The 230,686-nt window shown below is 54.9% G+C and carries 201 protein-coding genes, 3 tRNA genes, 3 rRNA genes, 3 pseudogenes and 1 riboswitch (1 of these 211 cut by a window edge); of the genes and pseudogenes, 111 read left to right on the forward strand and 99 right to left on the reverse strand.

The genetic code is table 11. The features are described from left to right. The 6 genes from rrf to tyrS form a co-directional block, all read right to left on the reverse strand. Nucleotides 1-114, reverse strand: a 5S ribosomal RNA gene (rrf, locus tag ACWWD9_RS00005). 170 nt (nucleotides 115-284) lie between these two features. Beyond that, nucleotides 285-3,165, reverse strand: a 23S ribosomal RNA gene (locus ACWWD9_RS00010). A gap of 298 nt (nucleotides 3,166-3,463) precedes the next feature. Further along, a tRNA-Ala gene (locus tag ACWWD9_RS00015) sits at nucleotides 3,464-3,539 on the reverse strand. Between the two features lie 14 nt (nucleotides 3,540-3,553). Next, nucleotides 3,554-3,630 (reverse strand) — tRNA-Ile (locus ACWWD9_RS00020). A gap of 74 nt (nucleotides 3,631-3,704) precedes the next feature. Next, a 16S ribosomal RNA gene (locus tag ACWWD9_RS00025) occupies nucleotides 3,705-5,249 on the reverse strand. The 16S, 23S and 5S rRNA genes sit together here with 2 tRNA genes alongside, the layout of an rRNA operon. A 575-nt stretch (nucleotides 5,250-5,824) precedes the next feature. After that, nucleotides 5,825-7,027, reverse strand: a complete 1,203-nt coding sequence (gene tyrS / locus ACWWD9_RS00030; RefSeq protein WP_455867341.1) for a tyrosine--tRNA ligase — start codon at nucleotides 7,025-7,027, stop codon at nucleotides 5,825-5,827. A gap of 97 nt (nucleotides 7,028-7,124) precedes the next feature. Between tyrS and ACWWD9_RS00035 the strand changes: the two genes are divergently transcribed. The 3 genes from ACWWD9_RS00035 (at nucleotide 7,125) to gltA (ending at nucleotide 10,973) form a co-directional block, all read left to right on the forward strand. Next, entirely contained in the window at nucleotides 7,125-8,471 is a 1,347-nt protein-coding gene (locus tag ACWWD9_RS00035) for an OapA family protein (RefSeq protein ID WP_015829104.1), read from the forward strand. A 69-nt stretch (nucleotides 8,472-8,540) separates the two neighbouring features. Continuing rightward, entirely contained in the window at nucleotides 8,541-9,635 is a 1,095-nt protein-coding gene (locus ACWWD9_RS00040; protein ID WP_455867342.1) for an anhydro-N-acetylmuramic acid kinase, read from the forward strand. Nucleotides 9,636-9,677: 42 nt separating this feature from the next. Further along, nucleotides 9,678-10,973: a citrate synthase gene (gltA, locus tag ACWWD9_RS00045; protein WP_190274882.1), complete on the forward strand. Its 1,296-nt coding sequence runs from the start codon at nucleotides 9,678-9,680 to the stop codon at nucleotides 10,971-10,973. A gap of 96 nt (nucleotides 10,974-11,069) precedes the next feature. Here the strand turns inward: gltA and erpA are convergent, their stop codons facing one another. The 14 genes from erpA to ACWWD9_RS00115 form a co-directional block, all read right to left on the reverse strand. Further along, complete coding sequence (gene erpA / locus ACWWD9_RS00050) at nucleotides 11,070-11,420, reverse strand: iron-sulfur cluster insertion protein ErpA (protein ID WP_013440888.1); 351 nt, start codon at nucleotides 11,418-11,420, stop codon at nucleotides 11,070-11,072. Nucleotides 11,421-11,476: 56 nt separating this feature from the next. Further along, nucleotides 11,477-11,881 (reverse strand): bactofilin family protein, encoded by a 405-nt coding sequence (locus ACWWD9_RS00055; RefSeq protein WP_455868116.1) that lies wholly within the window; start codon nucleotides 11,879-11,881, stop codon nucleotides 11,477-11,479. 27 nt (nucleotides 11,882-11,908) lie between these two features. Beyond that, nucleotides 11,909-12,622: a DUF6776 family protein gene (locus ACWWD9_RS00060; protein WP_455867343.1), complete on the reverse strand. Its 714-nt coding sequence runs from the start codon at nucleotides 12,620-12,622 to the stop codon at nucleotides 11,909-11,911. 2 nt (nucleotides 12,623-12,624) lie between these two features. Then, nucleotides 12,625-13,665: an N-acetyl-gamma-glutamyl-phosphate reductase gene (argC, locus tag ACWWD9_RS00065; protein WP_455867344.1), complete on the reverse strand. Its 1,041-nt coding sequence runs from the start codon at nucleotides 13,663-13,665 to the stop codon at nucleotides 12,625-12,627. Nucleotides 13,666-13,815: 150 nt separating this feature from the next. Continuing rightward, a complete protein-coding gene (gene rpsI / locus ACWWD9_RS00070) occupies nucleotides 13,816-14,208 on the reverse strand; it encodes a 30S ribosomal protein S9 (protein WP_013440884.1) in 393 nt (130 codons plus the stop codon). Nucleotides 14,209-14,217: 9 nt separating this feature from the next. Next, nucleotides 14,218-14,658, reverse strand: coding sequence for a 50S ribosomal protein L13 (gene rplM, locus ACWWD9_RS00075; protein WP_013440883.1), 441 nt, complete (start codon nucleotides 14,656-14,658; stop codon nucleotides 14,218-14,220). 93 nt (nucleotides 14,659-14,751) lie between these two features. Beyond that, the gene (gene ubiA, locus ACWWD9_RS00080; protein ID WP_455868117.1) at nucleotides 14,752-15,627 is read right to left on the reverse strand and encodes a 4-hydroxybenzoate octaprenyltransferase; all 876 of its coding nucleotides are present in this window, start codon (nucleotides 15,625-15,627) and stop codon (nucleotides 14,752-14,754) included. Next, complete coding sequence (locus ACWWD9_RS00085; RefSeq protein ID WP_455867345.1) at nucleotides 15,624-16,172, reverse strand: chorismate--pyruvate lyase family protein; 549 nt, start codon at nucleotides 16,170-16,172, stop codon at nucleotides 15,624-15,626. The genes ubiA and ACWWD9_RS00085 overlap by 4 nt, the downstream gene beginning before the upstream one ends. A gap of 22 nt (nucleotides 16,173-16,194) precedes the next feature. Beyond that, a complete protein-coding gene (gene recG, locus ACWWD9_RS00090; protein ID WP_455868118.1) occupies nucleotides 16,195-18,246 on the reverse strand; it encodes an ATP-dependent DNA helicase RecG in 2,052 nt (683 codons plus the stop codon). 32 nt (nucleotides 18,247-18,278) lie between these two features. Next, entirely contained in the window at nucleotides 18,279-18,659 is a 381-nt protein-coding gene (locus tag ACWWD9_RS00095) for a RidA family protein (RefSeq protein ID WP_013440879.1), read from the reverse strand. Nucleotides 18,660-18,714: 55 nt separating this feature from the next. Then, complete coding sequence (locus ACWWD9_RS00100; protein ID WP_013440878.1) at nucleotides 18,715-20,937, reverse strand: RelA/SpoT family protein; 2,223 nt, start codon at nucleotides 20,935-20,937, stop codon at nucleotides 18,715-18,717. A gap of 137 nt (nucleotides 20,938-21,074) precedes the next feature. Beyond that, on the reverse strand, nucleotides 21,075-21,287 hold the full coding sequence (gene rpoZ / locus ACWWD9_RS00105) for a DNA-directed RNA polymerase subunit omega (protein ID WP_013440877.1): 213 nt from the start codon (nucleotides 21,285-21,287) through the stop codon (nucleotides 21,075-21,077). 20 nt (nucleotides 21,288-21,307) lie between these two features. Beyond that, nucleotides 21,308-21,916, reverse strand: a complete 609-nt coding sequence (gmk, locus tag ACWWD9_RS00110; protein WP_015829095.1) for a guanylate kinase — start codon at nucleotides 21,914-21,916, stop codon at nucleotides 21,308-21,310. A gap of 87 nt (nucleotides 21,917-22,003) precedes the next feature. After that, on the reverse strand, nucleotides 22,004-22,870 hold the full coding sequence (locus ACWWD9_RS00115) for a YicC/YloC family endoribonuclease (protein WP_455867346.1): 867 nt from the start codon (nucleotides 22,868-22,870) through the stop codon (nucleotides 22,004-22,006). A gap of 169 nt (nucleotides 22,871-23,039) precedes the next feature. Between ACWWD9_RS00115 and ACWWD9_RS00120 the strand changes: the two genes are divergently transcribed. From ACWWD9_RS00120 to hemW, 6 genes are all read left to right on the forward strand, one after another. Continuing rightward, complete coding sequence (locus ACWWD9_RS00120) at nucleotides 23,040-23,981, forward strand: serine/threonine protein kinase (RefSeq protein WP_455867347.1); 942 nt, start codon at nucleotides 23,040-23,042, stop codon at nucleotides 23,979-23,981. Then, complete coding sequence (locus ACWWD9_RS00125; RefSeq protein WP_455867348.1) at nucleotides 23,978-24,880, forward strand: PP2C family protein-serine/threonine phosphatase; 903 nt, start codon at nucleotides 23,978-23,980, stop codon at nucleotides 24,878-24,880. The genes ACWWD9_RS00120 and ACWWD9_RS00125 overlap by 4 nt, the downstream gene beginning before the upstream one ends. A 95-nt stretch (nucleotides 24,881-24,975) precedes the next feature. Then, entirely contained in the window at nucleotides 24,976-25,692 is a 717-nt protein-coding gene (gene rph / locus ACWWD9_RS00130; protein ID WP_455867349.1) for a ribonuclease PH, read from the forward strand. Nucleotide 25,693: 1 nt separating this feature from the next. Beyond that, complete coding sequence (gene rdgB / locus ACWWD9_RS00135) at nucleotides 25,694-26,299, forward strand: RdgB/HAM1 family non-canonical purine NTP pyrophosphatase (RefSeq protein WP_230346354.1); 606 nt, start codon at nucleotides 25,694-25,696, stop codon at nucleotides 26,297-26,299. Beyond that, nucleotides 26,296-26,514, forward strand: coding sequence for a hypothetical protein (locus ACWWD9_RS00140; protein ID WP_013440870.1), 219 nt, complete (start codon nucleotides 26,296-26,298; stop codon nucleotides 26,512-26,514). Before rdgB ends, ACWWD9_RS00140 begins: the two co-directional genes overlap by 4 nt. A 16-nt stretch (nucleotides 26,515-26,530) precedes the next feature. After that, complete coding sequence (gene hemW / locus ACWWD9_RS00145) at nucleotides 26,531-27,748, forward strand: radical SAM family heme chaperone HemW (RefSeq protein WP_455867350.1); 1,218 nt, start codon at nucleotides 26,531-26,533, stop codon at nucleotides 27,746-27,748. Between the two features lie 66 nt (nucleotides 27,749-27,814). On the opposite strand, the gene ACWWD9_RS00150 is transcribed toward hemW, so the two are convergent. Together ACWWD9_RS00150 and ACWWD9_RS00155 are read right to left on the reverse strand one after the other, a co-directional pair. After that, the gene (locus tag ACWWD9_RS00150; RefSeq protein ID WP_455867351.1) at nucleotides 27,815-30,445 is read right to left on the reverse strand and encodes a cellulose synthase subunit BcsC-related outer membrane protein; all 2,631 of its coding nucleotides are present in this window, start codon (nucleotides 30,443-30,445) and stop codon (nucleotides 27,815-27,817) included. Further along, nucleotides 30,442-31,419, reverse strand: a complete 978-nt coding sequence (locus ACWWD9_RS00155) for a glycosyl hydrolase family 8 (protein ID WP_455867352.1) — start codon at nucleotides 31,417-31,419, stop codon at nucleotides 30,442-30,444. Before ACWWD9_RS00155 ends, ACWWD9_RS00150 begins: the two co-directional genes overlap by 4 nt. A 134-nt stretch (nucleotides 31,420-31,553) precedes the next feature. Between ACWWD9_RS00155 and ACWWD9_RS00160 the strand changes: the two genes are divergently transcribed. Continuing rightward, on the forward strand, nucleotides 31,554-32,147 hold the full coding sequence (locus ACWWD9_RS00160; protein WP_455867353.1) for a hypothetical protein: 594 nt from the start codon (nucleotides 31,554-31,556) through the stop codon (nucleotides 32,145-32,147). A gap of 7 nt (nucleotides 32,148-32,154) precedes the next feature. On the opposite strand, the gene ACWWD9_RS00165 is transcribed toward ACWWD9_RS00160, so the two are convergent. From ACWWD9_RS00165 to argH, 4 genes are all read right to left on the reverse strand, one after another. After that, the gene (locus tag ACWWD9_RS00165; protein ID WP_455867354.1) at nucleotides 32,155-34,293 is read right to left on the reverse strand and encodes a cellulose biosynthesis cyclic di-GMP-binding regulatory protein BcsB; all 2,139 of its coding nucleotides are present in this window, start codon (nucleotides 34,291-34,293) and stop codon (nucleotides 32,155-32,157) included. A 32-nt stretch (nucleotides 34,294-34,325) separates the two neighbouring features. Further along, the gene (bcsA, locus tag ACWWD9_RS00170; protein ID WP_015829085.1) at nucleotides 34,326-36,560 is read right to left on the reverse strand and encodes a UDP-forming cellulose synthase catalytic subunit; all 2,235 of its coding nucleotides are present in this window, start codon (nucleotides 36,558-36,560) and stop codon (nucleotides 34,326-34,328) included. A 327-nt stretch (nucleotides 36,561-36,887) separates the two neighbouring features. After that, nucleotides 36,888-37,745: an alpha/beta hydrolase family protein gene (locus ACWWD9_RS00175; RefSeq protein WP_455867355.1), complete on the reverse strand. Its 858-nt coding sequence runs from the start codon at nucleotides 37,743-37,745 to the stop codon at nucleotides 36,888-36,890. Nucleotides 37,746-37,763: 18 nt separating this feature from the next. After that, nucleotides 37,764-39,176: an argininosuccinate lyase gene (gene argH / locus ACWWD9_RS00180; RefSeq protein ID WP_455867356.1), complete on the reverse strand. Its 1,413-nt coding sequence runs from the start codon at nucleotides 39,174-39,176 to the stop codon at nucleotides 37,764-37,766. Nucleotides 39,177-39,205: 29 nt separating this feature from the next. Between argH and ACWWD9_RS00185 the strand changes: the two genes are divergently transcribed. The 6 genes from ACWWD9_RS00185 to ACWWD9_RS00210 all read left to right on the forward strand — a co-directional run bounded on the left by ACWWD9_RS00185 (nucleotide 39,206) and on the right by ACWWD9_RS00210 (nucleotide 45,218). After that, nucleotides 39,206-40,255 carry a sensor histidine kinase gene (locus ACWWD9_RS00185; protein ID WP_455867357.1) on the forward strand — a complete coding sequence of 350 codons (1,050 nt, stop codon included), beginning with the start codon at nucleotides 39,206-39,208 and terminating at the stop codon, nucleotides 40,253-40,255. Between the two features lie 72 nt (nucleotides 40,256-40,327). Next, entirely contained in the window at nucleotides 40,328-41,068 is a 741-nt protein-coding gene (locus ACWWD9_RS00190) for a LytR/AlgR family response regulator transcription factor (RefSeq protein WP_455867358.1), read from the forward strand. 83 nt (nucleotides 41,069-41,151) lie between these two features. Next, nucleotides 41,152-42,114 (forward strand): hydroxymethylbilane synthase, encoded by a 963-nt coding sequence (gene hemC / locus ACWWD9_RS00195; RefSeq protein WP_455867359.1) that lies wholly within the window; start codon nucleotides 41,152-41,154, stop codon nucleotides 42,112-42,114. Further along, nucleotides 42,107-42,910: a uroporphyrinogen-III synthase gene (locus tag ACWWD9_RS00200; RefSeq protein ID WP_455867360.1), complete on the forward strand. Its 804-nt coding sequence runs from the start codon at nucleotides 42,107-42,109 to the stop codon at nucleotides 42,908-42,910. Before hemC ends, ACWWD9_RS00200 begins: the two co-directional genes overlap by 8 nt. A 2-nt stretch (nucleotides 42,911-42,912) precedes the next feature. Beyond that, nucleotides 42,913-44,037, forward strand: coding sequence for a uroporphyrinogen-III C-methyltransferase (locus tag ACWWD9_RS00205; RefSeq protein ID WP_013440857.1), 1,125 nt, complete (start codon nucleotides 42,913-42,915; stop codon nucleotides 44,035-44,037). Continuing rightward, nucleotides 44,037-45,218, forward strand: a complete 1,182-nt coding sequence (locus ACWWD9_RS00210; protein ID WP_013440856.1) for a heme biosynthesis protein HemY — start codon at nucleotides 44,037-44,039, stop codon at nucleotides 45,216-45,218. The genes ACWWD9_RS00205 and ACWWD9_RS00210 overlap by 1 nt, the downstream gene beginning before the upstream one ends. A 52-nt stretch (nucleotides 45,219-45,270) precedes the next feature. Here the strand turns inward: ACWWD9_RS00210 and ACWWD9_RS00215 are convergent, their stop codons facing one another. After that, the gene (locus ACWWD9_RS00215; protein ID WP_013440855.1) at nucleotides 45,271-46,305 is read right to left on the reverse strand and encodes a CDP-6-deoxy-delta-3,4-glucoseen reductase; all 1,035 of its coding nucleotides are present in this window, start codon (nucleotides 46,303-46,305) and stop codon (nucleotides 45,271-45,273) included. 188 nt (nucleotides 46,306-46,493) lie between these two features. Next, nucleotides 46,494-46,916 carry an FxsA family protein gene (locus tag ACWWD9_RS00220; protein ID WP_455867361.1) on the reverse strand — a complete coding sequence of 141 codons (423 nt, stop codon included), beginning with the start codon at nucleotides 46,914-46,916 and terminating at the stop codon, nucleotides 46,494-46,496. A 111-nt stretch (nucleotides 46,917-47,027) separates the two neighbouring features. Between ACWWD9_RS00220 and cutA the strand changes: the two genes are divergently transcribed. From cutA to pqqA (ACWWD9_RS00270), 10 genes and pseudogenes are all read left to right on the forward strand, one after another. Further along, on the forward strand, nucleotides 47,028-47,381 hold the full coding sequence (gene cutA, locus ACWWD9_RS00225; RefSeq protein WP_455867362.1) for a divalent-cation tolerance protein CutA: 354 nt from the start codon (nucleotides 47,028-47,030) through the stop codon (nucleotides 47,379-47,381). Nucleotides 47,382-47,385: 4 nt separating this feature from the next. Next, nucleotides 47,386-49,227 carry a protein-disulfide reductase DsbD gene (dsbD, locus tag ACWWD9_RS00230; RefSeq protein WP_455867363.1) on the forward strand — a complete coding sequence of 614 codons (1,842 nt, stop codon included), beginning with the start codon at nucleotides 47,386-47,388 and terminating at the stop codon, nucleotides 49,225-49,227. Between the two features lies 1 nt (nucleotide 49,228). Beyond that, nucleotides 49,229-49,783 carry a TlpA family protein disulfide reductase gene (locus tag ACWWD9_RS00235; protein ID WP_455867364.1) on the forward strand — a complete coding sequence of 185 codons (555 nt, stop codon included), beginning with the start codon at nucleotides 49,229-49,231 and terminating at the stop codon, nucleotides 49,781-49,783. 118 nt (nucleotides 49,784-49,901) lie between these two features. Beyond that, nucleotides 49,902-50,357, forward strand: a complete 456-nt coding sequence (gene aroQ / locus ACWWD9_RS00240; RefSeq protein WP_455867365.1) for a type II 3-dehydroquinate dehydratase — start codon at nucleotides 49,902-49,904, stop codon at nucleotides 50,355-50,357. A gap of 51 nt (nucleotides 50,358-50,408) precedes the next feature. Further along, entirely contained in the window at nucleotides 50,409-50,861 is a 453-nt protein-coding gene (gene accB, locus ACWWD9_RS00245; RefSeq protein ID WP_013440849.1) for an acetyl-CoA carboxylase biotin carboxyl carrier protein, read from the forward strand. 10 nt (nucleotides 50,862-50,871) lie between these two features. Beyond that, nucleotides 50,872-52,222 (forward strand): annotated as a pseudogene (gene accC, locus ACWWD9_RS00250) (acetyl-CoA carboxylase biotin carboxylase subunit). Between the two features lies 1 nt (nucleotide 52,223). After that, a complete protein-coding gene (gene prmA / locus ACWWD9_RS00255; protein ID WP_455867366.1) occupies nucleotides 52,224-53,111 on the forward strand; it encodes a 50S ribosomal protein L11 methyltransferase in 888 nt (295 codons plus the stop codon). Then, nucleotides 53,108-53,212 (forward strand): annotated as a pseudogene (locus ACWWD9_RS00260) (MJ0042-type zinc finger domain-containing protein); the annotation flags it as partial. The gene prmA and the pseudogene ACWWD9_RS00260, both read left to right, overlap by 4 nt. Further along, on the forward strand, nucleotides 53,213-54,070 hold the full coding sequence (locus ACWWD9_RS00265) for a DUF3426 domain-containing protein (protein ID WP_455868119.1): 858 nt from the start codon (nucleotides 53,213-53,215) through the stop codon (nucleotides 54,068-54,070). A gap of 110 nt (nucleotides 54,071-54,180) precedes the next feature. Further along, the gene (pqqA, locus tag ACWWD9_RS00270; protein WP_013440845.1) at nucleotides 54,181-54,252 is read left to right on the forward strand and encodes a pyrroloquinoline quinone precursor peptide PqqA; all 72 of its coding nucleotides are present in this window, start codon (nucleotides 54,181-54,183) and stop codon (nucleotides 54,250-54,252) included. Nucleotides 54,253-54,321: 69 nt separating this feature from the next. Here pqqA (ACWWD9_RS00270) and ACWWD9_RS00275 read toward each other — a convergent pair whose 3' ends face one another. From ACWWD9_RS00275 to ACWWD9_RS00285, 3 genes are all read right to left on the reverse strand, one after another. Further along, nucleotides 54,322-55,230 carry a hydrogen peroxide-inducible genes activator gene (locus ACWWD9_RS00275; protein WP_015829069.1) on the reverse strand — a complete coding sequence of 303 codons (909 nt, stop codon included), beginning with the start codon at nucleotides 55,228-55,230 and terminating at the stop codon, nucleotides 54,322-54,324. A 108-nt stretch (nucleotides 55,231-55,338) separates the two neighbouring features. Next, nucleotides 55,339-55,851 carry a hypothetical protein gene (locus ACWWD9_RS00280; protein ID WP_013440843.1) on the reverse strand — a complete coding sequence of 171 codons (513 nt, stop codon included), beginning with the start codon at nucleotides 55,849-55,851 and terminating at the stop codon, nucleotides 55,339-55,341. Nucleotides 55,852-55,980: 129 nt separating this feature from the next. After that, the gene (locus ACWWD9_RS00285; RefSeq protein WP_455867367.1) at nucleotides 55,981-57,897 is read right to left on the reverse strand and encodes a sigma-54-dependent Fis family transcriptional regulator; all 1,917 of its coding nucleotides are present in this window, start codon (nucleotides 57,895-57,897) and stop codon (nucleotides 55,981-55,983) included. 305 nt (nucleotides 57,898-58,202) lie between these two features. Between ACWWD9_RS00285 and ACWWD9_RS00290 the strand changes: the two genes are divergently transcribed. Both ACWWD9_RS00290 and ACWWD9_RS00295 read left to right on the forward strand, forming a co-directional pair. Then, nucleotides 58,203-60,071, forward strand: coding sequence for a methanol/ethanol family PQQ-dependent dehydrogenase (locus ACWWD9_RS00290; RefSeq protein ID WP_013440841.1), 1,869 nt, complete (start codon nucleotides 58,203-58,205; stop codon nucleotides 60,069-60,071). 57 nt (nucleotides 60,072-60,128) lie between these two features. After that, nucleotides 60,129-60,596, forward strand: a complete 468-nt coding sequence (locus tag ACWWD9_RS00295) for a c-type cytochrome (protein ID WP_013440840.1) — start codon at nucleotides 60,129-60,131, stop codon at nucleotides 60,594-60,596. An 83-nt stretch (nucleotides 60,597-60,679) separates the two neighbouring features. Here ACWWD9_RS00295 and ACWWD9_RS00300 read toward each other — a convergent pair whose 3' ends face one another. Beyond that, a complete protein-coding gene (locus tag ACWWD9_RS00300) occupies nucleotides 60,680-64,393 on the reverse strand; it encodes an EAL domain-containing protein (protein ID WP_455867368.1) in 3,714 nt (1,237 codons plus the stop codon). Nucleotides 64,394-64,714: 321 nt separating this feature from the next. Between ACWWD9_RS00300 and ACWWD9_RS00305 the strand changes: the two genes are divergently transcribed. Continuing rightward, nucleotides 64,715-65,971 carry a multidrug effflux MFS transporter gene (locus tag ACWWD9_RS00305; RefSeq protein WP_015829066.1) on the forward strand — a complete coding sequence of 419 codons (1,257 nt, stop codon included), beginning with the start codon at nucleotides 64,715-64,717 and terminating at the stop codon, nucleotides 65,969-65,971. 393 nt (nucleotides 65,972-66,364) lie between these two features. Continuing rightward, nucleotides 66,365-68,599, forward strand: coding sequence for a glycoside hydrolase family 2 protein (locus ACWWD9_RS00310; protein ID WP_455867369.1), 2,235 nt, complete (start codon nucleotides 66,365-66,367; stop codon nucleotides 68,597-68,599). Nucleotides 68,600-68,615: 16 nt separating this feature from the next. Here ACWWD9_RS00310 and mqo read toward each other — a convergent pair whose 3' ends face one another. The 3 genes from mqo to ACWWD9_RS00325 are packed head-to-tail and all read right to left on the reverse strand — an operon-like array spanning nucleotide 68,616 to nucleotide 71,210. Continuing rightward, nucleotides 68,616-70,127: a malate dehydrogenase (quinone) gene (mqo, locus tag ACWWD9_RS00315; RefSeq protein WP_455867370.1), complete on the reverse strand. Its 1,512-nt coding sequence runs from the start codon at nucleotides 70,125-70,127 to the stop codon at nucleotides 68,616-68,618. Between the two features lie 30 nt (nucleotides 70,128-70,157). Then, nucleotides 70,158-70,772 carry a glycine zipper family protein gene (locus tag ACWWD9_RS00320; protein WP_455867371.1) on the reverse strand — a complete coding sequence of 205 codons (615 nt, stop codon included), beginning with the start codon at nucleotides 70,770-70,772 and terminating at the stop codon, nucleotides 70,158-70,160. Between the two features lie 12 nt (nucleotides 70,773-70,784). After that, a complete protein-coding gene (locus tag ACWWD9_RS00325) occupies nucleotides 70,785-71,210 on the reverse strand; it encodes a hypothetical protein (protein ID WP_015829062.1) in 426 nt (141 codons plus the stop codon). 210 nt (nucleotides 71,211-71,420) lie between these two features. Then, a riboswitch (Fluoride riboswitch) is annotated at nucleotides 71,421-71,485 on the forward strand. Nucleotides 71,486-71,559: 74 nt separating this feature from the next. On the opposite strand from ACWWD9_RS00325, the gene crcB reads away from it, so the two are divergent. The 4 genes from crcB to hflX all read left to right on the forward strand — a co-directional run bounded on the left by crcB (nucleotide 71,560) and on the right by hflX (nucleotide 74,602). Continuing rightward, nucleotides 71,560-71,943, forward strand: a complete 384-nt coding sequence (crcB, locus tag ACWWD9_RS00330; protein ID WP_013440832.1) for a fluoride efflux transporter CrcB — start codon at nucleotides 71,560-71,562, stop codon at nucleotides 71,941-71,943. Nucleotides 71,944-71,959: 16 nt separating this feature from the next. Further along, nucleotides 71,960-72,271 carry a DUF190 domain-containing protein gene (locus ACWWD9_RS00335; protein ID WP_455867372.1) on the forward strand — a complete coding sequence of 104 codons (312 nt, stop codon included), beginning with the start codon at nucleotides 71,960-71,962 and terminating at the stop codon, nucleotides 72,269-72,271. A 52-nt stretch (nucleotides 72,272-72,323) separates the two neighbouring features. Beyond that, nucleotides 72,324-73,199, forward strand: a complete 876-nt coding sequence (locus ACWWD9_RS00340) for a PA4780 family RIO1-like protein kinase (RefSeq protein ID WP_013440830.1) — start codon at nucleotides 72,324-72,326, stop codon at nucleotides 73,197-73,199. A 68-nt stretch (nucleotides 73,200-73,267) separates the two neighbouring features. Then, nucleotides 73,268-74,602 (forward strand): GTPase HflX, encoded by a 1,335-nt coding sequence (gene hflX, locus ACWWD9_RS00345; protein ID WP_013440829.1) that lies wholly within the window; start codon nucleotides 73,268-73,270, stop codon nucleotides 74,600-74,602. Nucleotides 74,603-74,675: 73 nt separating this feature from the next. On the opposite strand, the gene gyrB is transcribed toward hflX, so the two are convergent. The 3 genes from gyrB to dnaA form a co-directional block, all read right to left on the reverse strand. Next, entirely contained in the window at nucleotides 74,676-77,075 is a 2,400-nt protein-coding gene (gene gyrB, locus ACWWD9_RS00350; protein WP_015829058.1) for a DNA topoisomerase (ATP-hydrolyzing) subunit B, read from the reverse strand. A gap of 75 nt (nucleotides 77,076-77,150) precedes the next feature. Next, nucleotides 77,151-78,254, reverse strand: a complete 1,104-nt coding sequence (gene dnaN / locus ACWWD9_RS00355; RefSeq protein WP_015829057.1) for a DNA polymerase III subunit beta — start codon at nucleotides 78,252-78,254, stop codon at nucleotides 77,151-77,153. Between the two features lie 246 nt (nucleotides 78,255-78,500). Beyond that, nucleotides 78,501-79,910 (reverse strand): chromosomal replication initiator protein DnaA, encoded by a 1,410-nt coding sequence (dnaA, locus tag ACWWD9_RS00360; RefSeq protein ID WP_455867373.1) that lies wholly within the window; start codon nucleotides 79,908-79,910, stop codon nucleotides 78,501-78,503. 270 nt (nucleotides 79,911-80,180) lie between these two features. Between dnaA and rpmH the strand changes: the two genes are divergently transcribed. The 21 genes from rpmH (at nucleotide 80,181) to ACWWD9_RS00465 (ending at nucleotide 101,905) form a co-directional block, all read left to right on the forward strand. Then, entirely contained in the window at nucleotides 80,181-80,315 is a 135-nt protein-coding gene (gene rpmH / locus ACWWD9_RS00365; protein ID WP_045751845.1) for a 50S ribosomal protein L34, read from the forward strand. A 4-nt stretch (nucleotides 80,316-80,319) separates the two neighbouring features. Next, nucleotides 80,320-80,721: a ribonuclease P protein component gene (gene rnpA, locus ACWWD9_RS00370; RefSeq protein WP_238525322.1), complete on the forward strand. Its 402-nt coding sequence runs from the start codon at nucleotides 80,320-80,322 to the stop codon at nucleotides 80,719-80,721. Then, nucleotides 80,718-80,936: a membrane protein insertion efficiency factor YidD gene (yidD, locus tag ACWWD9_RS00375; protein WP_455867374.1), complete on the forward strand. Its 219-nt coding sequence runs from the start codon at nucleotides 80,718-80,720 to the stop codon at nucleotides 80,934-80,936. The genes rnpA and yidD overlap by 4 nt, the downstream gene beginning before the upstream one ends. A 57-nt stretch (nucleotides 80,937-80,993) precedes the next feature. Further along, nucleotides 80,994-82,643: a membrane protein insertase YidC gene (gene yidC, locus ACWWD9_RS00380; RefSeq protein ID WP_013443530.1), complete on the forward strand. Its 1,650-nt coding sequence runs from the start codon at nucleotides 80,994-80,996 to the stop codon at nucleotides 82,641-82,643. Then, nucleotides 82,630-83,970 (forward strand): tRNA uridine-5-carboxymethylaminomethyl(34) synthesis GTPase MnmE, encoded by a 1,341-nt coding sequence (gene mnmE / locus ACWWD9_RS00385; protein ID WP_455867375.1) that lies wholly within the window; start codon nucleotides 82,630-82,632, stop codon nucleotides 83,968-83,970. Before yidC ends, mnmE begins: the two co-directional genes overlap by 14 nt. Before the next feature lie 149 nt (nucleotides 83,971-84,119). Beyond that, a complete protein-coding gene (gene mnmG, locus ACWWD9_RS00390; RefSeq protein ID WP_455867376.1) occupies nucleotides 84,120-86,015 on the forward strand; it encodes a tRNA uridine-5-carboxymethylaminomethyl(34) synthesis enzyme MnmG in 1,896 nt (631 codons plus the stop codon). After that, the gene (rsmG, locus tag ACWWD9_RS00395) at nucleotides 86,012-86,671 is read left to right on the forward strand and encodes a 16S rRNA (guanine(527)-N(7))-methyltransferase RsmG (RefSeq protein ID WP_455867377.1); all 660 of its coding nucleotides are present in this window, start codon (nucleotides 86,012-86,014) and stop codon (nucleotides 86,669-86,671) included. Before mnmG ends, rsmG begins: the two co-directional genes overlap by 4 nt. 3 nt (nucleotides 86,672-86,674) lie before the next feature. After that, entirely contained in the window at nucleotides 86,675-87,457 is a 783-nt protein-coding gene (locus ACWWD9_RS00400; protein WP_013443526.1) for a ParA family protein, read from the forward strand. Between the two features lie 9 nt (nucleotides 87,458-87,466). After that, entirely contained in the window at nucleotides 87,467-88,318 is an 852-nt protein-coding gene (locus tag ACWWD9_RS00405; protein ID WP_013443525.1) for a ParB/RepB/Spo0J family partition protein, read from the forward strand. A 106-nt stretch (nucleotides 88,319-88,424) separates the two neighbouring features. After that, nucleotides 88,425-88,796 carry an ATP synthase subunit I gene (locus ACWWD9_RS00410; RefSeq protein WP_013443524.1) on the forward strand — a complete coding sequence of 124 codons (372 nt, stop codon included), beginning with the start codon at nucleotides 88,425-88,427 and terminating at the stop codon, nucleotides 88,794-88,796. A gap of 9 nt (nucleotides 88,797-88,805) precedes the next feature. After that, on the forward strand, nucleotides 88,806-89,609 hold the full coding sequence (gene atpB / locus ACWWD9_RS00415; protein WP_015831244.1) for a F0F1 ATP synthase subunit A: 804 nt from the start codon (nucleotides 88,806-88,808) through the stop codon (nucleotides 89,607-89,609). A 52-nt stretch (nucleotides 89,610-89,661) separates the two neighbouring features. After that, a complete protein-coding gene (gene atpE, locus ACWWD9_RS00420; protein ID WP_015831243.1) occupies nucleotides 89,662-89,937 on the forward strand; it encodes a F0F1 ATP synthase subunit C in 276 nt (91 codons plus the stop codon). Nucleotides 89,938-89,984: 47 nt separating this feature from the next. After that, nucleotides 89,985-90,455: a F0F1 ATP synthase subunit B gene (locus ACWWD9_RS00425; RefSeq protein ID WP_013443521.1), complete on the forward strand. Its 471-nt coding sequence runs from the start codon at nucleotides 89,985-89,987 to the stop codon at nucleotides 90,453-90,455. Nucleotides 90,456-90,462: 7 nt separating this feature from the next. Beyond that, the gene (locus ACWWD9_RS00430) at nucleotides 90,463-90,999 is read left to right on the forward strand and encodes a F0F1 ATP synthase subunit delta (RefSeq protein WP_013443520.1); all 537 of its coding nucleotides are present in this window, start codon (nucleotides 90,463-90,465) and stop codon (nucleotides 90,997-90,999) included. Nucleotides 91,000-91,008: 9 nt separating this feature from the next. Then, nucleotides 91,009-92,550 carry a F0F1 ATP synthase subunit alpha gene (gene atpA / locus ACWWD9_RS00435; RefSeq protein ID WP_013443519.1) on the forward strand — a complete coding sequence of 514 codons (1,542 nt, stop codon included), beginning with the start codon at nucleotides 91,009-91,011 and terminating at the stop codon, nucleotides 92,548-92,550. A gap of 43 nt (nucleotides 92,551-92,593) precedes the next feature. Next, nucleotides 92,594-93,457, forward strand: a complete 864-nt coding sequence (atpG, locus tag ACWWD9_RS00440; protein ID WP_013443518.1) for a F0F1 ATP synthase subunit gamma — start codon at nucleotides 92,594-92,596, stop codon at nucleotides 93,455-93,457. A 46-nt stretch (nucleotides 93,458-93,503) separates the two neighbouring features. Then, the gene (atpD, locus tag ACWWD9_RS00445; protein ID WP_013443517.1) at nucleotides 93,504-94,901 is read left to right on the forward strand and encodes a F0F1 ATP synthase subunit beta; all 1,398 of its coding nucleotides are present in this window, start codon (nucleotides 93,504-93,506) and stop codon (nucleotides 94,899-94,901) included. A gap of 23 nt (nucleotides 94,902-94,924) precedes the next feature. Continuing rightward, entirely contained in the window at nucleotides 94,925-95,350 is a 426-nt protein-coding gene (locus tag ACWWD9_RS00450) for a F0F1 ATP synthase subunit epsilon (protein ID WP_013443516.1), read from the forward strand. A gap of 84 nt (nucleotides 95,351-95,434) precedes the next feature. Further along, a complete protein-coding gene (glmU, locus tag ACWWD9_RS00455; protein WP_455867378.1) occupies nucleotides 95,435-96,793 on the forward strand; it encodes a bifunctional UDP-N-acetylglucosamine diphosphorylase/glucosamine-1-phosphate N-acetyltransferase GlmU in 1,359 nt (452 codons plus the stop codon). Nucleotides 96,794-96,815: 22 nt separating this feature from the next. Next, nucleotides 96,816-98,645: a glutamine--fructose-6-phosphate transaminase (isomerizing) gene (glmS, locus tag ACWWD9_RS00460; RefSeq protein WP_455867379.1), complete on the forward strand. Its 1,830-nt coding sequence runs from the start codon at nucleotides 96,816-96,818 to the stop codon at nucleotides 98,643-98,645. A gap of 410 nt (nucleotides 98,646-99,055) precedes the next feature. Continuing rightward, nucleotides 99,056-101,905, forward strand: coding sequence for an EAL domain-containing protein (locus tag ACWWD9_RS00465; RefSeq protein ID WP_455867380.1), 2,850 nt, complete (start codon nucleotides 99,056-99,058; stop codon nucleotides 101,903-101,905). A 46-nt stretch (nucleotides 101,906-101,951) separates the two neighbouring features. On the opposite strand, the gene ACWWD9_RS00470 is transcribed toward ACWWD9_RS00465, so the two are convergent. From ACWWD9_RS00470 to argS, 4 genes are all read right to left on the reverse strand, one after another. Beyond that, nucleotides 101,952-102,770: an SDR family oxidoreductase gene (locus ACWWD9_RS00470; RefSeq protein ID WP_455867381.1), complete on the reverse strand. Its 819-nt coding sequence runs from the start codon at nucleotides 102,768-102,770 to the stop codon at nucleotides 101,952-101,954. Between the two features lie 8 nt (nucleotides 102,771-102,778). Beyond that, entirely contained in the window at nucleotides 102,779-103,411 is a 633-nt protein-coding gene (locus ACWWD9_RS00475) for a thiol:disulfide interchange protein DsbA/DsbL (protein WP_013443511.1), read from the reverse strand. 67 nt (nucleotides 103,412-103,478) lie between these two features. Then, nucleotides 103,479-104,084, reverse strand: a complete 606-nt coding sequence (locus ACWWD9_RS00480) for an SPOR domain-containing protein (protein WP_013443510.1) — start codon at nucleotides 104,082-104,084, stop codon at nucleotides 103,479-103,481. Between the two features lie 29 nt (nucleotides 104,085-104,113). Further along, nucleotides 104,114-105,772 (reverse strand): arginine--tRNA ligase, encoded by a 1,659-nt coding sequence (gene argS, locus ACWWD9_RS00485; protein ID WP_015831237.1) that lies wholly within the window; start codon nucleotides 105,770-105,772, stop codon nucleotides 104,114-104,116. Nucleotides 105,773-105,859: 87 nt separating this feature from the next. On the opposite strand from argS, the gene ACWWD9_RS00490 reads away from it, so the two are divergent. Continuing rightward, nucleotides 105,860-108,070: a primosomal protein N' gene (locus ACWWD9_RS00490; RefSeq protein ID WP_455867382.1), complete on the forward strand. Its 2,211-nt coding sequence runs from the start codon at nucleotides 105,860-105,862 to the stop codon at nucleotides 108,068-108,070. A gap of 55 nt (nucleotides 108,071-108,125) precedes the next feature. On the opposite strand, the gene hemE is transcribed toward ACWWD9_RS00490, so the two are convergent. The 6 genes from hemE to thiD all read right to left on the reverse strand — a co-directional run bounded on the left by hemE (nucleotide 108,126) and on the right by thiD (nucleotide 118,344). Next, nucleotides 108,126-109,190, reverse strand: coding sequence for a uroporphyrinogen decarboxylase (gene hemE / locus ACWWD9_RS00495; protein WP_455867383.1), 1,065 nt, complete (start codon nucleotides 109,188-109,190; stop codon nucleotides 108,126-108,128). Between the two features lie 66 nt (nucleotides 109,191-109,256). Further along, entirely contained in the window at nucleotides 109,257-110,684 is a 1,428-nt protein-coding gene (locus tag ACWWD9_RS00500; RefSeq protein ID WP_455867384.1) for a glutamate synthase subunit beta, read from the reverse strand. Further along, nucleotides 110,685-115,361, reverse strand: coding sequence for a glutamate synthase-related protein (locus ACWWD9_RS00505; RefSeq protein WP_455867385.1), 4,677 nt, complete (start codon nucleotides 115,359-115,361; stop codon nucleotides 110,685-110,687). Nucleotides 115,362-115,617: 256 nt separating this feature from the next. Continuing rightward, nucleotides 115,618-116,904: a glutamate-1-semialdehyde 2,1-aminomutase gene (gene hemL / locus ACWWD9_RS00510; protein WP_455867386.1), complete on the reverse strand. Its 1,287-nt coding sequence runs from the start codon at nucleotides 116,902-116,904 to the stop codon at nucleotides 115,618-115,620. Then, complete coding sequence (gene thiE, locus ACWWD9_RS00515) at nucleotides 116,901-117,527, reverse strand: thiamine phosphate synthase (protein ID WP_455867387.1); 627 nt, start codon at nucleotides 117,525-117,527, stop codon at nucleotides 116,901-116,903. The genes hemL and thiE overlap by 4 nt, the downstream gene beginning before the upstream one ends. Further along, nucleotides 117,514-118,344, reverse strand: coding sequence for a bifunctional hydroxymethylpyrimidine kinase/phosphomethylpyrimidine kinase (gene thiD, locus ACWWD9_RS00520; protein WP_013443502.1), 831 nt, complete (start codon nucleotides 118,342-118,344; stop codon nucleotides 117,514-117,516). Before thiD ends, thiE begins: the two co-directional genes overlap by 14 nt. Before the next feature lie 136 nt (nucleotides 118,345-118,480). Between thiD and ACWWD9_RS00525 the strand changes: the two genes are divergently transcribed. From ACWWD9_RS00525 to ACWWD9_RS00540, 4 genes are all read left to right on the forward strand, one after another. Beyond that, nucleotides 118,481-118,645 (forward strand): rubredoxin, encoded by a 165-nt coding sequence (locus ACWWD9_RS00525; RefSeq protein WP_013443501.1) that lies wholly within the window; start codon nucleotides 118,481-118,483, stop codon nucleotides 118,643-118,645. A gap of 94 nt (nucleotides 118,646-118,739) precedes the next feature. Then, entirely contained in the window at nucleotides 118,740-119,036 is a 297-nt protein-coding gene (locus ACWWD9_RS00530; protein WP_013443500.1) for a hypothetical protein, read from the forward strand. A gap of 16 nt (nucleotides 119,037-119,052) precedes the next feature. Next, nucleotides 119,053-120,474 (forward strand): exonuclease domain-containing protein, encoded by a 1,422-nt coding sequence (locus ACWWD9_RS00535; protein WP_455867388.1) that lies wholly within the window; start codon nucleotides 119,053-119,055, stop codon nucleotides 120,472-120,474. Between the two features lie 264 nt (nucleotides 120,475-120,738). Continuing rightward, a complete protein-coding gene (locus tag ACWWD9_RS00540; protein ID WP_455867389.1) occupies nucleotides 120,739-121,968 on the forward strand; it encodes an IS256 family transposase in 1,230 nt (409 codons plus the stop codon). A gap of 372 nt (nucleotides 121,969-122,340) precedes the next feature. Here ACWWD9_RS00540 and ACWWD9_RS00545 read toward each other — a convergent pair whose 3' ends face one another. Both ACWWD9_RS00545 and ACWWD9_RS00550 read right to left on the reverse strand, forming a co-directional pair. After that, nucleotides 122,341-122,577, reverse strand: a complete 237-nt coding sequence (locus ACWWD9_RS00545) for a hypothetical protein (protein ID WP_455867390.1) — start codon at nucleotides 122,575-122,577, stop codon at nucleotides 122,341-122,343. A gap of 162 nt (nucleotides 122,578-122,739) precedes the next feature. Further along, nucleotides 122,740-123,813, reverse strand: coding sequence for a Fic family protein (locus tag ACWWD9_RS00550; RefSeq protein WP_455867391.1), 1,074 nt, complete (start codon nucleotides 123,811-123,813; stop codon nucleotides 122,740-122,742). Nucleotides 123,814-124,466: 653 nt separating this feature from the next. Here ACWWD9_RS00550 and ACWWD9_RS00555 point away from each other — a divergent pair. Next, on the forward strand, nucleotides 124,467-125,129 hold the full coding sequence (locus ACWWD9_RS00555) for a recombinase family protein (RefSeq protein ID WP_455867392.1): 663 nt from the start codon (nucleotides 124,467-124,469) through the stop codon (nucleotides 125,127-125,129). A 23-nt stretch (nucleotides 125,130-125,152) separates the two neighbouring features. Continuing rightward, the gene (locus tag ACWWD9_RS00560; protein WP_455868120.1) at nucleotides 125,153-125,509 is read left to right on the forward strand and encodes a HigA family addiction module antitoxin; all 357 of its coding nucleotides are present in this window, start codon (nucleotides 125,153-125,155) and stop codon (nucleotides 125,507-125,509) included. A 266-nt stretch (nucleotides 125,510-125,775) separates the two neighbouring features. Here ACWWD9_RS00560 and ACWWD9_RS00565 read toward each other — a convergent pair whose 3' ends face one another. From ACWWD9_RS00565 to ACWWD9_RS00635, 15 genes are all read right to left on the reverse strand, one after another. Then, complete coding sequence (locus ACWWD9_RS00565) at nucleotides 125,776-127,128, reverse strand: tyrosine-type recombinase/integrase (protein WP_455867393.1); 1,353 nt, start codon at nucleotides 127,126-127,128, stop codon at nucleotides 125,776-125,778. Between the two features lie 77 nt (nucleotides 127,129-127,205). Next, nucleotides 127,206-127,279, reverse strand: a tRNA-Gly gene (locus ACWWD9_RS00570). Between the two features lie 100 nt (nucleotides 127,280-127,379). After that, on the reverse strand, nucleotides 127,380-127,907 hold the full coding sequence (locus ACWWD9_RS00575; protein ID WP_455867394.1) for a hypothetical protein: 528 nt from the start codon (nucleotides 127,905-127,907) through the stop codon (nucleotides 127,380-127,382). 16 nt (nucleotides 127,908-127,923) lie between these two features. Then, on the reverse strand, nucleotides 127,924-128,130 hold the full coding sequence (locus tag ACWWD9_RS00580; RefSeq protein WP_013443497.1) for a CsbD family protein: 207 nt from the start codon (nucleotides 128,128-128,130) through the stop codon (nucleotides 127,924-127,926). Nucleotides 128,131-128,289: 159 nt separating this feature from the next. Further along, on the reverse strand, nucleotides 128,290-129,393 hold the full coding sequence (locus tag ACWWD9_RS00585; protein ID WP_455867395.1) for an aromatic ring-hydroxylating oxygenase subunit alpha: 1,104 nt from the start codon (nucleotides 129,391-129,393) through the stop codon (nucleotides 128,290-128,292). A gap of 31 nt (nucleotides 129,394-129,424) precedes the next feature. Next, nucleotides 129,425-130,063 carry a DapH/DapD/GlmU-related protein gene (locus ACWWD9_RS00590; RefSeq protein WP_455867396.1) on the reverse strand — a complete coding sequence of 213 codons (639 nt, stop codon included), beginning with the start codon at nucleotides 130,061-130,063 and terminating at the stop codon, nucleotides 129,425-129,427. After that, complete coding sequence (locus ACWWD9_RS00595; protein ID WP_455867397.1) at nucleotides 130,060-131,190, reverse strand: aromatic ring-hydroxylating oxygenase subunit alpha; 1,131 nt, start codon at nucleotides 131,188-131,190, stop codon at nucleotides 130,060-130,062. Before ACWWD9_RS00595 ends, ACWWD9_RS00590 begins: the two co-directional genes overlap by 4 nt. A 28-nt stretch (nucleotides 131,191-131,218) precedes the next feature. After that, nucleotides 131,219-132,442 (reverse strand): FkbM family methyltransferase, encoded by a 1,224-nt coding sequence (locus tag ACWWD9_RS00600; protein ID WP_455867398.1) that lies wholly within the window; start codon nucleotides 132,440-132,442, stop codon nucleotides 131,219-131,221. Continuing rightward, nucleotides 132,439-133,170, reverse strand: coding sequence for an acetyltransferase (locus ACWWD9_RS00605; protein WP_455867399.1), 732 nt, complete (start codon nucleotides 133,168-133,170; stop codon nucleotides 132,439-132,441). The genes ACWWD9_RS00600 and ACWWD9_RS00605 overlap by 4 nt, the downstream gene beginning before the upstream one ends. 19 nt (nucleotides 133,171-133,189) lie before the next feature. Next, the gene (locus ACWWD9_RS00610) at nucleotides 133,190-133,945 is read right to left on the reverse strand and encodes an SDR family NAD(P)-dependent oxidoreductase (RefSeq protein WP_455867400.1); all 756 of its coding nucleotides are present in this window, start codon (nucleotides 133,943-133,945) and stop codon (nucleotides 133,190-133,192) included. A 2-nt stretch (nucleotides 133,946-133,947) separates the two neighbouring features. After that, entirely contained in the window at nucleotides 133,948-134,718 is a 771-nt protein-coding gene (locus tag ACWWD9_RS00615; RefSeq protein WP_455867401.1) for an SDR family NAD(P)-dependent oxidoreductase, read from the reverse strand. Then, entirely contained in the window at nucleotides 134,715-135,770 is a 1,056-nt protein-coding gene (locus tag ACWWD9_RS00620) for a ketoacyl-ACP synthase III (protein ID WP_041362464.1), read from the reverse strand. The genes ACWWD9_RS00615 and ACWWD9_RS00620 overlap by 4 nt, the downstream gene beginning before the upstream one ends. A gap of 3 nt (nucleotides 135,771-135,773) precedes the next feature. Beyond that, nucleotides 135,774-135,998 carry an acyl carrier protein gene (locus tag ACWWD9_RS00625; RefSeq protein WP_455867402.1) on the reverse strand — a complete coding sequence of 75 codons (225 nt, stop codon included), beginning with the start codon at nucleotides 135,996-135,998 and terminating at the stop codon, nucleotides 135,774-135,776. A gap of 204 nt (nucleotides 135,999-136,202) precedes the next feature. Beyond that, complete coding sequence (locus ACWWD9_RS00630; RefSeq protein ID WP_455867403.1) at nucleotides 136,203-137,345, reverse strand: DegT/DnrJ/EryC1/StrS family aminotransferase; 1,143 nt, start codon at nucleotides 137,343-137,345, stop codon at nucleotides 136,203-136,205. Nucleotides 137,346-137,348: 3 nt separating this feature from the next. Continuing rightward, nucleotides 137,349-139,037, reverse strand: coding sequence for an O-linked N-acetylglucosamine transferase, SPINDLY family protein (locus tag ACWWD9_RS00635; RefSeq protein ID WP_455867404.1), 1,689 nt, complete (start codon nucleotides 139,035-139,037; stop codon nucleotides 137,349-137,351). 300 nt (nucleotides 139,038-139,337) lie between these two features. Here ACWWD9_RS00635 and thiS point away from each other — a divergent pair, with 300 nt between their 5' ends. Genes thiS through mltA form a run of 4 tightly spaced genes read left to right on the forward strand, consistent with a single transcriptional unit; the run spans nucleotide 139,338 to nucleotide 141,967 of the window. After that, nucleotides 139,338-139,544 (forward strand): sulfur carrier protein ThiS, encoded by a 207-nt coding sequence (thiS, locus tag ACWWD9_RS00640; protein WP_013443485.1) that lies wholly within the window; start codon nucleotides 139,338-139,340, stop codon nucleotides 139,542-139,544. Between the two features lie 6 nt (nucleotides 139,545-139,550). Next, nucleotides 139,551-140,330 carry a thiazole synthase gene (locus ACWWD9_RS00645; protein WP_013443484.1) on the forward strand — a complete coding sequence of 260 codons (780 nt, stop codon included), beginning with the start codon at nucleotides 139,551-139,553 and terminating at the stop codon, nucleotides 140,328-140,330. A 2-nt stretch (nucleotides 140,331-140,332) separates the two neighbouring features. Continuing rightward, on the forward strand, nucleotides 140,333-140,716 hold the full coding sequence (gene apaG, locus ACWWD9_RS00650; RefSeq protein WP_013443483.1) for a Co2+/Mg2+ efflux protein ApaG: 384 nt from the start codon (nucleotides 140,333-140,335) through the stop codon (nucleotides 140,714-140,716). Between the two features lie 9 nt (nucleotides 140,717-140,725). Then, nucleotides 140,726-141,967, forward strand: coding sequence for a murein transglycosylase A (gene mltA / locus ACWWD9_RS00655; protein ID WP_015831214.1), 1,242 nt, complete (start codon nucleotides 140,726-140,728; stop codon nucleotides 141,965-141,967). 63 nt (nucleotides 141,968-142,030) lie between these two features. On the opposite strand, the gene ACWWD9_RS00660 is transcribed toward mltA, so the two are convergent. The 7 genes from ACWWD9_RS00660 to ACWWD9_RS00690 all read right to left on the reverse strand — a co-directional run bounded on the left by ACWWD9_RS00660 (nucleotide 142,031) and on the right by ACWWD9_RS00690 (nucleotide 147,671). After that, nucleotides 142,031-142,801, reverse strand: a complete 771-nt coding sequence (locus ACWWD9_RS00660) for a DODA-type extradiol aromatic ring-opening family dioxygenase (protein WP_455867405.1) — start codon at nucleotides 142,799-142,801, stop codon at nucleotides 142,031-142,033. A gap of 41 nt (nucleotides 142,802-142,842) precedes the next feature. Then, nucleotides 142,843-143,229 carry a DoxX family protein gene (locus ACWWD9_RS00665; RefSeq protein WP_013443480.1) on the reverse strand — a complete coding sequence of 129 codons (387 nt, stop codon included), beginning with the start codon at nucleotides 143,227-143,229 and terminating at the stop codon, nucleotides 142,843-142,845. Between the two features lie 202 nt (nucleotides 143,230-143,431). Beyond that, complete coding sequence (gene pqqA, locus ACWWD9_RS00670) at nucleotides 143,432-143,503, reverse strand: pyrroloquinoline quinone precursor peptide PqqA (RefSeq protein WP_013440845.1); 72 nt, start codon at nucleotides 143,501-143,503, stop codon at nucleotides 143,432-143,434. A gap of 154 nt (nucleotides 143,504-143,657) precedes the next feature. Next, on the reverse strand, nucleotides 143,658-143,798 hold the full coding sequence (locus ACWWD9_RS00675; RefSeq protein ID WP_455867406.1) for an entericidin A/B family lipoprotein: 141 nt from the start codon (nucleotides 143,796-143,798) through the stop codon (nucleotides 143,658-143,660). 108 nt (nucleotides 143,799-143,906) lie between these two features. After that, a complete protein-coding gene (gene lplT / locus ACWWD9_RS00680) occupies nucleotides 143,907-145,103 on the reverse strand; it encodes a lysophospholipid transporter LplT (protein WP_455867407.1) in 1,197 nt (398 codons plus the stop codon). A 115-nt stretch (nucleotides 145,104-145,218) separates the two neighbouring features. Then, a complete protein-coding gene (gene aas, locus ACWWD9_RS00685) occupies nucleotides 145,219-147,354 on the reverse strand; it encodes a bifunctional acyl-ACP--phospholipid O-acyltransferase/long-chain-fatty-acid--ACP ligase (protein WP_455867408.1) in 2,136 nt (711 codons plus the stop codon). A gap of 11 nt (nucleotides 147,355-147,365) precedes the next feature. After that, entirely contained in the window at nucleotides 147,366-147,671 is a 306-nt protein-coding gene (locus ACWWD9_RS00690) for an ArsR/SmtB family transcription factor (protein ID WP_013443476.1), read from the reverse strand. A gap of 139 nt (nucleotides 147,672-147,810) precedes the next feature. Here ACWWD9_RS00690 and ACWWD9_RS00695 point away from each other — a divergent pair, with 139 nt between their 5' ends. From ACWWD9_RS00695 to ACWWD9_RS00705, 3 genes are all read left to right on the forward strand, one after another. Then, the gene (locus ACWWD9_RS00695; RefSeq protein WP_455867409.1) at nucleotides 147,811-148,542 is read left to right on the forward strand and encodes a 2OG-Fe dioxygenase family protein; all 732 of its coding nucleotides are present in this window, start codon (nucleotides 147,811-147,813) and stop codon (nucleotides 148,540-148,542) included. 144 nt (nucleotides 148,543-148,686) lie between these two features. Then, nucleotides 148,687-150,555 carry a GGDEF domain-containing protein gene (locus ACWWD9_RS00700; protein ID WP_455867410.1) on the forward strand — a complete coding sequence of 623 codons (1,869 nt, stop codon included), beginning with the start codon at nucleotides 148,687-148,689 and terminating at the stop codon, nucleotides 150,553-150,555. After that, nucleotides 150,545-150,922: a hypothetical protein gene (locus tag ACWWD9_RS00705; RefSeq protein WP_455867411.1), complete on the forward strand. Its 378-nt coding sequence runs from the start codon at nucleotides 150,545-150,547 to the stop codon at nucleotides 150,920-150,922. The genes ACWWD9_RS00700 and ACWWD9_RS00705 overlap by 11 nt, the downstream gene beginning before the upstream one ends. Nucleotides 150,923-150,962: 40 nt before the next feature. Here ACWWD9_RS00705 and ACWWD9_RS00710 read toward each other — a convergent pair whose 3' ends face one another. Further along, nucleotides 150,963-153,227 (reverse strand): putative bifunctional diguanylate cyclase/phosphodiesterase, encoded by a 2,265-nt coding sequence (locus tag ACWWD9_RS00710; RefSeq protein ID WP_455867412.1) that lies wholly within the window; start codon nucleotides 153,225-153,227, stop codon nucleotides 150,963-150,965. Nucleotides 153,228-153,488: 261 nt separating this feature from the next. On the opposite strand from ACWWD9_RS00710, the gene ACWWD9_RS00715 reads away from it, so the two are divergent. Both ACWWD9_RS00715 and ACWWD9_RS00720 read left to right on the forward strand, forming a co-directional pair. Continuing rightward, nucleotides 153,489-154,727, forward strand: a complete 1,239-nt coding sequence (locus tag ACWWD9_RS00715) for an MFS transporter (protein WP_015831206.1) — start codon at nucleotides 153,489-153,491, stop codon at nucleotides 154,725-154,727. Nucleotides 154,728-154,940: 213 nt separating this feature from the next. Then, nucleotides 154,941-155,120: a hypothetical protein gene (locus ACWWD9_RS00720; protein ID WP_013443470.1), complete on the forward strand. Its 180-nt coding sequence runs from the start codon at nucleotides 154,941-154,943 to the stop codon at nucleotides 155,118-155,120. Between the two features lie 85 nt (nucleotides 155,121-155,205). Here ACWWD9_RS00720 and ACWWD9_RS00725 read toward each other — a convergent pair whose 3' ends face one another. From ACWWD9_RS00725 to ACWWD9_RS00740, 4 genes are all read right to left on the reverse strand, one after another. Beyond that, nucleotides 155,206-156,102 carry a mechanosensitive ion channel family protein gene (locus tag ACWWD9_RS00725; protein ID WP_015831205.1) on the reverse strand — a complete coding sequence of 299 codons (897 nt, stop codon included), beginning with the start codon at nucleotides 156,100-156,102 and terminating at the stop codon, nucleotides 155,206-155,208. Between the two features lie 75 nt (nucleotides 156,103-156,177). Next, nucleotides 156,178-158,130, reverse strand: coding sequence for an alpha-amylase family protein (locus ACWWD9_RS00730; RefSeq protein WP_455867413.1), 1,953 nt, complete (start codon nucleotides 158,128-158,130; stop codon nucleotides 156,178-156,180). Then, nucleotides 158,123-160,330 carry an HAD-IIB family hydrolase gene (locus ACWWD9_RS00735; RefSeq protein ID WP_455867414.1) on the reverse strand — a complete coding sequence of 736 codons (2,208 nt, stop codon included), beginning with the start codon at nucleotides 160,328-160,330 and terminating at the stop codon, nucleotides 158,123-158,125. Before ACWWD9_RS00735 ends, ACWWD9_RS00730 begins: the two co-directional genes overlap by 8 nt. Continuing rightward, entirely contained in the window at nucleotides 160,327-161,229 is a 903-nt protein-coding gene (locus tag ACWWD9_RS00740; RefSeq protein WP_455868121.1) for a carbohydrate kinase family protein, read from the reverse strand. Before ACWWD9_RS00740 ends, ACWWD9_RS00735 begins: the two co-directional genes overlap by 4 nt. Nucleotides 161,230-161,579: 350 nt before the next feature. Between ACWWD9_RS00740 and ACWWD9_RS00745 the strand changes: the two genes are divergently transcribed. Both ACWWD9_RS00745 and ybaL read left to right on the forward strand, forming a co-directional pair. Beyond that, nucleotides 161,580-162,506 (forward strand): hypothetical protein, encoded by a 927-nt coding sequence (locus ACWWD9_RS00745; RefSeq protein WP_455867415.1) that lies wholly within the window; start codon nucleotides 161,580-161,582, stop codon nucleotides 162,504-162,506. Nucleotides 162,507-162,821: 315 nt separating this feature from the next. Continuing rightward, nucleotides 162,822-164,513 (forward strand): YbaL family putative K(+) efflux transporter, encoded by a 1,692-nt coding sequence (gene ybaL / locus ACWWD9_RS00750; protein ID WP_015831200.1) that lies wholly within the window; start codon nucleotides 162,822-162,824, stop codon nucleotides 164,511-164,513. A 96-nt stretch (nucleotides 164,514-164,609) separates the two neighbouring features. Here ybaL and pqqA (ACWWD9_RS00755) read toward each other — a convergent pair whose 3' ends face one another. Continuing rightward, nucleotides 164,610-164,681, reverse strand: coding sequence for a pyrroloquinoline quinone precursor peptide PqqA (pqqA, locus tag ACWWD9_RS00755; RefSeq protein WP_013440845.1), 72 nt, complete (start codon nucleotides 164,679-164,681; stop codon nucleotides 164,610-164,612). A 237-nt stretch (nucleotides 164,682-164,918) separates the two neighbouring features. Here pqqA (ACWWD9_RS00755) and ACWWD9_RS00760 point away from each other — a divergent pair, with 237 nt between their 5' ends. After that, on the forward strand, nucleotides 164,919-165,203 hold the full coding sequence (locus ACWWD9_RS00760) for a DUF5666 domain-containing protein (RefSeq protein ID WP_013443463.1): 285 nt from the start codon (nucleotides 164,919-164,921) through the stop codon (nucleotides 165,201-165,203). Nucleotides 165,204-165,284: 81 nt separating this feature from the next. Here the strand turns inward: ACWWD9_RS00760 and ACWWD9_RS00765 are convergent. The 6 genes and pseudogenes from ACWWD9_RS00765 to ACWWD9_RS00790 form a co-directional block, all read right to left on the reverse strand. Beyond that, nucleotides 165,285-165,575, reverse strand: a pseudogene (locus tag ACWWD9_RS00765) (HU family DNA-binding protein); the annotation flags it as partial. 397 nt (nucleotides 165,576-165,972) lie between these two features. Continuing rightward, nucleotides 165,973-166,716 carry a dienelactone hydrolase family protein gene (locus ACWWD9_RS00770; RefSeq protein WP_455867416.1) on the reverse strand — a complete coding sequence of 248 codons (744 nt, stop codon included), beginning with the start codon at nucleotides 166,714-166,716 and terminating at the stop codon, nucleotides 165,973-165,975. 187 nt (nucleotides 166,717-166,903) lie between these two features. Next, nucleotides 166,904-166,975 (reverse strand): pyrroloquinoline quinone precursor peptide PqqA, encoded by a 72-nt coding sequence (pqqA, locus tag ACWWD9_RS00775; RefSeq protein WP_013443459.1) that lies wholly within the window; start codon nucleotides 166,973-166,975, stop codon nucleotides 166,904-166,906. 400 nt (nucleotides 166,976-167,375) lie between these two features. Then, nucleotides 167,376-169,754: a TonB-dependent siderophore receptor gene (locus tag ACWWD9_RS00780; protein WP_455867417.1), complete on the reverse strand. Its 2,379-nt coding sequence runs from the start codon at nucleotides 169,752-169,754 to the stop codon at nucleotides 167,376-167,378. Nucleotides 169,755-169,849: 95 nt separating this feature from the next. Further along, complete coding sequence (locus tag ACWWD9_RS00785; protein ID WP_455867418.1) at nucleotides 169,850-170,833, reverse strand: FecR family protein; 984 nt, start codon at nucleotides 170,831-170,833, stop codon at nucleotides 169,850-169,852. Next, nucleotides 170,830-171,327, reverse strand: a complete 498-nt coding sequence (locus ACWWD9_RS00790) for a sigma-70 family RNA polymerase sigma factor (RefSeq protein WP_013443456.1) — start codon at nucleotides 171,325-171,327, stop codon at nucleotides 170,830-170,832. Before ACWWD9_RS00790 ends, ACWWD9_RS00785 begins: the two co-directional genes overlap by 4 nt. 167 nt (nucleotides 171,328-171,494) lie before the next feature. Between ACWWD9_RS00790 and ACWWD9_RS00795 the strand changes: the two genes are divergently transcribed. The 4 genes from ACWWD9_RS00795 (at nucleotide 171,495) to ACWWD9_RS00810 (ending at nucleotide 180,881) form a co-directional block, all read left to right on the forward strand. After that, complete coding sequence (locus tag ACWWD9_RS00795) at nucleotides 171,495-175,094, forward strand: DUF748 domain-containing protein (RefSeq protein ID WP_455867419.1); 3,600 nt, start codon at nucleotides 171,495-171,497, stop codon at nucleotides 175,092-175,094. Between the two features lie 194 nt (nucleotides 175,095-175,288). Then, nucleotides 175,289-176,308 (forward strand): trypsin-like peptidase domain-containing protein, encoded by a 1,020-nt coding sequence (locus tag ACWWD9_RS00800; RefSeq protein WP_455867420.1) that lies wholly within the window; start codon nucleotides 175,289-175,291, stop codon nucleotides 176,306-176,308. 210 nt (nucleotides 176,309-176,518) lie between these two features. Next, nucleotides 176,519-179,722 (forward strand): efflux RND transporter permease subunit, encoded by a 3,204-nt coding sequence (locus tag ACWWD9_RS00805; RefSeq protein ID WP_455867421.1) that lies wholly within the window; start codon nucleotides 176,519-176,521, stop codon nucleotides 179,720-179,722. Then, on the forward strand, nucleotides 179,712-180,881 hold the full coding sequence (locus ACWWD9_RS00810; protein ID WP_455867422.1) for an efflux RND transporter periplasmic adaptor subunit: 1,170 nt from the start codon (nucleotides 179,712-179,714) through the stop codon (nucleotides 180,879-180,881). Before ACWWD9_RS00805 ends, ACWWD9_RS00810 begins: the two co-directional genes overlap by 11 nt. Here the strand turns inward: ACWWD9_RS00810 and ACWWD9_RS00815 are convergent. The 3 genes from ACWWD9_RS00815 to ACWWD9_RS00825 all read right to left on the reverse strand — a co-directional run bounded on the left by ACWWD9_RS00815 (nucleotide 180,878) and on the right by ACWWD9_RS00825 (nucleotide 182,969). Continuing rightward, a complete protein-coding gene (locus tag ACWWD9_RS00815; protein WP_148211196.1) occupies nucleotides 180,878-181,612 on the reverse strand; it encodes a helix-turn-helix domain-containing protein in 735 nt (244 codons plus the stop codon). The genes ACWWD9_RS00810 and ACWWD9_RS00815 overlap by 4 nt on opposite strands. 536 nt (nucleotides 181,613-182,148) lie before the next feature. Continuing rightward, complete coding sequence (locus ACWWD9_RS00820; protein WP_013443450.1) at nucleotides 182,149-182,409, reverse strand: hypothetical protein; 261 nt, start codon at nucleotides 182,407-182,409, stop codon at nucleotides 182,149-182,151. Between the two features lie 164 nt (nucleotides 182,410-182,573). After that, complete coding sequence (locus ACWWD9_RS00825) at nucleotides 182,574-182,969, reverse strand: hypothetical protein (protein ID WP_455867423.1); 396 nt, start codon at nucleotides 182,967-182,969, stop codon at nucleotides 182,574-182,576. Nucleotides 182,970-183,301: 332 nt separating this feature from the next. Between ACWWD9_RS00825 and infA the strand changes: the two genes are divergently transcribed. Both infA and ACWWD9_RS00835 read left to right on the forward strand, forming a co-directional pair. Then, nucleotides 183,302-183,559 carry a translation initiation factor IF-1 gene (gene infA / locus ACWWD9_RS00830; protein ID WP_013443448.1) on the forward strand — a complete coding sequence of 86 codons (258 nt, stop codon included), beginning with the start codon at nucleotides 183,302-183,304 and terminating at the stop codon, nucleotides 183,557-183,559. A 169-nt stretch (nucleotides 183,560-183,728) separates the two neighbouring features. After that, nucleotides 183,729-183,932 carry a cold-shock protein gene (locus ACWWD9_RS00835; protein WP_013443447.1) on the forward strand — a complete coding sequence of 68 codons (204 nt, stop codon included), beginning with the start codon at nucleotides 183,729-183,731 and terminating at the stop codon, nucleotides 183,930-183,932. A gap of 107 nt (nucleotides 183,933-184,039) precedes the next feature. Here the strand turns inward: ACWWD9_RS00835 and ACWWD9_RS00840 are convergent, their stop codons facing one another. Next, nucleotides 184,040-185,356: a hemolysin family protein gene (locus ACWWD9_RS00840; protein ID WP_013443446.1), complete on the reverse strand. Its 1,317-nt coding sequence runs from the start codon at nucleotides 185,354-185,356 to the stop codon at nucleotides 184,040-184,042. A 260-nt stretch (nucleotides 185,357-185,616) separates the two neighbouring features. Here ACWWD9_RS00840 and ACWWD9_RS00845 point away from each other — a divergent pair, with 260 nt between their 5' ends. Further along, nucleotides 185,617-186,372 carry a tetratricopeptide repeat protein gene (locus tag ACWWD9_RS00845; protein WP_455867424.1) on the forward strand — a complete coding sequence of 252 codons (756 nt, stop codon included), beginning with the start codon at nucleotides 185,617-185,619 and terminating at the stop codon, nucleotides 186,370-186,372. A 119-nt stretch (nucleotides 186,373-186,491) separates the two neighbouring features. Here the strand turns inward: ACWWD9_RS00845 and ACWWD9_RS00850 are convergent, their stop codons facing one another. Beyond that, complete coding sequence (locus tag ACWWD9_RS00850) at nucleotides 186,492-188,057, reverse strand: protein adenylyltransferase SelO (protein ID WP_455868122.1); 1,566 nt, start codon at nucleotides 188,055-188,057, stop codon at nucleotides 186,492-186,494. Nucleotides 188,058-188,303: 246 nt separating this feature from the next. Here ACWWD9_RS00850 and ACWWD9_RS00855 point away from each other — a divergent pair, with 246 nt between their 5' ends. Beyond that, complete coding sequence (locus ACWWD9_RS00855; RefSeq protein ID WP_013443443.1) at nucleotides 188,304-188,495, forward strand: YjfB family protein; 192 nt, start codon at nucleotides 188,304-188,306, stop codon at nucleotides 188,493-188,495. 124 nt (nucleotides 188,496-188,619) lie between these two features. Continuing rightward, nucleotides 188,620-189,483 (forward strand): transglutaminase-like domain-containing protein, encoded by an 864-nt coding sequence (locus ACWWD9_RS00860; RefSeq protein ID WP_013443442.1) that lies wholly within the window; start codon nucleotides 188,620-188,622, stop codon nucleotides 189,481-189,483. A 4-nt stretch (nucleotides 189,484-189,487) separates the two neighbouring features. Here the strand turns inward: ACWWD9_RS00860 and ACWWD9_RS00865 are convergent, their stop codons facing one another. Further along, nucleotides 189,488-190,408, reverse strand: coding sequence for a recombination-associated protein RdgC (locus ACWWD9_RS00865; protein ID WP_455867425.1), 921 nt, complete (start codon nucleotides 190,406-190,408; stop codon nucleotides 189,488-189,490). Nucleotides 190,409-190,627: 219 nt separating this feature from the next. On the opposite strand from ACWWD9_RS00865, the gene yegD reads away from it, so the two are divergent. Continuing rightward, nucleotides 190,628-191,884 (forward strand): molecular chaperone, encoded by a 1,257-nt coding sequence (gene yegD / locus ACWWD9_RS00870; protein ID WP_041370596.1) that lies wholly within the window; start codon nucleotides 190,628-190,630, stop codon nucleotides 191,882-191,884. Between the two features lie 11 nt (nucleotides 191,885-191,895). On the opposite strand, the gene ACWWD9_RS00875 is transcribed toward yegD, so the two are convergent. After that, on the reverse strand, nucleotides 191,896-192,612 hold the full coding sequence (locus tag ACWWD9_RS00875) for an MgtC/SapB family protein (RefSeq protein WP_015831184.1): 717 nt from the start codon (nucleotides 192,610-192,612) through the stop codon (nucleotides 191,896-191,898). Nucleotides 192,613-192,841: 229 nt separating this feature from the next. Here ACWWD9_RS00875 and ACWWD9_RS00880 point away from each other — a divergent pair, with 229 nt between their 5' ends. Next, nucleotides 192,842-193,033, forward strand: a complete 192-nt coding sequence (locus tag ACWWD9_RS00880) for a YqaE/Pmp3 family membrane protein (protein ID WP_013443437.1) — start codon at nucleotides 192,842-192,844, stop codon at nucleotides 193,031-193,033. 3 nt (nucleotides 193,034-193,036) lie between these two features. Further along, nucleotides 193,037-193,960 carry a DedA family protein/thiosulfate sulfurtransferase GlpE gene (locus ACWWD9_RS00885; RefSeq protein ID WP_013443436.1) on the forward strand — a complete coding sequence of 308 codons (924 nt, stop codon included), beginning with the start codon at nucleotides 193,037-193,039 and terminating at the stop codon, nucleotides 193,958-193,960. 17 nt (nucleotides 193,961-193,977) lie between these two features. Here the strand turns inward: ACWWD9_RS00885 and ACWWD9_RS00890 are convergent, their stop codons facing one another. Continuing rightward, complete coding sequence (locus ACWWD9_RS00890; protein WP_455867426.1) at nucleotides 193,978-194,736, reverse strand: SDR family NAD(P)-dependent oxidoreductase; 759 nt, start codon at nucleotides 194,734-194,736, stop codon at nucleotides 193,978-193,980. Nucleotides 194,737-194,858: 122 nt separating this feature from the next. Here ACWWD9_RS00890 and ACWWD9_RS00895 point away from each other — a divergent pair, with 122 nt between their 5' ends. Then, nucleotides 194,859-195,761, forward strand: a complete 903-nt coding sequence (locus tag ACWWD9_RS00895; RefSeq protein WP_455867427.1) for a LysR family transcriptional regulator — start codon at nucleotides 194,859-194,861, stop codon at nucleotides 195,759-195,761. A 34-nt stretch (nucleotides 195,762-195,795) separates the two neighbouring features. Here ACWWD9_RS00895 and ACWWD9_RS00900 read toward each other — a convergent pair whose 3' ends face one another. Beyond that, nucleotides 195,796-196,020 carry a hypothetical protein gene (locus ACWWD9_RS00900; protein ID WP_013443433.1) on the reverse strand — a complete coding sequence of 75 codons (225 nt, stop codon included), beginning with the start codon at nucleotides 196,018-196,020 and terminating at the stop codon, nucleotides 195,796-195,798. Between the two features lie 72 nt (nucleotides 196,021-196,092). Further along, nucleotides 196,093-199,485: an EAL domain-containing protein gene (locus ACWWD9_RS00905; protein ID WP_455867428.1), complete on the reverse strand. Its 3,393-nt coding sequence runs from the start codon at nucleotides 199,483-199,485 to the stop codon at nucleotides 196,093-196,095. Between the two features lie 198 nt (nucleotides 199,486-199,683). Here ACWWD9_RS00905 and ACWWD9_RS00910 point away from each other — a divergent pair, with 198 nt between their 5' ends. Beyond that, on the forward strand, nucleotides 199,684-200,220 hold the full coding sequence (locus ACWWD9_RS00910) for a YgjP-like metallopeptidase domain-containing protein (RefSeq protein WP_455867429.1): 537 nt from the start codon (nucleotides 199,684-199,686) through the stop codon (nucleotides 200,218-200,220). Nucleotides 200,221-200,223: 3 nt separating this feature from the next. Here the strand turns inward: ACWWD9_RS00910 and ACWWD9_RS00915 are convergent, their stop codons facing one another. Further along, nucleotides 200,224-201,195 carry a GGDEF domain-containing protein gene (locus ACWWD9_RS00915; protein WP_013443430.1) on the reverse strand — a complete coding sequence of 324 codons (972 nt, stop codon included), beginning with the start codon at nucleotides 201,193-201,195 and terminating at the stop codon, nucleotides 200,224-200,226. A 97-nt stretch (nucleotides 201,196-201,292) separates the two neighbouring features. After that, nucleotides 201,293-202,234 carry a GlxA family transcriptional regulator gene (locus tag ACWWD9_RS00920; protein ID WP_455867430.1) on the reverse strand — a complete coding sequence of 314 codons (942 nt, stop codon included), beginning with the start codon at nucleotides 202,232-202,234 and terminating at the stop codon, nucleotides 201,293-201,295. A 115-nt stretch (nucleotides 202,235-202,349) separates the two neighbouring features. On the opposite strand from ACWWD9_RS00920, the gene ACWWD9_RS00925 reads away from it, so the two are divergent. Further along, on the forward strand, nucleotides 202,350-203,156 hold the full coding sequence (locus ACWWD9_RS00925) for an SDR family NAD(P)-dependent oxidoreductase (protein WP_013443428.1): 807 nt from the start codon (nucleotides 202,350-202,352) through the stop codon (nucleotides 203,154-203,156). An 82-nt stretch (nucleotides 203,157-203,238) separates the two neighbouring features. Further along, nucleotides 203,239-203,475 (forward strand): DUF2798 domain-containing protein, encoded by a 237-nt coding sequence (locus ACWWD9_RS00930; RefSeq protein ID WP_013443427.1) that lies wholly within the window; start codon nucleotides 203,239-203,241, stop codon nucleotides 203,473-203,475. A 26-nt stretch (nucleotides 203,476-203,501) separates the two neighbouring features. Here the strand turns inward: ACWWD9_RS00930 and ACWWD9_RS00935 are convergent, their stop codons facing one another. Beyond that, complete coding sequence (locus ACWWD9_RS00935) at nucleotides 203,502-203,714, reverse strand: hypothetical protein (protein WP_013443426.1); 213 nt, start codon at nucleotides 203,712-203,714, stop codon at nucleotides 203,502-203,504. Nucleotides 203,715-203,777: 63 nt separating this feature from the next. Beyond that, a complete protein-coding gene (locus ACWWD9_RS00940; protein WP_455867431.1) occupies nucleotides 203,778-203,918 on the reverse strand; it encodes a hypothetical protein in 141 nt (46 codons plus the stop codon). Between the two features lie 179 nt (nucleotides 203,919-204,097). Here ACWWD9_RS00940 and ACWWD9_RS00945 point away from each other — a divergent pair, with 179 nt between their 5' ends. Together ACWWD9_RS00945 and ACWWD9_RS00950 are read left to right on the forward strand one after the other, a co-directional pair. Then, nucleotides 204,098-204,958 carry a ChaN family lipoprotein gene (locus ACWWD9_RS00945; RefSeq protein WP_455868123.1) on the forward strand — a complete coding sequence of 287 codons (861 nt, stop codon included), beginning with the start codon at nucleotides 204,098-204,100 and terminating at the stop codon, nucleotides 204,956-204,958. Nucleotides 204,959-205,222: 264 nt separating this feature from the next. Continuing rightward, entirely contained in the window at nucleotides 205,223-207,268 is a 2,046-nt protein-coding gene (locus ACWWD9_RS00950) for a sensor domain-containing protein (protein ID WP_455867432.1), read from the forward strand. A gap of 33 nt (nucleotides 207,269-207,301) precedes the next feature. On the opposite strand, the gene ACWWD9_RS00955 is transcribed toward ACWWD9_RS00950, so the two are convergent. Further along, on the reverse strand, nucleotides 207,302-207,910 hold the full coding sequence (locus ACWWD9_RS00955) for a TetR family transcriptional regulator (RefSeq protein WP_015831171.1): 609 nt from the start codon (nucleotides 207,908-207,910) through the stop codon (nucleotides 207,302-207,304). 119 nt (nucleotides 207,911-208,029) lie between these two features. Between ACWWD9_RS00955 and ACWWD9_RS00960 the strand changes: the two genes are divergently transcribed. The 19 genes from ACWWD9_RS00960 to ACWWD9_RS01050 form a co-directional block, all read left to right on the forward strand. Then, nucleotides 208,030-209,181, forward strand: coding sequence for a MexX/AxyX family multidrug efflux RND transporter periplasmic adaptor subunit (locus ACWWD9_RS00960; protein ID WP_455867433.1), 1,152 nt, complete (start codon nucleotides 208,030-208,032; stop codon nucleotides 209,179-209,181). Between the two features lie 32 nt (nucleotides 209,182-209,213). Beyond that, nucleotides 209,214-212,336 (forward strand): multidrug efflux RND transporter permease subunit, encoded by a 3,123-nt coding sequence (locus tag ACWWD9_RS00965; protein WP_455867434.1) that lies wholly within the window; start codon nucleotides 209,214-209,216, stop codon nucleotides 212,334-212,336. Then, nucleotides 212,333-213,712: an efflux transporter outer membrane subunit gene (locus tag ACWWD9_RS00970; RefSeq protein ID WP_455867435.1), complete on the forward strand. Its 1,380-nt coding sequence runs from the start codon at nucleotides 212,333-212,335 to the stop codon at nucleotides 213,710-213,712. The genes ACWWD9_RS00965 and ACWWD9_RS00970 overlap by 4 nt, the downstream gene beginning before the upstream one ends. A 365-nt stretch (nucleotides 213,713-214,077) precedes the next feature. Then, entirely contained in the window at nucleotides 214,078-215,067 is a 990-nt protein-coding gene (locus tag ACWWD9_RS00975) for a methyl-accepting chemotaxis protein (RefSeq protein ID WP_013443419.1), read from the forward strand. Between the two features lie 35 nt (nucleotides 215,068-215,102). Further along, nucleotides 215,103-215,471 (forward strand): response regulator, encoded by a 369-nt coding sequence (locus ACWWD9_RS00980; RefSeq protein WP_013443418.1) that lies wholly within the window; start codon nucleotides 215,103-215,105, stop codon nucleotides 215,469-215,471. Between the two features lie 37 nt (nucleotides 215,472-215,508). After that, nucleotides 215,509-215,829 carry an STAS domain-containing protein gene (locus ACWWD9_RS00985; RefSeq protein ID WP_015831167.1) on the forward strand — a complete coding sequence of 107 codons (321 nt, stop codon included), beginning with the start codon at nucleotides 215,509-215,511 and terminating at the stop codon, nucleotides 215,827-215,829. 24 nt (nucleotides 215,830-215,853) lie between these two features. After that, nucleotides 215,854-218,025 carry a chemotaxis protein CheA gene (locus ACWWD9_RS00990; RefSeq protein WP_455867436.1) on the forward strand — a complete coding sequence of 724 codons (2,172 nt, stop codon included), beginning with the start codon at nucleotides 215,854-215,856 and terminating at the stop codon, nucleotides 218,023-218,025. After that, on the forward strand, nucleotides 218,022-219,329 hold the full coding sequence (locus tag ACWWD9_RS00995; RefSeq protein ID WP_455867437.1) for an alginate export family protein: 1,308 nt from the start codon (nucleotides 218,022-218,024) through the stop codon (nucleotides 219,327-219,329). Before ACWWD9_RS00990 ends, ACWWD9_RS00995 begins: the two co-directional genes overlap by 4 nt. Before the next feature lie 84 nt (nucleotides 219,330-219,413). Beyond that, nucleotides 219,414-221,039, forward strand: a complete 1,626-nt coding sequence (locus ACWWD9_RS01000) for a methyl-accepting chemotaxis protein (RefSeq protein WP_455867438.1) — start codon at nucleotides 219,414-219,416, stop codon at nucleotides 221,037-221,039. 10 nt (nucleotides 221,040-221,049) lie between these two features. Then, nucleotides 221,050-221,577: a chemotaxis protein CheW gene (locus ACWWD9_RS01005; RefSeq protein ID WP_455867439.1), complete on the forward strand. Its 528-nt coding sequence runs from the start codon at nucleotides 221,050-221,052 to the stop codon at nucleotides 221,575-221,577. A 1-nt stretch (nucleotide 221,578) separates the two neighbouring features. Continuing rightward, nucleotides 221,579-222,265, forward strand: a complete 687-nt coding sequence (locus ACWWD9_RS01010) for a DUF2490 domain-containing protein (RefSeq protein WP_455867440.1) — start codon at nucleotides 221,579-221,581, stop codon at nucleotides 222,263-222,265. Between the two features lie 62 nt (nucleotides 222,266-222,327). Beyond that, complete coding sequence (locus tag ACWWD9_RS01015) at nucleotides 222,328-224,499, forward strand: HAMP domain-containing methyl-accepting chemotaxis protein (RefSeq protein ID WP_455867441.1); 2,172 nt, start codon at nucleotides 222,328-222,330, stop codon at nucleotides 224,497-224,499. Nucleotides 224,500-224,508: 9 nt separating this feature from the next. After that, nucleotides 224,509-225,042, forward strand: a complete 534-nt coding sequence (locus ACWWD9_RS01020; RefSeq protein ID WP_455867442.1) for a chemotaxis protein CheW — start codon at nucleotides 224,509-224,511, stop codon at nucleotides 225,040-225,042. Between the two features lie 251 nt (nucleotides 225,043-225,293). After that, nucleotides 225,294-227,552 carry a methyl-accepting chemotaxis protein gene (locus ACWWD9_RS01025; RefSeq protein ID WP_455868124.1) on the forward strand — a complete coding sequence of 753 codons (2,259 nt, stop codon included), beginning with the start codon at nucleotides 225,294-225,296 and terminating at the stop codon, nucleotides 227,550-227,552. Nucleotides 227,553-227,561: 9 nt separating this feature from the next. After that, a complete protein-coding gene (locus ACWWD9_RS01030; protein WP_013443408.1) occupies nucleotides 227,562-228,113 on the forward strand; it encodes a chemotaxis protein CheW in 552 nt (183 codons plus the stop codon). A gap of 66 nt (nucleotides 228,114-228,179) precedes the next feature. Continuing rightward, nucleotides 228,180-228,989 carry a CheR family methyltransferase gene (locus ACWWD9_RS01035; RefSeq protein WP_013443407.1) on the forward strand — a complete coding sequence of 270 codons (810 nt, stop codon included), beginning with the start codon at nucleotides 228,180-228,182 and terminating at the stop codon, nucleotides 228,987-228,989. Between the two features lie 2 nt (nucleotides 228,990-228,991). Next, complete coding sequence (locus ACWWD9_RS01040; protein ID WP_013443406.1) at nucleotides 228,992-229,489, forward strand: chemotaxis protein CheD; 498 nt, start codon at nucleotides 228,992-228,994, stop codon at nucleotides 229,487-229,489. A gap of 27 nt (nucleotides 229,490-229,516) precedes the next feature. Beyond that, nucleotides 229,517-230,599, forward strand: coding sequence for a protein-glutamate methylesterase/protein-glutamine glutaminase (locus tag ACWWD9_RS01045; protein WP_013443405.1), 1,083 nt, complete (start codon nucleotides 229,517-229,519; stop codon nucleotides 230,597-230,599). A 28-nt stretch (nucleotides 230,600-230,627) separates the two neighbouring features. After that, nucleotides 230,628-230,686: the 5' end (the start) of a putative bifunctional diguanylate cyclase/phosphodiesterase gene (locus tag ACWWD9_RS01050; RefSeq protein WP_455867443.1), read on the forward strand. 2,110 nt of this gene lie beyond the right edge of the window; the window shows 59 of its 2,169 coding nt (coding positions 1-59); it begins with the start codon at nucleotides 230,628-230,630; its stop codon lies off the right edge, out of view.

The raw sequence follows: 230,686 nt of genomic DNA on the forward strand, positions 1-230,686 counted from the left end.
GCTTGGCGGTGACCTACTTTCGCATACGAGAAGTATACTATCATTGGCGCAGAATCGTTTCACGGCCCTGTTCGAGATGGGAAGGGGTGGTTCCAATTCGCTATGGCCGCCAAGCATAACCGGTAGTGCTTGAGATGGTGCATTCAAGCCCTGTTAAGCTTTGCATGTTCGTTCGAACACGCTGACCTTGTCCTTGCAGACAAGCGTCTTTAAAAAACAGAAGAAGTAAAGTATGCGTATTGATTGCGCTTTAGAGCAACCTTGAACTCAAGTTTCAAGGTTATAGGATCAAGCCTCACGAGCAATTAGTAACGGTCAGCTTAATGCATTACTGCACTTCCACATCCGTCCTATCAACGTCCTGGTCTCGAACGACTCTTTAGTGTGCTTAAAGCACAGGGAAGTCTCATCTTGAGGCAAGTTTCACGCTTAGATGCTTTCAGCGTTTATCTCTTCCGGATTTAGCTACCCGGCTATGCCATTGGCATGACAACCGGTCCACCAGAGATCCGTCCACTCCGGTCCTCTCGTACTAGGAGCAGCCCCCCTCAAACTTCCAACGCCCACGGCAGATAGGGACCAAACTGTCTCACGACGTTTTAAACCCAGCTCACGTACCACTTTAAATGGCGAACAGCCATACCCTTGGGACCGGCTACAGCCCCAGGATGTGATGAGCCGACATCGAGGTGCCAAACTCCCCCGTCGATATGAACTCTTGGGAGGAATCAGCCTGTTATCCCCAGAGTACCTTTTATCCGTTGAGCGATGGCCCTTCCATACAGAACCACCGGATCACTATGACCTGCTTTCGCACCTGCTCGACCTGTCCGTCTCGCAGTCAAGCAACCTTATGCCATTGCACTATCAGTACGATTTCCGACCGTACCTAGGTTACCTTCGCACTCCTCCGTTACTCTTTGGGAGGAGACCGCCCCAGTCAAACTGCCCACCATACACGGTCCCCGATCCAGATAATGGACCTAGGTTAGAACCTCAACAACATCAGGGTGGTATTTCAAGGTTGACTCCACAAGAACTGGCGTCCCTGCTTCAAAGTCTCCCACCTATCCTACACAAATCTTGTCAAAGTCCAATGTAAAGCTACAGTAAAGGTTCATGGGGTCTTTCCGTCTAGCCGCGGGTAGATTGCATCTTCACAAACATTTCAACTTCGCTGAGTCCCGAGAGGAGACAGTGTGGCCATCGTTACGCCATTCGTGCGGGTCGGAACTTACCCGACAAGGAATTTCGCTACCTTAGGACCGTTATAGTTACGGCCGCCGTTTACCGGGGCTTCAATCAAGAGCTTGCACCCCATCATTTAACCTTCCGGCACCGGGCAGGCGTCACACCGTATACGTCCACTTTCGTGTTTGCACAGTGCTGTGTTTTTATTAAACAGTCGCAGCCACCTTTTCACTGCAACCCCATCGGCCTTCGAGAGTAAATCTCTACAACCTACCGGGGCGCACCTTCTCCCGAAGTTACGGTGCTAATTTGCCGAGTTCCTTCTCCCGGGTTCTCTCAAGCGCCTTAGAATTCTCATCCTGCCCACCTGTGTCGGTTTGCGGTACGGTCTCAATATAACTGAAGCTTAGTGGCTTTTCTTGGAAGCTTGGTATCAATCACTTCGTGCACAAGTGCACTCGTCGTCACGCCTCAGAATTGACCCTCCGGATTTGCCTAAAGGATCTCCCTACACGCTTAAACCACCTATTCCAACAGATGGCTGACCTAACCTTCTCCGTCCCCACATCGCATTACATTGAGGTACAGGAATATTAACCTGTTTCCCATCAGCTACGCATCTCTGCCTCACCTTAGGGGCCGACTCACCCTGCGCCGATGAACGTTGCGCAGGAAACCTTGGGCTTTCGGCGAGGGAGCTTTTCACTCCCTTTATCGCTACTCATGTCAGCATTCGCACTTCTGATACCTCCAGCATTCCTCACAGAACACCTTCGCAGGCCTACAGAACGCTCTCCTACCATGCATATAAATATGCATCCGCAGCTTCGGTTACGTGCTTAGCCCCGTTACATCTTCCGCGCGGGACGACTCGACCAGTGAGCTATTACGCTTTCTTTAAAGGATGGCTGCTTCTAAGCCAACCTCCTGGCTGTCTGTGCCTTCCCACTTCGTTTTCCACTTAGCACGTCATTAGGGACCTTAGCTGGCGGTCTGGGTTGTTTCCCTCTTGACCACGGACGTTAGCACCCATGGTCTGTCTCCCGTGATTGCACTTCTCGGTATTCGGAGTTTGCAATGGTTTGGTAAGCTCTTATGAGCCCCCTAGCCATAACAGTGCTCTACCCCCAAGAGTGAGACACGAGGCACTACCTAAATAGTTTTCGGAGAGAACCAGCTATTTCCAAGTTTGTTTAGCCTTTCACCCCTATCCACAGCTCATCCCCTAATTTTTCAACATTAGTGGGTTCGGACCTCCAGTACCTGTTACGGCACCTTCATCCTGGCCATGGATAGATCACTTGGTTTCGGGTCTACACCCAGCAACTATCGCCCTATTCGGACTCGCTTTCGCTACGCCTCCCCTATCGGTTAAGCTTGCTACTGAATGTAAGTCGCTGACCCATTATACAAAAGGTACGCAGTCACCCCTTACGAGGCTCCCACTGTTTGTATGCATGCGGTTTCAGGTTCTATTTCACTCCCCTCCCGGGGTTCTTTTCGCCTTTCCCTCACGGTACTGGTTCACTATCGGTCGATTACGAGTATTTAGCCTTGGAGGATGGTCCCCCCATGTTCAGACAGGATTTCACGTGTCCCGCCCTACTTGTCGTTACCCTAGTTCCACAAACGGGATTTCGTATACGGGGCTATCACCCGCTATGGCCGGACTTTCCATTCCGTTCTACTATCGCGTCTGCTAAAAATAACAGGCTTTTCCGGGTTCGCTCGCCACTACTTCCGGAATCTCGGTTGATTTCTTTTCCTCGAGCTACTTAGATGTTTCAGTTCACTCGGTTCGCTTCGCTTCTCCTATATATTCAGAGAGCGATACCCTTGCGGGTGGGTTTCCCCATTCGGACATTCCCGGATCAAAGCTTATTTGCCAGCTCCCCGAGACTTTTCGCAGGCTACCACGTCCTTCATCGCCTGTAATCGCCAAGGCATCCACCACATGCACTTATTCGCTTGACCCTATAACGTTAAAACCTGAGCCCTTTTAAACTCAAATCTCGCGACCAACGAGTAGTAGTCGGTCCGCTATAGGCTTGCTTCTAAAGCAACTTATTTGAATCCGCTTATTTCTTTCGAACTAAACGAGCTCAAATGTTTTGATTTCTGCAATCAATTACCCATTTGAACACTCAGAACCTCATCACAAAGTTCCTGTGTTCTCTTTACTTCTTCCATTTTGTTAAAGATCAATCCGGCTTTAAAAGCCAGAAATAAATACAGCAACCTGCACTTATTTCTAACTTCTTCATCAAGGTAGTGGTGGAGGATGACGGGATCGAACCGACGACCCCCTGCTTGCAAAGCAGGTGCTCTCCCAGCTGAGCTAATCCCCCTACTCGGGTGAATCTGGTGGGTCTGGTTGGGCTCGAACCAACGACCCCCGCCTTATCAAGACGGTGCTCTAACCAGCTGAGCTACAGACCCTTCTAAGGCCATTCCTTGATGTGCTCTTGAACAACCGATAAGTGTGAATGCTTGCAGCTTCGGATTTTCTCTAGAAAGGAGGTGATCCAGCCGCACCTTCCGATACGGCTACCTTGTTACGACTTCACCCCAGTCATGAATCCTACCGTGGTAATCGTCCCCCTTGCGGTTAGACTAACTACTTCTGGTAGAACCCACTCCCATGGTGTGACGGGCGGTGTGTACAAGGCCCGGGAACGTATTCACCGCGACATGCTGATCCGCGATTACTAGCGATTCCGACTTCATGCAGTCGAGTTGCAGACTGCAATCCGGACTACGATCGGCTTTCTGGGATTGGCTCCCCCTCGCGGGTTGGCAACCCTCTGTACCGACCATTGTATTACGTGTGAAGCCCTGGCCATAAGGGCCATGAGGACTTGACGTCATCCCCACCTTCCTCCGGTTTGTCACCGGCAGTCCCAATAAAGTGCCCAACTAAATGATGGCAATTATTGGCAAGGGTTGCGCTCGTTGCGGGACTTAACCCAACATCTCACGACACGAGCTGACGACAGCCATGCAGCACCTGTGTCTACTTTCCCTTTCGGGCACCTAATGCATCTCTGCTTCGTTAGTAGCATGTCAAGGCCAGGTAAGGTTTTTCGCGTTGCATCGAATTAATCCACATAATCCACCGCTTGTGCGGGCCCCCGTCAATTCCTTTGAGTTTTAATCTTGCGACCGTACTCCCCAGGCGGTCTACTTCACGCGTTAGCTGCGTTACTAATGGATTTTACTCCACCAACAACTAGTAGACATCGTTTAGGGCGTGGACTACCAGGGTATCTAATCCTGTTTGCTCCCCACGCTTTCGAGCATGAGCGTCAGTATTAGGCCAGGGGGCTGCCTTCGCCATTGGTATTCCTCCACATCTCTACGCATTTCACTGCTACACGTGGAATTCTACCCCCCTCTCCCATACTCTAGCCTTGCAGTTTCAAACGCAGTTCCCAGGTTGAGCCCGGGGCTTTCACATCTGACTTACAAAACCGCCTGCGCTCGCTTTACGCCCAGTAATTCCGATTAACGCTCGCACCCTACGTATTACCGCGGCTGCTGGCACGTAGTTAGCCGGTGCTTCTTATCAAGGTACCGTCATCCTCACCCGGTATTAGCGAGTAAGTTTTCTTTCCTTGCGAAAGAGCTTTACAACCCGAAGGCCTTCTTCACTCACGCGGCATGGCTGGATCAGGCTTGCGCCCATTGTCCAAAATTCCCCACTGCTGCCTCCCGTAGGAGTCTGGACCGTGTCTCAGTTCCAGTGTGGCTGGTCGTCCTCTCAGACCAGCTACTGATCGTCGCCTTGGTGGGCCTTTACCCCACCAACTAGCTAATCAGATATCGGCCGCTCGTTCTGCGTAAGGTCCGAAGATCCCCTACTTTCCCCCTCAGGGCGTATGCGGTATTAGCTAATCTTTCGACTAGTTATCCCCCACAATACGGTACGTTCCGATATATTACTCACCCGTTCGCCACTCGTCAGCAGAGAAGCAAGCTTCTCTCTGTTACCGTTCGACTTGCATGTGTAAAGCATGCCGCCAGCGTTCAATCTGAGCCAGGATCAAACTCTTCAGTTTAATTCCCAACTATTACTTGTGACCCCAATAAAGGGGTCGGTATGTCGCTTGGCTTAATTCTCAAATGAATCTAGGTATTTCTACAAAGTTTCATTCAAGGTGTTAAGCACTTATGTATCTTGAGTGTCACCCGGCATTACCGGGCCGACTTCACAAAACCACAAGCACTCACACCTATCGATTGTTCAGTTTGTTAAAGAGCAGGTACTTCTTACTTCGCTTTCACTCATCAACGTTTCCGTTGAGAGGTGCGCATTATACAGACCGTTTTAATTCAGTCAAGAGAAATTTTGCTACTAACTTCTCTGCACACCGCGTTGTTACTAGCGAGCCGCGCATTATACAGACCGTTTTTACTTGGTCAAGCGAAACATAAAATCTTTTGTTTCGCCCTGTTTTGCACTGCCGCCTTCTCAAGCGAGCCGCGCATTTTACAGACCAAATTTATTTGGTCAAGGGAAATTTTCTACTGCTTGATTTCCTGCCCGACGTCGCCGTTGAAGCGAGCCGCGCATTCTACGGATTGGCCGAATGACGTCAATACCCAATCCGCGATTATTACAAATTATTTACAATTAACCGCGATTGATCGTAATGCGGGCAAATTTTCGCTTACCGACCTGCGCTACTACTGTTACACCAGCCCCCAGTTGCAGAGCCTTATCTTCAACCTTCTCACTATCCAGCTTAACGCCGCCTTGCTCTATCATGCGCAATGCCTCGGAGGTGCTTGCGACCAACCCGGCCTGCTTCAGCAAGGCAGCAATACCTATCTGATCCTGAGCCAGGGCGATACTCACCTCAGGCACATCATCCGGTATTCCACCTTTGGAGCGCAGGGAGAAATCTGCCAGCGCCTGCTCAGCCGCTTCGGCCGAATGGAATCGGGTGACCAGCTCCTGGGCAAACCTTACTTTTATATTGCGAGGATTTTCACCCGCCTGTACCGATTGCTTCCAGGATGCAATGGTTTCCATGGACTCAAACGACAGCAACTCTATATAACGCCACATCAAAGTATCGGATATGGACATCAATTTACTGAAGATGTCGTTTGCTGGTTCCGCTATACCTATATAGTTACCGAGCGACTTGGACATCTTATTGACACCATCAAGCCCTTCCAGCAAAGGCATGGTCAACACGCATTGCGGCGATTGGCCATAATGCTTTTGCAATTCACGCCCCATTAACAGGTTGAATTTCTGATCCGTACCGCCGAGCTCCAGATCCGCCTTCAGCTCCACGGAGTCATATCCCTGCAATAAAGGATAGAGGAATTCATGAATAGCGATGGGCTGATTATTCTTATATCGCTTGCTGAAATCATCGCGCTCCAGCATGCGGGCGACAGTATGTGTCGCCGCCAGCTTTAACATGCCGGCAGCCCCTAGCTGACTGATCCAGGCAGAGTTAAAAACTACTTCCGTTTGCTCAGGCTTTAATATCTTGAAAACCTGGGCTTCATACGATTTGGCATTTTCCTGAACCTGCTCAGCCGTCAGCGGTGGCCGAGTAGCACTCTTGCCGGTTGGGTCGCCGATCATTCCGGTGAAATCGCCTATCAAAAAGAGCACGTGATGCCCAAGCTCTTGCAACTGACGCAATTTGTTGAGCAATACAGTATGCCCCAGATGCAAATCAGGCGCGGTGGGATCAAAACCGGCCTTGACGCGCAAAGGTCGGCCCAGCTTGAGCTTTTCTACCAGCTCTTGCTCAATCAGCAGTTCATCACATCCGCGCTTGATCAGCGCCAAATCTTCATTTAAAGCACGCATTCTTTGTTATCTTTCATGCCTCTGGCATTTTGCCTTCACCAGGAATAGGTTTTCTGTTAGCATCCCCTATCCCTATCATGTATTTGAGGTAGCTCCAGTGCAGCGAAGCGAACCTAGTTCCAAACCCGGCATTTTATCGCAAAACCGCAGATTTAAAGAACGAAAGCTACGCCTCCGCTGGTTATTGGCCTTTTCAAGCCTTCCTCTATTCGGCATTTTCACGGCATTCGGTATTGCGCCACAGACTTCGGTTCAAGACATCAACATCCATACCGTGGTCGAAAATATTGAGCTTCCCGAGACAATTGCGCCGATGGTGCAAGTGGATGCGCAAAATAGTTCGTTCTGGCAAGCAGACCAGATCCGGCGCGACGATACCCTCGCCAGCTTGCTTTCTCGGCTCAATATCACGAATGATGATGCCATTGAATTCCTCAAGCGCAACCCTGATGCCAGAGCCTTGGCAACACAACTGCGCCCAGGCAGATCCATTCAGGCACAAACCAATCAGGATGGTCAGCTATTAAAGCTGCAATACCAGACTGACAACAACTCTACCCTGCATGTAGAACTAACCGCGAACGGCTATGAAGCTCATGTCGCTGAAACAGTGATGGAGACTCATCCTGTCCTGAAATCTGCAGAAATCAAAAGCTCGCTTTTCGGCGCTACCGATGAAGCGGGCATTCCTGATGCGATCGCCATACAACTGGCCGAGATATTTTCTTCGGATATCGATTTTCATAGCGATCTCCGCCGTGGGGACCGCTTCGTGGTCGTCTATGAAGCGAGCTACTGGAATGGGGAACTGGCCCGCACTGGCCAAGTACTGGCAGCCGAATTCATTAATGACGGTAAAACCTATCGTGCCGTCAGGTATCGCAACCCCGAAGGTCAAGTCAGTTACTACACCCCTGAAGGCAAAAGCCTGCACAAATCCTTCCTGCGCTCTCCATTAGAGTTCAGCCGTATCAGTTCTGGTTTCAGCCTCGGTCGTTTCCATCCGATTCTGCAAAAAATGCGTGCGCATAAAGGCGTGGATTACGCCGCACCCATTGGGACTCGCGTCAAAGCCTCCGCCGATGCCGTCGTGGATTTTGTCGGTGTCAAAAGCGGGTACGGCAATGTTGTTGTGCTTCGCCATCAAAACGGCATCAGCACGGTATACGGGCACTTATCCCGATTTGCTGCGGGTTTGCATCGCGGTAGCAAAGTCAGTCAAGGCGACATCATTGCTTATGTGGGCATGACAGGATTGGCCACTGGTCCGCATCTTCATTATGAGTTTCTGCTGAACGGCCAGCACCGGGATCCGCTCACCGTGGCCTTGCCTAACGCTGTGCCGATTGCGCCAAAATACAAAGCTGACTTTCTGGCCAACAGCAGCAAACTGGTTGCCCAGTTACAGCTGCTGATCAGCAGCAACCTTGCCTCTCTCGAGTAATCCTTTCCATGGACTGCCATCTCACAGGCTCAGGTGAATATCGTATTCACTTGAGCATCGTCTAGTTCTATGTCAACCGAGCTTTATATCGGCATGATGTCCGGCACCAGCATGGACGGCGTCGATGCGGTTATTGCGGAATTGGACGGGCATAGCTGCCATGTACGCCACACCTATTCCATTCCTTATTCTGCCGAGTTGCGTGCTGCATTGCTGGATTTGCACACGCCCGCCCATAATGAGCTTGAGCTGGCCGCAAGCGCAGCCAATCAGCTAGCCCATCTTTACGCCGAGACAGTACGTGCTCTGCTGGCAAGTGCGTATGTTGATAAATCGCGTATCCGCGCGATTGGCTGTCACGGTCAAACCATTCGCCATCGTCCTGAGTTGGGTTTTACGCTGCAACTGGGCAATGCGGCATTGCTGGCTGAGTTACTCGACATGACAGTGATCGCGGACTTTCGGAGCCGTGATGTTGCCGCAGGCGGCCAGGGAGCACCGCTGGTGCCCGCATTTCATCAGGCTGTATTTGCTCACCCACAAGCGAATCGCGCCGTCATCAATATCGGTGGGATTGCCAATATTACGGACTTGCCAAGTGCAGGCGAGGTCAGGGGCTTTGACTCCGGGCCCGGCAATATGCTGATGGATGCCTGGACAGAGAAACATCTGGGCGAGCGATATGACGCAGGGGGCCGATGGGCCGCAACGGGCGTCGTGATCGAAAAATTGCTCCAGCAATGGCTGCAATATCCCTATTTTAGTGCATCCCCGCCCAAAAGCACGGGCAGGGACAGCTTCAATATGGCCTGGCTGGAGCAACATCTGGAAGATGCATATGCACCTGAAGATGTGCAGCGCACCTTGCTTGAGCTGACTGCCAGGAGCATTGCCAATGCCATCAACGACTTTTGCGACAATGTGGACGAGGCTTATATATGTGGCGGCGGGGCGCACAACAGCCTGCTACTGGAACGCTTGCAGGAGCTGCTGCCAGCGATCAAGATCCGCTTAAGCGATAGCTTGGGGATAGGCGTAAATTGGGTGGAGGCGGCAGCCTTTGCATGGCTGGCTCAACAATGCATGGAAGGCAAACCTGCCAACCTGCCAGCAGTTACCGGCGCCAAAGGGCCGCGTATTCTGGGCGCGATTTATGCTAGGTAATTTGGCATTCACCGCCGCATTCACTAAAATACAAAAATGACTATGACAAAGCCCACCAAAGTAACACTCACTTTTGACAATGGCGCCCCTCCCATTGAATTGCCTGTTGTTTCAGGCAACCTGGGTAGCGACGTCATTGATATTCGTAATCTCGGCAAGCACGGCGTATTTACTTACGACCCTGGCTTTTTATCGACAGCCTCGTGCAGCTCAAATATCACCTTTATTGATGGCGACGAGGGCCTGCTCTACTATCGCGGTTACCCTATTGAGCAATTGGCGAAGAATTGCGACTTCCTTGAAGTCTCGTATTTGCTCATGCACGGGGAATTGCCCGATGCCACGCAGAAAAAATCGTTTACTGACAGCATTGCGCAGCACACCATGCTGCATGACCAGTTGACCAATGTTTTCCGTGGTTTCCGCCGCGATGCGCATCCCATGGCTGTTATGGTAGGCGTCGTGGGCTCCATGTCCGCGTTTTATCATGACGCCATGGATGTCAAGGATCCACAGAGCCGCAAAATATCCGCCTATCGCCTGCTCTCCAAAGTGCCGACCATCGCTGCCTGGAGCTACAAATACAATATAGGCGAACCGTTCATGTATCCGCAGAACCGGTTCAATTTTGCGGAAAACTTCATGCACATGATGTTTGCGACGCCGTGTGAAACGTATGAACCGAATCCGATTCTGGCAAAAGCCTTTGATCGCATCCTGATTCTGCATGCGGATCATGAACAGAACGCCTCAACCTCCACAGTGCGCCTGGCAGGCTCCAGCGGTGCCAATCCATTCGCTTGTATTGCCGCAGGGATTGCGTCGCTCTGGGGCCCTGCGCATGGCGGTGCAAACGAAGCCACCCTGAACATGCTGGAAGAAATTGGCGATGTGAGCCGCATAGGCGAATTCATCAAGCGCGCCAAGGATAAATCGGATTCTTTCCGACTCATGGGTTTTGGGCATCGCGTCTATCGCAATATGGACCCGCGTGCGGCCATCATGCGTGAAACCTGTCACCAGGTGCTGGATGAACTCGGCTTGCATGATGATCCAATGTTCAAGCTGGCACTCAAGCTGGAGCAAATTGCGCTGGAAGATGAGTATTTTGTCAGCCGTCGACTTTACCCGAATGTCGACTTCTATTCCGGTATCGTCATGCGCGCCATGGGCATTCCAAATTCCATGTTCACCGCAATTTTTGCCCTTGCCCGCACCGCTGGCTGGGTATCACAGTGGAACGAGATGATGTCTGATCCGGAAGCCAAGATCGGTCGACCACGTCAACTTTACACAGGCTCAACCCGTCGCGATTTTGTGCCGATTGATCAGCGATAACTGGATGTAGCACCAAATAAAAAAGGAGCCATAGGCTCCTTTTTTATTGATTGAAATCAACCGGCCCGTTTCGGGGCCCGGTTAATCGACGTTCATTTATACCGAGAAAGACGAACCGCAACCGCAGGTCGTCGTCGCATTCGGATTGCGAATTACAAACTGTGAACCCTGCAGGCTATCCTGATAATCAATCTCGGCACCTGTCAGATATTGCAGGCTCATAGGGTCGATCAGCAGTGTCACGGTATCTTTCTGCACCTGAGTGTCGTCTTCGTTCACCGTATCCTCAAAAGTAAAGCCATACTGGAAACCGGAGCAGCCGCCACCGCTAACAAAAACGCGCAGTTTGAGGTCAGGCGAGCCTTCTTCTTCAATCAATTCCTTTACTTTCTTGGCAGCGTTGTCCGTAAAGACCAAAGGGCTTGGCATTTCAGTAATCGCGTTCATTTTTCACACTCCTTAAATTCTTAATAAAATCATTATCCTGCGGACTTGATAGCAGGTCAATCTTCCAGCGTTTTATTATCCTGCGCAGGGGACTCTTTATCGTCACCCAGGTAAACAAGCTTTCCTTCAATAACAGCGCCCGTGTGCATTTCCAGCGTTTGATAATGCACATCTCCGACAATGCGTGACTTGCTCTGCAACTCAAGATAATGACTGGCACGAACCGGGCCGTTCACATGGCCATTCAGTACCGCATGCGCAACCTTGATGGCCCCATCGATACTGCCATGCTCGCTTAATACCAAGGTACAGGCACTGGCCTCTGCTTCCGTCACATCACCTTTGATTTTTCCATCAACCCGCAGCCCTCCATTGAATCTGACATTACCCTCGATGCTGGACTCTACGCCGATCAAGGTATCAATGCGGCTTTGCGGCTTATTCTTGTTTCTGGAAAACATCATGACCCTTTCATGGTTGAGTATTCGCTACTGAGCAGGAATCTCTACCTTTTCACTTATATTGGCACGGGTTGCCCCTTTTTCAACAAATTCCAGCAATAAATATCCAGATTTGACATTGGCGGGCAAAGAAAATTTACCGTCCACCTGTTGATAATATTTAAAACTCAGATTTTGTTTCAGATTGGGGTTACCCTGTAGCGAGATAGCCTGAGGTTCCACTCCACCTGCCGACGCTCCATATAACGTCAACGTCAGGCTACCATCGACAACTTTATCATGGTTGCCTGCCTGCATCAGCAGAATGTGGTAATCATAATCCCCATTGCCCAGCGCTTTATTCACCTTGAAGGTATGAAGACGTATCTCCCGTAAAGCCTTGCGTTCATTGAAGATATTTTGATAAAAGCCAATATCTTCCTTGAGCCGCATACTCTCTGCCTGCACGCTATCCAGCTCTCGTGACAAGTTGGCTTGTGCTGCCCGCTCCACCTGCAATTGGCGTTCAGCCTGCACGAGTTTGAACTGCATAACCTGGTTTCGTGCATCCACATCCGCCAATTTTTGATGTATGCCACGGATTTGGCTCCCGGCAAATTGCACATAGGCCGCTCCATAGCCCACAACAAGGGCAACAAGCGCAGTCAAAGGCAACCAATACCAGGCCAGATGCGCACGCACAGCAACACGATGCGCAGTTGCACCGAAGTGTCGCCGTAGCTTGCGTTTGACAGATCGCATTGTTAAGGCAGCAAGGGCACGATTTCCAGCCCTGTATTCTCAGCAAAGCCGAACATGATGTTCATATTTTGCACAGCCTGCCCGGCAGCCCCCTTGACCAGGTTATCGATAACCGACAATACGACAACCGTGTCGCCGCCTTGTGGCCTATGCACAGCAATACGGCATTGATTGGAGCCTCTCACCGAGCGTGTTTCAGGATGCGCTCCCTTGGGCAACACGTCTACAAAGCGCTCATTAGCGTAGCGTTGTTCAAATAAAGCCTGCAAATCAGCCTCTTTGTTCAGCCGGCCATACAGAGTGGCGTGAATACCCCGAATCAACGGCGTCAAATGCGGCACAAAGGTTAAGCCCACTGGCTTGCCTGCCATATGGGTCAGACCTTGACTGATTTCCGGCAAGTGGCGATGCCCTGCTACACCATACGCCTTGAAATTGTCTCCGGCTTCAGCAAACAGAATATGCGTTTCCGCCTTGCGGCCAGCGCCACTCACCCCGGACTTGGCATCTGCAATCAAGTATTGAGGATCTACCAGCCCCGCTTCAAGAAGCGGCATAAACCCAAGCTGCACCGCCGTGGGATAACATCCTGGATTTGCCACCAGCTGCGCACCCTTGATTTGTTCACGATTCATTTCCGGCAAGCCATATACCGCCTGTGACAAAAGCTCCGGACAGGCATGGGTCATGCCATACCATTTTTCCCAGGTGGCCACATCCTGAATACGGAAGTCAGCCGCCAGGTCGATAATCCGCACCCCCGCTGCCAGCAACTCCCTGGTCTGCTGCATGGCAATACCATTAGGCGTGGCAAAAAAGACCAGGTCACAGCTGGCCAAGTCTGATTTGGCCGGATCACTAAAACTCAAGTCGATATAGCCGCGCAAGCTGGGAAACATGTCTGCCACGGGCAAACCGGCTTCGCCACGCGACGTAATCACACTCAACTCCACCGATGGGTGGATCGCCAGTATTCTTAGCAACTCAACACCGGTATAGCCGGTGCCACCTACAATACCTACCTTGATTTTAGATGTTTGCATGACCTGATTTCTATGAATAAAACGCCAGCTTAAGCTGGCTTTGTTGCGCTTATGGTATCAAAGCTTACGGGGCTCACCAAACCGATTAAGTGTGCGAAAAGCAAAAAGCCGCACAAGTGCGGCTTTTTGTACATGGTAAAGCAGTCCTGCTTAACGCTTGGAGAACTGTTTACGACGACGTGCTTTACGGAAGCCGACTTTCTTACGCTCAACTTCACGTGCATCGCGGGTAACGAAGCCTGCCTTGGACAGGGCGCTCTTCAACGCTGCATCGTAATCTACCAGTGCACGGGTAATACCGTGGCGAACTGCACCAGCCTGACCGGACTCACCGCCGCCATCCACATTGACCATGATGTCAAAGCTGGCAACGTTGTCGGTCAATTCCAGTGGTTGACGCACGATCATGCGTGAAGTCACGCGGGAAAAATACTGGTCAACAGGCTTGTCGTTAACAACGATATTGCCGCTGCCGGACTTAATGAAGACACGAGCTACCGAGCTTTTGCGGCGGCCAGTACCGTAGTTATATTTACCAATCATCGTTTATCCTTACGCTTGGCTTTGAATAGTCAAAGGTTGTGGCTGTTGTGCCGCGTGGTCATGCTTAGGACCAGCATATACCTTCAGCTTGCGGAACATGGCATAGCCCAGAGGACCCTTGGGCAACATGCCCTTGACAGCCTTTTCCAGCGCGCGACCAGGAAAGCGGTCTTGCATCTTGGCAAAGGTCGTGGTGGAAATACCGCCTGGGTAACCAGAGTGGCGATGGTACAGCTTGTCGCCTGCCTTGTTGCCGGTTACTTTGATCTTGTCGGCGTTAACCACGACAATGTAATCGCCCGTATCCACGTGCGGAGTGTAAATCGTTTTATGCTTGCCACGCAGACGGTGGGCAATCTCGCTGGCCAGTCGGCCCAGCACCAGATCCGTGGCATCTACCACGAACCAGTCGCGCTTTACTTCATGCGCTTTTGCAGAAAAGGTCTTCATCGGACAACCATTAATCGCTGAAAAAATTAAGAGGCGGATTTTATGTCACGCAAGTAACGCTTGTCAAACGATATATTGCGTTTGCTAGCGGTTTTATGACGAAAAATGAAGAGCATAACTTGCAGCCAGCCCGAAAAACACCACCGCACCCAACCAGTTATTATGCAAAAACGCCTTGAAGCAGCGTGCTGGTTGACGCTCACGAATGAGCAGGTAGTGGTAAACCGCGAGCATGGCGGCAACGATCAAACCGAGATAATAAGGCCAGTCCAAGCCATAATGAAGGCCTGTAAGGAGCAATACTCCCAGCAAGACTCCGTACGATAGCATAATGGCCGCCACATCCCTAGGACCAAAAAAGATAGCCGAAGAACGGATGCCGATCTTCAGGTCATCCGCCCGATCCACCATGGCGTATTCCGTATCATAAGCGATGGCCCAGAACACGTTTCCCAGCAGCAGAAACCAGGCGATACCAGGGATGCTACCCGTCTGTGCAGCATATGCCATGGGAATGCCAAAACCAAAGGCCACGCCAAGATAAGCCTGGGGAATCGCAATCACGCGCTTGGTCAATGGATAGCTGGCCGCCAGGAACAGGGCCGGGAAAGACAGCAGCACCGTCAGCTTGTTTAATTGCATGACCAATGCGAAAGCGATCAGGCTTAATATCATCGCCAGCAACAATGCCTCTTTAACACTGACCTCCCCCGTCGCCAGGGGGCGATGGCGCGTGCGGGCGACATGCCCGTCAAAATTGCGATCCGCCATATCGTTCATGACACAACCAGCGGCCCGCATCAGCACCGTACCCAAGACAAACACCGCTAATACTTTCAGGTCTGGTTTGCCGGCACTGGCGAGCCACAGCGCCCAGAGCGTGGGCCACAGCAGCAGCAGGATGCCGATGGGTTTATCCATGCGCGTCAATCGCCAGTAGGCGCTACTCTTCTTCACTAGCCAGTTCATAAGGTTAAGACCGAGGGTAAAAAAACTTCCGTGACCAGAATGGCGGAACACTCAAGGTGAAAGACCGAGCGCCTTGCCCACACGTAAGCCGGTTTATTGTGCAAATGCGCCACAGCCTGCCTGTAAAGCGCATGCTGCGCTGTCAGTTTGCGATAGCTTAATGGCGCACGACTCACCCGGGGATTGGAAAACAGCATGGAGCCCAGTGAACGGTTCCCCAATCGCCCGAGGCCACGCCATGCGCCGCGTAAACTCGATTGTGGCAACACACTGGATGCATACACGGCCGGCTCGCCATTGCAAAGCAAATGCACGTTTCGCATCAGGGAAGCACGCCGTGCAGGGATACCCAGTAACACGGCATCTTCCGGAGCAGGCATTGCCTGCTTCAGGCCAAGCGTATGAACGGCGAATGTTGTCGAACGGGATTGCAGGCGTTGCGTCAGGGATGCCGTCTCCACCAGCCAGGAGCGATAGGCGCCGCTGCCCATCGGTTGGCGCAACCAGTGCTGACGTTGTTGGGGGAAGGCGCGGACAATTCTCACGGCGCTATTATCGCAGGCTCAATCACACTTTGACCAATTCTTGCGCCTGATGCAGCCAACGCTGCAAATGCGCTTCGGCTGCCTGGGGATGCTTTTGCAATAACCAGTCAGCCATGGCCTGAGCTTCTTCCAGTAACCCAGCATCTCTTTCCAGATCAGCAATCTTCAGCATGGGGGTACCACTCTGCCGGATGCCCATGAACTCCCCCGGCCCCCGCAAGTGCAAGTCGGCCTGGGCAATTTCGAACCCATCACTCGATTCATAAATAATCTTGAGGCGCGCACGCGCCGTTTCCGACAACGGCGTCTGGTAAAGCAGAATGCAGGCGCTACTGGCGGCCCCCCGCCCTACCCGCCCACGCAACTGATGCAATTGCGAAAGCCCCATGCGCTCGGCGTGCTCTATCACCATCAGACTGGCATTCGGCACATCCACCCCGACTTCAATCACCGTCGTCGCCACCAGCAAATGGATTTGATTGGCAGCAAACGCTTGCATGACGGCCTGCTTGTCGGCCGGCTTCATGCGGCCATGCACCAACCCCACCTGCAACTCGGGAAACGCCTCTTGCAATGCTAGATGGGTATCCACGGCCGTCTGTAGCTGCAAGGCTTCACTTTCTTCGATCAGAGGGCAAACCCAATAGGCCTGCCTGCCCTGACTGCAAGCTGCACGCACCCGCTCGAAGACTTCTTCACGGCGCGCATCCGATACCAGCTTGGTCACCACCGGAGTTCTCCCGGGCGGCAACTCATCAATCACTGACACATCCAGATCGGCAAAATAGCTCATGGAAAGCGTACGCGGTATCGGCGTGGCACTCATCATCAGCTGATGCGGCTGTGCGCCCTTCTGCCGCAGCGCCAGGCGTTGCTGCACACCAAAACGATGCTGCTCATCCACCACCACGAGGCCAAGCCTGGCAAACTTTACCTGGTCCTGAAACACGGCATGGGTGCCGATCACCAGCTGCGCCTCGCCACTGGCAATCGCGGCCAGTGCCTCTGCTCTCGCCTTTTTGCCCTGGCTGCCAGCCACCCACACCACGCGCACCGGAGCCGCGCCTGCCGCCAGATTTTGCAGCCAGGTATTCAGCTTATTGAAATGCTGCTCGGCGAGAATCTCGGTAGGCGCCATGATGGCCGCTTGCCAGCCATGCTCAATCGCCTGCAAGGCGGCCATGGCGGCCACAATGGTCTTGCCGCTACCGACATCGCCTTGCAACAGGCGCTGCATGGGATAACTGCGGCCAAGATCGTGCTGAATATCGGTGAATACGCGCTGCTGGGCTGCTGTCAGGCCAAACGGCAGGGATTTCAATAATGCGGAGACCAGCTTTTTGGAAGGCGGCATGGCAGGCGCGCCCAGACCACGACGACGGGCGTAATGCTTGCGCATGGAAATCTGCTGAGCCAGCAGCTCGTCAAATGCGAGGCGTTGCCAGGCGGGGGTAGTTTTTTCCTGCAGGGCATGCTGATCAGCATCGGGTGGCGGATAGTGCAACTGCAGCAGGCTTTGCTGAAAATCAGGCCAGGCTTTGCCCTGATACACCTTGGCCGGCAGGAGTTCATCATGGCTGGCCGTCTCAAGGGCGCGCCCTATCCATTTCCGCAGCGAAGGCTGCGACAAGCCTGCCGTGGTCGGATAGACCGGCGTCAAGGTCTGCTTGACCGCAGCCCCTTCTCGCACCGGCTTGCACTGCGGGTGCACCATTTCATAACCGAAAAAGCCATTCCTCACTTCACCCAGTGCGCGCAAGCGGTTGCCTTCTTTCAGCGCCGCAATCTGACTGGGATAAAAATTGAGAAAGCGCAAGATCAGGATGCCACTGGCATCCTGCAATCTTGCAATCAGGGCTTTACGGGGTTTGTACTGGACTTCGGCATGAATAATCTCGCCTTCGACCTGCGCCTGCTCGCCGAGCCGCAGGTCGCGAATCGGCGTTACGCGCGTTTCATCCACATAGCGCAGGGGCAGGTGGAGGAGCAAGTCTTCAATACTATGAATGCCAAGCTTGCGCAGCCCGCTTAGCACCGGCTGCGTGATGCCCTTGAGGTCTTGCAGCGGTTTCAGAGACTATCCTTGCCAGCGGAGAGGTTAAAGACTCAGGCGAGCACCATGACGGCATCGGCTTCCACCAGCGCACCACGTGGCAGTGTGGCGACGCCAACGGCAGCACGCGCAGGATAAGGCTCGCTGAAATATTCAGACATGATGGAATTGACCAAGGCAAAGTGACCGAGATCGGTCAGAAAAATATTCAGTTTCACGACATCCGCCAGAGAACCACCAGCCGCTTCAGCCACGGCCTTGAGGTTGGTGAATACACGATGCACCTGTGCCTCAATCCCCTCTACCAGCTCCATGCTGGCGGGGTCCAGCCCAATCTGCCCTGACAGGTAAACGGTGCCATTGACGGCAACCGCCTGGGAGTAAGTGCCAATCGCTTTAGGAGCGTGGTCGGTATGGATGATCTTTTTTGCCATGGTTTTCCTCAGGTCTTGGTTTTCAGGATATTGGGTTTGCGTGATGTAGCCGAGCCTACTGTATGCGCTGCTCGGTTCCGGCACCCTTGACGCGATTGATGCGCACCACGTCAGGAATCTTGCGGATACGCCGCATCAACTCGGCCAGGTGCACGCGATTTTCCACCTGCACGGTGAAATGCATATTGGTATAGGCACTGCTGTCTGACTCTTCCATGCTGACATGGTCAATATTGGAGCCCGCCTCGGCAATGGTAGACGCGATCTGCGCCAGCATGCCACGCTGATTGGCGACCACCAGCTTCAGATTCACATTAAACAGGCGCTTGCCATCCGGATCCCATTCGACATCCAGCCACTTTTCGGGGTCGACACGGAATTTGCGTATGGCCGGGCAATCATGCGTATGAATGACCAATCCCTTGTCCTTGTTGATAAAGCCAAGGATGGGGTCGCCAGGTATCGGGCGGCAGCATTGGGCGAACTGCACCGCCATGCCCTCGGAACCGCGTATGGTAATCGTGCCCAGCGGTTTGTTGGTATGCTTGGCATGGCGCTCGCCCTGCTCTTCGCTCATCGCCAGCAGTTGATGCGCGACCATGACATTCAGCCGCTTGCCCAGGCCGATATCGGTGAGGATCTCTTCCTTGTTCTTGGCGCCATAATCGCGCAGCAGTTTCTGCCAATGCGTGTCGTCGATCTTCGCGACATCCGCATGCAGCGCGCGCAAGGCCTGATTGAGCAAGCGCTCACCAAGATGGGCGGATTCGGTCGTCTGCAAGGACTTGAGAAAATGGCGGATATGCGCCCGCGCCTTGCCGGTAGCGACATAATTGAGCCAGGCCGGGTTGGGGTGCGCATGGGCGGCCGTGATGATTTCCACATGGTCACCGTTATGCAGCTCGGTACGCAGCGGCGCCAGTTCTTGGTTGATCTTGACGGCCACGCAGCGATTGCCAATATCCGTATGCACGGCGTAGGCAAAGTCCACCGCCGTCGCGCCTTTAGGCAGCGCCATGATCTTGCCCTTGGGCGTAAATACATACACCTCATCCGGGAACAGATCGACCTTGAAGTGCTCGAGAAACTCCAGCGAGTCCGTGCTTTCGCTCTGGATATCCAGCAAGCGCTGCAACCATTGGTGGGTCTGCTGCTGCAATTCGGTCAGATGCGCGTCAGTGGTCTTGTACAGCCAGTGGGCCGCTACGCCCGCATCAGCAATGTTATGCATCTCGCGGCTGCGTATCTGCACCTCAATCGGCGTGCCAAACGGGCCAAACAGCGTGGTATGCAGCGACTGGTAGCCATTGGCCTTGGGGATGGCGATGTAATCCTTGAACTTGCCTGGGATAGGCTTGTAGAGACCATGCAACACCCCCAGCGCCAGATAGCAGCTGGACAAATCCTTGACGATGATGCGGAAACCGTAAATGTCATATATCTGCGAAAAGGTCACGGTTTTACCGGTCATCTTGCGGTAAATACTATAAAGATGCTTTTCGCGCCCCGTCACCTCTGCTTCTATGTGCATCTCGCCCAGGCGCTCGCGTATGGCATCCAGGATCTTGCCCACCACCTCCTTGCGATTGCCGCGCGCAGCCAGGATCGCCTTGGAGATGACCGAATAGCGCATGGGATACAAATGCTTGAAGCTGAGATCTTCGAGCTCCTGGTAGATGGCATTCAGCCCCAGGCGATTGGCGATGGGCGCATAAATTTCCAGGGTTTCGCGCGCAGTGCGACGGCGTTTTTCCGGGGTCATCACCCCCAGCGTACTCATGTTGTGCAGGCGGTCGGCAAGCTTGACCAGAATGACTCGCACGTCTTGCGACATCGCCAGCAGCATCTTGCGGAAGTTTTCCGCCTGGGCTTCGGTTTCGGTACTGAACTTGATCTTGTCCAGCTTGGAGAGACCATCCACCAGCTCGGCTACCTGTTTGCCAAAGCGCTCACTCACCTCCTGGGTGGTGACACCGGTATCTTCCACCACGTCGTGCAACAAGGCGGCCACCAGCGTGGGCACATCCATATGCAGCTCGGCCAGGATGCAGGCTACCGACACCGGGTGCGTGATATACGGCTCGCCGCTCTTGCGCAGCTGGCCGGTATGCGCCATATCGCTGAAACGATACGCCGCCCAGACCTGTTCAATATCTTCGGGCTTGAGGTAAACCCGCAAGCGCTGCGTCAGTAGCGAATCTTCGCTATCGGCGGGCAATAGGGGGGCTGCCACATGTTTCAGCGACTCTGCTGGACGTTTGGCTACCAATTTAGGCATGCTGACTCAACCACCTGTGACTATCCATAAGCTTCTAAAGGGTTTTACCAAAAAAACAAGGCACCGATTGAACACACATAATGCCTTCAAACAGCGCCTTGCTTGATCTTCGGTGCATTTAGCACCGGATGTTGAACTTAGGCTTGGCCGCGGTTCAGCACTTCCAGACCGACCTTGCCGGATGCGATTTCGCGCAATGCCAGCACTGTGGGCTTGTCCTTCTGGCCATGGGTATTGACCAAAGGTTCCGAGCCGTTGGCCAATTGGCGCGAACGGTACGCTGCTACCAGCGTCAGTTGAAAGCGATTAGGGATTTTTTCGAGACAATCATCTACTGTCATGCGAGCCATGTGTTATTCCTCCGTATGATCTATATGAGTTTTTCCAGCAGATCCTGGTGCCGCAGCAACTGCTTTTCGCGCTGCAAACGCTGGGTGCGGATGATGGCGCGCAGATCATTTAGCGCCACCTCAAAATCGTCGTTAATTGTAACATAGTCGAACTCGACCACATGGCGCATCTCATCGCGAGCAGCCGCCAGCCGACGGGCGATCACCTCGGCGCTATCCTGTCCACGGCCGTGCAGGCGCTGCTCCAGCGCCTCCAGCGAAGGTGGCAGAATAAAAATGCTGATGGCCTGCGGGTAAAGACTGCGCACCTGGGCAGCGCCCTGCCAGTCAATCTCCAGAATCAGGTCATTGCCTTGCTTCAACACGCTTTCCACCCGGCTTTGCGATGTTCCATAGCGCGCACCATGCACATGCGCACTTTCCAGAAAGTCGCTGGCTTCCAGCATGCGCATGAATTCAGCTTCTTCCACAAAGTGATAGTGCACCCCATCCACCTCGCCTGGTCGCGGCTTGCGGGTGGTATACGACACCGATAGCTGGATCTGGCTGTCTGACGCCAGCAATTCGCGCACCAGACTGGTTTTACCCGCGCCAGATGCCGCGGTGATGATAAATAAATTGCCTGTCATGCTCGTGATTTCTTTTAAATGGTCTGCGCCGGCTGGCGGCGATTGCAAGATGGGCGGCCCGTTTCCGCGCTGCCCTTTCAAATGTGATTACTCGATATTTTGAATCTGTTCACGCATCTGTTCAATCAATACTTTAAGCGCCATCGCGGTTTGCGATACTTCGGTTGAGACCGACTTGGAACCCAGCGTATTCGCTTCGCGATTCAGCTCCTGCATCAGGAAATCCAGACGCTTGCCGGCAGCGCCCTTGGCACCGAGAATACGCTTCACCTCTTCAATATGCGCGGTGAGGCGTGTGAGCTCTTCGTCCACATCCACGCGTTGTGCGAACAGCACCAGCTCCTGCCGCAAGCGCTCTTCGTCCACTGATTTCAACGCCTCCTGCAGCTTGGCGACAAGGCGCTCCTGATATGCCTTGATCTGCAATGGCAGCAGCGGCTTGACCTGGGCAACTTCGCGCTCCATCTCGGCCAGGCGCTCGCGGATCACCGCGGCCAGCTTGGCCCCTTCACGTGCCCGCGCGGCGCTCATGTCCTGCAACACCTGCTGCAGAATCGCCCTGACCTGATCACCCAGCGCAGCCGTATCGATGCCATCGCTCATCACCACACCGGGCCAGCGCAGAATGTCAGCTACCGTCAACGGTGCACTGGCAGGCATGTGCTGCTGTACATCGGCTGACAGCTTGGCCAGCTGCTGCACGATGCTGACATCAAGCTCGGCTTTTTTCGTAGCATCCTGGCTGCGCATCAGGCTCATGCGGCACTCCACCTTGCCACGCCCGAGATGGGCTGCAATCAGTTCGCGTGCCATGGGCTCAAAACTGCGCAGACTGTCATCCAGCTTCATGTGCAATTCAAGATAGCGATGATTGACGGAGCGCAACTCGATAATGAGGGTACCGCCGCTGACCTCGCGCTCCAGCGAGGCAAATCCGGTCATACTGAATGTCATGGAAAATTCCTGGGGGAGATGAAGATTTTAAAGTTGGGGCATGGTATCAAATCCCGCCGGATTCATGCCAAAATAAGCTAGTGCCTCGCCGCGGCGGCACATGGTTTTCTGATGATGATGCGCCTTTTTTATTCATGCCACGGCCGACACTTGGGATGTATCGTTCAGTATGCAGGCTACGCAAAACCAGTCTCTCCCCATTGGACACCCGCTACAGGACTATGTCATCAAGAAGGTTCTGAGCGCGGGTGGCTTCAGCGTGGTCTACTTGGCCGAGGATGCCGGCAAGAATACCGTCGCCATCAAGGAGTATCTTCCGACCGGTCTCGCCTTGCGCAGCGAAGGCAGCAAAGTGCAGATCAACTCCGCCGCTGCCTCTACCAATTTCAAGCACGGCCTCAAATGCTTTTTTGAGGAAGGGCGAGCACTCGCTACCATCGAACACCGCAATATAGTGCGGGTGCTGAATTTTTTCCGCGCCAACGATACCGTTTACATGGTCATGCAATACGAGCGTGGCAAATCCCTGCAGGCTTCCATCCTCAACCAGTCGCAACCCTTGGGGGAAAATTTCATCCGTCGCGTTTTCTGCGAGCTGCTGAATGGCCTGCGTGAAGTGCATGCCCGCAAGCTGTTGCATCTGGACATCAAGCCCGCCAACATCTATATCCGGCTCGATGGCTCGCCTGTGCTGCTGGATTTCGGCTCGGCCCGGCAAACATTGTCCGCCACCCAGCCCAGCCTGCCGCCCAGTTATACGCCGGGCTTTGCCTCCCCCGAGCAATACTTCGACAAGACTCTGCTGGGGCCATGGAGCGATATCTACAGCGTGGGCGCCAGCATGTATGCCTGTATCAGTCGCGGCACGCCACCCGCCGCCGATGCCCGCCGCAAGGAGGATAAACTCATCCCCGCCGTCCGCCTCGGCAAAGCCCATTACTCGCCGGCACTGCTGGAAATTATTGATCGCTGCCTGGCACTGGACCACATGCAACGCCCGCAAAGCGTGCTGACCCTGCAAAAAATGCTGGCGGACAATATCCCCAATGCGCCAGTTGCCAAAGCCGGCCTGATGGACAAGCTGCGTCAGTACTTGCGGCCAGACACATGAAATTCAGCATTTACCAAAGCAGCCGCAAAGGGCCGCGCGCACATAATCAGGACCGGCTGGCCTATGCTTACAGCCGCGATGCCGTGCTGATGGTGCTGGCCGATGGCATGGGTGGCCATCGCCACGGTGAAGTGGCCGCTCGCATGGCCGTCAAGACGCTGACCGAGGATTTCAAAAAAAGAGCGGTAGACCTGCTACCGCATCCCGGACGTTACCTGATGGAGCAAATCCAGATCATTCATCAGGCCCTGCATCAGCTCAAGCACACCCAGCATATGCTCGAGGCACCATGCACTACCATCGTGGCCGCCATTATTCAGCAGCATCGTCTGTACACCGCCCATGTGGGCGACTCCCGCCTTTATCATTTCCGCAGCGGGCGCAGCATTTACCACACAGAGGATCACTCCGTGGTGCAAAAGATGTTTCGCCAGGGCTTGCTGCATCGCGATGAGATGGCGCGTCATCCGGAGCGTCACAAAATCTATAACTGCCTGGGCAGTAGCCATACGCCCAAAATCGAGCTGACGCCCCCGCGCAAGCTGATGGATGGCGACATTCTGCTGCTGTGCTCGGATGGCCTGTGGTCAGGCTTGAGCGAAGAACAGATGGCCGAGATGATTTACCAGCATCCGGTCGACATTGCCATTCCCAGGATGCTGGAAACTGCCGAAGAGCAAAATGGCAGCGAAGGTGACAATGCCAGTGCCATCGGGCTGCGTCTGGGCCAAGCCGAGCTGATGCTGTCTTCTCATGATATGGCGATGGGTGCCATCACCACCATTCTGAACCCGGTGACGGAAAGCGCAGGCCAGGCAGAAGATGTCGAGCTCAGCGAAGCGCAAATAGACCTGGCCATTGCCGAGATACAGGCAGCCATTACCAAATCACGCGGCTAGTCGCCTGCCAGGCGGTGCCGTTTCACGTGGAACCCGGCATTATTGAATTCCCCATGACTGGCTTATAATCAGGGTTTTGACAGAGCGAAACCATCATGCGCCCCAGCCAGCGAGAAACCCACCAGCTACGCCCCATTGAAATCATCCGGCACTACACCAAGCATGCCGAGGGCTCGGTACTCGTCAAATTTGGCGATACCCATGTGCTGTGTACCGCCAGCGTGGACGAAAAAGTACCCGGTTTTTTGCGCGGCAAAAATCAGGGCTGGGTAACCGCAGAGTACGGCATGCTGCCCCGCTCTACCGGCAGCCGCATGGACCGCGAAGCGGCACGCGGCAAGCAGAGTGGGCGCACACAAGAAATTCAGCGCCTGATTGGCCGCTCCCTGCGCGCTATCATCGATCTGGAAAAACTGGGCGAGCGCAGCATACAGATAGACTGTGATGTGATTCAGGCTGACGGCGGCACCCGCACCGCCAGCATCACCGGCGCCTATGTCGCCCTGCATGATGCCATCAGCCGTTTGCTGGCGCAGGGCCTGATCAGCGAATCGCCCTTGCGTGATTCGGTCGCTGCGGTGTCGGTCGGTGTTTACCAGGGCACGCCGGTGCTGGACCTCGATTACATTGAAGATTCCGACTGTGATACCGACATGAATGTCGTGATGACCGGTAGCGGCGGCTACGTGGAAATTCAGGGCACGGCTGAAGGTGTGCCGTTTCAGCGAGCCGATATGGATCGCATGCTGGACCTCGCCGCCGCAGGCATACGCGAGCTGACCAGCCTGCAAACCAAGGCGCTGGGCTTGTAACATGGCGCTGCCCTTCAACCAACTGGTCATCGCCAGCGGTAACGCAGGCAAGCTGCGGGAGATCCGCCATCTGCTGGCGCCGCTCGACCTGGAAATCATCCCGCAATCCGCCCTCAATGTGCCGGAAGCGGAAGAGCCCTACTGCACGTTTATTGAAAATGCGTTGACCAAGGCGCGCCATGCCAGCCGCCATACCGGATTGCCCGCGCTGGCCGATGATTCCGGCCTGTGCGTGGATGCCCTGCAGGGTGCGCCTGGCGTGCTGTCAGCGCGTTATGCCGGTGAACCAAAATCGGATGCCCGTAATAATGCGAAACTGCTGGAGGTCATGCAAGGTCTCACCCAGCGGCAGGCGCATTTTTATTGCGTGATCGTGCTGGTGCGGCATGCTGACGACCCGGAACCACTGATTGCCGAAGGCGTATGGCAAGGCGAAATACTGGACACATTGCGCGGCGAAGATGGCTTCGGCTATGACCCTTTGTTTCTGGATGCCAAAACCGGCAAGACCGTCGCCGAATTACCCCTGGATATTAAGAGCCGCATCAGCCATCGAGGTCAGGCCATGGCCCGCTTGCTGCATAGGCTGGAGAGATTGGCAACATGAGTAGCAACGACTGGCCCAAATGGGTACGCGATGACAACAGCGTGGTCTCCTGCACCGAAAAAGTGAAGGTGATGACCGAGAATTTTGACGAGCTGAAACAGATTGCGCAGGATGCGCTGGAGGACGGCCTGTTGATGGAAGTCTCCGAGCAGCAGATGCGTGACGCCTTGCACCAGCTGGTCGACAGCCTGATCAATCCGTACAACAAAGCTTAGCGCTTATCCGCGCCGCATGATACCCATCATTCCGATTGCGCCTGCCCCGGTGACTGAAAATCCGCTGGTAGGCCAGCTCACCAGCAGCGGCCTGGGCAATCCGCCACCACTCAGCCTGTATATCCATATCCCCTGGTGCGTACGCAAATGCCCTTATTGCGATTTCAATTCACATGAGTCGCGCAACCCTATCCCGGAAAGTGCCTATGTTGACGCGCTGATTGCCGACCTTGAGCAAGCCACGCCGCTGGTATGGGGCCGCAAGGTGCGCAGCATCTTTTTTGGTGGTGGCACGCCCAGCCTGTTCAGTGCGGAATCCATAGACCGCATTCTCAGTCATGTGCGCATGCTCACACCGCTGGAATACGAAGCGGAAATCACGCTGGAAGCCAACCCCGGTACTTTTGAAGCGGAACGCTTTGCAGGCTACCGTGATGCCGGGGTCAACCGCATTTCCATTGGTATACAAAGTTTTAATCCGCGTCATTTGCAGGCCTTGGGGCGCATACATAACAGCGAAGAAGCGCAATACGCCGCCGAGCACGCCATCAAGATTTTCGGCAACGTCAATCTGGATTTAATGTACGCCCTGCCGGAACAAACGCTGGAAGAAGCGCTGCAGGATATGCGCACCGCCATTGCGTTAGGCCCCACGCACATCTCCGCTTATCACCTGACACTGGAACCCAACACCCCGTTTTACTACAAGCCACCGGCTCTGCCCGACGATGACACCAGCGCCACCATGCAGGAGGCCATCGAGCATCTGCTGGCAGAACATGGCTATGGCCATTACGAAACCTCGGCCTTTGGCAAAGCGGGCAAGCGTTGTCGGCATAACCTGAATTACTGGGTGTTTGGGGATTATCTGGGCATAGGTGCGGGCGCTCACAGCAAGCTGAGCTTTCACGACCGCATTCTGCGGCAATCCCGCATCAAGCAACCCAACGCTTACATGAAAGCCGTGGCAGAAACCGGCCACATTGAGGAAGAACGCCTGCTGGATCGCGCAGACCTCGGCTTTGAATTCATGATGAATGCCCTGCGCCTGACTGAAGGCTTTGACCCCAAGCTGTTTACCACCATGACCGGACAGGCGCTCAGCACGGTGGAGCCCGCCCTGCAGCAGGCCGAGCAGCGCGGGCTGATCACCCGCACGCCCGAGCTGATTGCCCCCACCGCGCTGGGGCAGCGCTTTTTGAATGAGCTGTTGCAACTCTTTCTGGAAGAATAAACAGCGCAGTAACCTCGCCAGAAGTCCCAGTCTCGCGGCAGATCACAGTCGATCCACCAGCCCGGCTTAATAAAGCCCGTTGAATGTTCTGGTCGGTAAGTCCGTACTTAATACGGATTGCCGCGATTCAAACAATACCCGTAAAAACAGCATGCCCGTTTCGTCCTTGTACTGCGGCGCATTGCGCTCGGAGAGCGCACCGCCGATCTGCAGCCTGTCGTTGATGCGCCATACGCCAGTCGCTTCGGCGGTATAGCTCATGCCGTTATTTTTGCTGGAGGCATAGCTATTGCCGTCGTCATTGCCGGGAAACCACGGCGAGGCCGCTTCGGCGATGGACACGGTGGCAAACGCCAGACGCCCCTTCACGATAAACTGCTGGTTTTCACGGGTTAAAAAGTCCAGCGCCGGGCCTATGCTGACAAAGCGTTCCGGGCTGAAATATCCCCCATGCCCCAGCGTGAAATGACTGAGATTTTTTTGATAATGGTCATAATTGAACCCCAACCCCAGCACCGCATATGAAAATGCTGGCAAGTCGAGGTTTTTGCCCACACTGGCAAACACGCCCGCATGGCGATTCGTCTCCACACTCTCGCCGTCCAGATATTCCATGTTAATGGCAGCGCTCACGGACCAGTTATTCCCCAGTTGCTGCAGGCCGTTCAAACGAACACCTTTGCGCAGCACGCGCCCCCATTGCTTGCCGGTATAGGGGTCACGCATACCGGTATACGACAGGATGGATTCACGCACCGGCTCTACATACAAACTGCTGGTGAGCGTCGCCAGTTTGTTCATGCTCTGATGCGCCACATAGCCCGTTGGGCGGCTGCTGACCTCGCCGTTATCCGGCGTCATGCCCAGGGCGATATCCCACACATCGTCGCGCCAGCTGACTCGCGGCTCCAGGCCGGTGGTAGAGGTGGTTGGGGAATAGCGCCAGGCACCGGAACTGCCAGAGCCCACCAGCGCATCGCGTGACAATGTGCCGCTATCCAGACGGACCTCGCGCAATGACACATTCAGCTCGCCATGGTTACCCGTCGGCATGCTGGCTTCCAGCACCGGTACCTGCCGTATGCTCAACTGCGATAAGCCCTGCGTGCCACTCTTGTCGCGCAACGCGATCCCGGCACCGGCCTGTGGCGCGGCTATGCCACCGGCATCGCCATAGGTGTCAGCATCCAGTGCGCGCGCTTCAAAAAAGCGCTTCTGCCCAAACAACCCCGCCGCCACATGATGCTTGTATTGGCTGGCCAGCGGCTCGGTGGTCGCCAGCGGAGCTATGTCATCTGCCCGGTCCAGCTTGAGATAACTCGCCATGACGCCCGCGGCACTTTCTTCATCCGGCTGCGCCCGGTAAAGGCTGGCAAACACATCGGCAGCCTGTGTGGTATTCCCCAATCCAAACTGGGACCAGGCCTCCATCAGCGAGGCATAGCGAGGCAAGGCCCCGGCCTGCTTTGCCTCCTGCAAGTAGTTCAGCGTCTGCTGACTATCCTGTTGCCCGTAGGCCTGTTTTGCCAGTGCCAGGTAAGCATTCAGCAGCAGATCATTGCGCCCGGCATCGTTCGCCGGCAAGCCCTGGGCCACCGTAATCGCTTCTTCGTGATTTTGCTCGCGCGCGAAGACCAAGGCGAGGCCATAGCGGGCATTGTCATTCTGCGGTTCCATCGCCAGTGAGGTCGCAAACAAATCCTGCGCTGCGGCCAGTCGCTCCAGCTTGAAGTCATGCCAGGCCACCAGCAATAGCTGGCTGATATCTTTTCGGGCCACGATCTCTGGCTGCAACTGCTCAAACAGGCTGTCCACCCTGGCATTGTCATGCTGCTTGATGGCAAGCGCCAGATCCTCTACCCCGTTCTGGTATACCAGTTGCTGAAAAAGCGCCTCGCCGCGCGCCGTGCGCGGGGTGGCCGCACCAAGCGCAATCAAGGCCTCCCATTCCTCACGGCTGAGCCAGTGTTGGGCTTTGTACAGAGTGGCGAGCCGGTCTTCTTCCTTCTCGCACTGGGTGACCAGATGCTGCAGCTGCGCTTGCAAGGATTCGCGCTGCCCCAGCGTCGCGTGGGCGGCGGCTAGTGCCCAGGCCTTGTCTATCGCCGCGCAGGAGAAGGCTTCCGGGTATTGCTCACCCAGTTTCACCAGCGCCTCGGTATCCTGCTCGCGGATCACCTGCTCCAGGCGTTGCTCGCGTCGCTTTTGCGCCAGCAGCGCCACCAGCTCAGACGGCGCTTTCCAGTCCGGATACTGACTCTGCAGCCTGGCAATGCCTTGCTCCACACGGTCATACTCATGCTGGTTGAATAGCTTCCACAGGGGGCGGGTATCAGGCGCGCTGGGTGCGGCGTCTTGCTTGGCAGCTACCGCAGCCGGCGCTTTTTTCGCAGGCGTCAGAAAACTGGAAAGCGGCACATTGTTGATCAGCGGCTGGCTTTGCACGCGGCCATTTTTCTCGGGCGTTTGTGATTCGATGGCATCGGACACCGCCTTGGGTTCGCTGATGACATTGGACGGCACAGCCTTGATGGTTGCCTGTGATGCATTTGATTCCTGCTCTGCGACGACTGCCCATGCAGATGGGGCGGTCGTCACCGCCCGCATATTGCCCGCGGCCTCGTCTGCACAAGCGATAACCGGGCATTCGGCCAACCCGGCCACGGACAGCATCACCACCAGAGCCTTGTATTTCAACGTGCCTGCTCCCCGACCATCATATCGGCCAGCAGCAACAGCGTGGCCGAGTAATAATCCTGCGTGTTGATCGGATAGTCAGGCCGGGGCGCTACCGCTGGATAGCGGCATGTGAGGTCGGCAATATTGAGTATGCCGGGCGCCGCACCATAAGGGGCCACTGCATCGTTTTCGATACTGACGGTAGGCGGCAAATACGGAGTTTTCTGGTAATAGCCCCAGAACGCCTGGAAAGGCGCCAGCAGGTTGGCGTTGGCTTTTTTGCCCCACATGACGAAAAACGGCACGCGCACCGCGTCATACCCAAATTGCGCAGGGAACCCTGGCGCTGGCGTCACCTTGCTGCCGAGCTGCACCCAGTCAGTGGGCAACTGCCATTTGCCGAAATGACTTTCACGGATGATGGCGACGCCGCTCTCGCCCAGTTGATCCCACACCGGGTCCGGCGCATACCGACTGAAATCATTCAAGGCCGGGAAAATCCAGTAAGACAGATTAACGATCTGGCCAGCCGGTTTTTCAAAACCCGCCGAGCCGGGCAGAATCACGGGACCCCACTTGCTCGGCTTTACCAGCAGCCGCTTCACATCGTTGAGAATTGCCTCTGCTGCCTTTTTATACGCGGGCACATGCCATTTATCCGCGGCGCGCAGCAACGCCCACGCCACATACAAATCGCCATCCGTGGCATTGTTGAAGTCGTTCACCCCTTGTTTGGTGGTCCAGCGCCAGGCAAGCAGGCGATCCTTGCGCACCTGCAGTGCGCTTTGCGTCCACTGCCACAGTCGATCAAAGGTTTTTTGGTCGTTGTAATGCACAGCCAGCAGCATGGTGACGCCCTGGCCTTCGGAATGGCTGATGCCGCCATTGCCCACATCCACCACTCGCCCCTCGGCCAGCACAAAGCGCTGCTTGAATTCCGTCCAATCGGCCTGGCCTGCCATGGCAGAAGCGCTGCCAAATTGAACTAGCAAACCCAGCAGCAGTGCCTTAAAGTAAGATAAAGACTTATCCCTCATAAACATAACGTCTCTCAAAAATGACTGACAGGGTAACGATGACAGGCTCCGCACAATTACAACAAGGGCATCCGGCACATGAAGCCCGGATGACCATTCAGGTTTTCAGCCACAGCGATGAGGCTTTGCAGCACGTTCGTCAGCTGGCGCAAGAGGCGGTGACAGAACACACCGGCAGCATCAGCACGGAAGACGCGTACTGGGTCGCCCGCTTTGCCAGTACCGATGCCAGCCTCGAGGCCGCCATCACCATGCAGCGCGCGACTGACCTCTTCAATTTCGATAACGGCAGCCACCCGCCCATACTGTTGGGTATTCATATCGCATGCGATGAAAATATCACGGCAGCCCTGCCACCCCCACCAGCGGCTTTTCTGCGTCCGGGGGAAATTCACCTGTCAGAAAGCGCATACCGCGCTATCCACCACGATCAGCCTATCAAATTCAGGACGGTGGATCATGCCAGCACCACCGCCTACAAAGCCATCTGGAAAATGCAGGAGTTCGAGCTGGCTGGCCCCGTGCATCATCAAGGCGCGCCTTCCGTTGGCTTTTTCATCAAGGTCATCCTCATTTGCCTGATCCCGTTTCTGCTGGTGCTTCTGTATACCTGGCGCGAACCACTGCAGCACGGCTTAAGCTCGCTGGATGGCACGCGCACCATCGATCACCAGCTGGAATAACGCCGCTTTATACCGGCCGCCCTGCCACACGCTTCTTGCGATACCGGCGCAGCACCACAAACAGGGTGATGGCAAACCCGATGGTCAGCAATATCACCAGCCCGTAATAGATATAGGGATGGGTGTACAGGTAGGACTGCCAGAATGATTTCTTGCCGGATTTACCCGTGGTGTAGGTGGTTTCAGGCTTGAAGCTTTTCACAATCGCCTTGTCCTCCTGCGAGGCAAGGTCCAGCATGGTCAGCTCGCCCTCGGTCTGCGCCTGCACTTCGGACTTCAGCAAGGCCTCGCTCAGGCTGAGCAGGTTTTTCGAATCCCGTGCGGCGAATACCATGCCGGTGCGTCCCGACTCATACGGCGATTCAAACTGCAGGAGATAGCCCTGGCCCTCCCCCAGCTGGCTGGACTGCACGCTGCTGATCAGCACCGGATCTGACGCCCAGTCCCGTACCAGGGCATAAGGCACGGCAGATTTGCCCTTGGTAAAAGGCAGACTCTTGCCGCCCAGCGCGGCAGAAATGCTGTCTGGCGACCCCAGCATGATGAAGTCACCCTTCCATGGATTGGCCAGTGCCTTATCCAGCTGGATGGCATACAAGGGGAAGCCGCTTTTCTGCGTCATCAACCCGATCAGATTCATGGCCGCAGACAGGGTGTTGTCATCGGTCTGGGTCAGCACCACCTTGCTTTCGTAGCCATCCGCCCAGCGCGTGAACGGGAAGCCGCTCAGCATGAACAGTTCAAGATTGGGCAGCTCGACAAAGTGCGGCATGTCGGGGAAGCTGAAGGTGGTGTCATCAAACACGGTCAGGAACATATTGCCGGTCAGCATGAGGTCGCATTCCTTCAAGGGCGGATGCAACTCGGTGGCAAACGAAATGCGGTTGCTGCCCGGCTGGAACAGACGCGTGGGGATTTCAATCACGTAATTCTGAAACGAGGCGCCATCCGTATTGCCGAGGTGGATGCCCTTCACGATCTTGCCATTCACCACGATATTCATCGCGGAGGTTTCACGCATGCCGGCGCCATAGGCAAAGTGCAAGGCCAGCTTGGCAGACAGGTTGGGCCGTATCATGAAATCCGGCGGCAAACGGAAATTGATATCCTTGCCGCTGGCGTTGCCACCCTGGAAAGTCGCCGTCGGGAAATTCAGCGCCTTGAGGGTATATTCCTTGCCCGGCTCAATCAGCTCGCGTCCGCTGTATTCCCTGAGCTTGGGCAACTTGAATTCATACGCGCTCAGGCTGGGCGTGCCGGGAAAGGTCGACATGCTGGCAAAGGTTTCAGCCGCGAGCTTGACGTCATCGACCTGCTTGCCCGTCACCACCACCAGCGCATGTCCGGCATCCTGCCCGCCTCCCGCCTGCGGCAGAGGCAGCATGCTGACATAGCCACCCTGCTCGTGGTCAGCCAAGGCAAGCTTGGACTCGCCCAGCAAGCCCTGGACAAACGCGTGCTTGCCCACCAGGATGTTATCCACCCCTGGTTTCAACTGGCGTGAAACCGTGAAACTGACCTGGCGGTAATCAAAATGATGCGCCACGCCGGAGGCCACTATCGACAGCGGGTTCAGCAATTCGCCATCCTGGGTATCCGTGACGAGATGCACTTCCGCCTGCGGGAAGACTTTCGGATCAAACAGCAGGGTGCCCACACTGGACAATGCCACGGGTACCGCTTTGTTTTCGTAATCGATCGCCAGCACCGAGCGCTTGAGGTCTATGGTCGTCCACATATCGGGCGAGCAGCCCTTTTCGCAGCCCTTGCTTTCACTATGCTGGGCCACGGCAAAGGAGAGTTTGTTATAGCCTGCGCTCAGATACTGCACAGGCAGATTGAGCTGCACCAGCACATCCGGGCTCAAGGCATCGAGCTTGGTCTGCGCGATGGGCATGCCGTTCAGCTTGACCACCAGCTGGGATTGGCTGGTAATCAGATTGATGGAGGAAACATAATGCAGGTTAAGCGTCACCTTTTTCACATTCCAGCGATGTGCCAGCGGAATATCCAGCCCCTGCTCATCCCCGGTACATTTCAAGGTGAGCGTGGGCGCTGCAATCAGCTTGTCGAGCTCAACCTGCTGGGTATTGGCATACCCCAGCAGCGGAAACATCCATAAAACGACATACATCCATACTTTCATACGACCCCCGAACTTCCCCATGATTGATTGGTTTATTTTTTTGCGTATTTTCTTTGCAAGGCCATCAGGTACTGCACACCTGATGACGTCATGATCCCGAAGCTTTCCGCCATGCCTTTGATACCCGACACAAACAGGTGGCCCAGCATTCTGAATGTCTTCTCATTGCGGGTTTTCTTGGCCCAGAAGCGCGTCCAGCGCCCGCTATCGCCATACAAATAAGCCACGGCCTGGGCGTAACTCTGCTTGTCCAGCACAAATTCCGTCCCGCAATAAAACACGCCGTTACGCTCAATCACCCGCTTGAACACCGCGTTAAAGACAAATTTCCTGCCATCGCTGCTGGTGGTTTCCAGTATCACCGGGTCCGAGACCTTGGGTGCCTGGGGCAGCTTGACCTTGAACCCCAGGCCCGTGATGGAAAGGTCCATGGTCTCCCCTGTGTATTCGGCATCCCCGCCCGGCAAGCGCATCCTGACGGACTCTTCCACATTGATGCGGTGGAACTGGCGCATCTGCTTGCGTTCCCAGAAGGCACCCAGCGAAATGACCGCCAATACCACATTGTAAGTGCACCATACCGCCGTCACGGACAAGGTATCGCGCAGGATAGGATCGGTAAACCAGCTGATGACCCCGGCACCAATCGCCAGGATATTCACCAGGATAATGACAAAAAAGATGGCCGCCAGAGGATTGAGAAAATCCTGCTCCTGCGTGTTGCCCTTGGGCGTGACCTTGAACGAGGGCTTGTGCGGGTTAAAAAGTACGGCGATGACCGCCGGTGCCAGGAATATCGACTGCACACTCTCGTAAATTTCCGAGAAAAACGGCTGGCGCGCCCGGCCATAAAAGAAATCCATCAGCATGAAGGTAGAAAAAATATACGGCACGGCATAGCTGATGACCTGCGTGAACGACGCAAAGTAAATCTTGAGACTGAGCAGCAGGAACAAGGCGGGCGCGATAAAAAACATCACACGCGCCAGCCCAAAGAACCAGTAAAAGCAGAAGTTGAAATAGCACAAGCGCTGGTGGAAGCTTAGCCCTTTGGCCATCAGCGGATTGCTCAGCAGGAATAGCTGCACCATGCCCTGCGCCCAGCGGGTGCGCTGCAGGATGTAATCCTTGTAGCTCTCCGGCGATAGCCCGCACACCATGGGGCGATCCAGATAAATGCTGTTGTAGCCCAGGCTGTGCAGGTGAAAGGAGGTTTCGGCATCTTCAGTAATGGTTTTACCGGCAATGCCGCCTACCTCCATCACATAGCGGCGGCGTAACAATGCAGCCGAGCCGCAGAAGTAACTGGAGTTCCAGAAATCCAGCGAACGGTGGATTTCCTTGTAAAACATATCGTTTTCACGATTGGGATTACCAACGCCGATAAGGTTTTTCTCGACGGGCGTGGGATTAATAAAGAAGTGCGGCGTCTGCACCAGAAACAGCTTGGGATCGGCCGCAAAGAAACCCACGGTGCGGCGCAGGATGTCATGGGTAGGCACATGGTCACAATCCAGCACCAGGAAAAGCTCGCCATGGGTCTGATGCAGGGCATGGTTGAGATTACCCGCCTTGGCAGCAACATTGGTTTCGCGGGTGATGTAGTTGGCGCCCAGATCCTGCGCCAGCCTGCGCAAGCGGTAATAGCGTGCCCAGGCGACCTCGGCGGTGGCCGGATTATTGCGTTTGTTTATTGTGCTGCCATCGTCGCAGATATGAATACGCAGCTTGTCCTTGGGATAATCAATCTGGCTGGCAGCGATGGTAGTAATGCGGATGATGTCGTCCGACTCATCGTAAGTAGGGATGAAGACATCGACAGTTGGATAGTCTGCCAGATTGGGCGGTAGCTTGAGCGGACGGTTACGCAGAGGCCAGAGATTAAGCAGGATACCCAGCATGTAAATGGTGAGCGAATACACCTCGGCCAGATACAGCAGCGTCATGGCAATGAAATCGAGCGGGCCGGTATAGATCAGGGTTTCGGTGCTGCGCCAGATCAGGTAGCGCAGCGCCAGAAAGCCGGAAAGCAGAATAAACAAAAAGCGCCATGGTGGGCGCTTGGTGACTTGCCATTTGTACATGCACGCCAGAATCACAAACACGCCCCAGGAGAGCATGAGCTGGCGCTGAAGATCAAAGACGTCAATGGATACCTTGAGCAGGTACATCAACAAACTGGCAAACCCCAGTAGCAGCCACCCGATGGAGAGTGATTGACTTTTGGGGTCCTCATTAAAAAATGGGAACAGCGCCTTTGATTTCATTATCTTTTTCTATTAATTCTTAAATATCACAGATGAACCCCTGGATCTCATCTGACGCGGCTGATCTTCCCTACCCCCAGCCTACCCCCAGCCGCACGCCACTTTATCATCAAGCCCGCGATTGCCGATAGCCTGCCCTGGCATCCACGCTTGCTCAAACAGGAGAACTAGCAACTCTTGTACCGCCCGCTGCAACTTGGGCGACAATGTTTAAAATCCGCTAACAATCATCAAGTTAACACAAAAAGCATGGCGCGGTCACACAGGCAGGCACCCGCCCGTTTGCTACAGATGTGCGAAATTCAGCAAGCAGTGCACCGCTTTGCCTCAGCTCCGGCCTGTATGGTGATCCAGAAAGTCTGCAATTTGCAGTGGCATGACCTGATGAAAGGCGACTCGGTCAAAGCCCGGGGGATCAAGCGCCGGAGCCAGGCCAGGCCGCTGCATCGCCTGCGGAAACGGGCTCAGGAAGGAAAAATGCCCGGCATTCTTTACCTCGTGCCAGCTCACACTCGCTGGCTGCTGCACGCCCTTGATCACCAGGTCGGCATGCCATTGCGGCGTAATCTCATCGTGCTCACCGGTGAGGATGAGGATGGGAAGATTAACCGCGCTCAAGGCGCCCTCGGGCAGATAGTAGGCCGTGGCTGGCGCCAGCAGCACCAGGGTAGAGATGCGATCATCAGCCTCCACCGGCACGGCCTCCCGCTCCTGAGTCCAAGGCTGTCCGCCCGCCAGCGCAAGCGCGGTATACGCTCCGAGCGAATGGCCGATGACGGCAATGCGGGTGAAGTCAAGATAGCGGGAATACTGCGGATGCGAGGCCATATGGTCTATGGTCAGCGAGACATGGCGCGGACGATTCTGCAGATTTTGCCAGGTGCCCTTGAGGCTGTTATCGAGCCGATTATTGCCTGGATGCTCCAGCAACACCACCACATAGCCGCGCGCCGCCAAGGCCAGGGCGATGGTGCGATACAAGATCGGCGCCCCACCGCTGCCGTGTGAAATCACGACTAGCGGATAAACGCCGGGGGCCACCGGGGCATCCAGCGCCACTTCTATGCTGTAAGGGCCTATCGTGTGTGGCTGCGGAGACTGGGTGGCAGGGTAAAAAGCAATAACGGGAAAGGTCAGATGCTGGGCAGCATCTGACACGCTGAATGTATGAAATCCGACCGGCATGCCTAGGGCGGCGAGCGATCAGGCCAGGGCTTGACGGGCGCGGCCTATGGCGAGCCTGACTTGCTCCGGCGCGGTACCGCCAATGTGATTGCGGCTGGCAAGCGAGCCCTCCAGCGTCAGCACGGCATAAACATCATCGCTGATCTGGGTGCTGAATTTCTGCAGCTCGGCCAAAGGCAAGTCTGACAAGTCACAGCCTTTTTCCACCGCATAACGCACTGCCAGCGCCACCACTTCATGGGCATCGCGGAAAGGCGTGCCCTTTTTCACCAGATAGTCGGCAAGGTCGGTGGCGGTAGCAAAGCCTTCGCTGGCCGCGGCACGCATGGCGGCCTTGTCCACCTTTATGCCACGCAGCATGTCGGCATAAATCTGCAAGGTCACCAGGATGGTATCGGCGGTGTCAAACAAGGGTTCCTTGTCTTCCTGATTATCCTTGTTGTAAGCCAGTGGCTGGCTTTTCATCAAGGTGAGCAGTGCCACCAGATGACCATTCACGCGCCCCGTCTTGCCACGTACCAGCTCGGGTACGTCAGGATTTTTTTTCTGCGGCATGATGCTGGAGCCGGTACAGAAGCGATCGGCAATATCGATAAAGCCAAAGCGCGGGCTGGACCACAAAATCAGCTCTTCGGAAAAGCGCGACAGATGGGTCATCAGCAGCGCGGCAGTAGCGGTAAATTCAATGGCAAAATCACGGTCGGATACGGCATCGAGTGAGTTCTGGCAGACCGCATCAAAGCCCAGTTGCTGCGCGACGTATTCACGATCTATCGGGTAGCTGGTGCCCGCCAGCGCGGCGGCGCCCAGCGGCAGGCGATTGATACGCTTGCGCGCATCGGCAAAACGCTCAGCATCGCGCTGCAACATCTCAAAATATGCCAGCAGGTGATGACCAAAGGTCACTGGCTGGGCCACTTGCAAATGGGTAAAGCCTGGCATCACGGTATCACTATGCGCTTCGGCCAGATCCAGCAGCGAAGCCTGCAAGCCACGAATGCCAGCGATCACATCATCGGTGGTGGCGCGCAGCCAGAGGCGCACATCGGTGGCCACCTGGTCATTGCGTGAGCGGCCTGTGTGCAGGCGCTTGCCTGCATCGCCTATCTTGTCGGTCAGGCGCTTCTCGATATTCAGATGCACATCTTCCAGATCCAGCAACCACTCAAATTCACCGGCGCGAATCTCCTGCAGGATAGAGGCCAGCCCCTGCTCAATGGCGCTGACATCCTCATGGCTGATAATGCCCTGCTTGCCCAGCATGCGGGCGTGGGCGAGCGACCCCTGAATATCAAACTCGGCCAGGCGTTTGTCGAAATCCACCGATGCCGTGTAGCGCTTGACCAGCTCGGCGACCGGCTCGTTAAAGCGACCGGACCAGGCTTTGTCTTTGGCATCGAGTGAATTGGGGGTGCGGGATTGTTCTTGCATGAGACGTTTTCGTTAAGAATAATGAGCTTATGACAAGTATAAAGCAAAAGCCCGGCCTTACGCTCACTGCGACCGCGGCGGGGGCGCTGCAGAAACTGCCGGATTTCCGTAATCCCGGCATCGCTTTGCGCATCCTGTTACTGGTCAATCTGCTCATGCTGCTCTCTGCTGCTGTGCAAAACACCAGCTTGTCGGCAACGCTCAGCCACTTCACCGAGCAATCGGCGTTTGGTCAGCCAGCCTTGTTGCTGAGCTTGCTCGTGCTTTATCTGGCATACCCATGGCTGTTACGGCTGCGGTACAGCCTGGCGATGCTGCTGGCAGGGGGAAGCGCCATGCTGGTGGTGACCTTGCTGTACCTCGCGGGCACGCAGATACTGGGCATGGATGCCCTGCCGCCTCTAACCAGAATCTGGCTACTGAGCCTGAGTGCCTGCCTGATCACCGCTTACTACCTGCATCTGCGTTACCGGGCTATGTCGCCCGCGATGGCCGAGGCACGTTTGCAGGCATTGCAGGCGCGCATACGCCCACACTTTCTGTTCAACAGCCTGAATGCTGTGCTATCGCTGGTGCGCAGCCAGCCACAGCGGGCAGAAGCCGCCCTGGAAGACATGGCGGAACTGTTCCGTGTATTGATGGCGGACAATCGCGAACTGGTGCCCCTGGCACAGGAAATCAGCCTGTGCCGCCAATACCTGGCACTGGAAAAACTGCGGCTGGATGAGCGCCTGCTCGTCACATGGCAAATGGATACCATGCCGCCCGATGCCATGGTGCCGCCGCTGGTGTTGCAGCCATTACTGGAGAATGCGGTTTACCATGGCATAGAGCCGCTGAGTGAAGGCGGCGAGATCATCATCAAGATTTACACCGTGCACAATGATGTACACCTGCTGCTCTCAAACCCGCTGGCTCCCGAGCAGACCCGCACCTCGGGCAACAAAATGGCGCTGGCCAATATCAGGGAGCGCCTGGCCTTGCACTTCGATGTCGCCGCCACACTCTCCAGTTCTGCACGTGATGGCCGTTATGAAGTGCATATCGTGCTGCCTTATCAACGCCATCGCCATGGCTGACACACGCTATTGAAATGAGAAATGGCACGATGCCCAAACAACTGGATTTCAAGATGCAGTTACCACTGAACCATGGTTGATCAAGCCGTCACGCTCATCATCGCCGACGACGAGGCGCCTGCACGCAACCGCCTGCGCGAGCTGCTGGCCGACATGCCCGGCGTCAGCATTGCTGGAGAAGCACGCCATGGGGCCGAGGCCATTGCCCTGGCGCAGCAAAGCGGAGCCAATCTGGTGTTGCTGGATATCCGCATGCCGCAGATGGATGGCATAGAAGCGGCAGCCCATCTGCAGAAAATGCCCTCGCCCCCCGCGATCATCTTCACCACCGCTTACGATGCTTACGCGCTGCAGGCATTTGACATGAGTGCCATCGATTACCTGCTAAAGCCCATCCGCCGCGAACGGCTGCTCACCGCCATCAACAAGGCTCGCGCCCTGCTGCCTGCGCAACTGGCGGCGATACGCCCCATGCAGCCCCAGCGTAGCCATTTCAGCATCAGCGAGCGCGGACGTGTCTTGCTGGTTCCGGTCAACGAGGTGATCTATCTGCGTGCAGAGCTGAAATACACCACCTTGCGCACGGCACAGCATGAATACCTGATCGAAGACAGCCTCAACAGCATAGAGCAGGAATTTGGCGAACGTTTTTTGCGGCTGCATCGTAACTGCCTGGTCAATCCGCACTATCTGCTGGGGTATCAGAAAATGGCGGAGGGGGAACACCAATGGGTTGCGCTGCTGAAAGGCATTCCGGAAACCGTGGGCGTCAGTCGGCGGCAACTGCACCTGCTTAAAAATCTGGCAGGCTGACCAGACGCACAAAGCGGTCATCATCCGTATGTTAAAATAGCGTTTTATTCGATTTTTCGGGCGTTGCGCCCCGCCAGCCCACTATGACTTCGACCTCCCCCATCAGCACCCCAGAAAAACTTGTTATTGCTTCGCGCGAGAGTGCGCTGGCCATGTGGCAGGCACGCCACATCCAGGCTCGCTTGCAGGCGCTGTACCCCAGCACGCAGGTAGAAATTCTGGGCATGACGACCACCGGCGACCAGATTCTGGATTCCCCGCTGGCACGCATTGGTGGCAAGGGGCTGTTTGTGAAAGAGCTGGAGCAGGCATTGGCCGATGGCCGCGCCGATCTGGCAGTGCACTCAATGAAAGATGTGCCCATGCATTTGCCCGAAGGCTTTGCCATGGCAGCGATAGGCGAACGCGAGGATCCACGGGATGCTTTTGTATCGAATGATTTCCCATCGCTGGAAGCCTTGCCTGCGGGCAGCATCGTCGGTACCTCCAGCCTGCGCCGCCAGAGCCAGTTGCAAGCGCGCTTTCCGCATCTGGTGATTGAGTCCCTCCGCGGCAATCTGCAAACCCGCCTGCGCAAACTGGATGAAGGCCAATATGCGGCCATCATTCTGGCAGCCGCAGGCCTGATCCGCCTGGGCCTGGGTAATCGTATTGCGCAAACCATTGCGCCAGAAGACAGTATTCCCGCCGTGGGCCAGGGCGCGCTGGGGATTGAAATCAACGCAGCGCGTACCGATCTGTTAACGGTATTGGCGCCCCTGAACCACGCGGATACAGCCGCCTGCGTGGAAGCCGAGCGCGGCATGAGCCGGGCGCTGGCCGGCAGCTGCACGGTTCCGCTGGGGGCTTATGCCACCAAGCAGGGCGAGAACATCACCATCCATGGCTTCGTCGCCAGTGTGGATGGCAAGCAGATGCTGCGTGCCGAAGCCACAGGAAATGCGGCACAGCCTGAACTATTGGGCCAGCAGCTAGCCCAATCCCTGATTGCAAGGGGCGCAGACAAGATTCTGCAGGCGCTGGCTGAACAAAGCGCGCATGGCTGATTTACCACTGAGCAGTGTGGCATTGACAGGCTTGTCGGTGGCGATCACCCGGCCGTTGGATCAGGCCACGCGCTTGTCGCGCTTGATCGTGGAAGCAGGCGGAACGCCCTATGGCTTTCCGCTGATTGAAATTGCCCCGCTGGCAGATTACAGCGCATTTGATGCCCAGCTGCATGAGCTCGGCAAGTACGATTGGACTATTTTTATCAGCAGTAATGCGGTTCAGAATGCCATACCAAGGATGCTGAATCTGGTCGGCCAGCCGCCAGCCACATTGCGGCATGCTGCCATTGGCCCGGTCACCGCTGCCGAACTGACCAGCCTGGGCATCGGGCCAGTGCTAACGCCACAAGGCAGGTATGATAGTGAATCGCTACTGGCACTCCCCGAGATGCAACAGGTAAAGGGGCAACGGTTTTTGATTTTTCGTGGAGTGGGTGGCCGGGAACTGCTGGCAGAGAGCCTGCGAGCCCGCGGTGCTACTGTGGATTTTGCCGAGTGCTACCGCCGCATCAACCCGCAAACCAGCGCAGAGCCACTGGAACAGCGTTGGCAACAACAGCAGCTTGATGCCGTTGTAGTCACCAGCAGTGAAGCCATGCGCTATTTGCTGAACATGACGAATAACGGACAGCAACCCTGGATACGCGATGTGACACTGTGTGTGAATCATGCACGCATTGCCGAACCGCCCATTGAGCTTGGATTGCACGTCATCGTGGCAGAAGCGCCGGGAGACGATGCCATGTTGCAATGCCTGAATACTGTAGCCCTCTTGAAACAACAACGACACTGAATATGAGCGAACAACCCACGCCTTCCCAGCCAGCTGAAACGCCCGCCATCGCGACCTCCAACGTGCCTGCACAAGAGGTCTTGCAGGAAGAGGCTGCGCCCTCTGCGACCAGCAACAACTGGCTGACCCAGCTTGCGCTGGTCATCGCGCTGGCAGCGGCGATTGCCATGGCCTGGCAGTGGTATCACGCGCGCCAGCGTTTCGCCGTGCTGGAGCAGGAGCTTTCGCAAAAACTTGAGCAATTCAATGGCGTGAACCAGCAAGCCCTGGCTCTGGCCCGCAATGCCGATGAGCGCAGCACCGAAGTCAGTGCCCGCGCCTCCCTGTTTGAGCAAAAACTGGCGGAATCACGCGATCAGGCCGAAGCCTTGCAGACGCTTTACCTGGAGCTTGCCAACAATCGCGAGGAACGCACGATTGCCGAAGTTGAGCAATTGATCATCATCGCCAACCAGCAGCTGCAGCTGGCCGGCAATATCAAGCCCGCCCTGCTGGCCCTGCAAACCGCCGATACCCGCTTGCAACATCTGGATAGCGGCCAGGTCGTGCAGTTGCGCAAATCCATAGGCCAGGATATTCAGCGTCTGCAAAACATGCCGCAAGTCGACACGGTAGGCATCAGCCTGAAACTGGAAAACCTGGCGGAATCCGTCGGCACGTTGCCTTTGGTAAGCGAGCGCCATCCACAATCCGCGCCAGCGCTCGCTCCTGAATGGGACAGCAATCCATGGCGACGCCTGGCCCAAGAGGTATGGCAGGACTTGCGCACCATGATCCGTCTGGAGCGTATCGACCGGCCGGAACCACCATTGCTGGCCCCGGAGCAGAATTTCTTCCTGCGCGAAAACATCAAGCTGCATTTGCTGACAGCCCGCATTGCCCTGCTACAACATGATGAAGCGACCTATCGGGCAGATCTGCAAGCCGCCGAAAAATGGCTGAAAAGCCATTTTGACCCGCGAGATAGTGGCACACAGCTGGCGTTAAACATCCTGAAAGAGCTTTCTTCCAAGGAAATCGTGATTGACCTGCCTGATGTGAACGAAAGCCTGTCGCTTGTCAGCAAGTACAAACTTTCGCTGGAACGCCTTAGCACACCAGCAAAAAGCAACACGGAGCGTAAATAGTGCGTTGGCTGTTCTGGATTTTACTGATTCTGGGGCTGGCGGTAGGCATCTCGCTGCTGGCAGTCAATAATCAAGGGTATGTGCTGATCGTACGGCCGCCTTACCGCATGGAGCTGTCGCTCAACCTGCTGCTGGTGATGATACTGGGCGGCTTTATCAGCCTGCACCTCTTGTTGCGGCTGATTCAATACACGCGCCATCTGCCAGCCAGTGTTCGCAGCTATAAGGAAGAACGCCGCATTCGCCTGGGCCGTGCCGCCTTGAGTGAAGGCCTGCAATCGCTGGCGGAAGGCCGCTATCTGCTCGCTGAAAAGGCAGCGAATAAAGCCCTGGCTCTGGAAGAAAATCCAGGCTTGTCCACGCTGGTAGCTGCGCGGGCTGCGCACAAGCTCAAGAACAAATCGCAGCGCGATTTTTATCTGGCCGAGGCCGAACGCATTGCGCCAGATGCTGCCGTTGCCCGCCTGCTCTACCAGGCCGAATTCATGCTGGATGATCGCCGTTACAACGAAGCATTGAATGTACTGCACAAGCTGGACAAACTGGAATCCAAGTACCCTCCCGCCTTGCGCCTGGAGTTGAAAGCCCAGGTGCACCTGAAAAACTGGGAACAGGTGCTGGTAACCCTGCGCCGCCTGGAAAAGCACGATGCGATTGAAAGCTGGCATTTGCGTGAACTGCGTCAACAGGCGCATACCCATCTCTTGCAACGCCTGGCAGACGATCTGGACAAGCTGAATGCCTACTGGAAAAAGATGCCGGAAGAAGATCGGCTGAACAACCGCATCGCCTGTATTGCCGCTCAGACCTTTATTCAGGCAGGTGCTGGTGACCAGGCTGCGGAAATTGTAGAAATGAGCCTGACCAAAGGCTGGGACAGCAAGCTGGCGGGAATGCTGGGCGACTGCCTGTCGTCACAACCGCAAAAGCAGCTGCAACAGGCCGAACACTGGTTGCTGAGCCATGAAAATGACGCAGACCTGCTACGCTCATTGGGCAATTTGTGTGTACGACTGAGTTTATGGGGCAAGGCGCAGAGTTACTTTGAGGCCAGCCTGAGCGTAAAACCAAGTGCCGCCACGCATCTGGCACTGGCGCGCTTGTTGGACGAGCGCGGCGAGACAGAAGCGGCCAATCACCAATTCCGTCTTAGCACGCAATTCTGTCCGGGGTTCGAATAAGGGCAGTGCCGCTCGGCCAACTGCCCGTTGAGTTAAGGCTGGCGCCTCAGGATCATGCTGCCGCAGGCTTGGGCGGTGGGTTGGAAAAGGTAAACGCGTCCGAAAAGAACTCGTCTTCTGGCAAGCCCTTCAGCTGGAAAGCCTGATGGGCAACATCCACCATCTGCGGCGCGCCACAGCAATACACCTGATACGCGCTCAGATCGGCAAAGTCTTCCAATACGGCTTCATGCACCAAACCACGTCGGCCTTGCCAGCCGTCTTCGTCCTTGGGCTCGGATAATACCGGCACGTAACTGAAAAGATTGGATTCCTCCAGCCAGCGCATGGGCAGTTCCGGCATGTAAAGGTCTTCCAGAGAGCGAGCCCCCCAGTACAGCACCATCTTGCGAGGTGTTTTCTGATGCAGGATATGCTCGATAATGCCTTTGATAGGCGCAAAACCGGTACCACCTGCGACGAAAATGATGGGCTTCTCATGATCCTCACGCAGGTAAAAACTGCCAAATGGCCCTTCCAGACGCAAAATGGCTTTTTCCTGCATTTCGTTGAAAACGTACTCGGTGAAGGTCCCGCCCGGAATCAGGCGCAGATGCAGCTCCAGTAATTCATCATGATGTGGCGCATTCGCCAGCGAAAAAGCGCGGCGCTTGCCGTCTTTAAGCAGAAATTCTATGTATTGACCGGCCAGAAACTGCATGCGCTCGTTGCTGGGCAGCTTCAAGTACAAGGCCATCACATCGTGTGACAGCTTTTCCATTTTCTGCACGCGGGCCGGCATGATACGAGGCCGTATGCCATTGCTGCCTGTGGCTTCGCGGCATTCAATAACCAGATCGGTTTGCGGAACCGCACAGCACAGCAGTGCCAGGCCATTGGCCTTGTCGGCATCCGTCAGGGCGGAGGCCTGATGATCGTTATGGCTCACTTCTCCTTGCAGCACTTTGCCTTTGCAGGCGCCACAGGCACCGTTACGGCAACCATAGGGCAAGCCCAGGCCCGCATCAATGGCGGCGCTCAATACGGTGGCGTCGCCTTCAACAACAAAGCTATGGCCGCTAGGCTTGACTGTTACTTGGTGAGACATGCGTTCAGTTCCTGATTCTACAATGATGAAAGTGGCATCAAGTCTGGTCGGCCATGAGACCGCAAAGAATTAATGCACACAAAAACAAACCATTAGGTGAGGCGCGAGTTTAACACAAGCCTTGGATCAAGCTGCATGCCGACCTGCAAACGGAGCTTGCATAGCCCCAGAGCGTTGCAGGATTGTCATTAATCTTCGCGGGTATATTCACCCTCGATAACATCATCATTCGCTGCTTGTGGCCTGCGGCTCTGGCGGGGCTCCGCCTGTACGGTTTCATCAAAAACATCCGGCTTGGCGGAGGGCAGTAGCAGCAGAATCACGGCAATGGCATCGGTCACCACGCCTGGAATAATCAGCAAGATGCCGGCGAGCATGTTTTTGGCACCACTGAACAAGGCGCGGGCGGGGGCGCCACCCTGGCTCAGGGTTTGGGTCATGCGCCCCAGCATCATCAGCTTTTCGTCCTGTATCAAACGCCAGCCCAGAATGGCGACCACCACCAGGTAAACCAGTACCCAAATGCCATAGCGCCCGGCCAGTTCTATCAATAACCATATCTCGACAACGGGGAATGCGAGTAAAATCAGCAGCAGCAAGGGTAAAGGCATATAAACGGTACTTTAAAAATAGCGAAGCAAGGGTCTGACGTCGCGTCATCGCGCTTGTTCCCTTGTAAATGATGCTTCACGTGGATATTTCAAGTCGGGGATGCTGACATCATGTCACATGACACCTTATCAAATGCAGTCACGGCCAGCGAGGCGATTCTGGTTATGACCAATATGCCGGATCAAACGTCGGCGAACAGCTTGGCCGCGTCCCTGGTCAACGCGCGGCTGGCTGCCTGCGTCAATATCCTGGCGCCCTGCACCTCGGTCTATCGCTGGCAGGGCAAAGTCGAAACCGCCAATGAAATCCCCTTGTTGATCAAGACATGCCGCACGCAATATGCCGCCTTGCAGCAAGCCATTGTGCAGCAGCATCCTTACGAACTTCCCGAAATCCTCTGTGTCCCAATCAGCACTGGATTGCCTGCCTACCTGGCGTGGCTTAACGAGGAAACGACGGCCTGACCCCATGAAACACCTTTTGAACGCGCTGCTGATGTTATGCAGCCTCCTCCCCGCCCTGTCCAGCGCACCCGCTACCGCCGCGCCGCTCAGCAGCAAGCTGGCGCTCTTCACCAGCGACGATGATGGCATACTGCCACCTGATGAAGCCTTCAAGCTGGAAGTGGGCTCGATACGGCAGGATACCCTGCAAGCCGTGTTCCAGATTGCTCCCGGCCATTACATTTACCGGGATCGCATCAAGTTTTCCAGTGCAACCCCGGGCGTGACGGTCACCGATACCAGCTTGCCCCCCGGGGAATCCAAAAAAGATCCCACCTTTGGTACTACCTATGTTTTTCACCGTGAAGCCGAGGCCAAACTGCAACTCGCGTTCAGCGGCGATGTTCCTGCCATTCTGAAGCTTAATGCGACCTACCAGGGCTGTAGTGAAAAAGGCCTGTGCTATCCGCCTATCCATAAAACGCTGGATGTGAGTCTGGGTGGGGACGCCACCGACCAAACCTCTATAGCAACCCCACCCGAGCAGGATCGTATTGCAGGCCTGCTGGGTAGCGGCAAACTATGGCTGATACTGAGCGGCTTTTTTGGCATAGGCCTGCTGCTTGCCTTCACGCCCTGCATGTTGCCCATGATTCCTATCCTCTCCGGCATTATCGTCGGCAGCAAGTCGCATAACCATGGGGGCAAAGGTCACGCCATCCTGTTATCCGCCGCCTATGTGTTCGGCATGTCCCTCAGCTACACCTTGGCAGGCATCGCCGCCGGCCTGTCCGGGCAACTGCTGAGCAATGCCCTGCAGACCCCATGGGTGCTGGGAACCACGGCACTGCTGTTCGTCCTGCTCGCGCTTTCCATGTTCGGCTTTTATGAAATCCGCATGCCGCAGTCACTGGCAGATCGCCTGACCGGTACCAACAGCCGTATCCGCGGTGGGCATTTTGTCGGGGTGTTTCTGATGGGCGTAGTATCCGCGCTGATTGTGAGCCCGTGTGTGGCCGCCCCATTGGCGGGCGCCCTGTTGTATATCAGCCAAACGCGCGATGTCTGGCTGGGTGGTAGCGCCTTGTTTGCGCTATCGCTGGGCATGGGCTTGCCACTGCTATTGATCGGCGCCTCTGCAGGCAGCCTGTTACCGAAAGCGGGCCCGTGGATGGAACGCATACGGCAGCTGTTTGGCGTGGTCATGCTCTATGTCGCCTTGCTGCTGATCAGCCCGGTGATTCCATTACCCGTGCAGATGGCATTGTGGGCGGCCCTGCTGATAGTACCTGCCATCTTTCTGCATGCGCTTGATCGCTTGCCGGAAACAGCGACGGGTTGGCAACGCGTGTGGAAGGGGCTGGGGATTATTCTGCTGCTGCTGGGCGTGATGATGCTGATAGGCGCATTCAGCGGCGCAAGATCTCCCCTGCAACCGTTCTCGGGATTTAATGCCGTCAGTCTGCAAAAAACCTCCGCAGCCCCTGCACTGCCCTTCAAGCGCATTCATAGTCTGGGAGAGCTGCAGCAATCGCTGGCTGATGCCAAAGGCAAGGTCGTAATGCTGGATTTTTATGCGGATTGGTGCGTTGCCTGCAAAGAGCTCGAACAGTTCACCTTTAGCGATCCACGGGTACAGCAATCCCTCGAGAATGTTGTGCTACTTCAAGCGGATGTTACCCAGAATACGCCCGCAGATGCCGCTTTGCTGCAACGTTTCCAGCTGTTCGGCCCGCCAGCCATCCTGTTTTTCCATGGGCAGGATCAACGTGATCCTAAACTCAAGCTGATTGGCTATCAGAATAGCGAGCAATTCTTGCGCGCACGCCATACGCTGGGCTGTGAAACCGGCATCGCCTATTGCTGATATGAAAATTTCCCGGCGTGCCTTGTTTATCCTTGCCTTGCTGCTGATTGCCGCAGGCGCCTATTCGCTGGTCAGCCGCTGGCAAGAGGGCGGCTTCAGCCAGGATCATCCCGCTGCCAGCAGCGCCCGCTTTTTTGCCGTCATATTGCCCGATGTCAAAGGTACCATGCAGCCGATGTCCGAATTGCGAGGACGGATACTGGTGGTAAATTTCTGGGCAAGCTGGTGTCCGCCCTGCCGGGAGGAAATGCCCGAGCTAAGCGAACTTCAGGCGATGTACCGCGATCAAGGCCTGCTCGTGCTGGGCATTGCCGCCGAAGATCAGGAAAGTGTAAATCAGTTTGCCAGTGAGTCGCCGGTAGGCTATCCTCTTTTCGCAGCGGATACAGAAGCTGGCCCCTTGAGTTATAGTCTGGGCAATCATCGCAGCGTCTTGCCTTACACTGTCGTTATTGATCGCGATGGTCATATCGTCAAAACATACTTTGGCCGTATCACGCGCCATTTGCTCGAACAAACCGTCAAGCCCTTACTGCAAGCCAGCACCACCCCTTAGAAGTTTTCAAAAACATCTAAATTCCGTAAATTTCGTCAATTCACTGGACAATATCCCCCAATTTACGGCAAACTTGCTGCCATGAAAGCGCGTCTCCGGTCCTCCGAATCCCACTGCCATGGTTGCTGATACGATTCGTTCCATCCTCGTATTGCATGGTCCCAACCTCAATATGCTGGGGTTGCGCGAACCTGACCATTACGGCAACGATACTCTTCAGGCGATCAACCAGCGCCTGCAGGAGCAGGCCGATACGCATGGCGTCACCCTGACAACGTTTCAGAGCAATGCCGAGGCGGAGCTGATTGCACGGATTCATGATCTCGCGCGACACCCTGTCGATTTTGTGATCATCAACCCGGCTGCCTTCACCCACACCTCGGTCGCCCTGCGCGATGCCCTGTCCGCTGTCAAAGTACCCTTTATTGAAGTTCACCTTTCCAACGTACACGCCCGTGAATCCTTCCGCCATCATTCGTATTTTTCGGATATCGCAGTCGGTGTCATCAGCGGGCTTGGCGCACATGGTTATTCTCTGGCGCTGGATTACGCCATCCGCCGTTTACAACATTAACTACCAACATAACCGCATGTTACATGCGCTTTAATCATTTAGAGGTTCAACATGGATTTACGCAAACTGAAGAAACTGATCGACCTGGTCGAAGAATCCGGCATCTCCGAGCTGGAACTGACCGAAGGTGAAGAAAAAGTACGCATCAGTCGCAATCTGCCAAATGCTCATGCCGGCATGCAGTTCGCTCCACAGTATATCCAGGCTGCCCCTGCTCCGCAGGCCGCCGCTCCCGCCGTCGCAGAAGCTGCTGCCGCTCCCGTCATTGAAGGGCATGTGGTGAAATCACCGATGGTCGGTACGTTCTACCGCTCGCCCTCCCCTGATGCCAAGCCATTTGTTGAAGTGGGTAGCAGCATCACCGCAGGGAGCACGCTCTGCATTATTGAAGCCATGAAATTGCTCAACGAAATCGAGGCGGATCACACCGGTGTGATCAAGGCGATACTTGTTGAAAACGGTCAGCCGGTAGAATACGGCGAACCACTCTTTATTATTGGCTAACGAGGTTTCCATGTTTGAAAAAGTCCTCATTGCCAACCGCGGCGAAATTGCGCTGCGCATACAGCGCGCGTGTCGCGAGCTTGGCATCAAGACGGTTGCGGTGCATTCCGAAGCCGACCGTGAAGCCAAGTACGTCAAACTCGCAGATGAATCCGTCTGCATTGGCCCCGCGCCCTCCAGTCAAAGTTATCTGAATATCCCAGCCGTCATCAGCGCGGCAGAAGTCACCGATGCGGAAGCCATTCATCCCGGTTACGGCTTTTTGTCCGAAAACGCCGATTTCGCAGAACGTGTAGAGCAAAGTGGTTTTGTATTTATCGGCCCGCGTGCTGAAACCATACGCCTGATGGGTGACAAGGTCAGCGCCAAGGATGCGATGAAAGCCGCTGGCGTACCCTGCGTGCCAGGCTCCGAAGGCGCATTGCCCGATGATCCTGATGCAATTCTGCGTGCTGCCAAGGAAATTGGTTACCCTGTGATCATCAAGGCCGCAGGCGGCGGCGGTGGTCGCGGCATGCGTGTAGTGCATACGGAAGCCGCCTTGCTGAATTCGGTCAGCATGACCAAGGCAGAAGCAGGCGCAGCCTTTGGCAACCCGACTGTCTACATGGAAAAATTCCTTGAGCAGCCTCGCCATATTGAAATCCAGGTGCTGTCTGATGAACATGGCAATGCCGTATATCTGGGCGAACGCGATTGCTCCATGCAGCGCCGTCACCAAAAGGTACTGGAAGAAGCACCTGCGCCTGGTATCACCCAGAAAATGCGCGAAAAAATCGGCGAGCGTTGTGCCGATGCCTGCCGCCGCATCAACTATCGTGGTGCAGGTACCTTTGAGTTCCTGTATGAAAACGGCGAGTTCTACTTCATTGAAATGAATACCCGGGTCCAGGTGGAACATCCGGTCACGGAAATGATCACCGGCATTGATATCGTTCAGCAGCAGATCCTGATTGCCAGCGGGCGAAAAGCTCTCCTTCAAGCAAAGCGACATCGTATTGCGTGGTCACGCCATCGAGTGCCGTATCAATGCAGAAGACCCATACAACTTCGTTCCTTCCCCCGGCCGTATCAACACCTTCCACATGCCTGGCGGTCCTGGCATTCGCGTTGATACCCATGCCTACCAGAACTACCTGGTTCCGCCCCATTACGACTCCATGATAGGCAAGCTGATTGCTTACGGTGATACCCGTCAGCAGGCGATTGCCCGCATGCGCATCGCGCTGTCGGAAATGGTAGTCGAAGGCATTAAAACCAATGTGCCGCTACACAGTGATTTGATGAACGATGCCGCGTTCCACCTCGGTGAAACCAGCATTCACTATCTCGAACACAAGCTGGGCATCAGCAGCAAGTAGCATGGCCTGGGTATCGCTGAAAATAGAAGCCAGGGACAACACCGCCGACCTCATCAGTGACACCCTGATGGAACTTGGGGCGTTGTCCGCCAGTATTGAAGACGCCAACGCCGAAACCCCGGATGAACAGCCGATTTTTGGTGAACCAGGGGATCCCCCTCCCGGCATCTGGCAACACAACATTGTCAGTGCCCTGCTGGCAGAATCGACCGATATTCCTGAACTGATGGGCGAGCTGGCCATGGCCACCGGGCTTGCCGACTTGCCCTACTCGACGGAGCATGTGGCAGAACAGGACTGGGTGCGTGCCACCCAATCCCAATTTGATCCTATACGTATTCGGGATGATTTATGGATAGTGCCCTCCTGGCATGACGCCCCCAACCCGGATGCATTGAATATAGTGCTGGATCCCGGTCTGGCATTTGGTACGGGCAGCCACCCCACCACGCACCTGTGCCTGGCATGGCTGGCTGATCATGTCCGCAAGGATCTCACCGTACTGGACTACGGCTGCGGTTCGGGCATTCTGGCAATTGCGGCCAGCAAATTGGGAGCGGGCAAGGTTGTTGGCGTCGATATTGACCCTCAGGCCATACAATCCAGTGAATTCAATGCCGAAAATAATGGCGTAGTAGCTGAGTTCTATCTTCCCAAGCAGCTCCCTGATAGCTTTGCCGATCTGGTTGTTGCCAATATTCTCTCCAGCGCCCTGATGGTGCTGGCCCCCGCACTCGCCGCCGCCTGCAAGCCTCAGGGCCGTATAGCGCTTTCCGGCATTTTGCGCGAGCAACAGGAGCAAGTCTCGGCGATCTATGCCGAATGGTTTGATATGGATACCCCGCAATTCATGGATAGCTGGGTGTTACTCACTGGTCGCAAAAGATGAGTCTGATAACCTCCTGCCCAGCGTGTTCCACCGTGTTTCACGTGAAGCCGGAGCAATTATCCTTGCGGCGGGGGATCGTACGGTGCGGCGAATGCCAGCATGTGTTTAATGCATTAGATCATTTGCATGAGGCTGAGTCTGTCGCACCGGAGTCTGTCGCACCGGAGTCTGTCGCACCGGAGTCTGTCGCACCGGAGTCTGTCGCACCGGAGTCTGTCGCACCGGAGGCTGTCGCACCTGAGGCTGTCGTACCTGAGGCTGTTGTGCCTGAGTCTGCCGTGCCTGAGTCTGCCGTGCCTGAGTCTGCCGTGCCTGAGTCTGCCGTGCCTGAGTCTGCCGTACCTGAGTCTGTCGTGCCTGAGTCTCAGCCCCATGCCGCAGAAGCGCATATAACGCATCAGACTGCAGCGCACATCCCTGCTCAGCCATCCTGGCATGACGCAGCGCCCAAATCCAAGTTACAAACAGTCCTTATTCAACCCAAGACCTTCCCCTGGCTGAGTGGCTTGTTTGCGTTGCTGCTGGTGATCACGATTGCTCTGCAACTGGCCTATTTCCAGCGCAATGCGCTGGCACTGGCTTGGCCGGAAAGCAAACCTTATCTGCAAAAGGCATGCGCCATGCTGAATTGCAAAATCGAACTGCCCAGGGATGCGAGCAAACTGGTGATCGACGATGCCAATCTGCTGGAAGACAGCGACTACGAAGGCCTGTTGATCCTGACCAGCACGCTGATTAATCAGGCAAGACATGTGCAAGCCTATCCGCAGCTGGAATTAACCTTAACCGATGCGAATGATCAAGCCGTGTTGCGTCGCACATTCACCCCGGCAGAGTATCTGCCTGCCGGCACTGTGGTAGAAAAAGGCATCCCGGCAGGAAAAGAGCTGCCTATCAAACTGCTGCTCACAGCAGATCATCAAACCGTCTCAGGCTACCGCTTGTTTGTGAATTACTAAGCACTCATGATTTTCATGAGTGTTCTTTCATGAAGCTGCGCATGCGGCTGAGCCCTCGCACGCCTATGATGTGTTTCATGCAGTATCCATTGACTACCAAGGAGATCACCATGTGGACCAAACCAGAAGCTACTGAAATGCGTTTCGGCTTTGAAGTAACGATGTACGTTTGCAATCGTTAATTCAATAGCATCAGGAGGTGTGGATTAGATCCACGCTCCCATTAAAAAAGGAGGCCATGGCCTCCTTTTTTAATGGGGTTTATTCACTTGTATGCATTCGGACTGTATGCCCCGTATGGCATGGGCAATTTCATCCACTGCTTTTTCGCGACCATAACTCTTGCGCCAGGCCAGGGCGATCTGGCGCTTGGGCACTGGGGCTTCAAATGGCACGACTTTGATCAGCGGATTCTGATAGCGCTCAACCGCCGCACTGGCAGGCAATACGGTAATACCCAGATTGGAAGCCACCATATTGCGTATGGTTTCAAGAGAATTGCCCTGCAGCATTTCGCCCTTGCGGGAGAGATCCGGGCAAGCCAGCAACACTTGATTACTGAAGCAATGCCCTGTGTTCAGCAAGAGCACTTTTTCTTCGGCGAGATCATCCGGATTAATGCTCTTGCGGCCAGCCCAGGCGTGATCCGCAGGCACCACCACTACAAACTCTTCCTCATAAAGCAACTGAAGCTTGATGCCGGGAATATCGAATGGCAGGGCAATAATGGCGGCGTCTATATTGCCATTGCGTAATTGGGTTTCCAGATTGGCCGTCAGGTTTTCTTCCACCTCCAATGGCATATCGGGCGCGCTTTTACGCAATGGCGGAATGATTTCGGGCAAGAGATAGGGGCCAACAGAATAAATGACGCCCAGTTTAAATGTGCCGATCAGCTGGTTGTTGCCCTGCTTGGCAAGCTCTTTGATGCGCCCCGCCTCTTCCAGCGTACGTATGGCCTGCTCGACGATACGTTCGCCAACCGGCGTCATGCTGACATCGCTACGGCTGCGCTCGAACAGCATCACGCCAAGCTCATCCTCGAGTTTTTTGACGGCGAGGCTGAGCGCTGGCTGACTGACAAAACTTTTTTCGGCAGCGCGTCTAAAATTACGCTCTCGGGCCACTGCCACGATGAAACGAAGTTCACTAAGGGTCATGACCATCCCAACTTTACTGATAAAGCAAATATATCAAAACATGCGTCAATTGGAATGATACATATCGACTATAGCAATTTTAGCTGGTTGTGGTATAGACACCTGCCTCTACAATTTCACCACTTGCATCTCATGCTGCTCCTTGCCGGAGGCGGCAATAATCTCGCGCGCCAGCTCGGTTTCATCACCAGAGCGCGTGTATGCCAGCAAGACGACATAGCCATTATTGATCGCATCAATCACAAAATTACTGAAATCGCCTGATTTCTGCGCAATGCCAGCGCCCGCACCGGCAATGGCGCCCACTGCCGCTCCCCAGCCCACCATGGCCAAAGGTGCCAGCAGGGGACTGGCCACAAACAGGCTGACATTGGCAGCGACTATCGCCGCTTGGCCCAAGGCCCCTACTCCGCCGCCGACCACCGTTCCAATGGCTGTATCTTTGATAACGTCTTTCAATACATCACGACTACCTTCCTGCTCGTGTGTAGCCTGACGATCTGAGGTCAGCAGATGAAGTTGCTCCGGCTGCAAACCACCCTCACGCAGCTTTTGCAGCGTGTTTTCTGCCTCTTGCGGATAAACGTATACGCCTGCTACTCGATGTTGATAATGGTCCATGATGACCTCCTGTTGTCTATAGCCTATGATCAGCCCTTTACCATACGGGAGAGCCTGCCCGGCCTGTATAGGTGTGGTCCGATTTAGCTGTAGGACGAACGGAAATCGCGATGAAGACGCGGGGAAAGACTAAATGAGCTGCAAGGCCTTGAGCTTGCGATACAGGGTATTCCTGCTGATACCGAGCTGGCGTGCCACGGCAGATACGTTGCCCGCGTGTTGCTGCCAGGCATTGCGTACGGCCTCGGTTGTCACGGCATCGAGCGAGGCCTGGGGAGACTCCTGAACGCGCTCCGGTGCTCCCACGCCCTGCTCAAGCTCATCCAGAAAATCCTGCATCAGGTGCATGGATTGGATCTTGCCACCACCCGATAAGGCGAGAGCCGTTTTGACCACGTTATGCAGCTGGCGAATATTGCCAGGCCAGGGATGACACTCGAACAACTGCATGACTTCCGCATCGATGGGGGTAGTTTCAGCGTTTTCCGTCTGCAGGATGAGCTGCACCAGCGCGGCCAGGTCCGTGCGCTGCCGCAGAGGCGGCAGACTGACACTGAGGCCATTCAGCCGATAATACAGATCCCGCCGGAACTCGCCCTTCTCCACCCGTTCACGCAGCTTCTGATTGGTCGCACTGACCAGCATGAAGTCCAGGGGTTTGGACTTGCTGCTACCTAATGGGGTAACACTGCGCTCTTGCAATACGCGTAGCAACCGCGCCTGCAGGCCCAAGGGCATATCGCCGATTTCGTCCAGGAACAAGGTTCCCCCGTTAGCCTGCTCCAGCTTGCCGGTGCTGCCCTTGCGGCGCGCACCGGTAAAGGCGCCGTCTTCATAGCCAAACAGCTCGGCCTCAATCAGGCCCTCAGGCAGGGCGGCGCAGTTAACCGCAACCCACGGGCCTTGAAAGCGCGTACTGGCCTCATGAATTGCCCGGGCAAACAACTCCTTGCCCGCCCCGGTTTCGCCTTCTATCAGAATCGGAATCTGCTGATTCAATACCAGGGTCACCTGGCTGATCGCCCGCGCCACCTGAGGATCCCCCGTATTCAGCATGCCCAGATTGGCCGCCGCATCACGTTTCTGGGGCTCTATCGCCGTCGCGGCGCGTGCAGGGCTGTTGGTGCGAGCCTCGGCACGGGCAAACAGGCGCGCACCATTGGTCAGACGCAAAGGGAAGACCAAGGTACTCGCGCTCGCGGCTTCGAGCTTGCCCAAATCACTTTCAAAAATCTGATGAAAATAGACGCCACCTTGCGGCAACTCGGTGGGAGCCAAGCCCAGCTGAAACTGTCCACTTCGATTGAGGGCGACCAGGCGGCCATCCGCTCCGAACATGGCGATGCCTTCCCACAAGGTGCCAATGAATTCTGGACGGGCATGAAAATGCAGCACCATCTCGGCCTGGTGGCTGGCACGGAAAAGGCGGTTCTCAATCATTTGCGCCGCCATTTTTACCAGCGCGAGGGTGTGTTGTTGCGGCATCATCAAATCATTGGAAACATCCAGTGTCCCCAACAGATTATTATGAGCCCCGAATATCGGCACAGCGGAGCAGCTGAGAATCTGGTTGCGCTCCATGAAGTGCTCGGCACCGCGCACGGTAAGCGCAGATTGCTCAATGAGGGCCGTGCCAATGGCATTGGTGCCCCGGTCCGCCTCATGCCATGAGCTACCCGGGTTAAGCGCAAGCTGTTGCGCCTCTGACAGAAACGCATTGTCTCCCAGGCTATGCAAAATCACGCCCTGATCATCGGTCAGGATCACCATGCTGCGCGTATGCGCAATCTGCTCATTGAGCGTGGTCATTTCGGGACGGGCATGCGACAGCAGCAGATGATACTGCTCCTGGCGCTGGCGCAATTCATACTGCGTCAGTATCTGATTGTCCACAGCCCCGGCGCTGTCCATGCCATTGGCAAGGCAGCGCTGCCAGGAGCGGGCGATTTCTTCCGCCACGGCACCTTGCTGCACCTGACCACTGACCAGAAATTGCGAGCGCGCATTTCTGATCTGGTGTGCCTCATCGGGAATGGAATATTGCATGGCTAGCTGTCAGTCTTTGGCTGGGGAAACGCAGGAAAATCACCTGTCACTGAATGTAACACCTGTTCATTTTCGTGACAACCACACGCCTGCCGCTAGCGGCATTCCCCCTACGGCCATGATTTTCACATCTCGCCCGCGAGCCTTATTCCGCGCGGTATCCAGGCAATCATCCCATCTCGGCTTCATGGCTGGCACAGCGATTGCAATTAAGGCATTACTGCCACCGGCTTCTGGATCCCCCGCCGGAACTGGTGGCCAGTCACTCACATGCTGTTAAAACAAATTAACTATGGAGATTTAGCGTGAAGACAACAACCTTGAAACTCGCCTTAGCTGGCGTACTGGGTCTCAGCAGTTTGAGCAGCCTTGCCGCAACTGAACTTGAAAACCTGATGAAGGACGACAACCAGTGGGCGCATCCTCGTAAAGATTATGCAAATACCGGCTACAGCCGCCTGAGCCAGATCAACAAAGGCAATGTGCGCAACCTGAAAATGGCATGGTCCTTTGCTACGGGTGTGAACCGCGGCCACGAAGGTGCCCCGCTGGTAATCAATGATGTCATGTATGTACATACGGCATTCCCCAACAACGTATACGCGCTGGATCTGAACGACAACCAGAAGATCATCTGGTCTTACTTCCCCAAGCAGGATCCATCGGTTCAGGCATTGCTGTGCTGCGATAACGTTAACCGCGGCCTGGGCTATGGCGATGGCAAGATTTTCCTGCAACAGAACGACGGCACTCTGGTTGCCCTGGATGCGAAGAACGGTAACAAGTTGTGGGACGTTAAGGTAGTGGACACCAAAACCGGCGCATCCAATACCAATGCGCCACACGTCATCAAGGACAAGGTCATTACCGGCTGTTCCGGTGGTGAATATGGCGTACGTTGCTATATCTCCGCCTACAACATCAAGGATGGCTCCCTGGCATGGCGTGCATACAGCACCGGCCCGGACAGCGAAACGCTGATTGGCGACGGTTTCAACAAGGATAACCCGCACTACAGCGCGCTGTCGGTTTACGAAGACGTGAATGGTGGCAACAAGGAAGGCGGCTCATTCAAGGCCCTGACCAAGGATCAGATGAAGTTCCCGGAAAAAGAACTGGGCACCCGTACCTGGCTCAAGCCTCAGGCCATCAAGAACGGCTATGAGCATGGCGGCGGCCCTACCTGGGGCTGGTACTCGTTTGATCCTGCGCTGAACCTGATGTACTACGGTACCGGTAACCCAGGCACCTGGAACCCTGATGTACGCCCTGGTGACAACAAGTGGTCCATGACGATTTTCGCACGCGATGTGGATACCGGCATGGCACGCTGGGGTTATCAGATGACACCGCATGACGAGTGGGATTACGACGGCATGAACGAGATCGTGTTGTGGGAAGCCAAGGGCAAGAAACTGGCCACACACTTTGACCGTAACGGCTTTGGCTACACCTTTGACCGCACCAACGGCACGTTGCTGGTGGCTGAAAAGATGAATCCTTTCGTTAACTGGGCCACCAAGGTAGACCTGAAATCAGGCGTGCCGGTAAAGGATCCCAAGTTCTCGACTCACCAGGATTACAACGCCAAGGGTATTTGCCCATCGGCGCTGGGTGTTAAGGATGAGCAACCTTCTGCCTTCTCGCCCAAGACCGGCATGTTCTACGTTCCACTCAACCATGTGTGCATGACGTATGAACCCGTGGAGTCCAAGTACATCGCTGGCCAGCCATGGGTAGGCGCAACCCTGACCATGTTCGCAGGTCCTGACGGTGTCATGGGTGGCTTCATGGCTTGGGACGGCCTCAAGGGCAAATCAGCCTGGTACAACAAAGAGAAATTCTCTGCCTGGGGTGGCGCATTGGTAACGTCCAGCGACATCGTGTTCTACGGCACCCTGGACCGCTGGTTCAAGGCGGTGGATGCACAAACCGGCAAGGAACTCTGGAAATTCCAGGTAGGTTCCGGTGTGGTTGGCAATGCCATTACCTATAGCCACAAGGGCAAGCAATACGTGGGCGTTCTGTCGGGTATCGGTGGCTGGGCAGGTGTAGCGATGAATCTGGGTCTCACCAATGAAACCGATGGCCTGGGTGCAGCTGGCGGCTACAAGGAGCTGACCAAGTGGAATGCAGCGCCTGGTGGCGGTGCCATGAATGTATTCAGTCTTTAAACCATAAAAAACGGTGGGAGGCCCTGTCTAGACGGGTCTCCCCGTGAGGAGAGCAACATGATGAAATTACGCTATATCGCCTTGTTGGCTATCGCCCTGCCTTACGCAGGTAACGCTGGCATCAGCCTGGTATCCACCATCGACAACAAACCGCTGGCGATCCCCGGCGCGATGTTTGATACCCCTGCCGCCAAGGAATTCATGAGTTCCGGCAAAAATGCCTATCTGGGCAATGCCGATGCCATCAAAACCGGCAAGAAAATTTTTCAGATGTATAGCTGCACTGCCTGCCATGGTGCAAAAGGCGAAGGTGCTGTCGGCCCCAACCTGATTGATGACAAATGGAACTACGCCAAGAATGCCAACGATCAGGGTATTTTTGAAACGATCTGGGCCGGCACAGCCGGCGGCATGGGGGCCAAAGGCGCGGGCGCCATGGTACCGGATGATCCTACCCAGGGCCTTACCCCGGATGAAGTACTCAAAGTGGTCGCGTTTCTGCGCAGCAACGCGGTCAAGCATTAACGACTTGCTGCAGTAAGTTTATGCCTTATCTCCATTTGGCATATCCATAGCGTGGCCGGGTAAACCTGTTTACCCGGCCTTTTTTATATGTCGGCAGGCTTGCGGGTCAGGGCCTGCTCACGCAACATGGCTTCCAGCGCGCCCAGCGGCATGGGCCTGCCATAAAAATAGCCCTGCACCGCCCGGCAACCCGAGGCCTTGAGATAGTCCGATTGCACCTGGGTTTCCACGCCCTCCGCCACGACATCCAGATTCAGGACATGTGCAATGGAGATCATGGCTTTCACCAGCTCGGATTTATGGGTGTCATGGGGCACATCCTTGACGAAGCTACGATCAATCTTGATCTGCTTGACCGGGAAACGATTGAGATAGCTCAGCGCAGAATAGCCGGTACCAAAATCATCGATCGAGATTACCAGCCCCATGGCATCAAAAGCGTTCAGGGTATTGAGAATATCGAGGTTGCTTTCCAGCAACAGGCTTTCGGTGATTTCCAGCTTGATCCATTCCGGACGGCAGCCTGTGTCGTGCAGAATACGGGCAACAGAGGCAAGCAAAGGATTTTGAATAAACTGGCGGGTGGAGAGATTTACCGCTATCTTCAGTGGCTCGTCTTTACCCTTGTTCCATTGCACGGCCTGCCTGCACGCCGTTGTGAGCACCCACTCGCCAAGCTCGATGATCAGGCCGGTTTCCTCGGCCACCGGGATAAAGACATTGGGCATCATGAGCCCATGTTCGGTCTGGTTCCAGCGCAACAGTGCCTCTACCCCCACAATCCGGTTTTCGAGCAGATCCCATTGCGGCTGGTAATAAAGCTCCAGCTCCTGCTGCTGAATGGCGCGGCGCATCATGGTTTCAAGCTCAATCCGGGCAGATGAAACCTCGGTCAGCGCACTGACATAAAACTGGAAGTTGTTACGCCCCTGCGCCTTGGCGTGATACATCGCAGTATCGGCAAACTTGAGCAGGGTATCGGCATCCTGGCTATCAGTCGGGTAACGGGCAATACCCACACTGGTCGAGACAAACAGCTCCCTGCCCGCCACCAGGAAAGGCTGGCGAAACGCCTGGATCAAGGTCTGTGCCATGGCGATCAGTTCAGGCTCGGCATCGCCGGGGCGCAACAGCAGCACAAATTCATCGCCGCCCATGCGGGCGAGCATGTCACCTTCCCGAAGATGATCCTGCAAACGGGCAGCCGCCTCGCACAACAGCAAATCGCCGGTGCTATGCCCCAGGGTTTCGTTGATCTGCTTGAAGCGGTCCAGATCCAGCACCATCAGGCTGAAAACCTGCTGTGCCCCTGCCGCAGCCAATATGCCGCTACGCATCTGCTCCAGCAACATGGCACGGTTGGGCAAGCGGGTCAGCGCATCATAGAACGCCATGTCATGAATACGCTGGCGGTACTCCACGATCTCCGTAATATCGCGCCCGACAGCCAGCACACTGGCCACCGTGCCGTCGGGGTTGAACTCAGGCATCATGCGGATATGCCGCACCAGGAGCTTTCCATTCGATGCTTTCAGCGGCAGCTCCAGCTCATCGGGCAGGCCAGTCAGAAACGCCTGACGGATACGGGCCTCGTAATCTACCGTCACGCTGCCACCGGGAAAATCCCGCGGCGTGGTGTGGAGGACAACGTCCGGGGTGGTATCAAAGTACTCCAGCATGCGCTGATTGACATACAGACGTCTGCAATTGGCGTCGTAGCGGGTGATCGTATCGGGCGAGTTATCCAGCAATGAACGAAGCTCACGTTCACGTTCCTGCAACTGGGTATCCGAGCGATGACGCTCAATGGCGATGGCGACCAGATGGCTGGCCTGGTGAATAAAGTTGAGGTCTTCTGCACTGGGTGATCCTGCCTCGCGGCGATAAATGGCAAAAGTACCCAGCATGCGATGGGCTGAGTCAAAAATAGGTTCAGACCAGCACGCCAGCAAATTGGCGGCCAAAGCGATCTCTTTATACGGCGCCCAATAGGGATGGGTGCGGATATCATCCACCAGCACTCGCTCTTGCAAGACAGCCGCCGTTCCGCACGATCCCACCCCCATGCCGATGGTAACCCCATCCACCGCAGCCACAAATTCAGCCGGCAGACTGGGCGCATGAGTACACAATAAGCGCGTGCCCGTGCTATCGAGCAGCATGATGCTGCATAAAAAGCCCGGTTTGGCTTGCTCCATGTAGCGTGTGACCAGATCCAGTACGCTGGAAAAAGCGTCACCATGCGCGAGTGATTCCAGAATCAGCAAACGCATCTGCTCAAGCCGCTCATGCATGCGTAGCTGCGTCATGTCGCGCCCCACCGCCAGCACGCTGATCACGCGTCCCTGCTGATCACTTTCCGGGATCAGGCGCCACTCCAGATAACTCGGCTTGCCATTCAGCGCCACATCCAGGGTAACGGTAATAGCCTCTTCGCGTTGGGCAACTTCCTGGATCGACTTCAAAATAGGGGGACTCTGCCCTGCCTCGCCCGGCCAGGTAATGCCCTGCTGCCCAATCAGGTCAGCGGCCTTCATGCCAAACGTTTCACAAAACGTCGGATTCACATACAGGTAACGCCCCTGCAGATCAAAGCGTGCGATGAGATCCGGGATATTTTCCAGAAGGCTGCTGAATTTGCGCTGGGCTTCCTTCAACATGCTCACATCACGCCCCACCGCCAGCACGCCGGCAATCCGGCCCTCAGGGTCACGTTCCGGCACCATGCGCACCGCGATCACCTTGTTGTGCACCTGAAGATCGCTAGGTTGCCTGTCCATAAAGAAATCAAAGTCGCTCGCCTCGCCGGTGGCGACCACGTGCTTCACCCGCTCCACATATTCTTGCAATGCCTGGGAGGCGGGATTCAGTTCCAGACTGGTTTTCCCCAGCAACTCGGCTGTTGGCCGCTGTAACAGGGCCTCGGCAACCGGATTCAGAAAAACCCGTTTGCCTTCGCTGTCATAACGTATGACCGGATCCGGCAAATGGTCCACCAGCGTGTGGTAGAGCTGCTCCTGGCTACGTAATTGCTGTTCTGCCGCTTTGCGATCGCCGATATCCCGCACCATGACCAGACGATAGGGTACGCCTTCATACTCAAACAGGCTGGCATGAATTTCCACGGGAAACTGGCTGCCATCCTGACGGGTGTGCATGGCTTCCGCCACCAGATGGGGCGCCGCCGAATTGTTGAGAGTGGTACGGGTTATTTCCGGCCAACCATCCCGATGAATATCTCCCATCTCCATCTGCAGCAGCTCTTCCCGGCTATAGCCGAGGGCATGGCAGGCCGCATCATTCACATAGGTCAGGCGGTCATTTTCATCCAGCAGGTAGGCGGCTTCGCTCACCTGGTTGAGCGCAAAATTCATCAGTACACGATGCTGCTCCCCCAGTTTGCGATCGGTGATATTTTCAATGCGCAGAAGATAAAACAGCAGGGTGTTATCTTGGGAGCGTATGGGAGAAAAAGAGCTGCTGAGCCAGACATGACGCCCAGAGCGATGTTTGAACCTGTGCTCCAGCGGTTGGGCGCAACAGGCAGCGAGGACCTCGCGCCAGGTGAGCTTTTCAGCTCTCCTGTCCTCGGGGTGGACCAGGTCGCAATAACTGGTATTGAGCAGTTCAGCTTCCTCGTAGCCCAATTGCTGGCAACAGGGGGTATTGGCGGCAAGCCAATGCCCATCGGTATCGACTATCGCCATGCTGATGCGCGCAAGATCACCGGCCATGGCGAGCAATTGTTTGCTGTCAGCCAGCGCCTTCTGGGCGTCAACGAGATATGTGGTCATCATTGCGATGTGCTCTTCCCATTATTCTCATGGCCATTAAACCGCCGTCGATATATCCCTGTAACGGAGCTCATGACGCAAGAACTTATTATGCAAACAACCCCTTATAAAACTATCCCAATTGCTGCTGAGTGTCCAATTTAAATATGCGCGGCTCAGGGTAAAATGCCCAGGGCTGACACCCGGCTGACGCGATGCCTACCACATGCCCACTTTAAAACTTTTTCACCTGCAAATTGACCAACCCAGCATGTGTCCGGCCATATCATCTCGTCCTTATCAACCAAGAAAACCTAACCGGGCAATCGCCCCTCCCATGGATATATGCCACTGATTCCGCGCAATAAATTATTTTCCAGCTCGACCACACTAGCCATCCTGCTTGCGGCACTTGCCATGCTGGGCCCTTTTTCAGTGGACACTTATCTGCCCGCTTTCCCAGCCATCCAGGCCTCCATCCATGCGACGCCGATTGAGGTGCAGCAAACCCTGACGGCTTACATGTTCGCGTTTGCGGTCATGATTCTCTGGCATGGGGCGCTGTCTGATGCGTTTGGCCGTCGCAATATCGTGCTGGTAGCGCTGGCTGTGTTTGCCATCGGTTCGCTGGGCTGTGCCGCCGCCCACAGTGTGGAATACCTGTGGGCGTTTCGCATTCTGCAGGGGGTCTCGGCCGGGGCGGGCGTAGTGGTGGGGCGTGCCATCATTCGCGACCGCTACGACGATGTGCCTGCTGCGCGCCTGTTGTCCCTGGTGACGATGATCTTTTCCATTGCCCCGGCCATCGCCCCTATCCTGGGTGGATGGATTGTGAAATGGTTTGATTGGCGCACCATATTCCTAGTGTTGTTTGTCTATACCATTCTGCTGTTCTGGGCCTGCTACAAGTTATTGCCCGAAACCTTGCCATTGGCCAAACGGCAGCCGTTTAATCCGCATTTTTTATGGGCCAGCTACAAGCAGGTATTCCGCTCGCCTTTGTTCCAGTTGAAGTCGGGTACCCTGGCCTTCAATTTTGCCGGTCTGTTTTTATATGTGGCAGCAGCGCCCGTGTTTCTCACCGAACATTTGCACCTGGGGCCTGACCAGTTCGGCTGGCAGTTTATTCCTGCGGTGTCGGGTATTTTTCTGGGGGCCTTGGCCGCCAATCGCATGGCGGGCAAATTGCCCGTGCAACGCCAGGTTCACATCGGCTTTATCTTCATGGTGGGCGCCGGCCTGGCCAACGTGATTTACCATGCCATTTTCCCGCCTGCCCTGCCCTGGTCGGTCATGCCGCTGTTTTTCTATACCATAGGCATGTCCATGGCCGCGCCTGGTATCACCTTGTTTGTGCTGGATCTGTTCCCTGCCATCCGCGGGACCGTGGCTTCCTGCCAGTCCTTCACGCAAACCATGCTGTCGGCCGTTGTAGCAGGTGCGCTGGCGCCTGTGCTGTCTCATTCGGTATTGTGGCTGGCAGCAGGCCAGCTGGGGTTCAGCCTGATTGGTCTCGTCTTATGGCTGGCTGGGCAACGTTATTATCGTCACAGCCAGCAACTGGAAGCTGAAAAGCTGAATGCCTGGGAAACCATCAAATAAAGCGCTAGTCCGACAGCCATGTCAGACCAGGCCTGATAGCCAGCCCATGCCATGCACTTTAGACTGAGCATTCATTGTTGGTGCATGGATCAGATAGCGGCAACTTACTCGCAATAATGTACTCAGACGTTATGTTGGTTTTCACCGACTTCGTCACTCATCACAAGGAGAGCATCATGAGATTGTTGATCAAGACTTTGGTGGTTGGTTATATCGTTAAGCGTGTTGCAAAGTCTTACCTGCATCGCGAACCTGCGAAAATCGCAGAATAAGCTGACTGCAGCACAATCGGGCGCCCGCCAGCATGGGGCGCCTGTAATATCAGGGGCTTGCCCCCTGCCCGTTTTACCCTGCATTATCACTTCACATTAACAGGCTCGACTGGGATACACGTTGATAAAGAACTTTCACAACGGGCGCCCGCTCGGGCCTGCCGTCTTTTTTCTGATGCTGATGGCGGCGTGCTGGCTGGTCATCAATCCCGGGCTTGCGCAGGCAGCGCCATCCAGTGGCCCTCAAGTACTCGATTTATCGGGCAGTTGGCAGTTCATGCCCACCAATCGCATCCCCGTAACTCCGTCCCTGACACCACCTGCAGAAGGCTGGAAAACCATCAATGTGCCTGACAACTGGTTCCGGCAAGGTCAGGATATCTCTGGCCAAGCCTGGTATAGCACGCGCTTCAAACTGGATGAGAGCATGCGCGGCAAGCATGCCGAGTTGAAGTTTGAAGGGGTGGATTATCTGGCAGATGTCTGGGTCAATGGCCAGTATCTGGGTCACCATGAAGGTTATTTCCAGCCATTTTCGTTTGATATCACACCGCATCTGCGCGATGGCGATAATGTCATTACCGTGCTGGTGGACAGCCCGCTGGAAAAACCCGAAGACTGGTCTTTGCATAAACGACTGGTGAAAGGGATATTCAGTCACCACGACACTCGCCCTGGCGGCGCGTGGTCAGTGCGTGGGCAAGAACAGAATACCGGCGGCATCTGGGCACCGGTCAGCGTCGCCTTCAGTGATCAGCTTGCGGTACAGGGTCTCAAGCTCACACCACGCCGCCATGGCAATGCCTGGCGCCTGGATGGCGAAGTCGCTTTGGCAGGAGATGTTTCACATGAAACCTTGGTTCAGGTTGAAGCCGAACTGGTGCCAGAAAATTTTGCAGGCCGCAGCTATCGTTTTGCACAACCCCTCAAGTTAAAGCCTGGTAGCCAGACCTTTAACATGCAGTATGCGCTCACCCAGCCCGAGCTATGGTGGCCGGCAGACTATGGCAAACCCAATCTGTATCGCTTCAAGCTGCGTATCACCAACAATGGTCGTGTATTGGACTCCCGAGAACAGGTGCTCGGTCTGCGAGAGATCCGTGTCGATGAAACCACGCAGCAGTGGTACATCAATAATCACCGCATGTTCATCCGCGGCACCAACTATATTGGCAGCCAGTGGCTGGCGGAAATGACGTCCGACCGTTATGAGCGGGATATCCGCATGATGCGCGACGCCCATGTGAATGCCATCCGCGTGCATGCCCATATCGCATCGGCAGCGTTTTACGACGTCTGCGATCGCAATGGCATGCTGGTGATGCAGGATTTCCCCCTGCTCTGGGGATATAGCGATGACGAGGCTTTTCATCGTACCGCACGCGCGCAGGCGGCAGACATGGTCCGCACCCTGTACCACCATCCCTCAGTGGTTTCCTGGACCATGCACAACGAACCGCCCTGGGATTCCCCATGGATGGTGAGCAAGTATCCGGACTATCGCGCTGATCAGAATCTCGCGCTGGATAATGCGCTTTATCAGGACGTGCGGGCGCTGGACGACACCCGCATCACACGCCGCGAATCCGGCACCAAGGAGCATGAATGGCTGGGCTGGTACTCGGACAACTGGCATGCCTTCGCCCGCCCTGCTCCTAACCCATGGATTACCGAGTTTGGTGCGCAGGCATTGCCCGTGATGAGCAGCCTTCAGCGCCTGTTTACAGATGCAGAGATGTGGCCACAAACGGAGCCACAATGGGAAAAATGGCAATTCCATAACTTTCAGCCACATGAAACTTTCAATATTGCCCATGTGCCGCGCGGCAACAATGTGCAGGAGCTGATGCAAAATACCCAGGCGTATCAATCGCGTCTGATTCAGTTTGCTGCCGAAAACTACCGGCGACAGCGCTATGCGCCGGTATCCGCCATTTTCCAATTCATGTTCGTAGAAAACTGGCCTTCCATCAATTGGGGTGTAGTGGATTACTGGCGCCAGCCCAAACCCGGCTATGAGGCTTTGCGTACAGCCTTTCAACCTGTGCTGCCCAGCCTGCAATGGGTGAAAGACCAATACGCGAGTGGTGAAACCATCATCATTGGTTTATGGGCCATCAACGATCTTTGGCAGCCATACCCGCAGGCGAAGTACACCATCAGCCTGTTGCGAGATGGTCAGGCCGTGGATCAACGCGAATGGATGCTGGATATGGCCGCCGATAGCGGCAAAAAGCTGGAAGACTACCGCCTGGAACAAGCCAAACCAGGCCAGTACGAGCTGCAGGCAGAGTTACAGGATAGCCAGGGCAAGCGGCTCGGCAGCAACCGCTACCGGTTTACTGTCGCCCCTTAGGAAGCCGCCTGACTGATCAAGCTTTCAGCTTGAGAGTGTGCAAGGTGCGAGTACGCACTTGCGCAAGCAAGTCCGCATCCTCAATCAAAGACTCGCCCCAGGAAGGCACCATGGCTTTCAATTGCTGTTGCCATGCCGTTTCTTGCAGGCGCGCCTTGAAACAGCGCTGCAGCACATCCAGCATAGCCTGTACCGAGGTGGATGCCCCAGGGGAAGCCCCGAGCAATGCTGCCAGCGTACCGTCGGCCGAGGCGACTATCTCCGTGCCGAATTCAAGCTTGCCGCCTTTATCTTCGCAACGCTTGATGATCTGCACGCGCTGACCTGCCTTGGCGAGCGTCCAGTCTTCATCACGCGCTTGCGGGTAAAACTGGCGCAACGCGTCGACGCGTTTGCTATGTGACTGAAACACCTCGCCTATCAGATACCGCGTCAGGTCAAGATTGTGCCGACCGGCCCCCAGCATGGATTTGAGATTGCGTGGCTTTACCGAGGCCGGCAGGTTCAACCAGGAGCCTTGCTTGAGAAACTTGGTGGTGAACCCGGCATATGGACCAAACAGCAAGGCGGGCTTGCCATCAATATAGCGGGTATCCAGATGGGGTACCGACATGGGCGGCGCGCCCAGCGGGGCCTTGCCATAGACCTTGGCCTGATGCTGACGAATGATCTCCGGCTTGTTGCACACCAGCCATAAACCACTGACCGGAAAACCGCCATAGCCACGTGCTTCGGGAATGCCTGACTTCTGTAACAAAGGCAGCGCACCGCCGCCCGCGCCCAGAAATACAAAGCCAGCCTCAACCACCTGGTTATTGGCGGCTTGCTTGCCTTTCAGTTGCACGCGCCAGCGGCCACTCGACAGCTGACGCAGACTTTTCACGCTGGTATTGGTCTTGAGCTCAAACCCTGTACGCGTTTGCAGCGACTGCACCAGCTGGCGGGTCAGTGCACCAAAATCAATATCGCTGCCATAAGCCACGCGTGTAGCGCCTACTGGCTGCGAGGCCGGGCGATCACGCATGATCAATGGCATCCACTCCGCAATCACGCGTGGATCATCACTGAACTCCATATCCTTGAACAAAGGATGCTGGCTGAGCGCCGCATGGCGCTGACGCAGAAATTCGACGTTCTCCGCGCCCCAGACAAAGCTTTCATGCGGGGTGGGACGAATAAACTGCTGGGGCTCAGGCAATAGCTTGTTTTCGACCAGCCAGGACCAGAATTGCAAGGAAACTTCAAATGCCGCATTAATGCCAAGGGCGCGCTTGATCTCCACCTTGCCATCCGGCAATTGTGGAGTGTAATTTAGCTCACAATAGCCGGCATGGCCGGTACCGGCATTATTCCAGCCATCCGAGCTCTCGGCGGCGACCTGTGGCAGACGTTCCACCATCAAGATGGTCAAGGTGGGATCCAGCTGTTGCAGCATGGTGCCCAGGGTGGCGCTCATCACACCCCCGCCTACCAACAAAATATCAACCTGCCTGTCTGCCACGTCTCTCCCCAAGCGCTTGATGCGCATCCGTCGATTGCATGATGAATAGCGGCGCTATTATAACTGCTTGGGGCTTGGCCTGCTCGGTGCAGACCGGCGTATAAAGGGCTGCATACCTTGCAGCATGCAGCCCTGATCATGTAACGCTAGATAAATGCGCTCAGTAGTACCCTGGCGGAGGGGGGGAGGTGGATAGTAAGCAGGTTGCGGGGGACTGTAAGTCTGCACCACACGGCGTTGATTTGCTTCGCTAGCCGCCACTGGCACCTGATGTCCCTTGGCGTACATGCATTGCAAATACGCATTATCGTAGCGTTGCTGCACGGTATAAGAGGAGGCCTGTGCCGCATCTGCGCCAGCTGCTGTACCTACCAGCAAGCCGGTGCCGGCACCGAAGGCTGTGGCGCCATGCCCACCTATGGCAGCACCCAGCACCGCACCTACCGCCGTACCTACGGCGGCACTTTTCACCATGCTATCGTTGCCAGCCTGCTTTGCCGAGGCTCCGCTTTGTTCCAGACCATATTGACGGCAACTGGCGTCATCGGCGCGGAATTGGTCAAATGTTTTGGTACTGCCAGGCAAAGCCATACGGCTAGGACCATCCGGTACGGTCACGCAACCACTCACCACCAAGCTACCGCCGAGCAATAAACATAATGGAATCTTCATGATGTTCTCTCCCTACTTGGCGGGTGCAGGTGGTTGTGGAGCCACCTTTTGCCAGCCTTGTGGGCATTCCTTCACATAAGGGTAATAGCCTTCGGGTTGCGCGCAGTGATACCAGTAATTATCCGTAGCAGGGGCTGCGGGCGCCTGAGCCGGAGCGGGAGCAACCTGGGCTTGTGGTTGCTCCACATACACTTCAGGCTGAGGAGCTGGACGCACAATCACAGCAGGGGGCAAGGGATAAGGGTAATAGAAAGGATCGTAGTAATATGGCCGGGGATAATAAGGACCCCAGCCAGGTCCCCAACCGGGACCAAAACCCGGACCGACATAAACACCTACACTCCCGTGAAAATGTCCACGATCAGCCAATGCGACTCCGCTGCCCAGCAAACCAGCAGCCACACTTAATGCCAAGATGATATTTTTAAAGCCATGCATATTGTTAATCCTGTCTACCCGTCGAAATGCGGGTTACTGATAAGACTGAATTGCGGAATATGCAGTTCTTGTTTCCCGTGTAAAGTTGTGTAAACAATCTACCTATAAATCATAAACTTATGAAGTGATTAATCGCTTTTTCCAATATTTCTGCGTTCGCGGCTTTATCCGGTTCGACAGTTAGATTTTTTCCCAGCTGACGGCTATACTACAGGCGGTGGAGATGGCATTCCTCCCTTAACCGCTGCCTTGCAGCTGATGATGCCTACGATAACACCCTGGCCAGGGTGCGTAGGTACACGCCCCCTGTCCCGGCTTTGCAATCTGCCAATCCTGAAGGACAGTTTTCATGATTAACTCTATTTTCGTTATCGGCCTCGGTGCTGCATTAGGGGCTATATCGCGCTGGTGGCTGGGCTCGACACTCAATGCCCTTTTTCCGGCCATACCGCCAGGTACACTGGCTGCCAACCTGATTGGTGGCTATCTGATCGGCCTGCTTCTGGCGCTGTTTGCCAGCCTGCCGCAGTTGTCTCCCGAGTGGCGCTTGTTTGCCATCACTGGTTTTTTAGGAGGACTCACGACTTTCTCCACTTTTTCTGCCGAGGTAACTGCCTTGCTGCAGCAGGGTCGCCTTAGCTGGGCAGGCGCTGCCATTCTGCTGCATGTGGCGGGCTCGATCAGCATGACACTGCTCGGCTTTGCCACCATCAACGCGATCAAATCGCTTTAGAAAAGAGGAGCCCGCCATGCAAGGATTTCAACTCACGTTTTACACCGCACAAAACCGCCATCATGAACAGCGGCCCATGCATGACTGGCTGCTGGATGAAGCACGCAAGCTGGGGATCAAAGGTGCCACTATTATTCCTGCCAGCCAGGGTTATGGGCATGATGGCGTTTTGCATGCCGCGCATTTTTTTGAACTGGCAGATCAGCCCGTGCTGGTGGTCATGATTGTTCAAGCTAGCGAAGCTGACCAGTTTTTTGCTGTTTTGGCGCAACATGCGCTTTCCCTGTTTTACGTCAAAACCCCGGTTGAATTCGGTACCACGGGTTAACACGCTACCCGCAAGTTTGCCGGGGCGCTTGCAGCCCCGTATGATGGGGCCAATGAAACCTCCCAAACGCCTGGAGCCCCTGATTGAAGATGGGCTGATTGATGAAGTGCTGCGCCAGCTCATGAGTGGCAAGGAAGCCACCGTTTATGTGGTGCGATGCGGCGATGATGTCCGCTGTGCCAAAGTCTACAAGGAAGCCGATAAACGCAGCTTTCGCCAGAGTGTGGATTACACCGAGGGCCGCAAGGTTAAAAGCAGCCGCCAGGCCCGTGCCATGGGCAAAGGTTCGCGCTATGGGCGCAAGCTGCAGGAAGAAGCCTGGCAGAGTGCCGAGGTCGACGCGCTCTATCGCCTCGCGGCGGCTGGCGTACGCGTACCTCAGCCATACAATTTTTACGAAGGCGTGCTCCTGATGGAGCTGGTAACGGATGCCGTGGGCCACGCCGCTCCTCGCCTTAACGATGTCGAATTTACCGAGCAAGAAGCGCTGCAGCATCACCAAAGCCTGCTGGTGGATGTTATCCGCATGCTGAATGCGGGCATCGTGCATGGCGACCTTTCCGAATTCAACATCCTGTTGGGTGTTGATGGTCCCGTCATCATCGATTTGCCGCAGGCTGTTAACGCAGCGGGTAACAACCACGCCAGCAGCATGCTGGAGCGCGATGTGGATAACCTGGCTGCCTATTTCGGCCGCTTTGCCCCTTCGCTGCTCGGCACGCAATATGGCAAGGAAATTTGGTCCCTTTATGCGCATGGTGACCTGAGCACGGAATCATCACTTAGCGGGCAGGTAGCTCCAGATGCTATACCGGTGGATTTGAAGAGCGTGCTGCGCGTGATTGATGATGTGCGCAAGGAAGAAGAAAAAAAGCAGGCCCGCGCCACCGAAACACCCGCACATAAAATTCGACCACAACATAGTTAATAACATTTTCCCCAATACGCATTTCTGATCGCTCAGGCGATTTTTTTCAAGGCACCCTACCCCTGACTATGCAAACAGAAGTAAAAGACGCTCCAAAGTACGCCATTGTCGCCTCCGTGCAATTACCCAGTGTCAGCGACATTGAGTTTGAGGCATCCCTCACCGAACTGCGGGAACTTGCCAAAACGCTGGGCTACCATGTGGTCCATACCTTTGTGCAAAAGCGCGGCAGTTTTGATACCACGGCTTATCTCGGCATTGGCAAACGTCAGGAAATCCAGGCCTGGGTCAACCATGAAAACGAAATCGCCGAGCAGGAAGACGCTCCCGCAGATAGCCATCTCATCGAGGCTATTCTGGTTGACCATGAAATCTCGCCCTCCCAGGCGCGCAACCTGGAAAAAGAAACGGGCTGTGAAGTCATGGACCGCACGATGGTGATCCTGGAAATCTTCCACCGGAATGCCCGTTCACGGGCGGCCAAAGCCCAGGTAGAGATTGCACGCCTGGGATACATGGCACCCAGACTGCGTGAAGCCGCCAAGCTTGCTGGGCCACAGGGCCGCCAGCGTAGCGGTGTCGGTGGCCGCGGTGCGGGGGAATCCTCTACTGAGCTGGACCGCCGCAAGATACGCGACCGCATCGCCGAGCTACAGCTGGAAATATTGGCGATGGAGGCTGAACGCAAAACACAGCGCGCGAGGAGGCAACAGCGGCAAGGCCTCACCAGCGTTGCACTCGTAGGCTATACCAATGCCGGCAAATCCACGCTGATGCGTGCCCTTACTGGCAGTGAAGTGCTGGTGGCCAACAAACTTTTTGCCACATTGGACACCACCGTGCGCACGCTCTATCCGGAAAGCGTACCGCGCGTGCTGGTCAGCGATACCGTAGGCTTCATCAAAAACCTGCCCCACGGTCTGGTCGCGTCCTTCAAATCCACACTGGATGAAGCACTGGATGCCGCACTGCTGCTACATGTGATCGACGCCAGCGACCCCGGTTTTGAACGTCAGCTGGAAGTAACAGACAAGGTGCTTGAGGAAATCAACGCCGATGATGTCCCGCGCATCCGCGTCTTCAATAAAATCGATCACGTGGGCGATGCAGCAGCGCAGGCCGAGCGCGAAGCCGCCCTCAAAGCCCAATACCCTGACTGTGTGGTCATGAGCGCCCGTCGGCCTGACGATGTCGCCAGGCTGCATAAGATGATCGTGGCGTTTTTCCAGCGTGACCTGATTGAGACGGAAATTTTTGTACCCTGGGCCCAGCAACAACTTTTAGGCGAAATCTATGCGACCTGCCAGGTAAGGGGCGAGCGCTCGGATGAGCAAGGAACATTCTTCCAGATATGTGGTGAAGCTTCGGTATTGGAAAGATTGCAGCAAAAACTGTCTGACTAGTTCTATCAATAGTACTGAACGTAAAAAAGCGGCCTTTAGGCCGCTTTTTTAATAGCTAAATCAAGCTAAGTAATTAAATATCCAGGTTATTTACACCAAGTGCATTACTTTCAATGAAGGCACGGCGTGGTTCTACCTGGTCGCCCATCAAGGTGGTGAAAATCTCGTCCGCGGCAATCGCATCGTCGATCTGCACTTTTAACAAGCGGCGCACGGTCGGGTCCATGGTGGTTTCCCAAAGCTGTTCCGGGTTCATTTCGCCCAAGCCTTTGTAGCGCTGAATATTGAGGTTGTGCTTGGCTTCTTCCAGCAACCAGTCAAGCGCTGCCTTGAAGTTGCTGACAGGCTGCGATTTTTCACCGCGTTTGATGCTGGCGCCCTCACCCAGCAGGCCTTGCAGCATGACCGACATCTTGCTGATCTGGCGGTAATCGCCGCTGGCGAGGAAGTCGGTATCGACTACGCAGGATTGCAAATTACCGTGCACATATTTGTTCACTTCCAGGCGATAGGTCCCGGTTTCCAAGTCTTGTGCCACAATAACTTCAGATCCGGTGTGACCCAGCAATGGACGCAATTTTTCAGCGACGGCATTGGCATTGGCTTCTGTATCCAGCTCGACGGTGCCTTCTACATTTTGCAGGGCTCGCAGCACGCTTTCATCGTAAAGAGAGGCCAGACGGCGGATAACCGCCTCGGTGAGCACCATTTGCTTGGCAATTTCAGCCAGTTGTTCGCCTGCCAGCGTTTCTCCACCTTCTCGTGTCAACAGCTCGGCACCCTTGAGCGAAGATTGCAGCAGGTATTGATCCAGTTCCTGCTGATCCTTGAGATAACGTTCATCCTTGCCCTGCTTGACCTTGTAGAGCGGTGGCTGGGCAATATAGATATGGCCGCGTTCCACCAGTTCCGTCATTTGACGGTAGAAGAATGTTAGCAACAAGGTACGGATGTGGGCACCATCAACGTCAGCATCGGTCATGATGATGATGCGGTGGTAACGCAGCTTGTCGGCACTAAAGTCGTCTTTGCCTATGCCTGTGCCCATGGCAGTAATCAGGGTGGCAATTTCCTGCGAGGACAATAGCTTGTCGAAGCGGGCTTTTTCCACATTCAGGATCTTACCCTTCAGCGGCAAAATGGCCTGGAATTTGCGATCACGGCCTTGCTTGGCAGAACCACCTGCGGAGTCCCCCTCCACCAGGTAAAGCTCGCATTTGGTTGGGTCACGTTCCTGGCAGTCGGCCAGTTTACCCGGCAAACCCATGGTATCCATAGCGCCCTTGCGGCGTGTCATTTCACGCGCCTTGCGGGCAGCATCGCGTGCCCGGGCAGCATCAATGATCTTGTTACAGATCACTTTGGCATCGACTGGGTTTTCCAGCAGAAACTCGGCAAGCTTGGCGGCCACTACTTCCTGCACTACTGGCTGAACTTCGCCAGACACCAGTTTATCTTTGGTTTGTGAAGAGAATTTTGGCTCGGGGACTTTGACGGACAGAACGCAAGTCAAGCCTTCACGCATGTCATCGCCCGTGGTTTCAATTTTCGCTTTTTTGGCGAGTTCGTTTTGCTCAATGTAGTTATTGAGTGTCCGTGTCATCGCCGTGCGCAAGCCGGTCAGGTGAGTACCACCATCGCGTTGCGGAATGTTGTTGGTAAAGCATTGCACGGTTTCCGCATAGGAGTCATTCCACTGCATGGAAACTTCAATAGTCATGCCATCTTTTTCGCCCACTGCATAGAACGGCTTGGGATGCAGCACGGTTTTGCTGCGGTTCATGTATTCCACAAAGCCGCGTACACCACCTGAATGGGCAAAGTTTTCAGACTTGCCATTGCGTTGGTCAATGAGCTCGATCTTGACACCGTTATTCAGGAAAGACAGTTCACGAATGCGCTTGGCCAGTATTTCGAAGTGAAATTCCACAAGACCAAAGGTTTCGATAGAGGCCAGGAAGTGAACTTCAGTGCCTTTACGCTCCGTGGTGCCGGTAATCGCCAGTGGAGCAACAGCTTCACCACGGCGGAATTCCATCTGATGCACTTGGCCATTGCGGTAAATTTTTAGCTTAAGCCAGTCAGACAAGGCATTTACGACGGAAACACCCACGCCATGCAGACCACCAGACACTTTGTAAGAGTTTTGATCAAACTTGCCGCCTGCATGCAGCTCGGTCATTACAATTTCAGCAGCCGAGCGTTTTACCGCCTTGATGTCATCATGTTTGATATCGGTAGGAATACCGCGACCATTATCAGAAACGCTGACGGAATTATCCGGATGGATAATCACCTTGATGTCATCGCAATGTCCGGCCAACGCTTCATCGATCGCATTATCTAGCACCTCGAATACCATATGGTGTAATCCACTCCCATCGGACGTGTCACCAATGTACATGCCTGGACGCTTGCGTACTGCGTCCAGACCTTCAAGAATCTTAATACTGGATGAATCGTAGTCTGTCATGCTTTTGTCTTTTCAAAGTTTCACGTGAAACACTTAAATCTAATGAAATCTACTGCAGGTCTTTAAACCGATGATTTAAATTCGCATCGGCATAACAACGTATTTGTAGGTTTCGTCATCTGCTACCGTTACCAGGCAGCTGCTGTTTGCATCCGCAAACGAGAAAGTCACGCTATCGCAATTCACATTATTCAGCACATCAATCATGTAGGTCACATTGAAGCCGATGTCCAGTGAATCTCCTGCGTAGGCAATCTCCAGTTCCTCTTCTGCTTCTTCCTGCTCGCTGTTCGTGCTGATCAAACGCAGACTGTCGCTTCCAAGCACCATGCGAATACCACGGTACTTTTCATTTGACAGAATGGAAGCACGTTGCATGGCCAGCAGAATGGTCATGCGGTCAACGTTAAAGCTGTTTTTGTGCCCTACCGGAATTACGCGTGTGTAATCAGGGAATTTGCCATCAATTACTTTGGAGATGAGTTTGATATCGCCAAACGAGAAATTCACCTGCCCACTGGCAATCTCAATAGTGACATCTTCTTCGCTGTCATCCAGCAGTTTGATTAACTCAATCACTGTCTTGCGTGGGAGGATAAGCTCTTGTTTTTCGTAGCTTTGTGCGAGCTCTGTTGAGGTAAAACTCAATCGGTGGCCATCTGTACCCACGACATTCAGGCGATTACCGTTGACCTCGAACAGTAATCCATTCAGATAGTAACGTATATCTTGCTGCGCCATGGCAAATTCTACTTGCTTGAATAAGCGCTTGAGCGATTTCTGATCGATGGTTACGACGGTGTATGTCGTACCGGTCGCTTTCGTCATGACCGGATAATCAGCAGCGGGCAAGGTTTGCAGGTTAAACCGGCTTTTCCCTGTTTTTACCTGGATACGGCTTTCTGCCGTTGCCATGGTGATCTCGGCATTCTCTGGCAAGGATCTGCAGATATCCAGCAATTTTTTTGCGGATATAGTGGTGGACAACTCGCCACCTACTGGCGTTTGTAAGGCTAGCGATATTTGCATTTCCAAGTCAGTTGCGGTCAGAACGATTTTCTCGTCCTTTGCTTCCAGCAAAAGGTTGGAAAGTATAGGCAACGTATGCCTTCTTTCTACGATGCTCGTCACAGAAGAGAGGGGTTTTAACAAGGTATCGCGATTTATTTTGATGTTCATGTTTTATAACAATCTAAATAATAAATTCTGTAGTAATAACAATAATGGTGTGAACTTCTGTTGATAACTCGTTTTTTTATAATTAAATCAATTTATTATTTAACTTTTATGTCTGCGTAAAACTAGCAATACTGCTGTGGATAAAATGTTACTTATTCTACCCTTTTATTAAAATCGCGCCTAACCTGCATTTACGTACACAACTTATCCACGGCTTAACTTAGCTCAGATCACCCTACTCTCGCCTTAATCACGAATCACCTGGGTAAGAAAAGCGATATCTCGTGCAACATTGGGGTCATTCTGGCGTAACTGCTCAACTTCTTCACATGCGTGCATGACAGTCGTGTGATGCCGACTACCAAAGGCTTCTCCTATTTCTGGAAAGCTGTGGTTGGTCAGTTCCCGAGCGAGTGCCATGGCGATCTGCCGGGGACGTGCAAAGTTGCGTGAGCGTTTTTTACTATACATTTCAGCAACTTTGATCTTGTAGTAGTCGGCCACGGTTTTTTGGATATTCTCCATCGTGATCTGACGCCCACGTACCGCAATCAGGTCTTTCAGCGCATCTTTTGCCAGGTGAACATCAATCGGGTTACCAGTAAAGTTAGCCATGGCCACAATCCGGTTTAACGCCCCTTCCAGTTCGCGCACACTGGATCTTACTTGCTTCGCAATAAAGAAGGCGACGTCCTCATGTAGTACAAACTTGGCTTCCTCGGCCTTTTTAAGCAGGATGGCAACACGCATTTCCAGTTCCGGAGGCTCTACCGCGACGGTCAACCCCCAGCTGAAGCGGGTGCGCAAGCGTTCATCCACATCCACGATTTCCTTGGGATAGGTATCGCAGGTAATGATGATCTGCTTTTTCGCTTCAATTAACGAGTTGAATGCATAGAAGAACTCTTCCTGGGTCCGGCTTTTCTTGGCGAAGAATTGAATATCATCGATCAACAATAGATCCAGTGAATGATATTGGCGTTTGAATTCATCAAACGCTTTCAGTTCATAGGCTTTAACCACATCAGACACATACCGCTCCGCATGCAGATAACGGATCTTGGCATCCGGGCGATTCATTTTCAGATGGTTGCCTATCGCTTGCAGCAAATGCGTTTTACCCAAGCCCACGCCACCGTAGATGAATAAAGGGTTATAGGCAGTCCCGGGATTTTCCGCCACTTGCAGGGCGGCTGCGCGCGCTAACTGGTTGGCACGGCCCGTCACGAAGTTATCGAAATTGAAGGCGCTGTTGAGACCGCTAGGATTGCCGTGCGGTTTGCTTTTTTTGGACTCAACATTTTTTGCCGCGGGTTTTTTTGCGAGGGGTTCCTGAAGGAACGGCGCTGCGGCCTCTTCTACCTTAAGGTCAGCAGAGGCAGTCTTAACGACTGGGGCTGCCATTTGCTTCTTCATTGAGGGGTCTTGCAGCCCCAGTTCGATTTCAACCGGATGCTGTATCAATTCTTCGGCGAGATTCTGGATACGAGGTAGAAAGCGGTCTTTCACCCATTGCTGGACGAAGCGATTCGGCGCAAATAACCGCAAGGTATGGTTATGCGTCTCAAAATGTAACGGCTTGATCCAGGTATTGAATTGCTGAGCTGACAGTTCCTGCTCAAAGCGGCCCAGACAGATAGACCAAAAATTTTCCATCGGTTGCCCGATTCCTCAACTGATAGCAAATATGGAATTTGCCCGAATGCTTGTATTCTTGTTTTCGAGCACCAGAGCCGCCACTGGCACCGATTGGAGACGGCGTGACGGCAAGGGATTCATTCTAGCGGGTTTAATTAAACTTATCCACAAGCAATCCATAAGCAAATGTGGATAAGGATTAACTTGAAATAAACATTGACAGGGTGCTGTTATATCAGGTTAAATTACGCCCTTTGTTTAGAAACGCACAGAAGTCGGAGATTCACAATGAAACGTACATACCAGCCTTCGAAAGTTCGTCGCGCTCGCACTCATGGTTTCTTGGTGCGCATGAAAACCCGTGGTGGCCGTGCAGTAATTGCAGCGCGTCGTGCCAAGGGTCGTGCTCGTCTAGCTGTATAAGTGTGTGACGATATCGGTTAATCCAGTTTTGGCTACGCCAAAGTTTGGTTTTCCTAGCCGAGTTAGAATTATTAAAACGGATGATTTTTCATCCGTTTTTAATTTCCGCAAGCGTATTTCCGGTCATTATCTCGCCATACATTACCAATATAATTCCCTGGACACGCCAAGGCTTGGCCTGATTGTAGGCAAGAAAATAGCCAAACGCGCTGTAGACAGAAATTACATGAAGCGCGTTCTTCGAGAGCAGTTTCGGTTACATCAGCACGATATTGCTTCTCTGGATCTGGTCGTGCGAGTTCAGCGGGCCTATGAACCAGGCGATTACCCTAGCCTTGTTGGTGAGTTTTGCGAATTGCTGCAAAAACTGGGGAAACAGATCGAAAAGCGGAAATCAATGTCATGAGCTTACTGGCGAAAGCCTTGGTCGCTATCATTCGGCTTTACCAGGTAGCTTTAAGCCCTTATTTTGGGCAACAGTGCCGGTTCAGCCCGACATGTTCTCAATATACGATAGAGGCGATTAATAAGTACGGTGCTGTATCCGGCTTAGCCTACGGTGTCCGTCGTATCGGAAAATGCCATCCCTGGCATCCAGGTGGGCATGATCCTGTGCCCTGATATTTGCAGGAAATCAAGCAAGTCATTCATGCATTTCAACATTAAGATAAGTGAGTTATGGATACCAAGCGTCTGATTTTATTTGTTATTTTCTCTTTCTCTATCCTGATGTTGTGGGATGCCTGGCAACGCGAGCATACGCCGCCACCCGAGACGGTGACGGCTGAAGCGGCCACCGATAATAGTGTTCCCCATGCTGAAAAATTACCAGGCGCCAAAGCGGCGGCTGATATGCCTAAAGAGTCCGGTTTCCGTCTGCAAACAGCAGATCGTATTCAAGTGGAAACGGATGTTTATAAAGCGGTCATCGACACTACTGGCGGAGATTTGCGTCGTCTGGAGTTGCTGAAGCACCGTGCTGATAATTCCACGACAGAAAACTTTGTGCTGCTGGATGACCGTGCGGCTCCTATGGTCTATGTTGCGCAGAGTGGCTTGATTGGTCAGGGCTTGCCTAATCACAAAACGGTATTTACTGCAGAAGCTAGCAATTACCAACTGGCAGCGGGTAGCGATACGCTTGAAGTACGTTTGACGGCGGCGAGTGCCGATGGCGTCAAGGTCGACAAAATCTATACCTTCCACCGTGACAGCTATGTCATCAATCTGCGTTATGAAATTCATAACGAAAGCGCCAGCCCGATTGATCCTACGGTTTACTATCAGGTGGTGCATGACACGGAGTCCAATCAGGGCTCACACATGATGCCTACCTTTACCGGTGGAGCTTATTTCACCCAAGCTGACAAATTCAAAAAGCTATCCTTCAAGGATATGGGCAAGAACGACTTGTCCAAGACCACCAGTGATGGCTGGGTTGGGCTGTTGCAGCACTATTTCGTGAGTGCCTGGATTCCCAAGGAAGGCGTGACACGTCAGTTTTACAGCAAGAAGCTGGCTGACAATATCTATTCTATTGGTACCAAAAGTGATATCGGTGTGATTGCTCCAGGAGCTAGCGCCGAGGTTGAAGCCCGCTATTACGCCGGCCCACAAAATCAGGAAGTCATGAAGCAAGTTGCCCCTGGTCTTGAATACACGGTGGATTACGGTTGGCTTACGATCATTGCATCCCCTCTATTCTGGATTCTGTCCAAGATTGAGAGCGTGGTGCACAACTGGGGTGTCGCGATTATCCTGCTTACTGTCATGATCAAGCTCGCATTCTATCCTCTCTCTGCGGCCAGCTATCGCTCCATGGCGCACATGCGTGAACTTGCACCCCGCTTGCAACGCCTGAAAGAGCAATACGGCGATGACCGCCAAAAAATGCAAGTTGCCATGATGGAGTTGTACAAGACAGAGAAGATCAACCCGATGGGCGGCTGCTTGCCCATCCTGGTGCAAATTCCTGTGTTTATCTCCCTTTACTGGGTACTGTTAGGTAGTGTGGAAATGCGGCATGCTCCTTTCATGCTGTGGATACATGACCTCTCCGCCATCGATCCTTACTATGTGCTGCCTATCCTCATGGGCGCCACCATGATTATCCAGACGCGCTTGAACCCGACGCCTACGGATCCGGTCCAGGCCAAGGTCATGATGATCATGCCTATCGTATTCAGCGTCTTCTTCTTCTTCTTCCCGGCAGGTCTGGTGCTGTACTGGCTGGTAAATAACGTGTTGTCGATTGCTCAGCAATGGCATATCAATCGTAGTACGGAGCGTGCTACTGCGCTGAAGAAAAAAGGAAATGGCCGTCGTTGATACGATAGCCGCCATTGCCACTGCCCCTGGTTCCGGGGGCATAGGCGTGGTTCGCATCTCCGGCCCGGCCTCCGCACAGATTGCTGCTGCGGTGCTGGGCCACTGCCCTCCCCCCCGGCATGCTGCCTATCTGCCATTTAAAGAAGCAGATGGCCAACTAATCGATAGCGGCATCGCTATCTTTTATGCAGGGCCTCACTCCTACACGGGAGAAGATGTGCTTGAGTTGCAGGCCCATGGCGGCCCCGCGCTCATGCAGCTTCTACTGCTTCGTTGCTTGCAATTGGGCGCACGTCAGGCTGAACCAGGCGAGTTTACCCGGCGCGCATTCCTGAATGACAAGCTTGATCTGGCACAAGCTGAAGCGGTTGCTGACGTGATCAATGCCGCTACTGCAGAAGCAGCCCGAAGTGCTGTTCGTTCTCTTTCTGGCGAATTTTCCCGCTATATTCAAGATCTTCTCGAGTCGCTCATTAATCTGCGCATGTACGTAGAAGCCTGCCTGGACTTTCCCGAGGAGGATATCGATTTTATAAGCCAGGGCCGTGTGGCCGAAAAACTGCAAAACATTGCCGATGCACTTGAACTGGTTTTCAAAGGGGCACGCCAAGGGAATCTGCTGCGCGAAGGAATACAGGTAGTACTGGTAGGTCAGCCGAATGTCGGTAAATCCAGTTTGATGAATCAATTGGCTGGGGAAGAAGTCGCGATTGTTACCCCTATTGCCGGTACGACCCGTGACACCATAAAGAATGTGGTGCAAATTGAAGGTGTTCCCCTGCACCTGATTGATACCGCCGGCCTGCGCGAAACCGAAGACGAAGTCGAAAAGCAGGGAATTGCGCGAACATGGCGAGCTCTAGAAAACGCGAATGCCGCATTATTATTGGTCGATGCAGCTCATGGTATTACCGAGACAGAAAAATCGATTCTAGAGCGATTGCCAGCGAATTTACCCAAAATATGGGTCCACAACAAAATTGATCTGCATTCGGAGCAGCCTCGCCAGCGAGAGCACGAGGGTGAGCTGCATCTGTATATCTCGGCCAAGCTGGGCTTGGGGCTTGATGCCCTTAAGGCACATTTGCTGAAGATTGCAGGTTGGCAACCCGCGGGTGAAAGTATTTTTATGGCACGCACTCGTCACTTGCAAGCCTTGCAAATGGTGCAAGGCCATTTGCAAAACGCAGGTGTATATCTGGAGCAGCCAGAATTATTAGCGGAAGAGTTGCGCCTTGCTCAGCACGCCTTGAGTTCAATTACGGGGGAATTTACACCGGATGATCTATTGGGCGAAATTTTCAGCCGTTTCTGCATAGGCAAGTAGATTTTTTCTAAATAAATCAAAAATATCTTTAGTATCATGGTGATATATCGCATTCATAAATGATTCATTTGTGTTTCACGTGAAACATCCTGACATTGCATGTGCGAATGCGGTATCATTGCCAGCATATTTGCAACTCTCGGATTCTCATGCAATTCCCTGAAAAATTTGATGTTATTGTGGTTGGTGGCGGTCATGCTGGCACCGAAGCCGCACTAGCTAGCGCACGTATGGGGCAAAAAACCTTGCTCCTTACCCACAATATCGAAACCCTGGGTCAAATGTCATGCAACCCGTCCATCGGCGGCATAGGCAAAGGCCATCTGGTGAAGGAAGTGGATGCGCTGGGCGGTGCCATGGCGGCCGCAACAGACGAAGGCGGCATTCAGTTTCGCATTCTTAATTCCAGCAAAGGCCCTGCGGTCAGGGCTACTCGTGCACAGGCTGACCGTGTGCTGTACAAGGCCGCCATTCGCCGTCGTCTGGAAAATCAAGCTAATCTGTGGCTATTTCAACAAGCTGTTGACGATATTATTCTGGATGGAACCCGCGCTGCGGGTGTAGTCACCCAGCTAGGCTTGCGATTTGAATCCAAAGCAGTAGTGCTGACGGCGGGCACATTTCTGGCTGGTCTTGTGCATGTGGGATTGGCCAACTATCAGGCTGGCCGTGCCGGGGATCCGCCAGCAGTCTCCTTGGCAGCCAGGTTGCGAGAAATTGGTTTGCCGGCTGGACGCTTGAAAACAGGCACCCCGCCACGCATCGATGGGCGCACCATCGACTACAGTGTGATGCTTGAGCAGCCTGGAGATGATCCAGTTCCTGTGTTTTCCTTTCTGGGCAACGCCAGTCAACACCCTGCCCAACTGCCCTGCTGGATTACCAGCACGAATGAACGCACGCATGACATCATACGCAGCGGTCTGGATCGTTCACCTATGTACACTGGCGTTATTGAAGGCGTGGGTCCTCGATACTGCCCTTCCGTCGAAGATAAAATCCACCGCTTTGCCGACAAGGAATCTCACCAGATTTTCCTCGAGCCTGAAGGCTTGATGACCAACGAAATCTATCCAAATGGCATCTCGACAAGCTTGCCCTTTGATATTCAATATCAATTGGTTAGATCTATAAAAGGCCTGGAAAATGCGCATATTTTGCGGCCTGGCTATGCTATTGAATACGATTATTACGACCCGCGAGGTTTAAAAAATTCGCTGGAAACCAAGGCTGTTCAAGGCTTGTTCTTTGCCGGTCAGATTAACGGTACTACCGGGTATGAAGAAGCCGCTGCTCAGGGGCTGTTGGCGGGCGCAAATGCGGCACTTTATGCGCAAGAAAAAGACAGTTGGTGCCCAGCGCGTGATCAAGCCTATCTTGGGGTTTTGGTAGATGATCTGATTACCCGCGGTGTGAGTGAGCCCTACCGTATGTTTACCAGCCGCGCAGAATACCGGTTGATGCTGCGTGAAGACAATGCCGATATGCGCTTGACCGAAGCCGGTCGCAGGATAGGCTTGGTAGATGATGCGCGTTGGGAGGCCTTCTCCCGCAAGCAGGAAGCCATACTGCGCGAACAGGAGCGACTGCGTAAAACATATGTGCATCCGGGCCAGGTGAGTGCGGATGTCATGGAAAAAGTGTTGGGGAAGCAAATCGCTCGAGAGTATTCGATGTTCGAGCTTTTGCGTCGCCCGGAAGTGAGTTATGAGGCTTTGCTCACGCTGGCAGACGGGAATGGTGAGCAGGATGAGCAAGTACGTCAGCAGGTTGAAATTGCTGCCAAATATCAAGGCTATATAGACCGTCAGGCGGATGAAATTGAACGTCAGCGCGGTCAGGAAGATACCCGTCTCCCTGCCGATATGGATTACCGCGAAGTGCATGGGCTTTCCATTGAGGCTCAGCAGAAGCTCAATGCACAAAAGCCAGAAACCGTTGGGCAGGCCAGTCGCATTTCGGGGATAACCCCAGCAGCCATTTCCTTGCTGTTAGTGCATCTCAAGCGTCGCAATCGTAGCAAAAAGTCGGACGTCGCCGCATGAGTCAGGCGGAAATACTAGCCTCAGGCATAGCAAATGCCGGATGGGACGTCTCACAGGCCACACAGCAGAAGTTGCTTGATTACCTGGCGCTTTTGCAAAAGTGGAACAAGGTCCATAACCTCACTGCTGTGCGGGATCCAGATGAGATGGTTACCTTGCATTTGCTTGATAGTCTATCGGTATTGCCTCATGTTCAGGCGCTATCACCATCGCGTCTCCTGGACGTGGGCAGCGGCGCTGGTCTGCCTGGCATCATACTCGCGCTTTGCATGCCGGATCTGAAAGTCACCACCATTGATGCCGTGCAAAAAAAAGCCAGTTTCATGCGGCAGGCCAAGGCTGAATTGGGCATTGCCAATCTGGAGGTGATAGCCGGTCGGGTCGAGCAGCATCGGCCTTCGCAAGCTTACGACATTGTGATTTCACGCGCCTTTTCAGAAATTGCCCTGTTTATTAAATTGACGCGCCATTTGATAGCAGAACGTGGTCAATGGCTTGCAATGAAAGGCGTAAATCCGGTTGAAGAGTTAGAAGGAATAGGCATGCCAGAAGCCAAGGTGACGCCTTTGCTTGTACCGGGTCTGGATGCGCAGCGACATCTGGTGACCTTGCCTGCCCAGGAAATGAAATTCACACCTCTTAGCAGAACGGCTTAAATAATGCGGATTTTAGCGATAACGAATCAAAAGGGTGGCGTGGGGAAAACCACGACTTCCGTTAATCTGGCAGCCAGTTTGGCGGCGACCAAGCGCCGTGTGCTGTTGATCGATTTGGACCCTCAGGGAAATGCGACGACGGGTAGTGGTATCGATAAGTCCGCTGTTAAAAATACGGTATACCACGTGCTGATCGGGCAGAAATCCCTGAAAGAGGTTATCCAGCGCTCGGAAAAGGGCGGGTTTGATGTGGCCCCGGCCAATCGCGATCTGGCAGGTGCCGAAGTCGAGCTGGTAAGCGAAATCGCCCGCGAGGTTCGTCTCAAAAATGCGCTGGCATTGCTGGATGGCGAATACGACTATGTATTGATTGACTGCCCTCCTTCCCTGAGTTTGACCACCGTGAATGCACTGACAGCAGCGCATGCCGTCATGATCCCCATGCAGTGTGAGTACTACGCGCTCGAAGGTTTGTCGGATCTGGTTAACACCATCAAAAAAGTACGGGCATATCTAAATCCAACATTGGAAATCGAAGGTTTGTTGCGTACCTTGTTCGATAACCGCAATATGCTGGCCCAGCAGGTATCTGCCGAGCTCGCCAAGCATTTTGGCGACAAAGTCTATAGAACCGTGATCCCGCGTAATGTCAGGCTGGCTGAAGCCCCTAGCTACGGCGTTCCTGTGCTGTTCTATGACAAAGCCTCCAAAGGGGCAAAAGCCTACCTCGCTCTTGCAGGTGAAATCATCAATCGTAAGCCGACTGCCAGTCCGGCTGTAAGTTAAGGAATTCCCATGGTAAAACACAAAGGTCTGGGGCGCGGCCTGGATGCATTATTGTCAGGCGATATGGAAACGGTACGCGATGCCGATACCTTGCGTTCCCTCAAGGTCGGGCAACTGCAGCCCGGCAAATATCAGCCGCGGACACATATGGATCAGGAGTCACTCTCCAGTTTGGCTGACTCGATCAAAGCCCAAGGCATCATGCAGCCTATCGTCGTGCGTTTGTTGAGCGATGAGCATTACGAAATTATTGCTGGTGAGCGTCGTTGGCGCGCTGCGCAGTTGGCTGGTCTGGAAGAAGTGCCTGTGCTGGTGCGGGAAATTGCGGATGAAGCCGCGCTGGCAATGGCGCTGATCGAGAATATTCAGCGCGAAGACCTGAATCCTCTTGAAGAATCCAATGGCATCAAGCGCCTGATTGAAGAGTTCAGCATGACACATGAGGCTGCCGCTCAGGCGGTTGGCCGGTCGCGTAGCGCTGTTACCAATCTGTTGCGGCTGCAAAACCTGCATGGCAATGTGCAGGAGATGCTGATGATAGGCAAGCTGGATATGGGGCATGCGCGTGCCCTCCTCACCTTGCCCGAGGTGAAACAAATTACAGTGGCTGAGCATATTGCCCAGAAAAGCCTGTCGGTGCGTGAGGCTGAGCGCCTGGTAAAGCAGATGCTCAGTGAGCCAAAAGCCAAGCCTGAAAAAACGGTTGATCGTGATGTGCTTGCCTTGCAGGAGGAGGTTTCGCAATCCCTTGGTGCACAGGTTGAAATCAAAGCGAGCAAAAAAGGTGCCGGATTTGTGAAAATCCATTACGCCAATCTGGATCAGCTGGATGATTTTCTAAAACGTCTGAAAGCAGGCTAGTCGTAATTTAGCTTGACTTGCAGCTGATTAAACAAGAAAATCTTGGGTTTTTATGGTCAGGCGCAGCGTGTCTGGCACATAAGATGCTAATGCAGGGTTACGTCGTATGGATGCAGTGCTCAGTCAGATGATAAAAAGGCAGGTAGTGGCGACTGCCTTGGTTGCACTGGTGGCTTACTTGCTCATCGGTTTGCATGGTGCCCTTTCGGCGTTGGCAGGTGGTGGCGCCGCCATATTGGGTAGTTTGGCTGCCGCAAAAAAACTGCAATCAAGCGCTGCTAAAAATACGGCAGGTTCCGCATTGGCTAATTTACTGGTGGCAGAAGTCATCAAAATCGCGGTGATTGCCATCGCACTGTTGCTTGTATTCACGCTCTACCGAAATTTGATACCGTTGGCCTTGATTTTTGGTCTGGGCTCAGCGGCCATCATGTCGGGAGCAGCAATTTTTACTTTAAACGAAAAGAATAACCTTTAGGTTGACGCAATGGCTGCAGAAAAACTTACCCCATCAGAATATATCGGTCACCATCTGTCATTCAATGCCAAGTCCGTAGGCGACGGCAGCTTCTGGGTATTGCATTACGATACCCTGATCATGTCAGCCATCCTGGGTGTGGTCGTGTTTGGCTTCCTTTGGTGGGTAGTGCGTGGCGCTACTTCTGGCGTACCTAGCAAGCGTCAGGCATTCGTTGAGCTTGCAGTCGAGTTCGTTGATGATCAGGTCAAAAGTATTTTCCACGGCAACCGTCATGTATTTCTGGCGCCGCTGGCACTGACGGTGTTTGTATGGGTCCTGTTCATGAATGCCATGGACTTCCTGCCTGTCGACATCATGGCCAAGTTTTATCATGTAATCGGCCTTGAGCACTGGCGTAGCGTCCCAACTTCCGACATCAATGCAACATTTGCGCTCGCGTTGTCGGTCTGGGTGCTGATGATTTTCTTCAGTATCAAAGTCAAAGGCCTGGGTGGCTGGATACACGAACTCTTCTGTTCCCCCTTTGGTACCAATCCCCTGATCTGGCCAGCCAATCTGGCGTTCAACCTCATCGAATACATTTCCAAACCTCTTTCTCACTCACTGCGTCTGTTCGGTAACATGTACGCGGGTGAAATCATTTTCTTGCTGCTGGGTATGTGGGCGGCAACGGGCTTGGCAGGTACCTTCTTTGGTGCATTGCTGGGTGCTGGCTGGGCGATCTTTCACATTCTGATCGTTGTGCTGCAGGCATTTATCTTCATGATGCTGACCGTTGTCTACATTTCGATGGCGCATGAAAGTCACTAAGTCTTTAAACGTTTTAATCAACTACAACTCTCGAAAGCCGAAAGGAAATTAAATGGAGAACTTGCAACTTTTAGCCATGATTCAAGCATACACCGGTGTTGGTATCGGTCTGATCATTGGTCTTGGCGCAGCTGGCGCTTGCGTAGGTATCGGTATCATGTGTGCTAGCTTCCTGGAAGGTGCAGCTCGCCAGCCAGAAATGATTCCAGCTCTGCAAGGTAAAGTGTTCCTGCTGCTGGGTCTGATCGACGCTTCTTTCATTATCGGTGTTGGTCTGGCTATGATGTTTGCTTTCGCAAACCCACTCCTTGCCGTTGTTGCTCAATAACGTTTGATAGTTAATAAGCGGATTGAACTAACAGCTCGGGAGCAAATATGAACATCAACCTGACACTATTTGCGCAGGCCGTCTCCTTTGCCATTCTGATCTGGTTCACAGTGAAGTTTGTCTGGCCTCCTCTTTTGAAGGCTATTGAGACGCGTCAAAAGACCATCGCGGATGGTCTGGCTGCAGGTGAACGTGGTAAACAAGAGCTTGAAGCCGCAACACAGCGTTCGACTGCTGCTGTTGAAGAGGCAAAGCTGAAGGCATCTTCGATCATCGCGCAGGCTGAAAAGCGTGCAACTGACATCATCGAAGAAGCGAAAAACAACGCTAAAGCTGAGGGTGATCGCATCCTTGCTGGTGCCAAGGCAGAAATCGATCAGGAAGTTAACCGTGCGAAGGAAGGTTTGCGCGCTCAGGTTTCAGCATTAGCTGTTGCCGGTGCGGAAAAAATCCTGCGCAAGGAAATCGATGCCAAGGTTCACGCAGACATGCTGAACACCATCGCTAACGAGCTGTAGGAAGATCATGGCTGAAGCGATAACCATTGCAAGACCTTATGCCGTAGCGGCTTTCCGCTTGGCAAAGGAAAAGAACGCACTCGCGAACTGGTCTGACATGCTGAATTTCGTTGCGCAAGTCGTAGCGAATGAGCAGATGAAGGCTTATATCGATGATCCCAAGGTCAATGCAGCTGATATTGAAAAGGCTGTACTGACCGTGGCCAGCGGCAAAATTGATGACCAGGTAACTAACCTGATCAAGCTGCTGGTGGAATATCGTCGCCTGGCTGTCATGCCAGACATCGCCGCTGCGTTTGATGAACTGAAAGCGCAAGATGAAGGCGTGCTTGAAGCTGAAATTACCGCCGCATCCCAACCTAGCGACGCCGATATTGCCGGCGTGGTGAAGCGTCTGGAAGCCAAGTTTGGTAAGAAGGTCGAAGCAAGCGTTAAAGTGGATCCGGAATTATTAGGCGGCATCAAGATTGTAGTCGGCGATACGGTAATAGACGCATCCGTACGTGGCCAATTACAACAGTTGGCCTACACGCTGAAAGGTTAGGAGAGAATTATGCAGTTATCTACATCAGAAATCAGTGAGCTGATTAAGAGCAGGTTAGAGAATTTCTCCACCAGTGCCGAAGCGCGTACTCAAGGTACGGTTATCTCGGTGACTGATGGTATCGTTCGTATTCATGGCCTTTCCAATGTGATGGCCGGTGAAATGATCGAATTCCCTGGCAACACATACGGTCTGGCTTTGAACCTGGAGCGTGATTCTGTGGGTGCCGTGGTTCTGGGTGACTACGAAAAGATTACCGAAGGCGACATCTGCAAATGTACAGGTCGCATTCTGGAAGTGCCAGTAGGTCCTGAACTGGTTGGTCGCGTGGTAAATGCACTGGGCCAGCCTATCGATGGCAAGGGTCCTATCAATGCCAAGCTGACAGACAAGATTGAAAAGGTTGCTCCTGGCGTTATTGCCCGTAAGTCGGTTTCGCAACCCGTACAAACCGGTCTGAAGTCTATCGACTCCATGGTGCCAGTTGGCCGTGGTCAGCGCGAACTGATCATTGGCGATCGTCAGACAGGCAAGACTGCTGTTGCCGTTGATGCCATCATCAATCAAAAGGGTCAGAACATGACCTGTATCTACGTTGCGATCGGCCAAAAGGCTTCCACTATCGCCAACGTGGTACGCAAGCTGGAAGAGCACGGCGCAATGGAATACACCATTGTCGTAGCCGCTTCTGCTTCCGACTCTGCCGCCCTGCAATTCCTGGCACCATACGCTGGTTGCACCATGGGTGAATACTTCCGTGACCGCGGTCAGGATGCACTGATTGTGTATGATGACTTGACCAAGCAAGCTTGGGCCTATCGTCAGATTTCCCTGCTGCTGCGTCGTCCACCAGGCCGTGAAGCTTATCCAGGTGATGTGTTCTACATCCACTCCCGTCTGCTTGAGCGTGCAGCTCGCGTGAACGAAGATTACGTAGAGAAGTTCACCAACGGTGAAGTCAAGGGCAAAACAGGTTCCCTGACCGCTCTGCCTATCATTGAAACCGCAGCTGGTGACGTTTCCGCGTTCGTTCCTACCAACGTAATTTCGATTACCGATGGTCAGATCTTCCTGGAAACCGATCTGTTCAACGCTGGTATCCGTCCTGCGATCAACGCTGGTATTTCGGTATCTCGCGTAGGTGGTGCAGCGCAGACCAAGGTTATCAAGAAGCTGGGCGGTGGTATTCGTCTGGCACTGGCTCAATACCGTGAACTGGCAGCGTTTGCGCAGTTTGCTTCCGATCTGGATGAAACCACTCGCAAGCAACTCGAGCGTGGTCGCCTGGTGACCGAGTTGATGAAGCAGGCTCAATACGCCCCGCTCAACATCTCTGACATGGCCGTGACCTTGCTGGCAGCCAACAAGGGTTACTTCGATGACGTGCCGGTTGCCCGTGCACTGGCATTCGAATCCGCCTTGCATGCTTTCCTGAAGTCCAAGTACAAGAACCTGCTGGATAAGATTGAAACTACCCAGGATCTTGGCGGCGACGACGAGAAGGCTGTGGAAGCCGCAATTAAAGACTTCAAAGCAACGAATGCTTACTAAGCCTTTGGCGATTTAAGTATTCACGAGACAGGCAGACGAGACAATGGCCGGTAGCAAAGAAATTCGTACCAAGATCAAGAGTGTTGAAAATACACGCAAGATCACCAAGGCGATGGAAATGGTCGCCGCATCTAAAATGCGCAAAGCGCAGGAGCGGATGCGGGCTGGTCGTCCTTACGCTGAAAAGATCCGCAATGTGGCGGCTCACCTTTCTCATGCAAACTCTGAGTACAAGCACCCTTTCCTGATTCAGCGCGCTGAAGTCAAGAATGTGGGGCTGATTGTGGTCAGCTCGGACAAGGGCTTGTGCGGTGGTTTGAATACCAACGTACTGCGCTTGTCGCTGAATCAGATGAAAGCATGGGAATCGGCTGGCAAGGGTATTGCGGTAAGCGCGATTGGCAACAAAGGGTTCGGTTTCATGAACCGTGTTGGGGCCAACGTTAAATCGCATATCACTGGCTTGGGTGATGTTCCTCACCTGGAAAAGCTGATCGGTACGATCAAGGTCATGCTGGACGCCTATGTGGCTGGTGAAATCGACCAGTTGCACATCTGCTTTACGCGTTTCATCAATACGATGAAACAGGAGCCGGTCATGGAGCAGTTGCTGCCATTGAACGGTGAGCAGATGGGCACCGCACAAGGCCACTGGGACTATATCTACGAGCCTGAAGCACGTGAAGTCATTGATGAGTTGCTGACGCGTTACATCGAGTCGCTGGTATATCACGCTGTTACCGAAAACATGGCATCCGAGCAAAGCGCCCGGATGGTAGCGATGAAGGCCGCATCCGACAACGCCAAGAACGTCATCGGCGAGCTGAAACTGGTTTACAACAAGGCCCGCCAAGCTGCGATTACCAAAGAAATTTCAGAAATTGTCGGTGGTGCGGCTGCCGTTTAAGGCAGCAGCGGTGTAACGAATTAAGATAAAGATTGAGGATACCAAGATGAGTCAAGGTAAAGTTGTTCAGTGTATTGGTGCGGTGGTTGACGTTGAATTCCCACGCGACCAGATGCCTAAGGTATATGAGGCACTTGTTTTAGATGAAGAGAACTCCACAGCAGAAGCTGGTCTGACGCTGGAAGTTCAGCAACAACTGGGTGATGGCGTGGTTCGTACCATTGCCATGGGTTCCAGCGATGGTCTGTCCCGCGGCATGAAGGTGAAGAGCACCGGCAACCAGATTCAGGTTCCCGTTGGTCACGGCACTTTGGGCCGTATCATGGACGTTCTGGGCCGCCCTATTGATGAAGCCGGTCCTATTGAGTGTGATGAGCGCCGCTCCATCCACCAGAAGGCTCCTTCGTTTGAAGAGCTCTCCCCTTCCGTTGACTTGCTGGAAACCGGTATCAAGGTGATTGACCTGGTATGTCCGTTTGCCAAGGGCGGTAAAGTGGGTCTGTTCGGTGGCGCCGGTGTAGGCAAGACCGTGAACATGATGGAACTGATCAACAACATCGCCAAGCAACACGCCGGTCTGTCGGTGTTTGCCGGTGTAGGTGAGCGTACCCGTGAAGGTAACGACTTCTACCACGAAATGAAGGATTCCAACGTTCTGGACAAGGTAGGCATGGTGTTCGGTCAGATGAACGAACCACCAGGCAACCGTCTGCGTGTAGCGCTGACTGGTCTGACCATGGCGGAGCGTTTCCGTGACGAAGGCCGCGACATTCTGTTCTTCGTTGACAACATTTACCGTTATACCCTGGCTGGTACCGAAGTATCCGCGCTGCTGGGCCGTATGCCTTCTGCTGTGGGTTACCAACCTACCCTGGCTGAAGAAATGGGCCGCTTGCAAGAGCGTATTACCTCCACCAAGGTGGGTTCCATTACCTCGATCCAGGCCGTTTACGTACCTGCGGATGACTTGACTGACCCATCCCCAGCCACCACCTTCTTGCACTTGGACTCCACCGTTGTGTTATCCCGTGATATTGCAGCGCTGGGTATCTACCCTGCTGTTGATCCACTGGATTCCACCTCACGTCAGCTCGATCCATTGATCGTGGGCGAAGAGCACTACAACGTGGCACGTGCTGTGCAATCAACCCTGCAGCGCTACAAGGAACTGCGTGACATTATCGCGATTCTGGGTATGGATGAACTGTCTCCTGAAGACAAGCTGGCAGTGGCTCGTGCACGTAAGATTCAGCGCTTCCTGTCTCAGCCTTTCCACGTAGCTGAAGTGTTTACTGGTTCTCCAGGCAAATACGTAACGCTGAAAGACACCATCAAGGGCTTCAAGGCGATTGTGGATGGTGAGTACGATCACCTGCCAGAACAAGCGTTCTACATGGTAGGCGCGATTGAAGAAGCTGTAGAAAAGGCAAAAACCTTAAACTAAGCTAGTCTTAAGGAAACTTAAATATGGCATCCACAATACATCTAGACGTCGTCAGCGCAGAAGCTTCCATTTTTTCGGGTGAAGCCGAATTCGTGGTGGCTCCTGCCAAGCTGGGTGAGGTTGGTATTTACCCCAACCACACTCCGCTGATTACGACGATCAAGCCTGGCGTGTTGCGCGTCAAGGTGGCAAACGAGGCTGAAGAGCAGGCGATTTATATTTCTGGCGGCATGCTGGAAGTGCAGCCTGGCATTATTACTGTCCTTGCTGACACTGCGATTCGTGGTCATGATCTGGACGAAGCCAAGGCCGCTGAAGCCAAGGCCGCAGCAGAAGAAGCAATGAAAAACAATGCTTCTGAAATCGATTATGCCCGCGCCCAGGCTGAACTGTCAGAAGCCATGGCACAGCTCCACGCCATTGAGCGTCTGCGCAAGAAGTCGCATTAAAGAGCAACGCGAGTAGCTCACGGAAAGGCAGCCTCTGGCTGCCTTTTTTGTTTATACTTGAAACATTAGAAATCACACTCCACCATGCTGAATATACTCATACTGGCCGCGGGTAAAGGCACCCGCATGCATAGTGACTTGCCTAAAGTCCTGCATCCCGTCGCTGGCAAATCGATGCTGGCGCATGTAATTGAAACCGCCAAGCAACTCTCTCCCAGCAAGATTCTGGTGGTCTATGGATTTGGCGGCGATGCCGTGCCTGATCAGTTTCGCCATGAAAACATTCACTGGGTACAGCAGGCTGAGCAATTGGGCACGGGCCATGCGGTAATGCAGGCTCTGCCTTTCCTTGACCCTGAAGCCAAAACCTTGATCATGCTGGGTGATGTCCCATTGATCAGCGTGCAGACTTGCCAGGAGCTGTTGAAGAATCAAGCCAAGCTGACTTTACTGACTTTTGCCAAGGCAAATCCTTCAGGTTACGGTCGTATCGTGCGGAATGCGCAGGACGAGGTGGTGGCGATTGTTGAACACAAGGATGCCAGCGAAGAACAGCGCCAAATCAATGAAATCAATACTGGCATCATGGCAGTGGACAATCATGCCTTGTCGGAATGGCTGAAAAACCTTGGTAATGACAATGCCCAAGGCGAATACTACCTGACCGACATAGTCGGAATGGCAAGCCAGCAAGGCATCGCTGTTTGTGGTGTATTGGCACCCAATGAGCCAGAAATTACAGGAATAAACAGTAAGTCAGATCTGGCGGCGATTGAGCGCTGTTATCAACAGCAGCAGGCTGTGCAGTTGCTGCAGCAAGGGGTTACCCTGAGCGACCCTGCCCGAATTGATATACGCGGAAAGCTGAGCGTTGGGCGTGATGTCAGCATTGATGTGGGGTGTGTGTTTGAGGGTGAGGTACACCTGGCCGATGGCGTGCGGATTGGACCATATTGCGTTATCCGCAATGCGAGCATTGGCGTTGGTACCGTTATTGCGGCTTTTACTCATATTGATGATGCTGAGATCGGCAAGCAAGCCAAGATTGGCCCATACGCGCGCCTGCGCCCTGGCACGGTTCTGCAGGACGAAACGCATGTCGGCAATTTTGTTGAACTCAAAAACGCTCAGGTCGATGTGGGTAGCAAAATCAATCATCTTAGCTATGTAGGCGATACCACCGTAGGTAAACAGGTGAACATCGGTGCTGGTACCATTACCTGCAATTACGATGGTGTTAACAAATTCCGCACGGTGATTGGCGACAATGCCTTTATCGGCTCGGATTCGCAGCTGATTGCGCCCGTCACCATAGGCGCAGGCGCCACTATAGGGGCAGGCTCAACCATCAGCAAAGACGCCCCAGCGGGCGAGCTTACAGTCGCGCGCGGTCGCCAAGTCACAGTCAGCGGCTGGAAACGCCCGGAAAAAATCAAGAAGTAACCCACCACAAGGAAAGCAAGTCATGTGCGGTATCGTAGGTGCAGTAGCCAAACGCAATGTAGTGCCAATATTGATTGAAGGCCTGAGTCGGCTTGAATACCGCGGATACGACTCGGCGGGCATCGCCGTGCTGAATCAGGGCATACAACGCGTGCGCGCAGTTGGGCGCGTGAGTGAAATGCAGAACAAAGCCAACGCGCAACAGCTTAGCGGCTTTGTGGGTATCGGGCACACACGCTGGGCAACCCATGGTGGTGTGACTGAATCCAATGCGCACCCGCATGTATCCAAAGGTGAAATCGCCGTCGTGCACAATGGCATTATTGAAAACCACGATGAACAGCGCCAGCGGCTGAGCGCATTGGGCTATCTGTTTGAGTCGCAAACCGACACTGAAGTCATTGCCCATCTGGTGCATTACCATCACGCACAAGGTAAGTCTTTACTATCGTCGGTACAGGCTGCTGTAAAGGAGTTGACGGGCGCTTTTGCGATCAGCGTTATCTCCATCAATGCCCCGGAACTAATGATTTGCGCCCGTCAGGGCTGCCCGCTGTTGATTGGTCTTGGTCAGGGTGAAAACTTCATCGCTTCAGATGTCTCCGCCGTATTGTCGGTAACCCGTAGCGTGATCTATCTTGAAGACGGCGATGTTGGGGAAATCCGTGAGGATGGCGTTAGTATCTACGATGGCACTGGGCTAGTCGTGGAGCGCACAGTACACATGAGCGATGTCTCTCTGGCCTCCATGGAGCTTGGCCCCTTCTCGCATTTCATGCAAAAAGAGATACATGAACAGCCCCGGGCGCTGACAGATACGATAGAAGCGCTGATAGACGATGCCAGCTTTTCGCCTGCCCTGTTTGGTGAGGGAGCGGAAGAAGTATTCGCTGAGGTGGAGAGTGTACTGATACTGGCGGCAGGGACCAGTTATTATGCGGGACTTACAGCCAAGTACTGGCTGGAAAGCATTGCACAGGTTCCCACCTCGGTAGAGATCGCCAGTGAATACCGCTATCGCCGATCCGTCCCCAACCCCAAGCAGTTGATCGTGACCATTTCACAGTCAGGGGAAACGTTGGATACCATGGAAGCGCTGAAGCATGCCAAAACTCTGGGTCATACGCTGACATTGGCAATATGCAATGTGCAGGAAAGTGCTATTCCACGCGCATCGCGCCTTATCCTGTATACCCGCGCAGGGGCTGAAATTGGCGTCGCCTCCACCAAGGCATTCACCACCCAGTTGGTGGCCTTGTTTACCTTGGCTGTGACGCTGGCCAAACAGCATGGTCGCCTGGCAGACGGCCAGGAACAGGATTATCTGGATGCTTTGCGTCATTTGCCAGGCAGCGTCCAGTACGCGCTTAATCTTGAGCCGCAGATCCGCGAATGGGCCACGTTCTTTGCCAACAAGCAGCACGCCCTGTTTCTCGGTCGTGGCATTCATTACCCGATCGCCCTGGAAGGCGCTCTCAAGCTCAAGGAGATCTCTTATATCCATGCCGAGGCCTACCCTGCCGGCGAATTGAAACACGGCCCACTGGCCCTGGTAGATCGCGATATGCCGGTGGTTGTTATTGCACCGAATGACGTGCTGCTGGAAAAAGTAAAATCCAATATGCAGGAAGTGAAAGCGCGCGGCGGCGAGTTGTTTGTATTTGCCGATGCCGATAGCCACTTCACGGAAAGTGAAGGCGTGCATGTTATTCGCACGCCACGTCATGTGGGCGTGCTCTCCCCTATTCTTCACACTATCCCCGTGCAGCTACTGGCTTATCACGCTGCCTTGCTTAAAGGCACCGATGTGGATAAACCCAGAAACCTGGCCAAATCCGTCACGGTGGAATAGTCTCGCCACGGAGCTTGCTTCCGTCTCACCTCGCATGCTGGATCAACATCGGGCAATCAGCTCAGGAATAGTGCCCGTACGTTGATCCAGTATGAAGGACGTTTTAGTTCATCTTCCCCAGATCAGCTCACACTGTTCGGCATGCAGATTGCTTGCTGAATAAGATATGCCCGGCTTTAAACGATGCACTTTGGTTTATAGCGCGATCATTATTGGCAGATGTATTGCCAAGGCTCATCCAGCAGAATAGGCTTTGTATCGCCATCTTCGGGATCAGGCATGCATATACCCCGGTAATCGCGGTTTGCCTGGATGGAGGGCAGGAATATCTTGTCATTGGGATACGCCCAATAAAGAGTGCTAGCGCGAGCGCCAGCAGAACGACAATCAGGGCAAGTGGCGCACTAAACATGAGCAGGCTTGAAATACACACTGATGCAGGGGACGCGGTGGATATTCCCGCCATATTGAGCTTCGCTCTCAATAAGGTGACGGAGTCTATATTCCTGATCGATGCTTCCTCCCGAATCCGCTACGTAAATCAGGAATGTTGTCGGACCCTAGGCTATAGTCAGCAGGATTTGCTTGCCATGCGGGTCGCTGACATTGATCCCACTGTGGACCAAATGGTCTGGCGTGATCATTGGCAAGCGCTCACAGCAGAAATTTCGCTCACATTCGAAAGCCGGCACCTTACCAGGCAAGGCAAACTCCTGCCGGTAGAAATCAATGCCAATTACTTTGAATACGCGGGAACCGCTTACAACCTCGCGCTGGTCAGGGATATTTCAACACGCAAGAACCTGCAGGACCAACTGGAAGCGAGTGAAGCTAAATTTCGCGATCTGGTCGAGCACGCCCCCGATATTTTTATCCGCTATGACCGGGACTGTCGTCGGATTTTTATCAGCCAGGCGTATGAAGAGGTGTATGGCATACCCTTAACCCAAGCGCTGGGCAAAAAGCCCACTGAGGTGTGGGGCAAGGCATGGACGACGCCCGCAGAATACGAACGTCAGCTGCAAGAGATCATGCGCTCACGCAAGCCCGGCAATATCGAATTGCAGTGGGTAGCAGATGATGGGCAGTATTTCTGCAAGTCATTGCAGATAGCCCCGGAGTTCGATGCAAATGGCGATGTGGTCAGTGTGCTCAGCATTACGCGGGATATTTCGCAACGGCGGGCCGCCGAGAATGCCTTGCGTTTGCGCGATGAATATCAGCGTGCACTTATCGATAATTTCCCCTTCATGGTCTGGCTGAAAGATCGGCAGAGTCACCTGCTGGCAGCCAATACGGCCTATGCCGAGTGGGCGCAGGCCGCGTCTACCCGCGATGTGGATGGCAAAACCGACTTTGATCTTTTTCCCGAGGAAATTGCCAAAGCCCATATTGCCAGTGATCAGGTGGTGCTCGAAAGCGGCAAGCCCTGGCATGCGGTGGACCAGGTGAAAGACCAGCATGGTCGCCAACGCTGGATGGAAATCTACAAATCGCCAGTGCGTGTGAATGACGAACTGAAGGGTATTGTGGGCTATGCCCGTGATGTGACCGAGGCCAAGTTGAACGAACTGGAGATCGTGCATCGCGAAATTGAGCTGCGCACGCTCATTGATAATACCCCTGATGCGATTACCCGATTTGACCGCGACGCCAGACGCATCTTCGTCAATAATCGTAAACTGGAAAAACTGGGCATGGAGCGGGATGCCATTCTCGGTAAAAAACCTTCCGAATACCCTGGCGGCACTGTTTTTTCTCAATACGAACAGAAAATACTGGATGTGGTCGCTACCGGTCAGCCGGGATTCATGGAAATGACCGGCACTACCCCTGAAGGGGAAACCTGGCATTCCCATATCCGCATTGTGCCGGAGCTGGATGAACAGGGGCAGGTGCAACATATTCTGGCGGTGGAGCGCGATATTACCGAACTGGTTGCCTATCGCGAGCGAGTCTACTATCTTGCCTACTATGATTCACTGACCAATCTGCCCAATCGCACCCTGTTCAATGACCGCATCAGCCAGGTGCTGATGGAAGCGCAGTGGAGCAAACAGAAGTTTGGCGTGATGGTGCTCGATCTCGACCATTTCAAGAGCATCAACGACAGTCTCGGGCACCTGGTTGGCGATGAGTTGTTGTGCGCCACGGCGGATCGCCTGCAGATGGCCATCCGCACCTATGACACCGTCGCGCGCATGGGTGGCGACGAGTTTGCTATTCTGTTACCTGATATACGCAAGCCGGACGATCTGGCCACCATTGCCAATAAAATTGTGCAGGTGATTGCGCAGCCCTTCCACATTCAGGGCAAAGAGCTGTTTATCTCAACCAGCGTTGGCATTGCCACTTATCCGCTTGATGGGGAGGATCAGGAGGCATTGTACAAATGTGCCGACGCGGCGATGTATCACGCCAAGAGCATGGGGCGGAGCAACTACCAGTTCTACAGTCATGATCTGGGCTCAAAAGCGTCGGAATACATTGCGATTGGTACGTCGTTGCGACAGGCATTGCGCAACAACGAGTTTGTCCTGCATTTTCAGCCACAGATGGATCTCCTCACTGGCAAGCTATTGGGCGCAGAAGCTTTGCTCCGCTGGAACCACCCCCTGCGTGGCCTGTTGCCGCCTGATGATTTTATAGGGGTGGCGGAAGAAAGCGGGTTGATTGTCGAAATTGGCGAATGGGTGCTGGAAAATGCCTTTAACGCCATCGTCGAATTGAATCGGCTACGCGACGATAAACTCACCGTCGCCATCAATCTTTCCGCGCGCCAGTTTCTCTATAACGACTTGCTGGCAGCGGTGAGCCGCCTCTTGGAGAAAACCGGTTGTTTACCCGCATGGGTGAAGCTGGAAATCCGCGAAAGTCTGCTGCTGGAAGAAAATCCCGACGTCATGGCGGTGCTTAATGCCTTCAAGGCCATGGGTATTACCATCGCGATCGATGATTTTTGCACGGGCTATTCAGCGCTCAGTTATCTGGGGCAGTTCCCGGTACGTCAGGTCAAGATTGACCGCTTGTTCATGCAGGATGTGGTGCAGCAGCAAGACAGGGCCGAGCTGGTCAATGCGATTATCCGCATTGCCCAGGCGCTGCATCTGGAGCTGGTGGCAGAAGGGGTAGAGAGTGCCAGTCAGCTCGCCTTTTTGCGTGAAAAAGGCTGCACCATGGCACAAGGATTTTTCCTGGGGAAACCCATGCTGCTGGAAGAATTAAAGCAACTCAGGCCTGAGTTGCTGGGCATCGCTTGATGCTCACTACGCACTAGGCATGTGTTAAGGCGATCACTGCGCCTATTTATTCCACGTCTATCCGTGCCTTGTGCGGGGCGCGGCGCATCAGGCCATCCCACAGCCAGCACGGCAATATTCTCAGCAAACGCGCGACCCAGCCCATCTGCCAGGGAATCACCACAAAGCGCTTTCTGGCGGCAATCGCCCGCGCGAATTTGCTGGCGGCCACGTCCACATCCATCAAAAACGGCATGGGATAGGTGTTTATATCGGTCATGGGGGTGCGGATATAGCCTGGTGCAATCGTAGTCACAGCAATCCCATGCGGCAGCATTTCGATGCGCAGGCTTTCCAGATAAGCAATTGCGGCCGCTTTGGAGGCGCTGTAAGCGCCTGCCCCTGGCAGGCCCCGGATTCCGGCTACACTGGCAATGCCCACCAGCTGGCCTTGTCCACGCTGCTGCATGGCGCTAATAAACGGTTGAAAGGTATGTACCAGGCCTTGCACATTAATCGCCATGACGGCGGCAAATGCCGTGCTGTCTTCCTTGATCGCCGTGAGCGTGCCCCGGCTGACGCCGGCATTGCCAATGACGATATCGGGTACACCATGCTTGCTGATGAAGTCAGTGGCGGCCTGTGCCAAGGCGTCAGCATCACGCACATCCACCGCATAGGTTTCACAAGCGCCCGCGTACTGATCGCGGAATGCCAGCAAGGGCTCCGCGCGTCGCGCCACCAGGCCCAGTGTCGCCCCTAGCCCGGCATAGTGCTGTGCCAGCGCCATGCCGATACCGCTGGAGGCGCCGGTGATGAAGACGTTTAAAGTATCAGCCCGCCGGGCGGTAGCCGTGGCGGGCTGTGAAATAGGCGTGGAACTCACGGGCTAGATTACTTGCCGCCGCGTTCCTGCTTGGCCTTGGCGATCAGGAAATCAGCCACGCGCAACGCCTGGTCATTGCCACCGGCCATGCTGCTCGAAGTGATGTATTTGCCATCCACAATCAGCGTGGGAACGCCAGTTGCGCCAGAAGCACGGAATACCTGGATGGCGCGCATGATTTTGGTATTGGTGGAGAAGGAGTTATAGGCTTCTTCTACTTTCTTGCGATCCAGGCCGCTTTGCTTGACCAGCCAGTCTACAAAGGCTTTTTCGTCGTCAGGACGGAAAGCATGTTGCTTGTGAATGGCTTCGAACAAAGGGCTATGCAGTTTTTCCAGTACGCCGAGGGATTCCATGGCGTAATAGGCTTTGGCCATGGGCGCCCAGTCAGGACGTGGCACACCAGGGATACGCTTGAACACCACATCGGCGGGCAGCTTCTTTACCCAGGCGTTGATGGCGGGCTCCATCTGATAGCAGTGCGGGCAGCCATACCAGAACAACTCAATGACTTCGAGCTTGCCGTTGCTATCGCTGGGGATGCTTTGCACCGTCAGGTTGTAATCGGTGCCGGCTTGCGGGTCTGCTGCCATGACATGGGTGGAAACCAGGAGCAGCAAAGCCGCCAGGAATTTTTTCATGATTCGAATCCTTGTTGATGTAAGTTGTAATCGACTAACGCATTAAGCTGGTTGCGGCTGACAGGCTTTATCCAGGCGTACTGCTATTCACTTTGATCAGGTCAACCTTAAATCCGTTCTGTACCAGCTCTTCACGGGATTTATTTATTTGGTCGACATTGGCAAACGGGCCAACCCGCACGCGGTGCCATACCCCCTTGTTAGGGATGGTGGCGGTTTGCACGATGGCTTCCAGTCCCAGCAGGGCCAGCTTGGCCTTCATGTTGTCGGCTTCCTGCTCGGTCTGAAACGCGCCCACTTGCAGGAAGTAGCTTTCCTGCACTTTGGTGGCTTCTGGTGCCGCCTGTTTCTGCTTGATTTCCTGTTCCGTTACCTGGGTTTCGCTGCCAGGCAGGATGGTATAGAAATCAAAGCGTGGCTTTTCCGGGGTATCGGCATTCTTTTCGGCCTTGGGCAAGGCGCTGGTATCTGCCTTGGCGGTTTCTTCTGGCGCTTTTTCCGGAGCACGGCTGACAAAGGGACTGTCACTTCCTTTAACCATGATCGCTACCGCGACCGACAGGCCAACGCCCAGAACCAGCCCAACCAGCAGACCGGAAAAGAACGGGCTGCCCTTTGACTTGCTGCCGCTCTTGCTGGATGGGGCGCTGCGGGGTTTGTAATCTCTGCTCACATTATCTCCTTGCTTGCTTTCTATATGGCCTACATTTTTTCCGGAGCGCTCACGCCCAGAAGATCAAGGCCATTTTTTAATACCTGGCGTGTAGCGCTGATCAAGGCCATACGGGCGAGCTTGAGTGCGCTATCTTCTACCAGGAATTGCTGTGCGTTGTAATAGCTGTGCAGATCGCTTGCCAGCTCTTTCAGGTAATTGGCGACCATGTGCGGAGCCAGTTCATCGGCCGCATTTTTCACAACATCGCTGAACTCATCAAGACGCTGCAGCAACGCTGCCTCGTGCGGTGCATCCAGGCGGCTAAGGTCTGCGCCCACCAAGCTGCTTTCGTCGCCGCCCCATTGCCCCAGCACGCTGCAGATACGGGCATGCGCATACTGGATGTAATACACCGGGTTGTCGTTGGTTTGTGCCCGTGCCAGATCGATATCGAATACCAGTTGTGAATCGGCCCGACGCGCAGCCAGGAAATAGCGCGTGGCATCGCAGCCTACCTCTTCGATCAGGTCGCGCAGAGTGACATAGCTGCCCGCACGCTTGGAAAGTTTGACCTCCTCGCCACCTCGCATCACCGTCACCATCTGGTGTAACACATAATCTGGCCAGCCTTGCGGAATGCCGATATCGAGCGCTTGCAGGCCGGCGCGTACGCGGGTAATGGTGCTGTGGTGATCGGCGCCCTGCTCGTTGATCACGCGTTCAAAACCACGCTTCCACTTTTCCACGTGGTAGGCCACGTCAGGCACAAAATAGGTATACCCGCCTTCGCGCTTGCGCATGACGCGGTCTTTGTCGTCACCAAAGTCGGTGGTCTTGAGCCAGAGGGCGTCATCCTGCTCATAGGTATGGCCACTGTTGATCAGGGCTTGTACTGTGCTTTCCACCTTGCCTTCGGTATAGAGGCTGGATTCCAGGGAGAACACATCAAACTTGATCTGGAATGCCTGCAGATCAAGATCCTGCTCATGCCGCAGGTAAGCCACGGCAAAGCGGCGTATGGATTCCAGATCATTGACGTCACCGCTGGCAGTCACCTGCTGGTCATCCGCCACCACGGTTTCACCTGCCAGATAAGCCTTGGCAATGTCGATGATGTATTCGCCGCGATAACCTTCTTCAGGGAAGGTTGGGTGCTCGGGGGTGAGTCCCTGCGCACGGGCATGGACGGACTTGGTCAGATTGTCGATCTGCGCCCCAGCATCGTTGTAATAGAATTCGCGCGTGACATCCCAGCCGTTGGCTGCCAGCAGCCGCGCCAGACAGTCACCGACTGCCGCACCACGGCCGTGGCCGACATGCAATGGCCCCGTTGGGTTGGCGGAGACAAACTCCACTTGTACCTTGCGCTGCTGCCCTGCGTTATTGTGACCGAAACGGTCACCCTGCTCGCGTATCTGCGCAATCACGCCATGGCGTGCCTGGCCATTCAGGAAGAAATTGATAAAGCCAGCGCCTGCGATTTCTACCTTGGCAACATACTCAGAGGCAGGCAGTGCCTGGATCAGGCTCTCGGCAATGGCGCGTGGGTTCTGGCGCAGGGGTTTGGCCAGCATCATGGCCAGATTGGTGGCAAAATCGCCGTGGTCGGCAGACTTCGGGCGTTCCAGCTGAATCGAAAGACTTGCGCTATCGACCCCCAGGCTTTTTGCGGCCTGGGTCAGTAATTCGGTAAGATGTGCTTTCAAGAGAGTGAAGTCTATACAATATGACGAAAGTCGCTATTCTAACCCATTGACCAACAACGCTCACCACCCGATTCAATATCTGTTTCAATGATCACTACCCCACCTCCCATGGGCATCCTGCAAGTCGCACTGGATGTGCCTATCGACAGCCTGTTTGATTACCTGGACGGTGGCCTTGATGTCGCCGTGGGGCAGCGCGTGGTGGTGCCCTTCGGCCGTCGGCGGCAAATTGGCATTGTGGTGGGCAAGAGTGCGGTGAGCGAGGTGCCTTCTGCCAAACTGAAGGCGATCGAAACGGCGTTTGTTGATGAACCACCGCTGGATCCGGATACCTTTGCCCTGCTGCGCTTTTGTGCGGATTATTACCAATACCCATTGGGACAAGCTTTGCTGGCCAGTTTGCCTGGGCGTTTACGCCAAACCGAGCCTGCGGTGTCGCGCAAGCAATATGCTTTTCGCCTGTCTGCCGTGGGCCTGGCCGCCGATATTGAGCAATTACCCCGGCGCAAGCTTATCCAGCGCAAGCTATATGCCGCCTTGCTTGAGCATGGCGTACTGCATGAAAGCGCGTTGCCGGAGATTTCTGCCAGTTGGCGCGGCGCCATGCAGGGCTTGCAGGAGTCTGGCTGGGTAGAAGCGGATGAGGTGCTGGCAGGGTTGTCGGCTTCGGTGTTAGCCGCCGTACCGCCGCCGCCATTGAACGAAGACCAGACTGCTGCCCTGCAGCGCATGCAGGCTAGCGAGGGATTTAAGGCATGGCTGCTGCATGGCATCACCGGCAGTGGCAAAACCGAGGTTTACATGCAGTGGCTGCAACAGATGCTGGCGGACAATGATGGTCAGGCGCTGGTGCTGGTGCCTGAAATCAATCTGACCCCGCAGCTGGAAGCGCGCTTTCGAAGCCGTTTGCCGCATCTGCCCATGGTGGCATTGCATAGCAACCTCGGTGAGGCCGAGCGCTTGCAGAACTGGCGTCTGGCCCAGTCTGGCATCGCCCGTATTGTGGTGGGCACCCGCCTCTCGGTATTTACCCCTCTGCCCAGGCTGCGGCTGGTGATTGTGGATGAAGAGCACGATGGCTCTTACAAGCAGCAGGACAGCATGCGCTACCATGCCCGCGATGTGGCCATGGTGCGGGCGCAACGGGCGAAAGTGCCCATCGTGCTGGGCTCGGCAACGCCATCCCTGGAAACCTGGCACAACGCGCAAACCGGCAAATATGGCTTGCTGACGCTGCAAAACCGGGCTGTCGCTAAATCGCAGTTGCCCCGTATCGGTTGCATCGATACCAATCGCGTTGAATTGCAGGATGGGTTATCGCCCGCTCTGATCGAAGCGCTGCGCCAACGCCTGGAGCGCAAGGAGCAAAGCCTGCTGTTCATCAATCGGCGTGGCTACTCGCCAGTGCTGTTGTGCAATGCCTGCCACTGGATAGCCTCATGCACCCGCTGTAGCAGCCGGCTGGTGGTGCATCTGCGGCAGAGCCGCTTGCGATGCCATCACTGCGGACATGAGCAGAAGATCGTGCGACAGTGCCCAAGCTGTGGCAATGCCGATTTGCACCCTACCGGCCATGGTACGCAGAGGCTCGAAGAAACCCTGGCGCGCCTGTTCCCCACGGCACGCATTCAACGCGTGGATCGCGACAGCACGCGGCGCAAGGAAGCCCTGGCAGATATCCTGCAGGCGGTGCATGCCGATGAGATTAATATTCTGGTGGGCACGCAGATGCTGGCCAAAGGCCATGACTTTCCCAATCTGACGCTGGTGGGGGTGGTGGACACCGACAGTGCGCTATTCAGCCCGGACTTTCGGGCGGCTGAGCGCCTTTTTGCCCAATTGATGCAGGTGTCTGGCCGGGCGGGTCGGGCTGATAAACCCGGTGAAGTGCTGATTCAGACCACCTTCCCCGAGCACAATCTGTTCAATGCCTTGCGTAAGCACGATTATGTGGCATACGCAGATTCACAGCTGCAGGAACGGCAGCTCGCGCAATTTCCGCCCTATGCTTTTCTAGCCCTGCTGCGTGCTGAGGCCAATCAGTATTCACTAGTGCAGGATTTTCTGAATGATGCATTGGTATTGGCAAGGCAGCTGAGTGAGCATGTGCTTACGTATGATCCCGTGCGGCCGCAGATGGAAAAGTTGAAGGGTATGGAACGGGCTTACTTGCTGATGCAGGGCGAAAGCCGTTTGCAGATTCAGCAATTATTGCGACACCTGGTACCCCAATTGCGCGCCCATCCATTAGCCAGCAAGCTGCGCTGGACGGTCGATGTAGACCCCCTGGAGTTCTAGCGCCTGTTTGTTACGGCAACGCCGCGTTAGCAGGAACCCAGGGCGTCTTCTTGATTTAAACGTGGTACTGCGGGCTCAGGGCTTTCACGGCCTTGATCATGGCTTCCGCATTTTCTGGGGGCGTATGCTGCGTGATGCCATGGCCGAGGTTGAATACATGGCCGTGACCATGACCGTAACTCGCCAGTATGCTGGCGACTTCCTTTTCAATCGCTTCCGGGGTCGAGAGCAGGATGGCCGGGTCCATATTGCCTTGCAGCGCCACTTGGTCGCCTACCCGCTTTCTTGCCTCGCCAATATCCACCGTCCAGTCTAATCCCAATGCATCCGCACCTATCGCCGCTTGCGCTTCCAGCCACAGGGCGCCGCCTTTGGTGAATACAATGCTGGGCACAGGGCTGCCGTCGCGTTGCTTGATCAGGCCCGCGACAATTTTTTCCATGTAAGCCAGGGAGAATTCGCGGTATGCGTTATGCGAGAGCGCGCCACCCCAGGAGTCAAAAATCATCACGGCCTGGGCGCCCGCTTCAATCTGGGCATTGAGATAAAGCGTGACGGTTTGCGCGGTGATATCCAGCAAATGGTGCAACAGCGCAGGCTCGGCATAGGCCATCTTCTTGATGGTGAGGAAGTCGGTGCCACCCTGGCCTTCGACCATATAGGTGGCGAGTGTCCATGGGCTGCCGGAGAAGCCGATGAGGGGCACGCGGCCATCCAGCGTTTTGCGTATCTGGCTGACAGCATCCGTGACATAGCCGAGATCAGCGGCGATGTCCGGCACATGCAGCTTGTGAATCGCGGCGGCGTCGCGCACTGGGCGTTCAAACTTCGGGCCTTCGCCTTCGACAAAATACAGCCCCAGCCCCATCGCATCGGGGACTGTCAGGATATCGGAAAACAGGATGGCAGCATCCAGCGGATAGCGATCCAATGGCTGCATGGTGACTTCGGTGGCAAAGTCGGTGTTTTTGCACAGGCTCAGGAAGCTGCCGGCATTCTTGCGCGTGGCACGGTATTCCGGCAGATAGCGTCCAGCCTGGCGCATCATCCAGACGGGGGTGTAATCGGTAGGCTGCCGCAGAAGTGCGCGTAAGAAGGTGTCGTTCTTGAGAGCTGTCATGGTGGGGGCTTTTCAAAAAAATGAGGGGATACCAGCGGTATCCCCTTGTGTCATGCCTGGTTAGCCTTATCTTGGCAGGGTGGATGATCCCATCAGGAACTCATCCACAGCGCGCGCGCATTGGCGACCTTCGCGGATGGCCCATACCACCAGGGATTGACCGCGGCGCATATCGCCAGCAGCAAATACCTTGGCAGACGAGGTTGCATAGCAGCCTTCGCCGTCAGTGGTTGCCTTGGCATTGCCGCGCGCATCTTTCTCAACGCCAAATGCGTCCAGTACCTTTTGTACCGGGCTGACAAAGCCCATAGCCAGCAGCACCAGATCCGCCTTGATGGTGAATTCGGAACCTGGAATCTCGACCATCTTGCCGTCTTTCCACTCTACGCGTGCGCCCTTGAGTGCGACGACTTTGCCGTTTTCACCAATCAATTCCTTGGTGGTGATGGACCAGTCACGATCGCAGCCTTCTTCATGGGAACTGGAAGTACGCATCTTCAGTGGCCAGTTCGGCCATACCAGTTCCTTGTTTTCCTTTTCAGGCGGTTGTGGCATCAGTTCAAATTGCGTGATGGAAGCCGCACCATGACGGTTGGAAGTCCCTACGCAATCGGAACCGGTATCACCGCCACCAATCACGACGACATGCTTGCCGGTTGCCATGATCTGGTTGGGGATGGTATCGCCTGCGACCACTTTGTTCTGTGGCGTCAGGAAATCCATGGCGAAATGCACACCGTCCAGCGCACGGCCAGGCACTGGCAAGTCGCGAGGATATTCGGCGCCGCCCGCCAGAATGACCGCATCAAATTCCTTGGTCAGCTGTTCAGCGCTGACGTTTTCACCCACATTCTGACCTGTGCGGAATTCAACGCCTTCCGCGCGCATTTGCTCCATACGGCGATCAATATGGCTTTTTTCCATCTTGAAGTCAGGGATGCCATAGCGCAGCAGGCCACCAATGCGGCTTTCCTTTTCCAGCACCACAACATCGTGGCCTACGCGGGCCAGTTGTTGTGCCGCTGCCAGGCCTGCCGGGCCGGAGCCGACGATGGCCACTTTCTTGCCGGTTTTGCTGGCAGGAACCTGAGGCTGCACCCAGTCGTTTTCCCAAGCCTTGTCGATGATGGCGTGCTCAATCGACTTGATGCCAACGGCATCGGCGTTGATGTTCAGCGTACAGGCCGCTTCACAGGGTGCCGGACAGATACGGCCGGTAAACTCAGGGAAGTTATTGGTGGAGTGCAGCACGTCAATCGCATTGCGCCAATCCTGGCGATACACCAAGTCGTTCCAGTCAGGAATGATGTTGTTGATCGGGCAGCCGCTCATACAGAACGGAATGCCGCAATCCATGCAACGAGCACCCTGAGTCTTGGCCTGGTCATCGCTCAGGTGAAGAACGAATTCCTTGTAATTCTTGACCCGGTCATTGACTGGCAGGTTGGCCTCGGACAGACGGCCATATTCCATAAATCCTGTTACTTTGCCCATTTATGCGGCTTCCTTCTTTTCTGCAGCAGCCAGTTCATTCAGAACGCGCTTGTATTCATTAGGCAGCACCTTGATGAACTTGGCGCGTGCCTGATCCCAATCTGCCAGTATTGCCTTCGCGCGGCTGCTACCGGTGTATTCGGCGTGCTTTTCAATCAGTGACTTCAGCGTGGCTTCGTCGTGCTGACCCATGTGGTGACCGGCACCGGCAGGCGCGTGACCCGCAGCTTCCACGGTTTCCAGGCTGACCATGCTCATGTTGCAACGCTTGGCGAACATGCCATCGATGTCGTATACATAAGCTACGCCACCCGACATCCCCGCTGCAAAGTTGAGGCCAGTCTGACCGAGCACAACGACTGTGCCGCCCGTCATGTATTCACAGCCATGGTTGCCCACGCCTTCAACTACCGCGGTGGCACCCGAGTTGCGCACACAGAAACGCTCGCCTGCCACGCCATTGAAATAGCTCTGGCCAGAGGTAGCGCCATACATCACGGTATTACCCGCGATGATGTTGTCTTCCGGTACACCACGGAACGCCTTGGGCGGCTTGATCACAATGCGGCCGCCACAGAGACCCTTGCCCACGTAATCGTTGCCTTCGCCGGTCAGCTCGAAGGTGATGCCTTGCGTCAGGAAGGCAGCAAAACTCTGCCCTGCGGTGCCGCTCAGCTTCACGGTGATGGTGTCGTCAGGCAAGCCGGTACGGCCATAACGGCGCGCAATTTCGTGCGAAAGCATGGTGCCCACGGTACGGTTGGTATTGACGATAGCTGTCTCGATGACGGTCTTCTCGCCTTTTTCCAGCGCGTTGCCTGCCTGGGCAATCAGCTTGTTGTCCAGCGCCTTTACCAGGCCGTGATCTTGCGTCTCGTTGTTGCGACGGGACACGGTTTCATCAACCTTGGGCTGGTGGAATACCTTGGTGAAATCCAGGCCACTGGCCTTCCAGTGGTCAATGCCTGCTTGCATATCCAGCAGATCAGCACGGCCGATCAGGTCTTCAAACTTGCGGATACCCATGCTGGCCATCAGTTCACGTACTTCTTCAGCAACGAAGAAGAAGTAATTCACGACGTGCTCAGGCTGGCCGGTAAATTTCTGGCGCAGGACCGGATCCTGGGTAGCCACACCGACCGGGCAAGTGTTCAGGTGACACTTGCGCATCATGATACAGCCCTCAACCACCAGCGGTGCCGTGGCAAAGCCGAACTCATCGGCACCTAGCAGGGCGCCTATCATGACGTCACGACCGGTTTTCATCTGGCCATCCACTTGAACAACCACACGACCGCGCAACTGGTTCAGCACCAGGGTCTGCTGTGTTTCGGCCAGGCCCAGTTCCCATGGCGTGCCGGCATGCTTGATGGAGGAAATCGGCGATGCGCCGGTACCACCGTCATGACCTGCAACCACGATATGGTCAGATTTTGCTTTTGCTACACCGGCGGCAACCGTGCCGATGCCGGTTTCCGATACCAGCTTGACCGATACCGAAGCCTTGGGATTGGCATTCTTGAGGTCATGGATCAGCTGAGCCAGATCTTCAATCGAGTAAATGTCATGGTGTGGTGGTGGCGAAATCAGGCCAACACCCGGCACCGAGAAGCGCAACTGGGCGATATAGGAACTAACCTTGTGGCCTGGCAACTGACCGCCTTCGCCCGGCTTGGCACCTTGCGCCATCTTGATCTGAATCTGGTCGGCATTCGCCAGATACTCTGCGGTAACACCGAAACGACCAGACGCCACCTGCTTGATGCTGGAACGCAGGGAGTCACCTGCCAGCATGGGCACGTCTTTCTCAATGCGGTCCTTGCCCAGCACTTCTGCCAGCGAACTGGCCTTGGCTACCGGGATGAAACGCTTGGGATCTTCACCACCTTCGCCAGTGTTGGAGCGACCGCCAATGCGGTTCATGGCGATAGCCAGCGTGGCATGGGCCTCGGTGGAGATGGAGCCCAGCGACATGGCGCCAGTGGCAAAGCGCTTGACGATTTCCTTGGCGGGTTCCACTTCTTCCAGCGGCACAGGGGCGCCAGCTGACTTGATATCGAACAGGCCGCGCAGCGTCATGTGACGGCGGGTCTGGTCGTTGATCAGCTTGGCGTATTCCTTGTAAGTGCTGGCACTGTTGGTACGAGTGGCATGCTGCAGCTTGGCAATGGAATCAGGCGTCCACATATGTTCTTCGCCGCGCACACGGAAGGCGTACTCGCCGCCCGCTTCCAAGGCATTGCTCAGAACCGGGTCGTTACCAAACGCGGATTGATGCTGGCGCAGGCTTTCTTCGGCCACTTCATTCAGGCCTATGCCTTCGATAGTGGTGGCCGTGCCGGTGAAGTACTTGGCGATAAACGGGCTATTGAGGCCGATTGCTTCAAAGATCTGCGCGCCACAGTAGGATTGGTAAGTGGAAATGCCCATCTTGGACATGACCTTGTGCAGGCCCTTGCCAATCGCCTTGACGAATTTCTTGTGACCTTCCTTGATGTCGCCGCCCTTGCCTTCTGCGCTCATCATGTTGCTGATGGTTTCAAACGCAAGCCATGGGCAGATTGCTTCGGCGCCATAACCGCCCAGCAGCGCGAAATGATGCACTTCGCGGGCAGAGCCGGTGTCGATGACCAGGCCGGTATTGGTACGCAAGCCAGCGCGTACCAGAGACTGGTGCGTCGCAGAACAGGCCAGCAATGCCGGGATGGCGATACGGTCAGGACTTACCTGACGGTCAGACAGGATCAGCAGGTTGAAGCCGTTGTGCACGGCATCCGCTGCAGCTTTGCACAGGGATTCAATCGCGGCAGCCATGCCTTGCTTGCCTTGTGCGGCAGCATAGGTGATGTCCAGCGTCAGCGTGCGGTAACGGCCCTGGGTCAGGCTGTCGATCGCTTTCAGCTGTTCGAGCTCGTCCAGCGTCAATACAGGCTGGCTCGCTTCGAGGCGGATAGGTGGGTTGGTTTCATCAATGCCCAAGAGGTTAGGCTTGGGGCCAATGAAGGTGACCAGCGACATGACCAGCTCTTCGCGGATCGGGTCGATAGGCGGATTGGTGACCTGCGCAAACAGCTGCTTGAAGTAGGTGTACAGTGGCTTGGGCTTGTTGGACAGCACCGGCAGAGCGCTGTCGTTACCCATGGAGCCCGCACCCTCTTCACCATTGGTGATCATGGGTTGCAATACAAACTTCAGGTCTTCCTGCGTGTAGCCAAAAGCTTGTTGCAGGTCGAGTAGGTTGGCATTCAGCTCCAGCTTGGTTTCTACCTTGGGCAGATCGCCCAGGAAGTAACGGGATTTTTCAATCCACTCACGGTATGGCTTGGCTTGTGCCAGGCTTTGCTTGACTTCAGCGTCGTCGATAATGCGACCTTGTTCCATGTCGATCAGGAACATCTTGCCGGGTTGCAAACGCCATTTCTTGACGATTTTTTCTTCCGGGAAGGTCAGCACACCCATTTCGGATGCCAGCATGACGTGGTCATCATCGGTAATCAGGTAACGGGCAGGACGCAGGCCGTTACGGTCCAGCGTGGCGCCTATCATGCGGCCATCGGTAAAGGCCACGGCGGCAGGGCCATCCCATGGCTCCATCAGCGCAGCGTGATATTCGTAGAAAGCGCGACGGTCTTCGTCCATCAGGGTGTTGCTGGACCAGGCTTCAGGAATCAGCATCATCATGGCGTGCGGCAATGAGTAGCCACCAGCGACCAGCAGTTCTAGCGCATTGTCGAATGCAGCGGAGTCGGACTGGCCTTCCACGATCAGTGGCCACAGTTTTTCCAGGTCTTCACCCATCAGGGCGGAGCGCATGGATTCGTGGCGGGCCGCCATCCAGTTGACGTTACCTTGCATGGTGTTGATTTCACCATTGTGGGCAATCATGCGGAATGGGTGCGCCAGATCCCAGGCTGGGAAGGTATTGGTAGAGAAGCGCTGGTGTACCAGTGCCAGGGCGGACACCATGGTCTCGTCCTGCAGGTCCTGGTAATACACGCCAACTTCATTTGCCAGCAGCATGCCCTTGTAAACCAGGGTGCGTGAGGACAAGGAAGGAATGTAGAACTGGTTGCCGTCTTCTAGCTTCAGGGCGCGAACGGCATGTTCAACGCGTTTGCGAATAACGAACAGTTTGCGCTCGAAGGCGTTCTGGTCGGCTGTGGCCGGCCCGCGCGCAATGAATACTTGACGCATGACAGGTTCAACCGCACGCGCTTGATCGGCGATATTGCTGTTGTCGCGTGGCACATCGCGCCAGCCCAACAGGGTCTGGGCTTCTTCGTGCACGATGCGGGCAATGATCGACTCACAGGCTTCGCGACCGTTTTGCGATTGCGGCAGAAACACGATGCCACAGGCGTACTCGCCTTCGGCAGGCAGCGTGATATTGAGCTTGGTGGCTTCCTTGCGCAGGAAGGCATCAGGCAACTGAATCAGGATGCCAGCACCGTCGCCCAGCTTGGGGTCGTAGCCGGTGGCGCCACGGTGGGTCAGGTTAGCCAGAATCTGCAGGCCCTGCTCCACGATCTTGTGGCTCTTTTTGCCCTTGATGTGCGCGATCATGCCGACGCCACAGGCGTCGTGCTCATTGCCCGGATTGTAAAGGCCCTGCATTTCAGGGTTCGTCACTGTTGCTGTTTCATTCATTGGCGTATTCACTCGCGTTACCAAACTCATGTCTCCATCTCATCTTTCGACACTGCTGCATCTTTGTAAGGCACTAATTAGAACCGGGCGCCTTGTTCTTCCCTCATCCCGTCGCGCTAATCGAGGGGGTTCGTGGAGTTTTTTATTGGTGCTTGCTGTCCTGCGTGGCCGAAATTATCGCTGGGCCATAAAATATTTAGCGGAACCTTCAATGTTACCGTTAAAGGGTTATAAGTTCAATCACATAGGGCTAAAAAAGCATGAAACCCTATGCAGTTAAAGCGGCTTACTTTTTCCAGCTGGCAAAAATCTTTTCTGCAGCGGCAATGCTGAGGTCGATTTCCTTGTCGCCATGCGCTGCTGATACAAACCCAGCCTCAAACGCTGAAGGTGCCAGATAAACGCCCTCATCCAGCATGGCATGGAAGAAGCGGTTGAAGGCTTCTTTGTCAGACTGCATGACGTCAGCGTAGCTTTGCGGCACCTCGGCGCTGAAATACAGGCCGAACATCCCGCCCACACTTTGTGCACTAAATTCAATATCGTGCGCTTTTGCTGCATTTGCAAGGCCCTGCACAAAACGCTGGGTGCTGGCTTCCAGCGCTGAGTGGAAGCCAGGTGCCTGTATCAGTTTCAGCGTGGCCATGCCTGCAGCAACGGCCACCGGATTGCCAGATAAAGTGCCTGCCTGGTAAACCGGGCCAACAGGTGCCAGGCATTGCATGATGTCGCGTCGACCGCCGAAAGCCCCTACTGGCAGGCCGCCACCGATGACTTTGCCCAGTGTTGTCAGGTCCGGGGTAATGCCATAGCGCGCCTGTGCGCCACCCAGCGCCACGCGGAAACCGGTCATCACTTCATCAAAAATCAGCACTGCACCGTGCTGGGTACATTGCGCCCGCAATGCTTCCAGAAAACCGGCTGCCGGGGCGATCAGATTCATGTTGCCCGCGACCGGCTCTACAATCACACAAGCAATTTCGTTGCCAATCTCCGCAAACAGCTGTTCCACGGCGGCGATGTTGTTGTATTCCAGCGTCAGCGTATGCGCGGCGACTTCAGGTGGCACGCCTGCCGAGCTTGGCGTACCAAAGGTCAACAGACCGGAGCCCGCCTTCACCAGCAGGGCATCGGCATGGCCGTGATAGCAGCCTTCAAACTTGACGATCTTGCTGCGGCCCGTGAAGCCACGCGCCAGGCGAATGGCGCTCATGGTGGCTTCGGTGCCGGAGCTGACCAGCCGTAACTGCTCCATGCTGGGGACCAGCTTGCTTACCAGCTCGGCCATATCCAGCTCGCGCGCAGTTGGCGCACCAAACGACAGGCTGTCGCCAGCCGCCGTGCGCACGGCCTCGATCACTTGCGGATGGGCATGGCCCAGTACCATAGGGCCCCAGGAGCCCACATAATCCACATAGGCTTTGTCATCTTCATCCCACAGCCAGGCGCCAGCGCCGCGCTTGAAAAATACCGGCGTGCCGCCGACAGAGCGAAAAGCACGAACGGGCGAATTGACGCCGCCGGGAATGAGTTTTTGGGATTGTTCGAAGAGTTGCTGGTTACGAGAGGTCATGATGAGCTCGGTCCATTGTAAAGTCGGGAAAATTGTTGCGCGGTATGGCGGATATCGGAGGATCCCCAGAGACTGCCAATCACTGCCAGCATGTCGGCACCGGCGGCAACGGCCTGAGACGCGTTGTCCAGCGTGATGCCGCCGATGGCAACCTTGGGCACGGTCAATGCCGGATTCATATTGAACAGGCTGAGGGCCGCTTCTGGCGCCTGCGGTTTGGTTTGCGAGCTGAAACAGGCACCAAATGCGACATAGTCTGCGCCGGCCGCTTGTGCTTGCAAGGCAAGGTCAATGCGGTTGTAACAGGAGGCGCCCAGCAGCTTGTTGCCGATGCGCTGGCGCGTGGCTGCGATATCGCCATCGGTACCGCCGATATGCACCCCATCGGCATCCAGCGCCAGGCATAACTTGACGTGATCATTGATGATCAGGGGTACGCCATGCTGCCTGCAGATGGCGAGCAAGGCTTGCGCCTGCGCAATGCGCAGCACGTGTCCAGCCTGTTTGTTGCGGTATTGCACCAGCGTCGCACCGCCGAGAATAGCCTCGGTGACTATCTCGCAGAGGCGCTCCGTATCGTCCAGGTCCGGGGTGACAGCGTACAGCCCTTTAATTGGCGTCATCCTCTTCATCCCTTGCCCAGAACATGCGATCAGGAATGTATTGGCCCATGCCTGGACGGAATCCGTATTTCAGGGTTTTCCAGGTGTATTCCTGTGCTTCCAGAATGGCTTCTTCAATGGACAAGCCATGGGCGATGCACGCCGCAATCGCGGAAGTCAGGGTGCAGCCGGAGCCATGGTAGCTGCCTGGCAGGCGTTCCCAGTTATAGGCCTTGATCAGGCCGCTTTCGCCGTACAGCGTATTGATGACTTCCTGTGAACGCTCGTGGGTGCCGGTGATCAGCACGTATTCGCATCCCATGCCGAGCAGGCGGTCGGCGCTTTCATCCAGCGAGGCATGTTCGATGGCATCGGAATCATCATCATGAAATGCCAGGCGACGTGCTTCCAGGCTATTCGGCGTAATCATGGTGGCCTGGGGGAACAGCAGGTCTATCATCGCTGCCTGCATTTCTTCGTTTGCCAGTTCATCGCCACGGCCAGAGGATAAAACCGGGTCGATCAACAATGGAACATCCGGGTAATCAGCGACGATTTCGGCAATGACGGCGACATTTTCCACGCTACCCAGCATGCCGATTTTAAAGGCGGAAACCTGCATGTCTTCCAGGATGGTGCGCGCCTGATCATTGACCCAGTCGGCATCAAACATCATGACATTTTCGACGCCCACGGTATCCTGTACAGTAATTGCTGTTACAACAGAAAGCGGGTGGCAGCCTATGCTGGCCAATGTCAGCAGATCAGCCTGCAAGCCTGCGCCACTGCTGGGATCGGTAGCGGCAAAGGTCATCACGGTAGGGGGCATCAGATTCATGGTGTTGGTTCCGGGTGTTGACCGTATCAAGGTGGGCGGTGAGATGCTTAGAGGCGCTGACAGAGCGCTGGTTCTGCTATCAAGAATGCTATTTTAACTTAAATTACCCGCTAACAATAAACGAGGAGAAAAGCCCATGAAAACATGGATGTGCAATATTTGCGGCTGGCTGTACGAAGAAGAAAAAGGCTGTCCGGAAGATGGCATTCCGCCCGGCACACGCTGGGAAGACGTGCCCCCCAACTGGACGTGCCCGGAATGCGGCGCCCGCAAGGAAGACTTCGACATGATCGAAATCTGAGCATGCTGAACTGGCCTGTGCTGGTGAAATCTCATTGCCACCACTGTTCACCAGCCGCTACGCTAGCCGTGGTGGGGCATATGCGCAATCTTTCATGACCGATATACAAAACAGCTTTCAGCTGGAGTTTGTTGCTTATTTTTCCATGCATCTGGAAAACATCCACTTGCAGATAACCGGCAGCAAAGACACCAGGCAACGCGACCGCTACATGCAGCTGATCGAGATGATCAACCAGGCGCCGTTTGATGTGGCTTTGCAAAAATACCAGCAAATTGCCCTGGCGGATGCCGACATCACCATGTTTTCAGACTCGATGATCAAAACCGCCAAACGCCTCGCCTGCCAGGAGCTGGGCTTGCCCGAGACTTCTGCCGACCGTATTGAATAAGGATTAGCTTGCCCGGATGTTACCTGCTTACGTATTGCTCGACCTGGAAACCACTGGCGCCACGCCGCTGGTGGACCGTATCACCGAAATCGCCCTCATCCGTTTTGAAAACGGCCAGGAAGTCAGCCGCTGGCAAACGCTGGTGAATCCCGAGACCGCCATTCCGCCGTTTATTCAACGCTTGACCGGCATAGACGATGGCATGGTGGCAACCGCTCCGCACTTCAGGGAAGTGGCAGGTGAGCTGCTCGACCATCTCGAAGGTGCCGTGCTTTGTGCGCACAATGTCCGCTTTGATCACGGCTTCCTTAAAAATGAATTCAAGCGCATTGGCATAGACCTGCGGCAAAAAGTGCTGTGCACGGTCAAGCTGTCGCGCAAACTTTATCCGCAACACCGCAGCCACAGTCTGGATAGCATCATCGAACGCCACTCCCTGCAATGCGGCGCCCGCCATCGCGCCATGGGCGATGTTGTGGCGCTGGTGGATTTTCTTCGTGCAGCGGAAGCGGAACTGGGGCCCGTTGTCATCGCGCAAGCCGCGCGCGAGTTGCTCAAAGGCCATACCCTGCCCAGCGGGATTGACGCCAGCATCCTGGACGATATTCCCGAAGGCCCCGGCGTTTATCTGTTTTATGGCGATAACCAGCTGCCTTTGTACATCGGCAAAAGCATCAATATACGCAGTCGGGTGCTCTCGCATTTCAGTGGTGATCATGCCTCCACCAAGGAGATGCGCATCTCGCAAGAGGTCAAGCATATTGAGTGGATAGAAACCGCAGGTGAGTTTGGTGCCCTGATGTTGGAGTCGCGTCTGGTAAAAGAACGCCAGCCCATCTACAACCGTCGGTTACGTCGGGAGCGTCAGCTATGCTCCTGGCGACTGGCAGCCAGTCATGACGCCAGGCCCCTGCTTACGCTGGTACGTGAAGAAGAAATTGATCCGCCAGAGCTCGGGCAACTGTTTGGCACCTTTCGCAGCAAGCGCCAAGCGGTAGAGGTGTTGCGGCAGATTGCCGAGAACCATGCCCTCTGCCCCAAAGTGCTGGGTCTGGAAAGCGGCAAAGGCCCCTGCTTTGCCCACCAGCTCCGCAAATGCAAAGGGGTATGCGCAGGCAAGGAAGCGGCAGAACTGCATTACCTACGTCTGCAGCAGGCGCTTGCCGCGCACCGCATGAAAATCTGGCCCTACCCGGGCAAGATCGGCATTCATGAGCGAAATCCCCTCACAGGGCAAAGCCAGCTGCATGTGTTTGAGCATTGGTGTGCGCTGGGTAGCGTTGACGATGAAGCCAGCCTGCACAGTCTCGCCAGCTCAAATGCAGATCTGATGTTTGATCTGGATACTTACAAGCTTCTGCTGAGAGAGCTGGCCAAAGCCACTGCCAATATCAAATGCCTGGTGACAGGCACAACCATGGTGTCTTCAAGCGTGTAGTCGAGGGAATATTGGGTGGGGCAGCAGCCCGCTGTTCTGGCATGCGAGGGGCAAAAAATCTGGAGCGGGCGACGGGAATCGAACCCGCGTATCGAGCTTCATCTAACTCATTGACCCTATTGATCTTGTGAGAGGCAATTTAATAAATGTGTGCCATACAAGTGGCACACATTGAATTTATCATGCTGGATAACAGGGGTGTAAAAATTTTTGTGTAAACGGTCATTTGGCAGTTATCTGCCGCTACCTTAGCTAGGAGTGAAAATGACCGACTCATCTAAAGCAATACCCATGGAAATCGTCGATGGGGTGTTCTCAAAATATCAGAGGCCCGAAGATCTCACTGGTGAAAACGGCCTGATCAAGCAACTGACCAAAGCGCTTGTGGAACGTGTGCTGGAAACAGAAATGGCGGAACACTTAGGGCATGCCAAAAACGAAACTGTCAGCAATCCCACGGGTAATACGCGGAATGGAAAATCCAAAAAAACGCTCAAAGGTGACTTTGGTGAAATGGACATTTACGTTCCTCGTGACCGGGAAGGTAGCTTCGAGCCTCAACTCATCCCCAAATATAAAACCAGGTTCACCAATTTCGACGAGCAGATCATTGCGCTCTACGCCCGAGGGATGACTACCCGTCAAATCCAGAGCTACCTGGAAGAAATGTATGGTGCCGACGTCTCGCCAACGCTTATTTCAAACGTAACAGATGCCGTTAACGATGAGGTCAAGGCCTGGCAGCAGCGACCCTTGGATGAGGTTTACCCTATCGTCTACATGGATTGCATTCACGTAAAAATCCGTGATACCGGCAGTGTTCGAGCTAAGGCCGTCTACTTGGCAATAGGTATCAACATGGAGGGCGAAAAGGAAATGCTGGGTATCTGGATCGCACAGACCGAGGGCGCCAAGTTCTGGCTGCAGGTGGTGACGGAGCTCAAGAACCGCGGAGTTCAGGATATTTTCATTGCTTGTGTGGATGGACTGAAAGGTTTCCCGGAGGCCATTGAAGCTGTATTTCCCCAGACAGCCGTCCAGCTATGCATCGTCCATATGGTTCGCTATAGCATGAATTACGTTCATTGGAAGCTACGGAAAGAGGTGGCCGCGGATCTAAAGCGCATTTATCAGTCGGCCACCCTAGCGGAGGCAGAGGAGTGCTTAACCGCATTCGAAAAGAAATGGGATGCCACCTACCCTCCGATAGCGCAATCATGGCGGCGTAACTGGTATCGCATTACCCCATTCTTTGATTACCCTCCAGAGATTCGCCGCGTCATTTATACGACCAATGCCATCGAATCCGTTAACATGAGCCTACGAAGAATCATCAAGCACCGTGGGTCGTTTCCGAATGATGAGTCTTTGATAAAACTGTTCTATTTGGCATTGAACAATATCAGTCAAAACTGGGATATGCCAATACGGGACTGGAAGAGTGCATTGAACCGATTTAGTATTCAGTTCGAGAGCCGAATGCCGAATCTGTAAATTCTGGCCGTTTACACAAAACTCAATATCCTCCCAATATACGGTATTCCGTGGCAGCATGAGCGCTTAATTTATCAAGCCTGAAGACAAGGGTAAATGTCGGAGTTGTCTTAAATTTATTGAGCCGGATTCCGGCATTGAGGCGCTAATGACAGATGAACTTATAAATGCATGGGACCGTTGCCGCGGCAGCGATTAACGCTTTAATTCGCGAGGGTGCTCAAAGCGAAGCATTAGTAATCTTTGCGTGAATGTGGCCATATTGGCTGACTCAATGATGATTGAGCGTGCAAAACGTCAAAATCTCGATTCTTTAATATACCGAAATTGAACGTGCAATCGACGCATAAACTAGGCTTGGACTGACTTAAATTACCAAGAAATATAGAAAGATTCGAAACTCCCATCAGTCCAGCTATACCCAAGGGGTATAAGCATTTCTCTAAGTTCCTCTCGGGTGTATTCTTCTGGAAGAGCCATGTCCATGCAGTCGAGAGAGTGGCCTCCCATCAATGCTGATGCTTCAATCTGGAGAAACAAAGGCCTCCACTTCAAGATTCCTTCGGATTTTGTTTTTGCAAGTAGATTTGCCTCTTCTGCTGATAACATTATTTACTCCTTCTTTCGGGAGGAAAGTTACCAAAGTAAGTTCAGGGAATAGCGATTTCAGCGGTGTAATCCTCAAAAGCTGATCTTGCCCTAACGGCGGTCGATACAGGTGGTCATCTTTGGAGACATAAGAATTATGGGTTCTTACTAGGGCATTATTCCTTAGCGAGGGGTTCTTTTAAGAATTTCGCTCAAAGCTACATTAACATAATAATTATATCTCCCGATCTTGTGCTTTTGCACAAAACCCGCCTCGACTAAAGCCTCAATGTATTTTGTTGCAGTCAGACGAGAAACCTTTAAGTCACGTTGTATAAATTCGATTTTGGTGTATGGGTGTGTAAACAAATTATTGATCAGATCCTGACTGTAGAACTTGAATCCAGCGCGAATGCGATGCTTATAATCGAAGAGGGCGTCTTTTATTGCCTGCACAGTAATGATGGTCTCTGCGGCGGTCTGGTCTACTGCGTCAAGCATATAAAGCACCCAGTCTTCCCAGGCATCATGATCCCGAACTGCTTGTAACAGCCGATAATATTCACTCTTTGTGCGCACTATATGACTGCTTAGATATAGCACTGGCACTTCTAGCAGATTTTCCTTGACGAGATACAGCACATTCAAAATTCGACCAGTGCGCCCATTGCCATCATAGAAAGGATGGATGCTTTCAAATTGATGATGCAATAGGGCCATTTTGATCAGTGGATCAGCTGGAAATAGCTCATCGTCATTTATAAATCGTTCCAAATCCCGCATAAGCTCAATGATTATGTTGGGGTCTTGCGGCGGTGAATACACTACTTCGCCCGCTCCATTTCTTAATGAGGTGCCGGGCAATCTGCGAAAACCGGCATTTGTTTGCTCTAGTTCTGCCTGGATTTCGATAATGTGATTCGCGGATATCAGACCAGTTTGCCGCACCTGGTCATAGCCTAACCGGAGTGCTTGCCGATAACGTTGGACTTCCTTTGCGGCGAGATTTGTAACAGCTTCCGGTAGCACCTCATTTTTGAAAATCTCATCCTGAGTAGTAACAATATTCTCGATTTCTGAGCTGTCTTTAGCTTCCTGCATGCCCAATGCATTAATGAGGATGCCCTGATTGGGAATTGCGGCTGCGATGCCTTTCAACTCCGCCAGCTTGCGGCTGCTACTTGCCAGCTTCTTGAGAATCGCAGGGGTATCGAAGCGCCCGGCATCTAGTTGTTCGAGGGGTCTGATGGGATGCATCCTTCAAAAATTTCTTCTGTATAGAAATAACGATTTTTTATACATTCTAAACCTGGTATGTATAAAAGTGAGCAATTTCTATAGGTGAGAAAATATACACGTATAGAAAATGTTATATATCGTAAGTTGACCTGGACTGAGAAATAGAGCATCCCGCAGGGTGCGGGGATGTGTAGGCTTTAGGAAACGTGAGTGTAGCCAGAAATGGCAAAGCTTTTCTAGGTGTTATTGCTTCAGGTGGGAGAAGCCAAAACAACTCCTAACCGGGGCGTATAAGCGCCTCGGTTAGTTGTTAGGCTTCCCGCACCTGCTTCAGTATGGGATTTCATCTCTTCTTCAGTATGCTGCATTTTGTGTTGGTATTGAATGATCTGAAGATCCGCCACTCATTCTCATACCTCACTAGCCCGGCTGCTGCAAACTCCTTTTAGAGTCAACTCCGCCTGTGGACACTGCGCTAGATTGCTTCCTGTGCCCCGCCCTTTCGAGCTTTACGACCACGCCGGAACGTATGTTTCACCGATAGCATGCATGGAAGGTTACCAACTCATTATAGTCAGGTTGTGGCTTCATTTATTCCTTGTTTTTTCATGGAGGCATTATATCATGACTACATATTAAACGTTGGTTTAGATATGTAGTCATGGATGAGTATGCAAATTATTAGTTACATCAGAGTAAGCACCGCGCGGCAAGGAGCCTCAGGACTTGGACTGGAGGCCCAGCAGGATGCGGTTAAGAGTTTCATGAGGTCACGGAATGCGACACTTTTGGATGAATTTTTAGAGATTGAAACAGGTAAGGGTTCTGATGCCCTATCAAAACGTCCTCAACTTAAAGCTGCACTCGCGGCATGTCGAAAAAATAATGCCACGTTGATTATTGCCAAGCTGGACCGGCTTGCCAGAAATGTGCACTTTGTTTCGGGCTTAATGGAGTCTAAAGTCCGGTTTGTGGCATGTGATATGCCAGAGGCTAACGAGCTTACGATTCATGTCATGGCTGCCTTTGCAGAATACGAAGCAAAAAGAATCAGCCAACGAACAAAGGAAGCTTTAGCTATCGCCAAAAAAAGAGGTGTTAAATTGGGAACAGCCGGGCCACAGAATCTGCGCTCAAATGTGGAGGAGAGAAGAAGAGCTGCTGAAGCCTTTGCTCAGAAAGTAAAACCTCTTTTTGATAATATGTTGGCTCGGCAACTCAGCCAGAGAAAAATGGCAGAAGAACTGAACAATATTGGTGTCCCGGCCCCTAGAGGGGGAATCTGGCGCTTAGGGCAGGTGCAACGAGTGATGGCTAAGCACTCTAGCGAATGACCTACTTGAATTATGGGAGTGCTATGAGGAAATACCTTAAACCTATACATCCCGGTTTCATATTGCGGCATGAGTTCATGAGGCCGTGTGGGCTGTCCCCTAGGGCTCTTGCCGATGAGATAGGGGTTTCACCTCATGAAGTTGATGAGATATTGATTGGCCGCATTTTAATCAACCCCGATATTTCTAAACGATTGGATGAACTCTTCAGTATGTCTGAAGGATTCTTTGCCCGCCTTCAGGATAATTTTATGCAAGGCATGAATTTATATGCTCAAAGAATGGAAAGCCAAATCTCGGCTATAACAGTTAGGAAATACCCCCAACGGCATAGATTGAGGCGCCATTGGGTTATCTCTCTTTTACCGGTAACTAGGTAAAAGCCTAAATTTCCCTAACAGTTGAGTTAGCTAATTGCATATCGAAGTATAAGAAATTTTTATAAATTTCTCGGAAAAATTTCTCACGTATGGTTTGGGGTGGAATGCTTAATTTCTAGGACTTCATTACAGCATCAAAAGGTATGCATTTACCTTGCATTTACCTTGCATTTACCTTGCATTTACCTTGCATTTACCTTGCATTTACCTTGCATTTACCTTGCATTTAGTATTTTAACTATATGAAATATAAAGATTTTACCAATTTACTTCGTTAAGTATTGGACCAATTCAATATTTTCCTTAAGTATAGTCATTTCGTAATCCTTACCGTATCGAGTATATGTAATGTTCCCCGAGTTGTGACCCAAAAGTGCGGCAGTGAAAACTTCAGGAACATTTTTTCGTTTTAAAACGGTAGCAAAGGTATGACGGAAACAATGCAATGATTTACCTGCTCCTTTGGGGCCTAGAGTGTTTTTAATTTTTCTATTTGCGCGCTTTCCTAAGTTTTTCCCCAAGCGGCCGTCGCGAATAGTTTCATTTGGGAACATTACATTAACCTTCTTGGCTTTCAATTCATCTATATAATCTATTAATCCTGCGGAAATTAAGAAGCTGTGGACAGGGATTTTTCTAATAGATGTAAGATTTTTCAATGACTTGCCATCATTTTGGTTTATATCAAAAATCCAAATCCCATTCTCCTCTCTAATATCATTTAGAGGATCAAGTTGGGCTATTTCTTCAAGCCGCATCCCAGAATAGGCGGCTATGAGTATGACCCAATAGACTGAGAGATCTTTTGCTTTAGCCGTCAAATCCATACTTTGAAGTAGAGTTACTACCTCATCCGTATGGAACTCTTCCCTTTCCTCAGAAGCTTTTTTCTTTCGCCGATGCCTTAAACCCTCAGTCTCGACTTTGGCATGGCCGTATTCACTTAAATAAGTAGTTAGCCAAGTGCTAAATTTGCTTAATGATGATAAATATCCATTAATAGTATTTTCAGATCTCGGTTTTATCGTTTTATATGTTTTCAACGCATTTGCAAACTTTACCGCTGCTGATTGATTCAAGTCTGAAATGGGCAAAGACTCCCCAATAATTTCCATCAGGAGATTTAAGGAGTCTCGATTTTTTCTAACCGTAGCTATTTTGTCTTTGCGTCTTGTGATCTCATCAGGATGTAAAAATAACTCAATAGATTCCTTGAGAGTGATTTTCTTTGTCTTTGGAGATATAGGACCTCTCTCTGAGAGAGCTGAAATCCTACCTTGAAGCATTGCTCTTTTGAGTTCATTAAGTTTTGCTTCGCTTTCAAGCTCCGCGATACGATCATCTTTGAGAGAGAGTAGTTTTGCTCGGACCAAGCTCATTAAGCGATCATTATCAGAAGCGGGCGAAAGCGTTGTCATAGGCATCTCCAAGTAATTAAATAAATTATCTAGCTCCAAGCTAAGCCATCTCGATTTCATTATAGCCATCGGACGACTAACTTCTCTTGTGCTGATACGGATTTCATTGGAGGGGAACCATTGGAGAAGGTTCTGTGGGACGCGACGACGGAAAATATAAATCCGATGCTTGGACAAGCGGAGATAGGAAGGTAATTTCATGTGTGTGCCACTCCGGTGTGCCACTACACAAGAAAAACTAGAGAATAGGTCTTAGAAACAATCTCTTAAAAAGAGACTGGAGCGGGCGACGGGAATCGAACCCGCGTATCGAGCTTGGGAAGCTAGCGTTCTACCATTGAACTACGCCCGCATGGGGTCGTATTCTAAATGGCGGGCTGGTGTCGTTGCAAACGAATCCTGCATATTTATTGGCTGGGCTCACGCTTGGCGTGTATTCGATGATAATGGACTCAGCTTTTGCCGTAGCGTTTTTTTGCCTGTTCGCGACAGGCATTCTGTTCATTGCCACTCAAGGCTGAACATTTCTTGAGGGCATCATCCAGCTGGGCTTCGGTGCGGTTGTCAGGCATGCGTTCGGCGGCGATGGCGGTAAATGCACTGTCGCGCTCACCCCTCGCCTTGCGGATGCATACGCGCTTGGTGTCCTCTTCTATCATGCCTTGGCAGGTTTGCTTGGCGACGTTGTAATTGGACTCTGCTTTTTCCTGCTCGGCTTCTATCCAGGCCGCCTGGCTGCCTTTGAACTGTGCTTCCAGCTCGGCGAGCTGAATATTGCGGTTGGCCCGCGCCTGCTCAAGGCAGACTTCGCTGTCATTGCCACTCACATGGTCACACAGGGCTTTCTCCTGCTGATAAGTCTCCTGCACGCGCACTTTGCCCGCTTCATAGTTGGGTTTGCTGATGGGGGCCGCATGGGCGACCGCGCCAATCAGCAACAGGAGCAGGCTGGCATGGCGAATCAGATGATGAGTCTGCATGCACGCTCCTTACGGCTTAATGCCAGGTAGAGTCCCGGCTAAAGCTTTCAATCTGTTTTTCGGCTTCTTCCTTGGAAATACCGTAAAGCTCCTGCAACTTGCCTGACAGCATTTCGCGGTTGCCCTTGATCTGTTCAAACTGGTCGTCGGTGAGCTTGCCCCACTGCTGACGCACCTTACCCTTCAGTTGTTTCCAGTTACCTTCTACTTGGTCCCAGTTCATGCTGATCTCCTTTGCTTTTAATGAGAGAGGAATACTGCTTGGTGAGTGTTCAGATTAGAGGGCGGGAGCGCAGGGAGGTAGTCGGAGCGGACTGAATTAATTGTCGGAGAATCCTTACATAGCCTGCCTGGGGCCTGGCAGGCCGCTACAGCACCAGTGTTATTCGAGTGGTTGCAAGCGCGCGTATGTCTTACGAAAATCGGAAACCCGCTGTTCTATGATCTCGCCAGGGATGGATGGGCGTGTAGCCTGTGCCGACCCTTGCTGGGTGCGCTCACATGCCAGCTTGTCTTCCTGAAAGATAAGATGGGTGAAGTGTATGTTTTCCTTCATGATGGACTGCATGATGATTTTGCCGCGTGGCGTTTGATTATCGAATTTGGCAGAAAATATCTTGGAATAGACGGTGGTGGAGTCAACGCCATTCGGGCGGAAATGCTGGACGTGAAAACTGTATCCCAGAAAAGAGGTAACGGTCAGATTGGGAAATACCAGTCTATGTACGTAGTGCTCGAACATAAAAGGCCATTGGCCTATGTCTTTCTGGTAGCGCGACCAGCGTTCCAGCCACTTCTTATTCGCCTTGTTATTGACGGAGCTGTGACCGGTGGGCGGCATAAATTCCAGCGAGTCTTCAGTCTCCTGGCTGAACTGTATTTCGGTGGCTTTTGCTAGACTGGAGCGATGCACCAGGGGCACGTGATATCCCTCCAGGGAGTTTTCGATCACGATTTTCCAGTTCGCCTGAATATGGGATTCGTGGGTATCAATACATTGATCGAGCCCCGCCGATACCTTGGTCAGGAAATCATAGGCATCCCCCAGAAACGTGGGCAGGTCGGACTCTCCGGGGTTCATGCGCACGAACACAAAATCCCCCGCCTTTGCTACTTCCAGTTTTTGCAGATTGAAGGCCTGAGGATTGGCGGTAACGGCAGGAAACGCTTTTTTGCATGGAATGCCGACCGGGGTGCCCTCTGCGTTGTAGTGCCAGCCATGGTATGGGCAGGTCAATGGCCGATTGCCACAGGGGGTGTCATGGATGATGGAATGCCGGTGGCTGCAGACATTGATAAAGGCATGCAGATCGCCATGAAGATTCTGAATGATCACATCACGCCCGGCCAGATTTACCCGCACGAAATCGTTGTGCACTGCCAGCTCATGCGTCAATCCCGCATATAGCCATTGCTGGGCGAAAAGCTCGGCTTGCTCGCGGGCAAAAATGGCAGGATCGCAATAGATGTGAGGGGCATTTGTCATGGGAGCGATTAGCGTGTCGAAAAAGGCGTCATTATTTTTGGAAAAAATAGACCGGGGACCGAAAGCGCGCATCCAGGAACACGGCGTTGGGGGGCGATGCCGTCAGCGTGGTTGGATAATGGATGGTGGACCATGCGGGTAACACCACGCCGGGGCCAATGACGACGCCCTGAGCCAAGGTGCAGTTTTTCCCTATGGAGGCGCCTTCTGAAATGACGCTCTGCGCGCCTATCCAGCATGAGCTGCCAATCTTGGCATCCGCATCAATCTGGGCTCCCTGCATAATCCAGGCATTGGCGCCTATATTGGCGGGGGCGAGAACGCGTGCGCCATGGTCAATGAAGACATTTTCGCGCAGCTTCACGCCATCTGCGATTGACGCCGTGGAGCTGCAGATGGCCGCAATCGCGTAGCCCATCCGTTTGACATCCATATAAGCCGCCAGCCGTTGCTGGTTGAGATGCTGCTCATCCCCGGCAATAAAGGCACTGACGTCTTGCTTGTCGAAGGCCGGCAGTGTGGCCAGGGTATACAGCGGGATGCCATGTCGCGTTGCCGTGGTGGCATTCGCGACCACGATACCCACGATGTCGTATAAAGCCGCGTGCTTTATTTCATGGACAAGGCGGGCGAGTGAGGCACTTTCACCAAAAATCAGCAGTTTTTTCATCGGGCAGGGGTGGGCTCGGAGGCGCCTGTCTGGGCCAGATAGGCAGCATGAAAATCAAGAATGCCCGTTTCATAAGCCCCGTGGATGAAATCACTATCGCTGGACGCCAGATTGCGCTGCAAAGCTTCCAAGCACTCGATGTCTTCCTGCAAAACGGTCATGTCACTCAGCAAATGCTCCCACAGCACCACCGGCTTGTGCGGGAAGTCTGCCAGTGGGCGGGTGAGTGCCACCATCATGTGCATTTCTGTTTTGTCAGCAGCGAGTGGGTTATAGGTTTGAATCGCAAACGAGGTGCCATCCACGATCATGAGGTTGACATTGGGGAACAGATGGAAGGTCTGGTAGCGCCCCTTGCTATCCAGATGCGTGACCAGAGTCTGCCAGTCCAGTTCGGGGGCGGACTGCATGGCAATGCCGCCTATGGTGGTGGCTTGCGGCAAACTGGCGTTCTGCGACTGGTAAATGGCGTCCTTGCCCTGAATGGACGGGTCACTGGGAATATCGACCCGAAAATGCTTGGGAAAGGTGGATTTATGCAGGCAGGGCACATGCAAGGCATCCTTGATATTTTCCATGCCGGTTTTCCAGTTGAAGTCCCCTTCATACCGCGTGTAAATGAACGCAGAATCCATTTGCCCGGTATAGGTTTCCAGCAGAGATACGGTATGCGCATCAAACTGCTCTTCCATCGGCAAGGGGTCTTCACTGAGATTGACGAAAATCAGGCTGCCAATCACTTTTACCGGGTATTGCGCGAGCCGTATGTCTTGCGTTTCCTCCGCGGCAAAATTGAATACCTTGTGATCTTTGTGCGTATGCGTAAGCTGGCCATCCTGGTTATAACACCAGTGATGGTAAGGGCACACCAGGCCGCGGTTGCCAAACTCTTCTGACTGTATGCGTGCCATGCGATGACGGCAGATATTGGAAAACGCCCGTATCACCCCGCCATGGTTTTGCAGCACGACAGGCTTGCCAGCGAGGGTGAGCGTTCGATAATCAAGATGCTTTTGCAGCATGGGGGTAACGCCAGCCAGTAGCCACAGACGATTGAAAATCGTCTTTAGCTCCGTGTCGAACCATGCTTTCGACGTGTAATGCTGTGGGCTTAATAAGGGGCGCATGCTGGCACGATATCCTCTTGAGGCAAGATCACACGCCGTAGATGCATAACACGCCCGGCTCCAGCGACTGGTGACGGAGCGATAACTGGTAATCCAGCCCGGTTTCTTCTATGTACTTGAGCAGATCAGGGAAATCGGTCGCCTTGTGATAGGCAGATACGGTCAGGGTCGGCCGGTTTTTCAAAATCAGCTGGTTAGCGCCGTGCAGGGCTTCCAGTTCAGCCCCCTCAATTTCGAGGCGCAAGTGGGTCAGCTCGTCCAGCATATCGTCCAGGCGGCACACATGCAGGCCAAAGCCGGAGGAAGACGCCTGATCGGTGATGGTGACACCAGAGTCATAACCTTCTGCATACAGATAGGCATTGCGATCAAACACGCCGAGCTCATGGCAGTAAATTGGCTTGGCGCCATGACGTGCCGTGTAGTTGGCGATATTGTTGGAGAGATTGATAAAGTTGGTGTGGTCGGGCTCAAAGGCGTGTACTGCCTTGAATTGGTGTTTAACCCGCTCGGCAAAAATCAGGACTTCCTGACCATCATGTGAGCCGCAGTCGGCATAGACGGTCTGTGCATTCAACTTGAGATCAATGTCAGGCGAAAAGTAACGCTGGCGATAATCACCACAGTGGAAAGCAAAATACTGGTGATTCATGCTGATGAAGGCGGCGAGCGTGTAGTAGTAGGTCTGCAGCGAAAGATCATCGACCCAGTGGCGTTCCAGCGCCAGGAACTCATCAAAGCGCTCCAGCATGACATCCGCATGCAGGCGATAAGAGCCACCCGCGGCTTCCAGCCCCGGTGCATTGAGGAATTGCTCAACGCGCAATACGGTAAAGCCCGCTTGCTTGAGCCGGACTTTGTAGCGGATGCCCGGATACCAGGTGCAGGTGCGGTCAACAATCAGGCAGCCTTTGTATGCTCCCGGATTGGCAAAAAAAGTATCGGCGGTCAGCTGGGTATATCCGGCGATATGCGGATTTTGCAGGTTGTCCTTGTCATCCACATCATGCACCAAGGCTTCAATGCGCCCCCCTTTCAGGCGCACCGCCGCTTCAATCTGGTCCAGCTGCTGGCAAAAGCCCAGGCCGCGGGTACTGAAGACAATCACGCGCAATTCGGCGGTATTGTTAATCAGTTCCCCTGCCGTTTCCGGGAAGTAGGCATGCCGGTCTTCCTGGCAACGGGCATGGATCTTCAGCAGGTTATCGCGGGCCAGCTGGGTGGCGTTATCGGGTTTTGGTAATGCGCTCATAGGGCTTTGCTTTCGCTATTGGTTTCCGGTTTCCAGTCGAATCGATGGGCTGGATTTCCGATAACCGTGGTATTGGCAGAAACATGTTTGAAGACAACACTGCCCGCCGCGACGACGGCATTTTCCCCTATACGGGATTTGGCAGTAACGACCGAGCCTGGGTGAATGCGGGCGCCGCTGGCAATGCTTACATTCCCTGCAATCAGGCAGTGGGCGCCGATTTCCACCCAGTCGGCCACCTCGGTATCGTGGGCAATCGCGGTGTAGCTGCTGACGGTCACATGCTGGCCGATGCGGCTATCCGGCGACAAACTGGCATAAGGGCCGATGATGCTGCCTTTGCCAATCGCGGCAAAGGTGGAGACTGCTGCCAGCGGATGGACCAGCCGTATAAATTGTGCGCCTTTTTCAATCAGGGGTTCCGTATATTTTCGACGATCCGCCGGGTTGCCTATGGCGCACAAAAAGACATCGTCTGCTTCTGGCACATAACTCAAGGGATCCCCCAGCACCGGGTAATCACGCCGGTAACGCAGCCGTTTTTCTTCCGTATAGTCCATGGCGTCAGGCAATTCTGCCGCGTGGGTTGCAAAGCCATCCAGAATGCCGGGGCGGTTATCCAGAAAGCCTTTGATCACCCAGTCCAGCTGGTGGGATGGATTATCAATGGCCATCATCAATACTTCTCTACCAAACCCACTGGCGCCAATAATGATTAAATTTTTCATGCGCTAGGTCAGCTCATCATCAGTGGGTGATCCCGCCATCCATGATCAGCGTGGTACCGGTGATCCAGCGACTGGCAGGCGAGAGGAAGAAAATGGCGGCATTGGCGACATCTTCCGGCGTCCCCAGACCCAGAGGATGAATGGCCCGCTGCTGATCCAGCCATTCGCCAGTAGGCATATTGGCGCCGGAACCATGCAGCATGGGGGTTTCTACCAGGTCGGGTGCCAGGCAGTTCACCCGGATGCCGCGTTTGGCGGTTTCCAGTGCCAGGCAACGGGCGGCGGCAATCAGGGCGGCCTTGGTGCCGGCATAAATACTGGTGCCGTGTACGCCTCGCACGGCTGCTGTGGAAGACATGAAGATAACGGCGCCATCCTTGTTGATCTTGTTCTTCGCCAGCAGCTGGTTGGTGAGCAATTGCGGCGTGAACACATTGATGTTGTAGAGGCGCTCTATGAATTCGCGTTTGGCCATGCGGGCTGGCATGGGGATGGAAATACCGGTGCAATGCACCACGCCGTCGATGTTGCCAGCCTGCTCGACGGTGGCGGTGATGGCGTCATCAGTGGTCAAGTCGCCGAGTATGGTGACGTGACCGCTGCCTGCCAGTTGGCTCAGGGTTTCCTGCAGGCGTTCCGGATTTCTGCCACAGATAATCAGGGTAGCGCCAGCCGCTGCACAGGAAATGGCAATCTGTCGGCCCAGGCCTGATGAGGCGCCGGTGACCAGAATGCGTTTGTTCGCCATGGAAAAAGGATTGTTGATCTGGGTCATGATTATTGGGCACTAATCTGGCAAGTCAGGCCGCCATCTACATACAGGGTGGCGCGCGTAATCCAGCGCGAAGCCGGGGCGAGCAGGAACACGGCGCTGTTGGCGACATCTTCCGGCACGCCTTTTCCCAAGGGTGGTTCGGTCACGGTGGCCATGCTGCCGCCCATGCCTTGTTCAGCCAGGCGTTTCAGCATGGGCGTTTCAATGTAGCTCACCGCCATGTAGTTCACGCGTATCTGTTGTTTTGGCCCCACTTCCAGAGCAAGGGCACGCCCTGCTGGACGCAATGCAGCCTTGCTGGCGGAGTAGACACTGGACCCTTTGGTGCCGATATGGGCAGCAATAGAGCCTATGAAAACGATGGAGCCTTCTTGGGCAATTTGTTTCTTGGCCAGTAATTGCTGGGTAAGAAGCAAGGGCGCATCCAGATTGATGCTGAAGTCGCGGTGGATGAAGTCTTCATCAATCTGGCGAAAGAGTCGCACCGCAGCCGTGCCTGCACTATGTACCAGGCCATCAATCACGCCCGCCTGGCTTACCAAGGCTGCACGCTGCTCGGCGCTGGTAAGGTCAGCTGCCACGCAGATATGCCCTTCACCCGTCATGGCGGCGCGGGTTTCTTCCAGGCGTGCGCTATCGCGTCCGGTGAGCACTACCTGGGCGCCAGCGGCGGCGACGCCAATCGCCACGGCTTGTCCTAGTCCGGACGAAGCGCCTGTGACCAATACCCGCTTACCATGCAGGCTGAATGCTTCAAGGTTGAGTTCGCTCATATTTCAATCAAGGGTGGAAGATAAGCGTTCTCAATGTTCAGAATGCAGGATGCCCAGGATAATCCTACGCCAAACCCAGACAGCAAGAGGCGCTGAGGGCCTTGGGCCAGTGCTTCTTGCAGGCGCGTGTTGATGGTGACCGGAATCGATGCCGAACTGGTGTTGCCAAAATCCTTGAGCGACATGGGGACTTTTTCGGCTGGCAGGCCCAGTTTTTTGCGTATGGTTTCGTTGATCATGCGGTTGGCCTGATGGAAAACAAAATAATCAATGTCTTCCAGGCTGAATGGCGAGAATTCAACCAGCTGTGCAACCGAGACAGGTACTTCGCGTATCGAGAAATTGAGAATGGAGGGGCCATCCAGAATCACGTCAGTGCCCTTGCGCGAGATACCATCGGCACCGGGCAGGCGCTCCAGATGGTGCGGCTGTATGGGCACGCGTTGACCACCCGCTTCGATAATGATGGCTTTATGGCCGCTGCCATCGCTCCCCATATTGAAATACATGGGTTGCGCGGTTTCATCAAACTCAAGGGCGGTGGCGGTGGCAGCATCGCCAAACAGCGAGAGCAGGCCGTTGTCCAGCGACAGCGGGTTGGAGGATTTATCGCCCACCAGCATGATGCCGCGTTTCAAGCCATGGGCAGACAGCATGGAGCCCAGGGTAAACAGTCCATAAGCGTATCCTGAGCATCCCAGGTTGATATCAAATGCGATGGTGCTATGTGGCAGGCCAAGCTTGTCCTGCAGAATGATCGCCGTGGCCGGAATCGGATAATCCGGCGATTGTGTCACCACAATCAGGGCGTCAATCGATGACTTTTCCCACCCCAGGCCGGCAATCAGTTTTTCAGCAGCGACCAGGGCCAAATCGGAAAATACCACGCCCTCCAGGCAAACCCGACGGGTTTCTATCCCAATATTGCGAACCAGGCGTTCACGTTCAGAGCGTTGCTCCGGCGGACAATCCTGCACATTGGAGAAAGCACGTTCCGGGACACACGTGGTAAGTCCACGGTAGCGGACATTGTGGAGGACGGATTGAGCCATGGCTTAGGCAACCAATTTATAAATATCGGTGATGGTCTGGCAGCTGGAAAGATCATTGCCGGTGATGGTTTTTTTGTATTCCATATCGCACATCACGATTACCCCCAGCGCTGCGAGCGAATCCCATTCGGGCAAGGTTTCCAGTCTGGTATCTGCCGATACCTCGACAGGCTCCTGAAAATCCACTGCTTCATTGAATTTTTCGATGAATGTTTCAATTGTGCTCATAGCGACCTTTATACGATTTATAGAGTGAGAAGGAAGAGTCTGAATTTATTGTCGTCTTTAAATTTGTTATCGACAATATACCGGATTTATTTAGGGGTATTTGAGCGGGTGCCTTGTGGAACGTGCCTTTGAAGGCCATGCCCGTCGACGCAAAGCGTTCGGTTTCATGAAAACCCTGGCCGTGGATGCGCTTGATTGGCAGGCTCATGCGGTCACCGCCATGGCCACATGCTGGCTCACTTCTGCCATTTGCCCCTTGGTCAGCATGGGGAAAAATGGCAGGCCAATCAGGTCTGCACTTACCGCTTCTGCCGTGGGGGTGGGCAGGTGCACAATCGGGCCCACCTTGGCCGCATGCTGATGCAACAAGGGTTGATACCAGCGTCGGGTGCTGATCCTGCTGGCGGCGCATAGCTGCTCAAGCTTGCTGCGACGCCCACTGCTCCCCAGCCGCACGCTGAACGTCGTGGGAGCGGCGGGAGCTGGCCCCTGTTGCCAGATCAATGCATCACCGCACGTTTGTTGCAGGGTTTGCCGGTATTGCAGAAACACGGCATGCCGCAGGTCCGCCTGCGCTTGCCAGCTATTCAGGCTGGCAAGCCCGACTGCTGCGTGATATTCGGATAGTTTGGCATTGGTGCCGGCGTAACTGAGGTGGCCCACCGGATGATCCGTATCCGGACTGAGATTAATGCCGAAATTGCTCAATTCCTTGATCATGCGGCGCTGACCGGTTTGGCCCGTCACCACAAAGCCGCCTTCCCCTGCCGCCAGCGATTTAGTGGCATGCATGCTGAAAACGACCGGAATATCCACCGCCTCTACCCATTGTGAGCCATAGGCCGCTGCCGCATCGATAATCACCCGTACGCCATGGCGCTGCTGCCATGCACTCCAGGCTCGCGTGTCCTGCGCCTGGCCGAAGGTCGCCACCGCAATGACCGCCTGACAATTGCTTTCCCGCATGCAGTCGTCCGCAATGTCTGGGGTCAATAACCAGTTGTCAGGATCAATATCGCAAATCACCGGCAGATGGCCCGCGCGCAAAATGGCGGTCAAGGTGGCGACAAAGGTGAGCGCCGGCACCAGCACACGTGACCCCGGCGGTAACTCCAGGCTGCTCAGTGCCAGCTCAAGTCCCGCGGTTGCGTTGCTGACGGTCACCACCTCAAGGGGCAGCGATGCGTGGGTGGAATAGTCTGTCGCCAGGCGTTGTTCCAGCTCTTGTACCAAGGGACCAAAATTGGAGTAGTGGCGGCTAAGATCTATCCTGTCCAGAAAGGGTTGCAGTGCCAGCCGGTCGGGCAGTTGGGGAACCAGTAATGGGATGCCTTGGGGATGGGACATGCATTATCCTTTGGCAGGGCTGCCACTGGCCCGCAAGGCCGCCATTTTTTCTTCCTGCGCGGGGGTCGCCACCTGAAAGTCCTGAAACAGGTGTTCACCCAGCAGGTAGTTATGCCAAAGCCTGCTATAGGCTGTTTCCAGCTCGGTGCAGCGTGTCTGGTAATCCATCAATACACTGCCCAGCATGCGCGCGCGAATAACGCTTCGCATGGATGCAAGCTGCTCGGGGTCATCCAGTAATCTCAGTATGATCTCGATATAGTCGTCATCGCTTTGGGCGATCCAGTCGCTGAACCCCAGGCCGGTCAGTGTGCATGCCGTGGCGGAAGAGACTGCTTCGTCTGCATCCAGCGTTACCACCGGCAAGCCCATCCAGAGTGTATGCAGGGTGGTGGTGCCACCTGACACCGGCGAAGTATCCAGCGCCACATCTACCAGGCTCCCACGTTCCATGAACTCATCCAGCGGTACCATGGGTGAGACGATAATCCGATCCAGCGGCATATCCAGCTCGACCAGACGTGGCTCTATGGTGTGGATAGCATCGTCGATGCTGTTTTCCTGCACATGCAGCAGAAGCTGGATGTCAGGGCGTCGTTCCATGATGCGTTTCCATAATCGCAGCATGTGATCGGTGACTTTACGCGAGCTGTTGAGACAGCCGATGGTGGGCGGATTGCCCTGCAGCATGGGTGGAATTTCCACCAAAGGGGCATGGGCTGGCGGAATATAGCTGGCCATGCATGCCAGGCGATACAGCTTTTCCAGATAATAGGATTCATGCCCAATCGGATCCGCACTGTAATCCGTCAGGCGGTAATCCATGGCCTGCATGCCCAGCGTGCCGCCCATATAACCCAGCCAGGTTACCTGCACAGGTGCGGCGCGGCGGGCGAATACGTAGAGGCGGTGACCGTAAGTATGGCCGGAGAGGTCAACCAGCACATCGATCTGCAGGGCCCGTATCCGTTTGAACAAGGCATCGTCGTCCAGCTTGGACACATCATGCCAGTGTGGCACCAGAGACTTCAGGTGGGCGGTGGTGTCGTCCTCCTGCACCGCGGTGGAGAACACATGCACTTCCACTTGTGACGGGTCATGATGCCGGAAGACGGGCTCCATGAAAAAAGCGATGGCATGGTCGCGCATGTCGCCGGATACATAGCCTACTTTCAGCACGCGATCCGGGTTGCGGTTATTCAGCAGTGGCGGGCTCTGACGGGCCAGTGGGTCGGCAAAGCGCTGGCCCCAGGCCTGGTAAAGCTGGCGCTTGCGTTCGGGGTCGGGCTGGCTGATGGAGTAGATATTGGCGCGGTCTATGGCGTAGGTCGCGTTATCCGGCTGCATCTCTACCGCCTGATCAATAAAGGCGCGGGCTTCTTCCAGCTTGCCCAGGTAAAAATACGAAATCGCCAGGCCGTAAATGGCATCCACATTGTGCGGATCCATGCCCAGCACAAATTCCATGGTCTCGCGCGCTTGCTGGTATTTCATGGTACGCAGGAATATCTTGCCGATACGCACCCAGGTGGGGACTTGATTGCCGTCGAGGGAGAGCGAGGCGGTGTATTTGCTCAAGGCCTCAAAATAGTCCTGTCTCGCTTCAGCGTTGAGCGCTTCCTGAAATAATGCGGCAGACTTCGAAGAGGGCGATTGAGACACGTTGATGTTTGGGCCTTGGTCTGTTGTCATGAAGGAGCGTGCGATGCGCCCCAACTCTGGCGAAGACTATATCCTTGGGGATATAGCGTCAAGCCAATTACTCGTGTAATGCATGGACTATTCTGTTCAAGCTTAATCGAAAAAACCGATGAACAAACAATGCAGCACGCGTCTAAAAGTGCTCTTGTTCAAGCGATCGCCCAAGGGGCGGATGCGAGTGTGGATGATTTGCTAATTGCCCATGAACCTACGTAAAATAGCGTTTCTTCGCGGTTTTTTAAACAGCGGTCCCCCTATCCCGGTTTTACTAAAGAGTAGGCTGTAATTCAATTGATTCATCTGACGATCAACGGTAATCCCCGGCAGTTCGATGTGGCAACCCTCACGGTGGCTGAGCTGGTACAAACCCTGGGCCTCACGGGCAAGCGTCTGGCGATAGAGCGTAATGGCGACATCGTGCCACGCGGCCTGTTTGCCGAAACAGCCCTGAAGGACGGGGATAAACTTGAAATCGTAGGCGCTGTAGGAGGCGGTTAACGCGTTATGGATACACTTAATATTGCTGGCAAGGCTTATCAGTCACGACTGCTGGTGGGCACAGGCAAGTACAAGGACTTTACCGAAACCCGCGCGGCGATTGATGCCAGCGGTGCCGAAATCATCACCGTGGCGATCCGCCGTACCAATATCGGCCAGCATGCTGGTGAGCCTTCCCTGCTGGAATACTTGCCGCCGGAAGAATTCACTTACCTGCCGAATACCGCGGGCTGTTACTCGGCGGACGATGCCGTGCGTACCTTGCGTCTGGCGCGCGAGCTGCTGGATGGTCACAAGCTGGTCAAGCTGGAAGTGCTGGGCGACCCGACCACGCTGTATCCCAATGTCGTTGAAACCCTTAAGGCTGCCGAGACCCTGGTGAAAGAAGGCTTTGACGTCATGGTCTATACCTCGGATGACCCTATCATCGCCAAGCAGCTCGAAGAAATCGGTTGCTGTGCAGTCATGCCGCTGGCCTCGCTGATTGGCTCTGGCATGGGGATTCTCAATCCATGGAATCTGCAGATCATCATCGAAAACGCCAAAGTGCCCGTGCTGGTGGATGCGGGTGTGGGTACGGCATCGGACGCAGCCATTGCCATGGAGCTGGGCTGCCAGGGGATCCTGATGAACACCGCGATTGCCGGTGCGCACAATCCAGTATTGATGGCGAGTGCCATGAAAAAAGCCGTGGAAGCCGGGCGTGAAGCTTATCTGGCCGGGCGCATGCCGAAAAAACTTTACTCGGCGACGCCCAGCTCCCCAACCACCGGCATGATTGGATAAGCGTGGAGTCATCCCGCCGTTACCAGTTTACCGTCAGCGTAGTGAGTGCCTACTTGCCGGATCAATCCGATGAAGCCGAACCACGCTATGCCTTTGCCTACACGGTGACCATTATCAATACCGGCACCGAAACCGCCCAGCTCATCAGCCGGCACTGGGTCATTACCGATGCCGATGAGTCGGTGCAGGAAGTGCGTGGCCCGGGCGTGGTGGGCGAACAGCCGACGCTGAAACCTGGTCAGCAATTCCAGTACACCAGTGGCACCGTGCTGCGTACCTCGGTCGGATTCATGCGTGGCAGCTATCAGCTGGTGGCGGAAGACGGTACCGAATTCGAGGCTGAGATTCCCGCCTTTACCCTTTCCACCCCCCGCGTTCTGCATTAAGGTTTACGCATGCATGCTCGTTTGATCGTTTTACTGGCTTTATTGCTGACCGCCTGCGGCAGCCAGCCGCAAAAGCCTGCTCAGCCCAGCCCCAAGCCTGCGTGCGATTGCCCCGCATTGCCGATTCCTTTGCCGGAAGAGCCCAAGCCCGCCCCGGAAAAACCAACAGCGCCCAAGATTCCAGATTACGGCCTGCTGAAGCCTTCCAGCTGGGATGCATTAAGTGCGCTTGAGCAGGACAACCTCGTGCAAGCCTGGCCTGCCTGGCTGCAGAGTTGCTCCACCCTGAAAACACGCCAGCCCTGGCAAGCTGCCTGCGCCGCTGCCCAGAACATGGTGAATCCAGATCAGGCCAGCATCCGCAGTTACCTGCAAACCTACTTTGATGTCTACCAGACCACCAATGTGGATGGCACCGAGGAAGGCCTGATTACCGGCTACTATCAGCCCTTGTTGCGTGGCAGCCGCCTGCCGACAGCCGCCTATCGCTATCCGCTTTACAGTCGGCCGGATGATCTGATTACGGTAGAGTTGACGAGCCTGTTCCCCGAGCTTGCCAACAAGCGGGTACGTGGCCGCGTAGTGGGCACCAAGCTGATTCCCTATTATGACCGGGGCGAGATTGAATCCCCGCAGGGCCCCTTGCGTGGGCGCGAGCTGTTCTGGGTGGATGATATTGTCGAGCTGTTTTTCCTGCAGATTCAGGGCTCAGGCGTGATACGCCTGGACAATGGCGAGCAGGTGCATGTGGGCTATGCCGACCAGAATGGTTTCCCCTACCAGTCCATAGGCAAGCTCTTGATACAGCGTGGGGAATTGACCGCGGACAAGGCGTCCATGCAGGGCATCAAAAACTGGGCAAGCAACAATCCTGACAAGTTGCGCGAGCTGCTCAACAGCAACCCCAGTTATGTCTTTTTCCGTGAATTGCCACCGGGCCTGCCTGGCCCGCTGGGCGCACTGGGGGTGCCTATCCTGGCCGAGCGTGCGGTGGCGATAGACCCACGCTTTGTGCCACTGGGCGCGCCGGTATTCCTGTCTACCACTTACCCCAACAGCAGCAAGCCACTTAATCGCCTGATGATGGCGCAAGACACGGGCGGTGCCATCAAAGGTGGCGTGCGTGCTGACTTTTTCTGGGGTGCGGGCAATGATGCGGGGCGGCAAGCGGGTGCCATGAAACAGCGCGGCAAGATCTGGGTATTGCTGCCGCACGGCTTTCCTTTGCCAACGGCGGCTCCGGCACCTTGATTTTTTGGATTAATCAAAAAGCCGCTTTTAAGCGGCTTTGTTTTTTTGCGGTGTTTTGTCTGGCTAGGCCGCCCAGGCGTAAGCATCCATCGCCAGAAACCCATAAGTGTGCTCGGGTTGATAACGTACCGCGGGGCCTCGTGCCGCTCCCAGCGCCACAAACAGCGGCAGGATGTGATCTTCTTCCGGATGCGCCAGTACGCCATTGATCGACTGCGCACGATAATTCAGCAGAGCCTCATCGTTCTTGTCGATAATCTTATCCCCCACCCAGTTGGCAAACTCCGTGACATAGGCCAGGGAGCTGGTGGTGCGCTGCACTTCAAACAGGTGACGCAGATTGTGGGTGATGGCACCCGAGCATAGCAGCATGACGCCGCTATCCTGCAGCGATGCCAGCGCCTGCCCCATGCGGTAGTGGCTGGCAGGATCGCGATGGCCCTGGATGGAAAGCTGGGTTACCGGAATATCGGCATCGGGATACATCAGCATCAAGGGCACCCAGGCGCCATGGTCGAGTCCGCGTTTGGGGTCGCGCTGGATGTTGAATTGGGCCGCCGTCAGCAACTCCACCACTTTTTCTGCCAATGGCGGGCAGCCAGGTGCCGGATAATGCATGTCATACATGGCTTTGGGGAAACCACTGAAGTCATGCAGGGTCTCCGGTTGCTGGACAAAGCTGACGCGCGGTTCTGGCGTATCCCAATGTGCCGATACCACCAGAATGGCCCGCGGACGCGGCAATGACAGGCCTAGCTGATGCAACATCTCACCGGTCTTCCCCGGATCCATTGCCAGGGTAGGCGCACCATGTGAAATAAATAGCGTTGTCATGACCGTGTCCTGCGGCGTTACTTATAAAAAATGAATGAGGCTTACTTGCGATTATCCAGGCTGAAGCCACCCGCGCCATAAGCCACGATCAGCAGCAAACCGCCAATGATGGTGAAGTTTTTCATGAACATCACCAGCTGTATCTGATTGCTGAAATCCGTATGAAACAGCAAGGCTGCCGCCAGCGTAAAAATGGCGATACCTGCCGCGGCAAACTTTGCCTTGAAGCCCAACAGCAATGCCAGGCCCAGGCCCAGCTCTACCACCAGGGCGATCGCATAAGCCACCTCGGGAAACGGCGCCCCTACGCTGCTGATATAGCCTATGGTGGCATCGGGCGCGGCGACTTTTCCCAGGCCGCTAATGATGAAAATCAGTGACAGCAATACTCGTCCAGCAAAGGTGAGCCAACGGTTGCAAGGGTTCATGCTTAATCTCCTGAGATTATGGGATGCTGCCTTGGCATTTTAGCGGCAAAGCGAAGATGGGGGGAGATTCAGAGGGCAACAGGGAGGTTTTCCCATCGCTGCAAAGGATATTGGTCGGCAGGCTCTGACGACAGGCAGATGTACGTCATGCAAATAAAAACGGGAGCACTTGGCTCCCGTTCATGTGATCGCAACGTTAATATTAACGATTGCAAACGTACATGGTTACTTCAAAACCGAAACGCATTTCGGTAGCTTCTGGCTTGGTCCACATAGTCGTTTCTCCTTTCGTTTAGTTTTCGTCCGATGCACTCACATGCTTCTAACGTGAGACAAACTGTACGCTCCTGTAGAGCGGCTTGCATTGTGTTAGTCATGAAATGGAGCTCATGATTTTCATGAGAATCCCCTCATGATGCACGTGGGGGTTAGTAGCCTTTATTCTTGTCTGCGGAGTTTTCCAGGGCTTCGCCGCCCTTCTGAATGTCTTTGCCGGCGCCGCTCATGGTATTGCAGGCGGTCAACAGCATGAAGGAACAGAGGCAGAGGACACTGACGATTTTATTCATGATTTATTCTCCAGTCGCGAATTGAGGGGGTATTTACACCCGCTCAATGTAACGGGACCTCTTCCGTTCAACATTCAGCGCGTGGCTGAAATCGCTGTCAGACAGCGCCTACTTTTTTTGCCACAGTCGTTGCGCTGCCAGCAGGCCAATCGCGGCAAAGACCACCAGACCAACGGCTACGGTGGAATGGATGGCAGGCATGCCTTCTTTTTCCAGGATGGTATACAGGCCTACCATCAGCAGCATGCAGATATTTTCAAACAGGTTTTGCACGGCAATGGCGTGCCCTGCCCCTACCGTAGCGTGGCCACGTTCCTGCAGCAAGGCATTCAGCGGCACCACATAAAAACCACCGCAAGCGCCGATCAGTATCAGCGCGGCTATCGCCAGGTAAAGATTGGACACGTAGGCAAAGCCCACAATCAGTAAACCGATCAGCACGCCAGCGGGCAAGGCACGATTCACCGAATGCAGCTGTACATAGCGGGCGGCGGCAAATGCGCCGAGCGCGATGCCGATGGCGACACCGCCACTCAGGTTGGCGGGAGTGCTGAGATCGGCAATGCCCAGCGCCACTGGCACCCAGGCCACCAGCAGAAAGCGCAAGGTGCTACCTGCCCCCCAGAATATGCTGGTGCCTATCAGCGAGAAGCGCGCGTCCGGATTTTTCAGCAGCGTGCTGGTGGCGATGACAAAATCCCTGACCAATGCTGGCAGCGATACCCGGCTCAGGGCATGGGCGGCAGGCAGGCGTGGAATGAAGAGATTGGCGACGGCCGCGACCAGATAACAGGCAGCAATGGCGGCGAGCGCTCCGGTGACGGAGTGATCTGCCAGCCAGCCGCCCAATACGGCGCCCAGCAGAATGGCGACGATGGTGGAGCCTTCCATCATGCTATTGGCTTTGACCAGGTGTTGGGGCCCGACCAACTCACTGAGAATGCCGTATTTGGCTGGGGAATAGGCGGCAGCACCCAGTCCGACCATGCCGTATGCCAGCAGGGGGTGCAGGCCGCACAGCATGGCAGCCGCACCAATGAACTTCATGCCATTGGCAATCAGCATCACGCGGCCTTTGGGCAACGCATCGGCCAGTGGACCGACGAAAGGGGCGAGCACGATAAAGGCTACGACAAAAAACTCCTGCAGCAAGGGCAGCTGCCAACCTGGGGCGGATTGCGATTTAAGCAGCGCAATCGCGGCGAACAGCAAGGCGTTATCCGCCAGGGCCGAAATAAACTGGGCGATGAGGACGGCGGTCATGCCGCGCGCGGGAATCGCCGATGGGGTGGAGGTGGAATGCATGCAAACTCCCTGATTTTTATGGTTGGCTTGAATGGATGGCTTAAATGGTTAAGGGTGACTTAAGCCTGCATCGACAAAGGATGGAGCTTTATTGCGGGTCACAGCCTTATTCGGCTCATGCTTCGGCTGCCATGGTACGCAATGTCACGTAATCGGTTTTGCCTGTCCCCAGCAAAGGCAGGGCTTCCAGGGTAATGATTTTTTTCGGCACCGCCAGATCCGGACTCCCCAGCTTGCGGGCTGCGGCCTGCAGGCTATCGCGGGTCAAGCTGCTATCGGTGCTGAACAGCACGATGTTTTCACCACGCTGCGCATCCGGCTGGGTGCTAGCGGCATGCTGATGTTCGGGCGAGGCTGCATGTGCCAGGGCCTCCACGGTTTCCAGCGACACCATCTCGCCGGCAATTTTGGCAAAGCGCTTTACCCGGCCCAGAATGCGGATAAAGCCCTGGGCATCAATATCCACCACATCGCCGGTGTCATACCAGCCATCCGCGGGTGTTTGCAGCACGCCTGGCTGGTCATACAGGTAATAGCCCAGCATGACGTTGGGGCCGCGCACCAGTAAACGCCCGCCTTGCTCTATGCCGGGGATGCTTTCCAGCCGGGTTTCCATGCCGGGCAGCATGCGGCCCACGCTACCGGTCTGGTTTGCCATGGGTGTATTGACCGCCAGCACGGGCGCGCACTCGGTGGCGCCATACCCTTCCAGAATGCGAATGCCGAATTTATCGGCCCAGACTTTGCGGACTTCTTCATTCAGTTTTTCTGCGCCAGCGACTACATAGCGCAAGCGGTAGAAGTCATAGGGATGCGCGAATTTGGCATAGTTGCCAAGAAAGGTACTGGTGCCGAACAGCACCGTGCAGCCACGGTCGTAAATCACTTCCGGAATAACGCGGTAATGCAGCGGCGATGGGTAGACAAACAGCTTGCTGCCGGTGACCAGCGGCATGATGGCACCGCAGGTAAAGCCAAAGGCATGGAACAGCGGCAGTGCCATCATGAATTTATCGGCAGGCGAGAAATCGATGATGGCGGCAATCTGGGCAATATTTGAGAGGATGCTGTGATGCGAATGCACCACGCCCTTGGGCTTCCCTTCGGAACCTGAAGTGAACAGCACCACGGCCGGATCGTGGGGGGTGGCATGCGGCACGGCCAGTCGCGGCAACCATAGTGCAAAGCCTATCAGCCACAGCTTGTCCCAACCGCTCAGGCTGGGCAGCAAATCCTCCAGATAGACCAGATGCACATTTTCCAAACCTGCTACCGTCTCCTCCAGCTTGGCGGCGGAGATGAATTTGCGTGAGGAGATGACGGTGCGGATATTACCGGCGATGATGGCATTCTGCAGCCCCGAGCTGCCCGCCGTGTAATTCAGCATGGCGGGCACGCGCCTGAAGGCGCTCATACCAAAGATAAGGCAGATGGTATTGGTCACATTCGGCATCAGCACGCCTACGGTTTCACCAGGGCTGGTGATCTTGGCGCTAAGGCGCCCAAGCGCCAGGCTCTTTTTCAAAAGATCGCCATACGACTCTTCAATCTGCTGCATGTCTTCCACCAGCCGCGTGCGGCGGCCATGAATGGAAATGGCGTCCAGCAGCGAGCCAAACAAGGTTTTGACCGGGCGCGACTTGAACAGCATATCCTGCATGATGTCGCGCATGCCCTCACCAGCCAGCTTTCGGCGTGCTCTGGCGTTGGCGGCTTCTGGCATAGGGAGGTGAGTGGTCGGCAAAATGGTGAGCGATACCTTGGGGAAAAGCTGGCGTGGATAATTGCCACCGGAGAGGCGGCTGAAGTAACTGCGGGCGGCGCCATCCACCCGTACTGGCAGGATGGTGGCGCCAGTTTTGGCGGCGACGAAGCCCGGGCCGTCATACACTTTCATCAGGCTGCCGGTCAGGGTGATGCGGCCTTCGGGGAAAATCACTACGTTCTCCCCTGCCTCCAGCAGGCGGATGATTTTCTTCATGGCGAGTGGATTGCTGGGGTCGACCGCCAGATGCGGCACCATGCGCAGAATCAGCCGGAACAGCGGGCTCTGCAGCACGGTGGTATGCACCACAAAGGTCGCCCTCAATGGCAAAAACAGTCCGAGCAGCAGGCCATCAAGAAACGATTCGTGGTTGGCCACAATCAGCAGCTTTTGCTGTTCCTGGTCTTGCGACGGCAGATGTTGCCTGCCCCGCACTTCAACCCGAAACACTATTCCGCACAGCAGTTTTAATACCTTGGCCAGCATGAAATCTCCCTTCAGATCGTAGTCTTGATGTAAGCCAGCACGCCCTCAAGCGCTTCTGTCATCATCTTTTTATTAATATGGAAAAACACTTCCTTGCCGATTTTCTCGCTTTGCAGCGCGCCTGCTTCGCGCAATACGCGCAGATGATGGCTCACTGCGGTGCGGCTCAAGGTCGAGGCGGCCACGATCTGGCCGATGTTGAGGCGCTCATCGGGCTCAAAGGCCAGCAGTATGCGCTGGCGCTGTTCATCGCCCAGGGCGATGAACAGTTTCGAGGTATCTGCCCATTCAGATGGAATCTGCAAGATGGTTTTCATAACTAAATAATTAGTTATTTAGTTATGTTCGTCAAGTATATTATTCAAACCACCCCAATCCGCCTCTGCCAACGTTGAGATTGCCTCTGCAAGCGGCTAAGATGCTTATCTTTCATGATTTCATAGATAGCGATACTGCGTGGCACCCTTACTGCGACAATCCGAACTGTTGGACAATATAGCCCGGGCGGGCTTCAGTTTTGTGGCAGGCGAGGCCATGCAAGCGTGGTTGTTGGCGCAGGCCGAGGATGCCCTGAGTGATTGGCCTGCGTTTGCTGCCAGCTGGGAAGCCATGCCGCTGGATCAATACATGGCCGATGGTGGACGATATCGCCGCCGTCGCTATGCCACCCTCAGTGCGCCAGCGCAAGCTGGTGACATTGTGCTCGAGCCGCATCAGCCGCATTACCAGAGCCTGGACTACAACCCGCTCAATGGCGGTGTTGCGCGCGAATTTGAGCCCATACCAGCGCACATCATGCAGGGTAACAGCATGCGCAACATCCTGCGCTTCTGTCGCAAGATGTTCAGCCGCATGCTGCCTGACAAGGCATGGCATATCGAATGCCATCAATTCCGCATTGAAGCCAGTGCTGAGCTGCATGGCAAACCAACCCCCGAAGGCATACATCGGGATGGTGTCGATTTTGTGCTGGTCATGATGGTGAAGCGCGTGAATATTTCCAGCGGCACCACCACCATGCACGACCTCGAACACAAAACCCTGGACAGCTTTACCCTGACCAAGCCGCTGGATAGCGCCATCGTCAACGACAGGCGCTGCATGCATGGCGTGACGCCGGTCGAGCAGATCGATCCGGCGCATCCTGCCTATCGTGACGTGCTGGTGGTTACCTTTCGCGCCAAATAAGCTGCCCATGCATGAACAGGCGTTAAATGGCGGCTCTGTTTACGTCATTTAACACAGTTGTGGTAGCGTATGCTGACAAAAGCCAGAATGCTGTTTGAAACTCCGGTGCTGCGGCATCGGCCATGGAGCTAAGCGCGAGCCAGTATGCAAGAAAAACCGACCCCCATCGAGATTGCCAGGCAGGCATTGATGCAGCTTGCCTCGCGCAAAGTCCCGCCTACGCCGGATAATTTCCGTACGGTTTATGACGAGATTGCCGGCGTCGTATCCACCAATGAAACCCTGGAACTGGCCCATGTGCTGGACAAGGTTCTGCACGACGCGGGGAAGCAACGCCCCAAGTACATTGCCGCCGCTCAATCCATCGCCACGCTTATCGAGAAAAAAGACTGGTCCAGGCTGGAAGACCAGCTCATCAAGCTATTGCCCCTGGGCGCAGCAGGTGGCGATGAAACCAGCTGGCCCGTCGTCATCCGCAACCTGCTGAAGCAGCTGGAAGTCAGCCACAAGGGCGTCACCCTGACGCGCAAGAAAGAAGGCCTTAACCGGGTGCTGACCAACTTCGGCAGTGATCCCGATGTCTTGCCGCAAAAGATTCAATCCCTCGTCAATTCATGGGGGCAAGGTTCGGTGGCCGATCATGTACCGGGTGACGGGCCGCAGGTGCTGGAAGGCGAAGCGGAAACCATAGGTGAAACGCCCACCCCAGCTCCCAGCAAATCGCTGTATGGCAAAAAGCCCGCCGAATATTGGCGTGAGATGCTGGTGCGTACCATGGAGCTGGTGCTGATCCCGCAACTGCATTCCCTGCCCGAGCCGGAAGCCAAGGCCAAACAGCTGGTCAAGGATATCAATGCCGCCACCAATGAAACCCAGATCAAGCGTATTGCCGAAGAATTGAAGAGCGTGCTGTTTACCCTGGAAATGCATGGCGATCAGCAGAACCGCCTGCATGAAGCCTTGTTGCAGTTATTGCGACTGCTGAACAACAGCATGGGTGAGCTGGTGCTGGAGGATAAATGGCTGCATGGGCAGACCAAAATCGTGCAGGATATCCTCGAAAAACCGCTGGATCTTACCCGGCTTTATGACGCCGAAAGCAGCTTGAAAGAGTTGCTGTACAAGCAGGGGCAGATCAAGCCACGCCTGATTGAAGCCAAGGACTCGCTGAAGCGGATGGCCGAAATCTTTGTGGACAGACTGGCCGAGATGGACACCGATACCGGTGAATACCAGAACAAACTGAATGGCTATCGCGACCGCATCACATCGACCGAAGATCTGGTGGAGCTCAACTCGGTGATCGACAGCCTGCTCAACGATACCCGCAGCATAGGCCTGAGCATACAGCGTTCCAAGGATGCGCTGGTGGATGCGCAGCAACGCGCTGACGAGGCTGAGAAGCTGATTGATGAGCTGACGCGCCGTCTGGACCATATCAGCGAAGTGGCGCACGAAGACTACCTCACCGGCACACTCAACCGCCGCGGCATGGATGAAGCCATGGAGCGGGAATTTGCCCGTGCCGACCGGCATGGTACGCCGCTCAGTATTGCCATGATGGATATCGACCACTTCAAGCAGCTGAACGATAACCTGGGGCATGCGACTGGCGACCAGGCCTTGATCCATCTGGTGCGCATCGTTAAATTCTCGCTGCGCAATACCGATGTGCTGGCGCGCTACGGTGGCGAGGAGTTCATCATCATACTGCCCAGTACCAAGCAGGATGAGGCCATGGACATCATGAAACGCGTACAGCGGGATCTCACCAAAAACTTCTTCATGCATCGCAACGAGCGTGTGCTGATCACCTTTAGCGCCGGGGTCGCCGAACGGCTACCGGGCGAGGGGCCGGAAACTATCGTGCCACGTGCTGATGCCGCGCTCTACAAGGCCAAGCACAGCGGTCGCAATCAGGTGATTGGTGCAGAAGCCTTGCTGGAAGAGCCCGAGATACGTGAAATTACCGATGCCAGTGCGGCAGAGGCTAACGGTAACAATGCGGCTTAAATCCATCTCAGCCTGGGTGCTGTCAGCGTCTCTGGCAATGCATGCCATGAGCGCCGCGGCGGTGGGCGCAGACGCGCTTCAGGCGGCATTCAATCAGCGGTACCAGACGTTTTTCGGGGCAGACAGCAACTCTCTGCTGCCACTGCCTGCCATCGACAAGCAGGACTGGAAGCACATGCGTGAGAAAAAAGCCTTGCGTCAGGTGTATCAGGAGCCCGGCAAGTATTACAACAGCAAGGTGTACGTATTTACCCTGTATCAGGATGAAGACGGCGGAGCCTATTACCTCGATGCCACCGGCGGCTTCTGGGGAATGGATGAGTTGGTATATGGGCCCTTGTCTGCCCAGGATGTCGGCCTTCCCTGAATCTGGTCGATCGGCCGGACGTGAGTGCTGGTGGTATTACTCAGGCTGTCGCCAGTTCTGCAGAGGCGGCAAGCAGGGTGTAAATCTTTTCTGCCGTCACCGGGCGTGACAACAGGTAGCCCTGAAATTTGTCACAACCTGCCTGTGCCAGAAAATCATACTGCTCCTGTGTCTCCACTCCTTCGGCCACAGTTTGCAGATGCAGCCCTTGTGCCATGCGGATAATACTGGCGGCAAGCTGCATATCATCCGTACTGTCAGGGATATCCTTCACAAATTCGCGATCAATTTTAAGCGCATGAATGGGCAGGGTTTTCAGCTTGGCTAGCGATGAGTGACCGGTGCCAAAGTCATCCAGTGCGATGCGTACGCCGGTTCTAACCAGCGTTTCCAGCGTGGGAATGGCGATATCCATTCTGTCCATCACCGCGTTTTCCGTAATCTCGATGATCAGTCGCCCCGGTGCAATGGCATGACGTTTCAATACCTCATGCACCGTCATCACGAAATTCGCATCGCAGAAATGCCGGGCCGAGATATTCACCGCCATGCTGAGCGTGTTGTCCGGCAGCCGGGTATCCCACTCGGCCAGCTGAGCGCAGGCATGGTCCAGTACCCATTCTCCTATGGGGATAATCAATCCGGTTTCTTCTGCGCAGGGAATAAACAGATCAGGGTAAATCAGGCTGCCATCGTCCTGTTGCCAGCGGATCAGGCATTCGCAGCTGAAAATGGAGGGAGCTCCGCCATCTTCCCCTTTGGAGTAGATGGGCTGGTAATGCAAGACAAAGGCTTTGTCGCGTATGGCCTGTCGCAGGCGGCTTTCTGTCATCAGCCTTTCCTGCGCGCGTTGTGTCAGTTCCTCGGTGTAAAACTGATAGCGGTTACGGCCCGTATCCTTTGCGCGGTACATGGCGGAGTCGGCATTGCGGATCAACTGGGTGGCATCCTGGGTGTCTTCCGGACACACGCTGATGCCGATGCTGGCACTGATGACGACTTCGCAATTGCCGCTTAGGTGAAACGGGGTTTTGAGCGCTTCCAGCAGATTGCTGGCAATGGTGGCGGCTTCGCTGGCATTTTGTAATTGCTCGATCAGCAGTACGAACTCATCGCCGCCCAAGCGCGCAAACGTATCCTGTTCGCGTATGCGGAGCTTCAGGCGCTCCACGATCGCGACCAGTAGCTCGTCCCCTATCACATGGCCCAGACTGTCATTGATATTCTTGAAGTGGTCGATATCGATAAACAGCATCCCCACCCGATTATTGTTACGCGCACTCAAGGCCAGAGCGTGGGTCAGCCTGTCCTGAAAAAGCAGGCGATTGGGCAGGCCGGTCAGAATGTCATGATGCGCCAGATGCTGGTAGCGCATTTGCCCCTCTTCTATCAACTGCTCAGCTGTCAGCAGGCGCTCACTTTCCGCAAGAAGAATGCTCTGCCTGACCATGGCCAGCGCGATGATGCTCAGGCAGGAACCCAATGCAATGGATTTGGCGATAGGCGTTGTCGTATCCATCATCATGAAATAAATGGTGCTGATCGCGATCAGCATGGCCATCAACGGGATCGCGCGTTGTATGCTCTGGCAGATACGGATGTAGGTGTGATTGGACGATGACGTTGCCATCCAGTGCATGGCGCCAAGGCCGAGCAGCAAATCAGAAGCGGAAAAAACATGGTTGAGCAGGGAGCCGTCTATGTTCACCTGGTCGATGACATTCAGATTCCATTGCATCCAGATGCCGCCCTCCAATGCCAGCCCGCCGAGCAACAATAGCCAGCCCCACTGCAAGCGCAACCGCAAAAACGGCACCAGCAAGAGCGCAAAGCAGGCAGCACTGAGCAAGCCTGCCGGATAAAACACCAGCACCAGCAGTTGCAGCGCATTGCTATCTGACTGGCGCCCCAGATAAATAAGCAGAACGAGGCCAATGACGGCAATGGTCATCACCGCCATGTCCAGTTTGGCGGCGGTGAGTTTTGCATGGGAAAGATGCAGCTTGAGGGCGCTGAGCAGGCCCAGGATGCAGCAGGGCCCCAGCATCAGATAGAAAAAGTCAGCAGGTGCGGGAAATGGATTCCAGCCGATAGCGTACTGTACGTCCCAGCACAGCTGTCCTACAAAGTAAGAGCCTATGCCCAGCAGGAACCAGCGGCGCGGCTCACGCTGTTCTGGGTATGCCTGACGGTAACCTATCCAGGTCAGGATGAAGGAGGCGCCACTGCTGACGGTCCAGTGCAGATTATCAAGCCAGGGCAGCCATGGCTGGGGTACAAAAAAAGAACCGATGATGGCTAACATCACCACCGTCACTGCACCAAAAAGTACCCCTTTTGCGCTGCCTGACATCATCAAGTTCTTTTTATAATTATGCTGTTGCATCATTTAACCCCAATCGTTAACAGGTGTAAACCATACCGTTAGCTGCATATGTTTATCTCTGCACAGCCTGTGGCCCGAGTGTCGCGTTGACCTCATGCCCATGACGCCAATGTCACACGGAATTTCAAGCATATTTCGCTCCAGTTTCCCGTAAAATGCGTTTTTAGACCGAACGCTGCCATGACCTCTTCCACAGATTCTGCCCAATTTCCCCTGCTCAAGACCCCTTCTTTCCTGAAATTGATGGCCTTCCGCCTTTCGGTGATTTTTTCTTACCAGATCGTGGCCGTGGTCGTGGGGTGGCATATTTACCAACTCACCCGCGATCCACTGTCATTGGGCCTCATCGGCCTGGCCGAAGTGGTGCCCTATATCTGCACCGCCTTGTTCGCTGGCTACGCGGTAGACCATCACTCCCGGCGATTTTTTGGCGCCATGGCCGGGGGCGTGCTGATGTTGAATGCCCTGACGCTGGCGGCGGTATCCGCAGGCTATCTGCCGGGGAATCCGACCTACTGGATTTATGGTTCGATTGTGTGTGTCGGGTTTGCCCGGGCGTTTATTGGCCCTTCCTTCAGCGCCTTGTTTGCCCTGGTGATTCCGCGTAGCGAATTTGGCCGTGCGGCCGGGGTGGGCAGTTCCATATTTCAGATCGGGCTGGTGATGGGCCCTGCCTTGGGTGGCATTCTGGTAGGCTGGACCACGGTCAGCGTGGCCTACCTGGTGTCTGCCGGATTCGCCGTGATGGCCGCGGTCGCTATCCTTAGCATACGGGTGGTTGAGCCACCCCCTGCCGAGAGCGTGCCGGTGTTTACCAGCATAGGACAAGGCTTGCGCTTTGTTTTCAGCAACCAGATTGTGCTGGGTGCCCAGGCGCTGGACATGTTCGCGGTGCTGTTTGGTGGCGCTGTCGCCATGCTGCCTGCGTTCATACATGATGTGTATCATCATGGCCCCGAAGGTCTGGGCATACTGCGCGCCGCACCTGCGGTCGGCGCGGTGATCATTGGTATCGTACTGGCGCGTCACCCGCTGAATCGGCATGCGGGCAAATACCTGCTGATGGCAGTGGCTGGCTTTGGCGTCAGCATTATCCTGTTCGGCCTCACGGCGCATTTCTGGCTGGCCGCCTTTTTGCTGGCACTGTCGGGCGTCTTTGACGGGATTTCGGTAGTGCTGCGCACCACCATCATGCAGTTGATGACGCCGGATGCCATGCGTGGCCGCGTGTCTGCCATCAACGGCATCTTCATCGGCTCATCCAATGAGCTGGGGGCGTTTGAGTCCGGCGTCAGCGCACGGCTGATGGGGCTGGTGCCCTCGGTGATTTTTGGTGGCACCATGACCCTGGCGGTCGTCGCCGCCACGGCCCGCCTGGCGCCCCGGTTGCGCCGCTTGCACTTGCATGAGCTGCATTAATGCCTGCCGGACGCCTTCTTAGGCAAATAAATCTGGCAATACGCTAAAGAAATCAATTTGCTGGACGATATCAGCTTAGTTTGGCGGTTTGCTATCCGCAAATTCCAAATAAACTGCGAGTGCGCGGGAATCTTTTGATTTTCGTGTGCTCTTAATGGCGCTGAAACACAATTTCAGCCCGAGTATTAACCCGATATCCCACAAGGAATTGACATGCATGCCGCAAGTTTTGACTATCTGATCCCCGCTCCTGCGTTTCAGCCGGAGTACCTGAATGTGTTGGAAATCCCCGACCGCTTCACGCAAACCACGCTGTATAAAACCCAGCAACGCGAGCTTGAGCTACGCCGCGAAATCGTCAAGATGACGCTAGCCAGCGGCGATTGCGTCTGACATTGCTGGCGCCTGGCGCCGAATGCAGCTGAGGTTTTGGCTTTTCCGCATTAAGCTCCCGGCGCATCTCTGACACCCCTGCTGTTTAATTCATGCTGTCCATGGCAGGGCTGTTTTCGCCCCGCATCTGGCCCGCCGAAATGGTCAGGTGAGGATAAGGAATCTCGATACCGACATCATCGAAAGCGTGCTTCAGGCGCTTCAGATATTCGCGACGCACGGTCCATTGCTCCAGCGGCAACACCTTGAAACGGCATTTGATGATCACCGCTGAATCGTCCCAGCGATCCACCCCGGCCATCTCCAGATCATCCAGTATTTTCTGATTAAAGTCCGGGTCCGCTTTCAGATCATGCGCGACTTCGCGCATCAGCGTCATCACGGTTTCCACGTTTTCGCGGAAAGCCACGCGCACATCAATGACGGAAAAAGCAAAGGTGCGGCTCATATTGGTGACGGTAGAAATAACGCCGTTGGGAATGAAATGCACATTGCCATCATAGTCGCGCAGTTTGATGTAGCGTAGCGTCACTTCTTCCACAAAGCCGCTTTTACCGCCGGCATCCACCACATCTCCCTGCCGGATCTGGTTTTCCAGCAGCAGGAAAAAACCGGTGAAATAATCCTTGATCAGACTCTGTGCGCCAAAGCCCACTGCCACACCTACCACCCCTGCAGCCGCCAGAATAGGCGCAATCGATACGCCCAGCTCGTTGAGTATCTCCATGATGGTGATCACGGAAATCAGCACGGTGGCAATGTAGCGGAACACCCGCCCCAGGGTTTGCACGCGCTTGATCTCTTCCGGGTTGTCCTGCGCATGCGTGAGCAGGTGCGTTTTCAGTGCCAGCAGCATGCGGTTGATGACGCGCATCGCCAGCCAGGCGATAGCCAGTATCAGGACAATCTTGAGAAATACCTTGGCGATCTCCCAGAATTTCTGAAAGTCTTCAATGCCAAGCTGAATGAGATAGTGTTCCATGGTGTCTCCTGTTGCATGTGTTGGCGGGCGATGATCAGCATGGTGTGCCATCATCATGCCGCCGGGCGGTTTGGTTCAGGTCTTGAACCAGCACGCGGTGAGTGGCGGGATGAGCAAACTGTCTTCAGCGCATGCATAGCTATCTGCCGAGATCGTCTCTTGCACGGTGCCGTGGGTGAAAAAACCTGCGCGCCGCAGTTGCTCCAGCGGCATGGCTTGGGCGTTATGGTCAAAGTTGTTGACCACCAGTACACGGGCCTGGCTGTTCAGCGGGTCAAAGCGCGAATACACCAGCAGATGCGGATTTTCCAGCTCAAACAGCTCGCGATTGTTCAGATCGGCCAGCGCGGGTAGTTCCTTGCGTAGCGCAATCAACTTTTTCAATCCATTGAAAATCCGATATTCCACCGTGCCCGGCTGCTGACGCAGTTCGGCTTTTTCCCAGTTCATGCGGGGCCGGTGTACCCAGCGGCTGTCGTTGTATTTGAGTTCGTCTTCCAGATACGAGGTATCGTTGAGCGTGCCCAGTGGGTCCGCGTAATACAGCAGGGGAATGCCGCCGAAAGACAGGATGATGCTATGCAACAGCAATATGGTGCGTATGCTGGTATCAATCGCGGTCTCGTCCTGGCGGTTCAGCGCGGTTTCCAGCCCGGCCAGGGAGGCAAGCGAGCCGGAAATGCGGGCATCGCCGGTTTTATCGTTACGGCCAAAGGCGACGCCGCGGGCGATGGAGTCGTCCCGGTTGCCGGTGTAATAATCGATCAGGAATTGCCGATGGGCCCAGGGTTCATAGCCTGCCTGGCGGATATCGTTATCATCAAAGCCCAGGCCGATGTCGTCATGGCAGCGCAGATAGTTAAGCCAGGTAGCGCGTTCCAGCTTGTTCGGAATATTGCGTATGCCCTTGTTGAGCAGCGAGGCTTTTTTGGTGGCAACGCCTTCCCACAGTAGCGCCATCAGTGTGGCGTTATAGGCAATCTCGCATTCCTTGGCATTGATGGCATCTTCGCCAAAGTACTTGATGACTTCGGGTGGCGCCACAATCGCTTCCGCAATAAACAAAACGCCGGGAGCCGTTACCTGGCAGCAATCCTTCATCAATTGCAGTATCAGGTGGGCCTCGCGCTCATTCTGGCAACTGCTGCCGATTTTTTTCCACAGGAAGGCCACGGCATCCAGCCGCAAAATATCCACGCCGTGATTGGCCCAGTACAGAATGATGTCGATCATCTCGATCAGCACCGCCGGGTTGCGGTAGTTCAGATCCCACTGGAACTGGTTGAATACCGTCATCACCCATTTATTTGCTTCGGCATTCCAGGTGAAATTGCCGGGCGCCGTTTCCGGGAAGACCTCCAGCATGGATTCTTCATACAAATCCGGCAACTCGCGGTTGTCGAACATGTAGTAGTAATCCTGGTATTTGGAGTCGCCCTGCCGTGCCTTGATCGCCCACTCGTGCTCGTCCGAGGTGTGGTTGACCACCACATCCAGCGCCAGCAGCATGTCACGCTTTTTCAGGTTGCTGATCAATGCATCGAGATCGGCCAGCGTGCCATAGCGCGGATCCAGCTGGCGGAAATCACGCACGGCATACCCGCCATCGCTCTTGCCTTGAGGGCAATCCATAATGGGCATGATGTGCAGCAGGTTGATGCCGAGGTCCTGCAGGAAATGCAGATGACGCTGTACGCCCTGCAGATCACCGGCAAATTCCTGACAATACATGGCGAAGCCCACCCATTTCTGACTCAGGAACCAGGTATGGTCTTTTTCCCGCGCCAGATCCTGCTCGCGCAGGTGCGGCGCACGATTCAGGTATTGCCGCGTAAGGGTTTCCACCAGCTTGCCCAATTGCTGTTTGTAATCCGGCCGTTCGCCATACAAGGTATGAAACAGCGAATAAATGGCGTAAAAATTGGCGCCCAGCCGGATATAGAAATGCTGAAGATTGTGTTTCTTGATCTCGGGCTTCAGGCCGATCAGGATGTCATTCAGCAGGGAATGCGAGACCTGCTCATACATGGGGCACCTCGCTTTCTTCCGAATCCGGGATTTGCGGGGCTGTGCTGATGGGGATGCCCAGCAGGCCATAATGACTCAGCCCTTCCAGTATGCCGGCGGCAAAATGCCTTGAGGCAAAATACACGCTGTGCATGCCTTTCAGCGTCTGCAGTTCGGGGCTGTAATTGCCGACGACGATGGCCTGGGTATTGCCGACCAGCATCTCCTGATCATTGCCGGAGTCGCCAGCCACCAGGAAGTTTTCCAGCGGCAAGCCCCACTTATAGGCCAGATAGCGGATGGCATGCCCCTTGGAGGCGCGAATAGGCAAAATGTCGAGAAACTCCTGATGCGAATAGATTAACTGTGCCCGCAACTTGCGCTCGCCCAGCAGGCGGTATAGCTCCTTGATGGTCGGCATGCGTTCGGGGTCCACGATATAACTCAGCTTGAATTCGCGCTGGTTTTCCGGCGCTTGCAAGGTAAGCCCGGGGATGCCGGTGAGGGCTTGTTGCAGATCATCGCGGCGCCACATATGGCGAATATGGTTGGCCCAGCCCATGTCCGGAATCAGCTTGGCGCCATAATGAATCTCGCTGCCAACCGAGGTAATCAGGATCTCCGGCTGCGGCACCTGCCATTTTTTCAGGATGGCAATCGCGCTTTCCACTGGCCGTCCGGTCGCAATGCCAAACGCCAGCTTGCCCTTGTTGCGGCTCAACCACTGCATCAGCTGTTGCAGAGAAGCACGTTCGCCCAGCAGGGTGTTATCGATATCGCTGATGAGGGTGCGCTCGACCAGGGGCATTTGCGATTTGCCAGAATCCAGCAACAGCGCGTGATGACGGCGCACACCTTTACGATTGCGGCGCAGTACCTGCCGTATCTCCTTCATGTACTTGGCAACATGCGCATCCCAGCTGTAATGGCGTTTGACGCCGAGCAGGCCGTTGGCCGACCAGGCGCGCCATTGCTTGCGGTCTGCCAGTGCGGTGGTCAGCGCCTGGCCTATCGCCTCGCATTCCAGGGTATTGGCCAACAGGCCATTGCGGCAATTGCGCACGATATCGCGCGGGCCACCGTCATCCGGTGCCACAAAGGGCAGGCCACTTGCGGCGGCTTCAATCAGGGTCAGGCCAAATGGCTCGGTCAGCGCAGAGTTCACAAATACACCGCGTCTTCTGGCGGCCAGCCGGTAAAGCTCGGGAATCGCATCCTGCGATATCTGCTTGGGAATGGCGACCTTGCCCCAGAGGTCATACTTGTCGATGTCCAGCAGCAGGTTCTGCATCACCTGCTGCTGCGACTCTTCCATGGCACGTATATCTTCGCGCGTGCCGGCGACGATGACCAGATTGGCCCTTTCCTGCAGTTCCTGCGATTGTCCGTAGGCATTGACCAGGCCCTTGAGGTTCTTGCGCAGGTCGGGGCGGCAGATGGCAAGGATGATGGGCTTGTCCGGGTCGCTGAGAAAGCGGTCTATCTGTTGCTGCGGGTCAGATTGAATCTTGCGCCTGCCGGGAGGTGAGAAACGTTTGGTGTCGGTGCCCGGGGGAATCACCACAAAGCGTTGCTGGGCAACGTTGTGATAAATGCCGTACTGCGAGTCGATTTCCTGCCGCGTGCTGGTCACCACAAAGGCGGCGTGCTTGAGGATGTCTTCTTCCACCGCAATGCGGCGCTCCAGATTGAACTGGCGTTCAATGGCATGCTGCTTGCGGCCACTTGCCAGCAGGCGCTCACGCTTGGTGCGACCCAGCGAATGACCGGTATGCACCTGGGGAATCCCCAGCAGCAGTGACAATTGCTGGCCGACATAGCCGGCATCGGCATAGTGGGTATGGATCAGATCAGGCAGGCGGCCCTGTTGCCGCAGGTAATGCAGACAACGATCCACCAGCTCATCCAGATAAGGCCACATGAGCTCCTTGCGCAGATAGCGTTTGGGGCCAAAGGGCAGGCGGATAATGCGGGCGCCTGCCGAGAGCACTTCTTCCGGTTGCGCATATTCGGGCGAGACCGCAGGGTCAAGGATGGCACGGGTCAGCAGATCGACCTTGCCGATCTCGGGGTGTGCAGCAAGCGTGCGCGAAAGCTCCACCACATAGGTGATCTGGCCACCGGTATCCGCATCACGGCCCAGCTCCAGGTCGTAACCCCGGATCAAGCCATGCAGGCTGATCATCAATACATACAGCGGGCTATCGCTGGCGGTGATCATGATAGCCACTCCTGCACAAAGGGCTGGTAAAACGCCAGGTCATGCGGCGCAGCGCCACGGACGGCACAAAGCGCGCTGGCAAACTGGTTGGCGCGGGTGAGGGTGAGGCTGGCTTCCCATCCCTGCAGATGGCCCAGTATATAGACGGCAGCAAAGGCATCGCCAGCGCCTACCGTGTCCTGCAAAGGCTGCGCCATGGCTTGTGGCCCGGTTTCCTGCAACTCACCGCTGGCATTCAATTGCCACGCGCCCTGCTCGCCGCGTGTGATCACCACCAGTTTGAGATTGAAGCGCTTGAGCATCGCCATTGCCAGCTCAGGCAATGACTTTCCGGGCAGGCGCAGCAGCACTGCCAGCGCGCCCAGTTCGTCTTCATTCATCTTGACAATATCGGCACGCAACAGCGAACGTCGCACCGTATGTTTGTCATACCAGGGCGCACGCAGGTTGAGATCAAGAAAGCGCGGGCTGCGGGCGTCGTTGAGAAAATTATCCAGGGCAAGGCGCGACTCCATATTGCGCTGGGCCAGCGTGCCAAAGTAGACCAGGTCAGGCTTGATGGACATGGTCAGCATGTGCGTCACACCCGCGTGGATATAGTCGTATGCCTGATACGGCAGGATTTCAAAGCGATGGCCACCGGCATCCATATGCACAGTGACCTGGCCGGTGGGGTATTGGGGATCGCACTGGATACCGGAGGTATCCATGCCGCGGGCGTTCATCTCGGCCAGCAATTCTTCGCGCAGGGCATCGTTTCCCGTGCGGGAAATCATCACGGGGTTGAGACCAAAGCCCTGCAGATGCCGCGCCACATTGAAAGGTGCGCCGCCGAGAATATGGCCATCAGGAAAAACATCGGCTAATACTTCGCCAAACAAGGCAACGCATGAGCCCATGTCTTTATGGTGAGGTTGTAATTGCAATGGAGTTCCCTTTTGCTGTTGTTTTTAAAAGATAATCTACATTCAGCCACTCCTGACATGGTGGGATGGTCAGGGTGTTGTAAGTTTCCCCTGTTACCTTTTAGTAGGCTTTTGGGCGGCAAAGTTTCGATTTTTTTTAAAAGCAGGCAACACGAGCTCAAGCTCGCAAACGAATATGGCGCCATCTGCCACCAAGTGATGATTACTTTTTTTAACATTACGCTATTACGCTTGATGTTAAGCTTATGGTCGTTCATGCAACCATCTCGGGTGGCATGGCTCCAATATGGCGATTTAGACCAGCATCAAGCTCACAAGAACCCGTGTTGATTAACAAACAGCCCTCTTCGCAACTGCCCACCTCTGCCGCGGCCGCTTTTTCCTGGGATAAACGTCCCAAGGGTGATCGCATGCTGCAGATTCGTATCAGCCGCAATACGCTGATCGCGATTGTGATTTCGCTGCTGATACACGCGATTCTGCTGTTTACCGTCATCATTCATCCCCTGGATTCGGGCCCGGAAGCGGAGCCTGCCGAATCCAGCCAGATTGTGATGCAGCTGGGCCCCAAGGCGGCGCCTAAAGCTGCTGAGACGCCGCAACCCAGTACGCAGGCCGAGCCTGAGCCCGCCCCGGCGCCCAAAGCACCTCCCAAGGCTGTCAGCAAACCGGTAAGCAAGCCAAGCAAGCCGACTTCGCCTCCCGTCATGGCGGCTCAGCCACCTGCACGTGAACAAGCTCCCACTCCGCTGGATAGACGCGTTCCACCCCAGCCTGCGCCGGAGCCGGATATGTCGCCTCCACCGACCGACATGATGAGCTACGTCAAACAGCAGCAGGACAGGCGACGTGCGCAGGGCGATCCTTCCATCCTGAATGAAGACGCCGCGGCCAAGGATCGTGGGCCGACAGCGGACGAGATTCGCGAGGCCAATATTCAGCGCAACCTGAAAGAAGCCGGCGGCGGTGTGTTCCAGATTACCCAGATGAGCTCACGCGGAGCCAAATTTGTATTCCGCGGCTGGCGCTACTTCAGCAATCCGCGCACCGAATATATCGAGGTGGAAGCTCCACCTGATGGCGATATCCGCCGGGCGGTGGTCAAGCGCATGATCGAGATTATCCGGCGTGATTACAAAGGGGATTTCACCTGGGAGTCCAAGCGTCTCGGGCGGGTGGTGACTTTGTCTGCACGTCCCCAAGACAATGATGGCCTGGAAGATTTCCTGATCAAAGATTTCCAGTGGTAGCCCGCGGCAGAGCCCTGATCTGGGGCGCCCTGCCATTCATCGTTCATAATCCTTGAATCAGATGCGAACCATTTTTAATGATGAGACTCCCTTATGGTGGGGAATCACTTTTTAGTGAAGCATCATCAATAAAAAAACGGGAAGACAGCAGAGTAAGGCTCTGCGAGTGCTTAGCCTGGCGGGCTGGTCAATACAGGCTTTTTTGCATGCAATGGGATCAGTACCTTCACCGATAAAATGCGGCCCCGCTTACCGCACTGTAGCTGATTTTCAATGCAGTGATGTTCAATAACAATCTTCACAAAAAACTGCGCTATGGACCATAACATCACTCTCATCTCCACCGTTGCGGCGGGCTTCGGCCTGGCGCTGGTGTTCGGCTTTATTGCTGAAAAAATCAAGTTGCCCGCTCTGGTGGGTTATCTATTGGCCGGTATTCTGATTGGCCCGGCCACGCCCGGCTTTGTTGCGGATACCGGCATCGCTTCCCAATTGTCTGAAATCGGCGTCATGCTGCTCATGTTTGGCGTGGGCCTGCATTTCTCGATTGCGGATCTCATGGCGGTCAAACGCATTGCCTTGCCTGGTGCAGTCGTACAAATGACGCTGGCAACCGTACTGGGCGCCAGTGTGGCCTATTGGTGGGGCTGGACCCTGGGCGAGGGGCTGATATTTGGCCTGGCGCTGTCCTGTGCGAGTACGGTGGTGCTGCTAAAGGCGCTGGAAGCGCGGGGCATCGTCGACAGCATGAACGGCAAAATCGCCGTGGGATGGCTGGTAGTGGAAGACCTTGCCACGGTCCTGGTGCTGGTATTGATGCCACCGCTGGCCGGCATACTGGGCGGTACCGCTCAGGTGGAAAGCGCCGCCCCCCTGTGGCAAACCATAGGCTTTACCCTGTTGCAGGTTTCATTTTTCATTGCATTCATGCTGGTGGCCGGCAAGCGTTTGTTGCCCTGGTTGCTGTGGCATGTGGCAAAGACCGGCTCACGCGAGTTATTCACCCTGGCGGTGATTGCGGCTGCCATCAGCATTGCGTTTGGCGCAGCCAAGCTGTTTAGTGTGTCCTTTGCCCTGGGCGCTTTCTTTGCGGGCATGGTGATGCGCGAATCCGAATTCAGTCATCGTGCCGCAGAAGAATCCCTGCCCTTGCGCGACTCGTTTGCCGTGCTGTTTTTTGTGTCGGTCGGCATGCTGTTTGACCCCGCGATTCTGGTCAAGGAGCCATTCAGCGTGCTGGCGGTGGTCGCGATTATTATTGTCGGCAAATCCATTGCCGCCATGGCGATCGTGCTGGCATTCCGCTATCCGCTGAATACGGCGCTGACGGTGGCTGCCAGTCTGGCGCAAATTGGCGAGTTTTCCTTCATTCTCGCCGGGCTTGGCATGAGCTTGGGTATCCTGCCCGCCGAGGGCATGAGCCTGGTATTGGCGGGGGCGCTGATTTCGATTGCGCTCAATCCCCTGGTATTTTCTCTGGCGAAACCCATCGAAAAATGGCTGCTGAGCTTTTCAAAACTGGCGCGGCATCTCGATCGCCGTACCGACCCGTTTGCCGAACTGCCCATGAGCACCGAACGCAAGCTGCTTGAAGGCCAAGTGGTGCTGGTGGGCTATGGCCGTGTCGGGCGGCGTATTGCCCAGGCATTGACCGAGCAAGGCATACCGTTTGTGATTGCCGAGCAAAACCGTGAGATTGTGGAAGGTCTTCGCAAAAAAGGCATCGCTGCCGTGTCGGGCAATGCCGCCGATCCTGCCGTTCTGGTGCAGGCGCATATTCAGAATGCGTCCATGCTGGTGATTGCTACGCCTGAAACCATCGATTTCCGCAAAATGTCCGAGGCGGCTTCCACCTTGCAACCCAGCATTGAAATTGTGGTGCGCACCCATAATGAAGAGGAATCCACCCTGCTCAGAAAAGATGGCGTAGGCACAGTGTTCTATGGCGAGGAAGAACTGGCGAAGGGCATGACCAAGCACATACTGGATCGTTTCGTGCAGTCTTAGCCTTACGTAGCTTTCGCCCATAAAAAAACGGAGGGAAACCTCCGTTTTTTTATTCTCATCAGGCGCTACAAGCGGGCGCCTGGATATGAGTGACGTTTAGCGATTGCAAACGTACATCGTTACTTCAAAGCCAAAACGCATTTCGGTAGCTTCTGGTTTGGTCCACATGATAGTTCTCCTCATTGGTTTGGTTAAGTCATCCGGGTAATGAATCAGCGATAACTTGCTGTATTCGTATGACTGCAGTATGCGCCGGCGGTTTTATTAAACCCCTGCTGCCATTCATGATTCACGCCTCATGATTTTCATTAAACATTGCGAGCTGCAATTGACGCTGGGTGGAACTTAATCGCTCAGCGCGTACACCTACAAATACATTCATACCGATAAATAAGGAGAGAGACCATGATGAAATCGTGTCTTGTGATCGCAGGTCTGCTGGCTTTGCCCATGGCAGCCATGGCCGATACCGAGTTCTATGGCACCATCCAGAGCAAGCCGGATAACAACCTGGGTGTCTGGGTGATCGGTGACCAGCAGATAGAGGTGAATGAAAAAACCAAACTGGAGGACGACCATGGTCCGCTGGCCATTGGCGCTTGTGTGGAGGTGGAACACAAGAATGGACTGGCTAAAGAAATCGAAAGCGAGAAGACAGAGAAGTGTACAAAACCGGCCGGCAAGCTCTGATCAATTCCCATGCATCACGACCATAAAAAAACGCCAGCATATGCTGGCGTTTTTACCTGACTGAAAGAACCGTGGTTCAGTTTAGTTCAGGGCATCCTTCAAAGCCTTGCCGGCGCGGAAGGCTGGAGCCTTGCGTGCAGCAATCTTGATTTCTTTACCGGTTTGCGGATTGCGGCCAGTACGGGCAGCGCGTTCCGAAACTGCGAAGGTACCGAAACCGATCAGGGTTACGGAGTCACCCTTCTTCAAAGCGCCAGTCACACTGCTGGTGAATGCATCAATCACCTTGCCAGCGGCAGCCTTGCTAATACCAGCGCTTGTTGCAATTTCTTCAATCAATTCTTGTTTGTTCATAGTGTTTTCAATCAAGGTTGTTGGATGGAGCGCCTATCTTAACCTAGTCTGGCAAGCTTTGCGGCACTTCATATACAAATTTTTTTAAAATTTCCTGTGATTGAGCACATTGAATATTTTTGCGAAGCGTAAGCCACTTACGGTGAATACTTATGCAAACCAGCAATCGCTCGTCTTTTTGCATAAGTATTTATTAAATTAATGATTTTTAAATATTTTTTTTCGAACTTCTCAGTATGTGGCGCGCCGATGTCTTATCGCCATGAGGGGAAGGACAAAAAATCAGGAGTGGTCAAAAAATGTCACATGCGCTTGTGACCATGCATAAAAGGCCGGAAAACCACTCAGGATTTCCCGGCCTTTCATCTATGGACTGTCAATTTCTACCGCTTGCTATACCAGCCCAGTGGCGGCATCAGGCTTTTTTCAGGGTATTGCCAAACAGCTGCAGTGCCAGCTGGTAGCCTGTATTGGCGAGTTGGGGGTCATAGCGCTCGCCCTCATCACGCATGAAGGCATGCTGGCCATTGAACTCATGCCAGGTGAAAGACAGGTTGGCTTCGGTCAGTTTTTGATATACCTCGGCGCGACCAGCGGTCGGAATATGGTTGTCCTGCTTGCCCCAGATCATCAGCAGTTCACCCTTGATATCGGCCAGGCGCTCCATGCTGTGCTGGCCTGATTTGTTCGGGATAACCGCTGTATGCAGATCGGTGGCGTAGAAGCAGGCGGTTGCCTTGATCTCAGGCTGAAGGGCTGCACGGAATGCCAGATGGCCACCAATGCAGAAGCCCATGGCGCCAATGTCACCACTGCACCACGCTTGTTGCTTAAGGTAGCTGATCATCGCTGCGTTATCGGTATCGTAGCCTTGGACATCCTTGGCTGACTTGTCTGCATTGCCTTTGTCGCGACCTGCATCGTCGTAGGCCAGCACGGTGCCAATCGGATTAAGCTCATGGAACACTTCGGGCACCAACACGGCATAACCATGGCCTGCCATGATTTTGGCCGCGCGTTCAATCGGGCCAGTCTGCTGGAAAATTTCTGAATAGAACAGAATAGCCGGGAAGCGACCCTCGCCTTTAGGACGGTGTACATAGGTACGCATCACACCGGTGGGTGTAGGCAGGTCAACGATGTGGCTTTGAATCAGCATGAGAATCCTCCAGCTAAAGTAATAAAACGGTTTTTTATGTAATGTTCTTTATTTTAGCTTGCTGAGACAGGTTTTCGGAAAATTAAAATGCAAGAGGATGGCGTTTTTTCAGATAAAAAAACAGGAGCCTAGGCTCCTGTTCCACGCCAGCAACAATGTGCCAGTTATGTCCCTGCTCTTTGGCAGATTAGCGATTGCAAACGTACATGGTCACTTCAAAGCCAAAACGCATTTCTGTTACTTCTGGTTTGATCCACATATTGATAGCCCTTGTAACCGTTGAAATTCAAACTTAGGAGAGTTAAACGCTTGGGCGTTTGACGAAAACATTATGTGCTGGACCAGGGTATCTGCGGCAGAGACAAACTCATGAAACATGGCTCATGATTTTCATGAGATAAAAAATGGAATTTTCGGGTGCTAGACAGGAAATGTACCCGGGAAGTGTTTTGCCAGAGAGTAAAGAGGATCAGAAAGCTGGCTGGCGTTTAAGGGTCACCAGCCAGTTTCTGACTTACCTTGACGGGAGATGATGTCTTGGTGAATTCATCATGCTCCAGTTGAGAATGATTGTCAATTGCATAGTTGAGATTGTGAAAAATTCTTGCTTAACACGCATTACAGTCGACTTTTATCACCCTAATTGCAGGCATCAGGCGCTAGAAATTGCCCCGCAAGGTCAACATGACATTCCGTGGGTCGCCAAAATAGCTCTGCCGTGACCAGCCTTCCATGCGTGAATAGTAGGATTTGTCGAACAGGTTATTCCCCGTCAGGCTTAACTCCCAATGCGGGTCTATGCGATAGCTGACCTGAGCTGAAGCCAGGGTATATCCTCCCTGCTCCCATTTCGTGGTGCCATCAGATGCATAAACACCGCTGCTGATATTCAAACCACCGCCAAGGGCCCATGCTTCTGAAAGCCGATATTTATTCCAGAGCTTGAAGTTATGTTTGGGTGTGGAGGTGGCGAAGACCAGGCCCTGGTTGGCTTCATCCGCTTTCAGGTATTTGGTTTCGGTATAGGCATAACCCGCCATGACATCCCAGTTTGAGCGCAGGCGACCGCTGATCTCGGACTCAAACCCTTGACTGCGGACTTCTCCCGCCGAAATGGAATAATTCGGATTGTTGGGATCCGTCATGGCTCGGTTTTCATCGTTGATACGGAACAGGGCCGCGTGCAGGTTAATCTTTCCATCCTGCAATTCGCCTTTGATGCCGACTTCATACTGTTTGCCCGTGCGTGGTTTCAGGATTTTTTTATCAGCACTCAAGGCGGTTTGTGGCTGAAAGATATCGCTGTAGCTGCCATACAAGGAGTATTGCTTGTTGATATCAAAGACAAGCCCGGCGTAAGGGGTGAACTCATGCGTGATGCTGGCATCGCCATCGGCCGAACTTTTACTTTCGTTTTTCCAGTTACTCAGACGTCCGCCCAGTATCAATTTGGTGTTGTCGAGCACTTGCAAGCGGGTTTGACCATAAATACCCGTTTGGCTGGTTTGGTAAACATCGGCAGGTTCGTAGATAAAATCGGGTTTTGCCACACTGCGCGCTGGAGTGAAGATATTTTGTGTCGCTCCATACACCTGGGCATAGGCGGTGTTGGCATTAAACACGCGCGAGTTCAGGCCGACGAGAAGGTTATGTTCTTTACCCAGCGCCGTGAATGGCTGGGTGAGGTAGGCATCCAGGCCGTAATCGCTGGTTTTGCCTTTGCTTGCCAGCAAAACACGGTCAAAGTTACCTGCGGCGTCTATATAGGAGTCGCCAAAGGCGCTGGTTTCAAGACCGTAACGGCGCTCCAGGGCACTGGCGCGTATCTTGAGCTCTCCGCCGCTGACGAGTTTATGCTCCGCTTCCAGGAAATAGCTGTTGCTGTTCTCGTGCTTGTTATCCCAACCGGAGCCAATATAGGTTGAACGGCTGATATCGGCCACACGCCCATCCGCATAAGTGGGAAGACCAAAGGTCGGACGGGAATCCATGCTCGTAATGGTGGCACCCATGGATAGCGTGGTTCTCGGCGTCAGATCGAATTCCAGCGTGCCGTAGATAAGCGGTTTGCGTGCATAGTCATGATCAATGAAGGATTTCTTGTCCTGATACATGGCCACCAGGCGCCCTCGCACTTTGCCCTCGCTATCTAGCGCACCCGTCACGTCAAATTCGCCGCGATAATTATCCCAGGAGCCGCCCTGCACGCTGGTTTTGATCGCGTAGTCTGCCATCGCGCGTTTGCGTACCAGATTCACCGTGCCACCGGGCTCGCCGGTTCCTTGCAGCATCCCTGCCGGGCCTCTCAACACTTCAATACGATCGTAGGTTGTCAGGTCGAGTGAGCTGGTCCCCCATGCGCCTTGGCTATCCTGCACCGGAATGCCATCTATTTGAATCACGTCCAGCCCATAACCCCGTACGGAAATGCCCGCGGTATTACTGCCGTAATTCACCACCGTCATCGCGGTGGTTTGTTGCATGGCATCTGCCACGGTGGTCATGTTCTGATCGTCCATGCGCTGGCGCGTCACGATGCTCAGCGATTGCGGAATGTCGCGCAGGCGCTGTTCGCCTTTGCCGATGGATACCATGTTGGACGTGTAGGAATGGCTGTTTTCGGTGGTGGCGGTTTGTTCCGCCGCCGCTAGCACCGATACCTCCGGCAGGGTTTCGACGGCAGCACCTGAGTCTGTCACCACCGGTTTCAGGCTAAAACCAGCCTCTGTTGTCACGGCTTGCAATCCACTGCCGGAGAGCGCCTTGTCCAGCGCTTGCTCGGCAGTCATCGCGCCATGAATGGCGGGGGCTGACTTGCCTTTTAGCAAGGCCGGGTCGGCGGCGATGGACTTTCCACTTTGCCGGGCAATACGGATAAGCGTTTCATCCAGTTTGTCCGCTGGCAGATCGTACTGGTGTGTGGCGTGCAGGCCCGTCGTTTGATTGGCACTGTGAGGCTCGGCCCAGGCAGGCATGCCTGCAAGGGTTAGCGAGATGGCCAGCGGGATTAGCCCGGGCTTGAAAATAGATAGTGTCATGTATAGCTCCCTGAAGCGATTGGTGATTTGGATTTACAAACACCATGTCCAGCGAGCCGGGGAAAACCCCTCAAAAAGACATCAGAATGTTGCAATCAACGGTTATCAATGAGCGTTAACCATGGCCCATAGTGCGTGATGCGTATGGGCAGGGCTTGCGCCATCGTACGCAGGCTGCGCTCTGAGTCATTCAACTGAAATACTCCGAATACCCGCAGCTGAGCCGCCACAGGCGATACTCGCAGATAATCCTTGCGATAGGCACGCAGCGCATCCACGACTTCGCCCAGTGACTGGTTGCGTACATCAAGCACGCCATCCTCCCATGCCGCATAAGAGCGCATGTCCTCGCGTGCTGGTGCAATTCCGTTACTGTCGAACCAGGCGGACTCGCCTTCTGACAGGACTTGCTGGTGCGGTCCGGCGGCAAGCAGCACGCTGTGCTGCAACACCACGGCGAGGCTGCGATCTGGCTGGCGGCGTACCATAAAGCGAGTGCCCAGAGCCGTGACAGAGCCGTGAGTTGTGGCGACGGTGAAGGGGCGAGCCGGATCTGCCGCGACCTGTACGATGCAGGCGCCAGCATGCAGTGTGAGCCATCGTTTGCCTGCGCTGAAGTGAATGTCGATGGCCGACTCGGCATCCAGCGTCAATTGGCTGCCATCCCCCAGAATGACGGTTTTTCGTTCTGCCGTGCTAGTCGCGATATCGGCAGTCAGCGCCATGCCTGTTGGCGAGCGCTTGAGCAGATAAGCGGTTCCCAGGCCGACAAGCACCAGGGCCATGCCATTAAGCAGGCGTCGGCGCTGAGGCGATGTTGGCGCGCTTAATACCTCACGAATAACAGCAAGCTGCGCAGGTGACTGATGCTGGGTTGACTGCAATTGACTGGCTGGTTGCAAGGCGCGCGTCATCTCCTGCCAGGCCTGTTGGTGGCGATCGCTCGCCGCTATCCAGCGCTCAAACGCCGCTTTCACGTCTGCCGGGGCATGACCATTGTCCAGCCTCACCATCCAGTCGATGGCCGTCAGCACCAAGGGATCTACCGCCTCACTGGCCAAGGCTTTTCTGTTGTTCATCGAGCCGCCAGATAGCAGTGCAGCAGCGCCTGCTTCATATAACGCTCAATGGTGGCGACCGATTTGGCCATGGTGTCAGCTATCTGGACGTGCGTAAGGCCATCCAGCCGACTCAGCAAAAAAGCCTGCCGAACCTTGGGCGGCAGGCCATTCAATAGCTGATCCAATGCAGCGATAGCTTCGCGAATCAGCAGCATGTCTTCAGGAGATGGCTGATTGGCCTGAGGCTGCTGGGCAAGCGCGTCCAGATAGGCTTGCTCCAGTTCGCGCCGTCGCCAGAAGGTATAAAGTTCGCGCTTGGCCAATACGGTAAGAAAAGCCCGTGGCTCCTGTAATTGCATGAGTTGTCGCGACTGCAGTACACGCATGAAGGTGTTCTGGGCGAGGTCTGCCGCTTGCTGGGTGCAGCCCAGCTTGTTTCGCAACCAATGGGAAAGCCAGCCATGATGGTCGCGATAAAGTGCGTGCAGGGTGGCGTGATGGTGGGCAGACATGCGGCGGGCGTTTAATGAGAATGGTTCTCATTTTATGGTTGCCAGCATCAGGCGTCAACGCTTTCGGCGATGAGCAGGAATCCTCAAGCCGCGCGCTTCCCTCTGCAAAAGCAAGGTCGCCCCAGACCGGTGCATGTTTTATACTGCCGAAAAAGAAGGAGACTGCCATGTTAAGCAGAATCAGGACGCTACTGCTCACTACCCCATTCAAGATTTTTGCTGGCGTCATTATCGCCTACCTGCTGTTTGCTTATCTGGCTGTAGATCCTCTGGCACGCCGCATCTTGCCCTGGTTTGCCGAGAACAAGCTGGCCAGTCAGGCCAGTGTTGAGCACGTAAAGTTTGATCCTTTGCGATTGATCCTCACGATCGATCAACTCAAACTGAACCAGAAAAATGGCGCGCCACTGGCAAGCTTTGACCGTCTCTATATCAATCTTGAAACCAGCGGGCTGTTTCGCTTTGCATGGCGTATCAAGGATATTCGCCTGACCGCTCCCCATGTGGCCGTTGAGGTTGGCGCCGATGGACGGCTGAATTGGGCGGATATCATTGCCAAGCTGAATGAAGACAAGGATGACACGCCATCCACCAGCATGCCGCGCTTGCTGATTGATCATATTTTGATCGAAGGCGGGGATGTGGCCTATGTGGAACGCAACCGTCCGCAGCCATTTGAACTGGCCCTGCAACCATTGGGGCTGGAACTGGATGGTTTGTCTACCCTGCCTGAAGATAGAGGCGACTATCTGATCGTGGCGAAATTGCCTGCCGACGGTGGCAGCCTGAAATGGAAGGGCGATATCGGGCTTAATCCATTGGTGTCGCAGGGCGTGCTGGAGTTGCAAGGCATCAAGCTCGCACCCTTGATGCAGATCGTCAAGCATCAGGCACTGCCCGTGCGCCTCACGCAGGGCGAATTGCAAAGCCGGCTGACCTACAGCTTTGCCATGGTAAAAGGCGCCGATCAGCAGGATCCAACGCCAGAAGCCATCGTGCAGGACCTCAGCCTCGCGCTTGATAATGTAGCAGCTGAAGTGCAAGGTCAGCATGGACCTGCGCAGTTGCATCTGAAACAGGTATCTGTGGCCATGCCGCGCCTGGATTTTTCCATGCGCAAAGGTACGGAGCTGACATTCAAGAACATGCGTCTGGGCCTGCAAAAACTGACGCTGCAGCAGGCAAAAACACCCCTGTTTCAACTCGATGCCATTGATGTACAAGGCGTCGATTACGATCTTGCACGCCAGCATTTGCAGGTGGCGGATGCTGTTTTGCATGCAGGGCATATCAAGGCCGCCCGCAGCATTAATGGCAGCCTGGACTGGCAATCGCTGATACCGCCCGCTTCCGGTGAACCCGCGCCAACGTCCAGCCCGGCTCCCGATGCCGCCAAGCAGCCATTTACATTCGATATCGCCCATCTGCATCTGGCGGATTGGCGGGCCGAGTACCACGATGCCAGTTTTGTGCACCCCATGGATGTGGCGCTCAATGCGTTTAATCTGGAGCTGGGGCTGGGAAATAAAGATGGCAAGCTGCAGGTACGGGATATTCAAAGCCAGGTAGGGCCGGTGCAACTCAAATCGGCGCTCTATGCTCAGCCAGCAGCTACATTGTCCAGCCTGCAGGTGCACGATGGTGCCATGGATGTGGATGCGAAATCGGTCACGCTTGGTGCGGTAGTGCTCAGTGGTTTGCAGGCCCAGGTCTTGCGCTCCACCAGTCAGCCGCTGAACTGGCAGGCCATGCTGGAAACTCGAAACGAGGCTGCCAGTGCATCCGCTGTCGCGTCAGCGCCGGTCAAGCATAAAACCAGCCATGCGACTTCCACAGAAAAAACAAACGCTGCCTGGAAACTGAGCCTGCCCAGGCTGATATTGCAGGATGCCAGCGTGCACGTGGAAGACAATACGCCCGGCAAGCCGGTGGTGCTGGATATTGAGCGTGCAGGGATAGAGCTGCAGGATGTGTCGCTGGATCTTGGCCGCAGCATCCCCGTCAAGGCTGGCTTCAAGATCAAGCAGGGCGGGCAGTTCAATGCGGATGGCAAGCTCACGCTGTCGCCATTCAAGGCCGACCTCAAACTGGGTCTGGATGCCTTGTCGCTGAAGCCGCTGGCCCCCTATATCAATCAGTTCGCCCTCTTGCGGCTGAATGACGGTGCCGTCAGACTGAATGGCCAGCTCGGCCTCAAGACCGACCAGGCATTCAGTGCGCAATTCAAAGGCGGCTTTGCCGTGGACAGGCTGGCGATTGCCGAAGAAAACGGCGGTGCGACCTTCCTCGCCTGGAAAACCCTGGGCAGCGATAGCCTCAAGCTCAGCCTGGGGCCAGACCGCTTGCATATGGACGAACTGCGGATTGTGGAGCCTCAGGGCAAATTCATTATTCATGAAGACAAAACGCTGAATGTGCAGCGCATGATGCGCACTCAGCCAGTGAATCCGCCTGCGACGGCAAAAGCGAATACGCCCCCAGCCACCACGAGTAAAGCGCCAGCCAAGGCCACAAGCAAAACGGCGTCAGCCGGTGCCAAGGATTCATCCACCTTCCCGGTCAGCATTTCGCGGGTACGCATAGATCGCGCACGTCTGGAGTTTGCGGATTACTCGCTCAAGCCACAGTTTGGTACCTACATCAACAGCCTGTCAGGCGTGATCAATGGCCTGTCGACCGACCCCAATACCACCGCGCAGGTGGAGTTGGAAGGCAAGGTGGATGAGTATGGCTCGGCTCGCATTCGTGGCTCCTTGCAGCCATTCAAGGCGACCGACTTTACCGATCTCAAGCTGACCTTCCGCAACCTGGAAATGAACCGCCTGACGCCGTATTCCGGCAAATTTGCCGGGCGCCGCATTGAGTCGGGCAAGCTGTCGGTAGATCTGGAATACAAGATCAAACAGCGGCAGATGACCGGTGAAAACAAGTTTGTCATCAACAAGCTCCGACTCGGGGAGCATGTGGATAGCCCGGACGCAGTCAATCTGCCACTGGATCTGGCGATTGCCCTGCTGGAAGACAGCGATGGCATCATCGATCTCAACTTGCCGGTATCGGGCAGCCTGGATGATCCGCAGTTCAGCTATGGCAAGGTCGTCTGGAAAGCGTTTGTGAATGTGCTCGGCAAAATTGCCACGGCCCCCTTCCGTGCGCTCGGCAATTTGCTGGGCATCAAGTCAGACAAGCTGGAGGCGGCGGTGTTTGATCCTGCCAGTGCGGTGCTGGCGCCCCCCGAGCAGGAAAAATTGCAGGCAGTGGCAAATGCCATGGCAAAACGCCCGGCATTGACGCTGACCGTGACCCCTGCCTATGACGCGGCAGCCGACCGCAAGGCATTGCAGGAGCAGGCGATTCGCCGGGACGTGGCGCAGCGCATGGGGCTGAAACTGGCGCCGAATGAGCAGCCAGGTCCGGTCGATCTGCATAATCCCAAAGTGCAGTCGGCGGTATTCCAGCTGGCACAAGAGCGCGGTCCGGATGCCAAAAAGCGCGGCGTGCTGGGCAAGCTCAAGGATTATCTGGAAATCGCCAAACCGGAAGACCCCGCGGCGTATGACAGCATGCTGCAGCAGCTGAAAGATGGCGTGAATATTCCGGACAGTGCCTTGCAAGACCTGGCAAATGCACGTGCCGCCAGTGTGCAACAATATTTGCAGCAATCAGCCGGCCTGGCGCCGTCCCGGCTTGCACAAAGTGCAATCGATGCAGTCAGCGGGGATAGCGGGCAGGTGCCGCTTAAATTGAACCTGGGCGTCAGCAGGTAGTCCATAACTATGTAGTCGCTAGCTGCGGTCTCCCCGGTTCTGCGGTCAGCGGCTTCAAGGCCGCCTCATCTCATGCGTTGATTGCAGGATGGGGCGGCCTCATAACATAACCATAATCCTTTAGACTGCAACCACGCTCTCCCAGTTGAGCGGCGTGCATGCCCTGAAATGCGCAGTATGGCTGGAGAGCGACCATGCGAATTTACCAATCCCTGTGCGTGCTTTTAACGCTCGTCAGCCTGCCATCCTGGGCGGACGCCGAGCCTCCCGCCGAGCTGATTTTTGCGCTCAAAGGATCCATCGTCAAAATACATACTGTGACCAAAAGTGGCGGTCATGGCATAGGTTCTGGGGTTGTTGTTGCCGAGAATCTGGTGGCCACCAACTGCCACGTGCTGGCAGATGCGAATGGCATCAACGTGGCGGCGCGGGGTGAAACCTATGCGCCCGTGTCAGTACGCGAGGACTGGCGTCACGACATCTGCGTGTTGCGCGTGGAGTATTTGCCATTAAAACCGGTAGTGCTCGGCGATGACGAGCAGTTGCAATATGAGCAGGATGTCTTTGCCATCGGCTTCCCCGGCGGGCCACCCAAACCGCAAACCACCTTCGGTACCATCAAGGCCCTCTACCCGCTGGATGATGCAGCCATTATCCGCACGTCGTCTTCCTTTGTGCTGGGCGCCAGCGGCAGCGCGCTGTTTGACAGCGAAGGCAAGCTGATCGGGCTCAATACCTTCAAAAGTCCTGGGCGTCATAGCTATTACTACAGCATGCCAGTGAAGTGGATCAAGGCACTGCTGCAGGCGCCCGAGACGGAGCATGTCAGCCAGAACGGCAGGCCTTTATGGGATGCGCCTGAAAATCAGCGTCCTTACCTCATGCGGGTGGTGATCCCCATGCAAAACGAGGAATGGGATGATTTGCTGAGAATAGCCAGCGAATGGGCGGTGCAGGAGCCGCAGACGGTAGAAGCCATCTACTACAAGGCGCTGGCTGAAGAGCATCTGGGCGATTTGAAGGCGGCCGATGCCTTATACCGGCAGGTGCTGCAGGCCAATCCCCGGCATAGCGCCAGCTTGCTGGCGGATGCACGGATAGCGCGCCAGCAGGGTGAGTCCAATCGCATGCTGACTCTGCTTAGCCAATTGCAGTCCCTCGCGCCTGACATGGCGCAGGAGCTGGTTCCGCAAGAGGCCGGCCTCGCGCAATAAAACCCTCCCCATCCAAAATTCAGCGCGTAACGATAATAGTTAGCGTAAAAGTTGAATAATATGGCAGGATTGCCCAAGCACGAGACGGGCTGAATGCGCATAATGTTCAGCTGCGGTAATGCTCATCCTGTCATGGAATCCTGGCATTATTCTCGTGGTATTTCCTATTGATCACTTGTGTAGACGCCTCAGGGCGTTTTGAAAGTTCGTATGTTCAGCATTGTTCAGATTGCGCTTAAGCGCCCGTATACGTTTGTCGTGATGGCTATCCTGCTGCTGATACTGGGCATTCTGTCTGCGCTGCGCATGCCGACGGATATCTTCCCGGAGATTCGCATTCCGGTGATTGCGGTGGCCTGGCAATACACCGGCATGCCGCCAGATCAAATGGCAGGGCGTATCGCCACGGTGTATCAGCGCGTGCTTACCACGACGGTGAATGACATTGAGCACATCGAAGCCAATTCCTATAACGGCTTTGGCATCGTCAAGATTTTCTTCCAGCCCGGGGTGAATATCGCCACAGCCAACGCGCAGGTCACGGCCGTATCACAGGTGATATTGCGCCAGATGCCCACGGGTGTGACGCCGCCGCTGATCCTCAACTACAGCGCCTCCACGGTGCCTATCCTGCAGATTGCGCTTTCCGGCAAGGGCTTGTCCGAGCAGCAGCTGGGCGATCTTGGCCTGAATACCATACGTACGCGGCTGGTAACCGTGCCGGGGGCTGCGGTGCCGTATCCATTCGGCGGCAAGACGCGGCAGGTGCAAATTGACTTGAATCCGACCGCCTTGCAGGCGCGTGGCCTGGCCGCGCAGGATGTTGCCAATGCGCTGGCTGCCCAGAACCTGATCTTGCCAGTCGGTACGCAGAAAATCGGTGTGCAGGAATACACCTTGCAGCTGAATAATGCAGCGGGTGCCATGGATGACATTGGCAACTTCCCGATCAAGGTGGTCAATGGTGCCACGGTGTACATTCGCGATGTCGCCACCGTGCGCGATGGCAACCCGCCGCAGAGCAATATCGTGCACGTGGATGGCGCCAAATCCGTGCTGATGTCAGTACTGAAAAACGGCGCGACCTCGACGCTGGATATCGTGTCCGGGGTAAAGGCACGCTTGCAGGAAATCAAACCGACCTTGCCGGATAATCTCGAAGCGGTGCCTATCAATGACCAGTCCATCTTCGTTCGCGCGGCGGTTAAGGGCGTGGCGTTTGAAGGTGCGATTGCGGCGGTGCTGACCAGCCTGATGATCCTGCTTTTCCTGGGCAGCTGGCGCTCTACCGTGATCATTGCGGTGTCTATTCCGCTCTCCATTCTCGGCGCCATTTTTGCGCTGAATGCCTTTGGCGAAACGCTGAATATCATGACGCTGGGCGGCCTGGCGCTGGCGGTGGGTATTCTGGTGGACGATGCGACGGTGACCATCGAAAACATCAACTGGCACCTGGAACAAGGCAAGCAGGTGGAGCCGGCCATTCTCGATGGTGCGGCACAGATCGTGACGCCCGCGTTCGTGTCGCTGCTCTGTATCTGTATCGTGTTTGTGCCGATGTTCCTGCTGGAAGGCGTGTCGCGCTTCCTGTTTGTGCCCATGGCCGAGGCCGTGATTTTTGCCATGGTCAGCTCGTTCATCCTGTCGCGTACGCTGGTGCCTACCATGGCCAAGTACTTGCTCAAGCCACATGCGCCGCATACGGATTTGCACGGTACGCATGCCACCCTGCCAGCATCACGCAATCCGCTGGTCAGGTTTCAGCGTGGGTTTGAGGCGCGCTTCGAGCGCGTGCGCGAGGGCTATCACGGCTGGTTGCATGTCGCCATGCGCAACCGCAAGAAGTTCGTCATTGGCTTTATGGCTTTTGTCATGCTGTCATTTGCGCTGGTGCCTTTCCTCGGCCGCAATTTCTTCCCGGCGGTGGATGGCGGGCAGATCCTGATGCACGTGCGCGTGCCGGTAGGCACACGCCTGGAAGAAACCGCTGCGCAGTTTGCCGATATTCAGGCGGCGATCCGCGAGGTGATTCCGGCCCATGAGATTGTGACCATGGTGGATAACATCGGCCAGCCGATCAGCTCGATCAACCTGACCTACAACAATACCGGCATCATTGGCGCGCAGGATGGCGATATCCAGATTGCGCTGGCAGAAGGCCACCAGCCAACGGCGGACTATGTGAAAGCCCTGCGTGAGCGCTTGCCACGGCAGTTCCCGGGCACCACCTTTTCCTTCCCGCCTGCCGATATCGTCAGCCAGATCCTGAATTTTGGATCGCCGGCGCCAGTGGATATACAGATTCGCGGGGCCAACCGCGAGGCCAATTTTGACTATGCCAACAAGTTGCTGGAGCGCATACGCCAGGTGCCCGGCATTGCCGATGCGCGTATTCAGCAGTCGCGCAGCAGTCCGGTATTCAAGATCGATGTCGACCGCACGCGGGCACAGGAGCTTGGATTGACCGCGCGCGATGTCACCAATAACGTCATCGTCAATCTGGCCGGCAGCAGTCAGGTGGCACCTACCTACTGGCTTAATCCTGCCAATGGCGTGTCGTACCCGATTGTGATGCAGACGCCGCAGTACCAGATGAATTCGCTTTCCAAGCTGGAAAATCTGCCCATGAGCGGCAGTGCGAGTGAAGTCACGCCGATATTGGGCGGTGTCGCCACCTTTACCCGCGATCGGGCCAATGCCATCGTCAGCCAGTACGATATCCAGCCCATGATCCAGGTGCATGCCAGCACCCAGGATAGAGACCTGGGCGCCGTGGCCGCCGATATCCGCAAGATATTGGATGAGACCGCGCAGGATGTACCGAAAGGCACCACTGTAGCGCTGATGGGCCAGGTGCAGACCATGGAGCGCTCATTCAACGGGCTGTTGTTCGGTCTGCTCGGCGCCATCGTGCTGATTTATCTGCTGATCGTAGTCAACTTCCAGTCGTGGAGCGATCCATTCGTGATCGTCAGCGCCTTGCCAGCGGCAATTGCCGGCATTATCTGGATGCTGTTTGCGACCTTTACACCGTTGTCCGTTCCGGCGCTGACCGGCGCGATCATGTGCATGGGGGTTGCCACGGCCAATAGTGTGCTGGTGATCAGCTTTGCCCGCGAGCGTCTGGAGGTGCTGGGCGATGCCACGGCTGCCGCGCTTGAGGCCGGTTTTGTACGATTCCGTCCGGTGCTGATGACCGCATTGGCGATGATGATAGGCATGGCGCCCATGGCGTTGGGCCTGGGTGAAGGCGGTGAGCAGAATGCGCCGCTGGGCCGTGCCGTGATTGGTGGATTGCTGTTTGCCACCACCACTACCCTGATTTTTGTACCTGTCGTATTTAGCATGGTGCACGCACGCTTTAAACCTGCTGCGTCCCAGCCACATGTAAATGGAGAGCCGCATGTCATCTGAAACTCATAAGACGCCACCCTCATTACGCATAGGCGCCGTCATTGTCGGCGTTGTCTTGCTGGGCGTATTGATCGTTGGTATTACCGCCCGTGCGCAGAACGCGCGCACGCTCAAGAGCTGGACCGAGCAGCAGGCAGCGATTTCAGTCAGCGTGATCAACGCGACCGAAATCACAGGCGGCAAACCCCTGGAATTGCCTGGACGATTTGAGGCCTATGCTGCTGCGCCGCTTTATGCGCGTGTCAGTGGCTATCTCAAATCCTGGAAGGCTGATATCGGCACGCCGGTGAAAACCGGGCAATTGATTGCCGAAATTGAAACACCGGATCTGGATCAGCAACTGTTACAGGCACGGGCGGAAGTGGCAACAGCGAAGGCCAATGCCGATCTGGCTGCGATCACGGCCAAACGCCTGCAATCCTTGCTGGATACCAACTCGGTATCGCATCAGGAAGTGGATGAGAAGGTGGGCGATTATGCTGCCAAGCAGGCGCTGTTGCAGTCGGCGCAGGCCAATCTCGATCGCCTGGTGGCGACCAAGGCATTTGCGCGGATTGTGGCCCCATTCGATGGCGTGGTGACCTCGCGTAATACCGATACGGGCGCACTGATTAACGTCGGAAGCGGTACCGGCCCTGCGTTGTTTGTGGTGTCTGACAATCGGCGCCTGCGCCTGTATGTGAGTGTGCCGCAGGCTTATCTGGGCAGCATCAAGCCGGGGGATACCGCGGATGTGACGGTGCCGGAGCAACCAGGCCAGGTATTTCAGGCAAAAGTGGTGTCTGCTTCACAATCGGTAGATGCTGGTTCAGGTACCAGCCTGATGCAGCTCAGCCTGAACAATGCCGATGGCAAGCTGCTGCCAGGAAGTTACGCACGCGTCAGCTTTAATCTGCAAGGTCAGGCATCGCGACTCAGCATCCCTGCCAGTGCCCTGATTTTTGATGCGAAAGGCATGCAGGTTGCCGTGGTGGATGCTGATGGCACCGTCAAGCGCAAAGCGATTACTGTCGCCCGTGATCTGGGCAGTGCGCTGGAACTCAGCGATGGCATATCGGCGACTGACCAGATCATCGACAACCCGCCAGATGGCATTGCCGACGGTACCAAGGTGCTGATCAAGCAGGATGCTGCCGCCTCCGAAAAGAAAGCGGGCTAAGCCTGTTCCCAGCGATTGAGATAGGCCGTGGGTGGCGCGCCCATCACACGGCTGAACATGCTGGTAAAGCTGCCGGTGCTGGCGTAACCAAGCCGCAAGGCAATCTGCGTGACACTCTGCCCTTCCAGCAGCAGCTCAACAGCACTAATCAGGCATAGCTGCTGGCGCCAGGCGGTGAAGGTCATGCCGGTGTCTTGCATGAAGAGGCGCGACAGCGTGCGCGAGCTGGCCCCGGCCAGATGACACCATTGTTCCAGCGGCCGCGTATCGCCGGGGTTTTCCTGCAAGGCTTGCGTGACGCGACGTACGCGATGGTCACGCGCCTCCGGCAGAAACAGTGGCGCTTCTTTTTCTTCTGCAATCTGATCTATCAGTACCTGCATCAGCCGTGCCTGCGGGCTGTCGTCGGTATATTCCCATCCTGAAGCTGCGGCACGTATCACCAGCTCGCGCAATAAAGGCGAAAGCTTGAGCACACGGCAGCGTGCGGGCAGGCCATGCAGCAGATCGTGGCGAATATAAGCCGTATGCAGCCGGGCTGGTTGGGGATAGACAACACTGTGGTGTATCCCCGCTGGTATCCAGAATGCCCGCCCCGGTGGGGTTACCCACGTGCCTTCTCGCGTTGTAATCCGCATGCTGCCCGACACCACGAACATCAGTTGCCCACGCTCGTGCGTGTGCGTTTGCACACTTTGGCCTTTGGCGTGATCCACGCTCAGCGCCACCACCGGGCGGTCAGAGCTGTCCGGGTCAGCGCTGAGAGCCAGTGTTTTCCAGATGTGGTCAGGGAGCGAGCTGATGATGGGAATCCAGGGTGATGAACGGCTTTAATTATAAACAGAGCCATTTGAAGATGTGAACTTCATTGTTAACCTGGCTCGTTACGCGGACGACAGGCAAAAAAATGCCCGGGAACCCGGGCGGAGGCGTGGAACAAACAACTTGAAGAGAGAGATAAGCAATCAGGTGATCTGTAGTCAGTTTGGATGACATGGCCAGATCAGCCGGTTTCTGCTGGATGCTTAACCAACTGAAACCATGTATGCATATTAGCGGGGGGTTATTGCTTAACGATGACAGCGGTGTAACGCTTTGTAAGAGTTTTTTCGAGCGTGTGTAAAAATGTTACAAAATGCTAACTTAGGCGTGATCGTTAAAGTGAAAAAACAAAGGCTGCCTTTTGGCAGCCCGCTTGTTGGGTTTTTTCCGCGCAGTCGCTAGCCGGCGACGGATAATGTCGCAGGCAAGGGTGAGAGCAGGACGCTCAGGCAGATTTCTTGAACTGCAGGCTTTCCATGCAAAAGTTCTTTACTTTGCCATCGACCGCATCTCGCGCAAAGCCAATGCCCAGCATCAGGGCGTCGTCCTTGTTGCCAAAGCCGTTGCCCGGGCATGGAGGTGCCATGACAGAGCTCCGCTGGCTGTCATGCAGCGCCATGATGCTGACAGAGGGATAGTAACGTTCGGCTTTCTGGTAAAACGTAGCGCTAAGTTCGTAGCCGTTATAGGTGTGGGTAATAATCATGATCACTCCTTCCTAACTGACATTGCTTAAACGTGGATGACGCTTAAGCATAAGCAGACTTTGTGCCAGATTGATGACAGTCAGGTTAAAGATGATTTTCGGCGATGAGTGCGTGCCACTTTAAATGGGCCATGAAATGGCGCCCATCCTGCCATGGCAGGGCATCAGGCGCCGGATTTTCCGCGTTTGCTCACCAGATATAAGACAATACTCAGCGGCAGAAGAAGCACGCCGATCAACAGGTAGATGTTGCGGAAAATGCTGAATGGTGGTGCAGCTTGCGCCACGATGGATTTAACTGCACTGCTGGGCAGCATGCCCTGCTTGTTGTTCTTGTCCAGAAAAACCAGCAGGTCGCCATTTTTCGTATAGTCCTTTACCTCCAGCTGGCAACCCTCACTCGACGGCGTGCCAGGCAGCGAAGGTGCTTCTTCGCAATGGGCATAGCGGGTGGTGATGATGGATGCGCGTTGTTGGGCTACACCCAGCTCCAGCATGATGCCGATAATGATGAGGACCACAGCGGAACTGGACAGGAATATAAAGGTTTCTTTTCTCATGGCGGCGTGTCAGATAGTCAAGTGAAAGCCGGAATCAGTCCGGCCAATAATCCAGTCGCCATTCTAGCGCAAGCCCGCCGCAAACCACATGAAAACATAAGGGTTATGCGGCTAAGCTGCTGATTATTTAAGCTGTCATGGCTTTTTTCATTGCTTAAGTAGTCAAGTTGGCGCATAGTGCTGCACTTGGTAAAAAATAGTCTTCCTTGTGCGTTGCCATTTCTGGTGCACATGTCTTCGCTTTCTTGCCTCGCGTGTTTGTCCCGGATGTTGTATCGGTCGACAACATTTTCACAACACGAACTTTAATTTACTAAAAGGATGGGTCAGCGATGGCAAAAGAAGAACTAATTGAAATGAGCGGCGTAGTCGCCGAAATCCTGCCGGATTCCCGTTTTCTGGTCACTCTGGAAAATGGTCACAAACTGGTGGCCTACACCGCCGGCAAGATGCGCAAGAACAATATCCGCATTCTGGCGGGCGACAAGGTGACGCTGGAACTGTCGCCTTATGACGTCAGCAAGGGCCGTATCACCTTCCGTCACATTGAAAACCGTGGTGCATTCGTGCCGCGCCGCCGTACTTATTAAGCCGTTTTTGATTCGCGCTCAGGCAAATAAATTTAAATATTGATTGACAGGGTGCTGATTACTGCGTAAAACCTTTTTCAGGCGTTTGTAATTAAGAATTAATAATTTGTTTTATATGGTTTTTATTCAAACTTTCGGGGAGCCTCCCTTTTAGTTAGAAAGTATCAAAATGGCAACAGGTATTGTGAAGTGGTTCAATGATTCTAAAGGCTTCGGCTTTATTACTCCCGATGACGGTGGCAGCGATCTGTTCGCGCACTACTCGGCAATTGCCGACACCGGCTATAAGAGCCTGAAAGACAACGATCGCGTTTCTTTCGAAGTCATCGATGGCCCTAAAGGCAAGCAAGCATCGAACATTCAAAAAGCCTAATCCTGTATTAGGTTTGATGTGAAAAACGGAGCCTAGTGCTCCGTTTTTTATTGCCTGTTATTCGCTACGCCAACGTCTTGGCGGCTGATTCACCAGGCATATTCGCGTTAGCCACCCAACCCCAGCTCATCATCAAATTTGGGGTACACCCGCACCAGCAATATGCGCGGCCCCACCATCTTTTTGACCACAATGCTGAACTGGTCGAACTCGATCTTTTGTCCTTCCTCGGGCAAATCCCCCAGTTTCCACAGGATAAGTCCGCCGACGCTATCGGCCGCGTTGGAATCTATATCGATGCCCAGCGTGCGCTCCAGCGTGGGGATAGGCAGGCTGGCCTTGCCCAGTAGCGAGCCATCATCCAGTTTGGTCCATTCGCTGAGCGATTGCCTGAATTCATCGCGTATCTCGCCGACCAGCGCACTGAGCAGGTTGTCCAGCGTGACAAAGCCGACCGGCGGGCTGCCCTCATAACCCACCACGGTAAAGTGCGGCGCACCCTGCTGAAAGCGCCTGAAAAGCTCCGTCGCAGGCAGCTCGGGCGACACCATGGCAATCGGCCTTACCAGGTCTTCGATATCTTCCAGGCGGCCTTTGTGCTGGGCCACAAACAGGTCTTTCAGGTGGATGATGCCGATGACCTCACCGGAGGTTTCCATATAGGGATAGCGGCTGTAGCGCTGCTGCACGATTTTTTGCAGATTGGCTTCCAGGCTGTCGCCTTCATGCAAGACCACGGCTTCGTGGAAGGGGCGCATCACATCCGCCACATCCAGCTCACGGAAGTCGATGGCCTGGGCCAGTACGCGCCACTCGCTACGGCTGAATTTATCGTCAGCACGCGAGCTGCGCAGGATGACCTTCAGCTCATCTGCCGAATAATGCGAGTCGTGGGAGGTTGCGCTTTGCAGCCCCAGCACACCCAATACCAGATTGGCACTGTGATTGAGTATCCAGATTGCCGGGTACATGACCCAGTAAAACCCATACAGCGCAGGTGCCGTCCACAGGCCAATCTTTTCAGCGGAGCGAATCGCCAGTGATTTGGGCACCAGCTCGCCCACCACGATATGCAGGAAGGAAATAATGAAGAACGCCAGCGAGAATGCCACCAGATGGACAATGCGCGGGCTCTCAATGCCTGCTGCCTGCAGCAATGGCGTAAGCAGCTCGGCAAACGCTGGTTCGCCTACCCAGCCCAGGCCCAGCGAGGCCAGGGTGATGCCCAGCTGACACGCCGAGAGATAGGCATCCAGCTGCCCATGCACGCGAGTGAGTATGCGGCCGCGCCAGCCATAGGTCTTAGCCATGGCGCGTACACGGGTTGCACGGAGTTTGACGAGGCCGAACTCTGCGGCCACAAAAAATCCGTTTAACAACACCAGCAATCCGGCAAAAATAATCAGTAATACATCGGTCAGCATGTCGGGTTGGCTTTCGGGAACGAGGTTCCTGGATCAATAGCAGTAGTGCAGAAAATTGTGCAAACAGGCACAGCCCAGATTATCCATTAAAAGCGGTGACTGCGCCTAGTTAAGCACTGGCGCGGCCTGCATGCCACAGACCTGTTCGCTGAACATCGTTGTGGATCCCGCTGGCGGAACTATTGGGCAAGATGGCTTGCCCATACAGAGCTGTATACAGGGCTGCCACCAGACCCAGCGGGTTGGCGATGGCTAAAAAAATGACTTATACGCTGCAGGAGGCGATGGTGAAACGTTTATTGGGGTATCTCGTATGTGTGGCTTTGCTATTGCCTGTTACCAGTATTGCGGCCAGTCTGGACGAAGCCAAGGCGGCGGTAGACGCCGGCAAGTTTGCGCAGGCCGCGGCTATGTATCGCGAACTGGCGGCGGCGGGTGATGCCAAGGCCCAGTACAACCTTGGCCTGATGTATGCCCGTGGCGACGGTGTTCAGGAAAATCCTCAGGAAGCGGTGAAGTGGTACCGCATGTCTGCCGAGCAAGGCTTTGTTGAGGCGCAATATGCATTGGGCGTGATTTACTTCAGTCGCGATGGTGGGGTTGCCATGGATTACGACGAGGCGATCAAGTGGTATCGCAAGGCCGCCGAGCAAGGCCATGTGCGATCGCAGCTTAACCTCGGCATTGTTTACTTGCGGGGAGATGTCGTCCCGCAGGATATTCCACAAGCCCTGAAATGGTTTGGCCTGGCGGCCGAGCAGGGTGACAGCGATGCCCAGTTCAATCTCGGCAATATGTATCTCGAAGGGGAAGGCGTACCGGCCAGTATGGTGAATGGGTATATGTGGATATGGCTTGCCGCCGAAAATCCGCAGGATGCCCATAGGCGTAGTGGCAAGCGCAAGAAAATACTCATGTACCTCGAAGCCAAGATGACACCGGAACAGCTGGCAGAAGCCAAAGCTCTGGCGCAAACCTGTCAGGCCCAGCATTACCACAGCTGCAAGCTGGCCTGAAATGACACAATTGTGACCAATAGCGAGTCATCGCTATTGCATCATGTACTTGGCGTCGCCTTCCGCAAGGAGCCCACATACTTATCCACAGAAAATGTGGATGTGTGCAGGCAGGCGCTTTATGAGCTGCAAGACAGCATGGAACAACCGGCTTTCTGCCGAGCCCAATCCGGCCGCAAGGCATAAAGCGCCGCATGCTGCGGAAGATCATCGTAGGGCTGCCGCATGGCGCTGAAGAGTTGCTGCAGCATGGTGGTGTCGCCTTCGGTAGCCTGATCAATCGCCTGCTGCGCCAGATAATTGCGCAGGACAAAGCGTGGATTCACTTTGTGCATGGCAGTTTGCCGCGCCTCCTGGGACAGATTGTCGTGTTTGAGTCGTTCGCCGTAGCGTTGCAGCCAGGAATACAGGGGCGGGTGGAAGTCCTGCCACAACTCTTCACGATAAAACGCCGGGCGTAATGCTTCAGCTTTGGGGGCTTGCATATCCATATCGCCCAGCAGGCGGAAGAACATGGTCATGTCGACTTCCGCTCTTGTCATCAATTCGAAAATTTCGCTCATCAAGGCGGCATCATCGTCCTGCCAGTCGCGCAGCCCGAATTTGGCGGCCAGGCCCTGGCTCCATGCCTGCCCATAGGTGCTGTCAAATATGCCCAGGCTTTCGACAAGCGGCGCAGGCTCGGGCAACAACAGCGCCAGCGCTTCTGCCAGCCGTTCCAGATTCCAGCGCGCAATATCGGGTTGACGGCCAAAGCAGTAGCGGCGGCCGGAGGCATCCGTGGTGTTCGGAGTCCAGCCGGGATCAAAATTGTCTATCCAGCCATAGGGGCCGTAATCAATGGTGAGCCCGAGTATGGACATGTTGTCCGTATTCATGACGCCATGCACAAACCCTACGCGCATCCACTCCGCCATCAGCAGGGCCGTGCGGCGGCAGATCTCGCCAAACCAGATGGGCACGCGCTCATGCAGAGGCATATTGGCGGGGAAAGCCATGTCGGCAAAGTCGCGTTGCATGGTGAATTCGGTCAGGCGGCGCAGCAGATCAATATCCCCGCGCGATGCAGGCAGCTCAAAATGCCCAAAGCGTATGAACGATGGGGCGACGCGACAGACGATAGCGCCGGGCTCGCGTTCCGGATGACCATCGTAAAACATGTCACGTATCACGCTATCGCCCGTTGCCACCAGGCTCAGTGCCCGCGTGGTGGGGATGCCCAGGTGGAACATGGCTTCGCTGCACAAGAATTCGCGCAAGGAGGAGCGCAATACTGCCCGGCCATCGGCGCGACGGGAATATGGGGTGGCGCCTGCGCCCTTCAGTTGCAGTTCCCAGCGCTCGCCAGCGGCATTCACGGTTTCACCCAGAAAAATGGCGCGGCCATCGCCCAGCTGCCCCGCCCAGTTGCCAAACTGATGGCCGCCATAACAGGTCGCGTAGTGCTGCATGCCGGGCAATAAGCCATTGCCGGACAGGGCCTGCAGCATGGCGTCTGATTGCATATCCGCCGCAGTGAGTCCTAACGTGATCGCCATTTCGGGTGACCACGCCAGCATCCGGGGCGCGCTTACAGGCGTGGCGTCCACCCGCGACCAGAGTGCGCCATGCACCTGGCGCAGCTGGGCGCCCTGTATGGGGTCACCGGGGAGTTCGTTTAGCAGGCGATTATCGAATGACAGCATCATGACCTTGGATATAGGGGTTATTGGGCGGTGGCCGTTGTTGAATGCGTTGCCAGCCTGTGAAGTATCAATGACGGGCAGTGCTTCTTGCGAAGTCTAGCAGAAGCTCGCGATGAATCAGGCCCTGCAATCAAAAGACCACCAGTACCAAAACAAGTTTTGCCGGGCTTGAGCAAGTTTTTTTCATGATAGCCCTAAAGAATGCCCAAAGCCTGCCGATACAGTAGTGTAGATGAGGAGAATTGTATGGATTCCGTGACCAGTGCCACCGTAGCCGCCAGCATGGCCGAGACCAAGGCCGGGCAAGCCGTTAGCATGGAAGTGCTGAAAAAAGCCCTGGATGCACAGGCCACCGCTGCCGCTGGCATGATAGAAGCCTTGCCGAAAATCCAGAACCTGCCTGATCATCTCGGCCAGAATATCAATACCACGGCCTGACCTTCCCCTATCCCTGTTACCTGCCAGTTTGTAGGATGGCACGGATACACTTATCGGCGAAATGCCGATGCTGCCTGAGTAAGTACTAACGTATCATGGGGTATCCCTATCTCAAGATACCATCATGATCAAAATGCAACTGGCCATCAGCCTCAAATATGAAGTGCTGGACCCCCGGGCCGATTTCATCCTCAATCTGCATGCCGCGCAGACAGCGAATCAATCTGTCATGAACGAGCACCTGCAATTCAGCCAGCCATTGCAATATGAGCTCTACGAGGATACGTTCTATGGCACGCGCTATGTGCGTTGCCAGGCCGAGGCCGGCCCGCTGGAAGTGCATTATTCGGCGACGGTGGAAGTCGACCATCAGCTGGAAGCTCCCGACACCTTACAAGAAGTGGCGATTACCGATATCCCCATTCAATATCTGCGCTACCTTTACCCCAGCCGCTATTGCCAATCAGATCTGTTGCAAGCATTTGCCAACCAGCAGTTCGGTCACCTGCCACGCGGTTATGCCCGCGTAAAGGCAGTATGTGACTGGGTGCATGGCAACCTCGCCTATTTGCCGGGCAGCACCAACAGCATGAGCGCCGCGACGGATGTCATCGAACAGAAGGCCGGGGTATGCCGTGACTTTTCACATGCGATGATTGCCTTGTGCCGCGCGTTGAATATGCCAGCCCGCTTTGTCACCGGCGTCGATTATGGCTCCGACCCCGCCAGTGGCCCGCATGATTTTCATGCCTACGTTGAGGTGTATCTGGGTGATCGCTGGTATGTGTTTGAACCGACGGGCATCTCGCCGCGCCTGGGCTTGATACGCCTGGGCACGGGTCGTGATGCGGCCGATGTCTCCTTTGCTACGGTGTTCGGTGCGATTAACTCCTGGGCGCCGCTGATCGAGATTGAGGCCTTGCAGGATCCGGCATCCGGTATCGTGCTGCCTCAACACAGCGATCAGGCGGTCTCCACCGACGCTTGAGCGTTCAAGCGGCTGCGGCCTGGGGTTTTGGGGCGGTGTCGACTTCACCGCCGAGGGCTGCCAATAATTCGGGTAGAAGCTGACTCAGCTCACCACTCATCATGACAAAGTCGCTGTCGAACATCTCTTCGGCAGCGACATCTGCCGCCGCTTCTTTCAACACATCCAGTACTTCCAGGCGTTTGATCTGCAGCACATCGTTCAACACAAAGGCAATGCGGTCACGCCAGGTCATGGCCAGGCGGGTCACCTGCTTGCCGCCCTGAATATGTTTACGGATTTCCTCGGCTTCAAGGTCATGCCTTACATAACGCACGGTGGCCTTGTCATCGCCCAGCGCGCGTAATTCACAATCACGATCCACACTGAAGCCATGCGGGGCTTCACTGCCAGCCAGCCATCCTGTCATGGCGCTGGTGGGCGAGAGATTGGTCTTGATCAGGCGCAAGGAAAAGCCATCCACCGATTTGTGCAGTTGCTCCAACAAGGTATCCGCCAGGGCGGCGCTGGCGGCATCCACCACAAACCAGCCATTGGCAAGGTCCAGCCATGCATAAATAGTGCGGCGCAATGAAAACGCACGTGGCCGCAGCTCATCGGCAATCGCTTCCTTTAGCTCTTTCATCTGTTTGCGCCCGGGTTTGTAGCCCTGCTGTTCTTCCAGTTCCAGCGCGCGGGCCTTGGCATATTGGTTGATCACGCTGGTGGGCAGTATCTTCTTTTCCACACACAGCGCAATCAGCACTTGCTGAGCTTGCACATGCACAAATGGCTTGCCGGGACCGGCTGGCGCAATCCAGCCAGTCTGCTGCATTTCAGAGGTGGGGGTGTCTGGCAGGGCGTGGCGTGCCAGTTGGTCTTCAAGCGCTTCGACTGGGGTATTCCATTGGGAGATGCGATAAATCTGCAGGTTTTTGAACCACATGGTGCGTACTCAAAAACAAGGGATTTTACCCCAGTCGCCTATTCTTCCTGTGGCTTGATCGGCATGCGGCTTAAAAATTGATTGCTTGCCAGCCTCGCCAAATGGCGCTAGGCATACGCTTGGGAAGCGGATGCCGACTGTGGTCTGATGGCACGCCAAGGCGGCGTTGCACGCCCGACCAATGGTAGAATTCTGCTCTTTTGTCTGATGGGGCTGCGCATGCATTGCGGGATCGATTACGGGACATCCAACTCTTCGGTGGGTGTTGCGCAGAATGGCGTGGTGACCTTGTTGCCGCTGGAGGGCGAGAGTGTTTATCTGCCCTCGGCGGTCTATCGCCAGCGCCCGGACCATCTGGATGAAGAAGACGACGCCCGCATGACGCTGCGTCAGCAGCTGGGCGATGCCCGTGATTTGCTGTTTGGCCGTGCCGCCATTCAAGCGCATACCGAAGGCCCCACCGATGGGCTGTATGTGAAGTCCCCCAAGGTGTTTCTGGGGAGCGACCTCAGCCGTGACCAGCTGGAGTTTTTCACCGTCATCATCAGCCGTATGCTGGAGCGCCTCATGCAACAGGCGCGCGCGGCGAGCGGCATGCCCTTGCAGCAGGCGGTGATAGGCCGCCCCATTCGCTACCATGGCGTATACGGCGAACGCGGAGATGAGCAAGCACTCACCATTATGCGCGAAGCCGCGCAGGCAGCGGGTTTGCAGGATGTAATCTTCATGTATGAGCCGCTGGCCGCTGCGCTAGATTACGAAAATGGCCTGGTGAATGACGAGGTCTTGCTGGTGGTGGATGTGGGCGGCGGCACGACCGATTGCTCCGTGGTGCGCGTCGGACCGCATGCCAGCGCCAGTGCCGACCGTAGTGCTGATCTTTTGTCCTATGCCGGTACGCGTATCGGCGGTACCGATCTCGATATTCACATCGGCTGGCATCAGATCATGCCGCACTTCGGCAAGGATGGAGAGTTGCACCACAAGGCGTTTGATGCCATTTCCGTCAACAGCATTCCCAGCCAGCATGCCTTTTACAACCGGTTTGAAATGCCGGTGCATGGCGAGCCGGATGAAGCGCGCCGCCGCTTGTACAAGGTCTGGCGAGAGCGCCTGACCCACAGTCTGGTGCGTAGCGCCGAGCAGGCCAAGATTCGGCTGACGGATGCGGCTGATACCCATATCAATGTGGATTTTGTAGCGCCAGAGCTGCAACTCGGCATGAACCGTGACCAGATGCAGCAGGCGATTACCCAGGCCACCGAAAAAATCCGCAAGGTGATTGAAGAGGCCCGTGCCGGGGCTGGGGTGCGCATTGATAAAACCTATTTGACCGGCGGCTCGGCGGTATCGCCCGTGATACAGCAGGCGATACGCAATGTGATGGGCGATGACATGCCGCTGGTGACCGGCAATATGCACGGCGGCGTGGCCAGTGGCCTGGCGCTCTATGCCAGTCGCTGGTTTTCGCGCTAGCAGGCGCTCGCTTAATCCGTGGTGCTGGGGCTCCAGAAGGCCTGCCCAACATGCGGGCTCTGCTTGAGTTGATCGATCAGCTGATCCAGTACCAGACCATCGACCGAGGTGGCTGCCAGCGTTGCTTCAATTTCAATCTCGTTTTCCCCAAAGGCATGCATGACCAGGGCTTGCAGCGGATAACCGGTTTGCTCCAGAGCCTGCTCCAGCAGATACATGGCTTCTTTCTGATGGGTGCGCGCCGCGATGACATATACCGTATTGGTCAGCTCTACTGCCGGCGTATCCATGGGCTGGCGGTTGATACGGTTCACCACGGGACGTAACAGGGTATTGGCGGCCAGGACAAACAGCGCTCCCAGCAGGGATTCCAGCAGAAGATCGGCACCAGCGCAGGCGCCCACCGCCGCGGAGCCCCACAAGGTGGCCGCGGTGTTCAGGCCGCGCACATTACCCTGTTCGCGCATGATGACGCCCGCGCCGAGAAAACCTATGCCTGACACCACATACGCCACCACATGCACTGATCCCTCATGCCCGGTCAGCCGGTTCGCCATGTCGACAAAAATGGCGGCGCCCACCGCCACCAGCACATTGGTGCGTAGCCCGGCTGTGCGCTGTCTGTACTGACGTTCAAAGCCGATCAGGCTGCCCAGTACAAACGCCGTACTGAGGCTGATCAGGGTATCGAGTAGCGAGAGGAGGTTGATGTTTTGCCAGGCTTCCACAGAGGGCTCCTTTTATAGCGAGGGTTATCTTGCGAGCGCTAGCATTATCCTGATTTCCTGGAAGCTTGTATGCATGATCAGCGCTATGGGCACTGGGTACGCGTCCGGTATGGCTGGTGAGGTCGCGTAGTCATGGCAATGCATGTGCAATCTTGTCCAGCTTGCAGGTCCGCAAGGCAGCAGACGCTGTTAATATAGTGGGCGTTAACATTTCAAATAGGTCGCTGACATGCGTTTACTGATTGCCCTCATCCTGCCCTGGCTGACATTTTTCACCATTGGCCGTCCCATCGCAGGCATCGTCTGTCTGATTCTGCAAGCCACGCTCATCGGTTGGCTGCCCGCTACCATCTGGGCGGTTTATGCGCTCAGCCAGTACAAGACCGATCAGAAGATCGCCGACGCACTGAAGTCGAGATAGTCCATGCAACATCTGCTTGATCTGCTTCAGCAATACGGCTTGCTGATTGTGTTTGCCAATGTGTTTCTGGAGCAGATCGGCTTACCTATTCCGGCTTACCCCACCCTGCTGGTGACGGGCGCCATGCTCACGCAGGGGCAATATAGCCCGGCGCAACTGCTGTTGACTGCCGTGATTGCCTCGCTGCTGGCAGATCTGGCCTGGTATTTTGCCGGACGCCGCTTCGGCCGCCGGGTCATGAGCAAGCTATGCCGCATTTCCCTGTCGCCTGATTCTTGCGTGCGGCAGACTGAGTCGGTGTATCTGCGCATCGGGCCACCTGCCCTGCTGTTCTGCAAATTCATTCCCGGCTTTGCCTCGGTGTCCAGCGCGCTGGCCGGTACTGTGGGTACACGGGCCACGACCTTTATCATTTTTGATAGCCTGGGAGCTGCCATCTGGGCGGGCTCAGCCATAGTGCTGGGCACGCTGTTCAGTAGCGCCATTGATGAATTGCTGGATATTCTGAGCGAGATGGGCAAATGGGGTGCCCTGTTGCTGGGTATCGCCCTGGTGGCCTTCATCCTCAACAAATGGTGGGAGCGGCACCGCTTTATCAAGTCGCTGCGCATGGCGCGCATTTCGGTGGATGAGCTGGATACCATGCTCAAAAGCGGCTCACGCCCGGTGATTGTGGATGCCAGACCTGCCCATCTGCAAGGTGATGGCCGTATTCCCGGTGCGCTCAGCATGACCGAGGACACCATTGATAGCGTGTTTATTGATACCGATATCGATACGGATATCGTGCTCTACTGTTCATGCCCCAATGACGTGACCGCGGCCAAAATGGCCAAGCTGCTCATCAAGCGTGGTTACCACAAGGTGCGACCACTCAAGGGCGGCATCGATGCCTGGGTCGATGCCGGTTTCAAGATAGAGCCTTGAGCAATACTCAGGGCGGGCTATACAAACATCCCGCCTGAGACTTCAATACGCTGGGCATTTACCCAGCGGTTATCTTCCGATAACAACGATGCCACCATGGGGCCGATATCGTCGGGCAAGCCCACGCGTCCCAGGGCAGTCTGGCTGGCCACAAATTTATTGACCTCGGCGTTATCGCGTACCGTGCCACCACCAAAGTCGGTTTCAATGGCGCCAGGGGCCACTACATTCACCGTAATGCCACGTGGCCCCAGCTCTTTTGCCAGATAACGCGTCAGCACTTCCACGGCGCCTTTCATGGCGGCGTAAGCCGAGTAACCCGGCAAGGAAAAACGTGCCAGGCCGCTGGAAATATTGATGATGCGTCCCTGATCTGCCATCAGCCGCAGCAGCTTCTGCGTCAGGAAAAATACGCCTTTGAAATGGATATTGACCAGCGTATCAAAGGCTTCTTCTGTCGTTTCAGTGAACGGGACATGGATACCGATACCCGCGTTGTTGACCAGAAAATCAAAGGTATCGCGCTGCCAGTGGGACTGCAGCACCTGTTTCACTTCCTGGGCAAATCGCGCAAAAGAAGTGCTGTCGCCCACATCCAGCTGCAGTGCCACCGCTTTTCTGCCCATGGCCTCAATGCTGCTGACCACGGCTTCTGCTTCCGCGCGCTGGCTGCGATAGGTCAGGATGACGTCCTGACCCTTGGCGGCGATGCTGAGTGCCATGCTTTTACCCAGCCCGCGGCTGCTTCCCGTCACTATCGCAATCTTGCTTGTCATGATGATGCTCCTTTGAAAGTGGATGATGAATCGTGCTGGTGAACAGTCTATTGCCATCTTTGGAACGAATAAACTGCCGAAAAATAGTTATACTGTTCAAAATTTCATGTCAATGGAGCGCTATGGACAAGCTGGATGCCATGCAGGTATTTGTACGGGTGGCGGAACTGGCGAGTTTTACCCAGGCGGCCGATAGCCTGGGATTGCCCAAAGGCAGCATTTCAAATGCAGTAACCCAGCTGGAGGCTCGCTTGGGGGCGAGGCTTTTGCATAGAACGACGCGCAAAGTGCAACTCACGCAGGATGGTCAGCGGTTTTATGAGCGATGCAAGGATCTGCTGGCCGAGGTGGACGAAGTGGAGAGTCTTTTCCAGCAAACAGAAACCCTGCTACGGGGACGCTTGCGGGTGGATATGCCACTCAACATGGCGCATAACCTCGTGATTCCCCAATTGCCTGAATTCATGCAGCGGCATCCTGGCATTGAAATCGAGCTCAGCAGTACGGACCGGCGGGTAGACCCGATCAGTGAAGGGTTTGACTGCGTGGTCCGGGTGGGAGTGCTAACGGAATCGGGCCTGGTAGCAAGGCATCTAGGCACCTTGGAGATGGTGAATTGCGCCAGCCCCGCCTATATTCGCCAATACGGCATGCCGATGGCCCTGGAAGACCTCGCCGCGCATTACATGGTGCACTATGTTTCGGTGCTCGGCGCCAAACCTTCCGCGTTCGAATATCTGGAGGCGGGGGTGAGCCGGCATTGCCTGGTTCCTGCGCGGGTGACGGTCAATAATTCCACCGCCTACAGCATGGCCTGTCTGGCCGGGCTTGGTATTATCCAGGTGCCGCTCGTGGCGGTTCGGACTTATCTGCAGCGGGGCGAACTGTTAGAACTGCTTCCGGAATTCAAGCCAGAGCCTATGCCGGTGTCCCTGCTTTATCCTCACCGACGGCACTTGTCGCGGCGTTTATTGGCGTTCATGGAATGGCTCACGCAAAAAGTGCATGCCTACATGGCGGCCTAAGCGTATACGCTGCTTTGCCCGATAAATAGCGCCATCAGCCTGGCGGCGTTGTTCCACGGCGCCGCCGCCAGGCATCGACGATCATGGAATAAATCCATAATACGGCCTTGAAGGTGTTGGCGATGGGGATCAGGCTCCAGAACATATTGCCCAATATCTGGCGGCACAGCATGTTCTTGAAACAGCTGGTTTTGTAGATGGTGGACAGCGAGCAGATGCCGAGCGAAATAAAGTAAAACATCAAAAACTTGTAGGGCATGGTGTCTCCCTTCTCTTGTTGTCGTTTTTGTCTGGCGACGGCTGATATGCAGCCCATGCCTGTTGGGCATGATCAGGCAGCGGATCGTTCCAGCAGCAGCATGAATTCATCGGCCGGCACCGGTCTGGAGAACAGGTAGCCTTGGCCGTAATCGCACCCGATCTGCGCCAGCAGGTCGCGTTGTGCGGTCGTTTCCACACCTTCGGCGATCACGCGCAAATCCAGCTTGTGCGCCATGGTGGCAATCGCTTCGCACAAGGCCAGATCCTCGCCTTCGCCCGACAGATTGCGCACGAATGACTGGTCTATCTTGAGGTAATCAATATCAAACTTCTTGAGATAGGACAGTGACGAGTAGCCCGTGCCGAAGTCATCAATCGCCACCTGCATGCCAGCATCGCGGAAATGCAGCAGTTTGTCCGAGATGCCGCTATCGGCATTGAGCAGCAGGCCTTCGGTAATCTCGACCACGATATTGTGCCCGCTCAAGCCCAGTCCGCTCAGGTATTCCATCCAGTCATGATGCGAATGCGCACGGTCGCGGAACTGCACGGGCGATTTGTTCACGCTTACCTGGAAATCGTCGCCCACGATAGGGATGCATTGTTTCACCAGCTGTGCAGACTGCTGGAATACCCAGTCGCCTATCTCGTGGATCAGGCCGGTTTCTTCGGCCAGCGGAATGAATTCAGCGGGGCTGATAAAGCCCAGCTCCGGATGTTGCCAGCGTATCAGCGCTTCTGCCTTGTGAATGCGCTGACTGGCAAGATCGACAATCGGCTGGAAATAGACCGTGAACTGGCTCAAGGCCAGTGCATTGCGCAGATCGCGCATCATGCGCATGCGGGCCTGCGCCATGGCCTGCATCATGGGGGTAAAGAAACTGAAACGGTTGCGGCCATTCTTTTTCGCTTCATACATGGCCTGATCGGCATTTTTCAGCAACTCGGCGCTGGTGGTCGCATCTTCAGGGAAAACCGTAATGCCTATGCTGGCGGAGAGATAGACGATTTCGCCTTCCAGGTCGTATGGTGCGGCAAGGGCGTCCAGCACGCGCTGCGCGATCAGCGTCATCACGCTGGGGTCAGGCAGGTTGGCAATGATCACGGTAAATTCATCGCCACCCAGCCGCCCAACGGTATCGGTTTCTTTCAGGTGCCGCTGAATGCGGTGGGATGCTTCAATCAGCAGGTAGTCCCCGTGACTATGGCCCAGAGTATCGTTCACTTCCTTGAAGCGATCCAGATCAATGAACAGCAGCGCAAACTGGCTATGATCGTGCTGCGATTTTTTGATCTCCTGTTGCAGGCGGTCGCTGAACAGGCGGCGGTTGGGCAGTTGGGTCAACAAGTCATAATTGGCCTGATTCCAGATCAGGGCATCGGCGCGTTTTTTCTCGGTGATATCCGAGAACAGCGCTACCCGACGGAACAGCTTGCCGTCCTCGCTGTAAATATTATTGATCGCCAGCCATTCGGCATACTCTTCCCCACTCTTGCGGCGGTTCCAGATCTCACCACGCCATTCACCGGAGGTTTCCAGGGTATTCCACAGCTCCTGGTAAAACTCCTTGCCCTGGCGTCCCGAGCTCAGGATTTTTGGATTCTTGCCGATGACTTCTTCCAGTGAATAGCCCGTCATCTCGCTAAAAGCCGGGTTGATGGTGATGATGTTGTTATCGGCATCGGTCACCAGCATGGCTTCGCTGCTGTGCTCGAATACGGTATGCGCCAGGCGTAACTCCTCTTCGGCCTGCTTGCGCGCGGAAATGTTTTCGGAGGAAATGATAATGCCCTGTATGGTCTGACTGTCATCCATCCATGGCGTGATCATCCAGCGGGTCCAGAGATGCTGGCCATCCGCTCTTATCCACAGGTCCTCCTCCTCTTCCAGCCGTTCGCCGGCCAGCGCCCGTTGATGCGCCAGGCGCCATTTTTCCGGGATGTCGGGATGCACATCATAGTGGTTCAGCCCCAGCAGGCTGCCCTGCTGATGACCGAATTCTTCTTGCCATTGGTTGCTGCAGGCCAGATAGCGCATGTCGCGATCAAACATGGCGACACAGATGGGTGCCTGCTGGATAAACATTTTTTGCTGTTCCACCGCCTGCTTCAGCGTGGTTTCGGCCAGCTTGAGCTTGGTGATCTCGAGCCGCGTGCCGCTCATGGTCAGCGCTTCACCCTGTGGTGATCGGCGGGTAACCCGTCCGCGATCTGCCACCCATATCCAGTGGCCGTTTTTATGGCGGCGACGCGACTCGCTGGCAAAGTAATCGGTCTCCCCTCGGAGATGCGCTTCCAGTGCCTGTACCAGCTGTTCAAGATCATCCGGGTGGCAGAGCGCGCGGCAACTGTCCGCGGTGCAAGGCTCCAGCTCATCCGGCGTATATCCCAGCATCTCCGCCCAGCGCGGATTGACGATACAGTCGCCGCTCCGTATATCCCACTCCCAGGTCCCAGCCGCCGTGCCATCAATAATTTGCTGTAATCGCTGGTGCTGATTGGCCAGCTCGGCAGTTTTGGTTTTGACGCTTCTGCGCAACAGGAAAATCCACAGCAGGACGATGGCCCCCACCAGGCTCAACAAGCCCAGTGCCGGCGCGATATAGCGGCTGTAAGGCAGCAGCACCGGTGATTGCCCTACCCATTTCTGGAACATTTCGATCTTGTCTTCACGCGGAATCCGCGCCATGCCGCTTTCAATCAGCTGCAGTGTGTCGGTGGCGCCCTTTTTCACCGCATAATGAAACTGGCCCTGATACAGCTGGAACGCCTTGCGGTATTTTTGCGTAGGGTCCAGTTTGTAAAGGTAGTAATTGGCCGGGTACTCATCCATGCAGAACAGCTTGACCTGCTCATCCAGCGCGCCTTTGATCAGGGATGTGTAATCCGGGTAGAGCTTGAAGTTGGTAACGGAGTCCGCCCGCAGTCGTTCAATACAGGCATCGCCAGCCTGTACCCCGATCAGAAACCCGCGCAGGTCATGCGCGGAGGCAATGCCGGGAATGCTGGCATGGCTGTAGATGGCGACGGGGAGATTGGCATACGGCTGTGAAAAGTCATAAGTCGCATCGCGGTCCGGCGTGCGGAACATCATGTCGATGACATCCGCATCTCCGTTGAGCAACGCTTGCTGGGCCTGATCCCAGTGGGTGGCGATCAGCTCGACCTTGATGCCGGTCTCCTGCTCCCAGCGTTTCCAGATATCTATCTGGTACCCCTCCAGATTTCCGCTGGCATCGCGAAACAGATAAGGCGGGTAGTTATCATCCGAGATGACGCGCAAGGTTTGTGGCTGGGCGTGTGCGGAGATGGCAGAAAAACCGAGCAGCGCCAGTGCCATGATGTGCGCCATGCACATGCGGTTGGCCAGACGCTGTGTTTGAGGCAACAACCAGCCTGCCACTACGCGGTTTAATGCACCGGTAGCGTAGCTTTTAGGGCTGATGTCGAGAGCGACGCGCAATGTAGTTGTGCCAATATTCAAGAGAGATGGGGCGGCGTTGAACCAGCCTGAAGTGAGCAAACCCCATGCCCTGCTTTATTATTTTTAGGCCCTTCGGGTGCGTGAGCTGCAAGCCTAAACAAGTTGCCGGGGATGTGCAATAGTCTGCGATCGGCATGGGGCGGTGTAAAATACAGCAGCCCACTTCGCCTGCCTATCATGCTGCCCTTGACGCCCACTTCCCATTATCTTGCTGCGTATCCCGCCAGCCTTGTCACACAGGCGCTGGATGTTATTCGGCAGGGAAAACTCGCGGAGATTTTTCTGGCGAAATACCCTGAGCCGCATGCCATCCGAACCGACAAAGGCCTGTACGATTTTGTGGTGAAAATAAAAGACGAGTACCTGCGCAATAGCGGACAACTCAGCCGGGTGGCATACGACAGTAAATTGCACATCGTGCGGCATGCGCTGGGCACGCATACGGCCATCTCGCGGGTGCAGGGCGGCAAGCTCAAAGCCAAGCGCGAGCTGCATGTATCGGGGCTATTTCGCAGCATGCCGGAGGCATTCTTGCGCATGATCGTGGTACACGAACTGGCGCATTTCAAGGAGCGCGACCACGACAAGGCGTTTTACCAGTTATGTTGCTATATGGAGCCGCATTATCACCAGCTGGAGTTCGATTTGCGGGTGTATCTCACCTATCTCGATGCAGGCGGCGAGCCACTGTGGGAGCCCAGAAGCGCGCCTTGAGGTTCAGTTGCCGCTGATGATGCAGTTGCGGCCCAGCTGCTTGGCCTGATAGAGCCGCTGGTCCACGCTGTTGATAAAATCCACAGACTCATCCTGGTAACCAGGGATCACGGTACCGACACCCACGCTGATGGTGAGTACCGGGCCGATCAGGGATTTTGCATGCGGAATCTGCGCCTTGAAAATCAGCTTGCGGCAGCGTTCGGCAATTTTCTTGGCGGCATCACTATCCGTCTGCGGTAGCACCAGAACAAACTCCTCTCCGCCAAAGCGGGCAAAAAAGTCGTTCGCCCGTGTACCCGCACTGCTCAGTATTTCCGCCACCTGCTTCAGGCAATCATCGCCCTGAATATGTCCGTAATGATCGTTGTACTGTTTGAAGTAATCGATATCCAGCATGATGAGGGACAGCGGTTGGCTGTTGCGCCTGGCATTGGTCCATTCCACCTGAATGATCGAATCGAACATGCGGCGATTGGCGACGCGTGTCAGGCCATCCTGGAAAGACAGCTCTTCCAGTTCTTTTTGCAGTTGCAGCAGTTTTTCTTCGGTTTTCTTACGCTCACTGATATCAAACATGAAGCCGATCAGCGCTTCGACTTCGCCATCCGCATTGCGCAGCACATGCACCACATCGCGGATCCAGATGTATTCGCCATCCTTGGTCAGCGCCCGGTAATCCGCCTCGTGATCAATCCCGGAGCGTGATTGTGACACGCAATAATCCACTACCCATTCACGGTCTTCCGGATGCATGCGCGCGGCCCAGTCGCCTGCGCTCACCCAGCTCTCAGGGGCCCAGCCCAGCAGCGTTTCGATCTGCGGGCCGATGTAGCTGAACGTCATGGTGCGCCAGTCTATTTTCCAGGGAATCGCTTTGGTGGATTCCAGCAGGGTTTTATAGACGGTGCTGTCTTCTTCAGGGGGTTTAACCGGGTTGCTCATATTGGCGGGTGACGCGTTGTCCTGTGTCATGGGCTGTGTCGGCATATTTTAGACCAATATGAAGACACAGCCGTATGGCGGGTTAGATAGAGTGATATCCGCCGTGCGGATAAGGAGAGGCCTGCGCTTAATGTGTTTGCATGCGGGCCATGCGCTTGATGGCCTGAGGTGGATGCCCCAGGGTGCGGATGAAGGCCCGGCGCATGCGCTCGGGGTCGGCAAAACCGGTTTCCCGCGCCACTACGTCAATCGGGTGCCGCGCGGTTTCTATCATGGATTTGGCCGCTTCCACGCGCAGGTTTTCAATGGCTTTGGCGGGTGATTGCCCGGTCTCGGCACGGAAAGCCCGGCTGAACTGGCGCGGGCTCAGGTGGGCAACATCGGCCAGGTCTTCCACGGACAAAGGTTTGTGCAGGTTGCTGCGGGCATACGTCAGCGCAGTCTGGATGCGGTCGGACTTGGGTTCCAGCGTCAGCAGTGCCGAGAACTGCGATTGGCCGCCGGTGCGCCGGTGGTAGACCACCATGCGCTGGGCAATCGTGCGCGAAGCATCCAGCCCGATATCGGCTTCCACCAGGGCCAGCGATAAATCAATGCAGGCCGTCATGCCTGCCGAGGTCCATACCTTGCCCTCGCGAATGAAGATACGGTCTTCTTCCACCTTGATCTTGGGATAGCGGCGCTGCAATTCACGCGCGTGGCGCCAGTGCGTGCTGGCGCGCAGCCCGTCCAGCAGGCCTGCTTCAGCCAGGATGAACGCGCCGGTACATATGCTGGCAATGCGACGGCTGGCGATGTGTGCCTGTTGCAGAAAGCCGAGCAGGCCCGGGCTGGGGGTATGGATACCGATGCTGCCCATCATGATGACGCTATCGTATGCCTGCTGATCGAAGGCCTCCGTGTGTACGGCAACCCCGGCCGAACTGGTCACGGCGCCACCGTGTTCGGATAGCAGATGCAGTTCATATACCGGCTGGTGACTGACCACGTTGGCCATTTCAAATACGGTCATGGCCGCCAGATCCAGAATCTGAAAGCCGGGGAACACGACAAATCCGATACGCATCATGATGTCTTAAAAAGTGGGTTAAATGACATTTAAGCCATAGCTTACGTGCATATACTGACTCTCGTCAATTGCTTGTTTAAACACCCACTTAAATTTATTCATCAAGGAGAAACACATGGCGACATCTACTCAAGGCAAGGCTCTCATTACTGGCTCATCTTCCGGCATCGGCGCTGTGTATGCAGATCGCCTGGCCAGGCGCGGTTACGATCTGGTGCTGGTGGCGCGCGATACCACCCGTCTGCAAGCGCTGGCCGACAAATTGCACGCTGCCACTGGTCGCCATGTAGAAATCCTGGGCGCTGACCTGACACGCAAGCAGGACCTTGAGCAGGTAAAGCAAAAGCTGCTCGCCGATAGCGACATCAGCGTGCTGGTGAATAATGCCGGTACTGCAGCGGTGACCTCGCTGCTGGATTCCAATCTGGATCAGATCGACACCATGATTTCGCTCAATATCACGGCGCTGACACATCTGGCCGCGGCGGCTGCCACCAGCTTCGTCAAGCGCGGCAATGGCACCATCATCAATATCGCCTCCATTGTGGCGCTGGCGCCGGACATGCTGAATGGCAGCTACAGCGGCAGCAAGGCATATGTATTGAATCTCAGCGAATCCATGCATCACGAGTTGTCTGGCAAGGGTGTGCGTGTGCAGGCAGTATTGCCAGGCGCCACACATACCGAGTTGTGGGATCGTGCCGGTTTCTCCGTCAACCATCTGCCACAAGAGATTGTCATGCCAGCAGAAACCATGGTCGATGCAGCGCTGGTCGGACTTGATCTGGGCGAAGTGGTGACTATTCCTTCCCTGCCCGAAGCGGCCGACTGGACGCGCCTGGTGGATGCGCGCAATCATCTGCGCCCCAATCTTTCGCACAAACAGCCTGCCGCGCGCTACCTGCAAGCCGTGCGTCAGTAATTCTGCTGAGCAGCATGGGCTCGGGCACGCTCCTGAGCCCATGTTTTTTCATGTGCTTTTGATATTGCTTAAGAGGTAGCTCATGTCCTGGAAAATACCGCGCCGTTTTCGGCCGATTGTGTTTGCCGCGGTGATGTCCGCTTTCAGTGTCATGCTGGTTTCCGGCACGCTCACACTGCGGCATTGGGGCTGGCATGCCGGTTTCATGCAGGAGTGGTGGCATGCCTTCTGCACCGCATGGCCTGTGGTTTTTCTGGCGATTTTGCTGGTGGCGCCCCTGGTCGGGCGGCTGGTGGAATGCATTGTGGCGTCTGAGTAATTCCTGACTACCCTTTCAAGCCTTGCTCAACGCCCGGCGTCAACAAACGCCTGATAGAGATTGCGCTCGCGCAGACAGCTCTCCGCGCTCTTGTCCGCGCAAAACCCGCGCAGTTTGCAAAAGCAGATGTACTGCCCCAGCGTTTCGGTGGATAGCGATTCGGTTCCTCCTTCGGCTTGTTGCTGGCGCAGCAAGGCAGCCAGCGCGGCTTGTTCGTCGGGAATCGGTAATGCAGTCATGATGGGCTCTCGTTGTTGTGGTTATGGGGGATGGCTGATCCATCACGTTGGCGTGGCACCAGCTCAGGCCAGCAGGTATATGAGCAGCCCGAAGTACAGCAGTGCAAACACGGCAACCAGCCAGAACACCCACAGCATTTGCCGATGAATATGTTTTAGCGTGGTATTGATGTCATCCAGCTTGCCAGCTATTTCCTGATCCATGAGATTCTCCTGTTGCGCCATCTATGCGGGCTGCTTATGTTGTCAGCTTATTTTGTGTGTGGCGTCCATGGCCGGTTCCATGCCGGCGGCCTGCATAACTTCTGCGTGCATTGCCCTGGCTGAACCATACGGCATAGTGTGCGTCAGGGTGAATATCGGTGGAAACAAGGAGATAGGTGATGTGGCAACGTGGGCTTGTATGGGGCTGGCTGGTGATGGGCACATTGATCGCGGCGCCTGCCGTGGCGGCCGAGCGCATTATCAACCTGGCAACCGGGCAGGTGGTTTCGGCGCAAGCGCTGGTCGATGATCTCGCAAAGCAGGATGTGCTGTTGCTGGGCGAAGTCCATGACAATGCGTTGCACCATCAACGACGTGGCGAACTGCTGAAACAACTCAAAGCGCGGTTGGATGGGCCTGGTGCCTACGTGGTCGCCGAACATCTGCAATCCGGCCAGCGTGTGCAGTGGCAAGGACCGCTGCTGGCGGATCTGGAGCGTGCCGGATTCAATGCCAATAGCTGGCAGTGGCCTGCGCATGAGAGCCTGTTTGCCGCGGTTCGCGAGGCCGGATTGCCACTCGTGGGCGGCAATCTTGCGCCGGAACAAGTCAGGAATGTGGCGCGTCAGGGCGCGTCCGCTTTGCCAGCTCCGCTGGCCGGCATCCTCCAGCAGGCTCCCTTATCCGCGACGGCGGCAGCGACGCTGAACCAGGATCTGCTGGATGGTCATTGTGGCCAGCTCAAGCCCGAGCATTTGCCTGCCATGCAGCTGGCGCAACGCGCGCGCGATGCGGCCATGTTCAGTGCCTTGCGCGATGCGGGCTCTGGCATGGCAGTGCTGGTGGCGGGCAATAACCATGTGCGGCGCGATTATGGAATACCCGTGATCTTCCATGCACTGTTGCCGGAACGCCGCGTGCGCGTGGTCGGCTTTGTGAAAGATAACGCCGAACAGATGGCCCGGCTCGATGGCTTGCGCGGGCAATACGATTATCTCTGGATCACCCCCGCACAGGATCGTCCGGATCCCTGTCAGTAATCCCCTTGCCTGATCGCCATACACCAAACTCAGGGATCAGAAAACGTGGCTCGGGGACTTAATCCCGGAGAAATGCATGAAATCAGGCTGTTCAGCCACAGGACCTTATCCTGCGTAATAACCAGGGCTGACATATTTGCGCAGCGACCTCATAAAAGTTGTTCACTAAATGTCCTATAACGTATTACATTGCTAAAAATTTTGTGATTTTCATCACAGGACTGTCCTCTTTTATTGCTGTGTATTTGCTCAAAAGGGTTCTTGATGCTGGATAGTGCGCAAGAAAAAATAACGGCTAGAGAAAAATATCTGCGCACCTTGCTGGATAACTTTCCTTTCATGGTCTGGCTGAAAGACACGAAAAGTCGTCTGTTGGCAGCCAACACGGAGTACGCCCGCGTTGCCGGTGTGTCCTCTCCGCATGAACTGGAAGGCAAAACGGATTTTGATTTTTTTGATCCGGAGCTGGCCCAGGAATATGTCGAGGGCGACAGGCAAGCCATGGAGAGCGAGCTGCCGGTAGGCACGGTAAACCGCTTGCGGACCGCCGATGGCAAGGATATCTGGATTGAATCTTACAAGTCCCGCCTGGTGATTGACGGCAACATCGAAGGCACCCTGGGCTATGCGCGTGATGTGACCGATGCCATACGCCGCGAACGCGAATACCACTCCCTGATCGAAAATTCCCCCAATCTGATAGTGCGGTTTGACACCGCATGCCGACGTACTTTTGTGAACCAGAAAACCGCTAACCTTTACGGGGTTGCCGAAGATGTCTTGCTGGGCAAAACGCCAAGTGAATTTCCCGGGGGCGATTCTGCCTATGGCTATGAGCAGGTGGTCAAAGAGGTGTTCAAGAGTGGGCGCTCAGCGGCCATGGACTTGCACTGGCATGCACCCGATGGCAACAGCAGGATCATCCATATCTGGCTGGCCGCCGAGCTGGATGCCAGCGGCCTGCCCATCGCCGTGATCGGCATGGGGCAGGATGTCACCGAGACCTACGAGTATCAGGAACGCATACATCATCTGGCCTATTTCGACACCCTGACCAAGCTGCCCAACCGGGCCTTGCTCATCGACCGTGTCGAACAGACCATCGCCGAAGCCGAGCGCCATGCCTATCCGTTTGGCCTCATCATGCTGGATCTGGATCGCTTCAAGGAAATCAACGATACCCTGGGTCATACCCTGGGCGATGTGCTGCTGTGTGAAGTGGCCAACCGCCTGGAAAAATGCGTGCGCCCTTACGACACGGTGGCGCGTCTCGGTGGGGATGAGTTCGGTATTCTGGTCTCCGAAATGCGCGTGCCGGAAAACATCACCCGCGTCGCCGACAAGGTGCTGCAGGCCTTTGACCAACCTTTTGTGGTGGATGGTCATGATGTGTTTGTCACCGCCAGCCTGGGCATTGCGGCTTACCCGTCGGACAGTCATGCCGTGGATGATCTGCTCAAATATGCCGACTCTGCGCTGTTTCACGCCAAGCACCTGGGGCGCAACAATTTCCAGTTTTACTCGGCAGATCTCACCATCAAAGCCGCCGAACGGCGTGAGGTGGAAACCAACCTGCGCTTCGCCCTCAAAAAAGAGGAATTTCTGCTGCACTACCAGCCGCTGGTCGACCTTGCCACACGCGAGATCATTGGTGCCGAGGCCTTGCTGCGCTGGCAGCATGAGTCTGGCAAACTCATCATGCCAGACAAGTTCATTGGTATTGCCGAAGAGACCGGGCTGATTATCCCGATAGGCGAATGGGTCATGCGTTCCGCCTGCCAGGTGGCTGTGGCGCTGAATCGTGGTCGCCCGCGTCCGGTGACGGTGGCGGTCAATTTATCTACGCGTCAGTTCCTGCACAATGATCTGGTGTCTTCCATACAAGCCATTCTTGCCGAGACGGGCTGCCATACGGACTGGATCAAGCTCGAAATCACCGAAAGCCTGCTGCTGGAAAATACCGACAACATCCAGCGCATGCTGCAAAGCCTCAGTGCCATGGGCTTGTGTATCTCGATTGATGATTTTGGCACCGGGTATTCTGCCCTGAGTTATCTGCATCGCTTTCCGGTGCGCGAGCTGAAAATCGACCGTTCGTTTACCAGTGATATTACGGACAACGCCGAACGGGCGCTCATTGTGCAGGCTATCGTTTCCCTGGCCCGCAATCTGAATAAAAACGTGGTGGCAGAAGGGGTTGAAACCCTGGAGCAGGCCGATTACCTGCATAAGATGGGTTGCCCGCAAGCGCAAGGCTACCTGTTCAGCAAGCCTTTGCCGCTGGAGCAGTTTCTCGCGCTACTGGACTGATGGGTGTGGCAGCGTATGCACGCGCTGCAAGCGCTAGGGCCTTGCGGGGAGGGTGAGCCGTTCCAGCCCCATGGAACAGAGGCGCTCGGCGATATCCCATTTGTCTATCGTGGTGTCGTGATTGAAAAAAAGAATGCTGAAGATGCCTTCGATCTGCGCCTGCACATACAGCGTATAAAGCGCGACATCGCTATCGGCGGCGAGGCTGCCTTCCTGGATGGCGGCTTGCAGGCACTGCGCAATGACGGCGGCGCGTTTTTGTTCCCATCGCTCGCGTATGCTCACCAGTTCCGGCGTGTCGTCTATGCGCACGTAAAGAATGAACAGCACGCGCTGCAGCGAGCTGGCGTCGATATAGGAATGTACTTCATGCAGGCAGTAGCGTTTAAGGTAAACCAGGGCGGGCTCTTCCGGGCCGCGCTCCAGTGAAGGGGCGGTATGGATGGCACGCTCGGCCATGGCAATCGCCAGTTCCACTTTACCTTTGTAATGTCCATACACTGCGCCGCGCGACACATTGGCCGCATCCGCAATATTGGCCATGGTGGTGAGGCTCATGCCACGCTCGTAGATTACGTGTTCGGCGGCATCCAGGATCAGGTCGCGGGTGCGCTGGGAGTCTTCTTTTGTTTTGCGTGCCAAGGCATTAACTCGAAGGAATCGAAGCGCTTAGTATACACCCGATAATTAATCAGTCACGATTGATTGATTATCGGGGCTGGGCTATCATGCCCCATTCTTTATCCGTTGGAATATCAGTTATGGGTGTTTTTTCAGGAGAGTGGCGCAAGCTGCTGGCTGCGATGTCCGTCCTCGGGCTCATGAGCGCCTGCTCTTCCGGTGATCAGGCCGCATCGTCGGGCACTGCCCCGATAGAAGTGCAGGCCATCCAGGTGACCGAAACCCCGGTAACCATGGAAGCCGAGATACCCGGCCGCCTTGAAGCCTACCGCCAGGCGGAAGTACGGGCCCGCGTGGCGGGCATCGTCACCCAGCGGGTTTATCAGGAAGGTCAGGAAGTCAAAAAAGGCACGCCGCTGTTTCTGATCAACCCCGAACTCCTGGCCGCCGCCCGTGAGGACGCAGCAGGCGCGCTGGCGCAGGCCGAAGCCAATCATCTCAATGCCGTGGACAAGCTGGAACGTTACAAGGATCTGGTCAGTGACCAGTCGGTGAGCCAGCGCGATTACAAGGTAGCTGCATCTGAAGAGCTGGCGGCGCGCGCGGCCCTGCTGTCTGCCAAAGCCCGGCTCAACCGTGCCAATCTGGACCTCGGATATGCACGGGTGACGGCGCCGATTGATGGCATTGCCCGCCGCGCTTTGGTCACCGAAGGCGCCCTGGTCGGGCAGGATAGCCCCACCCCGCTGACCACCATAGACCAGATCGACCCGATCTACGTGAATTTCTCGCAACCGGCGGCAGATGTCATGGCGCTGCAACGGGCGATGCGTGCCGGGCAGGTGCAAGGCAAGAAACAGGGGCAGATTACCGTGCGCCTGATCCTGCCCGATGGCTCGGAGTACGCACGCAAAGGCAAGCTCTACTTCTCCGATCTTGCCGTCAATAGCACGACGGATTCGGTGGCCATGCGTGCCCTGTTTGATAATCCGGACCGCGAGCTTTTCCCCGGTGCCTATGTGCAGGTGAAGCTGGACCAGGCGGTGAATCCGCATGCCATTCTGATCCCGCGCGATGCGCTGATCAGAACCGCCCAAGCTGCCCAGGTAATGACACTGGACAAGGATGACAAGGTAGTGCCGGTGGAAGTGCAGACCAGCGGCATGCAGGGTCGGGAGTGGGTCGTGGTGAAAGGGCTGAAACCGGGTGACCGCGTCGTCACGACCAACGTCGCCACGCTGGCCCCGGGAGCGCAGGTGAAAGTCACGCCTGCCGCAGCCCAGAATCCATGATGCAAGCCGTTTAAAGAACCCAAGGCAACGATATGGCCAGATTTTTTATTGATCGCCCGGTATTTGCCTGGGTGATCGCCCTCCTGATCATCCTCTCCGGCATCCTGGCGATACGCGGGCTGCCGATAGCCCAGTACCCGGACATTGCGCCGCCCGTGGTGAATATCAGCGCGAGCTACCCCGGTGCTTCTGCACGCGTGGTTGAAGAAACCGTCACCTCGGTGATCGAGCGCGAGATGAACGGCGTGCAGGGGCTGATGTACATCTCGGCCACCAGCAGCCAGGGCTCGGCTGGCCTCAGCCTCACCTTCAAGCAGGGGGTGAATCCCGACCTTGCCGCGGTGGATGTGCAGAATCGCCTGAAAACCATCGAAGTGCGACTGCCGGAAATTGTGCGCCGCAATGGCATTTCTGTGGAAAAGTCGGCGGACAGTTTTCAGCTGATTGTCTCCTTGACGGCGGATGATGCTTCAACCAGCGAAGTGGACCTGGGCGAGCTAGCCTCGGCCAATGTGATCCAGACGCTGCGCCGCGTGCAGGGCGTGGGCAAGGTGCAATCCTTCAGCCCGGAATACGCGATGCGCATCTGGCCGGACCCCAAGAAAATGGCGGCGCTAAACGTGACAGCGGCGGATATTGCCTCGGCCATTCGCAGCTACAACGCACGGGTGACCGTGGGCCAGATAGGCGCCAATGGCGTGCCGGAAAATTCCCCCATCAGCGCCTCCATTGAGTCGGATGCCGTGCTCGCCACGCCGGAGGATTTTGGCAATGTGCAACTGCGTACCAATGCCGATGGCTCGGCCTTGCTGGTCAAAGACCTCGCCAAGGTGGAGCTGGGCAGCAGCGATTACTCCTTCTCATCCAAGGTTAATGGCAAGAATGCCGCAGGCATGGCGATCAAGATGGCGCCGGGCTCCAATGCCGTGGCCACCGTCAAGCGCATACGCGCCGCGCTGGATGAACTGCAGACGTATTTCCCGCCGGGCGTGACTTACCAGATTTCGTACGACACCTCGGCCTTTGTCAGCATCTCCATTGAAAAGGTACTCAACACCTTGCTGGAAGCCATCGTGCTGGTGTTTCTGGTGATGTATCTCTTCATGCAGAATTTCCGTGCCACGCTGATTCCTACCGTGGTGGTGCCGATTGCGCTCATGGGCACCTTCAGCGTCATGTACGCGCTGGGCTTTTCCATCAATGTGTTGACCATGTTTGGCATGGTGCTGGCGATTGGTATCGTGGTGGACGATGCGATTGTGGTGGTGGAGAACGTCGAGCGCCTGATGGCAGAAGAGGGGCTCTCGCCATACGAAGCTACCGTCAAGGCCATGTCGCAGATCAGCGGGGCGATTGTCGGCATTACGGTCGTGCTGGTGTCGGTGTTTATCCCCATGGCATTTTTCAGCGGTGCGGTTGGCAATATCTACCGGCAGTTCTCCTTGTCGCTATCAGTCTCCATCGCCTTTTCGGCGTTTCTGGCGCTGTCGCTCACACCGGCGCTCTGCGCCACTCTGCTGAAACCGATTGTCCCAGGCGATGCGCATGGCAGTCGCGGCTTCTTCGGCTGGTTTAACCGCCGCTTTGCCTGGCTGACCGATCATTACCAGGGCCGCACCAAAAAAATCCTGCAAAAGCCCATACGCTGGATGGTGGTGTACGGCAGCATACTAGCGGTGGTCGCGCTGTTGTTTGTGCGCTTGCCCACGGCATTTTTGCCGGATGAAGACCAGGGCAACTTCATGGTGGTGGTCATGCTGCCGCAAGGGGCGACCATGGCGGAAACCGATGCCGTGCTGAGCGAAATCAGCCAATACCTGCAAAAGAACGAGCCGATTGAATATGTATTCGAAGTCGGTGGTTTCAGTATCTACGGTACCGGCACCAGCAGCGGCATGCTGTTCGTGACATTGCGCGACTGGAAAGAACGCACGGCGGTTGAGCAGCAGGTAAAGGCGATTGTAGACCGCGTCAACATGCGGTTTTACGGGCGGCCCAACCGGACCATTTTTGCCCTGAATGCGCCTCCGCTGCCCGAGCTTGGCTCCACTGGCGGCTTTGATTTGCGCTTGCAGGACCGTGGCAATATCGGCAAGGAAGCGCTGGCGGCAGCGCGAGACAAACTGCTGGCCAACGGTGCCAAAAGCGAGGCGGTCACCAACCTCATGTTTGCCGGTCTGCCGGATGCGCCGCTGGTGCGGCTGGATATCGACCGCCGCAAGGCAAGCGCGCTGGGCGTGAGCATGGATGACATCAACGATACGCTGGCCACCATGTTCGGCTCCAATTACATCGGTGATTTTGTCTATGGCAACCAGATCCGGCGCGTGATCATGCAGGCCCAGGGCCATAGTCGCCAGAGCCTGGATGATCTGAATAATCTGCGGGTAAGAAATGCGCAGGGCGAGCTGGTTGCGCTGTCGTCGTTTGTGACCATGAGCTGGACCACGGGCGCGCCCCAGCTCACACGCTTTAATGGCTATCCAGCGTTTACCATCAACGGCAGCGCGGCGCCGGGCCGCAGCAGTGGTGAAGCCATGGCCGAAATGGAACGCCTGAGCCGGGAACTGGGCAAGGGCATCGGCTTTCAATGGGCAGGGCAGTCGTATGAAGAACAACTCTCCGGCAGTCAGGCCAGCATGCTGTTCGGGGTATCGATACTGATCGTGTTCCTTGCGCTGGCCGCCTTGTACGAAAGCTGGCTGATCCCGCTATCCGTGATACTGGTGGTGCCACTGGGCGTGCTGGGTGCCCTGCTCGGCGTGACCCTGCGCGACATGCCGAATGATATTTACTTCAAGGTCGGCCTGATTGCCACCATAGGCTTGTCCGCCAAGAACGCCATTCTGATTGTGGAGTTTGCCAAGGATCTGTATGCGGGCGGCATGAATATCATCGATGCCACCGTTGAAGCCTCGCGCCAGCGCTTGCGCCCCATCGTGATGACCTCACTGGCGTTTGGCGTGGGCGTATTGCCGCTGGCACTGGCTACCGGTGCCGCTTCGGGCGCGCAGTCTGCCATCGGCACCAGTGTGCTGGGCGGTATTATTTCGGCCACGGTGCTGGCGATCTTCCTGGTACCGCTTTTCTTCGCATTGATCGGGCGTTATATCAAACGCTCGCCACCGCCTGACAAGGACGTCGCATCCGTATGAGAACTACCTTAGCCTGGGGGATGGCCGGTATGGCATGGCTGTGTGTGGGTGGCTGCTCGCTGGCGCCAGACTATACCCGGCCGGCCTTGCCTGTGCCGTCTTCCTTCCCGGTCGCCACCGAAGCGCAAGCCAGCGCCGATGCTTTGCAATGGGCGCAGTATTTTCCTGATCCTGAGCTGCAGGCGCTGATTCAGCGGGCGCTGCAACACAACCGGGATTTGCGCGTGGCGGTGCTGCGCATTGAAGAGGCGCGCGCGCAATATGGCATCCAGAAAGCCGATCGCCTGCCTACGGTCAATGGCACGCTGGGCTATGAGCGTAGCCGCAGCGTACTCACGCAAGGACAGAAGTTTGATACCGATTTCTACCGGGCGGGGGTGAATGTCACCGATTTCGAGCTCGACTTTTTTGGTCGGGTAAAGAATCTCTCCGCAGCTGCGCTGGAGCAATTCTTATCCACGCAGGATGCCCGCGAGAGCGTGCAAACCAGCCTGGTGGCGGAGCTGGCAACGGCTTATGTAAACCTGCTGGCCCTGAACGAACGCTTAACCGTCGCGCAGGAGACGCTGAAATCGCGCCAGGCATCGCTCAGCCGAATCAAGCGGCGCTATGAAGGCGGTCTGGATAACGCCATAGAGCTTAAAACCGCCGAGATTCAGGCCAAGACAGCCGAAGCCAGTGCCTCGGCGCTGGCGCGTGAGCAGGCGCAGGCCATTAACGCCTTGCAGCTTCTGGTCGGCGATGGCGCTCCGGCAGAGGCCTTGCCACCCAAAGCGCTCAATGATGTGCAGATGGAAACCGTTGCGGCAGGCTTGCCCTCGCAACTGCTGGAGCAGCGGGCGGATATCCGGGCGGCCGAGCATCGCCTGCTGGCGGCCAATGCCAATATCGGCGCTGCCAGGGCGGCGTTTTTCCCGCGTATTCAGCTCACCGCCAGTGCCGGGCTGATCAATGACGATTTGCTGCGCCTGTTTGGCGGCGGCAGTGATCGTGTGTGGAGTTTCACGCCGCAGCTGGTCTTGCCGATTTTCAATGCCGGTCGCAATCAGGCCAGTCTCGATCTGGCCGTGGTGCGCAAGGATGTGGCCGTGGCCGAGTATGAAAAAACCATACAGACCGCATTTCGCGAAGTCGCCGATGTGCTGGTGGTCAGCCGCCAGATTGAAGACGAGATTGCCCTGCAAGACAGCATTGCCGAGGCGGACCGCGAGCGCTTGCGCCTGGCGACGCGCCGTTATGAGCGCGGGGTTGCTAACTATCTCGAACTACTGGATACGCAACGCAGCCTGTATGAGTCTGAGCAGCAACTGGTGCAGTTGAAGCAGCTCGGCCTCGTCAACAAGATCAATCTTTACAAGGCGCTTGGCGGCCACTGAGTGGTCGTCAGCCGCGCTTTTCCATCGCCGGGCATTCAAGCTCGGCTCAAGCTCATCAGCACGCATGCCCCGTCTTTTCTGAACCCGCATCATTTTTTTGTAACAGGCCTCACGAATCATTAAAGAAAGCTGGCCTAGCTGCCGTAATGCCTTTTAAGACGTGGGCAAGTTATATCCGACTCTTCATCCAATGCATGAGGAATGTCGGCTAATTGCATCAAACACGCAAACTGCACTCTTTTCCTGAGTCTTATCAAGAAATTGAAAATATTGGATACGGGGAAAATCCTGACATGAAGACTGGGTGGCATCCTGTCATCCGATAAGAGCAGCTTTTATGCTGCCAGATAAATAAGGATTTAATTGTGAGTGGAAACGACAACAGCATGACCGCCATGCAAGATGGCATGCAGGAGGCTGGGCAGTCTGAAATCGTAGGGCTTTCAGATCTCTGCTACAGCGTTTTGCCAATATGGTCGGGGCAGGTGGAGTTTGCCCGGCAGCATACCGAGGAGGAGGTCGGCCAGCTCGTCAGTCGTTTCTCCAATCTCTCACAGCGCATCAACAACGCCATCAAATCCTCGCAGGGCAATGAAAGTGAACATGGCATCGTTAGCCTGCTACGGGACAGCCAGACCCAACTGAACGACATCACCTCCAGCCTGCGCAATTCCCTCGAAGAAAAAAAGATCCTGCTCAACACCGTACAGCAACTTGCCAATGTGACGCGCGAGTTGCAAGAGCTGGCCAATACCGTGGGCCAGATCGCCAAGCAGACCAATATGGTGGCGATCAATGCCGCCATTGAAGCCGCCCACGCCGGTGAGCTGGGCCGTGGCTTTGCCGTGGTGGCGGATGAAGTGCGCAAGCTTTCAAGCAACTCGGCCCGTGTGGGCAAAAACATTGCCGACAAGGTGCAGAGCGTAAATGGCGGTATTGCCGAAACCCTGGCCATGTCCAAGCAGTATTCCGAAAACGACCAGCTCATGGTGCAAAACGCCGAAACCGCCATCAATGATGTGCTCGGCAAGTTCAAGCATCAGGCCGATGAGCTGACGGCATCTGCCGAGACTGCCCGCAGCGAGAGCAAGCATATCGGCGGCGAGATTGCGCAAGTGCTGGTATCGCTGCAGTTCCAGGATCGGGTAAGCCAGATTCTGGCCAATGTGTCCGAGCAGCTGAACATGCTGCATCAGGAGGTGGCTTCCGGCACTGCTTATATTGATCCGCAATCCTGGCTGGGCCGCATGCAAAACAGTTACACCATGCCCGAGCAGACCAATATCCACAGTGGTCATGCTTCGGTTGCCGCGTTGCCGAATAACGATGCGGATAACGAAATCACGTTTTTTTAGCCCATTTTTAGTCCATGTTCAAAGAGGGGAAGTAAATGTCCAAAACAGTCATGATCGTCGATGACTCAACGACGCTGCGGCAAGTGGTTCGACTGGCATTGGAAGGCGCGGGATACAGCGTGCTGGAAGGTGCTGATGGCAAGGACGCTTTGTCCAAGCTTACCGGTCAGAAAGTGCACCTCATTGTCAGTGATGTGAATATGCCGAATATGGATGGCATTACCTTTGTGAAAGCCGTCAAGCAATTGCCTGCCTACAAATTCACACCGGTGATCATGCTGACTACCGAAGCCGGGGAAAGCAAAAAGCTGGAAGGCCAGGCTGCTGGCGCCAAGGCCTGGGTGGTCAAGCCATTCCAGCCTGCGCAGCTTCTCATGGCGGTTTCCAAGCTCATCATGCCCTGAGCATTTCTCAGGCTTCGATACTTACGAAAGCGATGCCATGACGATTACTGTCAACATTAATGGAGCCATGGGCCATGTCGTCATTGAAGGTGAAATGACGATTTTCGAGGCAGCCGAATATCACGCCGCCCTCCTGCCCCCGGTCACCCAGTGCCACACGCTGGAACTTGACCTCACCAATGTCACGGAAATTGATACATCGGGTTTGCAGTTGCTGGTCTCGGCCAAGCTGAGATCGCAGCAAACCGGGTCCACATTAAGCATTACCGGCCATAGCGAGACAGTGCAGCAAGTGCTGGACGCGACCGACCTGGCAGGCTTTTTCGGCGATCAGGTTGTACTGACTGCAAGCGAATAATAACGATAGTTTTTGGGGGTTGTAATGAGTTTAGATGACGCAATGCAGACATTCATCATTGAATGTCGCGAGCTGCTTGAAAGCATGGAAGCTGCCTTGTTGTCGGCAGAAGAAGCCCCGGCCAGCGAAGAAGCGATCAACGCCATTTTTCGCGCGGCTCACACTATCAAGGGCTCTGCCGGGTTATTTGGTCTCGACCACATCGTGTCTTTTGTCCATGTGGCCGAAAGCGTGCTGGACAAGGTACGCAATAACGAAATCCCGCTGGACCCGCCACTGGTTGCCCTCATGCTGCAGGTGTGCGACCACATTGGCCTGCTGGTGAGCTATCTGGAACAGCTCAAGGAACCCGATAACGATCTGCTGGAAGGCTCTGCCATCCTGCAGGCCGGCCTCTCCATCTACCTCAGTGATACCCCGCCGCCCAGTGCCTCCACCCTGCCGGTGGAACATGAAGCCCCTTACGAATCCGAAGGCGGCACGCCGGTAGAAACCGATAACTGGCACCTCTCGCTGCGCTTCAATCAGGATGTCTTGCGCAATGGCATGGACCCCCTGTCCTTCATTCGCTATCTGGGCACTCTGGGCAAAGTGGTCAGCATCATCACCCTCACTGACACCCTGCCGCCGCTGGATGCCATGGACCCTGAAACCTGCTATCTCGGTTTCGAGATCAGCTTCAGCTCCAACGCCGACAAAGCCGAGATTGAAAGCGTATTTGATTTCGTGCGCGAAGGCAGCCTGATCCATATCCTGCCACCGCGCAGCAAGATCTCCGAATACATAGAACTGATACAAAGCATGCCCGCCGACGATATGCGTCTGGGCGAGTTGCTGATCAAATGCGGCACCCTCACCCGCCAGGAGCTGGAAGATGGTCTTGCCAGCCAGCGACAGGTCGAGTCCCCTGATCAAGCCAAGCCGATCGGCGAAGTGCTGATCGAACAGAATGTGGTGCAGCCGGTGGTAGTGGCTGCCGCCCTCGACAAGCAAAAAGCCGTCAAGGACGTGAAAACGGCAGAAGCCAGCCTGATTCGCGTGGATGCCAACAAGCTGGACCAGCTGATCAATATGGTGGGCGAGCTCATCATTGCCAATGCCGGCGCCAGCCTGATTGCGCAGAAACAAGGGCTGCCAGAGCTGCTGGAAGCGACCTCCACCATTTCACGCCTGGTGGAAACCGTACGTGACTCTGCCTTGTCCTTACGGATGGTGCAGATCGCCGCGACCTTTAATAAATTCAAGCGCGTGGTGCGCGATGTATCGGCCGAACTGGGCAAGGAAATCCGCCTGGAAATCAGCGGTGAAGAAACCGAACTCGACAAAACCGTGGTCGAGAAAATTGCCGATCCGCTGACTCACCTGGTGCGTAATTCCATGGACCATGGCATTGAACCCGCAGAGGTGCGCCTCAGCCGTGGCAAGCCTTCGTATGGCACTTTGAAATTAAATGCCTATCACGACTCCGGCAATATCATCATTCAAGTCAGTGATGATGGCGGCGGTCTCAACAAACAGCGCATTTTCAACAAAGCCGTTGAGAAAAACCTGATCAAACCTGACCAGGTGCTGAGTGACAATGAAATTTACAACCTGATATTCGAGCCAGGCTTTTCCACCGCCGATGCCGTCAGCAACCTGTCGGGCCGCGGTGTAGGCATGGATGTGGTGCGCCGTAATATCCAGGAGCTGCGTGGCGCGATTGAAATCGCCTCGCAAGAGGGTAACGGCACCACCATGACCATCCGCCTGCCGCTGACGCTGGCCATCATCGATGGTTTCCTGGTGCAAACCGCCAACAATGTCTACGTCGTCCCGTTGGATATGGTGGTGGAATGCATAGAGCTCAACGAGCGTGAAAGCGGCGATACGCTCAGCCATGATTTCATCAACCTGCGCGGGGAAGTGCTGCCCTATATCAACCTGAAAGACCATTTTGAGCTTACCGGCGCGCCGGTAAAACGCCAGAACATCGTCGTGGTACAAAATGGCAATCAGAAAGCCGGGCTGGTCGTGGACACCCTGATCGGCGAATTCCAGACCGTGATCAAGCCGCTTGGACGCGTGTTCTCGAACATCCGTGGCATTGGCGGCTTTACCATTCTGGGTACTGGTGAAGTGGCGCTGATACTGGATATTCCCAGAATGCTGCAAGGCATCATCAGCGAAAAGACCTACAAGTCGATGGAGGCATGATGAGCCTGCGTCCTTCCCATCTGATTAAACGCCTGATCGCCACAGCCTGCTTTGGCGGATTGTGCATGCCGGTGTTTGCCGAGGAAAACGCCAGCAGCTTCACCGACGCATTGCGCGAAGGCACCTCCCTCACACAGTTCAGGGCGCGTTATGAACATGTGGACCAGGAGGGCAAGCAGGACAATGCCAATGCCTACACCCTGCGCAGCCTGATCGGTTGGCGCACCAAGCCATTCCATGATGTCTCGGTGACCGCGCAGCTGATCAACGTCACGCAGTTTAACCATGATTTTTATGACAACAGCCGGCGTGTTCCGGTGAGCTCGACTTATCCCACGGTGGGCGACCCGGATATCACCGATATCAATCAGCTCTATCTGGAATATCTGGGGCTGCCCTCGACCTCTATCAAGGCGGGGCGTCAGCTGGTGCAACTGGACAATGTACGGTTCTTTGGCAATGTTGAATTCCGCCAGGCCTCGCAGACCTTCGATGGATTTTCAGCGACCAACAAAAGCATAGACAAGCTGACACTGTATACCGCACACCTGGATTCGGTCAGACAAGTCACCACCATCAAGCGCGATGTCGATATCAATATTCTGCATGCCACCTACCAGTGGGATCCGCTCAATGCCATTACGGCATATGGGTATTTCCTGGATGCCCAGAATCTGGGGCAAAACCGCAACACAGGCCTGGGGCTCAATGCCGACCACTCCCACAAGGACTATGGCCTGCGACTGGATGGTGAGTTTCCCATCGACAAAGAGCTGAGCCTGCTTTACACCGCCGAATACGCGGACCAGTCTGCCTACAAGGATGGCGACAGCCGGATTCAGGCGCACTATGCCCGGGCTGGCCTCGGCGCCAGACTTCACCAGACCAGCCTGCGTTTTGACCAGGAAACCCTGTCGTCCAACGATGGTGTGTATGGATTTCAAACGCCGCTGGCTACCTTGCATCCTTTCCAGGGCTGGGCAGATGTGTTTACGACCACGCCCAGGCAGGGGCTGATTGATCGCTACCTTACCTTCAGCCAGAAGGTGGCGCAGTTCCTGATTACCTCCGAGTTGCACTACTTTGAATCTGACACATCCTTTGCTACGACCAATGGCCGGCGCGGTTCTTTATACGGCCATGAATGGGATGTGGGCGTCACCTATAACCAGAGCGCGCAGTCCAGTTTCAAAGTCGAGCTGGCCAAGTTTTATGAAGGTGACATCTATGGCGTCAGTGCCGGTGACACCTCCAGAAAACGCGATGTGGAGAAGTTTTGGGTAACGTGGATATACAAGCTTTAGGGGAAAGCAGCAGCAAGTCAGGGAAGTGATCAGCGTTAAATGAATACGCGTTTTTAATTAAGCAAGACAAAGAAGGGGAATGCCATGACCGTCGCACAACGTTTATTAACTCTTGTTATTACAGCCTTGATTGGGCTGCTATCACTTGCTGGAATGGGGTATTTCCAGATTGAAAAAGTGTTTGAAGCGGCCAACTACGGCAACATCAATACGGTACCCAGCATCGTCACGCTGGATGATCTGCGCAAAAACTACTTGCGTATCCGCATCGGCATGAATCGCCACATTCTGAACACAGACCCTGCTGCCATGCCTGAAATCGAAAGCATCATCAAAGGCAATCGCGATGGTGCTGCGGCGGCTATAAAAAAATATGAAGAGTATGTGGCAGATGACAAAGATGCCGCTTTTCTTGAGCAGGAGCGTCTGTTGCTGACTGAGTACGAGGCGCAGGTGGATGAAATCATTGCGACTTCCCGCGCCAACCAGAATGAGAAAGCACGCGACCTGGTGACAAAAAACATTCCGCTGGCGGAAAAGCTGGCGGCCGTGATCAACGACCACTTCCAGTACAACGTGGATCTTGGCAACAAGAGAAGTGCTGAAGCTCTAGCTGCCCAGAAATCCGCGGTGTTTTCGTCTGTCCTCATTTCCATTATTGCCATTGCCGTCATTTCTGTTCTGAGCTGGGTAATGGCGAAAACCCTGCTGAAACAGCTGGGTGGTGAGCCTGTCACGGCCGCACAGATCGCCTCCAAGATTGCCGAGGGCGATTTGACCGTGGATGTACCCGTCAAGGAAGGCGACACCGGCAGCCTGATGCTGGCCATGAAAAGCATGACCGACAAGCTCTCCGCCATTGTAGGTGAAGTGAGAAGCGCCGCAGATGGGATTGCCAGCGCCTCCGAGCAGGTCAGCTCCACGGCACAAAGCCTGTCGCAAGCCACCAATGAGCAGGCTGCCAGTGTGGAAGAAACCAGCGCATCGGTTGAGCAAATGAGTGCTTCCATCAACCAGAACACCGAAAACGCCAAAGTCACCGAAGGTATCTCCGCCAAAGCCTCTACCGATGCCAACGAAGGTGGTACTGCCGTGGTGCAAACCGTGGAAGCCATGAAGAGCATTGCCAACAAGATCAGCATCATCGATGACATTGCTTACCAGACCAACCTGCTGGCTCTGAATGCCGCGATTGAAGCCGCCCGCGCTGGCGAGCACGGCAAGGGCTTTGCCGTGGTGGCCGCCGAAGTGCGCAAGCTGGCCGAGCGCAGCCAGGTGGCCGCGCAGGAAATCGGCGAGCTGGCATCCAACAGCGTAGGCACTGCCGAAAAAGCCGGCAAATTGCTGGAAGAAATGGTGCCCAACATCAACAAGACCAGTGACCTGGTGCAGGAAATCACCGCTGCCAGCCAAGAGCAAAGCAGCGGCGCATCGCAGATCAATGTGGCGATGAACCAGATGAGCCAGATCACGCAGCAGAACGCCAGCAGCAGTGAAGAGTTGGCCGCGACTGCCGAAGAAATGAGCGGCCAGGCTGAACAGTTGCAACAGTTGATCAGCTTCTTCGTGATCAAGGACAGCAACGTTGCGTTTCAGCGCGCCCCCGCACCGGTAAAGAAAACCGTCAGGACTAAAACAAATACCGCCCCCGTCTCGCATGGATCAAGTCACTTTGATGATTCCGAGGACGCCGAGTTTGTGAAATTCTGAGGAGTCCATCATGACGGATATGGTCAAGCAAGAACTGACAAAAGGGCAAAGCGTGGTCCCCAGCGGGCCGCTGCTTGAAGATCAGCAGCAGTATCTGACCTTTATGCTGGGAGCTGAGGTATTTGCCATCAACATCCTCAGCATCAAGGAGATCATCGAGTACGGCAATCTCACCATCGTGCCCAAGATGCCGTCGTTTATCCGTGGCGTGATCAACCTGCGGGGCTCGGTGGTGCCGGTGATTGATCTCGCCGCCCGCTTTGACCGGCCCGAGGCTGTGATCTCGAGAAGAACCTGCATTGTGATCATCGAGGTGCAGCATGAGGAGGTGCAGCAGGTCATCGGCGTGCTGGTGGATGCCGTGAATGAAGTGCTGGAGATCGCGGCTGACCAGATTGAGCCTGTGCCTTCGTTTGGTACCAAGATACGCACCGACTTCATCGAGGGCATGGGCAAGGTCGACCAGAAGTTTGTGATCATCCTCAATGTCAACCAGGTCTTGTCGGTGGATGAGATGGCTGAGCTGGTGCAGGCCTAGCATGATGTCGCCGCGCTTTGTCCTGCCATCGCTGTTGCTCATCGCTAGCCTGGGCTTTGCCAGCCTGGCTGCCGCCGGGACAGATGAGGACAATCGCTTGTGGCTCAACCTGACCCTGCAGGGCAAGCTGCCTGCCGATGGCTGGCGCTGGTATGCCGAAATCCAGCCGCGCTTTCGTGAGAATGCCGAGCACATTGATAGCCTGCTGCTGCGCCCCGCCATCAATTACAAGGTATCCAAAAACCTCAGTGCCTGGTTGGGTTATGGCTATATCCGCAACTACCTGGTGAGTGGCGATATACGCGATGAGCATCGCCTGTGGCAGCAGTTGCTCTATGCATTCGAGCCTATCGGCTCAACCTCGTTGTCGGCTCGCCTGCGTCTGGAAGAGCGGCGGGTGGAGCAGTTTGAAGATACCGGCTACCGGCTGCGGCAAATGCTGCGCATGACCCACCCCTTATCCGAGAGATGGGGCGTCGTGGTCTGGGATGAGGTGTTTTTCAATACCAATCATACCGATTGGGGCGCACGCAGTGGCTTTGATCAAAACCGGCTTTTCCTGGGCATATCCCATGATTTGTCTGCCAGCGTCAAGACCGAGTGGGGCTATCTGAACCAGTACATCCGCACGTCGACGGATGACCGTATGAACCATACCTTGTCAGGGGTGTTGAATGTCAACTTTTAAGCGGGCACAGGAATGTTCTGAGCATATTTTATACATCTAAATTTATGGGTTGGAGATTGAAAATGAGAATGACCGTTGCGAAAAAAATGAGTTTGTTGGTAATCGTGGCCTTGATCGGACTAATCAGTCTGGCTTGGCTGGGCCAGAACCGGATGGATTACGTTTTTGACGCAACCAATGTCTCCAACGTCAACAGTATTCCCAGCATCGTGACGCTGAGCCGCGCCAACGAAAATTTCGGTTACCTGCGCGCCCGAGCGTATCGGCATGCCTTGATGACCGACGATGCCAAGATGGCCGAGATCGAAACCAAGATCAAAGAAGCGCGTGACACTATTTTCAAGGAATTCAAGAAGTACGAGAAGGAAGGCATGATCGCCGATGACAAAGACCGCGACATGCTGGAAGAAAACATCAAGGCGCTGAACGACTATTTGCCAGGGCTGGAAAAAGCCGTTGAGCTGTCCCGCCAGCATAACCAGGAAGGCGCACGCGATGCCCTGAATGCCAATGTGCCCAACGCCGAAAAGGTCTCCACCAGCCTGATCGCCCAGATGGAATACAACATTGAGATTGCTACCAAAGGGGCAGAAGCGGCTCTTGCAGCCAAGAGCAGTGCCAAGGTCATGTCCAACATCGTGGCGGTCACTATCCTGATTCTGATGGTGGTGATTGGCTTCATAATCACCAAAGGTGTCGTCACCGGCCTCAATAAATCCGTATCCGTAGCGGAAGCCATTGCCCGCGGCGATCTTTCCAGTGATGTTGCCGTTACCAGCCAGGATGAAATCGGCCAGTTGCAGGGTGCCATGAAAACCATGCTGGAAAGCCTGAAAGGGTTTATTGCCGACATGAATCACATGTCGCATGAGCACGATGCCGGTGATATTGACGTGACGATGGGAACAGATAAATTCCAGGGTGATTTCAGGACCATGGCGAGTGGCGTGAATGCCATGGTGGGCGGCCACATTGCCATGAACAAGAAGGCCATGGCGGTATTCAAGGAATTTGGCGAGGGTAACTTTGAAGCGCCGATGGAACAATTGCCTGGCAAAAAGGTGTTTATCAACCAGACCATTGAGCAGGTGCGCCGCAATCTGAAAGCCGTGTCTGCCGATACCCGTCAGCTGATTGGCGCTGCTGCCGAGGGCAAGCTGGATTACCGTGCCGATGCTTCCAAGCACAAGGGCGAGTACCACACCATCGTACAAGGCATCAACACCACGCTGGACAATATCATTGTGCCTTTGAACGAGGCGATTTCGGTACTGCAGGCCATGGAAAAAGGTGACCTCACCAAGACCGTGGATGGCCATTACAAAGGTCAGCTGGAAGACTTCAAGCAAACGGTCAACAACACCATCGAAAAAATCTCGCAGGTGGTGGCAGAAGTGCGCAACTCGGCGGACGGCATCGCCAGCGCTTCCGAGCAGGTGAGCTCCACGGCACAGAGCCTGTCGCAAGCCACCAACGAGCAAGCGGCGAGTGTGGAAGAAACCAGTGCATCCGTTGAGCAGATGAGTGCTTCCATCAACCAGAACACCGAAAACGCCAAGGTGACCGAAGGCATCTCGGCCAAAGCGGCCGCAGATGCCAATGAAGGTGGCGCTGCTGTATTGCAGACAGTCGCTGCCATGAAGAGCATCGCTAACAAGATCAGCATCATCGATGACATTGCCTACCAGACCAATCTGCTGGCATTGAACGCTGCTATTGAAGCCGCCCGCGCTGGCGAACATGGCAAGGGCTTTGCCGTGGTGGCCGCCGAAGTGCGCAAGCTGGCCGAGCGCAGCCAGGTGGCCGCGCAGGAAATTGGCGAGCTGGCGGAAAGTAGCGTCGGTACCGCGGAAAAAGCCGGCAAGCTGCTGGAAGAAATGGTGCCCAACATCAACAAGACTAGTGATCTGGTGCAGGAAATTACCGCCGCCAGCCAGGAGCAAAGCAGTGGTGCATCGCAGATCAATGTCGCCATGAACCAGATGAGTCAGATCACGCAGCAGAACGCCAGCGGCAGCGAAGAGCTGGCTGCCACTGCCGAGGAAATGAGCGGTCAGGCCGAGCAACTGCAGGAGCTCATCGGCTTTTTCAGCATCTCGAACAGTGACTCCTCATCCAAGCGCGTCAGCACCAAGAAAGCGGCCAAGCCCAAGGCAGCGGCTTATACCCCGCCCTCCGAGCCTGTGACATCGAGTTTAGAGGATGCCGACGACGCTGAATTTGTGAAGTTCTAAGGGGCTATCATGAATGCGATGGTCAATGAGGTAGCGCAAGGCCGGAGCGTGGTGCCGGGCAGCATCTTGCTGGATGGACAAGGTGACGATCAGCAGTACCTGACGTTCATGCTGGGGGCAGAGATCTTTGCCATCAATATCCTCAGCATCAAGGAGATTATCGAATACGGCAATCTCACCATTGTGCCCAAGATGCCCTCGTTTATCCGCGGGGTGATCAACCTGCGAGGGGCCGTGGTGCCGGTGATTGATCTGGCTGCGCGTTTTGAAAAAGGTGAGGCCAAGCTGTCACGCAAAACCTGCATCGTGATCATTGAAGTGGAGCACGAAGAGGTGCAGCAGGTCATCGGCGTGATGGTGGATGCCGTGAATGAAGTGCTGGAAATTGCCAGCGATCAGATTGAGCCAGTGCCGTCGTTCGGGGCCAAGATACGCACTGACTTCATCAATGGCATGGGCAAGGTGGATCAGAAGTTTGTGATCATCCTCAATGTAAACCAGGTCTTGTCCGTGGATGAAATGGCGGAGCTGGTGCAGGTGTAGTGTGGTTTTTCAATTGTAATGGCAGTGTGGAGTGGCATGCGTCGGCATGAGCGTTTGCAAATGGCTTGCAACTAACTTATGGAGTGGATTTTGCAGTGATTTTCTAATTCGAGGTATTGATCATGGGTTTTCTAGGCATAAGAGTCAAACAAGAGCGCATTGATGAGGTGGTGCATGCACTGAATCAATTGCAACAGGGCAACACCGTGATACAGATTCATGACGCGGAGCGTGATGCACTGAGTCCGGTCATGGAAAGCCTGAAGCGATTGCAGGTCAGTCTGGACCAGCAGAAAAAGGATCTCGCCTCTTTTGTGCAGGACATGAACCACATGTCTAAGGAGCACGATGCGGGTGATATCGACGTCATGATGAATACTGATCGCTTCCAGGGCGATTTCAGGATCATGGCGGCCGGGGTCAATACCATGGTCGGTGGACATATTGCGGTGAAGAAAAAGGCCATGGCCGTGGTCAAGGCCTTCGGTGAAGGCAATTTTGATGCGCCGATGGAACAGCTGCCAGGCAAGAAAGCCTTTATCAATGAGACCATTGAAAAGATGCGCAGCAACCTGAAAGGCTTTATTGCCGACATGAGTCACATGTCGAAAGAGCACGACGCTGGTGATATCGACGTCATGATGAACACGGAAAAATTCCAGGGCGATTTCCGCACCATGGCCGCTGGCGTCAACACCATGGTCGGCGGACATATTGCGGTGAAGAAAAAAGCCATGGCCGTGATCAAGGCCTTCGGTGAAGGCAATTTTGATGCGCCGATGGAGCCCTTGCCCGGCAAGAAAGCCTTTATCAATGAGACCATCGAAAAGATGCGCGGCAATCTCAAAGGCTTGATTGCCGACATGAACCACATGTCGAAAGAGCACGACGCCGGGGATATCGACGTCATGATAAACACGGAAAAATTCCAGGGCGATTTCCGCGCCATGGCGGCTGGGGTCAACACCATGGTGGCTGGGCATATTGCGGTGAAGAAAAAAGCCATGGCGGTCGTGCAGGCTTTTGGTGAAGGTAACTTTGATGCTTACCTGGAACAGCTTCCCGGCAAGAAAGCCTTCATCAACGACACTATTGAAAAAATGCGCGGCAATCTGAAAGGCTTTATTGCCGACATGAATCATATGTCGCAAGAGCATGATGCCGGCGACATTGATGTCATGATGAATGTCGACAAGCTGCAGGGTGACTTCAAAACCATGGCCACCGGGGTCAACTCCATGGTGGCTGGCCATATTGCCGTGAAGAAAAAAGCCATGGCGGTCATCAAGGAGTTTGGCGAAGGTAACTTTGAAGCGCCCATGGAGCAGCTGCCAGGCAAGAAAGCCTTTATCAACGACACCATTGAGCAAGTACGCCGCAACCTGAAAGCCGTGTCTGCCGATACGCGCGAGCTGATCGGGGCCGCCGCCGAGGGGCAGCTGGATTACCGTGCAGATGCTTCCAAGCACAAGGGCGAATACAACACCATCGTGCAAGGCATCAATACCACGCTGGACAACATCATTCTGCCGGTCAACGAGGCGGTGTCTGTGTTGCAGGCGATGGAACAGGGGGACCTGACCGTCAAGGTAAAAGGCCAGTACAAAGGCCAGCTGGAAGACTTCAAGCAAACGGTCAACAACACCATCGAAAAGATCTCGCAGGTAGTGGCTGAGGTGCGCAATTCGGCAGATGGCATTGCCAGTGCTGCGGATCAGGTGAGCTCCACGGCGCAAAGCCTGTCGCAGGCGACCAATGAGCAGGCCGCCAGCGTGGAAGAAACCAGCGCATCGGTTGAGCAGATGAGTGCTTCAATCAATCAGAATACGGAAAATGCCAAGGTGACCGAGAGCATCTCGGCCAAGGCGACGGCGGACGCTAATGAAGGCGGCGCGGCAGTGGTGCAGACCGTGGCGGCGATGAAGAGCATTGCTAACAAGATCAGCATCATTGATGACATTGCCTATCAGACCAATCTGCTGGCGCTGAATGCGGCGATTGAAGCGGCGCGCGCTGGCGAACATGGCAAGGGATTTGCCGTGGTGGCCGCTGAGGTGCGCAAGCTGGCAGAGCGCAGCCAGGTGGCCGCGCAGGAAATCGGCGAACTGGCTGAGAACAGCGTCGGTACGGCCGAAAAAGCGGGCAAGCTGCTGGAAGAAATGGTGCCCAATATCAACAAGACCAGTGATCTGGTGCAGGAGATTACGGCTGCCAGCGAGGAGCAAAGTACGGGGGCCTCGCAGATCAATGTGGCGATGAACCAGATGAGTCAGATCACGCAGCAGAACGCCAGTGGCAGCGAAGAGCTGGCAGCCACCGCCGAGGAAATGAGCGGGCAGGCCGAGCAACTGCAGGAGCTCATCGGCTTTTTCAATATAGGCCAATCCGATAGCGGCATCCGGACAGCTGCCAAGCGACATCCCAAGCCTCAACTCGTTAAAAAATCGGCAAATGCCGAAACCTCCTTTTCATTTGATGAAACCGAGGATGCCGAGTTTGTGAAGTTCTAAGGGGCCATGATGACGCAGACAATGACGCATGAAACAGTTCGCGCGCCTGGCCTGGTCCCGGCTAGCCGGGGCCAGCAGCTGCAGCCGCTGAGCGATAACAACGATGACAGGCAGTACCTGACCTTCATGCTGGGGGCCGAGATTTTTGCCATCAATATTCTCCGGATCAAGGAGATCATTGAGTATGGCAATCTCACCAGCGTGCCACAGATGCCATCGTTTATCCGTGGGGTGATCAACCTGCGCGGAGCGGCGGTGCCGGTGATTGATCTCGCCGCGCGCTTTGACCGGGAGGAAGCGGCCATCTCGCGCAGGACCTGCATTGTGATTCTGGAGGTGGATCGCGCCGGGGCACAGCAGGTCATCGGCGTGCTGGTGGATGCCGTGAATGAAGTGCTGGAAATTGCCAACGGCCAGATCGAGCCTGTGCCCTCGTTCGGGACGCAAGTGCGGACGGACTTTATTGATGGCATGGGCAAGGTGAATGATAAGTTTGTGATTATCCTGAATGTGAACCAGGTGTTATCTGCCGATGAGTTGGCGGAGCTGGTTTTGAATTAAAAATCTTCGATGGCAGGCCGGGCATGATGCTGATGCCTGGCCCGCATCGATTCAATGGAGGTTAGGATGGATATACGCTCCATTACGCAGCCGGAATTTCAGCTTTTCAAGAAGTTTATTTACGGGCAAGTGGGCATCAGTCTTAGCGATAACAAGCAGTCGCTGGTGAGCGGTCGCCTGGCGAAACGTCTCAAGTATTACAACTTCAATACGTTCAAGCAGTACTACGAGTTCATCCACCAAAAAGGCAATGAGGCGGAGCAGCAGGTGGTGGTCGACTTTCTGACCACCAACGAGACCTACTTTTTCCGCGAGCCCAAGCACTTTGATTTTATCCGGGACAAGGTGCTGCCCAAGCACAATAAAACCAAGATATTCCGCGTGTGGAGCGCAGCCTGCTCCAGTGGCGAGGAGCCCTACACGCTGGCCATGGTGCTGGCCGAGCATTTGCAGAGCACGCTCTGGGAGATCATCGCTTCCGACGTCAGCACGCGCGTGCTGGAAACGGCGACCCGTGGCCGCTATCCGCAGGATGTGATTGAGGATATTCCGCGAAACTACCTGGTGAAATATTGTCTGAAAGGGACAGGCAGTCAGGATGGCGTGGTGCTGATTTCCAAGGAATTACGGCGCCAGATGCGTTTTCAGCATATCAACCTGATGCATCCGCTGCCCAAGCTGGGGGAGCTCGACATGATTTTTCTGCGCAATGTGATGATTTATTTTGATAACGATACCAAGCGGGCCTTGCTGGATCGCATGTATACCCTGTTGAAGCCAGGTGGCTACCTGTTTATCAGCCATTCGGAAAGCCTGAATGGCATCAGTGAAAAGTTTCAGATTGTGCAACCTTCGATTTATCAAAGGCCGTTATAACGATGGTGGTAAAGCCGGAAAAGCCACCTTTCGTCATTGATATTTTTTTGCAGCCAGGCGAATTGTATTTTGGTGATCGCCACACGCGCATTCGCACGGTGCTGGGTTCCTGCGTCTCGGTGGTGTTCTGGCACCCGGAAAAGCTGTTGGGGGGCATGACGCATATCATGATGCCACCCAAGCTGGATATACCTTCAGTGCATAAACTGGATGGGCGGTATGCGGATGATGCGATCGCGATGATGTTTGAGGAAATGAAGAAATTCAAGGCGTTCGACAAGAACTACCACGTCAAGATTTTTGGCGGCGGCAATATGTTCCCGAAAACCGCCAAGGAATTCAGCAAGACCATAGGTTGCAAAAACATACAGGCGGTGGAGAGCATTCTTAAAAAGCATGGGTTTCGTTGCAAGGCCAGTCACCTGGGTGGCTCGGGTCATCGCAATATTTCGTTCGACGTGTGGAGCGGCCATGTCTGGATGCGGCACGTGAAAATGTAGGGGTACATCCTTAACCGGGATTCAATAATGAATAAAATAAAAGTCATGATCGTGGATGATTCGGCCGTCGTGCGGCAAGTGCTGACGAGCTATCTTGAAGCTTCAAAAGAGGTGGAGATTATCGGGGCGGCTTCCGACCCCATTTTTGCCATTGAGAAAATGCAGAAGGAATGGCCGGATGTGATCATTCTGGATGTGGAAATGCCGCGCATGGATGGCATTACGTTCCTGAAAAAAATCATGGCGCAGCGCCCCACACCGGTCATTATCTGTTCGACGCTGACCGAAAAAGGGGCTGAGACCACCATGGAGGCCCTGGCAGCCGGCGCGGTCAGCATTATTACCAAACCCAAGGCCGGCTTGAAATCCTTTATGACCGAGTCGGCGGATGATCTGGTGCAGCATATCAAGGCTGCGGCCAAGGCCAATGTGCGCAAGATTCTGCATCATGACCCTCAGCCTGTGCTGAAAACACCGGCCAAACTGACGGCGGATGCGGTGCTGGCACCCAAGCCCGCTGCCATGGCGCAGACGACCGAAAAGATTGTCGCCATTGGCACCTCCACCGGAGGTACTCAAGCGCTGGAGCGCGTGCTGACGGCGCTGCCCCGGGTATGTCCGGGTATTGTGATTGTGCAGCATATGCCGGAAAACTTTACGGCGGCGTTTGCCGCCCGCCTTAACCAGCTCTGTGCCATTGAAGTAAAAGAAGCGGCCAAAGGTGACCGCGTGGTGATGGGCCGTGCGCTGATCGCTCCAGGCGGCAAGCATATGGTGCTGAAACGCAGTGGCGCGCAGTATTTTGTCGACGTAATTGATGGGCCGCCCGTTAGTCGTCATAAACCCTCGGTCAATGTGCTGTTCCGTTCGGTGGCGCAGTCTGCCGGTAAAAACGCTCTCGGCATCATCATGACTGGCATGGGAGATGATGGCGCCCAGGGCATGAAAGAAATGCATGAGGTGGGGGCGACGACCGTAGCCCAGGATGAGCGCAGCTGTGTGGTGTATGGCATGCCCAAGGAGGCCGTGAAGCTGGGCGGGGTCAACAAGAGCATCTCGCTGGATGCGATTGCCGCCGAAATCCAGAACTATGGAGCCATGCATCGTTAACTTTTGACAGGAATGAAGAAGCATCAGCATGACACTGCCCACTAACGAGATTGAAGCACAAGCGCCGCTGGAGCAAGGCATAGACAG

It is taken from the genome of Methylovorus sp. SPW-M1, assembly GCF_053848825.1.

Bases quoted from the DNA above. Each gene is read 5' to 3' on its own strand.
- cutA (WP_455867362.1), top strand. From the start codon at position 47,028: ATGTCACATGACACCTTATCAAATGCAGTCACGGCCAGCGAGGCGATT.
- dnaA (WP_455867373.1), bottom strand. From the start codon at position 79,910: ATGGAAAATTTTTGGTCTATCTGTCTGGGCCGCTTTGAGCAGGAACTG.
- ACWWD9_RS00705 (WP_455867411.1), top strand. From the start codon at position 150,545: ATGCGGCTTAAATCCATCTCAGCCTGGGTGCTGTCAGCGTCTCTGGCA.
- ACWWD9_RS00545 (WP_455867390.1), bottom strand. From the start codon at position 122,577: ATGTTATCAGCAGAAGAGGCAAATCTACTTGCAAAAACAAAATCCGAA.
- ACWWD9_RS00285 (WP_455867367.1), bottom strand. From the start codon at position 57,897: ATGCAATATTCCATTCCCGATGAGGCACACCAGATCAGAAATGCGCGC.
- yegD (WP_041370596.1), top strand. From the start codon at position 190,628: ATGCATTGCGGGATCGATTACGGGACATCCAACTCTTCGGTGGGTGTT.
- ACWWD9_RS00175 (WP_455867355.1), bottom strand. From the start codon at position 37,745: ATGCCGGTCGGATTTCATACATTCAGCGTGTCAGATGCTGCCCAGCAT.
- ACWWD9_RS00960 (WP_455867433.1), top strand. From the start codon at position 208,030: ATGGGTGTTTTTTCAGGAGAGTGGCGCAAGCTGCTGGCTGCGATGTCC.
- ACWWD9_RS00885 (WP_013443436.1), top strand. From the start codon at position 193,037: ATGCAACATCTGCTTGATCTGCTTCAGCAATACGGCTTGCTGATTGTG.
- ACWWD9_RS00850 (WP_455868122.1), bottom strand. From the start codon at position 188,057: ATGCTGTCATTCGATAATCGCCTGCTAAACGAACTCCCCGGTGACCCC.
- ACWWD9_RS00770 (WP_455867416.1), bottom strand. From the start codon at position 166,716: ATGCTGATTCAAAGCCACATCGTTGACCTGCCTACACCCACCGGTGTG.
- ACWWD9_RS00405 (WP_013443525.1), top strand. From the start codon at position 87,467: ATGGTAAAACACAAAGGTCTGGGGCGCGGCCTGGATGCATTATTGTCA.
- ACWWD9_RS00585 (WP_455867395.1), bottom strand. From the start codon at position 129,393: ATGACAAATGCCCCTCACATCTATTGCGATCCTGCCATTTTTGCCCGC.
- ACWWD9_RS00575 (WP_455867394.1), bottom strand. From the start codon at position 127,907: ATGCAGACTCATCATCTGATTCGCCATGCCAGCCTGCTCCTGTTGCTG.
- ACWWD9_RS01030 (WP_013443408.1), top strand. From the start codon at position 227,562: ATGACGCAGACAATGACGCATGAAACAGTTCGCGCGCCTGGCCTGGTC.
- ACWWD9_RS00835 (WP_013443447.1), top strand. From the start codon at position 183,729: ATGGCAACAGGTATTGTGAAGTGGTTCAATGATTCTAAAGGCTTCGGC.
- ACWWD9_RS00990 (WP_455867436.1), top strand. From the start codon at position 215,854: ATGAGTTTAGATGACGCAATGCAGACATTCATCATTGAATGTCGCGAG.
- infA (WP_013443448.1), top strand. From the start codon at position 183,302: ATGGCAAAAGAAGAACTAATTGAAATGAGCGGCGTAGTCGCCGAAATC.
- ACWWD9_RS00735 (WP_455867414.1), bottom strand. From the start codon at position 160,330: ATGATCACCGCCAGCGATAGCCCGCTGTATGTATTGATGATCAGCCTG.
- ACWWD9_RS00125 (WP_455867348.1), top strand. From the start codon at position 23,978: ATGAAATTCAGCATTTACCAAAGCAGCCGCAAAGGGCCGCGCGCACAT.
- ACWWD9_RS00920 (WP_455867430.1), bottom strand. From the start codon at position 202,234: ATGATGCGTATCGGATTTGTCGTGTTCCCCGGCTTTCAGATTCTGGAT.
- ACWWD9_RS00295 (WP_013440840.1), top strand. From the start codon at position 60,129: ATGATGAAATTACGCTATATCGCCTTGTTGGCTATCGCCCTGCCTTAC.
- ACWWD9_RS00060 (WP_455867343.1), bottom strand. From the start codon at position 12,622: ATGCGATCTGTCAAACGCAAGCTACGGCGACACTTCGGTGCAACTGCG.
- hemL (WP_455867386.1), bottom strand. From the start codon at position 116,904: ATGACCTCTCGTAACCAGCAACTCTTCGAACAATCCCAAAAACTCATT.
- accB (WP_013440849.1), top strand. From the start codon at position 50,409: ATGGATTTACGCAAACTGAAGAAACTGATCGACCTGGTCGAAGAATCC.
- thiE (WP_455867387.1), bottom strand. From the start codon at position 117,527: ATGACGCCAATTAAAGGGCTGTACGCTGTCACCCCGGACCTGGACGAT.
- ACWWD9_RS00635 (WP_455867404.1), bottom strand. From the start codon at position 139,037: ATGACAACAGACCAAGGCCCAAACATCAACGTGTCTCAATCGCCCTCT.
- argH (WP_455867356.1), bottom strand. From the start codon at position 39,176: ATGCAAGAACAATCCCGCACCCCCAATTCACTCGATGCCAAAGACAAA.
- ACWWD9_RS00805 (WP_455867421.1), top strand. From the start codon at position 176,519: ATGTTCAGCATTGTTCAGATTGCGCTTAAGCGCCCGTATACGTTTGTC.
- aroQ (WP_455867365.1), top strand. From the start codon at position 49,902: ATGGTTGCTGATACGATTCGTTCCATCCTCGTATTGCATGGTCCCAAC.
- ACWWD9_RS00625 (WP_455867402.1), bottom strand. From the start codon at position 135,998: ATGAGCACAATTGAAACATTCATCGAAAAATTCAATGAAGCAGTGGAT.
- ACWWD9_RS00335 (WP_455867372.1), top strand. From the start codon at position 71,960: ATGCAAGGATTTCAACTCACGTTTTACACCGCACAAAACCGCCATCAT.
- ACWWD9_RS00995 (WP_455867437.1), top strand. From the start codon at position 218,022: ATGATGAGCCTGCGTCCTTCCCATCTGATTAAACGCCTGATCGCCACA.
- ACWWD9_RS00810 (WP_455867422.1), top strand. From the start codon at position 179,712: ATGTCATCTGAAACTCATAAGACGCCACCCTCATTACGCATAGGCGCC.
- erpA (WP_013440888.1), bottom strand. From the start codon at position 11,420: ATGAACGCGATTACTGAAATGCCAAGCCCTTTGGTCTTTACGGACAAC.
- ACWWD9_RS00720 (WP_013443470.1), top strand. From the start codon at position 154,941: ATGCATGCCGCAAGTTTTGACTATCTGATCCCCGCTCCTGCGTTTCAG.
- yidC (WP_013443530.1), top strand. From the start codon at position 80,994: ATGGATACCAAGCGTCTGATTTTATTTGTTATTTTCTCTTTCTCTATC.
- hemE (WP_455867383.1), bottom strand. From the start codon at position 109,190: ATGACAGCTCTCAAGAACGACACCTTCTTACGCGCACTTCTGCGGCAG.
- ACWWD9_RS00400 (WP_013443526.1), top strand. From the start codon at position 86,675: ATGCGGATTTTAGCGATAACGAATCAAAAGGGTGGCGTGGGGAAAACC.
- ACWWD9_RS00560 (WP_455868120.1), top strand. From the start codon at position 125,153: ATGAGGAAATACCTTAAACCTATACATCCCGGTTTCATATTGCGGCAT.
- dnaN (WP_015829057.1), bottom strand. From the start codon at position 78,254: ATGAACATCAAAATAAATCGCGATACCTTGTTAAAACCCCTCTCTTCT.
- ACWWD9_RS00505 (WP_455867385.1), bottom strand. From the start codon at position 115,361: ATGAGTTTGGTAACGCGAGTGAATACGCCAATGAATGAAACAGCAACA.
- hemW (WP_455867350.1), top strand. From the start codon at position 26,531: ATGATACCCATCATTCCGATTGCGCCTGCCCCGGTGACTGAAAATCCG.
- ACWWD9_RS00535 (WP_455867388.1), top strand. From the start codon at position 119,053: ATGTTACCTGCTTACGTATTGCTCGACCTGGAAACCACTGGCGCCACG.
- ACWWD9_RS00620 (WP_041362464.1), bottom strand. From the start codon at position 135,770: ATGGCTCAATCCGTCCTCCACAATGTCCGCTACCGTGGACTTACCACG.
- ACWWD9_RS00275 (WP_015829069.1), bottom strand. From the start codon at position 55,230: ATGACCCTTAGTGAACTTCGTTTCATCGTGGCAGTGGCCCGAGAGCGT.
- ACWWD9_RS00160 (WP_455867353.1), top strand. From the start codon at position 31,554: ATGACCATTCAGGTTTTCAGCCACAGCGATGAGGCTTTGCAGCACGTT.
- ACWWD9_RS00800 (WP_455867420.1), top strand. From the start codon at position 175,289: ATGCGAATTTACCAATCCCTGTGCGTGCTTTTAACGCTCGTCAGCCTG.
- ACWWD9_RS00985 (WP_015831167.1), top strand. From the start codon at position 215,509: ATGACGATTACTGTCAACATTAATGGAGCCATGGGCCATGTCGTCATT.
- ACWWD9_RS00700 (WP_455867410.1), top strand. From the start codon at position 148,687: ATGCAAGAAAAACCGACCCCCATCGAGATTGCCAGGCAGGCATTGATG.
- ACWWD9_RS00235 (WP_455867364.1), top strand. From the start codon at position 49,229: ATGAAAATTTCCCGGCGTGCCTTGTTTATCCTTGCCTTGCTGCTGATT.
- ACWWD9_RS00785 (WP_455867418.1), bottom strand. From the start codon at position 170,833: ATGAACAACAGAAAAGCCTTGGCCAGTGAGGCGGTAGATCCCTTGGTG.
- ACWWD9_RS00660 (WP_455867405.1), bottom strand. From the start codon at position 142,801: ATGACAACGCTATTTATTTCACATGGTGCGCCTACCCTGGCAATGGAT.
- ACWWD9_RS00710 (WP_455867412.1), bottom strand. From the start codon at position 153,227: ATGTTAGCCATCATCGGTTCTTTTTTTGTACCCCAGCCATGGCTGCCC.
- atpD (WP_013443517.1), top strand. From the start codon at position 93,504: ATGAGTCAAGGTAAAGTTGTTCAGTGTATTGGTGCGGTGGTTGACGTT.
- ACWWD9_RS00845 (WP_455867424.1), top strand. From the start codon at position 185,617: ATGACTTATACGCTGCAGGAGGCGATGGTGAAACGTTTATTGGGGTAT.
- ACWWD9_RS00190 (WP_455867358.1), top strand. From the start codon at position 40,328: ATGGTTGATCAAGCCGTCACGCTCATCATCGCCGACGACGAGGCGCCT.
- ACWWD9_RS00965 (WP_455867434.1), top strand. From the start codon at position 209,214: ATGGCCAGATTTTTTATTGATCGCCCGGTATTTGCCTGGGTGATCGCC.
- ACWWD9_RS00855 (WP_013443443.1), top strand. From the start codon at position 188,304: ATGGATTCCGTGACCAGTGCCACCGTAGCCGCCAGCATGGCCGAGACC.
- rpoZ (WP_013440877.1), bottom strand. From the start codon at position 21,287: ATGGCTCGCATGACAGTAGATGATTGTCTCGAAAAAATCCCTAATCGC.
- ACWWD9_RS00865 (WP_455867425.1), bottom strand. From the start codon at position 190,408: ATGTGGTTCAAAAACCTGCAGATTTATCGCATCTCCCAATGGAATACC.
- ACWWD9_RS00530 (WP_013443500.1), top strand. From the start codon at position 118,740: ATGACCGATATACAAAACAGCTTTCAGCTGGAGTTTGTTGCTTATTTT.
- argC (WP_455867344.1), bottom strand. From the start codon at position 13,665: ATGCAAACATCTAAAATCAAGGTAGGTATTGTAGGTGGCACCGGCTAT.
- ACWWD9_RS00580 (WP_013443497.1), bottom strand. From the start codon at position 128,130: ATGAACTGGGACCAAGTAGAAGGTAACTGGAAACAACTGAAGGGTAAG.
- glmU (WP_455867378.1), top strand. From the start codon at position 95,435: ATGCTGAATATACTCATACTGGCCGCGGGTAAAGGCACCCGCATGCAT.
- ACWWD9_RS00840 (WP_013443446.1), bottom strand. From the start codon at position 185,356: ATGCTGACCGATGTATTACTGATTATTTTTGCCGGATTGCTGGTGTTG.
- ACWWD9_RS00490 (WP_455867382.1), top strand. From the start codon at position 105,860: ATGATCACTACCCCACCTCCCATGGGCATCCTGCAAGTCGCACTGGAT.
- ACWWD9_RS00500 (WP_455867384.1), bottom strand. From the start codon at position 110,684: ATGGGCAAAGTAACAGGATTTATGGAATATGGCCGTCTGTCCGAGGCC.
- ACWWD9_RS00940 (WP_455867431.1), bottom strand. From the start codon at position 203,918: ATGGATCAGGAAATAGCTGGCAAGCTGGATGACATCAATACCACGCTA.
- aas (WP_455867408.1), bottom strand. From the start codon at position 147,354: ATGCTGGCCAAGGTATTAAAACTGCTGTGCGGAATAGTGTTTCGGGTT.
- ACWWD9_RS00205 (WP_013440857.1), top strand. From the start codon at position 42,913: ATGAGCGAACAACCCACGCCTTCCCAGCCAGCTGAAACGCCCGCCATC.
- ACWWD9_RS00115 (WP_455867346.1), bottom strand. From the start codon at position 22,870: ATGACATTCAGTATGACCGGATTTGCCTCGCTGGAGCGCGAGGTCAGC.
- ACWWD9_RS00900 (WP_013443433.1), bottom strand. From the start codon at position 196,020: ATGCCCTACAAGTTTTTGATGTTTTACTTTATTTCGCTCGGCATCTGC.
- bcsA (WP_015829085.1), bottom strand. From the start codon at position 36,560: ATGAAATCAAAGGCGCTGTTCCCATTTTTTAATGAGGACCCCAAAAGT.
- ACWWD9_RS01010 (WP_455867440.1), top strand. From the start codon at position 221,579: ATGATGTCGCCGCGCTTTGTCCTGCCATCGCTGTTGCTCATCGCTAGC.
- glmS (WP_455867379.1), top strand. From the start codon at position 96,816: ATGTGCGGTATCGTAGGTGCAGTAGCCAAACGCAATGTAGTGCCAATA.
- ACWWD9_RS00915 (WP_013443430.1), bottom strand. From the start codon at position 201,195: ATGACACAGGACAACGCGTCACCCGCCAATATGAGCAACCCGGTTAAA.
- ACWWD9_RS00860 (WP_013443442.1), top strand. From the start codon at position 188,620: ATGATCAAAATGCAACTGGCCATCAGCCTCAAATATGAAGTGCTGGAC.
- ACWWD9_RS00215 (WP_013440855.1), bottom strand. From the start codon at position 46,305: ATGTCTCACCAAGTAACAGTCAAGCCTAGCGGCCATAGCTTTGTTGTT.
- ACWWD9_RS00605 (WP_455867399.1), bottom strand. From the start codon at position 133,170: ATGAAAAATTTAATCATTATTGGCGCCAGTGGGTTTGGTAGAGAAGTA.
- rplM (WP_013440883.1), bottom strand. From the start codon at position 14,658: ATGAAGACCTTTTCTGCAAAAGCGCATGAAGTAAAGCGCGACTGGTTC.
- ACWWD9_RS00300 (WP_455867368.1), bottom strand. From the start codon at position 64,393: ATGATGACCACATATCTCGTTGACGCCCAGAAGGCGCTGGCTGACAGC.
- yidD (WP_455867374.1), top strand. From the start codon at position 80,718: ATGAGCTTACTGGCGAAAGCCTTGGTCGCTATCATTCGGCTTTACCAG.
- ACWWD9_RS00730 (WP_455867413.1), bottom strand. From the start codon at position 158,130: ATGTATGAGCAGGTCTCGCATTCCCTGCTGAATGACATCCTGATCGGC.
- ACWWD9_RS00690 (WP_013443476.1), bottom strand. From the start codon at position 147,671: ATGAAAACCATCTTGCAGATTCCATCTGAATGGGCAGATACCTCGAAA.
- ACWWD9_RS01040 (WP_013443406.1), top strand. From the start codon at position 228,992: ATGGTGGTAAAGCCGGAAAAGCCACCTTTCGTCATTGATATTTTTTTG.
- ACWWD9_RS00220 (WP_455867361.1), bottom strand. From the start codon at position 46,916: ATGCCTTTACCCTTGCTGCTGCTGATTTTACTCGCATTCCCCGTTGTC.
- ACWWD9_RS00950 (WP_455867432.1), top strand. From the start codon at position 205,223: ATGCTGGATAGTGCGCAAGAAAAAATAACGGCTAGAGAAAAATATCTG.
- ACWWD9_RS00890 (WP_455867426.1), bottom strand. From the start codon at position 194,736: ATGACAAGCAAGATTGCGATAGTGACGGGAAGCAGCCGCGGGCTGGGT.
- ACWWD9_RS00185 (WP_455867357.1), top strand. From the start codon at position 39,206: ATGACAAGTATAAAGCAAAAGCCCGGCCTTACGCTCACTGCGACCGCG.
- lplT (WP_455867407.1), bottom strand. From the start codon at position 145,103: ATGCATTCCACCTCCACCCCATCGGCGATTCCCGCGCGCGGCATGACC.
- ACWWD9_RS00095 (WP_013440879.1), bottom strand. From the start codon at position 18,659: ATGGCAAAAAAGATCATCCATACCGACCACGCTCCTAAAGCGATTGGC.
- ACWWD9_RS01020 (WP_455867442.1), top strand. From the start codon at position 224,509: ATGAATGCGATGGTCAATGAGGTAGCGCAAGGCCGGAGCGTGGTGCCG.
- ACWWD9_RS00645 (WP_013443484.1), top strand. From the start codon at position 139,551: ATGGATACACTTAATATTGCTGGCAAGGCTTATCAGTCACGACTGCTG.
- gmk (WP_015829095.1), bottom strand. From the start codon at position 21,916: ATGACAGGCAATTTATTTATCATCACCGCGGCATCTGGCGCGGGTAAA.
- ACWWD9_RS00540 (WP_455867389.1), top strand. From the start codon at position 120,739: ATGACCGACTCATCTAAAGCAATACCCATGGAAATCGTCGATGGGGTG.
- ACWWD9_RS00925 (WP_013443428.1), top strand. From the start codon at position 202,350: ATGGCGACATCTACTCAAGGCAAGGCTCTCATTACTGGCTCATCTTCC.
- gltA (WP_190274882.1), top strand. From the start codon at position 9,678: ATGACAAAGCCCACCAAAGTAACACTCACTTTTGACAATGGCGCCCCT.
- ACWWD9_RS00930 (WP_013443427.1), top strand. From the start codon at position 203,239: ATGTCCTGGAAAATACCGCGCCGTTTTCGGCCGATTGTGTTTGCCGCG.
- ACWWD9_RS00450 (WP_013443516.1), top strand. From the start codon at position 94,925: ATGGCATCCACAATACATCTAGACGTCGTCAGCGCAGAAGCTTCCATT.
- ACWWD9_RS00600 (WP_455867398.1), bottom strand. From the start codon at position 132,442: ATGAGCGCATTACCAAAACCCGATAACGCCACCCAGCTGGCCCGCGAT.
- ACWWD9_RS00565 (WP_455867393.1), bottom strand. From the start codon at position 127,128: ATGAAATTACCTTCCTATCTCCGCTTGTCCAAGCATCGGATTTATATT.
- ACWWD9_RS00790 (WP_013443456.1), bottom strand. From the start codon at position 171,327: ATGTCTGCCCACCATCACGCCACCCTGCACGCACTTTATCGCGACCAT.
- ACWWD9_RS00200 (WP_455867360.1), top strand. From the start codon at position 42,107: ATGGCTGATTTACCACTGAGCAGTGTGGCATTGACAGGCTTGTCGGTG.
- ACWWD9_RS00615 (WP_455867401.1), bottom strand. From the start codon at position 134,718: ATGAGCGAACTCAACCTTGAAGCATTCAGCCTGCATGGTAAGCGGGTA.
- ACWWD9_RS00935 (WP_013443426.1), bottom strand. From the start codon at position 203,714: ATGACTGCATTACCGATTCCCGACGAACAAGCCGCGCTGGCTGCCTTG.
- ACWWD9_RS00555 (WP_455867392.1), top strand. From the start codon at position 124,467: ATGCAAATTATTAGTTACATCAGAGTAAGCACCGCGCGGCAAGGAGCC.
- rpsI (WP_013440884.1), bottom strand. From the start codon at position 14,208: ATGATTGGTAAATATAACTACGGTACTGGCCGCCGCAAAAGCTCGGTA.
- rsmG (WP_455867377.1), top strand. From the start codon at position 86,012: ATGAGTCAGGCGGAAATACTAGCCTCAGGCATAGCAAATGCCGGATGG.
- ACWWD9_RS00340 (WP_013440830.1), top strand. From the start codon at position 72,324: ATGAAACCTCCCAAACGCCTGGAGCCCCTGATTGAAGATGGGCTGATT.
- ACWWD9_RS00910 (WP_455867429.1), top strand. From the start codon at position 199,684: ATGCTGCCCTTGACGCCCACTTCCCATTATCTTGCTGCGTATCCCGCC.
- ACWWD9_RS00325 (WP_015829062.1), bottom strand. From the start codon at position 71,210: ATGCATGGCTTTAAAAATATCATCTTGGCATTAAGTGTGGCTGCTGGT.
- mltA (WP_015831214.1), top strand. From the start codon at position 140,726: ATGCATGCTCGTTTGATCGTTTTACTGGCTTTATTGCTGACCGCCTGC.
- atpG (WP_013443518.1), top strand. From the start codon at position 92,594: ATGGCCGGTAGCAAAGAAATTCGTACCAAGATCAAGAGTGTTGAAAAT.
- ACWWD9_RS00725 (WP_015831205.1), bottom strand. From the start codon at position 156,102: ATGGAACACTATCTCATTCAGCTTGGCATTGAAGACTTTCAGAAATTC.
- ACWWD9_RS00590 (WP_455867396.1), bottom strand. From the start codon at position 130,063: ATGAAAAAACTGCTGATTTTTGGTGAAAGTGCCTCACTCGCCCGCCTT.
- ACWWD9_RS00825 (WP_455867423.1), bottom strand. From the start codon at position 182,969: ATGAGAAAAGAAACCTTTATATTCCTGTCCAGTTCCGCTGTGGTCCTC.
- ubiA (WP_455868117.1), bottom strand. From the start codon at position 15,627: ATGAACTGGCTAGTGAAGAAGAGTAGCGCCTACTGGCGATTGACGCGC.
- ACWWD9_RS00675 (WP_455867406.1), bottom strand. From the start codon at position 143,798: ATGAATAAAATCGTCAGTGTCCTCTGCCTCTGTTCCTTCATGCTGTTG.
- ACWWD9_RS00525 (WP_013443501.1), top strand. From the start codon at position 118,481: ATGAAAACATGGATGTGCAATATTTGCGGCTGGCTGTACGAAGAAGAA.
- ACWWD9_RS00970 (WP_455867435.1), top strand. From the start codon at position 212,333: ATGAGAACTACCTTAGCCTGGGGGATGGCCGGTATGGCATGGCTGTGT.
- mnmG (WP_455867376.1), top strand. From the start codon at position 84,120: ATGCAATTCCCTGAAAAATTTGATGTTATTGTGGTTGGTGGCGGTCAT.
- ACWWD9_RS01015 (WP_455867441.1), top strand. From the start codon at position 222,328: ATGAGAATGACCGTTGCGAAAAAAATGAGTTTGTTGGTAATCGTGGCC.
- ACWWD9_RS01035 (WP_013443407.1), top strand. From the start codon at position 228,180: ATGGATATACGCTCCATTACGCAGCCGGAATTTCAGCTTTTCAAGAAG.
- atpA (WP_013443519.1), top strand. From the start codon at position 91,009: ATGCAGTTATCTACATCAGAAATCAGTGAGCTGATTAAGAGCAGGTTA.
- prmA (WP_455867366.1), top strand. From the start codon at position 52,224: ATGGCCTGGGTATCGCTGAAAATAGAAGCCAGGGACAACACCGCCGAC.
- rph (WP_455867349.1), top strand. From the start codon at position 24,976: ATGCGCCCCAGCCAGCGAGAAACCCACCAGCTACGCCCCATTGAAATC.
- atpE (WP_015831243.1), top strand. From the start codon at position 89,662: ATGGAGAACTTGCAACTTTTAGCCATGATTCAAGCATACACCGGTGTT.
- ACWWD9_RS00780 (WP_455867417.1), bottom strand. From the start codon at position 169,754: ATGACACTATCTATTTTCAAGCCCGGGCTAATCCCGCTGGCCATCTCG.
- ACWWD9_RS00430 (WP_013443520.1), top strand. From the start codon at position 90,463: ATGGCTGAAGCGATAACCATTGCAAGACCTTATGCCGTAGCGGCTTTC.
- ACWWD9_RS00410 (WP_013443524.1), top strand. From the start codon at position 88,425: ATGGATGCAGTGCTCAGTCAGATGATAAAAAGGCAGGTAGTGGCGACT.
- gyrB (WP_015829058.1), bottom strand. From the start codon at position 77,075: ATGACAGACTACGATTCATCCAGTATTAAGATTCTTGAAGGTCTGGAC.
- ACWWD9_RS01005 (WP_455867439.1), top strand. From the start codon at position 221,050: ATGACGGATATGGTCAAGCAAGAACTGACAAAAGGGCAAAGCGTGGTC.
- ACWWD9_RS00165 (WP_455867354.1), bottom strand. From the start codon at position 34,293: ATGAAAGTATGGATGTATGTCGTTTTATGGATGTTTCCGCTGCTGGGG.
- rpmH (WP_045751845.1), top strand. From the start codon at position 80,181: ATGAAACGTACATACCAGCCTTCGAAAGTTCGTCGCGCTCGCACTCAT.
- ACWWD9_RS00040 (WP_455867342.1), top strand. From the start codon at position 8,541: ATGTCAACCGAGCTTTATATCGGCATGATGTCCGGCACCAGCATGGAC.
- ACWWD9_RS00740 (WP_455868121.1), bottom strand. From the start codon at position 161,229: ATGGGCTCATGCGTTGCCTTGTTTGGCGAAGTATTAGCCGATGTTTTT.
- mnmE (WP_455867375.1), top strand. From the start codon at position 82,630: ATGGCCGTCGTTGATACGATAGCCGCCATTGCCACTGCCCCTGGTTCC.
- ACWWD9_RS00055 (WP_455868116.1), bottom strand. From the start codon at position 11,881: ATGTTTTCCAGAAACAAGAATAAGCCGCAAAGCCGCATTGATACCTTG.
- mqo (WP_455867370.1), bottom strand. From the start codon at position 70,127: ATGCGCATCAAGCGCTTGGGGAGAGACGTGGCAGACAGGCAGGTTGAT.
- ACWWD9_RS01000 (WP_455867438.1), top strand. From the start codon at position 219,414: ATGACCGTCGCACAACGTTTATTAACTCTTGTTATTACAGCCTTGATT.
- ACWWD9_RS00320 (WP_455867371.1), bottom strand. From the start codon at position 70,772: ATGAAGATTCCATTATGTTTATTGCTCGGCGGTAGCTTGGTGGTGAGT.
- ACWWD9_RS00595 (WP_455867397.1), bottom strand. From the start codon at position 131,190: ATGCGCCCCTTATTAAGCCCACAGCATTACACGTCGAAAGCATGGTTC.
- ACWWD9_RS01025 (WP_455868124.1), top strand. From the start codon at position 225,294: ATGGAAAGCCTGAAGCGATTGCAGGTCAGTCTGGACCAGCAGAAAAAG.
- ybaL (WP_015831200.1), top strand. From the start codon at position 162,822: ATGGACCATAACATCACTCTCATCTCCACCGTTGCGGCGGGCTTCGGC.
- ACWWD9_RS00945 (WP_455868123.1), top strand. From the start codon at position 204,098: ATGTGGCAACGTGGGCTTGTATGGGGCTGGCTGGTGATGGGCACATTG.
- ACWWD9_RS00795 (WP_455867419.1), top strand. From the start codon at position 171,495: ATGTTAAGCAGAATCAGGACGCTACTGCTCACTACCCCATTCAAGATT.
- ACWWD9_RS00610 (WP_455867400.1), bottom strand. From the start codon at position 133,945: ATGACCCAGATCAACAATCCTTTTTCCATGGCGAACAAACGCATTCTG.
- ACWWD9_RS00465 (WP_455867380.1), top strand. From the start codon at position 99,056: ATGAGCAGGCTTGAAATACACACTGATGCAGGGGACGCGGTGGATATT.
- ACWWD9_RS00820 (WP_013443450.1), bottom strand. From the start codon at position 182,409: ATGATTATTACCCACACCTATAACGGCTACGAACTTAGCGCTACGTTT.
- ACWWD9_RS00425 (WP_013443521.1), top strand. From the start codon at position 89,985: ATGAACATCAACCTGACACTATTTGCGCAGGCCGTCTCCTTTGCCATT.
- ACWWD9_RS01045 (WP_013443405.1), top strand. From the start codon at position 229,517: ATGAATAAAATAAAAGTCATGATCGTGGATGATTCGGCCGTCGTGCGG.
- dsbD (WP_455867363.1), top strand. From the start codon at position 47,386: ATGAAACACCTTTTGAACGCGCTGCTGATGTTATGCAGCCTCCTCCCC.
- ACWWD9_RS00280 (WP_013440843.1), bottom strand. From the start codon at position 55,851: ATGGACCATTATCAACATCGAGTAGCAGGCGTATACGTTTATCCGCAA.
- thiD (WP_013443502.1), bottom strand. From the start codon at position 118,344: ATGAATCTGATGCCCCCTACCGTGATGACCTTTGCCGCTACCGATCCC.
- ACWWD9_RS00120 (WP_455867347.1), top strand. From the start codon at position 23,040: ATGCAGGCTACGCAAAACCAGTCTCTCCCCATTGGACACCCGCTACAG.
- ACWWD9_RS00665 (WP_013443480.1), bottom strand. From the start codon at position 143,229: ATGAACCCTTGCAACCGTTGGCTCACCTTTGCTGGACGAGTATTGCTG.
- ACWWD9_RS00100 (WP_013440878.1), bottom strand. From the start codon at position 20,937: ATGCCTAAATTGGTAGCCAAACGTCCAGCAGAGTCGCTGAAACATGTG.
- atpB (WP_015831244.1), top strand. From the start codon at position 88,806: ATGGCTGCAGAAAAACTTACCCCATCAGAATATATCGGTCACCATCTG.
- ACWWD9_RS00550 (WP_455867391.1), bottom strand. From the start codon at position 123,813: ATGCATCCCATCAGACCCCTCGAACAACTAGATGCCGGGCGCTTCGAT.
- rdgB (WP_230346354.1), top strand. From the start codon at position 25,694: ATGGCGCTGCCCTTCAACCAACTGGTCATCGCCAGCGGTAACGCAGGC.
- ACWWD9_RS00715 (WP_015831206.1), top strand. From the start codon at position 153,489: ATGACCTCTTCCACAGATTCTGCCCAATTTCCCCTGCTCAAGACCCCT.
- hemC (WP_455867359.1), top strand. From the start codon at position 41,152: ATGACTTCGACCTCCCCCATCAGCACCCCAGAAAAACTTGTTATTGCT.
- ACWWD9_RS00140 (WP_013440870.1), top strand. From the start codon at position 26,296: ATGAGTAGCAACGACTGGCCCAAATGGGTACGCGATGACAACAGCGTG.
- ACWWD9_RS00980 (WP_013443418.1), top strand. From the start codon at position 215,103: ATGTCCAAAACAGTCATGATCGTCGATGACTCAACGACGCTGCGGCAA.
- ACWWD9_RS00475 (WP_013443511.1), bottom strand. From the start codon at position 103,411: ATGAAAAAATTCCTGGCGGCTTTGCTGCTCCTGGTTTCCACCCATGTC.
- crcB (WP_013440832.1), top strand. From the start codon at position 71,560: ATGATTAACTCTATTTTCGTTATCGGCCTCGGTGCTGCATTAGGGGCT.
- tyrS (WP_455867341.1), bottom strand. From the start codon at position 7,027: ATGCGTGCTTTAAATGAAGATTTGGCGCTGATCAAGCGCGGATGTGAT.
- ACWWD9_RS00630 (WP_455867403.1), bottom strand. From the start codon at position 137,345: ATGTCCCATCCCCAAGGCATCCCATTACTGGTTCCCCAACTGCCCGAC.
- ACWWD9_RS00760 (WP_013443463.1), top strand. From the start codon at position 164,919: ATGATGAAATCGTGTCTTGTGATCGCAGGTCTGCTGGCTTTGCCCATG.
- ACWWD9_RS00305 (WP_015829066.1), top strand. From the start codon at position 64,715: ATGCCACTGATTCCGCGCAATAAATTATTTTCCAGCTCGACCACACTA.
- hflX (WP_013440829.1), top strand. From the start codon at position 73,268: ATGCAAACAGAAGTAAAAGACGCTCCAAAGTACGCCATTGTCGCCTCC.
- ACWWD9_RS00880 (WP_013443437.1), top strand. From the start codon at position 192,842: ATGCGTTTACTGATTGCCCTCATCCTGCCCTGGCTGACATTTTTCACC.
- ACWWD9_RS00895 (WP_455867427.1), top strand. From the start codon at position 194,859: ATGGACAAGCTGGATGCCATGCAGGTATTTGTACGGGTGGCGGAACTG.